General features: G+C 40.6%; 222 protein-coding genes, 5 tRNA genes and 1 pseudogene (2 of these 228 cut by a window edge). 142 read left to right on the top strand and 86 right to left on the bottom strand.

Annotated features, from left to right (window positions below; translation table 11 throughout):
* The 3 genes in view from EHQ62_RS05395 to carB are tightly spaced (at most 41 nt apart) and all read left to right on the top strand, a layout consistent with a single transcriptional unit that may run on beyond the window.
* Positions 1 to 337, top strand: partial view of an alpha-2-macroglobulin family protein gene (locus EHQ62_RS05395; protein ID WP_135641185.1) — the final stretch only. It extends 5,267 nt beyond the left edge of the window; the window shows 337 of its 5,604 coding nt (coding positions 5,268-5,604); the start codon falls outside the window, past its left edge; the stop codon is at positions 335 to 337.
* Between the two features lie 41 nt (positions 338 to 378).
* Complete coding sequence (locus EHQ62_RS05400; RefSeq protein ID WP_135641186.1) at positions 379 to 2,649, top strand: sulfatase family protein; 2,271 nt, start codon at positions 379 to 381, stop codon at positions 2,647 to 2,649.
* Between the two features lie 17 nt (positions 2,650 to 2,666).
* Positions 2,667 to 5,978: a carbamoyl-phosphate synthase large subunit gene (gene carB / locus EHQ62_RS05405; RefSeq protein ID WP_135641187.1), complete on the top strand. Its 3,312-nt coding sequence runs from the start codon at positions 2,667 to 2,669 to the stop codon at positions 5,976 to 5,978.
* 103 nt (positions 5,979 to 6,081) lie between these two features.
* Here the strand turns inward: carB and EHQ62_RS05410 are convergent, their stop codons facing one another.
* From EHQ62_RS05410 to ispG, 4 genes are read right to left on the bottom strand one after another with little or no spacing between them, the layout of a single operon-like run.
* Positions 6,082 to 6,537 (bottom strand): DUF1499 domain-containing protein, encoded by a 456-nt coding sequence (locus tag EHQ62_RS05410; protein ID WP_135641188.1) that lies wholly within the window; start codon positions 6,535 to 6,537, stop codon positions 6,082 to 6,084.
* Positions 6,538 to 6,575: 38 nt separating this feature from the next.
* Positions 6,576 to 7,811 (bottom strand): hypothetical protein, encoded by a 1,236-nt coding sequence (locus EHQ62_RS05415; protein ID WP_208720627.1) that lies wholly within the window; start codon positions 7,809 to 7,811, stop codon positions 6,576 to 6,578.
* A complete protein-coding gene (locus EHQ62_RS05420; RefSeq protein ID WP_135641189.1) occupies positions 7,808 to 9,496 on the bottom strand; it encodes a DUF2339 domain-containing protein in 1,689 nt (562 codons plus the stop codon). Before EHQ62_RS05420 ends, EHQ62_RS05415 begins: the two co-directional genes overlap by 4 nt.
* Before the next feature lie 43 nt (positions 9,497 to 9,539).
* A complete protein-coding gene (gene ispG, locus EHQ62_RS05425; RefSeq protein ID WP_135641190.1) occupies positions 9,540 to 11,567 on the bottom strand; it encodes a (E)-4-hydroxy-3-methylbut-2-enyl-diphosphate synthase in 2,028 nt (675 codons plus the stop codon).
* Between the two features lie 140 nt (positions 11,568 to 11,707).
* Between ispG and EHQ62_RS05430 the strand changes: the two genes are divergently transcribed.
* The 23 genes from EHQ62_RS05430 (at position 11,708) to EHQ62_RS05540 (ending at position 33,066) form a co-directional block, all read left to right on the top strand.
* Positions 11,708 to 11,992: a hypothetical protein gene (locus tag EHQ62_RS05430; protein ID WP_135641191.1), complete on the top strand. Its 285-nt coding sequence runs from the start codon at positions 11,708 to 11,710 to the stop codon at positions 11,990 to 11,992.
* Complete coding sequence (gene mutY, locus EHQ62_RS05435; RefSeq protein ID WP_135641192.1) at positions 11,989 to 13,077, top strand: A/G-specific adenine glycosylase; 1,089 nt, start codon at positions 11,989 to 11,991, stop codon at positions 13,075 to 13,077. Before EHQ62_RS05430 ends, mutY begins: the two co-directional genes overlap by 4 nt.
* A 29-nt stretch (positions 13,078 to 13,106) precedes the next feature.
* Positions 13,107 to 15,830, top strand: coding sequence for an ATP-binding protein (locus tag EHQ62_RS05440; RefSeq protein ID WP_135641193.1), 2,724 nt, complete (start codon positions 13,107 to 13,109; stop codon positions 15,828 to 15,830).
* Entirely contained in the window at positions 15,827 to 16,243 is a 417-nt protein-coding gene (locus tag EHQ62_RS05445; protein ID WP_012388280.1) for a response regulator, read from the top strand. Before EHQ62_RS05440 ends, EHQ62_RS05445 begins: the two co-directional genes overlap by 4 nt.
* A gap of 21 nt (positions 16,244 to 16,264) precedes the next feature.
* Entirely contained in the window at positions 16,265 to 16,540 is a 276-nt protein-coding gene (locus EHQ62_RS05450) for a Smr/MutS family protein (RefSeq protein WP_135641194.1), read from the top strand.
* Entirely contained in the window at positions 16,537 to 18,072 is a 1,536-nt protein-coding gene (cimA, locus tag EHQ62_RS05455; protein WP_135641195.1) for a (R)-citramalate synthase CimA, read from the top strand. Before EHQ62_RS05450 ends, cimA begins: the two co-directional genes overlap by 4 nt.
* The gene (pth, locus tag EHQ62_RS05460) at positions 18,069 to 18,635 is read left to right on the top strand and encodes an aminoacyl-tRNA hydrolase (protein ID WP_135641196.1); all 567 of its coding nucleotides are present in this window, start codon (positions 18,069 to 18,071) and stop codon (positions 18,633 to 18,635) included. Before cimA ends, pth begins: the two co-directional genes overlap by 4 nt.
* 65 nt (positions 18,636 to 18,700) lie before the next feature.
* Positions 18,701 to 19,285, top strand: a complete 585-nt coding sequence (locus EHQ62_RS05465) for a YqaA family protein (RefSeq protein WP_135641197.1) — start codon at positions 18,701 to 18,703, stop codon at positions 19,283 to 19,285.
* Position 19,286: 1 nt separating this feature from the next.
* The gene (locus EHQ62_RS05470; protein ID WP_135641198.1) at positions 19,287 to 19,508 is read left to right on the top strand and encodes a hypothetical protein; all 222 of its coding nucleotides are present in this window, start codon (positions 19,287 to 19,289) and stop codon (positions 19,506 to 19,508) included.
* A gap of 1 nt (position 19,509) precedes the next feature.
* The gene (locus EHQ62_RS05475; protein WP_135641199.1) at positions 19,510 to 20,769 is read left to right on the top strand and encodes a replication-associated recombination protein A; all 1,260 of its coding nucleotides are present in this window, start codon (positions 19,510 to 19,512) and stop codon (positions 20,767 to 20,769) included.
* A 115-nt stretch (positions 20,770 to 20,884) separates the two neighbouring features.
* The gene (locus EHQ62_RS05480; protein WP_135641200.1) at positions 20,885 to 21,262 is read left to right on the top strand and encodes an NADH-quinone oxidoreductase subunit A; all 378 of its coding nucleotides are present in this window, start codon (positions 20,885 to 20,887) and stop codon (positions 21,260 to 21,262) included.
* A complete protein-coding gene (locus tag EHQ62_RS05485; RefSeq protein WP_135641201.1) occupies positions 21,253 to 21,813 on the top strand; it encodes an NADH-quinone oxidoreductase subunit B in 561 nt (186 codons plus the stop codon). The genes EHQ62_RS05480 and EHQ62_RS05485 overlap by 10 nt, the downstream gene beginning before the upstream one ends.
* Complete coding sequence (locus tag EHQ62_RS05490) at positions 21,810 to 22,325, top strand: NADH-quinone oxidoreductase subunit C (protein ID WP_135641202.1); 516 nt, start codon at positions 21,810 to 21,812, stop codon at positions 22,323 to 22,325. The genes EHQ62_RS05485 and EHQ62_RS05490 overlap by 4 nt, the downstream gene beginning before the upstream one ends.
* Positions 22,326 to 22,341: 16 nt before the next feature.
* Complete coding sequence (locus tag EHQ62_RS05495; protein ID WP_208720628.1) at positions 22,342 to 23,562, top strand: NADH-quinone oxidoreductase subunit D; 1,221 nt, start codon at positions 22,342 to 22,344, stop codon at positions 23,560 to 23,562.
* On the top strand, positions 23,562 to 24,050 hold the full coding sequence (locus EHQ62_RS05500) for an NADH-quinone oxidoreductase subunit NuoE family protein (RefSeq protein ID WP_100718052.1): 489 nt from the start codon (positions 23,562 to 23,564) through the stop codon (positions 24,048 to 24,050). The genes EHQ62_RS05495 and EHQ62_RS05500 overlap by 1 nt, the downstream gene beginning before the upstream one ends.
* Before the next feature lies 1 nt (position 24,051).
* Positions 24,052 to 25,323, top strand: coding sequence for an NADH-quinone oxidoreductase subunit NuoF (nuoF, locus tag EHQ62_RS05505; protein WP_135641204.1), 1,272 nt, complete (start codon positions 24,052 to 24,054; stop codon positions 25,321 to 25,323).
* 15 nt (positions 25,324 to 25,338) lie between these two features.
* A complete protein-coding gene (gene nuoH, locus EHQ62_RS05510) occupies positions 25,339 to 26,409 on the top strand; it encodes an NADH-quinone oxidoreductase subunit NuoH (protein ID WP_135641205.1) in 1,071 nt (356 codons plus the stop codon).
* A complete protein-coding gene (locus EHQ62_RS05515; protein WP_135641206.1) occupies positions 26,388 to 27,005 on the top strand; it encodes an NADH-quinone oxidoreductase subunit J family protein in 618 nt (205 codons plus the stop codon). Before nuoH ends, EHQ62_RS05515 begins: the two co-directional genes overlap by 22 nt.
* Positions 27,002 to 27,322, top strand: a complete 321-nt coding sequence (gene nuoK / locus EHQ62_RS05520; RefSeq protein WP_135641207.1) for an NADH-quinone oxidoreductase subunit NuoK — start codon at positions 27,002 to 27,004, stop codon at positions 27,320 to 27,322. Before EHQ62_RS05515 ends, nuoK begins: the two co-directional genes overlap by 4 nt.
* Positions 27,323 to 27,326: 4 nt before the next feature.
* Positions 27,327 to 29,255 (top strand): NADH-quinone oxidoreductase subunit L, encoded by a 1,929-nt coding sequence (gene nuoL / locus EHQ62_RS05525; protein WP_135641208.1) that lies wholly within the window; start codon positions 27,327 to 27,329, stop codon positions 29,253 to 29,255.
* A gap of 1 nt (position 29,256) precedes the next feature.
* Positions 29,257 to 30,996: a complex I subunit 4 family protein gene (locus EHQ62_RS05530; protein ID WP_135641209.1), complete on the top strand. Its 1,740-nt coding sequence runs from the start codon at positions 29,257 to 29,259 to the stop codon at positions 30,994 to 30,996.
* Between the two features lies 1 nt (position 30,997).
* Positions 30,998 to 32,440 (top strand): NADH-quinone oxidoreductase subunit N, encoded by a 1,443-nt coding sequence (locus EHQ62_RS05535; protein ID WP_135641210.1) that lies wholly within the window; start codon positions 30,998 to 31,000, stop codon positions 32,438 to 32,440.
* A 92-nt stretch (positions 32,441 to 32,532) separates the two neighbouring features.
* Entirely contained in the window at positions 32,533 to 33,066 is a 534-nt protein-coding gene (locus tag EHQ62_RS05540) for a cupin domain-containing protein (RefSeq protein ID WP_135641211.1), read from the top strand.
* A 143-nt stretch (positions 33,067 to 33,209) separates the two neighbouring features.
* Here the strand turns inward: EHQ62_RS05540 and recJ are convergent, their stop codons facing one another.
* A complete protein-coding gene (gene recJ, locus EHQ62_RS05545) occupies positions 33,210 to 35,180 on the bottom strand; it encodes a single-stranded-DNA-specific exonuclease RecJ (RefSeq protein WP_135641212.1) in 1,971 nt (656 codons plus the stop codon).
* Positions 35,168 to 35,488 carry a bactofilin family protein gene (locus EHQ62_RS05550; RefSeq protein WP_039929288.1) on the bottom strand — a complete coding sequence of 107 codons (321 nt, stop codon included), beginning with the start codon at positions 35,486 to 35,488 and terminating at the stop codon, positions 35,168 to 35,170. Before EHQ62_RS05550 ends, recJ begins: the two co-directional genes overlap by 13 nt.
* A gap of 153 nt (positions 35,489 to 35,641) precedes the next feature.
* Here EHQ62_RS05550 and EHQ62_RS05555 point away from each other — a divergent pair, with 153 nt between their 5' ends.
* The 10 genes from EHQ62_RS05555 to EHQ62_RS05600 all read left to right on the top strand — a co-directional run bounded on the left by EHQ62_RS05555 (position 35,642) and on the right by EHQ62_RS05600 (position 46,615).
* Positions 35,642 to 35,968: a hypothetical protein gene (locus tag EHQ62_RS05555; RefSeq protein ID WP_135641213.1), complete on the top strand. Its 327-nt coding sequence runs from the start codon at positions 35,642 to 35,644 to the stop codon at positions 35,966 to 35,968.
* A 74-nt stretch (positions 35,969 to 36,042) separates the two neighbouring features.
* Complete coding sequence (locus EHQ62_RS05560) at positions 36,043 to 39,351, top strand: efflux RND transporter permease subunit (protein ID WP_135641214.1); 3,309 nt, start codon at positions 36,043 to 36,045, stop codon at positions 39,349 to 39,351.
* Positions 39,352 to 39,975, top strand: a complete 624-nt coding sequence (locus EHQ62_RS05565) for an inorganic pyrophosphatase (RefSeq protein WP_135641215.1) — start codon at positions 39,352 to 39,354, stop codon at positions 39,973 to 39,975.
* The gene (locus tag EHQ62_RS05570) at positions 39,972 to 41,297 is read left to right on the top strand and encodes a TolC family protein (protein ID WP_135641216.1); all 1,326 of its coding nucleotides are present in this window, start codon (positions 39,972 to 39,974) and stop codon (positions 41,295 to 41,297) included. The genes EHQ62_RS05565 and EHQ62_RS05570 overlap by 4 nt, the downstream gene beginning before the upstream one ends.
* 6 nt (positions 41,298 to 41,303) lie before the next feature.
* Positions 41,304 to 42,485, top strand: a complete 1,182-nt coding sequence (locus EHQ62_RS05575) for an efflux RND transporter periplasmic adaptor subunit (protein WP_135641217.1) — start codon at positions 41,304 to 41,306, stop codon at positions 42,483 to 42,485.
* A 50-nt stretch (positions 42,486 to 42,535) separates the two neighbouring features.
* Complete coding sequence (gene lexA / locus EHQ62_RS05580; protein ID WP_015678847.1) at positions 42,536 to 43,144, top strand: transcriptional repressor LexA; 609 nt, start codon at positions 42,536 to 42,538, stop codon at positions 43,142 to 43,144.
* A gap of 36 nt (positions 43,145 to 43,180) precedes the next feature.
* The gene (locus EHQ62_RS05585) at positions 43,181 to 43,471 is read left to right on the top strand and encodes an LA_1448 family UV-C exposure upregulated protein (RefSeq protein WP_135641218.1); all 291 of its coding nucleotides are present in this window, start codon (positions 43,181 to 43,183) and stop codon (positions 43,469 to 43,471) included.
* A 1-nt stretch (position 43,472) separates the two neighbouring features.
* A complete protein-coding gene (locus EHQ62_RS05590; RefSeq protein ID WP_208720634.1) occupies positions 43,473 to 44,837 on the top strand; it encodes a S41 family peptidase in 1,365 nt (454 codons plus the stop codon).
* Complete coding sequence (tsaD, locus tag EHQ62_RS05595; RefSeq protein WP_135641220.1) at positions 44,838 to 45,863, top strand: tRNA (adenosine(37)-N6)-threonylcarbamoyltransferase complex transferase subunit TsaD; 1,026 nt, start codon at positions 44,838 to 44,840, stop codon at positions 45,861 to 45,863.
* Complete coding sequence (locus EHQ62_RS05600) at positions 45,860 to 46,615, top strand: CDP-alcohol phosphatidyltransferase family protein (RefSeq protein ID WP_135641221.1); 756 nt, start codon at positions 45,860 to 45,862, stop codon at positions 46,613 to 46,615. Before tsaD ends, EHQ62_RS05600 begins: the two co-directional genes overlap by 4 nt.
* On the opposite strand, the gene EHQ62_RS05605 is transcribed toward EHQ62_RS05600, so the two are convergent.
* On the bottom strand, positions 46,616 to 46,966 hold the full coding sequence (locus EHQ62_RS05605; protein WP_244241647.1) for an STAS domain-containing protein: 351 nt from the start codon (positions 46,964 to 46,966) through the stop codon (positions 46,616 to 46,618).
* Between the two features lie 42 nt (positions 46,967 to 47,008).
* Between EHQ62_RS05605 and EHQ62_RS05610 the strand changes: the two genes are divergently transcribed.
* Both EHQ62_RS05610 and glpK read left to right on the top strand, forming a co-directional pair.
* Positions 47,009 to 47,965, top strand: coding sequence for an MBL fold metallo-hydrolase (locus tag EHQ62_RS05610; RefSeq protein ID WP_135641222.1), 957 nt, complete (start codon positions 47,009 to 47,011; stop codon positions 47,963 to 47,965).
* 1 nt (position 47,966) lies between these two features.
* Positions 47,967 to 49,463, top strand: a complete 1,497-nt coding sequence (glpK, locus tag EHQ62_RS05615; RefSeq protein WP_135641223.1) for a glycerol kinase GlpK — start codon at positions 47,967 to 47,969, stop codon at positions 49,461 to 49,463.
* Here the strand turns inward: glpK and EHQ62_RS05620 are convergent, their stop codons facing one another.
* The 6 genes from EHQ62_RS05620 to EHQ62_RS05645 all read right to left on the bottom strand — a co-directional run bounded on the left by EHQ62_RS05620 (position 49,464) and on the right by EHQ62_RS05645 (position 53,941).
* Positions 49,464 to 50,642, bottom strand: coding sequence for a flagellar motor switch protein FliG (locus EHQ62_RS05620; RefSeq protein WP_135641224.1), 1,179 nt, complete (start codon positions 50,640 to 50,642; stop codon positions 49,464 to 49,466).
* A complete protein-coding gene (locus EHQ62_RS05625; RefSeq protein ID WP_135641225.1) occupies positions 50,639 to 50,884 on the bottom strand; it encodes a hypothetical protein in 246 nt (81 codons plus the stop codon). The genes EHQ62_RS05620 and EHQ62_RS05625 overlap by 4 nt, the downstream gene beginning before the upstream one ends.
* A 7-nt stretch (positions 50,885 to 50,891) precedes the next feature.
* Complete coding sequence (locus tag EHQ62_RS05630) at positions 50,892 to 52,058, bottom strand: iron-containing alcohol dehydrogenase (RefSeq protein WP_135641226.1); 1,167 nt, start codon at positions 52,056 to 52,058, stop codon at positions 50,892 to 50,894.
* Positions 52,059 to 52,141: 83 nt separating this feature from the next.
* Positions 52,142 to 52,468 (bottom strand): flagellar biosynthesis anti-sigma factor FlgM, encoded by a 327-nt coding sequence (locus tag EHQ62_RS05635; protein ID WP_015678753.1) that lies wholly within the window; start codon positions 52,466 to 52,468, stop codon positions 52,142 to 52,144.
* Between the two features lie 20 nt (positions 52,469 to 52,488).
* Positions 52,489 to 53,211, bottom strand: a complete 723-nt coding sequence (gene rsmI, locus EHQ62_RS05640; RefSeq protein WP_135641227.1) for a 16S rRNA (cytidine(1402)-2'-O)-methyltransferase — start codon at positions 53,209 to 53,211, stop codon at positions 52,489 to 52,491.
* Positions 53,201 to 53,941, bottom strand: a complete 741-nt coding sequence (locus EHQ62_RS05645) for an LIC11073 family putative lipoprotein (protein ID WP_135641228.1) — start codon at positions 53,939 to 53,941, stop codon at positions 53,201 to 53,203. The genes rsmI and EHQ62_RS05645 overlap by 11 nt, the downstream gene beginning before the upstream one ends.
* Before the next feature lie 42 nt (positions 53,942 to 53,983).
* On the opposite strand from EHQ62_RS05645, the gene EHQ62_RS05650 reads away from it, so the two are divergent.
* The gene (locus tag EHQ62_RS05650) at positions 53,984 to 54,679 is read left to right on the top strand and encodes an LIC_20245 family lipoprotein (RefSeq protein ID WP_135641229.1); all 696 of its coding nucleotides are present in this window, start codon (positions 53,984 to 53,986) and stop codon (positions 54,677 to 54,679) included.
* Here the strand turns inward: EHQ62_RS05650 and nadE are convergent.
* The 3 genes from nadE to EHQ62_RS05665 are packed head-to-tail and all read right to left on the bottom strand — an operon-like array spanning position 54,676 to position 58,630.
* On the bottom strand, positions 54,676 to 56,616 hold the full coding sequence (gene nadE, locus EHQ62_RS05655) for an NAD(+) synthase (protein ID WP_135641230.1): 1,941 nt from the start codon (positions 56,614 to 56,616) through the stop codon (positions 54,676 to 54,678). The two genes, EHQ62_RS05650 and nadE, sit on opposite strands and share 4 nt — an antisense overlap.
* Complete coding sequence (locus EHQ62_RS05660) at positions 56,603 to 57,880, bottom strand: 3-deoxy-D-manno-octulosonic acid transferase (protein WP_135641231.1); 1,278 nt, start codon at positions 57,878 to 57,880, stop codon at positions 56,603 to 56,605. Before EHQ62_RS05660 ends, nadE begins: the two co-directional genes overlap by 14 nt.
* A complete protein-coding gene (locus EHQ62_RS05665) occupies positions 57,881 to 58,630 on the bottom strand; it encodes a flagellar filament outer layer protein FlaA (RefSeq protein ID WP_135641232.1) in 750 nt (249 codons plus the stop codon). It lies immediately after the preceding gene.
* Between the two features lie 69 nt (positions 58,631 to 58,699).
* Here EHQ62_RS05665 and EHQ62_RS05670 point away from each other — a divergent pair, with 69 nt between their 5' ends.
* From EHQ62_RS05670 to proC, 3 genes are read left to right on the top strand one after another with little or no spacing between them, the layout of a single operon-like run.
* Positions 58,700 to 59,509: a hypothetical protein gene (locus EHQ62_RS05670; RefSeq protein ID WP_135641233.1), complete on the top strand. Its 810-nt coding sequence runs from the start codon at positions 58,700 to 58,702 to the stop codon at positions 59,507 to 59,509.
* Positions 59,510 to 59,511: 2 nt separating this feature from the next.
* Positions 59,512 to 60,210 carry a YggS family pyridoxal phosphate-dependent enzyme gene (locus tag EHQ62_RS05675; protein WP_135641234.1) on the top strand — a complete coding sequence of 233 codons (699 nt, stop codon included), beginning with the start codon at positions 59,512 to 59,514 and terminating at the stop codon, positions 60,208 to 60,210.
* A complete protein-coding gene (proC, locus tag EHQ62_RS05680) occupies positions 60,191 to 60,982 on the top strand; it encodes a pyrroline-5-carboxylate reductase (protein WP_135641235.1) in 792 nt (263 codons plus the stop codon). Before EHQ62_RS05675 ends, proC begins: the two co-directional genes overlap by 20 nt.
* Before the next feature lie 6 nt (positions 60,983 to 60,988).
* Here the strand turns inward: proC and EHQ62_RS05685 are convergent.
* Positions 60,989 to 61,061, bottom strand: a tRNA-Met gene (locus EHQ62_RS05685).
* 167 nt (positions 61,062 to 61,228) lie between these two features.
* Here EHQ62_RS05685 and EHQ62_RS05690 point away from each other — a divergent pair.
* From EHQ62_RS05690 to mpl17, 9 genes are all read left to right on the top strand, one after another.
* Positions 61,229 to 62,290: a sensor domain-containing diguanylate cyclase gene (locus tag EHQ62_RS05690; protein WP_135641236.1), complete on the top strand. Its 1,062-nt coding sequence runs from the start codon at positions 61,229 to 61,231 to the stop codon at positions 62,288 to 62,290.
* Positions 62,291 to 62,312: 22 nt separating this feature from the next.
* Positions 62,313 to 62,540 carry a hypothetical protein gene (locus EHQ62_RS05695; protein ID WP_015678884.1) on the top strand — a complete coding sequence of 76 codons (228 nt, stop codon included), beginning with the start codon at positions 62,313 to 62,315 and terminating at the stop codon, positions 62,538 to 62,540.
* The gene (locus EHQ62_RS05700) at positions 62,504 to 63,436 is read left to right on the top strand and encodes a hypothetical protein (protein WP_135641237.1); all 933 of its coding nucleotides are present in this window, start codon (positions 62,504 to 62,506) and stop codon (positions 63,434 to 63,436) included. The genes EHQ62_RS05695 and EHQ62_RS05700 overlap by 37 nt, the downstream gene beginning before the upstream one ends.
* Position 63,437: 1 nt before the next feature.
* Positions 63,438 to 64,580: a tRNA 2-thiouridine(34) synthase MnmA gene (gene mnmA / locus EHQ62_RS05705; protein WP_135641238.1), complete on the top strand. Its 1,143-nt coding sequence runs from the start codon at positions 63,438 to 63,440 to the stop codon at positions 64,578 to 64,580.
* Complete coding sequence (locus tag EHQ62_RS05710; protein ID WP_135641239.1) at positions 64,577 to 66,829, top strand: alpha-hydroxy-acid oxidizing protein; 2,253 nt, start codon at positions 64,577 to 64,579, stop codon at positions 66,827 to 66,829. Before mnmA ends, EHQ62_RS05710 begins: the two co-directional genes overlap by 4 nt.
* Before the next feature lie 2 nt (positions 66,830 to 66,831).
* Positions 66,832 to 68,085, top strand: coding sequence for a PilZ domain-containing protein (locus EHQ62_RS05715; protein ID WP_135641240.1), 1,254 nt, complete (start codon positions 66,832 to 66,834; stop codon positions 68,083 to 68,085).
* Complete coding sequence (locus EHQ62_RS05720; protein WP_135641241.1) at positions 68,086 to 69,042, top strand: RluA family pseudouridine synthase; 957 nt, start codon at positions 68,086 to 68,088, stop codon at positions 69,040 to 69,042.
* 76 nt (positions 69,043 to 69,118) lie between these two features.
* The gene (locus EHQ62_RS05725; RefSeq protein ID WP_135641445.1) at positions 69,119 to 70,276 is read left to right on the top strand and encodes a DNA methyltransferase; all 1,158 of its coding nucleotides are present in this window, start codon (positions 69,119 to 69,121) and stop codon (positions 70,274 to 70,276) included.
* 11 nt (positions 70,277 to 70,287) lie between these two features.
* Positions 70,288 to 70,716 carry a cell surface protein MPL17 gene (gene mpl17, locus EHQ62_RS05730; protein WP_135641242.1) on the top strand — a complete coding sequence of 143 codons (429 nt, stop codon included), beginning with the start codon at positions 70,288 to 70,290 and terminating at the stop codon, positions 70,714 to 70,716.
* A gap of 37 nt (positions 70,717 to 70,753) precedes the next feature.
* On the opposite strand, the gene EHQ62_RS05735 is transcribed toward mpl17, so the two are convergent.
* Complete coding sequence (locus EHQ62_RS05735) at positions 70,754 to 71,212, bottom strand: lipoprotein (protein WP_135641243.1); 459 nt, start codon at positions 71,210 to 71,212, stop codon at positions 70,754 to 70,756.
* Entirely contained in the window at positions 71,213 to 71,905 is a 693-nt protein-coding gene (locus EHQ62_RS05740) for a hypothetical protein (protein ID WP_135641244.1), read from the bottom strand. It abuts the gene before it with no gap.
* Positions 71,906 to 71,926: 21 nt separating this feature from the next.
* On the opposite strand from EHQ62_RS05740, the gene EHQ62_RS05745 reads away from it, so the two are divergent.
* The 7 genes from EHQ62_RS05745 (at position 71,927) to EHQ62_RS05775 (ending at position 79,359) form a co-directional block, all read left to right on the top strand.
* Positions 71,927 to 73,471, top strand: coding sequence for a M16 family metallopeptidase (locus EHQ62_RS05745; protein ID WP_135641245.1), 1,545 nt, complete (start codon positions 71,927 to 71,929; stop codon positions 73,469 to 73,471).
* Between the two features lie 2 nt (positions 73,472 to 73,473).
* Complete coding sequence (locus EHQ62_RS05750) at positions 73,474 to 74,874, top strand: M16 family metallopeptidase (RefSeq protein WP_135641246.1); 1,401 nt, start codon at positions 73,474 to 73,476, stop codon at positions 74,872 to 74,874.
* On the top strand, positions 74,874 to 75,713 hold the full coding sequence (locus EHQ62_RS05755; protein WP_135641247.1) for an MBL fold metallo-hydrolase: 840 nt from the start codon (positions 74,874 to 74,876) through the stop codon (positions 75,711 to 75,713). Before EHQ62_RS05750 ends, EHQ62_RS05755 begins: the two co-directional genes overlap by 1 nt.
* Complete coding sequence (locus EHQ62_RS05760) at positions 75,710 to 76,357, top strand: O-methyltransferase (RefSeq protein ID WP_135641248.1); 648 nt, start codon at positions 75,710 to 75,712, stop codon at positions 76,355 to 76,357. Before EHQ62_RS05755 ends, EHQ62_RS05760 begins: the two co-directional genes overlap by 4 nt.
* 66 nt (positions 76,358 to 76,423) lie before the next feature.
* Entirely contained in the window at positions 76,424 to 77,170 is a 747-nt protein-coding gene (locus tag EHQ62_RS05765) for a hypothetical protein (protein ID WP_135641249.1), read from the top strand.
* Between the two features lie 72 nt (positions 77,171 to 77,242).
* The gene (locus EHQ62_RS05770; protein ID WP_425269526.1) at positions 77,243 to 78,568 is read left to right on the top strand and encodes an N-acetylmuramoyl-L-alanine amidase CwlD; all 1,326 of its coding nucleotides are present in this window, start codon (positions 77,243 to 77,245) and stop codon (positions 78,566 to 78,568) included.
* A 14-nt stretch (positions 78,569 to 78,582) separates the two neighbouring features.
* Positions 78,583 to 79,359, top strand: a complete 777-nt coding sequence (locus EHQ62_RS05775; protein ID WP_135641251.1) for a hypothetical protein — start codon at positions 78,583 to 78,585, stop codon at positions 79,357 to 79,359.
* A gap of 4 nt (positions 79,360 to 79,363) precedes the next feature.
* Here EHQ62_RS05775 and EHQ62_RS05780 read toward each other — a convergent pair.
* Both EHQ62_RS05780 and EHQ62_RS05785 read right to left on the bottom strand, forming a co-directional pair.
* Positions 79,364 to 79,450: transfer RNA gene (locus EHQ62_RS05780), tRNA-Leu, on the bottom strand.
* A gap of 4 nt (positions 79,451 to 79,454) precedes the next feature.
* A complete protein-coding gene (locus EHQ62_RS05785) occupies positions 79,455 to 79,859 on the bottom strand; it encodes a PaaI family thioesterase (RefSeq protein WP_002973585.1) in 405 nt (134 codons plus the stop codon).
* Positions 79,860 to 80,021: 162 nt separating this feature from the next.
* Here EHQ62_RS05785 and EHQ62_RS05790 point away from each other — a divergent pair, with 162 nt between their 5' ends.
* From EHQ62_RS05790 to sufB, 4 genes are all read left to right on the top strand, one after another.
* The gene (locus tag EHQ62_RS05790) at positions 80,022 to 82,529 is read left to right on the top strand and encodes a hypothetical protein (protein ID WP_135641252.1); all 2,508 of its coding nucleotides are present in this window, start codon (positions 80,022 to 80,024) and stop codon (positions 82,527 to 82,529) included.
* A gap of 242 nt (positions 82,530 to 82,771) precedes the next feature.
* Positions 82,772 to 84,280 (top strand): ATP-binding cassette domain-containing protein, encoded by a 1,509-nt coding sequence (locus EHQ62_RS05795; RefSeq protein WP_135641253.1) that lies wholly within the window; start codon positions 82,772 to 82,774, stop codon positions 84,278 to 84,280.
* Between the two features lie 35 nt (positions 84,281 to 84,315).
* On the top strand, positions 84,316 to 84,909 hold the full coding sequence (locus EHQ62_RS05800; protein ID WP_100720598.1) for a peroxiredoxin: 594 nt from the start codon (positions 84,316 to 84,318) through the stop codon (positions 84,907 to 84,909).
* A gap of 33 nt (positions 84,910 to 84,942) precedes the next feature.
* Positions 84,943 to 86,337 carry a Fe-S cluster assembly protein SufB gene (sufB, locus tag EHQ62_RS05805; RefSeq protein ID WP_135641254.1) on the top strand — a complete coding sequence of 465 codons (1,395 nt, stop codon included), beginning with the start codon at positions 84,943 to 84,945 and terminating at the stop codon, positions 86,335 to 86,337.
* Positions 86,338 to 86,354: 17 nt separating this feature from the next.
* Here the strand turns inward: sufB and EHQ62_RS05810 are convergent, their stop codons facing one another.
* Complete coding sequence (locus EHQ62_RS05810) at positions 86,355 to 86,657, bottom strand: transmembrane 220 family protein (RefSeq protein WP_135641255.1); 303 nt, start codon at positions 86,655 to 86,657, stop codon at positions 86,355 to 86,357.
* A gap of 70 nt (positions 86,658 to 86,727) precedes the next feature.
* Between EHQ62_RS05810 and EHQ62_RS05815 the strand changes: the two genes are divergently transcribed.
* Together EHQ62_RS05815 and EHQ62_RS05820 are read left to right on the top strand one after the other, a co-directional pair.
* Positions 86,728 to 87,972 (top strand): PQQ-dependent sugar dehydrogenase, encoded by a 1,245-nt coding sequence (locus tag EHQ62_RS05815; RefSeq protein WP_135641256.1) that lies wholly within the window; start codon positions 86,728 to 86,730, stop codon positions 87,970 to 87,972.
* A gap of 59 nt (positions 87,973 to 88,031) precedes the next feature.
* Positions 88,032 to 90,026 carry an LTA synthase family protein gene (locus EHQ62_RS05820; protein ID WP_135641257.1) on the top strand — a complete coding sequence of 665 codons (1,995 nt, stop codon included), beginning with the start codon at positions 88,032 to 88,034 and terminating at the stop codon, positions 90,024 to 90,026.
* Here the strand turns inward: EHQ62_RS05820 and EHQ62_RS05825 are convergent.
* On the bottom strand, positions 90,010 to 91,329 hold the full coding sequence (locus tag EHQ62_RS05825; RefSeq protein ID WP_135641258.1) for a sterol desaturase family protein: 1,320 nt from the start codon (positions 91,327 to 91,329) through the stop codon (positions 90,010 to 90,012). The genes EHQ62_RS05820 and EHQ62_RS05825 overlap by 17 nt on opposite strands.
* 212 nt (positions 91,330 to 91,541) lie before the next feature.
* Between EHQ62_RS05825 and rlmN the strand changes: the two genes are divergently transcribed.
* The 10 genes from rlmN (at position 91,542) to EHQ62_RS05875 (ending at position 102,907) form a co-directional block, all read left to right on the top strand.
* Positions 91,542 to 92,603 carry a 23S rRNA (adenine(2503)-C(2))-methyltransferase RlmN gene (gene rlmN / locus EHQ62_RS05830; protein WP_135641259.1) on the top strand — a complete coding sequence of 354 codons (1,062 nt, stop codon included), beginning with the start codon at positions 91,542 to 91,544 and terminating at the stop codon, positions 92,601 to 92,603.
* Positions 92,587 to 92,874, top strand: a complete 288-nt coding sequence (locus EHQ62_RS05835) for a Cys-rich protein (RefSeq protein ID WP_135641260.1) — start codon at positions 92,587 to 92,589, stop codon at positions 92,872 to 92,874. Before rlmN ends, EHQ62_RS05835 begins: the two co-directional genes overlap by 17 nt.
* Positions 92,871 to 94,577, top strand: a complete 1,707-nt coding sequence (locus EHQ62_RS05840) for an ArnT family glycosyltransferase (protein WP_135641261.1) — start codon at positions 92,871 to 92,873, stop codon at positions 94,575 to 94,577. The genes EHQ62_RS05835 and EHQ62_RS05840 overlap by 4 nt, the downstream gene beginning before the upstream one ends.
* A 337-nt stretch (positions 94,578 to 94,914) precedes the next feature.
* Positions 94,915 to 95,427 (top strand): cytochrome c3 family protein, encoded by a 513-nt coding sequence (locus EHQ62_RS05845; protein ID WP_135641262.1) that lies wholly within the window; start codon positions 94,915 to 94,917, stop codon positions 95,425 to 95,427.
* Positions 95,428 to 95,451: 24 nt separating this feature from the next.
* Positions 95,452 to 98,577, top strand: coding sequence for a TAT-variant-translocated molybdopterin oxidoreductase (locus tag EHQ62_RS05850; RefSeq protein ID WP_208720635.1), 3,126 nt, complete (start codon positions 95,452 to 95,454; stop codon positions 98,575 to 98,577).
* A gap of 19 nt (positions 98,578 to 98,596) precedes the next feature.
* Positions 98,597 to 99,970, top strand: coding sequence for an NrfD/PsrC family molybdoenzyme membrane anchor subunit (gene nrfD / locus EHQ62_RS05855; RefSeq protein WP_135641264.1), 1,374 nt, complete (start codon positions 98,597 to 98,599; stop codon positions 99,968 to 99,970).
* Between the two features lies 1 nt (position 99,971).
* The gene (locus EHQ62_RS05860; protein WP_135641265.1) at positions 99,972 to 100,538 is read left to right on the top strand and encodes a DUF3341 domain-containing protein; all 567 of its coding nucleotides are present in this window, start codon (positions 99,972 to 99,974) and stop codon (positions 100,536 to 100,538) included.
* The gene (locus tag EHQ62_RS05865; protein ID WP_135641266.1) at positions 100,535 to 101,122 is read left to right on the top strand and encodes a c-type cytochrome; all 588 of its coding nucleotides are present in this window, start codon (positions 100,535 to 100,537) and stop codon (positions 101,120 to 101,122) included. The genes EHQ62_RS05860 and EHQ62_RS05865 overlap by 4 nt, the downstream gene beginning before the upstream one ends.
* Positions 101,123 to 101,130: 8 nt before the next feature.
* Positions 101,131 to 102,381, top strand: a complete 1,251-nt coding sequence (locus EHQ62_RS05870) for a hypothetical protein (protein WP_135641267.1) — start codon at positions 101,131 to 101,133, stop codon at positions 102,379 to 102,381.
* A 10-nt stretch (positions 102,382 to 102,391) separates the two neighbouring features.
* Positions 102,392 to 102,907 (top strand): Lsa16 family lipoprotein adhesin, encoded by a 516-nt coding sequence (locus tag EHQ62_RS05875; protein ID WP_135641268.1) that lies wholly within the window; start codon positions 102,392 to 102,394, stop codon positions 102,905 to 102,907.
* 123 nt (positions 102,908 to 103,030) lie between these two features.
* Here the strand turns inward: EHQ62_RS05875 and EHQ62_RS05880 are convergent, their stop codons facing one another.
* Complete coding sequence (locus EHQ62_RS05880) at positions 103,031 to 103,441, bottom strand: hypothetical protein (protein ID WP_135641269.1); 411 nt, start codon at positions 103,439 to 103,441, stop codon at positions 103,031 to 103,033.
* A 326-nt stretch (positions 103,442 to 103,767) separates the two neighbouring features.
* On the opposite strand from EHQ62_RS05880, the gene EHQ62_RS05885 reads away from it, so the two are divergent.
* Positions 103,768 to 104,223, top strand: a complete 456-nt coding sequence (locus EHQ62_RS05885) for a MarR family winged helix-turn-helix transcriptional regulator (RefSeq protein ID WP_135641270.1) — start codon at positions 103,768 to 103,770, stop codon at positions 104,221 to 104,223.
* Positions 104,224 to 104,552: 329 nt separating this feature from the next.
* Here the strand turns inward: EHQ62_RS05885 and EHQ62_RS05895 are convergent, their stop codons facing one another.
* Positions 104,553 to 104,753: a DoxX family protein gene (locus EHQ62_RS05895; protein ID WP_425269527.1), complete on the bottom strand. Its 201-nt coding sequence runs from the start codon at positions 104,751 to 104,753 to the stop codon at positions 104,553 to 104,555.
* A 41-nt stretch (positions 104,754 to 104,794) separates the two neighbouring features.
* Between EHQ62_RS05895 and EHQ62_RS05900 the strand changes: the two genes are divergently transcribed.
* Positions 104,795 to 105,052, top strand: a complete 258-nt coding sequence (locus EHQ62_RS05900) for a hypothetical protein (protein ID WP_244241648.1) — start codon at positions 104,795 to 104,797, stop codon at positions 105,050 to 105,052.
* A 31-nt stretch (positions 105,053 to 105,083) separates the two neighbouring features.
* Positions 105,084 to 105,737 carry an adenylate/guanylate cyclase domain-containing protein gene (locus EHQ62_RS05905; RefSeq protein ID WP_135641272.1) on the top strand — a complete coding sequence of 218 codons (654 nt, stop codon included), beginning with the start codon at positions 105,084 to 105,086 and terminating at the stop codon, positions 105,735 to 105,737.
* 96 nt (positions 105,738 to 105,833) lie between these two features.
* Here EHQ62_RS05905 and EHQ62_RS05910 read toward each other — a convergent pair whose 3' ends face one another.
* Both EHQ62_RS05910 and EHQ62_RS05915 read right to left on the bottom strand, forming a co-directional pair.
* Entirely contained in the window at positions 105,834 to 107,660 is a 1,827-nt protein-coding gene (locus tag EHQ62_RS05910; protein WP_135641273.1) for an AAA domain-containing protein, read from the bottom strand.
* Entirely contained in the window at positions 107,645 to 108,496 is an 852-nt protein-coding gene (locus tag EHQ62_RS05915; RefSeq protein WP_135641274.1) for a tetratricopeptide repeat protein, read from the bottom strand. The genes EHQ62_RS05910 and EHQ62_RS05915 overlap by 16 nt, the downstream gene beginning before the upstream one ends.
* A gap of 79 nt (positions 108,497 to 108,575) precedes the next feature.
* Here EHQ62_RS05915 and EHQ62_RS18545 point away from each other — a divergent pair, with 79 nt between their 5' ends.
* Positions 108,576 to 108,731 carry a hypothetical protein gene (locus tag EHQ62_RS18545; RefSeq protein WP_167481422.1) on the top strand — a complete coding sequence of 52 codons (156 nt, stop codon included), beginning with the start codon at positions 108,576 to 108,578 and terminating at the stop codon, positions 108,729 to 108,731.
* Positions 108,732 to 108,750: 19 nt separating this feature from the next.
* Here EHQ62_RS18545 and EHQ62_RS05920 read toward each other — a convergent pair whose 3' ends face one another.
* Both EHQ62_RS05920 and EHQ62_RS05925 read right to left on the bottom strand, forming a co-directional pair.
* Positions 108,751 to 109,581: a crotonase/enoyl-CoA hydratase family protein gene (locus tag EHQ62_RS05920; protein WP_135641275.1), complete on the bottom strand. Its 831-nt coding sequence runs from the start codon at positions 109,579 to 109,581 to the stop codon at positions 108,751 to 108,753.
* Positions 109,578 to 110,504 carry a prolipoprotein diacylglyceryl transferase gene (locus tag EHQ62_RS05925; protein WP_135641276.1) on the bottom strand — a complete coding sequence of 309 codons (927 nt, stop codon included), beginning with the start codon at positions 110,502 to 110,504 and terminating at the stop codon, positions 109,578 to 109,580. Before EHQ62_RS05925 ends, EHQ62_RS05920 begins: the two co-directional genes overlap by 4 nt.
* Before the next feature lie 151 nt (positions 110,505 to 110,655).
* On the opposite strand from EHQ62_RS05925, the gene EHQ62_RS05930 reads away from it, so the two are divergent.
* Positions 110,656 to 111,102, top strand: coding sequence for a DoxX family protein (locus tag EHQ62_RS05930; RefSeq protein ID WP_135641277.1), 447 nt, complete (start codon positions 110,656 to 110,658; stop codon positions 111,100 to 111,102).
* Between the two features lie 109 nt (positions 111,103 to 111,211).
* On the opposite strand, the gene EHQ62_RS05935 is transcribed toward EHQ62_RS05930, so the two are convergent.
* On the bottom strand, positions 111,212 to 112,213 hold the full coding sequence (locus EHQ62_RS05935) for a M23 family metallopeptidase (RefSeq protein WP_135641278.1): 1,002 nt from the start codon (positions 112,211 to 112,213) through the stop codon (positions 111,212 to 111,214).
* A 67-nt stretch (positions 112,214 to 112,280) separates the two neighbouring features.
* On the opposite strand from EHQ62_RS05935, the gene pcnB reads away from it, so the two are divergent.
* Together pcnB and EHQ62_RS05945 are read left to right on the top strand one after the other, a co-directional pair.
* Positions 112,281 to 113,756, top strand: coding sequence for a polynucleotide adenylyltransferase PcnB (gene pcnB, locus EHQ62_RS05940; RefSeq protein ID WP_135641279.1), 1,476 nt, complete (start codon positions 112,281 to 112,283; stop codon positions 113,754 to 113,756).
* 67 nt (positions 113,757 to 113,823) lie between these two features.
* A complete protein-coding gene (locus EHQ62_RS05945; protein ID WP_135641280.1) occupies positions 113,824 to 115,089 on the top strand; it encodes an ATP-binding response regulator in 1,266 nt (421 codons plus the stop codon).
* Here EHQ62_RS05945 and thiL read toward each other — a convergent pair.
* Positions 115,068 to 115,976 carry a thiamine-phosphate kinase gene (thiL, locus tag EHQ62_RS05950; RefSeq protein WP_135641281.1) on the bottom strand — a complete coding sequence of 303 codons (909 nt, stop codon included), beginning with the start codon at positions 115,974 to 115,976 and terminating at the stop codon, positions 115,068 to 115,070. The two genes, EHQ62_RS05945 and thiL, sit on opposite strands and share 22 nt — an antisense overlap.
* 78 nt (positions 115,977 to 116,054) lie before the next feature.
* Between thiL and rplM the strand changes: the two genes are divergently transcribed.
* The 17 genes from rplM (at position 116,055) to EHQ62_RS06035 (ending at position 135,523) form a co-directional block, all read left to right on the top strand.
* Positions 116,055 to 116,507 carry a 50S ribosomal protein L13 gene (gene rplM, locus EHQ62_RS05955; RefSeq protein ID WP_135641282.1) on the top strand — a complete coding sequence of 151 codons (453 nt, stop codon included), beginning with the start codon at positions 116,055 to 116,057 and terminating at the stop codon, positions 116,505 to 116,507.
* Position 116,508: 1 nt separating this feature from the next.
* Entirely contained in the window at positions 116,509 to 116,904 is a 396-nt protein-coding gene (rpsI, locus tag EHQ62_RS05960; RefSeq protein WP_015675896.1) for a 30S ribosomal protein S9, read from the top strand.
* A gap of 77 nt (positions 116,905 to 116,981) precedes the next feature.
* Positions 116,982 to 118,265: an MFS transporter gene (locus tag EHQ62_RS05965; RefSeq protein ID WP_135641283.1), complete on the top strand. Its 1,284-nt coding sequence runs from the start codon at positions 116,982 to 116,984 to the stop codon at positions 118,263 to 118,265.
* A gap of 49 nt (positions 118,266 to 118,314) precedes the next feature.
* Positions 118,315 to 121,074, top strand: a complete 2,760-nt coding sequence (alaS, locus tag EHQ62_RS05970) for an alanine--tRNA ligase (protein WP_135641284.1) — start codon at positions 118,315 to 118,317, stop codon at positions 121,072 to 121,074.
* Between the two features lie 38 nt (positions 121,075 to 121,112).
* Complete coding sequence (locus EHQ62_RS05975) at positions 121,113 to 121,610, top strand: YajQ family cyclic di-GMP-binding protein (RefSeq protein ID WP_135641285.1); 498 nt, start codon at positions 121,113 to 121,115, stop codon at positions 121,608 to 121,610.
* 77 nt (positions 121,611 to 121,687) lie between these two features.
* A complete protein-coding gene (locus EHQ62_RS05980; RefSeq protein WP_135641286.1) occupies positions 121,688 to 124,723 on the top strand; it encodes a DNA translocase FtsK in 3,036 nt (1,011 codons plus the stop codon).
* A gap of 40 nt (positions 124,724 to 124,763) precedes the next feature.
* Positions 124,764 to 125,465 (top strand): LolA family protein, encoded by a 702-nt coding sequence (locus tag EHQ62_RS05985; RefSeq protein WP_135641287.1) that lies wholly within the window; start codon positions 124,764 to 124,766, stop codon positions 125,463 to 125,465.
* 19 nt (positions 125,466 to 125,484) lie between these two features.
* The gene (locus EHQ62_RS05990; protein WP_135641288.1) at positions 125,485 to 126,585 is read left to right on the top strand and encodes a helix-turn-helix domain-containing protein; all 1,101 of its coding nucleotides are present in this window, start codon (positions 125,485 to 125,487) and stop codon (positions 126,583 to 126,585) included.
* Complete coding sequence (locus EHQ62_RS05995) at positions 126,585 to 127,931, top strand: MiaB/RimO family radical SAM methylthiotransferase (RefSeq protein ID WP_135641289.1); 1,347 nt, start codon at positions 126,585 to 126,587, stop codon at positions 127,929 to 127,931. The genes EHQ62_RS05990 and EHQ62_RS05995 overlap by 1 nt, the downstream gene beginning before the upstream one ends.
* Entirely contained in the window at positions 127,931 to 128,677 is a 747-nt protein-coding gene (gene pgsA, locus EHQ62_RS06000) for a CDP-diacylglycerol--glycerol-3-phosphate 3-phosphatidyltransferase (RefSeq protein ID WP_135641290.1), read from the top strand. The genes EHQ62_RS05995 and pgsA overlap by 1 nt, the downstream gene beginning before the upstream one ends.
* Positions 128,658 to 129,686 (top strand): anthranilate phosphoribosyltransferase, encoded by a 1,029-nt coding sequence (trpD, locus tag EHQ62_RS06005; RefSeq protein ID WP_135641291.1) that lies wholly within the window; start codon positions 128,658 to 128,660, stop codon positions 129,684 to 129,686. Before pgsA ends, trpD begins: the two co-directional genes overlap by 20 nt.
* A 26-nt stretch (positions 129,687 to 129,712) precedes the next feature.
* A complete protein-coding gene (gene yajC / locus EHQ62_RS06010; protein ID WP_135641292.1) occupies positions 129,713 to 130,036 on the top strand; it encodes a preprotein translocase subunit YajC in 324 nt (107 codons plus the stop codon).
* Position 130,037: 1 nt separating this feature from the next.
* Positions 130,038 to 130,667, top strand: a complete 630-nt coding sequence (locus EHQ62_RS06015) for an SRP-less Sec system protein (RefSeq protein WP_135641293.1) — start codon at positions 130,038 to 130,040, stop codon at positions 130,665 to 130,667.
* Between the two features lie 21 nt (positions 130,668 to 130,688).
* Positions 130,689 to 132,623: a protein translocase subunit SecD gene (gene secD / locus EHQ62_RS06020; protein ID WP_135641294.1), complete on the top strand. Its 1,935-nt coding sequence runs from the start codon at positions 130,689 to 130,691 to the stop codon at positions 132,621 to 132,623.
* Positions 132,616 to 133,554 (top strand): protein translocase subunit SecF, encoded by a 939-nt coding sequence (gene secF / locus EHQ62_RS06025; protein ID WP_135641295.1) that lies wholly within the window; start codon positions 132,616 to 132,618, stop codon positions 133,552 to 133,554. Before secD ends, secF begins: the two co-directional genes overlap by 8 nt.
* A 10-nt stretch (positions 133,555 to 133,564) precedes the next feature.
* On the top strand, positions 133,565 to 134,911 hold the full coding sequence (locus EHQ62_RS06030; RefSeq protein ID WP_135641296.1) for a dihydrofolate reductase family protein: 1,347 nt from the start codon (positions 133,565 to 133,567) through the stop codon (positions 134,909 to 134,911).
* 3 nt (positions 134,912 to 134,914) lie between these two features.
* A complete protein-coding gene (locus EHQ62_RS06035; RefSeq protein ID WP_135641297.1) occupies positions 134,915 to 135,523 on the top strand; it encodes a riboflavin synthase in 609 nt (202 codons plus the stop codon).
* A 5-nt stretch (positions 135,524 to 135,528) separates the two neighbouring features.
* Here EHQ62_RS06035 and EHQ62_RS06040 read toward each other — a convergent pair whose 3' ends face one another.
* Positions 135,529 to 135,909, bottom strand: a complete 381-nt coding sequence (locus EHQ62_RS06040; protein WP_135641298.1) for an STAS domain-containing protein — start codon at positions 135,907 to 135,909, stop codon at positions 135,529 to 135,531.
* Positions 135,910 to 136,027: 118 nt separating this feature from the next.
* On the opposite strand from EHQ62_RS06040, the gene EHQ62_RS06045 reads away from it, so the two are divergent.
* The gene (locus EHQ62_RS06045) at positions 136,028 to 137,236 is read left to right on the top strand and encodes a bifunctional 3,4-dihydroxy-2-butanone-4-phosphate synthase/GTP cyclohydrolase II (RefSeq protein ID WP_135641299.1); all 1,209 of its coding nucleotides are present in this window, start codon (positions 136,028 to 136,030) and stop codon (positions 137,234 to 137,236) included.
* Positions 137,237 to 137,384: 148 nt separating this feature from the next.
* Here EHQ62_RS06045 and pdxH read toward each other — a convergent pair whose 3' ends face one another.
* Genes pdxH through EHQ62_RS06060 form a run of 3 tightly spaced genes read right to left on the bottom strand, consistent with a single transcriptional unit; the run spans position 137,385 to position 140,012 of the window.
* On the bottom strand, positions 137,385 to 138,023 hold the full coding sequence (gene pdxH / locus EHQ62_RS06050) for a pyridoxamine 5'-phosphate oxidase (protein WP_208720638.1): 639 nt from the start codon (positions 138,021 to 138,023) through the stop codon (positions 137,385 to 137,387).
* Positions 138,016 to 138,864 (bottom strand): prepilin peptidase, encoded by an 849-nt coding sequence (locus tag EHQ62_RS06055; RefSeq protein WP_135641300.1) that lies wholly within the window; start codon positions 138,862 to 138,864, stop codon positions 138,016 to 138,018. The genes pdxH and EHQ62_RS06055 overlap by 8 nt, the downstream gene beginning before the upstream one ends.
* A 35-nt stretch (positions 138,865 to 138,899) precedes the next feature.
* On the bottom strand, positions 138,900 to 140,012 hold the full coding sequence (locus tag EHQ62_RS06060; protein WP_208720629.1) for a pyridoxal phosphate-dependent aminotransferase: 1,113 nt from the start codon (positions 140,010 to 140,012) through the stop codon (positions 138,900 to 138,902).
* 81 nt (positions 140,013 to 140,093) lie between these two features.
* Here EHQ62_RS06060 and EHQ62_RS06065 point away from each other — a divergent pair, with 81 nt between their 5' ends.
* The 5 genes from EHQ62_RS06065 to EHQ62_RS06085 are packed head-to-tail and all read left to right on the top strand — an operon-like array spanning position 140,094 to position 146,190.
* A complete protein-coding gene (locus tag EHQ62_RS06065; RefSeq protein ID WP_135641302.1) occupies positions 140,094 to 143,111 on the top strand; it encodes an AAA family ATPase in 3,018 nt (1,005 codons plus the stop codon).
* A 5-nt stretch (positions 143,112 to 143,116) separates the two neighbouring features.
* Complete coding sequence (smpB, locus tag EHQ62_RS06070) at positions 143,117 to 143,605, top strand: SsrA-binding protein SmpB (RefSeq protein WP_002974168.1); 489 nt, start codon at positions 143,117 to 143,119, stop codon at positions 143,603 to 143,605.
* On the top strand, positions 143,602 to 144,954 hold the full coding sequence (gene der / locus EHQ62_RS06075; protein WP_135641303.1) for a ribosome biogenesis GTPase Der: 1,353 nt from the start codon (positions 143,602 to 143,604) through the stop codon (positions 144,952 to 144,954). The genes smpB and der overlap by 4 nt, the downstream gene beginning before the upstream one ends.
* The gene (plsY, locus tag EHQ62_RS06080) at positions 144,951 to 145,571 is read left to right on the top strand and encodes a glycerol-3-phosphate 1-O-acyltransferase PlsY (protein ID WP_135641304.1); all 621 of its coding nucleotides are present in this window, start codon (positions 144,951 to 144,953) and stop codon (positions 145,569 to 145,571) included. Before der ends, plsY begins: the two co-directional genes overlap by 4 nt.
* Positions 145,561 to 146,190 (top strand): hypothetical protein, encoded by a 630-nt coding sequence (locus tag EHQ62_RS06085; RefSeq protein WP_135641305.1) that lies wholly within the window; start codon positions 145,561 to 145,563, stop codon positions 146,188 to 146,190. Before plsY ends, EHQ62_RS06085 begins: the two co-directional genes overlap by 11 nt.
* On the opposite strand, the gene EHQ62_RS06090 is transcribed toward EHQ62_RS06085, so the two are convergent.
* Positions 146,154 to 148,082 (bottom strand): motility associated factor glycosyltransferase family protein, encoded by a 1,929-nt coding sequence (locus EHQ62_RS06090; RefSeq protein WP_135641306.1) that lies wholly within the window; start codon positions 148,080 to 148,082, stop codon positions 146,154 to 146,156. The genes EHQ62_RS06085 and EHQ62_RS06090 overlap by 37 nt on opposite strands.
* 78 nt (positions 148,083 to 148,160) lie before the next feature.
* On the opposite strand from EHQ62_RS06090, the gene EHQ62_RS06095 reads away from it, so the two are divergent.
* Positions 148,161 to 150,944, top strand: coding sequence for a chromosome segregation SMC family protein (locus EHQ62_RS06095; RefSeq protein ID WP_135641307.1), 2,784 nt, complete (start codon positions 148,161 to 148,163; stop codon positions 150,942 to 150,944).
* A gap of 137 nt (positions 150,945 to 151,081) precedes the next feature.
* Here the strand turns inward: EHQ62_RS06095 and EHQ62_RS06100 are convergent, their stop codons facing one another.
* The 3 genes from EHQ62_RS06100 to glnA all read right to left on the bottom strand — a co-directional run bounded on the left by EHQ62_RS06100 (position 151,082) and on the right by glnA (position 153,043).
* Complete coding sequence (locus tag EHQ62_RS06100; RefSeq protein ID WP_135641308.1) at positions 151,082 to 151,372, bottom strand: Cys-rich protein; 291 nt, start codon at positions 151,370 to 151,372, stop codon at positions 151,082 to 151,084.
* Between the two features lie 19 nt (positions 151,373 to 151,391).
* Positions 151,392 to 151,468: transfer RNA gene (locus EHQ62_RS06105), tRNA-Met, on the bottom strand.
* Between the two features lie 114 nt (positions 151,469 to 151,582).
* Positions 151,583 to 153,043, bottom strand: coding sequence for a type I glutamate--ammonia ligase (gene glnA / locus EHQ62_RS06110; protein WP_135641309.1), 1,461 nt, complete (start codon positions 153,041 to 153,043; stop codon positions 151,583 to 151,585).
* A gap of 362 nt (positions 153,044 to 153,405) precedes the next feature.
* Here glnA and EHQ62_RS06115 point away from each other — a divergent pair, with 362 nt between their 5' ends.
* Positions 153,406 to 155,142 (top strand): PP2C family protein-serine/threonine phosphatase, encoded by a 1,737-nt coding sequence (locus EHQ62_RS06115; protein WP_135641310.1) that lies wholly within the window; start codon positions 153,406 to 153,408, stop codon positions 155,140 to 155,142.
* Between the two features lie 42 nt (positions 155,143 to 155,184).
* On the opposite strand, the gene EHQ62_RS06120 is transcribed toward EHQ62_RS06115, so the two are convergent.
* Genes EHQ62_RS06120 through EHQ62_RS06130 form a run of 3 tightly spaced genes read right to left on the bottom strand, consistent with a single transcriptional unit; the run spans position 155,185 to position 157,507 of the window.
* Positions 155,185 to 155,916, bottom strand: coding sequence for a hypothetical protein (locus EHQ62_RS06120; RefSeq protein ID WP_135641447.1), 732 nt, complete (start codon positions 155,914 to 155,916; stop codon positions 155,185 to 155,187).
* Between the two features lie 47 nt (positions 155,917 to 155,963).
* Entirely contained in the window at positions 155,964 to 156,647 is a 684-nt protein-coding gene (locus EHQ62_RS06125) for a response regulator transcription factor (RefSeq protein ID WP_135641311.1), read from the bottom strand.
* Positions 156,644 to 157,507 (bottom strand): sensor histidine kinase, encoded by an 864-nt coding sequence (locus EHQ62_RS06130; protein WP_135641312.1) that lies wholly within the window; start codon positions 157,505 to 157,507, stop codon positions 156,644 to 156,646. Before EHQ62_RS06130 ends, EHQ62_RS06125 begins: the two co-directional genes overlap by 4 nt.
* A gap of 128 nt (positions 157,508 to 157,635) precedes the next feature.
* Between EHQ62_RS06130 and EHQ62_RS06135 the strand changes: the two genes are divergently transcribed.
* The 3 genes from EHQ62_RS06135 (at position 157,636) to EHQ62_RS06145 (ending at position 161,057) form a co-directional block, all read left to right on the top strand.
* A complete protein-coding gene (locus tag EHQ62_RS06135) occupies positions 157,636 to 158,700 on the top strand; it encodes a class I fructose-bisphosphate aldolase (RefSeq protein ID WP_135636627.1) in 1,065 nt (354 codons plus the stop codon).
* 9 nt (positions 158,701 to 158,709) lie between these two features.
* The gene (locus EHQ62_RS06140) at positions 158,710 to 160,431 is read left to right on the top strand and encodes a 4-alpha-glucanotransferase (RefSeq protein WP_135641313.1); all 1,722 of its coding nucleotides are present in this window, start codon (positions 158,710 to 158,712) and stop codon (positions 160,429 to 160,431) included.
* Between the two features lie 83 nt (positions 160,432 to 160,514).
* A complete protein-coding gene (locus tag EHQ62_RS06145; protein ID WP_135641314.1) occupies positions 160,515 to 161,057 on the top strand; it encodes an Mpo1 family 2-hydroxy fatty acid dioxygenase in 543 nt (180 codons plus the stop codon).
* Between the two features lie 29 nt (positions 161,058 to 161,086).
* On the opposite strand, the gene EHQ62_RS06150 is transcribed toward EHQ62_RS06145, so the two are convergent.
* Positions 161,087 to 161,878, bottom strand: a complete 792-nt coding sequence (locus EHQ62_RS06150; RefSeq protein WP_135641315.1) for a helix-turn-helix transcriptional regulator — start codon at positions 161,876 to 161,878, stop codon at positions 161,087 to 161,089.
* Between the two features lie 49 nt (positions 161,879 to 161,927).
* On the opposite strand from EHQ62_RS06150, the gene EHQ62_RS06155 reads away from it, so the two are divergent.
* Positions 161,928 to 163,679, top strand: coding sequence for a transglutaminase-like domain-containing protein (locus EHQ62_RS06155; RefSeq protein ID WP_135641316.1), 1,752 nt, complete (start codon positions 161,928 to 161,930; stop codon positions 163,677 to 163,679).
* A 17-nt stretch (positions 163,680 to 163,696) separates the two neighbouring features.
* Here EHQ62_RS06155 and EHQ62_RS06160 read toward each other — a convergent pair whose 3' ends face one another.
* Genes EHQ62_RS06160 through EHQ62_RS06180 form a run of 5 tightly spaced genes read right to left on the bottom strand, consistent with a single transcriptional unit; the run spans position 163,697 to position 170,061 of the window.
* Entirely contained in the window at positions 163,697 to 164,809 is a 1,113-nt protein-coding gene (locus tag EHQ62_RS06160; RefSeq protein ID WP_244241650.1) for an alpha/beta hydrolase, read from the bottom strand.
* The gene (locus EHQ62_RS06165) at positions 164,806 to 165,930 is read right to left on the bottom strand and encodes a M23 family metallopeptidase (protein ID WP_167482844.1); all 1,125 of its coding nucleotides are present in this window, start codon (positions 165,928 to 165,930) and stop codon (positions 164,806 to 164,808) included. The genes EHQ62_RS06160 and EHQ62_RS06165 overlap by 4 nt, the downstream gene beginning before the upstream one ends.
* Positions 165,931 to 165,949: 19 nt before the next feature.
* Positions 165,950 to 166,354 (bottom strand): bactofilin family protein, encoded by a 405-nt coding sequence (locus EHQ62_RS06170; protein ID WP_012388418.1) that lies wholly within the window; start codon positions 166,352 to 166,354, stop codon positions 165,950 to 165,952.
* Between the two features lie 59 nt (positions 166,355 to 166,413).
* Positions 166,414 to 168,966, bottom strand: coding sequence for a penicillin-binding protein 1A (locus EHQ62_RS06175; RefSeq protein WP_135641317.1), 2,553 nt, complete (start codon positions 168,964 to 168,966; stop codon positions 166,414 to 166,416).
* Positions 168,967 to 168,990: 24 nt separating this feature from the next.
* Complete coding sequence (locus EHQ62_RS06180; protein WP_135641318.1) at positions 168,991 to 170,061, bottom strand: zinc dependent phospholipase C family protein; 1,071 nt, start codon at positions 170,059 to 170,061, stop codon at positions 168,991 to 168,993.
* A 57-nt stretch (positions 170,062 to 170,118) separates the two neighbouring features.
* Between EHQ62_RS06180 and EHQ62_RS06185 the strand changes: the two genes are divergently transcribed.
* A complete protein-coding gene (locus tag EHQ62_RS06185) occupies positions 170,119 to 171,387 on the top strand; it encodes a diaminopimelate decarboxylase (RefSeq protein WP_135641319.1) in 1,269 nt (422 codons plus the stop codon).
* Positions 171,384 to 172,073: an IspD/TarI family cytidylyltransferase gene (locus EHQ62_RS06190; RefSeq protein ID WP_135641320.1), complete on the top strand. Its 690-nt coding sequence runs from the start codon at positions 171,384 to 171,386 to the stop codon at positions 172,071 to 172,073. The genes EHQ62_RS06185 and EHQ62_RS06190 overlap by 4 nt, the downstream gene beginning before the upstream one ends.
* A 9-nt stretch (positions 172,074 to 172,082) precedes the next feature.
* On the opposite strand, the gene EHQ62_RS06195 is transcribed toward EHQ62_RS06190, so the two are convergent.
* The 3 genes from EHQ62_RS06195 to EHQ62_RS06205 all read right to left on the bottom strand — a co-directional run bounded on the left by EHQ62_RS06195 (position 172,083) and on the right by EHQ62_RS06205 (position 174,200).
* Positions 172,083 to 173,177: a PilZ domain-containing protein gene (locus EHQ62_RS06195; protein ID WP_135641321.1), complete on the bottom strand. Its 1,095-nt coding sequence runs from the start codon at positions 173,175 to 173,177 to the stop codon at positions 172,083 to 172,085.
* Positions 173,178 to 173,256: 79 nt separating this feature from the next.
* Positions 173,257 to 173,781 carry a Crp/Fnr family transcriptional regulator gene (locus EHQ62_RS06200; protein WP_135641322.1) on the bottom strand — a complete coding sequence of 175 codons (525 nt, stop codon included), beginning with the start codon at positions 173,779 to 173,781 and terminating at the stop codon, positions 173,257 to 173,259.
* Positions 173,778 to 174,200 carry a cyclic nucleotide-binding domain-containing protein gene (locus EHQ62_RS06205; protein WP_135641323.1) on the bottom strand — a complete coding sequence of 141 codons (423 nt, stop codon included), beginning with the start codon at positions 174,198 to 174,200 and terminating at the stop codon, positions 173,778 to 173,780. The genes EHQ62_RS06200 and EHQ62_RS06205 overlap by 4 nt, the downstream gene beginning before the upstream one ends.
* Positions 174,201 to 174,318: 118 nt before the next feature.
* On the opposite strand from EHQ62_RS06205, the gene EHQ62_RS06210 reads away from it, so the two are divergent.
* A tRNA-Leu gene (locus tag EHQ62_RS06210) sits at positions 174,319 to 174,400 on the top strand.
* Positions 174,401 to 175,316: 916 nt separating this feature from the next.
* Here EHQ62_RS06210 and EHQ62_RS06215 read toward each other — a convergent pair.
* The 3 genes and pseudogenes from EHQ62_RS06215 to EHQ62_RS06225 form a co-directional block, all read right to left on the bottom strand.
* Positions 175,317 to 175,714: pseudogene (locus EHQ62_RS06215) on the bottom strand (PIN domain-containing protein).
* Complete coding sequence (locus EHQ62_RS06220; protein ID WP_135641324.1) at positions 175,698 to 175,976, bottom strand: FitA-like ribbon-helix-helix domain-containing protein; 279 nt, start codon at positions 175,974 to 175,976, stop codon at positions 175,698 to 175,700. The pseudogene EHQ62_RS06215 and the gene EHQ62_RS06220 overlap by 17 nt, the downstream one beginning before the upstream one ends.
* A 294-nt stretch (positions 175,977 to 176,270) precedes the next feature.
* Positions 176,271 to 176,453: a hypothetical protein gene (locus tag EHQ62_RS06225; protein ID WP_135641325.1), complete on the bottom strand. Its 183-nt coding sequence runs from the start codon at positions 176,451 to 176,453 to the stop codon at positions 176,271 to 176,273.
* Positions 176,454 to 176,581: 128 nt separating this feature from the next.
* On the opposite strand from EHQ62_RS06225, the gene EHQ62_RS06230 reads away from it, so the two are divergent.
* From EHQ62_RS06230 to EHQ62_RS06255, 8 genes are all read left to right on the top strand, one after another.
* Positions 176,582 to 177,496, top strand: a complete 915-nt coding sequence (locus EHQ62_RS06230; protein WP_135641326.1) for an SH3 domain-containing protein — start codon at positions 176,582 to 176,584, stop codon at positions 177,494 to 177,496.
* 380 nt (positions 177,497 to 177,876) lie between these two features.
* Positions 177,877 to 179,550 carry a S41 family peptidase gene (locus EHQ62_RS06235; RefSeq protein WP_167482845.1) on the top strand — a complete coding sequence of 558 codons (1,674 nt, stop codon included), beginning with the start codon at positions 177,877 to 177,879 and terminating at the stop codon, positions 179,548 to 179,550.
* A gap of 13 nt (positions 179,551 to 179,563) precedes the next feature.
* Positions 179,564 to 179,698, top strand: coding sequence for a hypothetical protein (locus EHQ62_RS18780; RefSeq protein WP_279638322.1), 135 nt, complete (start codon positions 179,564 to 179,566; stop codon positions 179,696 to 179,698).
* A gap of 179 nt (positions 179,699 to 179,877) precedes the next feature.
* Entirely contained in the window at positions 179,878 to 180,540 is a 663-nt protein-coding gene (locus tag EHQ62_RS06240) for an SH3 domain-containing protein (RefSeq protein WP_244241652.1), read from the top strand.
* 54 nt (positions 180,541 to 180,594) lie between these two features.
* Positions 180,595 to 181,278, top strand: a complete 684-nt coding sequence (locus EHQ62_RS06245; protein ID WP_244241653.1) for a hypothetical protein — start codon at positions 180,595 to 180,597, stop codon at positions 181,276 to 181,278.
* A gap of 22 nt (positions 181,279 to 181,300) precedes the next feature.
* On the top strand, positions 181,301 to 181,726 hold the full coding sequence (locus EHQ62_RS18680; protein WP_244241654.1) for a DUF6597 domain-containing transcriptional factor: 426 nt from the start codon (positions 181,301 to 181,303) through the stop codon (positions 181,724 to 181,726).
* Positions 181,668 to 181,997, top strand: a complete 330-nt coding sequence (locus tag EHQ62_RS18685) for a helix-turn-helix domain-containing protein (RefSeq protein WP_244241655.1) — start codon at positions 181,668 to 181,670, stop codon at positions 181,995 to 181,997. The genes EHQ62_RS18680 and EHQ62_RS18685 overlap by 59 nt, the downstream gene beginning before the upstream one ends.
* Positions 181,998 to 182,205: 208 nt before the next feature.
* Positions 182,206 to 182,580, top strand: a complete 375-nt coding sequence (locus EHQ62_RS06255) for a VOC family protein (protein ID WP_244241656.1) — start codon at positions 182,206 to 182,208, stop codon at positions 182,578 to 182,580.
* A gap of 147 nt (positions 182,581 to 182,727) precedes the next feature.
* On the opposite strand, the gene EHQ62_RS06260 is transcribed toward EHQ62_RS06255, so the two are convergent.
* From EHQ62_RS06260 to EHQ62_RS06270, 3 genes are all read right to left on the bottom strand, one after another.
* Positions 182,728 to 183,117 carry a PIN domain-containing protein gene (locus EHQ62_RS06260; RefSeq protein WP_135641329.1) on the bottom strand — a complete coding sequence of 130 codons (390 nt, stop codon included), beginning with the start codon at positions 183,115 to 183,117 and terminating at the stop codon, positions 182,728 to 182,730.
* Positions 183,114 to 183,314 carry a type II toxin-antitoxin system VapB family antitoxin gene (locus EHQ62_RS06265; protein ID WP_208720630.1) on the bottom strand — a complete coding sequence of 67 codons (201 nt, stop codon included), beginning with the start codon at positions 183,312 to 183,314 and terminating at the stop codon, positions 183,114 to 183,116. Before EHQ62_RS06265 ends, EHQ62_RS06260 begins: the two co-directional genes overlap by 4 nt.
* A 122-nt stretch (positions 183,315 to 183,436) precedes the next feature.
* Positions 183,437 to 184,651 carry an FG-GAP-like repeat-containing protein gene (locus EHQ62_RS06270; protein ID WP_135641331.1) on the bottom strand — a complete coding sequence of 405 codons (1,215 nt, stop codon included), beginning with the start codon at positions 184,649 to 184,651 and terminating at the stop codon, positions 183,437 to 183,439.
* 260 nt (positions 184,652 to 184,911) lie between these two features.
* On the opposite strand from EHQ62_RS06270, the gene EHQ62_RS06275 reads away from it, so the two are divergent.
* Both EHQ62_RS06275 and EHQ62_RS06280 read left to right on the top strand, forming a co-directional pair.
* The gene (locus EHQ62_RS06275) at positions 184,912 to 185,313 is read left to right on the top strand and encodes a YidB family protein (protein WP_135641332.1); all 402 of its coding nucleotides are present in this window, start codon (positions 184,912 to 184,914) and stop codon (positions 185,311 to 185,313) included.
* A gap of 107 nt (positions 185,314 to 185,420) precedes the next feature.
* On the top strand, positions 185,421 to 186,179 hold the full coding sequence (locus EHQ62_RS06280) for an SH3 domain-containing protein (protein WP_135641333.1): 759 nt from the start codon (positions 185,421 to 185,423) through the stop codon (positions 186,177 to 186,179).
* Here EHQ62_RS06280 and EHQ62_RS06285 read toward each other — a convergent pair.
* The 6 genes from EHQ62_RS06285 to EHQ62_RS06310 all read right to left on the bottom strand — a co-directional run bounded on the left by EHQ62_RS06285 (position 186,154) and on the right by EHQ62_RS06310 (position 191,272).
* Positions 186,154 to 187,647 carry a hypothetical protein gene (locus EHQ62_RS06285; RefSeq protein ID WP_135641334.1) on the bottom strand — a complete coding sequence of 498 codons (1,494 nt, stop codon included), beginning with the start codon at positions 187,645 to 187,647 and terminating at the stop codon, positions 186,154 to 186,156. The two genes, EHQ62_RS06280 and EHQ62_RS06285, sit on opposite strands and share 26 nt — an antisense overlap.
* Positions 187,604 to 188,314: a VanW family protein gene (locus tag EHQ62_RS06290; RefSeq protein WP_135641335.1), complete on the bottom strand. Its 711-nt coding sequence runs from the start codon at positions 188,312 to 188,314 to the stop codon at positions 187,604 to 187,606. The genes EHQ62_RS06285 and EHQ62_RS06290 overlap by 44 nt, the downstream gene beginning before the upstream one ends.
* Entirely contained in the window at positions 188,311 to 188,733 is a 423-nt protein-coding gene (locus EHQ62_RS06295; protein WP_135641450.1) for a DUF2452 domain-containing protein, read from the bottom strand. The genes EHQ62_RS06290 and EHQ62_RS06295 overlap by 4 nt, the downstream gene beginning before the upstream one ends.
* A gap of 100 nt (positions 188,734 to 188,833) precedes the next feature.
* Positions 188,834 to 189,637: an SPOR domain-containing protein gene (locus tag EHQ62_RS06300; RefSeq protein ID WP_135641336.1), complete on the bottom strand. Its 804-nt coding sequence runs from the start codon at positions 189,635 to 189,637 to the stop codon at positions 188,834 to 188,836.
* Entirely contained in the window at positions 189,634 to 190,251 is a 618-nt protein-coding gene (coaE, locus tag EHQ62_RS06305; RefSeq protein ID WP_135641337.1) for a dephospho-CoA kinase, read from the bottom strand. Before coaE ends, EHQ62_RS06300 begins: the two co-directional genes overlap by 4 nt.
* An 88-nt stretch (positions 190,252 to 190,339) precedes the next feature.
* On the bottom strand, positions 190,340 to 191,272 hold the full coding sequence (locus EHQ62_RS06310; RefSeq protein WP_135641338.1) for an alpha/beta fold hydrolase: 933 nt from the start codon (positions 191,270 to 191,272) through the stop codon (positions 190,340 to 190,342).
* Between the two features lie 70 nt (positions 191,273 to 191,342).
* Between EHQ62_RS06310 and EHQ62_RS06315 the strand changes: the two genes are divergently transcribed.
* Positions 191,343 to 191,415 (top strand) — tRNA-Phe (locus EHQ62_RS06315).
* 7 nt (positions 191,416 to 191,422) lie between these two features.
* Here EHQ62_RS06315 and EHQ62_RS06320 read toward each other — a convergent pair.
* Positions 191,423 to 191,680 (bottom strand): hypothetical protein, encoded by a 258-nt coding sequence (locus tag EHQ62_RS06320; RefSeq protein ID WP_135641339.1) that lies wholly within the window; start codon positions 191,678 to 191,680, stop codon positions 191,423 to 191,425.
* Between the two features lie 35 nt (positions 191,681 to 191,715).
* Positions 191,716 to 193,140, bottom strand: coding sequence for an aminotransferase-like domain-containing protein (locus tag EHQ62_RS06325; RefSeq protein WP_135641340.1), 1,425 nt, complete (start codon positions 193,138 to 193,140; stop codon positions 191,716 to 191,718).
* Between the two features lie 66 nt (positions 193,141 to 193,206).
* On the opposite strand from EHQ62_RS06325, the gene EHQ62_RS06330 reads away from it, so the two are divergent.
* Genes EHQ62_RS06330 through EHQ62_RS06335 form a run of 3 tightly spaced genes read left to right on the top strand, consistent with a single transcriptional unit; the run spans position 193,207 to position 195,090 of the window.
* Positions 193,207 to 194,400: an aminotransferase-like domain-containing protein gene (locus EHQ62_RS06330; protein WP_135641341.1), complete on the top strand. Its 1,194-nt coding sequence runs from the start codon at positions 193,207 to 193,209 to the stop codon at positions 194,398 to 194,400.
* 56 nt (positions 194,401 to 194,456) lie between these two features.
* The gene (locus EHQ62_RS18550; protein ID WP_167321688.1) at positions 194,457 to 194,612 is read left to right on the top strand and encodes a hypothetical protein; all 156 of its coding nucleotides are present in this window, start codon (positions 194,457 to 194,459) and stop codon (positions 194,610 to 194,612) included.
* A gap of 49 nt (positions 194,613 to 194,661) precedes the next feature.
* Positions 194,662 to 195,090, top strand: a complete 429-nt coding sequence (locus EHQ62_RS06335) for a hypothetical protein (RefSeq protein WP_135641342.1) — start codon at positions 194,662 to 194,664, stop codon at positions 195,088 to 195,090.
* A 39-nt stretch (positions 195,091 to 195,129) separates the two neighbouring features.
* Here the strand turns inward: EHQ62_RS06335 and EHQ62_RS06340 are convergent, their stop codons facing one another.
* Together EHQ62_RS06340 and EHQ62_RS06345 are read right to left on the bottom strand one after the other, a co-directional pair.
* Positions 195,130 to 197,217 (bottom strand): PP2C family protein-serine/threonine phosphatase, encoded by a 2,088-nt coding sequence (locus tag EHQ62_RS06340; protein WP_135641343.1) that lies wholly within the window; start codon positions 197,215 to 197,217, stop codon positions 195,130 to 195,132.
* Between the two features lie 36 nt (positions 197,218 to 197,253).
* A complete protein-coding gene (locus EHQ62_RS06345; protein WP_135641344.1) occupies positions 197,254 to 198,576 on the bottom strand; it encodes a radical SAM protein in 1,323 nt (440 codons plus the stop codon).
* A gap of 258 nt (positions 198,577 to 198,834) precedes the next feature.
* Between EHQ62_RS06345 and EHQ62_RS06350 the strand changes: the two genes are divergently transcribed.
* Positions 198,835 to 200,019 carry a lipoprotein LipL45 gene (locus EHQ62_RS06350; protein WP_135641345.1) on the top strand — a complete coding sequence of 395 codons (1,185 nt, stop codon included), beginning with the start codon at positions 198,835 to 198,837 and terminating at the stop codon, positions 200,017 to 200,019.
* Between the two features lie 57 nt (positions 200,020 to 200,076).
* Here EHQ62_RS06350 and EHQ62_RS06355 read toward each other — a convergent pair whose 3' ends face one another.
* Both EHQ62_RS06355 and lipA read right to left on the bottom strand, forming a co-directional pair.
* A complete protein-coding gene (locus tag EHQ62_RS06355; RefSeq protein ID WP_135641346.1) occupies positions 200,077 to 200,373 on the bottom strand; it encodes a hypothetical protein in 297 nt (98 codons plus the stop codon).
* Between the two features lie 2 nt (positions 200,374 to 200,375).
* A complete protein-coding gene (gene lipA, locus EHQ62_RS06360; RefSeq protein ID WP_167482846.1) occupies positions 200,376 to 201,296 on the bottom strand; it encodes a lipoyl synthase in 921 nt (306 codons plus the stop codon).
* A gap of 49 nt (positions 201,297 to 201,345) precedes the next feature.
* On the opposite strand from lipA, the gene EHQ62_RS06365 reads away from it, so the two are divergent.
* From EHQ62_RS06365 to EHQ62_RS06375, 3 genes are all read left to right on the top strand, one after another.
* Positions 201,346 to 202,089 (top strand): pseudouridine synthase, encoded by a 744-nt coding sequence (locus tag EHQ62_RS06365; RefSeq protein ID WP_135641348.1) that lies wholly within the window; start codon positions 201,346 to 201,348, stop codon positions 202,087 to 202,089.
* A 56-nt stretch (positions 202,090 to 202,145) separates the two neighbouring features.
* Positions 202,146 to 203,171, top strand: a complete 1,026-nt coding sequence (locus EHQ62_RS06370; RefSeq protein WP_135641349.1) for a DUF1574 domain-containing protein — start codon at positions 202,146 to 202,148, stop codon at positions 203,169 to 203,171.
* A 112-nt stretch (positions 203,172 to 203,283) separates the two neighbouring features.
* A complete protein-coding gene (locus tag EHQ62_RS06375; RefSeq protein WP_425269528.1) occupies positions 203,284 to 203,685 on the top strand; it encodes an HPP family protein in 402 nt (133 codons plus the stop codon).
* A gap of 1 nt (position 203,686) precedes the next feature.
* On the opposite strand, the gene fsa is transcribed toward EHQ62_RS06375, so the two are convergent.
* The 5 genes from fsa to purN are packed head-to-tail and all read right to left on the bottom strand — an operon-like array spanning position 203,687 to position 207,957.
* Positions 203,687 to 204,331, bottom strand: a complete 645-nt coding sequence (gene fsa, locus EHQ62_RS06380; RefSeq protein ID WP_135641351.1) for a fructose-6-phosphate aldolase — start codon at positions 204,329 to 204,331, stop codon at positions 203,687 to 203,689.
* 49 nt (positions 204,332 to 204,380) lie between these two features.
* Entirely contained in the window at positions 204,381 to 205,052 is a 672-nt protein-coding gene (locus EHQ62_RS06385; protein ID WP_135641352.1) for a hypothetical protein, read from the bottom strand.
* 42 nt (positions 205,053 to 205,094) lie between these two features.
* Positions 205,095 to 205,805: a hypothetical protein gene (locus tag EHQ62_RS06390; protein WP_135641353.1), complete on the bottom strand. Its 711-nt coding sequence runs from the start codon at positions 205,803 to 205,805 to the stop codon at positions 205,095 to 205,097.
* Positions 205,805 to 207,346: a bifunctional phosphoribosylaminoimidazolecarboxamide formyltransferase/IMP cyclohydrolase gene (gene purH / locus EHQ62_RS06395; protein ID WP_135641354.1), complete on the bottom strand. Its 1,542-nt coding sequence runs from the start codon at positions 207,344 to 207,346 to the stop codon at positions 205,805 to 205,807. Before purH ends, EHQ62_RS06390 begins: the two co-directional genes overlap by 1 nt.
* Positions 207,343 to 207,957, bottom strand: a complete 615-nt coding sequence (gene purN / locus EHQ62_RS06400; protein ID WP_135641355.1) for a phosphoribosylglycinamide formyltransferase — start codon at positions 207,955 to 207,957, stop codon at positions 207,343 to 207,345. The genes purH and purN overlap by 4 nt, the downstream gene beginning before the upstream one ends.
* Positions 207,958 to 208,034: 77 nt before the next feature.
* Here purN and fliS point away from each other — a divergent pair, with 77 nt between their 5' ends.
* The 3 genes from fliS to EHQ62_RS06415 are packed head-to-tail and all read left to right on the top strand — an operon-like array spanning position 208,035 to position 209,481.
* On the top strand, positions 208,035 to 208,481 hold the full coding sequence (fliS, locus tag EHQ62_RS06405) for a flagellar export chaperone FliS (RefSeq protein ID WP_135641356.1): 447 nt from the start codon (positions 208,035 to 208,037) through the stop codon (positions 208,479 to 208,481).
* Between the two features lie 29 nt (positions 208,482 to 208,510).
* A complete protein-coding gene (locus EHQ62_RS06410; protein WP_135641357.1) occupies positions 208,511 to 208,918 on the top strand; it encodes a flagellar protein FlgN in 408 nt (135 codons plus the stop codon).
* Entirely contained in the window at positions 208,897 to 209,481 is a 585-nt protein-coding gene (locus EHQ62_RS06415; protein WP_135641358.1) for a J domain-containing protein, read from the top strand. Before EHQ62_RS06410 ends, EHQ62_RS06415 begins: the two co-directional genes overlap by 22 nt.
* A 114-nt stretch (positions 209,482 to 209,595) precedes the next feature.
* Here the strand turns inward: EHQ62_RS06415 and EHQ62_RS06420 are convergent, their stop codons facing one another.
* From EHQ62_RS06420 to EHQ62_RS06445, 6 genes are all read right to left on the bottom strand, one after another.
* Complete coding sequence (locus tag EHQ62_RS06420; RefSeq protein WP_135641359.1) at positions 209,596 to 210,897, bottom strand: TRAP transporter large permease; 1,302 nt, start codon at positions 210,895 to 210,897, stop codon at positions 209,596 to 209,598.
* The gene (locus EHQ62_RS06425; protein WP_135641360.1) at positions 210,897 to 211,592 is read right to left on the bottom strand and encodes a TRAP transporter small permease; all 696 of its coding nucleotides are present in this window, start codon (positions 211,590 to 211,592) and stop codon (positions 210,897 to 210,899) included. Before EHQ62_RS06425 ends, EHQ62_RS06420 begins: the two co-directional genes overlap by 1 nt.
* A 21-nt stretch (positions 211,593 to 211,613) precedes the next feature.
* A complete protein-coding gene (gene dctP, locus EHQ62_RS06430; protein WP_015675791.1) occupies positions 211,614 to 212,621 on the bottom strand; it encodes a TRAP transporter substrate-binding protein DctP in 1,008 nt (335 codons plus the stop codon).
* A 20-nt stretch (positions 212,622 to 212,641) separates the two neighbouring features.
* Positions 212,642 to 213,544, bottom strand: a complete 903-nt coding sequence (locus tag EHQ62_RS06435; RefSeq protein WP_135641361.1) for a TRAP transporter TatT component family protein — start codon at positions 213,542 to 213,544, stop codon at positions 212,642 to 212,644.
* Between the two features lie 167 nt (positions 213,545 to 213,711).
* Positions 213,712 to 214,197 carry an LIC11661 family lipoprotein gene (locus EHQ62_RS06440; protein WP_244241659.1) on the bottom strand — a complete coding sequence of 162 codons (486 nt, stop codon included), beginning with the start codon at positions 214,195 to 214,197 and terminating at the stop codon, positions 213,712 to 213,714.
* Positions 214,194 to 214,814 carry a DedA family protein gene (locus EHQ62_RS06445; RefSeq protein WP_135641363.1) on the bottom strand — a complete coding sequence of 207 codons (621 nt, stop codon included), beginning with the start codon at positions 214,812 to 214,814 and terminating at the stop codon, positions 214,194 to 214,196. The genes EHQ62_RS06440 and EHQ62_RS06445 overlap by 4 nt, the downstream gene beginning before the upstream one ends.
* 49 nt (positions 214,815 to 214,863) lie before the next feature.
* Here EHQ62_RS06445 and EHQ62_RS06450 point away from each other — a divergent pair, with 49 nt between their 5' ends.
* Together EHQ62_RS06450 and EHQ62_RS06455 are read left to right on the top strand one after the other, a co-directional pair.
* Positions 214,864 to 216,033 (top strand): deoxyguanosinetriphosphate triphosphohydrolase, encoded by a 1,170-nt coding sequence (locus EHQ62_RS06450; protein ID WP_135641364.1) that lies wholly within the window; start codon positions 214,864 to 214,866, stop codon positions 216,031 to 216,033.
* Positions 216,034 to 216,103: 70 nt separating this feature from the next.
* Positions 216,104 to 216,712, top strand: coding sequence for a glutathione S-transferase family protein (locus EHQ62_RS06455; RefSeq protein ID WP_135641451.1), 609 nt, complete (start codon positions 216,104 to 216,106; stop codon positions 216,710 to 216,712).
* Positions 216,713 to 216,726: 14 nt separating this feature from the next.
* Here EHQ62_RS06455 and EHQ62_RS06460 read toward each other — a convergent pair whose 3' ends face one another.
* Positions 216,727 to 217,326 (bottom strand): phosphorylase family protein, encoded by a 600-nt coding sequence (locus EHQ62_RS06460; protein ID WP_135641365.1) that lies wholly within the window; start codon positions 217,324 to 217,326, stop codon positions 216,727 to 216,729.
* Positions 217,319 to 218,335 (bottom strand): N-acetyl-gamma-glutamyl-phosphate reductase, encoded by a 1,017-nt coding sequence (gene argC, locus EHQ62_RS06465; RefSeq protein ID WP_135641366.1) that lies wholly within the window; start codon positions 218,333 to 218,335, stop codon positions 217,319 to 217,321. Before argC ends, EHQ62_RS06460 begins: the two co-directional genes overlap by 8 nt.
* Positions 218,336 to 218,443: 108 nt before the next feature.
* Here argC and EHQ62_RS06470 point away from each other — a divergent pair, with 108 nt between their 5' ends.
* From EHQ62_RS06470 to EHQ62_RS06480, 3 genes are read left to right on the top strand one after another with little or no spacing between them, the layout of a single operon-like run.
* Positions 218,444 to 220,063 carry a sensor histidine kinase gene (locus EHQ62_RS06470; protein ID WP_135641367.1) on the top strand — a complete coding sequence of 540 codons (1,620 nt, stop codon included), beginning with the start codon at positions 218,444 to 218,446 and terminating at the stop codon, positions 220,061 to 220,063.
* 3 nt (positions 220,064 to 220,066) lie between these two features.
* Complete coding sequence (locus EHQ62_RS06475; RefSeq protein WP_135641368.1) at positions 220,067 to 220,609, top strand: Tll0287-like domain-containing protein; 543 nt, start codon at positions 220,067 to 220,069, stop codon at positions 220,607 to 220,609.
* Positions 220,610 to 220,624: 15 nt separating this feature from the next.
* The gene (locus EHQ62_RS06480; RefSeq protein ID WP_135641369.1) at positions 220,625 to 223,003 is read left to right on the top strand and encodes a hybrid sensor histidine kinase/response regulator; all 2,379 of its coding nucleotides are present in this window, start codon (positions 220,625 to 220,627) and stop codon (positions 223,001 to 223,003) included.
* Here the strand turns inward: EHQ62_RS06480 and EHQ62_RS06485 are convergent.
* Entirely contained in the window at positions 222,974 to 224,554 is a 1,581-nt protein-coding gene (locus EHQ62_RS06485) for a hypothetical protein (RefSeq protein ID WP_135641370.1), read from the bottom strand. The genes EHQ62_RS06480 and EHQ62_RS06485 overlap by 30 nt on opposite strands.
* Positions 224,555 to 224,664: 110 nt before the next feature.
* On the opposite strand from EHQ62_RS06485, the gene EHQ62_RS06490 reads away from it, so the two are divergent.
* Positions 224,665 to 226,710 (top strand): methyl-accepting chemotaxis protein, encoded by a 2,046-nt coding sequence (locus EHQ62_RS06490; protein ID WP_135641371.1) that lies wholly within the window; start codon positions 224,665 to 224,667, stop codon positions 226,708 to 226,710.
* Positions 226,711 to 226,715: 5 nt separating this feature from the next.
* Here the strand turns inward: EHQ62_RS06490 and EHQ62_RS06495 are convergent, their stop codons facing one another.
* From EHQ62_RS06495 to EHQ62_RS06505, 3 genes are read right to left on the bottom strand one after another with little or no spacing between them, the layout of a single operon-like run.
* The gene (locus EHQ62_RS06495) at positions 226,716 to 227,846 is read right to left on the bottom strand and encodes an ankyrin repeat domain-containing protein (RefSeq protein WP_135641372.1); all 1,131 of its coding nucleotides are present in this window, start codon (positions 227,844 to 227,846) and stop codon (positions 226,716 to 226,718) included.
* The gene (locus EHQ62_RS06500) at positions 227,843 to 228,577 is read right to left on the bottom strand and encodes an ankyrin repeat domain-containing protein (protein ID WP_167482847.1); all 735 of its coding nucleotides are present in this window, start codon (positions 228,575 to 228,577) and stop codon (positions 227,843 to 227,845) included. Before EHQ62_RS06500 ends, EHQ62_RS06495 begins: the two co-directional genes overlap by 4 nt.
* A 5-nt stretch (positions 228,578 to 228,582) precedes the next feature.
* Positions 228,583 to 230,016, bottom strand: a complete 1,434-nt coding sequence (locus tag EHQ62_RS06505) for a S41 family peptidase (RefSeq protein ID WP_167482848.1) — start codon at positions 230,014 to 230,016, stop codon at positions 228,583 to 228,585.
* Between the two features lie 81 nt (positions 230,017 to 230,097).
* Between EHQ62_RS06505 and EHQ62_RS06510 the strand changes: the two genes are divergently transcribed.
* Both EHQ62_RS06510 and EHQ62_RS06515 read left to right on the top strand, forming a co-directional pair.
* The gene (locus tag EHQ62_RS06510; RefSeq protein ID WP_135641375.1) at positions 230,098 to 230,280 is read left to right on the top strand and encodes a hypothetical protein; all 183 of its coding nucleotides are present in this window, start codon (positions 230,098 to 230,100) and stop codon (positions 230,278 to 230,280) included.
* Between the two features lie 100 nt (positions 230,281 to 230,380).
* Positions 230,381 to 230,686, top strand: the 5' portion of a protein-coding gene (locus EHQ62_RS06515) for a YbjN domain-containing protein (protein WP_135641376.1). The gene runs 183 nt beyond the window's last position; the window shows 306 of its 489 coding nt (coding positions 1-306); its start codon is at positions 230,381 to 230,383; the stop codon falls past the right edge of the window.

Raw genomic sequence — 230,686 nt, forward strand, 5'->3', positions numbered from 1 at the left:
TGATGCTGATTCCGATAAGACTTGGGTAGTCGTCGAGGACCCGCTCCCTCCTGGATCTCTCCCGCTTGGGCGGGGGTTTGGGCGTGAATCCCAAATCGGACAGGATGGTCCCAAGGAGACTTCGTACTACTTAAGTTTTGAGGAAAAAACCTTATCCCTTTACCGAGCTTATTTTGAATACCTTCCGAAAGGGAAACATGTCATCGAACACAGTTACCGTTTGAACCATGTGGGAAATTTTGTGATGCCTTCGACTCGGGTGGAAGCGATGTATTCTCCCGAAACCCATGCCGAATGGCCGAACGAAATCGTGAGGATTTCGGAAAATAAGGACTAGGAAAAGTTTACGGATAAAGAGGGTTTGGAATGATGACTCTAATGGGTCCGAACCAAGCCCCTCTTTTCCCCATCCGAATTTTCAAAATATCCTTTTATCATTCAGTTTTTTTTTATCTATTTTTCTTACTCTTTAATACTAGTTTTACCATTATGGGAGTTGATGTAGGTGACTTCCTAAAACAGTACTTAGGTGCTTTTTTTGGAGTTTATCTCTCTACGACAGTAAAAGTTTTTTCTGTATCTCTTTTTCTACACACTACTCTATTTACTCTCGTCCACTTAATTTTCAGTTTTTTAAACAAACAAAAGATAAGTTGGTATGTGTTAGTTGGTTCGGTACTAGGAATTGAATTTTTAGCGCTTTCGGAATCGATGATTCGGTTCCCTCAAATATATGGTGAATTCTTTTTTTTCCGCTATCCAAGTTTTGCACCATTACTTTATTTTTTGACAGACCATATCCCTCCCATTTTACCTTCAATGGTTTTGATTTTGGCCTTGGGAATTTTGTTTGGACTTCTGTTTCGTCAAACTTACCTTTATAAAACCAAAGAAAGTTTTTTTGCCATACTCCATGTTTTGGTTTTAGGTTTCCTCCATATCCATGGATTGTATTTTTTTGGATTGGTTTATTTTGCCTTTATTCTCTGGCAAGGAAAACGATACCAAAATGTCCATATCAAAACCTATGGACTTGGTTTTGTTTTCCTTTTGTTTTTGTACCTAATTCCGAGTATATGGACCTCTATCTCATCCTTTCGTTATTCAAAACAGTTGGGAAAACCTCCCATTTATATTCTTTCTGCCGATTCTTTGCGTTATGATAAAATAGGATACCAAATCAATGGATCCTCCATCACACCAAATATCGATTTGTTTAAAAGAGATGCCTTCCAGTTTCACGACCACCATACAACGATTCCACGAACCTTTCCAAGTTGGACTGATACCCTAACTGGTAAATATGCAATGGATCATAAAGTTCGGGATATGTTTCCATCTCCAGAGGAAAAACAGCGGATCGGTTCTTCATCCTTCCCAACGATCCAACAATTCTTAAATAAAATTGGGTATGAGAACTATGCAATCGGTAGTTTTGCCGCTGATATTTTTCCGAGAGCCAATTTTGGTTTTGATTCTGTTTTTGCTCCTAACTTCAATGCAAGGATCATGACTGTGCAAAGGACTGCGGAAACACAGATTATGGTTTTGCCATTTCTTGTTGGTTCTTGGTTTTCGGGTGGGATGTATTTAGAAGAATTGGATGGCCTTTCGACTTGGGGAGATGGGAAAAGGCTGATAAACCGGTTCCGTTCTTTGGTAAAAGAAAAAAAAGATTCTCCATATACGATCACCTATTTTTCCAGTGTGATTCACTTTCCATACACTCCTTCATACCCATATTACAAACGTTATACGAATTCAGATTACTATGGGAAATACAAATACCTAAAATTTGTGGACCCTACGGATGCAAATCTACCAAATCAGGAAGAAATCTCACAAATTCGTAGCTTATTTGATAGCGCAGTTTATGCCTTTGATCAAGAATTTGGTGAAATGATAGGATATCTGAAAGACCAAGGGATTTATGAGGATGCCATCATCATCCTCACTGCCGATCATGGTGAAGCTTTGTATGAAGATATCCACGGACAAGGGCATGGGGAACACTTACGTGGGGAATCTGTCACACATGTTCCTTTCATGATCAAGTTTCCCAATTCTTCTAAGTTCCAAGAAGCCAGAGAAAGCGAAAGGGAGTTTTTTGGAATCACTTCCAGTGTGGATTTGGTTCCAACATTTTTAGATTATTTCAAAATTCCTTATCCATCGGAATACCCAGGTAAATCGTTGTTAGGCGTCTTAAAGGAAAAAGATTGGAAAGAAGACCGATTTGTATATGCAGAAACTGGGATTTGGTTTTCTGATGTTGGGAATCATTTTTTCCAAAAACAAAGGATCCCATATCCAAATATCTTATCCCTCCACCAAGTTGTACCGGAAGAAGATTACCAAATTATGATCACAGATCCAATTTATCGGGAGACAATTGCATTTTCCAAACACAGAAGCATTCAAAATTCAAATTACAAATTGATTTACATTCCCACAAGGGAAGGTGTGAAATTTGAGTTATACGATCGAAAAAAAGACCCCCTCAATCAAACGAATCTTTATCCCAATCACCCTATGGCTGCTAAAATGAAAGACGTTTTGTACAAAACAGTTGTGAAATGGGAGAGTGCCTCGGTTGCCGGGGAATATTTAATACCAAGTTCTTTATCAGATATCAATGAAAACTTATAAGAAAAAAAGAGGAAACTATGCCGCAACGTAACGACTTACAATCAATTTTGATCATCGGATCCGGACCAATCGTCATCGGGCAGGCATGTGAGTTTGACTATTCCGGAACCCAAGCAACAAAGGCTTTGCGAGAAAAAGGAATTCGAGTTATATTAGTGAATTCGAATCCTGCAACGATTATGACGGATCCCGATCTTGCAGACGCTACCTACATCGAACCACTTACTGTCCCAGTCCTTGAAAAAATCATTAAAAAAGAAAAACCAGATGCCATCTTACCTACAGTAGGTGGACAAACTGCCCTGAACTTAGCCCTTGCCTTACACCGTGAAGGCATTTTAGAAAAGTACAATGTCGAACTCATTGGTGCCAAAGTTGATGCCATTCGCAAAGCCGAAGATAGAGAACTCTTCAAACTTGCGATGGAAAAATTGGGAATTCGCGTCGCAAAGTCATATATGGTTTCTGATATGGAAGCCGCAAGGAAAGCAAAAGATGATATCGGATTTCCTATCATCATCCGTCCTGCGTTCACCTTAGGTGGTACAGGTGGTGGAACTTGTTATGACGAATCTGAATTTGAGGAGATCGCTCAAAAAGGTTTATCGGCTTCTCCAATTTCTCAAATCCTTGTAGAAGAGTCTGTAATGGGTTGGAAGGAATTTGAATTAGAAGTGATGCGGGATCTAAATGATAACGTGGTGATCATTTGTTCCATTGAAAACCTAGACCCAATGGGTGTTCACACAGGAGATTCGATTACGGTTGCCCCACAACAAACATTAAGTGATAAAGAATACCAAAGACTTCGTGATATGTCGATTGATATCATACGAGAAATTGGAGTGGAAACTGGTGGGTCCAATATCCAATTTGCTGTGAACCCTGAAAACGGTGATGTGATTGTGATTGAGATGAACCCAAGGGTATCTCGTTCTTCTGCACTTGCCTCCAAAGCAACAGGTTTTCCAATCGCAAAAATTGCAGCTCTGCTTTCGATTGGCTATACCTTAGATGAAATCAGAAACGATATCACTCGCGTAACACCTGCTAGCTTTGAGCCGTCCATCGATTATGTTGTGACTAAAATTCCAAGATTTGCATTTGAAAAATTTCCAGGTTCTGACAATACCTTAGGTGTCCAAATGAAAGCTGTTGGGGAAGCAATGGCCATTGGACGTAACTTCAAAGAAAGTTTTCAAAAAGCCTTACGTTCATTGGAAACGGATCGATTTGGATTCGGAAGTGATGGGTATTTAAAAGAACTAATGGAATGGGAAGCGATTCCCAAAGAACAAAAAAAGGAATGGCTGACTGCGAAAGTAAAACGCCCAACCGACAAACGAATTTTTTATGTTAAGATGGCGTTTGATTTTGGGATGAGTGTAGAAGAAATCCATGAAATTTGTAAAATTGATCCATGGTTTTTATACCAATTTGAAGAACTTTTCCAATTGGAAAACAGATACCGTAAAGAAGGCAACCAAATCATCGAAGAGATGAAACGAGCTGGTTTTTCGAATCGCCAACTTGCTTTCCTTTCGAAGGAAGAACAAATTTTAGCACAAGTGAGAAGTGGTGCGGCCATTGAAATCACAAAAGCGAAAGTGGATAAAACTCTTAGAGAAGAAGAAGAAAAAATTGAGGCTTACTTAGAGGAAAAAAACATCCATCCAGTTTACAAACGAATTGATACTTGTGCAGGTGAATTTGAAGCCTTTACGCCTTATATGTATTCTTCGTATGATGAAGAAGATGAATCGGATGTAACTTCCAAAAAGAAGGTGATGATCCTTGGGGGAGGCCCCAACCGAATTGGCCAAGGGATCGAATTTGATTATTGTTGTTGCCATGCTTCTTTTTCCTTACAAGAAGCAGGAGTTGAATCAATCATGGTTAACTCCAATCCAGAAACGGTATCCACGGATTACGACACATCAGACAGATTGTATTTCGAACCACTTAGTTTAGAAGATGTGATGGCGATTTTCAAAAAAGAAAGGCCTGATGGTGTGATCGTTCAGTTAGGTGGCCAAACCCCTTTGAAACTTGCGAAAGCATTGGAAAAAAGAGGGGTTCCAATCCTTGGAACAAGTCCTGATTCAATTGACCGTGCTGAAGACAGAAAACGATTTGCGGAAGTATTGGATAAGTTAAACCTAAAATCCCCAGAAAATGGAATTGCATCTTCCAAAGACAAAGCTCGAGAAATTGCAAGAAAAATTGGATACCCAGTGCTTGTGAGACCATCCTATGTGTTAGGTGGTCGGGCGATGCTCATCGTCAATGAAGAAACAGAATTAGATAAATACATGGAAGAAGCAGAAGAGGTGTCGGAAGACAGACCACTCCTTGTGGATTCCTTTTTACAAGATGCAACCGAAGTGGATGTGGATGCACTCTGTGATGGAAAGGATGTATTCATCGCGGGAGTGATGGAGCACATTGAAGAAGCAGGGATCCATTCTGGTGACTCCGCATGTGTATTGCCCCCTCAAAGCATTTCACAAAAGATGATCCAAGAAATTGAAGAGGCAACTTACCGATTGGCTTTAGAACTTGATGTAAAGGGACTCATTAATGTCCAATATGCAATCAAAGATGAAACACTTTATGTTTTAGAGGTAAACCCAAGGGCATCGAGAACAGTTCCTTTTGTTGCGAAATCGATTGGAATCCCTGTCGTGAAAATTGCCGTGAGACTGATGCTCGGTGAACCACTTTCTTCCTTTAAATTGGGAAAACGATTCACAGCACCGATGATCACTGTCAAAGAAGCAGTGCTTCCGTTTAGTAAGTTTCCTGGTGTCGATACCATCCTTGGTCCTGAAATGCGATCCACAGGAGAAGTGATGGGAGTTGCGGCAACCAAGGGTGAAGCCTTTGTCAAAGCGCAGATCATGGCAGGGGAGGAACCTCCTAAACATGGGACCGTTTTTGTTACGATCAATGACAAAACAAAAAAAGAACTTTTAGAATCTGTAAGATCACTTTCCAATCTTGGATATAACATCATTGCCACGGAAGGAACTCATAAGTTTTTATCAGACAATGGAATTTTATCCAGTAAGATCAATAAAATCTATGATGGGTACTTTCCAAACGTGATTGATTACATCAAAGAGAAAAAAATCCACCTCATCATCAACACACCATTGTCTAGGGTAACTCGTGAAAACGCATTTACAATCAGACAAGCAGCGATCAAATACAAAGTACCTTGTCTCACTACTTCACAAGCGGCAAAGGCATTGATCCATGGCCTTGTGGAAATGAAAGACAAAGGTTACTCTGTGAATTCCCTTCAGGAAATTCACAAGAAAAAATAAGAGATAGAGGAAACATCACCAATCGCGGATTCCTTTCTGGGAAAGGATTTCACGATTGGGTTTTCGTTAGGGAAAACGTAAGGTACTAAAGTATCCTTTGTATTTAAATGGTAAGGTCCTTTAAGAGTGTTTCGATTCGTTTTCGGTTCACTCCAAAGTCTGATTTGCCGAGTCTTGATGCCGAACGAAAATGCAATTGTTTTGTTTTTTCATCAAAATAAAATTCGACATCGTCCACATAACGCATCAAAAATGATGTAAACTCCACATAAAGGTAATTGTTTTCTTCTTTGATGATTTTTGTACGTGGTGTTTCCAAAATCCTTTGTTTTAAGATTGCCACTGCTTCGCTCGTCGGTTTGGTGTAAGGTGCCGGAGCTCGGAAATGTTCTTTGTCGGAAGGATCAGTGTACGAGCTGACACAATTAGGAGTGGATGGGCATTCTAATAATTTTCCCGATCGGATTCCTAAATCGTTTGGTCTTGTGCCAGTACAGTCCACAAAGAACAATAAGGGGCTGGCAATTCCGATAAGGGTGATTAAAAATTCTGTTTTCATTGGTTCCTTCTTTTTACGTCGTTTGGTTTTGTATTGCCTTAGACTGATTCCTTTGCCACAAGTCGTTTGGATTTTAATATGGAAAAGATAAAGAAAAGTAAGGTAAAAATACCCAAATAAAATAAGATTGTTGTGAGATAACCAGAGATTGGTGGGTAAATCAAACTATATCCAAATTCAGGGTTTTCCATTTCCTTTCCTAATTTTGCCTCAATTGGTGTTTTTTCTCTCAAATCATCGGAGGAAGGGTAGGTGTAAGGGTCAAAGTTCGCAGTCCATTGGTAAGGGTTTCCATAGTACAAAACATAGTTTTGTACTTCTGAATCGGTATCTGTAAAAAATAATATTTCTTCTAAGGGTTGGACTGTGATGACTTCCTTAAGATGGAGGGTTTCATTTTCACCATCATTGATTTCGATGGTAAATTCAGAATTCACGGGGGAAGAGATGGGAATTTCAGTGTATGTCCCTTCGTTTTCCCTATGGTTCATTGTACCTTGGAAAACAGTGTCCCATTCTTTTTTATTGATTTTTGCACGCACGGTGATGGTTCGTTCCCAATTTTTTTCTTCAAAACTCAGTTTGAGAGATTGGAAACTACTTTGGTTTTCGTTTGGAAACGAAAATAATACTGAGTTTTCTTCTAAGTTTGGGTTCGGGACTGGATGAACTTTTTCAAAGTAAAGATTTTTGTTTCCTTTGATACGAGTCACCGAAGGGAATTTTAAATTCGATCCATTTTCCGCTTCTAAACGAACATAACGATATTTTGTATTTCCTAAATCAATTTCACCGGAGGTTTGTGATCCATACTTATATAAAAATACATTTTTCGTTTCAAAAAAAGTATCGGGATTATCACCTAATTTTAATGTGATGGACGTTTCATAATCAAAGGCACTTGAAACTGTTAATTTCGAATAACTCATTCCTTCTGGAAGTTTGGGAAGCTCTAATACATAAACCTCCAAATCATCTTTTTTCGTAAAAAGTAATTCAGGTTTTAATTTTTCAGTGTATTTGCTAATCTCTTCTGCGTTTTGAATTTTATAAGGAACGATTTCTCCATTTTTTGTGACACGTAGGTCGGCATAATAGGAATGTTTGTAAAATTCATCATCCAGTAACACTCTAACGATTTGATTGGATGGGTTTTTTGTTTGGATAGTGATTTCCTTTTTGTATTTAAAATTCTCGATTGGCAACGGCCTTGCGATCATTGCAACTGAGAATAAAATTGTGATAAGAGAATAAATTTGAATGATTGATTTCATACGGTTTCCTTTTTGATACGATTGTAAAATGTTCCTGTAACGATGAGTGTGATTCCTAAAAATAAACCTGCAAGGATTCTGTAACCCAAGGATAAATTCCAAAAATCATATAGATAAAATTTAGCGATGACAAGTGCCAGTGAGACAAATCCCGCCACTTTTAATGATTGGATCTCTTTTTTAAACCCGATGACAAGTGTGCAAAGCCCATAAAAAATCAAACAAATCGAATAGAGGAATAGTCTTTTTTCTTCAGGAAAACCCAAATGAATCTCCACAAAGTTACCAAGTAAAAAATAGGGATACGCAACATATAAAAAGAGTTTGGCGAAGGGAGAAAAATTTCGGCTATACCAATAGGATAATACCAAATACAAACTTCCCGTTGCAAAAATCACAAACCTTCCATTGAGAAAAGGGATTTCATTAAAGGATCGATAGGTGAATGCGAAAGCATACAACAAAGCAAAAAACCAAACAGGAAAAGTTGCCAAATACATATACATTTGTTTGGAATAGGTGCTTGCCATAGTGACAACAAAGGCAAAACTGATCAGGCTAAAGGCCAAAGTTTTTCCTGTCATACCCATTACGATCACACTGATGATGAGAGGTAAACCAAAGAGACCTACAATGTCATAGGTAGATTTGGCTTTCTCTGTTAATGTGATTTCTTTTAAGGACCTACTATAGATCATGTAAAAACTCAAAAGAAACAACGTGAGTAAAAACGGTTTCAGAGTTGGGTAAAAAATTCCAAATATCCAAAAAGCCTGAATGAATCCAAGTCCTAATGTAAACCCAAGAGTGACCAAAGTGAGGACTGGTTCTTTTTCTCGATTGGCTTTTAGAACCTGGAATTCTCTGATTAAAAAGAGAAGATACACACCAATCTGGAATGCCAAAGGATAAAACAACTTGGCATCTTGTAATTTAGATTCTGCCCAAATGGCAAAGATGAGGTGGTTTGCAAATAATACGATAAGGGGAATGACTTTCCATTCCATCTCTTTACGGATCCAAAAGAAAAGAGCATTCCAAATGAGTAAGTAGGTAAAAAGAAATGGATACGAATTTTGACCCGTGGAAACTAAAATAGGGGAAAGGAAAACTCCTAAACTCGCAAACCCAAAGAGAACTTCACTTTTTTCCGCATACGAAATACCAACCGCCGTTAAACTCAATAGGATAAGTCCTACAAAACAAGTTTCTGTTCCGTACAAATCGTACCATACATAGCCTGAGTAATACGCAGAAAATAATACTGCAATTCCTAATCCAAGTAAACTAGGAGATAGGTAGGGGCGTGTATCTTTCGTTTTATAGCCATACCACAATACTGGTAAGGAAGATAAAATTCCAATCCAAATGCGAACCGATTCATTGATCCAATACTCTTCGATGGCCAAATAAAAAAACCAAACCGATGCAAGGATGAGAGAAAACACACCTAGTTTTACAAATAGATTTTGGCCGATCCATTGGATGAACCAATTGGGACCTTCTTCCAAAGGAACAGTTTCTTTGTTGTCCAAAGGATGGATTTGTTTTGGTAATTCGGAAGGTATTGGTTTTGAAATGGTTTTCGATTGGGATAGGGAGAGGACTCTTTCTTTTAAGAAAAAAAGTTCTCTCTCCATCGATTGGATTTTGGATAAAATTTCTTTTGATTCGTTTTCTTCCACCTGGATGAAATTATCGAAAGGAGAAACGAAAGGAAACTATTTTTTATTCAGGATCTGTCCACATCCCATTTTCACGGATGAGTTCGATGAGAAGTTCAGGAGCTTCGACTTCTGATACCCCTTTTTTGACAATTTCCTTTCCTTTGTAGAGGTGTACCTTACCCACTCCAGCTCCCACATACCCAAAATCAGCATCAGCCATTTCCCCAGGTCCATTCACAATGCAACCCATCACAGCGATTTTCACACCTTTAAGATGTCCTGTTTTTTCTTTGATTTTTGCAGTTGTGGATTGCAAATCGAACATTGTCCTTCCGCAAGAGGGACAAGATATGTATTCTGTTTTTGTCAAACGAAGTCGTGTGGCTTGTAAGATATCAAAACTCAAATGCAAACATTCTTCTGCTTCCCCATCTCCATACGATAGGCGAATCACATCTCCAATCCCATCGAGTAAACTCCCACCAGCCTTAATGGATGCATTGTACATCAGCTGGTCTTTGTTTTTGTCAGTTACTTCTAAGACAATTGGGTAATCCGATTCCTGCAAAAGAAACGCAAGTCTTCTAACAGAGAGTAGGTCTCCATCACTAACAGAAAATAAAATATTTTCTAGTTTTCTTTTTTTACATTCCTTTAAGACAAGTTTCACATCTTCAATCTCGGAAACCCCAAACGACCATTCAACTGACCGTTTGTCTTTGGCATACCTCGAGACAAAGTCCAAAAGATCATCCCAGGACTCTTCCGATTCCTTTAAGAAAAGGGAAGGAGTGATGACCCATTTTTGAAATTTATACAATTCTTCTGCCAGTGCATCATATTGGTAAAGGAGTTCATTTGAGAGGGAAACGGAAACGGGAAGTGGGAAAGATCCTCGCCTAACATTTGTTGCAAGTGACAATAAATCCATTTCGGAATCGATATGGAAAGACAGTAGTTCAGGGACTCTTCCTGATTTGGATTCTTTTTGGATGAGGTGGAGGACTTCTTCGGCAGTTCCTTCTCCAAAAAAGGGAAAACAGGATTCGATCCGAACGGGATTCATATCCCCAATTTTTATATCCCCGATGGTGATTTCTTTAGAATAAAACTTCGAATATTGGTAAGGGTCTCGAAACTCGGAGTAAATGGTTTCCCTTTCGTTTCGGATCGGATTTCCAGGATTCGAAAGAGAACTTAAAAAAAGTTCATTGTATTTGCGCACAAGTTCCTTTGCGACAGGAATTTCGTGGATGGCATCTTCAGTGAGTGAAACTCGAATGGTATCACCGAGACCATCTTCGAGTAAACTTCCAATACCAATTGCAGATTTGATCCTACCATCTTTTCCATCACCTGCTTCCGTAACTCCTAAATGTAATGGGTAATCCATTCCTAAATCGTAAAATCTTGCAACTAACATGCGATAGGCTTGTATCATCACTTGAGGGTTCGAAGCTTTCATGGAGACAACGATATCTTTGTAGGAATTTTTTTCTGCGATCCGAATGAATTCTAATGCAGACTCCACCATCCCAAGAGGAGTGTCTCCGAATCGGTTCATGATCCGATCAGATAAACTTCCGTGATTGGTTCCAATCCGCATTGCTACACCTAGTTCTTTTGCTCGAAGCACTAGGGGAGTAAATACTTCTTCAATTCGTTCGAGTTCTTCGTTATAGTCTTTGTCAGTGTATTCTATGATTTCAAATTTTTTTTTGTCGGCAAAATTTCCTGGGTTGATGCGAACCTTTTCGACCCATTCCACACATTTTAATGCAACTTGTGGAGTGAAGTGAATGTCTGCGACCAAAGGAACTTTTAGGCCAAGTTCTTTCATCCGTTTTCGGATATTTGGTAGGTTATCGGCATCCGCCTGACTTGGCACTGTTAGGCGAACGATTTCTGAACCCGCTTTTTCTAACTCTAGAATTTGTTGGATACTTGCATCCGTATCTCTTGTGTTAGATGTAATCATGGATTGCACGCGGATTGGATTTTTGCCTCCAATTCCAACATCTCCCACCTTCACTTCCCGAGTAAGACGTCTTTTATAGAAAAAGGGTGATTCGTTATATTTGGTGCTCATTTGAATCTTATGTTCTCATTATCTAGGAAATTAAATTCGAAATTTTGGGCAAGCAGTATGAAAAAAATCTGTGACTTTCAATTTCACTCCCTCCCAAACCGAAAATCTATTTAGGAAGAAACCCTGGGCTTTTTTAACCAATGAATACGGAAGTAAAACAAGGATTACAACGCAAATACCGCGTGCAGGTGACTGTGGCAATTTACCGCGAGGGAAATTTGTCCTATAAAAGTGAAATTTTATCACCTGCCTATTACGACAAAAGGCAAGAAGCTCGCGACCACATCCGCCAAGAAATCCGCGAACGCTTGGCCCATTCCAAATTCTTCCGTTCCACTCGTTTGGACTATGATTTGGTCCGTTATACCGAAGAGGGAAGTTGTAATACCTATCTCAGGTACAGCATCCAAGATTCGGAAATTTGAACCCACAAAAAAAGTTACACGAATGGTACACGTTACACAAAAGGGACTTACCATTTCGTAAAAAAAAACAAGCATATCCCATTTGGATTTCAGAGGTGATGTTGCAACAAACGAGGGTTGCCGCCATGTTACCTCTGTTTGAAGCGTTTTTAGAAAGGTTTCCGAATCCAGAATCACTTGCCAAATCAACCGAAGCAGAAGTCCTATCCTATTGGAAAGGGCTTGGTTATTATAGCCGTGCCCGTAATATCAGAAAGGCTGCCATCCAACTCGTAAACCAATACAATGGTTCCTTTCCAAAAGAATTGGACTTGGTGTTAAAACTACCAGGGATTGGGAACTACACTGCACGTGCTGTTTTATCCATCGCGTATGACCTTCCCTATGCAGTTCTCGATGGGAATGTGAAGCGAGTTCTGTCACGTTACTTTGGTTACACGGAAAATATATTAGGACCAAAAGCGGATAAAGAATTACAATCAAAAGCGGATGGGTTTCTAAACCCAAAATTTCCAGGTGACCACAACCAAGCGATGATGGAATTAGGTGCCACTCTTTGTTTGCCAGAATCTCCTAAATGTTTGGTTTGCCCATTAACAGATGGATGTTTTGCGAGGATCCATGGAAAAACAAGTGAGATCCCATTCCGCGAAAAAAAACAAAATCAAATTTTTTTATTAGGTAAGATTTGGGTGGTCCAAAAGAAAAATTTGTTTTTACTCATTAAAGAAAAAGAAAATCGATTTTTAAAGGGTATGTTCCATTTCCCTTATGGATTTTTTGGGGACATTCCAAATGATGGATACAACCCTTCTTCCTTCGCTAAATTTTTAAATTTAATCGGAAAAGAGATCCCAATCATTGGGAAAATCAAACACACCATTACCCATCATAAATTAGAATATTCCGTATTTCACGTAAAAATAGAAGGCAATCCTCCCATTGAAAAGAAATTAGAACCAAAACAATTAGAAAGAGAATTAGAAGGACTGGGCGTGGAATACAAATGGGTGGGAATGGAACATTTGGAAGCAGAGTTCCCTTCCTCTCTCACAAAAAAAGTGAAAAAGATTTTGCTTTACTAATCTAAAAATCCCCTTAGGATGTTTTGGCCATGGCAGAAACCCTCATTTGGTTAGAGTTCATCATTTCCAAAATTCCACTGCCAATCTTAGAAGTATGGGGACGATTTGCTTTTTTACTTGGATCCCTTTTAACTCTATTTGCCTACTCTGGATTTACCTTTCGGAACGGAAAACATTTCCGTATCTCTCGCGAAGTTTGGACTTGGAACCTCAAAAGTTTTTATTTTTTTCTCATTACCTTTGTTTCCATTTTTGCAACAGGTTACATCGGTAGTTCCGTTGTCCTCATCCCTGGTGCGCAAACCTTAGAAAGTCTGAAAGACTTATCGGTTTTCCTTTGTTTGAATTTTTTTGGATACCCAGCGTTGATCGCCGTACCCTTTGCCTATGGCCTTTCTGATTTGATTGAAGGTGTTCCTCCAGATTTTTTATGGGACTGGTTACCGGGTTATTTTATCAACCCAACACTTTTTTGGATCTCATACCAGATGATTGGGAAATCACCAAACTTTCGTAATGTGCGTGTTTGGGCTTATTATCTTATTTTTGTGGTATTGTTTTTGGTATTGGAACCCTTTTTATGGGGTTATCTCTGTTCCAAACAATTTGGCTCCGAGATTTCGTATCATACCATCAGTTCTGCTTTGGTATTCACCACTAGTCTCACTTGGATCTTTGCACCTTTCGTGACAGCATTCCTTTTTCCCATTGTGAGAAAAATAGGATATTTTTGGGCAGAAATTCCTTCTCAGGTGAAAGAAGTAAGCATCACGGAACCAAGATTGGTATGGAATTCGGCATCAGCAAATTTGGATCCATCTGACCAAATTAACGAAGACCGAACAGGAATCTCTTTGCAACTTTTTATCGTGGCACCTTTTGTCTGTTTGGTGTTGCTACTCGTTGGTATCACGTCTTACGTAACTCTCAAAAATGCAGAAAACTCGGCATACCAAATGGTTGAAATCTTACATAAACAATGGTCAAAAAACATTCGTTTGCAATTGTCCGAATTGGAAATCCGAGAAGGATCCATTTTCTTTGACAAAGTTATGGTCCAAGAATTATTGGATGCCTCCGTTGTCAATGCGCAAGGCCGTGTGTTTTTGTTAGACTCACAATTGGGATTCCTTGCAAGTGTTTCCAAAGAGCCCCAATCCTCACTCCTATTGGAAACATTACGTGTGGAAATGAAAAAACAATCCACAGACATTCGGTATACAGAATCTAAGTTGAGTTTTTCTGTTGTGACGAAAAAACCCCTTTCTCGTGAAACTTGGAATGCAAATATTTCCTGGGTGGAAGATTCAAAGCACCGTAGTGGATTTTATCTTGTGACCCTTTTCCCAAACTCATTTTATTTGAGTGGGGTGTATACGGGGAACAGTGAATCAGCCATGGTCTTTGCATGGGCAATCCTTCTTAGTTTGATACTTGCCGTACTCTTGGCAGAACTTGTGACTAGGCCAATTTTGCGTTTTTCCAGTGCTTCCAAGTCACTTGCCAAAGGAGACTGGGACATCCCTGTGGGTGAAAGTATGATTGCCGAACTCCGTGGGCTTTCGGATGCCTTTCGTTTTATGTCAAGGGAGCTTAAGTCCAGTTTTGAACGGGTGAGTGCAAGCCAACGTATGGTGATGGAAACCAATGCCAATTTGGAAAAAATTGTGAATGAGAGGACGAATGCCCTTGTGGAAAGCAATCGGAATCTTCGTGATACCATCGAAACCAAGGAACGGATCTTACTCGACCTCCACAACACACAAAACCAATTATTACTCAGTGAAAAATTAGCAGCCCTTGGGCAATTTGCTGCTGGGATCACACACGAATTGAACACTCCCCTCGGAGCGATTTCTTCTAGTGTTCGTGCCATGTCGGAAATCTTAAAAAAAGATGTGATCAAATTACCTGAATTTTTAGAAAGCCTAAATCATGAATCCTTAGAAGATTTTAAAACATTACTTTTGTTAAGTGTCAATTTTGGAGACCGAAGTTCGGGGCTTATGAGCCGGGCCGAAAAAAAGGAAAGATTGGCCCTCTTACGAGAAAAAAATATAGAATTCCCAGACGAAATACTCGACCATCTAACATCGATTGGAGTCACCAATTGGGATTCACAAATTTATACCATCATTGAAAAACCTGGGGCAAATGTCTTATTACAAAATGTAGTCACCTTGGGAAGCCTCTACCGTCTGGTATATGTGGTTCAATCTGCTACGGAAAAAGCCTCACATGTAGTGAACGCTCTCAAACACTATTTGTATACGGACCAATCTGTCGGAGATTCTAACGCACAAAAGGTGAACATTCCAACCGAACTTGATTCCATATTGACACTTTACCAGGCAAAAATCAAAAAAGATGTCGAAATCATTAAGAATTATTTCACATCTGATTCCTGTTTGGCGGATCGAGACAAACTCAATCAAGTTTGGATCAATTTGATCAATAATGCTTTACAAGCAATGGACTTTAAAGGTAAAATCAAAATCTCTGTTACCACTGAAGAAGAATTCATCCTAACATCGATTAAGGATAGCGGAAAAGGAATTTTACCTGAAATCCAAGATAAGGTCTTTTTACCTTTTTTTACGACAAAAAAACATGGAGAGGGGATTGGGCTTGGGCTTGACATTTGCAAACAAATCGTGGAAAAAATGAATGGAAAAATTGATTTTATATCCGATCCTACTGGAACGGAATTCAGGGTATACATACCAAAAGTTTTGGAAGGGGAAACAGTTTGAATTTATCACAAATCAAAAATGAGAAAAATGCCATACTCTGTGTAGATGACGAACCCATCCTCCTTCTTTCCCTCGTACAAGAACTAAAACGAGAAATTGGAGGCAGTTACACATATGAAACGGCCCAGAATCCAGAAGAAGCGATGGAAGTGATCGACGACCTCTGCCAATCAGGAGTGGAAGTCATCCTCATTTTGTCAGATTGGCTGATGCCAGGCATGCGTGGGGACGAATTTCTCATCAAAGTCCACCAAAAGTACCCACATATCAAGTCGATTCTCATTTCTGGGCACGCAGACCGGGATGCCATCAACCGCGTCAAAGAAGAAGCCAAAACCTATGCCATTTTTTCCAAACCTTGGAACACCAAGGAACTTTTGGATGCAGTTCGTTTCTGTTGCAATTTGACCTAAGTCCATTTTTTTGGACTTAAGGTGCGTACCATCTACATCCGCAAGCTCAGGTTCGAGGAGGCTCGGACCAAACTCGAAAGGGAAATCCATGATGCCTTTATGGATGGGGAAACCTATGTGGAGATCCTTCACGGGATCGGGGAAGGCATCCTCCGTCAGATGGCCATTGACTATGTGACCACTTGCGGATTTTTGAAATTAGTGGAATCCGATCCTATGTTTCGTAGGAATCCAGGTGCTACCCTTGTGGAAATCCTTGCCCCCTCCAAAGAATACATCAACCGATTGAAAGCATGACAGAACCAAATTCCAAAATAGAAATTTTAGACGTAACCTTACGTGACGGCGAACAAACAAATGGTGTGTCCTTTTCTTGGCAGCAAAAATTAAATATCACCAAACATCTATTAAAAGACTTAAAGACAGACCGAGTCGAAATCGCAAGTGCTCGGGTTTCCCCCGGTGAATTTGAAGCGGTTCAAAAAATCATCGAATGGGCAAAAGGGGAAGGCCTACAAAACCGAATTGAAATTTTAGGATTTGTGGATTTTGACAAAACGGTTGAATGGATGAAAGGGACAGGAGTGAAGGTGTTAAACCTTTTGACAAAAGGATCTTTGAACCACCTAACAAACCAACTTCGAAAATCTCCCGAGGAACATTTTTCAGATATCAAACAAACTGTGGATTTTGCAACTGCCGCTGGGATCACAGTGAATGTTTATTTGGAAGACTGGTCCAACGGATACTTACATTCCAGAGATTATGTGATCCAATATTTACAAACAGTTTCCAAACTTCCGATCAAACGTTTTTATTTAGCTGACACACTTGGTGTCATGTCTCCCGAAGAAGTAAAAATTGCTGTCACTGATTTGGTGAGTGTGTTTCCAAACTTGTGGTTTGAATTTCATGGGCATAATGATTATGACTTAGCCGTTGCCAATTGTTTGGAAGCAGTGAAGGCAGGGGTTCGAGGGTTACATGTTGCGGTGAATGGACTTGGGGAACGAGCGGGGAATTCTCCATTGGAAGCTGTCGTCACTTCCCTCCATGACAAAACCAAATTTAGAACTTCCATTGTAGAAAAAGAAATCACCAATGCTTCAAGGCTTGTAGAAGTGTTTTCTGGCAAACGCATTTCGGATAACAGACCAATCGTGGGAGAAGATGTGTTTACCCAAACGGCAGGGGTTCATGCTGACGGAGACAAAAAAGGAAATTTATATGCCAATCCCATCCTTCCCGAACGATTCGGAAGGAGTCGAGTCTACGCATTAGGGAAGTTAGCTGGAAAGGCAAGCATCACAGAAAATTTAAAGCAACTTGGAATGGTTTTGTCACCAGAAATTGAAAAAAAAGTGCTCGCAAGAGTGATTGAACTTGGGGACCAAAACAAAACAGTCACCAAAGAAGATTTACCTTACATCATCTCGGATATCTCAGGTGAAAATTTAGAATCTAGTTTTCGCATTGAATTTTGTACGGTGACAAGTGGGATCGGTGTGAAACCAAAAGCTGATGTAAAGGTCCAATTCCAAGGGAATCTGTATGAAGCAACAGGAGAGGGGGATGGCGGTTACGATGCCTTTATGAATGCCCTTGGCAAAATCTTAACAACCCTCAAAATCCAAATTCCCAAACTTTATGATTATGAAGTAAGGATTCCGCCAGGTGGGAATACCAATGCCCTTGTGGAAACGGTCATCACTTGGAAAAAAGAAGGAGACGTCCATCCCATTCGTACCATTGGGATTGACTCAGACCAACAAGTTGCTGCGGTAAAAGCAACCGAACGTATGTTACATATTGTACTTGGGAAATTATGATCCACTTTTTGATTGTGGGGCTTGGAAACCCTGGAGATAAATACAAAAATACCCGTCATAACATTGGTTTTATGGTCTTGGATGTACTGGCAAATCAGTTTGGTGTATCCTTCAAAGATGTAAAAAAATATGCAGAGGCCACTCACACTTGGGATGGGGACAAAATCCATTTAGTGAAACCTTTGGAATTTATGAACCTTTCTGGGAAAGCCACACAAACCCTCTCGAATTTGTATAAAATCCCACCTTCACAAATCCTTGTGGTGCAAGACGAAGTGGACTTACCCTTTGGCAAAATCAAAAACAAAATTGGTGGGGGAACGGCAGGCCACAATGGTCTAAAAGACATCGTGGCAAAACTTGGATCACAAGATTTCCATCGTTTGCGGTTTGGTGTAGGTAAACCTGAGAAGGGGGGAATGGAAGTGGCTGATTTTGTTTTGCAAAATTTTAATTCAGAAGAACGAACTCTCCTTCCAACTCTTATCGGAGAATCTGTTTCAAAAATCGAAGATTGGGTGAATACCAATCGTATCCTCATCCAAAAGGAATCCAAAACTTAAATGGAATTTACCATGGTTGTGCGAATCATTGAAAAAAAACGAATCTTATCTTTGAGACCAAATGTATGACAAAAGAAAATGATCCTTCGATCAATTTGAAACGTCTCATCATCCAAACGGTTGGATCCATAATCCTTGTACTTGTGATTGTGTTTGGTCTCGCCTATTTTTTCCGAACTGAGTTACTAGGATTTAGCGAACACTTTGTACGGATATTTGGTTATTTTGGGCTTTTTTTTGGCATGATCCTTTCGGATAGCCTTCCTGCCTTTGTCCCACCTGATGCCTTTCTTGTTCTTGCGATCTCTGGGGAAATGGATCCGGTTTCCACCATCCTTTCGATGTCAGTTGGGAGTATCATTGGTGGGAGCCTTGCCTATTACATAGGCCTCTATCTCATCCCACGTTTCCATTTGGGACGACAAATGGTGCTGCATTACGAAGACAAATTGCTTCCCTACATTCGGAAATATGGATTTGGAGCTGTGGTTTTAAGTGCCCTCACACCCATTCCTTATTCTTGGATGGCCTATACGGTGGGAACGTTTAAGATGCCGTATCGATTGTTTTTACTAGGATCGCTTTTTCGTTTTGTAAGGGTTTCTGTTTATTTTTATGCGATGTACATTGGTTGGATCACAGGAGGGTAAAATGTCCGAAAATCGATTGTTTCCTAAGTCAGTGGATGAAGTGATTTTGGAAAAGGTTAGGTTTTTCTTTTTGCCAGACAGGACAGCTGCTTTTGTGAAAAATCTAGTGGAGGGAAAGGTTTCCGAACGTTCTCTCATCTGCTGTAATTCCGGTTGTGATGTTTGTAACGAAACAATTTACAACTGTTATGTGGCTGTAAAAAAAGAATTGGATTTACAATAGTTTGGATTCTCTTTTCGCAAATAACAAACAAGTTCCCCTGGCCCACCAAGTAAGGCCCAAAACTTGGTCCGAATTTGTAGGGCAAACCAAGGTGGTCTCTGCCCTTCGTTCCATCCAAAAACCCACCTCCATTTTGTTTTATGGTCCACCAGGCACAGGGAAAACAACACTTGCCCATTTACTTGCGGAATCTTGGAAATTAGAAAAACGGTATTTGAGTTGTGTGACGAGTGGTGTCAAAGAAGTGCGAGAGGTGTTGGAAGAAGGGAAACGCCTTGGTACCATAGTCCTTTTTTTGGATGAAATCCATCGTTTCTCCTCATCCCAACAAGATGCCTTGCTTGCTTCTGTGGAAGAGGGCGAAATCATCCTCATTGCCGCCACTACGGAAAACCCAAGTTTTCGAGTGAACAAAGCACTCCTCTCCCGAATGCTTGTGTACCGGCTCACAACACTGACAGAAGAAGAAGAGGAAACAATCTTCACTTCTTGCCTGACAAAACAAAACACAAAACGAACCATCCCCGAACCAGTGAAACAGGAACTCTTCCGTCGTAGCGCAGGAGATGCAAGGAAACTCCTTGGGTATTTGGAACGGATCTTAAGTGCTACGGAGGAAGGAGAGGAAGTCACAGAAGAAAGGTTATCTCTCATCCTCGGGGACACACTTGTTACGTATGATAAAAATAGTGAAAGCCATTACGATATTATCTCCGCGTTTATTAAGTCTCTGCGAGGAAGTGACCCAGATGCAGCTCTCTTTTATTTGGCGCTCATGCTCGAAGGGGGAGAAGACCCACTGTTTATCGCAAGAAGGCTTGTGATTTTTGCCAGTGAAGATGTAGGCAATGCCAGCGTCCATGCTCTCCCCCTAGCCATTGCCACTTGGCAAGCCGTGGAACGGGTAGGAATGCCTGAGGGTCGGATCCCACTTGGACAATGTACCACGTTTTTAGCATCCGCACCAAAATCAAACGCAAGTTATGTGGCAATCAATGAAGCATTGGCCTTTGTAAAGGCAAGGAATCAGTCATTTCAAATCCCAAACCACCTCAGGAATGCACCGACTGCCACACATAAAAACGAAGGTGCTGGCATTGGTTACAAATACCCTCATGATTTCCCAGGACATTTCCTGAAAGAACGATACTTCCCGGAGTCCTTTTATCCAAAACCTCCTAACTTTTACGAACCCACAAACCAGGGCATGGAAAAAATCTTAAAAGAACAATTGGAAAGGTTGTGGGGGGACCGGTATTGAGAGTTTATCTCAAAAATTGGACATCCCTCTCCAAATTTCGAAAAATATGCGAAAACAAAGGGGAAATTCTTTCTCATCTTGACAACTAACCCTTTTCGTGAGAGCATTTTCATACATGGGATCCGCACCGGATAGTTTTGCACCAATCCTCTTACAACTTTTGCTCGGAGTCGGTTTCTCCGCTCTGATCTTATCGCTCGCCTTTCTTTTGAATCCAAAGAAAAAATCAAAACCACAAGATACCTTTGAATGTGGTGTGACGTATTATGGAGATGCGAGAGGTTTATTTAACATCAAGTTTTACCTTGTGGCAGTTCTCTTTATCTTATTCGATATCGAAGCTGTTTTTTTATACCCTTGGGCTGTGAATTTAATTGGGTTTAAGGAAGCAGGGCTCGGTGGGTTTTTTCTTTTTGAAATGTTTTTCTTTTTACTCATCCTAGTTGTGGGTCTATACTATATCTGGAAAAAAGGAGCACTGGAATGGGATTAACAGAAACACTTTCCAAACCCGGTGAAATGTTTGGTGACATGTTCCAAGTCGCCACACTCGACAATGTGGTGCAGTGGGGGCAAAGTTTTTCTTTGTGGCCTTATCCTTTTGCCACAGCTTGTTGTGGGATCGAATACATGAGTACCGCTTGTGCTGATTATGACATTGCACGTTTTGGTGCGGAACGTCCTTCCTTTTCTCCACGCCAAGCCGATATGATTTTGGTACTTGGAACCATCACATATAAAATGGCTCCCGTATTACGCCAGATATACGACCAATTGGCGGAACCAAAATTTGTAATCTCTGTGGGAGCTTGTGCCTCTTCCGGTGGAATGTTCCACACGTATGGTGTGTTACAAGGTGTTGATCGGATTTTACCTGTAGACGTGTATGTTCCCGGTTGCCCACCAAGACCAGAGGCAATCCTTGATGCCCTTGTGAAGTTACAAAAAAAAGTCCAAAGCCAAGGGTTGGAAGCACGCCGCCAAGAAGTCATGAAGAAGATCCAAGAGATCAATGAACGTAACAAACCCCTCGTAGTGGCATGAAAGAAACAATCACTGAATTCCTTACATCTCGTTTTTCCGATTGTTTACTCCCGCAAAGGGACATAAACACAAACCTACTATTCTTTAGCATCCAAAAAGAAAAACTAACAAACGTTGTGCGAGCCTTAAAGGATGAGTTTGGGTTTAACTTTTTAAATGACCTAACTTCTGTTGATTGGCTTGGAAAACGTGAACCTAGGTTTGAAGTTTTGTACCTGCTTCGTTCCCCAAAACATGGGCATTTCCGTGTGCAACTGCGGGTCCCTGTGGGAGAAGGGGAATCGGTTCCTAGTCTCTCCGAGATTTTCCCTGCGGCCAACTGGCCAGAAAGAGAAGTCTTTGACCTAATGGGAATTCCCTTTTCCAACCACCCGAGGATGGAACGACTCATCATGCCTGATAACTTTGTGGGACACCCTCTCCGAAAAGACTATCCACTCGAAGGCCCAGGCCAAGATTACCTCATCGAAGACCTACTGACCATTCATGTGAAAGAGGATATAACCGAGTAACCGGTTAACAATCATTATGGTAATGTACGAAAAAACAGCCGAACACTTCGGCCAAAAATTCAAAGACCTTCCGGAAGGCCATTTACTTGTCAACTTAGGGCCAAGCCATCCCGCGACTCATGGGATTTTACAAAACGTGATCCAAATTGATGGGGAACGAGTGGTGGATACGGAATCAGTGATTGGGTATGTGCACCGTTGTTTTGAAAAGTTAGGCGAGAGATACGACTACAACCAGTTTTTGGTTTGTACGGATCGTATGAACTATGTATCCACTCCTCTGAATAACATTGGGTGGATCCTCACTGTAGAAAAAATGATGCAAATCCAAGTTCCGGATCGTGTGACCTATGTGCGGATGATCATCTCTGAACTGTCTCGGATCATGGACCATATCATTTGTAACGGGATTATGGGAGTGGACCTTGGGGCTTTTTCTGGCCTCTTACATTTATTCCACCACCGTGAGAACATTTACCAGATTTTAGAAAAACTCACAGGGGCACGCCTTACCACTACGTTTTGCCGTGTGGGTGGGATGGAACGTGATATTTACCCTGAGTTCCAATCTGAAATCAAACTCATTCTAAAGGGACTAAAACCAGCGTTAGATGAATTTGAAGAACTCCTCATCCGTAACAAAATTTTTAATGAAAGGACAAAAGGCATCGGTGGGATTTCCGCAGACCGTGCCATTGCCTATGGATTTTCGGGTCCCAACTTACGGGCAGCAGGTGTCCCATGGGACGTGCGAAAAGATGACCCATATATGTTCTATGATAAGGTAAACTTTGACATCCCTGTGGGAGAAGACGGTTCCGCTCTTGATAGAACACTTGTCCGAATGGAAGAGATGCGCCAGTCCATGAGGATCATCGAACAGCTGATCGATGGGATCCCAGAAGGGCCATACCATGCAGATGTTCCCCATGCCTTCCTTCCTCCCAAAGACCGTGTCTACCACAATATGGAAGAACTGATTTACCATTTTAAAATCATCATGCATGGGGTGAAAGTCCCTCCAGGGGAATACTACCACGCTACGGAAGCCGCAAACGGGGAACTTGGATTTTATGTGGTTTCGGAAGGGGATAAATCACCTTGGAGGGTACATGTGAGACGGCCTTGTTTTTGGTACTACCAAGCCTTCCCAGAAATGGTGAAAGGTGGATTACTTGCGGATACAATTGCAACAATGTCATCACTCAATGTCATTGCAGGGGAGCTTGATTGTTAATGGCGTATCAATTTTCACAGGAATCCGAAAAACGTTTCCAAAGGCTGATCCCACAATTTCCTAGTAAACGTTCTCTCATATTGCCATGTTTGTTTTTGTTACAAGCTGACAAAGGTTTTGTGGATACTGAAGGCATGCAATACATCGCCGATCGGATTGGCGAACCTGTATCCCTCGCCCACGTACACGGTGTGGCAACGTTTTATACCATGTACAACAAAAAACCAGTGGGGAAATTCCACATCCAAATTTGTGCGAATATCTCTTGTTACTTGGCAGGTTCCGATTCCATTACCGAACATGTTTGTTCCAAATTGGGCATTGGGAAAGGGGAAACCACAAAAGACAAAAAGTACACTGTGGATGAAGTGCAGTGTTTGGGTGCTTGTGGGTTTGGTCCTGTCGCTCAAATCAATGACAAATACTACGAAAACTTAACACCAGAATCCATTGAAAAGATTCTTTCTGAATTGGAAAAAGAAGGATAATATGGGACTTAAAACTTTACTCACAACACATATCGCTGCCTCCGATTCTCACACCTTAAAACATTACCAATCAGTGGATGGTTATGAAAGTTTAAAAAAAGCCCTTTCTGAAATGACCGCCGAACAGATCGTAAACGATGTGAAAAACTCTGGCCTTCGTGGTCGCGGTGGAGCAGGGTTCCCTACGGGAAACAAATGGGGTTTCATTCCAAAAACCGACAAACCAAAATACTTAATTTGTAATGGGGACGAAGGAGAGCCTGGTACTTTCAAAGACCGGATGCTCATCGAACGTTTCCCTCATATGCTCATCGAAGGCATGATCATTGCGGCAAAGGCAATTGATTCCCACCAAGGTTATATCTACATCCGAGGGGAATTCCACAAAGGGATTCGGATTGTGGAAACTGCTGTGGAAGAAGCCTACAAAGCAGGCCTTCTTGGAAAAAACATTTTGGGCCTTGGGTATGATTTTGATTTGGCTGTGTATTCAGGAGCAGGTGCTTACATCTGTGGGGAAGAGTCAGCTCTAATCAATTCACTCGAAGGCAGGAGGGGCCACCCACGTTTGAAACCACCGTTTCCTGCGGTGTCAGGTCTCTATGCTTGCCCAACCGTTGTGAACAATGTGGAAACCTTTTGTAACGTCCCACATATCATCCGTATGACGGGAGAAGAATACAAAAAAATTGGAACAGAAAAATCACCCGGCACAAGACTCTTTGCTGTGAGTGGGCATGTAAAAAAACCAGGGATTTATGAAGTGGAAATGGGAACTCCGATGAAAGAACTCATTTTTGACATCTGTGGTGGGATCAAAAACGATAAGGCCTTAAAGGCAGTGATCCCTGGAGGAAGTTCCTCTCCCATCCTTACCTCTGAAGAGGCCATGACAGCAACGATGGACTATGAATCCATCGCTTCCCTCAAATCCATGTTAGGTTCTGGGGCAGTGATCATTTTATCCGAAGAAACGGACCTTGTGGAAACCACATACCGTTTGGCTGAATTTTATTCCCATGAATCCTGTGGCCAGTGTACCCCATGCCGAGAAGGCACACATTGGGTCAAGGACCTGCTCCATAAAATCAAAATGGGCGAGGGAACAGAAAAAGATGTAGAACTCATCTTTTCCCTCTCAAGGAATATGGAAGGTGGAACCACCATTTGTCCGTTAGCGGATGCTTGTGTGATGGCAGTTCGGCCAACCATGACAAAGTTTAAAGAAGAGTTTTCTCTTCGATTGAAAAAGGAAGTGAGTGTAACTCACTAAAGGTCACCAAAACATATGGACTGGGCTTTAATTCTTGCTTGGGGGATCAAAATCCTCTCATTATTTTTTGTAATCCTAACGGGTGTGGCATATTACACTCTCGCAGAACGGAAGTTTGCTGGGTTTATCCAAGATCGACCCGGTCCAAACCGAGCTGGCCCATTTGGAGTTTTCCAACCATTGGCTGATGGGATTAAGTTTATCGCCAAAGAAGAAATTTTCCCAAAAAATGTATCGAAGGGGATGTACCTCCTTGCGCCTACAATCTCCATGACCTGTGCGATTATGGCTTGGGCTGTGATTCCATTTGGTGGAACACTGCCTGCGCCTGAGTGGCTTACGGCACTCACGGGTGTCACAACCATCGACTTACAAATTGCAAACCCAGATTCTGGGGTTTTGTACATGCTTGCCATTTCTTCTCTTTCGGTATATGGTATCATGATTGCTGGTTGGTCGAGTAACAACAAATACTCGTTACTTGGTGGAGTTCGCTCCACTGCTCAAATGATCAGTTACGAACTGCCAATGGGTTTATCGATTGTTGCCATTGTGATCATGACTGGTTCACTGAAACTCACAGACATCAGCGACTCCCAAAAAGAGATGTGGAACATCCTTTCTCCTCCTGGATTTGTGGCTTTTTTTATTTATGTTACAGCGATGTTTGCAGAAACGAACCGTTTGCCTTTTGACCTAGCAGAAGCTGAGTCAGAACTTGTGGTAGGGTTTCATACCGAGTATGGTGCTTTTAAATTCGCCCTTTTCTTTTTGGCAGAATACATGAACATGATCACTATGTCCTGCCTTACCACCTTACTCTTTTTTGGTGGTTATAATGTTCCATTCCAAATTGGTTCTGGTTCGGAATACCAAGCCTTCATTGGTCTTGGGTTTTTTATCTTAAAAGTTTTGTTTTTTGCCTTTTTGTTCATTTGGGTGCGTTGGACACTCCCTCGTTTTCGTTATGACCAATTGATGAAATTGGGTTGGAAAAAAATGATCCCTTGGGGGCTCTTTGTCGTGTGCTTTGCTTCCATTTACACAGTGTACTGGAAAGAAGGATGGATGAAATTATTTATATGAATGTAGAAACCTCACCATCACTTTTACTTTTTGTATTTTTTGGGACAGTGACTGTGATCACGGCTCTCAGTGTCATCTTCCAAAAAAACCCTGTAGTCTCTGCAGTCTCCCTTGTGTTTACCTTTTTTTCTTTGGCAGGGATTTATGGGATCATGGGAGCTCTTTTTATCGCCACCATGCAGGTGTTAGTGTATGCTGGTGCCATTATGGTACTTGTCGTTTTTGTCCTGATGTTACTTTCCCAAAGGGCGGAAACACTTTCTCGTTACCGTAACCACCCCATTCGATTGGTGTTACTTTCTGTTTTTGTGATTGGATTTTTTTTCCTTCTCTATTCGGCTCTCACAACAGGTGTTCCCCATTCCGAACAAATGGGAAAAGGATATGAGAATGCGGAGTATTCGTTTCCCATCCAAGGCACATCCACTGTGAATGCGAAAGGAAACGTGGCAAGCGTTGGAGCATCCACTTACTTAGATTACCTTTTGCCTTTTGAAATGATTTCGATTTTACTCCTCGTGGCAGTACTTGGGGCAGTGATCCTTGCCAAAAAGAAACTCACAGAAGTGGACCAAACAAAGGATACAGTGTTATGAATCCAGTGATCAACGGAATCCCCGTTCCTTACCTTCTCGGCCTTGCAGGAATTCTTTTTTCCATCGGAGTTCTTGGAGTTCTTATCAGACGTAACATTGTTATCATTTTTATGTCTGTGGAACTCATCCTAAATTCCGTGAATTTAGTATTTGTTACTTTTTCCAAAGCCTTATCGCACATCAATGGGGAAACCATTGTATTCTTTGTGATGGCGATCGCTGCTGCAGAAGCGGCGGTAGGGCTTGCCCTTGTGATCGCGATTTTTCGGCATAAAAAATCCACCAATGTGGATGAACTCCAATCGATGAGATGGTAACCCTATGTTAGATTTATTTCCTATTGTTGTCCTCCTCCCTCTCCTTGGTTTTTTACACAATGGACTCTTAAAAGACCGAATCCCACACCGATTTGCGGGAGCGATTGGGACTTTGGCAGTTTTCATTCCGTTTCTCATCACCTTAGGTGCGTTTAACGAATTTAATCCGATGGAACGCACGGCCCCTCATTTGGTACCAGTGTTTGATTGGATTGTCATAGGGAATTTTAAAACCTCCTTTGGTTACCAAATCGACCAACTTTCTTTATACATGACCCTTATCATCACAGGCATTGGATCTCTTATCCATTTGTATTCGATGGGGTATATGAAGGGGAACAAAGGGTACAACCGATTTTTTGCGTATCTCAATCTTTTTATCTTTTGTATGTTAAACCTCGTACTAAGTGATAACCTGGTGTTAACTTTCCTTGGATGGGAAGGAGTGGGGCTTGCTTCTTATTTACTCATCGGTTTCGATTACGACAAAACTTCTGCTGCTGAAGCAGGGATGAAAGCCTTCATCCTCAATCGGATTGGAGATGTGGGTTTTATCTTAGGGACTGGTTTTTTATTTTGGTTAGGTGGTAGTCTGCAGTACCTAACGTTACAAACAAACGTAAGTGGACTAGGTGTTTTTTCTGAGTATGCCAATCTCATTGCGCTCTTTTTCTTTATCGCTGCGATGGGGAAATCAGCACAAATCCCTCTTTATGTATGGTTGCCAGATGCGATGGCAGGTCCTACCCCTGTGTCGGCTCTCATCCATGCGGCAACGATGGTGACGGCAGGGGTATTTCTCATTGTCCGACTCAATTTTGTTTTTTATCTCGCACCTGATACTTCTTTTTTCATCGCTTGTATTGGAGCTACAACGGCACTGTTTGCCGCGACAATTGGACTCTTACAAAACGACATCAAAAAGATCCTCGCTTATTCCACCGTATCCCAGTTAGGTTTTATGTTCCTTGCTATGGGAAGTATGAGTTATGTGGCAGGACTTTTCCATTTGATGACCCATGCATTTTTTAAGGCATTGTTATTTCTTGGTGCTGGTTCTGTGATCCATGCCCTCCACCATGAACAAAATATCAAACATATGGGAAAGTTATTTGGGAAAATCAAAATCACTTCGATTACATTTTTACTTGGGACTTTGGCCATCGCAGGGTTTTTTCCATTTTCAGGATTTTTCTCAAAAGATTTGATCTTAGAAAAAACATACAGCTACGGCGCCTATGGTTCGATCCTTTGGACTGTAGGAGTGGTCGCTGCCTTTTTCACTTCTTTTTATATGTTCCGCCTTGTCTTTGTTGTGTTTTTTGGAAAAGACAATACAGACTCACACCATAAAATCCATGAATCTCCTTGGACCATGACTTTCCCACTTGTGGTGCTTGCCATTGGTGCTGTGTTTGCGGGATTTTTACAAACTCCTCATTTCTTTTTGCATATCGATTCTTTGGGACGATACTTTGCTCCCGTTTTACAAACTGGTGTAGAGCTTGCGACAAAAAATGGAGCTTTCGTCAAACACGTGGAGCTCACACATGAAGTGGAGTTTTCACTCGCCATTTTCTCGTTAGGTGTAGCAAGCATTGGACTGCTTTCTGCATATTTTATCTACCAAAAGAAACAAAGCCAAGTCCTCGAAGAACACACAGGCTTTCGAAAGATCCTCTTTCACAAATACTACATCGATGAGCTCTATGATGTGTTTTTTGTAAAACCGTATGTGTTTGTATCGAAGTTGGTTGCTTATACCATCGATACCAAAGTCTTAGATCGTTTTTTTATTGGGATCGGTGGGAGTTTTGGTGTGATCGCAAATGGCCTAAGAAGGTTACAATCTGGGTTTATTGGTGATTATGCACTGTATGTAGTCCTTGGTACGTTTTGTATCTTGGTGTATTTGTTGACTAGGGGGGTGTAAGGTGCCGGAACAAATTTTATCCATCATTATCTTTTTACCAATTGTTTCTTCACTTCTCATCGTAATCCAAAAACGAGTGGGGGCTGTCGTTGTGATCTCAGCTCTCTCTTCTGCCTTCACAACAATTTTGTCTGTTGGCCTTTTTTTCTTTTATGATCGAACGAAGTCTGGGTTACAGTTTGTCCATTGGATTCCCGATTGGATCCTTTCTGGAAAACTCAGTGTGGATTACCATGTGGGTTTAGATGGAGTCTCTCTCCTTCTATTTGCTCTCACCGCATTTATGTTTTTTTTGTCGAGCATTGCCTCTTGGTCCAATATTCCCAAAAAAATCAAAGAGTTTCATATCTGTTTGCTTGTATTGGAAACAGCTGTTCTCGGAGTGTTTGCCGCAGGGAACCTAGTCCTATTTTATGTATTTTGGGAACTCATGGTGCTTCCGATGGTACTCATGATAGGGATTTGGGGTGGTGAAGATCGGACCAAAGCCGCACTCAAATACTTTTTGTTTTCCATGGCCGGCTCCTTGTTTATGTTAGGTGGTATCCTTACACTTTACTTTAAAACAGGCAAAACTTCCATTGAATCATTATCAACTGCAAGCCTTGTGATGTATTCAGAGCCATTACAATGGTTTTTGTTTTTTAGTTTTTTCCTGGCCTTTGCCATTAAAATACCACTTTTCCCTTTCCATACGTGGATGCCTGATGTCCACACCCAAGCGCCTACAGTTGGTTCGGTGGACCTTGCTGGGGTTTTGTTAAAAATTGGAGCTTACGGATTCATTCGATTCTGTATTCCATTTTTCCCAGAACAAAGTTTGTTCTCTCAGACTGGGGTACAAATCCTTGCCGTAATTGGGATTGTGTATGGGTCGATGGCTGCCCTTGTGCAAACCGATATCAAACGCATCATTGCCTATAGTTCCTTATCCCACCTAGGGTTTTGTATCCTTGGGATTTTTTCTTTTACGACAGAAGGTGTCGTGGGTGGGATGTTGCAAATGGTATCCCATGGTGTATCCACGGGTATGATCTTTCTTATGATTGGTATGATCTACGAAAGAGCACACACGAGAAACATTTCAGAGTTTGGTGGTCTTGCAGGCCAAATGCCTGTGTTTTCCACTTTTTTTCTCATCGCAGTTCTGTCTTCCATCGGTCTTCCCGGAACCAATGGATTTGTGGGTGAGTTTCTCATCCTCATAGGTGCCATCAAATCCAATGTATGGATTGGTGGGATTGCGGCAACAGGTGTGGTTCTTGGTGCCTTGTATTTATTATGGTTTGTGAAACGGTTCCTATTTGGAGTGAGTAAAACCATCCAAGCAAAACCTTATAAAGACCTAAGTTTTCGGGAAATTGGAATTTTAAGTCCACTTGTGATCTTTATCTTTTGGATTGGTCTGTACCCAAAACCATTTTTAGAAATTTTAAATTCATCTTCCAATGTGTTTTTGAATGCCGCAACGACAGAATCCATCGCGGAACGAAAACAAATCCAAAAAGATTTTTTAGGAACAGGCGAACAAAGGTTATACCCTGATTACCTGAGTTTGGGGAGAGAACCAAAGCCTTATGAAGAAAGACTTGGATCATTTCAGTCAAAGTTTGCCCTTCCAAACTTGGTTTCTAAAAAAGAAACAATTCCGAAACTTGAAGACAATTTGCAGGACTTAGAAAACTCCATTGAGTCTGATTTTGATTTGGAAGAAACTCCAAAAGAGAATAAAGGAAATTAATATGTCATATACTCCTTCCGCAAATGACTTAATTGCGATATCACCCATGCTCGTTTTGTGTGGGGTGGCTTTACTTTCTCTAGTCGTTCAGTTCCTTCTTCCGAAAGAGGAAGAAGGAAAACCACTTTGGGTCCTTTCGGTTCTTGGGATTCTTGTGGCGATGTATGCCCTCTACCACACAACAAACTCTCCTGGCTATGGTAAATTTTTTGGTTCGCAAGTTTCGATTAGCCCTCTGACAGTTTGGCTCAGTGCCATTTACCTTCTGGCAGGGCTTATCACGTTACTCATTGCTCCTCCCTTTTTGTCCCAACACAAAACCTTATTCCCTGAGTTTTTCCCACTCTTGTTATTTTGTCTTTCGGGAATGATGTTTTTAACCTCAGGGTATGATCTGATTGTGATCTTTGTGGGATTGGAAATCCTATCCTTGGCCTTGTATGTGATGATTGGGATGGCTCGGACTTCTGTTTCTGCATTGGAAAGTGCGATGAAGTACTTTTTACTTGGGACTTTTAGTTCAGGTTTTATGTTACTTGGAATTGCCTTTCTGTATGGTGGTTCTGGAACAACCAACCTAGATGGTGCACTGCGTGGTTTATTTTTAAAAGGTTATGAAGCGAATTTTTCTAAACTTGGCTTTGGGTTATTTCTTGTAGGGGTTTCTTTTAAAGCGGCACTCGTTCCATTTCATTCTTGGACACCGGATGTATATGAAGGGGCACAAACACCTATCACTGGTTTTATGGCTAGTGCGGGGAAGGCATCGGCACTTGGGTTATTCATCATTTTATTCAATCATGTTCCTATGGGTGAGATTGGAAGTGCTTGGAAGGTTTTGATGGGAACAATCGCAATCGTTTCCATGACCTGGGGGAATATTGTTGCCTTAAAACAAGAAAACTTAAAACGGATGTTGGCTTACTCATCGATTTCCCATGCAGGTTACATTGTAGCTGGCATCACATGTGGAGCAGGGCTTGAAGCATTGTATTATTTGTTTTCGTATTCCTTACTCAATTTAGCAGCTTTTGCAATCATCTCTTATTTGGAACAAGGGAAACATGAGGTGACCGTAAATGGGATCTCACACCTTAGCGGTGAACATCCGTTAACGGCTTTAGCCCTTAGTGTCGTATTTTTATCCTTTGCTGGTTTCCCTCCGCTCATTGGTTTTTGGACAAAACTTTTCCTTTTGCAAAAAATAGCAGAGTCAGACCTTCTATTCAATCGGATCCTCCTCTTTGGAGCAGTGGCAAACTCTTGTGTTGCGTTTTATTACTACATGAAAATCACGATCCAGTCCTATATGAAGCAGGAGACAGGGGCAGTGGCGGGGGTTCGTGACATCCCAAGTATGCCAATCCTGGGGTTTCTCGTGTTTTTACTCTGTGCGTTTTTCACAGCAGGTTGGATTTTTTTCCAGCCAGGTGCCTTGTTATAATTCTGTTATAACAGAATTACTTCTAGGATAGCGAAAAACAAGTTGATTCCCATGGCCAAGCGAAAACTTTGTTCCTAAGTAGGTAAATTCGTATGGCAACGATAGTGAGAAAACAAGAAACGATCCAGGACAAAGACCAGGTGAAGGCATTCCTAACCAAAAAGGGCCTTGTGTATGAGTCTTACAAAACTCCTGAATCCTTGGACCTAATCCTTGGCCAAAAAGGTTTATCCGATGCGGAAAAAGAAGAAGTCCTTTCTGGTTTGGAATACCGTTTTGACCAATTGAAAAAAGAGCATGGCTACAAAGCAAACGACCTTGTGGTGCTTCATGACGAAGTCCCCGGGATCAGTGAAATGCTCGCCAAATTTGACAAACTCCATATCCATACAGACGAAGAAGTTCGTTATATCATTGATGGGAGTGGGATTTTCGGTTTCATCATCGATGGGGAACGATTTGAAGTCCATGTAGGGAAAGGTGATTTTATCTCCATCCCTGCCAACACAAACCATTGGTTTACCTTGGACAAAAATTTACGCATCAAAGCGGTTCGTTACTTCAAAGACAATTCTGGTTGGACTCCGGTTTATGTGGATGAGTCGAAAGTTTTGATTAACGCCTAACTACGTTTAAGAGAAGAAAAACAAATCAGAAACAATCTGATTTGTTTTTAGTTTGCCAATTTGTTTTCGATCAAACAATACGAGTGGTGAGGGTTTTGATCGGAGATATAACAGATCACCAAAACCAAGAAACAAATTCGCCTTTAGGTTCCCGATTTTCCAAACCATTCTACGATGAACTGCAAACTTGTCCTACCTTGGTAAAAATTTTCTTCTAAACTCCCAACCAAATCAAAACTTCCTTCTTTTGACATAAAGGTTTGGAACTCTTCACCTTTGTTCCAAATCATAAATTTTAAAGAACCACTCCCCACAATATGGAATCGAACATGTTTTCCTCCGCTGAGTGGTGTTAGGTGGATCGCCTTTGCATTTTGAATTCCAAGTTTGATATCGGGATTGCCTTGGCCAAATGGTTCTAAGTCTTTCCATTCTTTTAAGAGTTTGTCACCCACTTCCTCAGGTAATACCGTAAAATCTGTTTCGATCAAATGTTCTTTTGGTCTATCATTGTCTTCGTTTAACCAAAGTTTTGCTTTTTCATTCAAAGCGGCTTCGAATTTTGGGATTTGGTCGATAGCGATGGAAAATCCGCCTGCCTCTGGGTGGCCACCAAAATGCAAAAAATATTCCGACAGGGATTCGAGTAACGTTAATACGTTTTCTGGACCATAAGACCTGATGCTTCCTCTCGCATCACCATTGTCAGGTGCTATGAAGATGGCAGGTTTTTTATAACTGTCGACCATCCTTGTGGCAACAATCCCACTCACTCCAGGTTCCATATCAGGTTCATAACAATAAACCACTTCGTGTGTGGTACGTTCTGGTTTTCTTGCGAAATAACGTTCCACGCGGTCCATATTTCGTTTGGTCCTTTCCCTTCGTTCTTCGTTGATGGAAAGGAGGAGTTTTGCCCGTGTTTTGGCTTCCGATTCAGTCTCGGATAAAAGTAGGGATACGGCTTCTTCTGTTTTTCCCATCCTACCTGCGGCATTCACTACTGGACCAATGGACCATCCCAAATCTTTTGTAGTGATCCCATTGGGGTTCAGTTTAAGTTCCTTTAACAATTCTTTTAGGCCTTTTCTCTTCTTGTCACCAATGTAAAGTTTGGTGAGAGATTCCAGTGCCAATTTGACAAAATGCCTGTTTTCGCCAATGAGAGGCATCATGTCGGTAATCGTTCCTATCCCTGCAAGGTCTGTTTCTTCTTCTAATTGTTCAAAAAAACTGGGTATTTTTTGGCATTGGTAATAGAATAATTTCCTTTCATCATCTAGCGGGACATTGGTGGTAAAATCTTCAGGGTAGGGAAGAGGATTCGATACATCTAAAGAATTTTTGTTATTTTGATCCTGAATCGAGTCCAATTGTCCTTTGGAATATTTGATTCCATTGAGAAAGTAGAGGATTTCATTTTTTCCATTTTCATCGGTATTTGTTTTGGAATACAACTGGTTCCATTCGGAACTCAAACGAAAGAGGATGGCAGATACCAATTTGAAAGACAAAACAGCCGTGCAGATTTTTTTTTCTGGGTAGTTGGAATCGATACGCCTTGGGTTCACTAAGGCACAGTTTTTTGGGATCCGCACAGGTACTTCATGGTGGTCAAGCACAATCACCTGGATCCCTTCTTTCGTGAGTAAATCAATTTCATCTGCTTGGCTCGATCCAAAATCAAGTGTCACAAGTAGATCTGGTTTGGATTTTTTGATTTTAGTGATGGCTTCTTTACAAAGTCCATAAGGATCACTTTCAGAAGAGACCATCACTTCTAAGTTTGCATCGGAAAATGCTTGGTGTGAACGTAAGAAAAAAGCGAGTAAACAAGTGGAACTCACTCCATCTGAGTCTCGGTCACCATAAAGTAGGATTTTTTTATTCGATTTAGCAAAGTTGAGTAGGAGTGAAATCGCAAGATCGATATCGGGGAGCGAAAAGGGAGAGTGCAAACAAGAAAAATCAGATACAAGCAGTTCTTTGGGATGGGTATTTTTAAGACCCTCCCTACGATCCACTAAGTAACGAAGGATGGGTCTTTTGGAATCAATTTTGGTTCGAACTTCAGACAATAACGGTCCAAAGTGAACCTTTGTTACATGATGCAATTGCCAATGATTTTGGAACCAAACTCCACTTCAAGGCCTGGGGTTTTGATGTCTCCAACTACCTTTCCATTTTTTTTTAGTTCCACTTTTTCTTTTGCATCGACATTGCCTTTTAGATTGCCATGTACAACCAAACTTCCCACTTCCACATCCGCTTCTACATCACCAGTTTCGTCGATGATGAGTTTGCCATGAGAGGTAATGGTACCTTTGAATTGGCCTTTGATTTTTAATGTTTGGTTAAAAGAAAGTGTTCCGCGAAACGTGATGTCGTCGCTAATAATGGTGTCTATCGATTCGTCTTTCATCAGTAGGGATAGTGTTATCTGCTTGGGATGTTTTGGCAACTCTATCGTTTTTTCTCTTTTGGAATAAAAGGAAAAAAGTTCGTATTTTGTAGGGAATTCTCTTGTCGCATCCGTTCCATCTCTGAAACTGGGTCTCAAGAATAGGAAATTGCAGTGAAAATTAGGCGCTTCTGGAAATCAGGGTTCATCCTGCTTCTAGCGGTTTTCATCAATCTAAACCTGGTGGACGACCGGTTTGTTTCCCCACTCGAAGATTTGGATTTCCAATACCAGTCTTACGAGTTGGAAGAAACGACTCGTGTTCTTTCCGCCTCTAAAGAATCCAACCAACTTCTCAAACTGGTTCCAACCAAACGGGAACATTCACTTGTCAAGGTTTGCCTCAATCGTTTCTCCATTTTGACAACAGAAACGGAATTTTTTACCGAAATCTCTATCTTATTTTTCTTTCTTTACCTCCCACCGCCCATCTTGGCGTAAACGTTGCATGTAATTTACGTCCATTCCCTACCAATTCCCATTGGTAGGGTGAAATCATATTTGAAATAGGTATTATGTTAGAAAAAATCATACAGTTTTCCATTCACAAAAGGGCAATGGTTCTCGTTATCACAGCGGCCCTTACCCTTGTGGGATTTTATAATGCACTCAATTTATCAATTGATGCAATTCCCGATGTGACAAACGTCCAAGTTTCGGCCGTTACTTCAGTCCCTGGTTTATCACCACTCGAAGTGGAACAATTCATCACTTATCCCATCGAACTCGAGTTCAACGGGATGCCAAAGGTTACTGAAATCCGATCCATTTCGAGAACGGGTGTGAGTTCGGTAACGGTTATCTTTGAAGATGGCACAGACATTTATTTTGCACGGCAACTTGTAAACGAACGATTGAAACAGGCAGAGAATTTCATTCCAAAATCATACGGAAGGCCTGAGTTATCTCCGATTGCCACAGGTCTCGGTGATATTTATGAATTTGCATTGGTTTCAGAAAGCCACACTCCAGAAGAGCTCCGAACTGTGATGGAATGGGAAGTTGCAAGACAACTTCGTTCTGTAAAAGGGATCATCGATGTGAACGTTGTGGGAGGAGATGCCAAACAGTTTCAAATTAAGATTGATCCCAAACGTTTGTTATCTCATAATCTAACTCTTTCTCATATCACAGAAGCATTGGAAGGTGCAAACGTAAACCTTGGTGGTGGTTACATCCAAAAGGGAGAAGAACAGTTTGTGATTCGAGGGGAAAGCCAATTTAAATCCATTGATGACATTGCAAGGCTTTCCGTCAGAACTTCCAGAGATGGGATTCCACTCACTCTTGGCCAAATTGCACGTGTGGAAACTGGACCTGCCCTTCGTTTTGGACTGAGCACCATGAACGGCAAACGAGAAGTGGTGGGAGGGACCGCCATGATGTTACTTGGCAGTAACTCACTGCAGGTAGTAGGTCGAGTCAAAGAAAAGATGAAAGAAATTGAATCAAGGCTCCCGCAAGGGATGAAGATTCAGGTGTATTATGACAGGTCGGAATTCATCGGCCGAACCCTTTCCACTGTATTTACCAATTTAGTGGAAGCGGCCATTATAGTCCTCGTTTGTCTTATCCTCACACTTGGCACCGTAAAAGGTGCGTTTGCCGTTGCTTTAGCCATTCCTGTTTCGATGATGATTGCCACCATTCTTATGAATGCGTTTGGGATTGTCGGAAACTTGATGTCACTTGGTGCCCTTGACTTTGGGTTACTTGTGGATGGTTCCATAGTGATGTTGGAATCAACACTCCATGGATTTTTAATCCGAAAGAGTTTCCTCCTTTCCAAAACATCAGCACAAGACATGGAAGATGGGATTGAAGATGTCATTATGGAGTCCTGTATCAAAGTGGTGCGAGCTTCCGCATTCAGTGTGGGGATTATCTTACTTGTATACCTACCACTCATGACATTAGAAGGTGTGGAAGGAAGGATGTTCCGTCCGATGGCTATCACCGTAGCATTCGCGTTAGGTGCTGCTCTTCTGTATTCCATCACAACATTCCCTGCACTCATGTCTTATATTTACAAAAAACCCATTTTACATGAGTCTGCTTTTTGGGATAAATTCCAAAACAAATACGCTGAGGTCCTTACCTATGGAATGAAGTTCAAACGCCAGTTTACCTATGCAGGGATTGGTGTTGTCGTTTTATCTTTTATGTTAGCTTCTACTCTAGGGTCTGAGTTTTTACCAAGGATTGATGAAGGGGAAATTGCGGTTGATATCAAACGACTCCCTTCCACTGCCATAAACCATTCCCGTGACCTCAATTTAGAAATGGAAAAGGTCATCTTAAAATTCCCAGAAGCAGTGAGTGTGGTTTCTAGGCAAGGTCGTGGTGAATCAGCCGCGGAACCCATTGGTTCGGAAGAAGGGGAAATGATGGTGAAGCTAAAACCCAAAAAAGAATGGGTCACCGCCAAAGACCGAGAAGAACTGATGGAAAAAATGAAAAACTCTATCAATGAGAATGTTCCTTCGTCTTATATCAGTTTGTCGCAACCCATCGAAAACAGGGTGAATGCATTATTGTCAGGTTCAAAAGCAGATATTGTAATCAAAATTTATGGTGATGATTTAAAAACGCTTAAGACCATTGCCGACAATTACGCATCCAAAATCAAAAAAATCCAAGGTGCCGCCGACTTACGTGTTCAGAAACTCCTTGGACTTCCACTTTTAGAGATCAAAATGAATCGTGGCAATATGGCACGTTATGGTGTCAGAGCGGAAGAAGTACTCACAACGATTGAAACCTTGCGGGTTGGATTTAACGCAGGTAAGGTGTATGAAGGCTACAAACGATTTGATCTCATTGTGCGATTGGACGCGGACGTTACTGATTTAGGAGTGATTTCCAATGTTCCCGTAATGACAGAATTAGGTGGAACAGTCCCCCTTGGGCAAGTAACAGACATTGTGATGACCGAAGGACCAGCTGCTCTCTACCATGAAGGTCTCAAACGTAGGATCCTTGTCGAAGTGAATGTTCGTGGACGGGATATGATTGGATTTGTAAATGATGTACAATCCGCAACAGAGTCCATCGAAACCGGTTTGCCACAAGGGTATTATGTAGATTGGGGTGGACAGTTTGAAAACTTCACACGTGCGAAAAACCGGTTGGCAATTGTAATTCCAATTGCTGGTGCCATTATCTTTGGTATGTTATTCATTGCCTTTGGTAGTGTCTATTATGCGTTAGGTGTTTTTATCTTGGTTCCTTTGTCACTATCTGGTGGGATTTTGTCTTTAGTGATGCGAGGGCTTCCGTTTTCCATTCCTGCAGGTGTTGGTTTTATTGCTGCAGCCGGTATATCAGTGTTAAATGGGGTTGTCTATGCATCGGCCTTAAAAGACCAATTAAAAGTAACCAGGGACCCATCCGTTGCGGTTGTGGATGCCGCTGTGTATACACTTCGGGCAGTTGCGACCACTGAACTAGTCGCCATCATTGGATTTTTACCAATGGCAATTGCTTCAAGTGCAGGAGCCGAAGTGCAAAGACCACTCGCTACGGTGGTGATGGGAGGGGTGCTTGTCGCTACCATCTTATCTCGATTTTTATTACCAATTGCATTTGAATTTTTAGTAAAACTCGCACAAAGGCAAGAACTCAGACAAATGGAACGTGAACGTAAGATGAACGATTACTTTGTCGAAGAAATGAAAAAATACAAATCATCAGATTTTGGGCATACATCTTCTCACGGACATGGTCATAGCCATGAACACGAGGCAGATGGATTGACCAGTCATTCAGAAGACGATGGGAAACCATCAAAAGAAAATCAAAAAACAAAAAGAAAGAGGAAATAAATGAAACCGAATTATTATGTAGCACACCCTTGGCATGGACTTGAACTCGGACCTAAGGCTCCAGATGAGTTAGATGTTTTTATTGAACTCACTCCACAAGATACAGTGAAGTATGAGATAGATAAGGCATCTGGATTCATTCGAGTGGATAGACCACAAAAATACAGCAACCGTTCCCCAACTTTGTATGGTTTCATTCCAAGAACCTATTCCGGGGAAGCATCTGGAAAACATTGTTCGGAAGTTGTGGGAAGGGCTGGAATCGTTGGGGATGGAGACCCAATCGACATTTGTGTGTTAAGTGTGAACCCAATCACTCATGGAAACATGATCCTAACTGTCATTCCCATTGGAGGGCTTCGGATGATTGATAAAGGTGAGGCTGATGACAAAATCGTCGCGGTTCTGAAAGGTGATGAAGTGTTTGGGCAAATCAAAGAGATATCGGAAGTGCCAAAGGCCCTCATCAACAAACTCCATCATTATTTTCTCACTTATAAATTAGATCCGAACTCTCCTTCTACAGGCACAGTCGAAATTACAGAAGTGTATGATCGTGCCGAAGCGATCAAGGTGATCCAGTTCGGCATCGAAGACTATATTAAAAAGTTTGTAACTGTATGAAGTATGTAATTAAGTTTATATTCATTTTAACAATGGGATTTGTAACCGCAAATCTTTCCTCTAAGGATAAAGCGGTTTATGAACTCCATTCTAAAGATGAGCTGTTTTATTTAGGTGAAGATTCTCGAGCCCAAGACTCCAAAGAAAAATGGAATTTAGAGGAGTTGGAAGATTTTGCAGTCACAAGCAATCCTTTGTATTTACGTGAAAAACAAAATATAGGAATGGCTAGGGGTGATATCATCACAGCGAGTTTGTATTACAATCCGATTGTGAATATGCAACAACAGTTTATTGGTGCCAATGTTAAATCGGCTACTGGATTACCGGAAACTTCATTTATTTATAACCAACCATTTGATATGAGTGGCGTCATTCCACAAAGAGAAAAGGTCGCCAAACAAGAATTTTTGGCAACAATTGCTAGTTTCCGTGATTTTGATCGTATGTTCCGCTTACGCCTTCGCCAAAACTTTTGGACATATTTGTATGTTACGGAACAAATCAATTACCAAAAAGAGTTTTTGGAGAATTACCAAGACCTTCTCGACCTAACCAAGTTACGTGCTGAAAAAGGGGACATATCTTTTTTGGAATATGATCGTTTGGCTTTGGAACGTGTACAAATCGAGAGGGAATATCGTAACGCAAGGATCTTACGAGCCCAAGTGGTTAAAAACTTACGTGTGTTAATCGGTATTTCTGATATCAATTCTCCCTTAAGTATCAAAGGTCGATTAGAATTCATTTCGACAAAAGATTTTGGAATTGACCTGAATGACTTTGATATTGAGGAAAGGCCAGACCTTGTTGCCTTAAAAATTAGACAACAGAGGGAAAGAATGAATATTGAACTCAAAAAACGAGAAATCATTCCTCCATTGACCCTAGGTGTTGAGTTTTTAAATAAAGGGAATGAAAACGTAGCCGGGATTTATGCAGCAACACCCCTTCCTCTTTTTGATCGTAAACAAGGTGAAATTTTAAAATCCGAAGAATCTTACAAAAAACTGGGATTCGATGTGGATGCGAAACGTAACGAAATCCTTTCGGAAATTTCTGCAGCCATCAAAGAGTTGCAAGCCAGGGAATCTCAATTACTGGATTACCAAAAAATGGGATTACTTGAAAAAAACAAAGAAGTGCAAGAAAAATCAAGGCTTGCCTACATTCGCGGAGCTTCCAATTTGGTTACCTTTTTAGAAGCAGAGAAAAACTATCTTAGTGTGCTTAGGAGTTATTATGAAATCATTTATCTCTACTACAACGCTTTGGAAAGTTATAAAGCATCCATAGGAAAAATGGATACTTCGGAGTATTAAACCCATATGCAAAAAGAATTAAATTTAAAAAAAATAAGAAATCTGGCGATCCTTGTCCTTATCGGGAGTTTGCTGTATTTTGGTTATTCCAAGTTTTTTGGTGCCGGTAAAAAAACAGAAGCTCTTACAGATGATAAATCAAAATTTATCATCTCAAAAGAAATTCAAAAAAATCACCCTTTTTCGATTGTATACTTACAAGAGAAAGCATTAGAAGAAGAACTCCAGTTACCAGGAACCGTCTCGTATGACATGAATAATGTGGCAAAAGTGGGTTCACGTGTGAATGGAAGGATTGTACAAGTATTTGTGAAAGAAGGGGAGTATGTAAAGAAAGGAACGGCTCTTGCTTCGATCCAATCTGTTGATTTAGGTACAACAGAAGCCAATTACTTAAAAGCTAGGGCAAGGCTTGAGGCATTGAAGGTGCAAGCAGATCGTGCCAAAGATTTGTATGAAAGGAAAGTGACTTCCGCGAAAGAATATGAAATGTCCCTAATGGATTACAAATCAGTGAAAGCTGAGATGGAAACTTCTCGAAATGCTTTGGAAAACTTGGGCCTCAATGAAACAGAAATTGCAAATTTAGAAGCTGGTAAATACAATTCAAAAAACCTATACATTCGAACTCCGATTTCAGGTACGGTAACGGAACGAGAAGCCATCATTGGCCAGGCAGTGAATGCACGTGATAATCTATTTACTGTAGCCGACTTATCTGTGTTATGGATCAACCTAGAAGTGTATGAAAAAGATTTGGCATCCATTCGGATGGGAAATGAAGCCCGAGTGATTCCCATCGGATCAAAGGAAGAATCTATCAAAGCAGTGGTTTCTCATGTTGGAGATGTGATTGATCCAATTAAAAAAACAGCTGAAATCCGTTTGGAAGTTCGTACATCTAAAGGAAAGGTTCGCCCAGGGCAAAGTGTTACCGCAACGGTTGTTGGTGCGATGGTTGCCTCATCGGAGAACAAGGCGAAGGTGATCCCATCCAATTGTATCCATAAAATTGAAGGGGAAAATTTTATCTTTGTTCGGAATGGGGATGGGTCCTTCTCTGCCAAAAAAATTGGGATAGGAAAGTTATACGACAATTGGGTAGAGGTGACAAATGGAGTGGAATCCGGTGAAGCCATTGTGGAAGAAGGCAGTTTTGTTTTAAAAAGTGAATATTTAAAACTATAACAACTAGTTTTTTGTTGACATAACGCCTATTTCCTATTTATCTGTTTAGTATGAAAGATCTCACGGAAAAACAAGAATTTGTTTTGCAATACATCTCGGACACGGTCAGGGAAAAAGGATTCCCTCCCACGATCCGTGAGATTGGTGACCAATTTGGAATCACAGCGAAAGGGGCTTACGACCACCTGAAGGCGATTGAAAAAAAAGGTTACATCCGCACTTCTAAAAACCAGAGCCGCGCGATCGAACTCCTCAAAGGGAATGCAGACGAGGCACTGCTTGTGCGAGCCTCGGGGATTCCCCTCCTAGGGCAAGTGGCAGCCGGTTCACCCATCCTTGCAGAAGAGAATATTGAAGAGTACATTGCTGTTCCCGATGATTTGGCTACAAAACCTGGCACTTTTGCCCTAAAGGTCAAAGGGGATTCTATGGTGGAAGCTGGGATCAGCGATGGAGACATTGCCATCATCCAAAAAAAGGATACGGCTCGGAATGGTGAGATCGTCGTGGCAATGATCGAAAATGAAGCCACTCTCAAAGTTTTTTACAAAGAACCAGACATGATCCGCTTGGAGCCTCGTAATTCCAAACTAAAACCCATCCGCACAAAGAAGGCGACGATAATCGGAAAACTCATCGGCCTGTATCGCATTTACTGATTGACCAAGAGTAGGTTTTCTTTGAATCTAGAAGGGATGCCGAAACATCTCTTCTTTTCCCTTTTCCTTGGAATCTCCCTTTGTTTCACAAGCTGTGCTCCCAAAAAACAAGAAATCAATGCGTATGATTTGAAACGTGTTTTGGAACGATTTGCTCAAAATCGAATCCAAACGGGACTGATGGCTGATACCAAACGACCCACTCCTTCCGATATCCAATTGTTTGAAGAGGCCTGCGACGTGTATCGTCTATCGATCCCTGAAGCAAAAGCAATGTTAAAAAAAGACAACAAAGCGTTGTACGAGTCAATTTATGGAAATGAATAAAATCAAATTTTCGGAACGGTATCTCTGGTTAGGTGCCACCTTGTCGTTACTCGGAATTGTGTTTATATTAAGTATTGAAAAAGTGAAAGCGATTTCCACTGATGGAGAAAAATACTTACAGATGTTACATGAGGTTGTGTCCTACATTGAAAACGACTTCGTAGAACCTCAAGAAGAAAAAAAGATATACATTGGTGCCATTCAAGGTGCCTTACAAAGTTTAGGTGATCCATATTCTCGATTTATCGATGTTGAAGAGGCCAAAGAACTTGAAAACGAAACCAAAGGAAGTTTTGGTGGGATAGGGGTAGAACTCAACTACCAAGAAAATTCTTTTGTGATCATATCTCCCATTGAAGGAACACCGGCATGGAAGGCTGGATTATTGCCTCAGGATAAAATCATCGAAATCAATGGGAAAAAGGTAAAATCTCTATCACAAGCGGAAGCTTATTCCATGATGCGCGGTGATGTGGGCACATCTTTGTCCATGAAAATTGAACGAAAAGGTATTAAAGACCCATTTAACGTCAATTTGGTGCGAGAGTTGATCAAAATCCGTTTTTTACGATCCTTTTACCTACAAGAAAAAGAAACCGGTTATATCAAATTGGTGCAGTTTATGGGGAAAGAGGAAACAGCAAAAGAACTGGCACTTGCTGTGAAAAACTTACGTGAATCCGGAGCCAAAAAACTAATCATTGATTTACGAATGAACCCTGGTGGACTTTTGGATTTGGCGATTGAAATTGCAGATTTGTTTTTAGCGCCAAATTTAGAAATTGTTTCGGTAAAGGGACGGGGCGGCGAACTCATTAAAAGTTTTAAATCCCAAGTAAGAGAACAGAAGTATTTGGATATCCCCATTGCAATTTTGGTGAATGGTGGTTCCGCAAGTGCTTCAGAAATTTTAGCTGGAGCACTCAAAGACAACAAACGTGCGTTAATTGTTGGGACACAGAGTTTTGGAAAGGGAAGTGTTCAATCCATCATTCCACTTTCTTTTGGTGCGAAGGTTGCCATTACCATCCAAAAATACTACACTCCTTCTGGAGTTTCGATCCATGGAAAGGGAATCACACCAGATCATATCGTTAATCCTGTAGCCGCAAGCGAAGATGAAAAGTTTGCCCTCGAAAAATTATTCAAAAAGAATTTAATCCGTCCTTTTTTAGAATCACATGCAGAATACAATGATGTGGCTGTTAATGATTTTAAAGATTTACTCAAAAAAGAAAACCTTAAGATTTCGGAATCGGTAATTAAAATCTTTTTGTTTAATGAGATGAGAGTGGGTAGTTCGCAAACAAAACCCAGGTTAGACTTGGATGTACAATTATCAGAAGCAATTGACCTTCTTAAGTAAATGGTCTACGGATTAGGAATCGAATCCAGTTGTGACGAAACTTCCATTGCCATTGTCAAAGATGGTAAGGAATTGGTTTCTTTAAAAGTTTATAGCCAAATCGAAACCCATTCTCCTTACAGGGGAGTGGTGCCAGAAATTGCATCCCGTGCCCATTTAGAAAAAATCAATGCACTGCTTTCAGTTTGTATGGAAGAGTCCAAACTTTCCTTCCAAGAATTATCCTACGTTGCCGTAACAGGTTACCCGGGACTTGTCGGTTCCCTGATGATTGGAGCCCAACTCGCAAGGTGTATATCACTTGTACATTCCATTCCCATTGTCCTTGTGAACCATTTGGAAGCTCATCTTGCTGTCATTGGTTTGGAAGGGGAACTGCCCGCCTTTCCCTGGTTAGGTGTTTTGCTTTCTGGAGGAAATTCTTCCATTTATGTTTACAAAGGATTTGGAGATTTGGAATTACTCGCGGACACCCAGGACGACTCTTTGGGTGAGGCTTTTGATAAGGTAAGTGCAATTTTAAATTTGCCTTACCCAGGTGGTCCCACCATTGAAAAAAAGGCACTCCAATATGAAAGGCCTAAGGGTGAAAAATCTCCTTTTCCGAAACTCTTAAAAGAAGATGGGTCGGACTTAATTCGATTTTCTTACAGTGGTTTAAAAACAGCAGTTTTGTATTATTTAAAGTCGCTTGGGAACCAAATGCCAGTGGAAAGAATTTGTTATTACTTTCAAAAAACGGCCTTTGAACTTGTTTTACGAAACATAAATAAGGCGATCCAAAAAACCCAAATCAAAACCGTTGTGGCCGCCGGGGGAGTACTTGCCAATGAGACTCTCCGTTCCTTATTGGAAGCGGAAAAAACAAATCGTTCTTTTCAACTCTATTACCCACAAAAAAAAATTTACTGCACGGATAACGGAGCGATGGTGGCATGTCTTGGATACCATCTTTGGAAAGAAAAAAAATTTGTGGGCCTCGATTTTAAAGTCAGCCCAAAACGAAACTTTGAACAAATACTATGAAACTTAAATTAACTTGGATCCCAAATACCCTTACCCTTGGAAACCTTACCTTAGGTTTTGTTTCCATGTTACTTGTCTCTGAAACAAACCCAAGCCAATCCAATTCACACGAATTGTATACACTTGCAGGTGTGTTTATCATCTTAGCTGCGTTATTCGATGGATTTGATGGAATGGCGGCAAGGGCCCTCAATTGCACAAGTGAATTGGGTGCAGATTTAGACAGTCTCGCCGACCTAACCACATTTGGAATTGCTCCAGGATTTTTGGCGTATAAAATGTTCTTTTTTGATATCAAACTTGATATCTTTGACAAACCAGATTATTTTCCGTTGGGAATGTTCATTGCAGCACTGTATCCCATTTGTGCGGCATACCGACTGGCAAGGTTCAATGTAGCCCATGATCCAAAATCATTTAATGGACTTCCTTCACCAGTGGCCGGTGTTGTGATTGGCATCTTCCCTCTTGTGTTTTCTGTTTCGCAAGTTCCCCTATGGACAGCGGTCACTTTTTTTGTGATCACAGCCCTTCTTATGGTATCCACACTCAGATACAGCAAACCACAAGTGGCAATGAGAGGGCTTTTTTCTTGGAAAAAATTAGGAATTAGTCTTGTGGGTCTAGGGCTTATCTTATTTGCCATTGGATTTTACCGTTGGCCTTATGTGATGTATGGTGCGGTTGGGTTTTATGTATTTTCTGGTATTGTATCCTTTCTCATCCAAACCATTCAGGACTACAGAGTGTAATCATTCGGTTTCAAAAATTTCTAATAGGTTTGCGACACTAAAAATGGTTCTGATTTCATTAGAAAGGTGGGCCATTTTTACTTTTTTCCCATTTTCTTTGCTCCAACTATAGGTGTGGAGAAGGATACCTATGCCAGATGAATCCAAATACGTTAAGTTTTTGAAATCTAAAATCAGTTCTTTTACTTCATCGGAATCGATGAGTTCTTTGATCTCAGTTTTTAATTTGGGAGTGTCCCGAAGAGACATGGAGCCACTTAAGTAGATATAGGCTTTTTCCTTTTCTCGTTTGATTTCATACTGAAACATAACTATAGTTAAGACAACATCTGAAAGAGGAAATACAATCAAAAAACGTTTGATTTTTCCAAAAAGGACTCTAGAAAAAGAGCAATGAAAATTAAGTTTTGGGGTGTACGAGGATCCATTGGTTCACCCATCCGGCCAGAAAACGTAAAACACAAAATTGAAAAAATCCTTTCTTTGGCAAGTCCCACTGACATCCAAAACGAACAAAGCATTCATAGTTTTTTAAATTCCCTCAGTTTTTCCTCATCATCAACTTACGGTGGTAATACGACCTGCGTTGAGATCCGTGACAAAGAAGGAAATTTAATCATCATCGATGGTGGGACAGGGTTACGAGAACTAGGAAACCAGATGATGGCAACCGAGTTTGGAAAAGGGGTTGGGCATGCCTATTGGATTTTGACCCATACACATTGGGATCATATCCAAGGGATTCCATTTTTTATTCCCTTATTTTTACCTGGAAATCATTTCGAATTTTTATCGTCCATGAGTGATGCAGAAAAGAGATTGGAACACCAATTTGTGTTCACACATTTCCCTGTTTCGTTTGATCACTATGCGGCAAAAAAAACATTCCAATTCATCGAAGAAGGGGAAGTCGTATCTCTCGGCCCAAACATCCAAGCGTTTAGTAAAGCGGTCCGCCACCCCGGCGGGAGTTTTTCATACCGATTCACGGAAGAAGGGAAATCCATAATTTTTGCTTCAGATGCAGAGTTCAATTTGGAAGAGATGGAAAATATCGATACCTATATTGATTACTTTCGAGATGCCGATGTTTTGGTATTTGATACACAGTATACATTTGAAGAGTCATTACAAAAAATTGATTGGGGTCATAGTTCTGCTTCCATTGCAACTGACATTGCACTCAGAGCTAAAGTAAAAAAATTGGTAATGTTCCACCATGATCCTTCTTATGACGACGAAAAATTAGATTTAGTATACTTACGGGCGTTAAAGTACAAAGAGATGTTTGACCCACATGGAAAATTAGAAATCATAATGGCTTATGAAGGTTTGGAAATAGAGGTATAAAATGGCAAAAAAAAATTACATCATTGGAATTGATGCAGGTACTACGGGAATTCGTACATTTTGTTTTAATGACAAAGGAAAAGTCATTTCATCTGCATACCAAGAATTCAAACAATATTATCCGAAACCTGGTTGGGTGGAACATGACCCAGAAGAGATCTGGTTAAAAACACAAAAACTCATAGCCCTTGCGATCAAAAATGGAAAACTCAATCCAAAAGATGCCATTGCCATTGGGATCACAAACCAAAGGGAAACATCGGTTGTTTGGGATAAAAAAACGGGAAAACCAGTTTACAATGCCATCGTTTGGCAATGCAGAAGGACTTCTGATATCTGTAAGGATTTAAAAAAACAAAGTTTAGATTCCAACTTTCGGAACAAAACAGGCCTTGTTTTGGATGCTTATTTTTCAGGAACCAAAATCCAATGGATTTTGGACAATGTAAAAGGGGCAAGGGAACGTGCGGAACGTGGTGACCTTTTTTTTGGTACGATTGATACTTGGCTTTTATACAAACTCACAGGCCATAAAGAACATAAAACCGATCATACCAATGCATCTCGGACCTTACTTTTTAATATCCAAACCAAAGAGTGGGACGAAGAACTTTGTAAGATTTTAAAAGTGCCCATGTCAATGTTGCCAAAGGCATATAACTCAAAAAATCTTTTTGGATTTACCTCAAATGTAAAATCCATCCCAGATGGGATCCCCATCTCTTCGTTAGTTGGTGACCAACAAGGGGCCCTTTTTGGTCAATTGTGTACCGAACCAGGTGAGGCAAAAAACACTTATGGAACTGGTTGTTTTTTACTGTTTAATGTGGGAGATGAATTTAGAATTTCAAACCAAGGGCTCATCACCACACTCGCACTTGGACCTGAAGGGAAAACCGTGTATTGTTTAGAAGGATCAGTGTTTATCGGTGGGGCAGTGGTTCAGTTCCTCCGTGACAATTTAGAATTTTTTAAATACTCCAAAGACTCTGAGAAACTAGTGAAGTCGATTAAAACCAAAGATGATGTCGTCTTTGTTCCTGCTTTTGCAGGCCTTGGTGCCCCTCATTGGGACCAAGAAGCACGTGGTGCCATCTTTGGACTCTCACGAGACACAACTCCTGCCCAAATCACAAGAGCGGCCTTAAAAGCGATTGCGTTACAATCCTATGAGCTTGCCAATGCAATGGAAAAGGAAACGGGAAAACCATTAAAGTTTTTACGAGTGGATGGAGGGGCCACCTCAAATGCTTGGCTTATGCAATTCCAAGCGGACATTTTAGGAACCAAGGTGATTCGACCACAAAACGTGGACACGACAGTGCTTGGTGCGGCATACCTTGCGGGACTCGAACGAGGCTTTTACAAATCAGTTGCACACCTTCGGAAAGAAGAAACAAAAACCACTCAATTCACTCCCAAAATGAAGGAAGCGGAACGTAAGGAAGAAATTGATAAGTGGAATTTGGCAATTTCACGAGTGAAAACAGAAAATTAATCAATAATCGAACCATAACAAAGAAAATTCGAAACATTTTCTTTGTTTGGTGATGCCTGCACCCAATAAGAACAAACCTGTTTCGTAATAGGGAATTTCTAAGATTAGGTCTTTTGGCAATCGATGGAATGTTTGTGTTTCCAATTCTTTTCGTGTGATAAAAAAATCAAAACGAATGGTATCCATCCATTCGTTTGTTTTAAAGAATATTTTTGTATTGGTTTTCCCATAAAAACTTAAAAAATCTCCATTCACAGAAAAATCAAATTTTCCTGAATCTTCAAAAGGAACCAATTCTTTGAAGTTTTCTTCTCCTTCTTCTCTGTATGTAAAGATACTCCCTTCTTCATAATACAAATTTCTAGCAAATCGTTTGTAAAGTTCTGATTCGATGATCGAAACCAAATCTTCACCTTCGGGTGGTTTTGTGGCAGGTGCAGATTCAATTTGTTTCATTTTATTTTTCGATATCGATTTACGGATCACATTTAACACTGGTGGAGAAAGTTTTGGTAAAATATATCGAAAATGCCTTTCATCATGGTTGCGAAGTATTTCTTGTAAAAATAATCCATGGATGAGGGGAATGAGTTCCACCGTGAACATTTGTTTGCTAAGGAAAAAAGCAAATTCCGTTTCATACCGAAATAGATTGGTGATGATTTTCATCTCTTCTTCTTTTGTGCCGCCGTAAAGGATTGCAACCAGACGATTGAGATAAAGTTTACTTTTTTTATCCATGTAAAGGGAATCAATTTCCCGTAACACTGTCGATTCATCAAACTCAGGGTTTACGATGTCCCTGAGGGACAAGTATTTGGTTTGGTTGTACTGATCACGTTTGCTCCGATACAATGTAAGTTTCGATTGTTTTACTCCGCCAATGGTTCGTTTTGTGGGAGAGAATCCAGAGATTGTTTTCTGGAAAAATTCAGATTTTTGGTCTGGGCTTTTGAAGTACGGTGGGGTGGTTATGGGTTTTGATTCAAAATTTTGGCGGTTGTACTGCAGTTTGTATAAAAAACGAGGGAATAAGATCGGGTCTGTGGAAACGGAAGGAAGAGTTGGGATCCCCTTGGTGGGAATTGGGTAAAATGGATCAGGTGTGGCGACAAATCGTGCGACTGAATCCAAATCTGCTAAATAAAAATGATAATTGTAGCCTTGGTGGTAAATCACTCGGGTGGGGATTTTTTTAATTTCTTTTGGATGCGAATGCGAAAGTGTTCCCAGTTATAATCTTTTTTTAAAATCTCCAATTCCTGGTCCACACCAAACCGCATAAAATCAAAAATCTCTTCGTGGTCCATCCCAACAACAATGGATAGGTCTTGCACCACTCGTTGCAGTCGTCTTGCATCCCTGTCACTTAAGGAAAATGTTTCTAAGAGTTTTTGTTCAAATTCAGTGAGTTGGATCAAAATGTTCCTAAAACGCAGCCACTAGGATGGTTTCGATTTCATTTTTCGGAAGTTCTCTTGGAAGACAATCAAGAAATGAATACGTTGCAGCGAGGGTTGCAATTCCAGGTAAGTCGATTTTTTTCACTTCATACTCAGAGAGTCTTTGTGGGATCCTTAGTTCCAAATAAATTTTACGAATCCCTTCCACTGCTTTGATGGCCGCTTCAATCACAGAAATATTGGTAACATCTTCATCAAGGGCACGCGCAATCATCACATATTTACCAGCAGAGGAAGTGAGGTTGTATTCCATCACGTGAGGGAGAAGGATCGACATACTTTGGAAAATATCCAGGTTTGTGACAGTTGTCACCGCGAGTGAAAGCGCATAACAGAGACCAAGGCTACTTGTGGATTGGGCAATTCCTGAAAGTAAACTTGCCGCATAAATGGAGTTCTTCGGTCCTAGGTTACGTGGTTCACGAATGGCCGGAACAATATTTTTTGAAATAAGTTCAATGGAACGTAAAGCAGTGGATGAAGTAATTTCATTCGCATATTTTGAAAGAATGCTATCGACTGCTGCAGATAAAATTGAAATCCCTGTTTTGGCAGTTTCAGAGCTCGACATACCGGCTCCAATTTTTGGATCTGATACAATTAGTTCGGGGAAAGCCCATTCATGAGCGAAATACTTTCTATTTTTATCTTTGTCATCTACGATAGAAAAAAATGGAGAACATTCGTTTCCGAGTAGGGGTTTTGTAGGAACCACTACAAGTGGTAATCCTTTTTTTTTCGGTTGTTTTCTTCCGATGAGGAGCTCTTCTGCAAACAAATCATTGGTTGCAAGTAGAGAGGCCGCCTTACCAGCATTCATCGATTCAAACGAACCATATGCAACCACACAATCCGCATTGGAGATTCTTAAAAAATGGGCACAGGTATCTAAGTCTTTGAAATGCACTCTGTCGACGATGTCATCATAGATGATCACACCCTCAGCGTGTTTTTCTAAACTGGTTTTGATGATAGAAAGTTCTTCGGAGTTTTCTAATTCTTTTTGAGTGGTGATGAGTACAACTCTTGATCCAATGTTTTTAACAAAGGATCCAAGTTTGTAACCACAATCAATTTCGAAATGTATTTTTGGGGGAAATTGGAAGTTGATCCATTCGGGGAGAACTGGCATATGATCCCCTAACTATGAATAAGCGAAGTGTGAGTAATCCTCGGAGAGGACAATAAAAAAGGATCCCTCACCACCTGTCCTTTTTACTGTTGTCCGAGGAAAGACGTTGCAATTTGGTCGGAAATTTTATCCAACATCTCTGGTGAAAGAGTGTCGTAGTCTCCGTTTTTCAATCGTTCTTTGATCGCTTTGATTTTTTCCGTACGATCTTCTTCTGGTGGAGCTTGCACAATTTGTTTTGCAATTTGTTTTACTTCCGCCTGAAGTTTTGCTTCTGAAGCAATTTTTTTGGCAGCATCCGAAATGGAAATCGTATCCACTGGTGCTTGTGATTCTGTTTCCTTTGGTCCTTGTGGTTTTTTTGGTTCGTAACCGTAACCACCAACTCGACCTACTTTATCGATATTCATATTCTAGTCCTCTTCCTACATCACATATCGGTGGATTCTGAATTTCCCTTAAGTGATTTTTTTCGATGGTTTAAGAGAAAAACGAATTCGCCCTTCGCATTAGGTGGTTTTTCCGCCAATTCCCTAGGATTTGCGTAGTAAAGTACCTCTTCAAAGGCCTTTGTCAACTCCCTTCCCACAAGCACTTCTGTTTCTGGGAACAATTCCAAAAGGATGGGATACAACCGAGGGAGTTTATGGACAGATTCATAAAAAACAATGAGTCCGTCGATTTCCCTTGCTTTCTCTAATTCTCGGCGTTTTTTACTCGGTTTTTCAGAGAGAAATCCTAAAAAATACGTGGGATTCACTTGGAATCCAGAAACAGAAAGGATGCCTGTGAGCGCTGAAGCACCTGGGACGGGCACGATGGGGATTCGGTGTTCCCTTGCAATCCGCACCATTTGGCTTCCAGGATCCGAAACCCCTGGAGTTCCTGCGTCGGAAACGAGGGCCATGGACTTTCCTTGTTTCAATTGTTCGATCACGTTGGCATAAGGGGATTCGGAATGGTCCTTGTAAAGGGCAAGGACGGAAGTTGAGATTCCAAGTTTGTGGAATAGGGATTTGGTTTCCTTCGTGGATTCACATAAAACAAGTTCTACGTCTTTTAAGACTTCTAAGGCGCGAATGGTAATGTCTCCCAAATTGCCAATGGGAGTGGCCACTACATACAAAGTGCCTGGTTCTCGTTTATGGGCCAATGGATTGGCACCCAGGAGGTGTTTGTCCTTGGGGACAGGTACAGGCTAGGTCATTATTCCCTTTGGTGCAGGGGTTACAAGCTGTCCCAAGGGCACAGGAAGAAGGTGTCCCGCAGGCTGGGTTTGAACAAAACGCGGTATTGCAACCAGCTCCTACAGCACAATCGGTTTGGATGTCATTCACCTTGCCAGGAATGGCACAGGTGCTGACTGCTGTAGAAGGGTTTGAGATAAGGCCCCCTGTCAGCATGGAACGCAAAGTGAAGTTATAAATTTGGCATTTTTGGAAGAACTCCGTCCCTGGTGGTGGGACTGCAAATCGGATCCTTTTTGTGATGATCCTTGCCGAAGAGGTTGAGGCTTCGTAAGGGAGGTGAGGGAAACTAGGTTGTACCCCATCTTCCAGCCATTCTCCTTGGATGGTTTGGATGATCCCCGGGAATGCGGTTGTGACATAGAGATTGTAACCGACAAATTGAGGTTCACGGTTTGTCACAAAGTAACGGAGGACATATTCGGGTCTTGGTGTCAAATATTGGTTCAATGGATCGAGTTGGAAATCATTCGTTATGTTGCTATTCACTGCCACAACGGAGAGGATTTGTGGGACACTAGGTGGCACCAAAAACACGAATGGCGCTACAGGTGTGTCAGTGTTCACTCCACAATGAAAAAAAGAGAGAAAAGTTATGCAGAGATAGGATATTGGATGGAATGAAGGAAAACGCATTCAGTTTCTCGTTTGCCTTCCAAGTTTTCAGGAATTCAATCTATGGGAATCCAAAAAAAATTACTCTTTGTCTCCATTTCGCTAATTGGTCTATTTTTTCTCATCCTGCTTTTGCTTGGAGGGGATGACGAAGACGAAACCCGTCGTAAAAAAGAAAAAGGTGCCCAGGCTCTTGCCCTTTTTGGCGGTGGAACCGCAAACCCAAAAGGCACAAACCGCTTGGGTGTCCGTGGGGAAGAGGCAGGTTCGATCTTTGATTCTGATTACTACAATGCGGGTGGGATGCGTTATGAAGACGATCCCAATATCGCCTCAGGGGAAGCGGGAGAAATTCCGATCAACCCCCAAACAGGAAAACCATACCCACCAGAAGCCATGCAGGCATTTGAAGAACTGCGGGAACAGTTTCCTGACAACGACCTCATTCCGAAACGGATGACGGCTGAAGACAAAAAGAAACAAACCGAATTCAACCAAAAACTCACAAGGGCCACAAACTCAGTGTTTGGTGGCAGCCCGAATGCCACGGATCTTTCCACCTATTATGGACATGTTCGCAAACAAGGCAAAGACAGGCTTGAGATCATCAACTACCTCATTGAATCACAAGGTGGAGATGACCCGGAAATGGATAAAAAATTCCAAGAGATCTTAAAAAGCATCCAATTCCAAAATGAACAAATTGAAAAGGAAGCCGCGAATGCGTATGCGAAGGCGGGATTACAACCCCCTCCTTAAGTTTCGTTAGAGAGAATGGGGAAACGGTAACTTGATTTTGGATCGAGACCGTAATCATCCAAATGGAAAGAGGGAGGTAACCTCTCTCGTTTCCATTGGGAGATCCCAAATAGTTTTTTAAATTTTTGAATGTAGGCGAGTAGTTGTTCTTTGGTTTCCCAAGGGAATTCAGATTTTAATCCTTCCAAAACTTCAGACTCATTGACTCCCAAATACACTAATTTCCGTTCTATGGAATTGAGAATCGGATAAGGCATTAGATCCTTTTCGTCTTCTTGGTGTTCTGCGAGTGGTTTCAGTTCGGCAGTTGGTTTGGTTTCCCTTAATAATTGGATGGAATGTTTTGGAGTGATGTAACGGTTGTTCCCTTTTTGGATGTCATCAAGTAAGTCCAATAAAAATTCCTTACTCACACCTGCGAGGGGTGCAATGGATCCCGAAGAGTCTCCATCCATCGTGGTATAACCAACGGCAGCTTCACTTCTGTTTCCAGTGGATAAGAGCAAATGGCCATTTAAATTTGCCAGTAACCAAATGAGGGGGGACCGGACCCTTGCTTGGATATTTTGTAAGGCTAAGTCATGTTCCTGCCAATTGAGTTTGGTACCCGTTACTGATTCAATGAGTGAAACAGAAGATGAAACCATTTCATCAATGGAGATCGAATGGAATTCGCAATCCAATTCTTCACTTAAGGTTTTTGCGATCTCTTCAGTGATTTGAGAATTGTTTTTTGTTTTTTGGTACAAAGTGACAAGTAGGTTTTTATCACTGATCCCTTGTTTTGTGAGGTTGTCTTTCCCATTTTCCTTCCTTGCCATTTCGGCCATACAAGAAACAAGAAGGGCACAAGTAGCACTGTCTGCTCCACCAGAAAGAGAGAGAGTGTACCCTTTGGTTTTGGACTTACGTAGATAATCATAAAGACCAAGGCAAACTGCTTTTGTGAATTCTTCAAAGGGACTGAGAGCTTCCTTGTTTTCTATAGAAGCATCGATTCCCATTTCACGTTTGTCATGGACCTTCAAACGACCATTCCCATTTGTCACTTGTTTGTTAGGATTGAACTCGAGGGTGGGAAGTTGGTTTGGGACAAAATTGGGATTTGGTTCTCTGAAGTTACGGGCTTTGGATGCACGGATTTCGTTTGGATCGAAGCTAAGGCTTGTGACTTCGAAGGGAGTGAAATGGAGGCGTGGGCCTTCTTTCACTACATTTCCACAGGAGGCAAAAAATGCACCTCCCTCAAAAATGATCCTGCCCGATTCATTCCCACAGAGATTGGTAAACACTTGTAAATTGTTTTGGTTTCGACTGGTCTCTTGAAAAATTTGCCTACGAATGTTTTGTTTTCCCATCGCAAAATGAGAAGCACCCGGCGAAAGGATGACATCGGTTCCATTCACATTATAGGTTTCGGAAGGTTTCATGGAAGCCCAACTGTCTTCACAAATCTCAATGGCAAAACGAAAGTCGCGAAAGGAAAATACAAAATGTCCAAAGGGAACTACCTCCCCATCGACTCTAACCTGTTTGGTTTGGAACCCATTGGGAGCATGGAACCATCTCTTTTCATAATGGACCCCAGTATTTGCCAAATTGAGTTTGGGAACAAAAGCCTGGATCTTTCCATCATATAAAACAGCCATACAATTGTATAAAAAAGCATCTACAAAAACAGGAAGGCCCACCACAATCACTTGGTTAGGTGAATTGGTTTTCAGTTGGTGTAAAACTTGTAGGCATTTTTCCCAAAGGTTGGGTCTATAAAAGGCATCTTCACATCCATAACCTGAGATAGAAAGTTCTGGAAATAGAATTAGGTCTGCATCCTGTGAATCTTTGGAAAGGATGGCTCTTCGAATGGTTTCAAAATTGCCTAAAACGTCAAGGGGAGTGGTATTGATAGAAACAGCGGCAATTTTAGATTTTGTCATACGGAAAAACTCGGTTATAAATCTTTTCCGATGCACCTCTGTTTTCTACAACAAAGTTTCGATTGGTATTTCCCATCTTTTCTCTTTGGTCTTGGTTTTGGACAAGTTCCCCAAATCGGGTAATGAATTCAGTTTCATTTGTTGTCCTGAATAGACCACCTAATCCTTGCATAACGAGAGCTTCAGGAGCATTTTGTACTTTTGGGCCTGTGACGAGTGCAAGTCCCAAGGCAGCTGGTTCAATTGTATTGTGGATTCTGTGATGAAACGCCCCACCCACATAGGCAAAACTTCCATATTGATACGCAAAAGCAAGGATTCCCAGAAGATCAAAAAGTAAAAATTGGGGAAGGGGGGCATTTGCTTTCATTTCTGAAAAAACACCCACTGTCCCATAAGGAATCAATTTCATTTGGAATTCTGCCATCCGTTTGGGTTCCCATTTATGTGGGAAAATCCAATACTTGTTTTGGTCGTTCGCATTTGCCAAATACGATAAAAAATAAGATTCGCAGACGGGATAGGTGGAGCCTAATATGATCGGCTTTATTTTTTGAATGGTATCCGATTCTCGTTTTACAAATTCCGTAAAAAGAGGGTTTGGTGATCCTGTTTCTAACTTATTTAAAACCGACTCAAATCGAGTATCTCCCAAAACTCTAAAGTCAGTGCCTTCTGCCACAAGTCCTTCAAATTCTTTTGCCATCAATTCATGGCTTGGATAAATGCCTGAGAGGTAACGGAAAGATGATTTTGTGAGTAACTTCACAAAAGGATTTTTCCTCGAGGACTGTTGCGATAAACTTGCACAACATAGATAAGTTTTTGTTCCAAACTGGTTTGCTTTTTTTAAAAGATTGGGCCAAGTATCCCATGCCATGATGAACAAAAATTTGGGTCGGAACAAGTGAAAGATTTTGTTGTAAGAAAAAGGTAAGTCAAAGGGCAAATAAAAATACGCATCGGCTAATGGATCAAAAAAAGCAGACTCTTTGACAGAAGAAGAAAACACAGATTGGATGATGAAAACATTTTTTCTATGCCGACGAATGGTTTGTGCCAGAGCCTTTGCTTGGTCAAGTTCGCCCACACTTGCCGAATGGAACCAAATGACTGGATGCTCTTTCGGAACTTTTTTATATAAATTTTTCAGAGAGTGGTTTCGTTTGGAAATCTCCAATCGAATGGTTTTAGAAAACAGAGAACTTAATTTTAGAAGGAACCAAATTTTTAAAATGAGTACATTATAAACGAAATAAACCATTTAGCGTTTGTTACCCCAAGTATCATTCACTTCGGAACCTGGGTAACTGAAGGTACGTTTATCAATCACAAAACATAAATTATCAAAGTACAAATGGAACTCACCTTTTTTTTGAGAGGCAAGACTTTTCAAACGAAAGGAAGCAAAAGAAATGGGAAAGGACATAGATTGGATGAGACGTGTATTCTCCTTTGGTAAATTGATTTTGAATTCCAACCGGCGCCAACCAACAAAATTTAAGGTTCCTAAATCAAAATACAAGTCTTTGGATTTTTTTTGGGAGAGGCCCATACTGAGATTGATGTGATGTCCTTCGGAATACACCCAAAGGATCCCTTGGATGGGCATGCCCAGTGGGAGGAGGATGGGTTCTTTCGGTCTGATTTCCCAATGGTCAAGCCTTGGATTTTCGACAAAACTTTGTAAGAGGAAACTGGTTTGGTTTTGTAAGTTTGGAAAACCTGATTCTTTGAGTAATTTCGATTCCTCTAAAAACGCATCTGATTTGGCAATGGATGCGGCAAACTGAGTTTGGGCTAAGAAGGAATCCACACGGTAAAAATCCCATGGCCTTTCCCCTTCAAAGTCTTCTACAAGGTAGAGGAGGTAATGTGTGTCCATCGCGAGTGCTGATCGTAAAATTTGCACCCGACCCAATTCATCTGGGTCATACGGCCTCGGAAGAGACAAAAGACTGGCAAAACTCAGGAAGAAACCTAGAAAGAATGTGAATTTTTTTATGTTTAACATGATTTCTCACTTTGCGAAAGCGCAAAAACGTGTACTCTATCCGTATCAAAGGAAAGGAATCCGCACGTCATGGGCCGCCGCGACAATTTGAAAATACTGACAACTGCCATTCTAGTGGTCCTACTTCTTTCATCGTTCATTTTCGCATTTATCTATAGAAACGAAATTTACCAAAAGCTCCAAACCATCGGAAAAAACAAAGAAGTGGATGTGGTAGACCGAGAAATCGCAAAATCTCCCGATACTATCCCTCCACCAAAAGAATCTTTATCAGAAAAAGAGAATCGCGATTCCTATGAAGATCGCACAAGCCTTCCGGAATTACCAAGTTTAGATGATATGGAACCGGAAGCAGGGCGACCAAGGTCTGTATCGGTTTCGGGTGCAAAGGCCAAAGAAACGAAAGAGAGTGGATCCAGACTGAAGGAAAAGTTGGACCGTGTGGAAGAGGAGATCACTCCAAAAGAGAAAGTCAAAACAGGAACAAAAGAAAATTCCAGTGCAGGGGATGCAAAGGAGTCTCTAACAGAAAAATCAGTGGCCCCAAAACCAGTAGACGATTCGTTTACGGAACCAAAAAAATCGGTTTCCAAATCCAAAAAAACGAAAATGGAAAAAGAGTCAACAGAGACCGCCACGACAAAGTCAAAATCAAAAAAATCTTCTCTTAGTTCCAAACGTAAGACCCAAAGTCCAGAAAAACGAGTTTCATCCCTTTCGAAAAAAACAAATGTTTCCACGGCTTCTCAAAGTTCTTCTTTGGAAGTTCGAATGAGAGAAGTGGAACAAAAACTAAACTCACAATCAGAAAGAAACGAAAAACGGTTTTTGGAAATTGAACGAAGAATTGATTCTTTAGAAAAAGCTTTAGCCAAGTAATCGTGTCAGATTACATCACGACCTACCATTCCATTCAAAATGAATTCAAATCTTTAACGAATGGGCAATTGCCCATCCTCATCGCCGTATCCAAAACAAAACCTTATGAAGTGGTAAGGGATGCCTACTTGCAAGGCATTCGCGAGTTTGGTGAAAACTATCTCCCGGAAGCTATTGAAAAATTCACAAGGTTAAAGGAAGAATTCCCAGATGCCGAAACAAGTGTGAATGTACACCACATAGGTCCCGTGCAATCAGGAACCTTACGTAAGTTATTTGGTGTATTTTCATACACCCATGGCGTTGGCTCTTTTTCCAGTCTCAGTGAGTTATTAAAACGTGCTGAAAAAGAAAAAAAGAAAATTCGGTATTTTTTACAAACCAATCTCACGGGCGAAAATACAAAACATGGTTTTAGTTTGGAAACCTTACTTGAAAACAAAATCAAATTGTTAGGTTTTCAGAATGAGTATTGCATTTGGGAAGGTTTTATGGGTATGGGACCTTCTTCAGGTGATTTAAATGAAACAAAAGAAGTGTTTACGAAACTAAAAAATTTCCGAGAGGAACATTTCCCAGAACGTAAGTTGTCCATGGGGATGAGCGGTGATTATCCATTGGCAATCACACTGGGTTCAAATTTTGTAAGGATCGGATCAAAAATATTTGGAGAAAGAGAGTATGGCACACACTCCGTTTAAATCTGTAGGAATGGTGGGCCTTGGTAAGATGGGAGGGGCTATGGCAAAGGCACTCATCACCCAAGGTACAAAGGTTTTTGCCTTTGATCCCCACCTAAAAGAGTCCCCGATCGAAGGGGTACAAATGGTGACGACCCTTGACAGTTTGGAAAAGGAAGCCGGACTTTTTGTCATCGCTGTAAAACCAGGTCTTGTTGAACCCGTGTTAAAAGAATTCCAAAAACCAGCGATTTTTATCTCCATTGCCGCAGGGATTTCTCATTCACAACTTGTCAGTAGCGCTCCCAAAGGCTCTACCTGTGTGCGGGTGATGCCGAATTTACCTCTTGTCGCAAACCGAGGGGCGATGGGGTATTACTGTGAAGACCAAGCGGTCACTCATGCCGAACGGCTGTTATATGGAATGGGAGAATCGGTTCGCATCTCCAAAGAATCATTGATGGATACCGTCACTGGTTTGTCGGGTTCTGGACCTGCTTATGTTCTAACGTTTTTACAAGCGATGGCAGAAGGTGGGTTACAAGAGGGTTTGAGTTACGAAGAAGCCTTGGGACTTGCCATGGAGACCATAGAAGGAACCCTCGTTTACTTTCGGGAGTTACGTGCCAAAGACCACGCCCTTCACCCAATGGAAGTGCGAAATTGGGTCACCTCCCCTGGAGGGACTACGATCCATGGATTGGATGCTTTGGAACGAGGTGGATTTTCCACCGCAGTGCGGGATGCCATTCGACGGGCAACTGAGAGGAGTAAGGAATTGGGAAAGGGATGATAACGGTTGCGCGGACAGGATTCGAACCTGTGGCCTTTGGGTTATGAGCCCAACGAGCTACCAGCTGCTCCACCGCGCGGTATAAGACCATTGTTTTTCAGATTCGTTTATCGTCAACACAATGAAAGAAGAAACTTTCAAAAATCGACCCGTTTTGAAATTTATCGATTTCCATCAAAATCTTACTTTACAGGCGTCAAATATAGCGAATGATTCCTATCTTATATAGAATTCTGGCGGTGCGTTTTGTCTTTTAAAGAAAACACTGATATCGTTTTTGAGCATTACGAAAAAAAAATCTACGACCAAAAACAACTACTGGAAATCTCCCGTGCATTAAATTCCACGTTAGACTATAAGTATTTAATTGATGCAATTCTTAACATTTGTTTGGCGCAGTTGCAAACTCTGCATGCTGCTATGTACCTTGAGCCAGAAATTGACTTAGGACTTTTTAAATTAGAACCACAATCCATCAAAGGTTTTGAGCTAAGTTTAGAAGAACAAAACTACGAAATCAAAATTGATAGCCCCCTCATCCATTATTTTGAGGAAAAACCAAAGGCCATCACGATGGACCAAATCCTCCAGATGGAAGTATTAAACAAAATCCCTGACATTGTGTACTTACGAAAAATGGGAGCCGAAATCCTTGTCCCTCTCAATGCCAAGGGGAAGGTGAATGGGCTGCTTGTCCTTGGGGACAAGATGACTTCTGAAGAATTTTTGGAAGATGAAAAAGAATTTATGACCACTCTTGCAAACCTGGCAGGGATTGCCGTTGACAACGCAAGGTTGTACGAACTTGCCACAGTGGATATGATGACAGGATTAAAAATCCACCACTACTTCCAAACGAAACTCAAAGAAGAGATGGAACGTTGTCGTAAAAAAGGAACCAAGTTGTCTTTACTTTTCACTGACGTGGACAAATTCAAAACCTTTAATGATACCTATGGCCACCAGGCTGGGGACGTTGTCCTCATCGAGGTGGCAAAACAACTCATCCAAAAAGCACAACGCCATCATATCCCTGCACGTTATGGTGGGGAAGAGTTTTGTTTGGTGATGCCAGGGGCCACAGAAGAAGAAGCCATTGCCAAAGGGGAAGAAATCCGAAAGGCCGTGGAAGCAATGGTGGTCAAAAACCCAAATGATGATTCTGATTTAAAAGTCACACTTTCCGTTGGGGTTTCTAGTTTTCGACCCACTGACAGAAACAACAAGGATCTCATCGAACGTGCGGATAAGGCGCTTTACCAGGCCAAACATTCTGGCAGAAACCGCACAATTTGTTATAAAGATTAGGAAATTTGCCGATGGGTAGAGTATGGCAGAACCTGCATACCTACTCAAAGACCTTTCGCCTTCTGTTCCTTCAGATGTGTATGAATCAATTCGTAACCGAGCCCTTGGACTTTCTTCTTTCAATTTCCAACCTTACTCGTGCTTCATTGAATACAAATCAAAAGATGCCAATACAGGGATTGAATACAGAGATTGTACGGTAGACTATTCCAGATGCCCACACTCTCGTTGTATCAAAAAATTGGTGTAGTTGTCCTCTGTCTCGGTGTTGGGGATTGTTTTCCAAACCCAACACAAAACATTTCTCTAAACGATCCAAAGTCTCAAATCCTCAATCAATCTCCTTCCCCTACAAACAAATCTTCCAAAAACTTCTCGTTTCCACGAACCCTCCCCCCTCACACCAAAGTACAAGTGTTAGATACTGGTATGTCTTTATTATTACTTGGATTCCAATCAGAGGAAGGAGAGAAGGTTTCTTTTTTATGGGACACAGGCTCCGATATCAGTTTTTATGAAGGGTCAGATCCTTCGCAGACAAAAGAATTCCAAATAGGTGAAAAAAAACTCCGGCTCCGAAAGGGAGAAGGGATTTTACCAAAAGGAATCCAAGGCCTACTTGGACAAGATGCCTTTCAAGGCAGCTGTGTGTTTTGGGATGAGGGGCTTTTGTATTGGTTTTCCAGTGATTCTCCGTTTTGTGATCACCCCGATGCCTACGTTGGCACCCAATTGAAATACCTTTCTACAAAACAAAAGGGAGAACATTTCTTTGTCCAGTTTGAATACCCAAAATCCTTTGTCTCATTTGCCCATTTGGATACAGGGGCTACTTTATCGATTTTACCAAAAGCGGGTGGTGAGGATTCCCTGGGCGAAAAAAGGGTGTTCCGTCCCGGTGGCACCATCCTCACACTGGAGCACTGGAAGGCAAAGGAAACCCTTACCTTACGATGCAAATCTGGATTTCGAGAAGAATACCAGAACGTAGAGTTTCTCACTGGAATTTCACTTGAGAATTTCCATTTATCGGGGGACAAGGATAAGGAAGAGGTTTGGGTGATCGGACTTGGTGTTTTACGGACTCGTCCCTTGTTTTGGGATTTTTCCAGGAAACGGATCGGCATCATCCACCAAGAGAACTAAGGTGAAAGAAAAAGAAAAAATCATAGTGGCGATGAGTGGTGGAGTGGACAGTGCTGTTGCGGCAGGCCTCCTCATGGAAGCAGGTTACGATGTCATAGGTGTGAACCTTAGAACTTGGGAATACGAAGCTCCCGCCTGTGATACCACTAAAAAATCCTGTTGTTCCCCGGAAGACATCCGAGACGCCCGTGATGTTGGACTCTCTCTCAACATTCCGTTTTACGTAATCAAAATGGAAAAGGTATTTGGGGAGCGTGTGATCGATCGTTTTATCAGTGATTATAAAGATGGTAGGACCCCAAACCCTTGTGTGGAATGTAACACCTTTGTGAAGTTTGGTGCTCTCTTTGAGCAGGCAAAAAAATTAGGCATTCAAAAAATTGCAACTGGTCATTATGCACGAGTCATCGAAGTGGATGGTCGTTATGCCATTCGTAATGCTGTCGACATGAAAAAAAACCAAGCGTACTATTTGTACGGTTTGTCCCAAGATAATATCAAAAATACAGTTTTCCCTTTGGGTGAGATGGACAAATCCCAAGTGAGAGAGATTGCCAAACGAATGGGTTTACCCGTTGCTGAAAAACCAGAATCACAAGAAATCTGTTTTATCCCAGAAAATGATTATAGGTCTTTTCTGAAAAAGAAAGGTATGGAGTTCACACCTGGTTTTTTTAAGTTAGCCTCTGGACAAATCATTGGCAAACACCAAGGAAAAGAAGGATTTACCATTGGCCAAAGGAAGGGACTCGGCATTGCTTGGAAAAATCCATTGTATGTCCTCTCCATTGAAGATGATGGAACAGTTTTTCTGGGAGAAGAAGAAGAAACTGTATCCGAGTCCTTTGTATTAGAAGAAATCACCTACCAAGGATTGGCACCTCTTGGTCTTGGTCAGTCCATGGAGATGAAAGTCCAAATCCGTTACCGAAGTGCACCTGTTCTTTGTCAGGTGACTTCACTTGGAGACACTTGGAAGGTTACATTTTTAGAAGATGTAAAAAGTGTAACACCAGGCCAGTCGGCTACCTTTTACCGGGCAAATGCAGATTATTTGTTAGCAGGTGGGTTCATCCAAAAAGGATCCATCACTCGAAAAATCAAACCAAAACTGGAAGTTTCTAGGGAGAGTGTTCCCATTTGAAATCAGTTGAAGGAAAAACAATCCTCATCATCGGTGGAGGGTTGTTACAAGTTCCCATCATCCAAACAGCCAAAACAATGCGACTGCATACCGTTGTGGCTGATATGAATCCCACTTCCATTGGTTTCCAAATTGCCGATGAAACCATCCTCATGTCCACAAAGGATGTGGAAGGAATGGTTCGGGAAGCCAAAAAGTTTTCACAAAAAACAACCATCCATGGCGTGATCACCGCAGGGACCGATGCCAGTATGACTGTGGCCGCCGTTGCCTCCGCCTTACAACTGCCAGGAATCCGTTTTGTGGATGCGGAAGCTGCTTCCAATAAGGTAAAGATGCGGAAACGCCTCAAAGAATTTGGACTTCCCATCCCGCGTTTTGCACCGGTTTGGTCCATGCAAGATGCAAAGGACGCCTTGGATGAACTCAAGTTCCCTCTCGTAATGAAGCCTGCTGACAATATGGGGGCTCGGGGTGTGATCAAAGTCACAAACCGTGACGATTTACAAGTTGCCTTTCGCCATGCCAAACGATTCTGCCCGACGGGAGAATTGATTTTGGAAGAGTACATGGAGGGACCAGAGCTGTCAGTGGATGCACTTGCCTTCCAAGGCCAAATCCGAATGACGGGGATTGCAGACCGGATCATCGAACGAGAACCTTACTTCATTGAGGTGGGTCATAATATGCCTTCCGCATTGCCAAAAGATGTTTTGGATGAAGTGGAACGAGTGATGGCAGGTGGGATGAGAGCCCTTGGCATCCATCTAGGTGCGGGCAAAGGGGATATCAAAGTCACAAAAGATGGAGTGAAGATTGGTGAAATTGCGGCCAGGTTGTCCGGTGGTTTTATGTCAGCCTTCACCTATCCCTTGTCAACCGGTGTGAATCTCAACCGTGCTGCACTTCTTATCTCTCTGGGAGAAACACCAGACAATTTAGAACCAGTTTTTAATCGTGTTTCCATTGAACGGTCGTTACTGTCAAAGCCTGGGAAACTCATTTCGATTAGTGGTGTGGAGGAAATCAAAAAAATTGAAGGTGTATCTGAAGTTTTTTTGCAGTCCAAACCTGGTGATATCATCAAGGAGCCAACCAATAACATCGATAAGTCGGGTCATGTTATCATTGTATCCGATTCATTAAAAGAAGCAGAACTTGTATTTGAAAAAGTCAAACAAACCATCCAATTTGAAGTGGATGAACAATTTTCCATCACAGAAAAAGAAATTGCAGACCAAGCTCGGATCCGATTTGGAAAAGACATCTGTTGGGTTTGTAAGGTATGTGATGGAAAAAATTGTGCCTCTGGGATTCCTGGGATGGGTGGTGTGGGCCTTATGGAAAGTTTCCAAGACAACCACGAAGCCCTTGCTGAATATAAAATCCTGCCGGGTTATATCAGAGAACATGTATCTCCCAGTATCCAAACCAAGTTTTTAGGGTATGATTTAAAAACTCCGATCATGGCTGCTCCCATGACTGGTGTCGGCACCAATATGAATTTTGTGATGACCGACTCGGATTATGCGCAAACGGTGGTTCGTTCCTTTGCACAAAATGGAAGCCTTGCCTGGCTTGGTGACGGAGCCTCGCCTGAAAAATACAAAATCATGTTGGAAGCCCTAAAAAAAGTTTCAGGAAAAGGGATTCTCATTTGCAAACCAAGGGAAGATGAATCCTTACTCCTGGAAAGGTTCAACCAAGCGGAAGCGGACGGAGTGTTCGCCATCGGGATGGACATTGACGCGGTTAATTTTAAAACGATGGTGCAAAAGAATTTAGCAAGTGTGACAAGACCACTCGATAAACTCATGAAACTCCGTGAAAAAACAAAACTCCCGTTTATTTTAAAAGGCATTATGAATCCAATGGATGCCAAATTAGCAGTGGAAGGTGGTTTTTCTGCCATTGTTGTCTCCAATCATGGGGGCCGGGTGCTTGATGGAATGCCTGGCACAGCAAGGGTATTACCAAAAATTGCAGAAGAAGTGAAAGGGAAAATCCCTCTCCTTGTTGATGGTGGTGTACGTTCCGGAATGGATGTGTTTAAGATGATGGCTCTCGGAGCTGATGCGGTTCTTGTCGGAAGACCTGTGGCCATTTCCCTTGTGGGTGGTGAAGATGCAGGGATTCGATTTCTTTTACAAAAATATTCGGAAGAACTAAAACAGTCTATGAGTGTGACTGGGGCCAAAACTTTAGTAGACATCAAGCGTTCGATGTTGCTTCATAAACAACACGGTTGAGTATGGATAAAGAAATCAAAGACCCTGAAGGTATTTTGAAGGTAATTACCGCATTGTTCGGAAAGTTACCAGCTTATATCATAAACTCAGACAAAGAATTTCCTGTCAAAATCATTGCCCTAAAAAACAAAGCCCTCATCATAAATACGAGTCTTAAGTTTCCGAATCGTGACCGTGTCTTAACGGTAGTTCATAATGGTAGCAAATTCCTTGCCCATTTCAATTTAGCTGGTGGTGATGGGAACGGAATTGAAATCCTAACTCCTGTTAAAATTCAAATCACGGCAGCTTCAAGACAAGGAACAAGGGTGGATGTAAACCAAATCCAAACCGGTATGGTGGTGAATAACATCATCAACGTGAATGATGTCTCAAAGGCAATTGGATTTGATGATAAAAAAGTGGATGCGATTCTACTTGCGTATCGAACAAAACTTGCAAAGGCATTTCCTTTGTCTTCTATCTTCTTTGCAGGTAGGATGGACAATCGACTGCGACTCATGCACCATTATGACAAAGATATCTTTATCGTTGATCGTAAGGAAAAAGCAACAGCCTCACCCGCATTTTTCCCATTTGATGAATACCTTCGTATCTTTGAAAATTCCAAGATCCCTGACAATTTTATCTCAGAAATTTGTGTTCCAATCAAATACAAGGGGTATGTACATTTAGGTTACGTTCAGGTGTTATCTGAAAAACCACTTGATTTTGAAGTGTACAAACAAATCCAAACATTCGCAAGTGCTGTAAGCCGTGATATCATCAACACGGGAGTTTTCCAAGAATCAAGAGATGTGTGCCAAGTGATGGACTTAAGTATGGGTGGTATCAGTTTCATCCATGCACCTTCCAGGTCTTTTTCACGTTCTGTCACACTCAATGGAACCATCCTCTTTGACTTAAATTTAGATGCGGGTAAAAAAGTGACAATCCGCGGGATCATCAAAAACATTCGAAACCAAGAAACTAACTTTCGAGTGGGTTGCCAGTTCTACAACCTAACAGAAAAAGACACTGAGACCCTAGAAGAGTTCCTGAATGTGGGCAAAGAAGAGGAACCAACAAAAGAAACCACCGCTTCCGATGGACCAAACGCCGAAGAAGAAGGTCAGGTTGGTGGAGGAGAGGCACCCGATTCCTTACCAAGTGAAAACCCATCTGAAGCTGCAATGGAATCTGAAAGTCCAAACGAAGATCCTTTTGCCAACCAATTGGATGATGAGTTTACCGATGCCCCCGAAGACCCCAAGTAAATGACAAGTTACCAGTCAGTCATACGCCCTCCTTATGCGGGGAAAACGGTGATTGATTTTTTGAAGGAAAAATTTCCTTACCACTCTGCCGCCGAATGGGAGTTTTTAGTAAAGGAAGGTAGGATTCGGGTGAATGGTAATTTGGTATCTTCCGAAAAACAATTGTTTGATGGGAATGTTCTGGAATATGAACCGATCCCTGGCCGTATCAAAGAACCGGAAGTGAACGTAAGTTATTCGGTCTTAAAAGAAACAGATGAGTTTCTTTTTGTGGAAAAACCTGGTAACCTCCCAATGCACCCAGCGGGTCGGTACCGAACCCAAACCCTGCTTAGTTTTTTAGAGAAAGAATACCCGAAAATCATCCCAGTGCATAGGCTTGACCGCGAAACTTCAGGCATTGTGATTTTTGCAAAAACAGAAGAGAGTAGGAAATGGTTTCAAAAAAAATTTGAGACCAGGCAAGTGTTCAAAGAATACTTTGCTTTGGTTCATGGCAATTTTTCTAAGGAAATCCAACTGGATGGATTTATCGGAAAAGACATCCACTCTGCGATCCGTAAGAAGATGGTTTATTCACCAAACCAGTTTTCTGAAGCAAAATCTTGCCAAACACAATTTTTACCTCTTTCCTATCATGAGTTAGAAAATATCAGTTTGGTTTTAGTTCGGCCAATTACTGGTAGAATCCACCAAATACGTGCTAGTTTACTCTTTTTGGGGTTTCCGATCCTAGGCGATAAAATGTATGGGAAACGGGAAACCATCTTTTTGGATTTTGTGAACTATGGTATGACAGATTCTTTACAAAAAGAATTAGGCTTTGAGAGACAGTTATTACATGCATATAGCATCCGTTATTTGGACGAAAGGACAAATCAAACGGTTATGGTGAAAACAAAGGGATTCCCTGAAATGGAACTTTACTTCCCAAATTGGAAAAACTATGTCCCATAGATTTTAATAAAAATCCACAGTAAGAATTACCATTCCTCCGATCTTTTAAGAAAGAAAGAGGAGGCTTTTGCAAAGGATGGCAGGAGCAGGCAGATTACTAAAGGATTCCGATAAAATTATATTTGGTGAATTTTGGACGGCGAAACAAAGACAAGGCCATCCAATCCATCATACAGTAAGTTATAGAGCATCATTCAAACCAGAGCTTCCTTCTTTTTTTATGAAGGAATTTCTAAAAAAGAAAAACAGGGTCGTATATGATCCGTTTGGTGGTCGTGGTACAACAGCTATCCAGGCTAATATTGAAGGTCATGCTGCCATTCATAATGACATCCATCCACTTTCTCTATTTTTAGCAAGTGCTAGGCAATATGTTCCGAAATTTTCCGATTTAGAAAAAAAATTGGCATCACTGGATTTGGAAGGAGAAGTAGAGGATGACCCGTTTGATAAAAATTTGTTACCTTTTTTCCATCCAAGGACACTAAAAGAAATTAAAAACTTAAAAAAATATATGATGATTGATGATTCGATTGAGATGAAATTCATTTCACTCATCGCCTTGTCTCGGTTACATGGTCATAGCTCTGGATTTTTTTCGGTGTATACCTTTCCTCAGGTTTCCATCCCACCGGAAGCACAGGCAAAAAATAATGCCAAAAAAGGAATTTTGCCAGAGTACCGTCCAATTAAACCTAGAATTTTGCAAAAGATGAAACGTGATTTAGCGATGCCCATCCCTCCGTTTTACCATGAATTTTCTAAAAACAATATTTACTCTTTGAGTTCTGCGAATTCTGTACCCAATGTAGAATCAGAATCCGTGGATTTGATTGTAACTTCCCCTCCATTTTTAGATAAAGTGGATTATGAAGGAGACAATTGGTTACGCCACTGGTTTTTAGACATTCGAAAATCCAAAGACCGTAAACTCAGTATCTTTAGTAATCTCAGTGATTGGAATGAATTCATCCGTTCTACCTTAAAAGAATCAGCCCGTGTATTGAAAAAAGGATCTTACATGGTGATGGAAGTAGGGGAAGTCAAAAAAGGAAATTCAATCCTGTATTTGGATGAGGATGTGGTCCGCATGGCAGAAGGGACGGGACTTGTTTGGAGTAAAACCTATGTCCAGACCCAAAATTTTACGAAACTTTCAAATTGTTGGCAAGTTTCCAATAATGAAAAAGGCACAAATTCGAATCGATGTGTGGTCCTTCGCAAGGTAAATTAAGTCTAAAGGGTATGATACGGTATGTAGTTTTGTTTATTTTGTCTTCCGTACTTGGATTTGGATTCACGAGTTGCAATGAATCCAAAGAAATCCAAGCGGAGGAAGCGTTTGAATCCCACCCCATTGAGGTGTCAGTCAAAAAAAATACCCTTGGAAAATACTCATTGGAATTGTATTTACCAAAAGATTTTGGATTCCAAATCGAAGCACCACATCGAATTTTTTTATCCGGAACAGAAGGACTCAAGGTCACTTCTGCTGATTTGAAACTAACAGGTCCAACTCATCCAAAAAAACCAGAATACTTTGAATATGTAAAACCCTTAACTTTCCAAGTGGAAGGGAAAGGGAAATTACAGATGGAAGGAAAGTTGTTTTATTGTAACTTTGTGAAGAATATTTGTATTCCCGCAAAAATCAGTAAGTCGTTTGTGATCTAAACAATGCTGATCCATACAAAAGATGGATCACTTGTGCTCATTCTAAATCTTTTGTAACAAAACGTTTTAAGTTAGGCCTTTGGATTTGGTAGAGAAAGAAGTAACGGCCACCCACTGAAACGTTTTTGTTTACGATTTTTCCTTCTTTGGATATTTCTCGTAATTCTTTTTTTCCTTTATCAGATAGATTCGGAATTGTATAAGTTTTCAGTAGGTTTAAAGCTTTTTGTTCGGCAATGGTTTTTGCTTCTTCTTCTCTTTCTTTTTCTGAAGGCAGTACACTTGAGATGGCAACTTGGAACAAACTGTCTGTTAAAAACCCTTCTTTTGCTTTTGTGAATTCGATGATGAGTGGAGATTCTTCGGGTTTTGTTTCTACTGTTTCTTTCACTTCTTCTTTCGTTTCTTTTATCTCTTTTGTTTCTTTGGATTTACATTGGAAGGCGAAAAATGAAATTAAGATCGATAAAATTGCAATTGTTAGGTGTTTGTTCATCTATAGTTTCCTAGGTTCTGAGATAGGAGTCTTCTCCACACGTTCCATCAATTTAGGTTGGATGTTACGGAATAGGAAAGCACATTTTGTTTTATCAGAATAATCTTCTTTGTAGAGATGTAAACTGTCGAAAAACCAAGCAAAATTGTGGAGATTTTCACTATCGTTCTCTTTTTGTTTTTGGGGATTCCCCCTAACTTCGTCTAGGTTCTGTTTGGATGGAGAACCTAAATTTTGTCCACTTGTTTGTAAGTTTGGATCTTGGCCTTGTGAGCTTGCGGATGGATTCGTTGAAGCCATCGATTGCGTGGGTGCAGTTCCCGTGCCGGTTACGCCAAAGCTTTGAGGTGCATTGGTGATGAGTCTAGTTTGTCTGTCCTTTCCTTCTAATGAATTCGCATAGGCATCAATGCCATCACCAAACTTGTGCTTTTGCCTTTGGATTTTGACAAGGTAGGGAAGGGAAAGGGTTTCCCGTTCTTTGAAAGCCCGTTTTTTGCAATCCTCCCTTTTTTCAAAGCCTGGGATTTCACGGTAGGTCATTGGAATTTCCACTTTGATTTGGAAAAATTCGCGTGAGATGAATCCTTCATCCGTTTCGTTTTGCAAGGCGCGTTCCACATAATTTGGATCGGCGATGGTAAAGAGGCGGCAGGAACAAAAGAGAGTTAAAATTAGAAGTTTACGAACCATTTCCAACTTCAAGACTAGTAGATGATGTCGAAATTACGAATCTTTTTCCTTTGTTTCACGCTACAATTTTTACCCCTATTTTCAGAAGACGCTTTTTTCGGAACCTCCCTTTCCCAATTCCGCGAAAATACCAAAACCATCCAATTGGAAAATGGACTCACCGTTGTGATGATGAAACGTGGCACTTCCCCAACGGTTGCCCTTTATATCAAATTTTTAGTAGGTGCTGTTGACGAAACCCCAGAAGAAGCGGGCACCGCCCATCTTTTGGAACATATGTTATTCAAAGGAACCAAGTCGGTAGGCACTACCGATTTCCAAAAGGAAGAAAAATACCAAAAACAAATCGAAGTTTGGGGGACTGAACTGGATGATTTGAAACTGAAACGTAGGGACCTATTAACGAGAGGTGAGATTGTCCCAAAGGCCTTAGAAGAAGAAATTGAAACCTTAAACCGAAGGTTAAAAAACTTAATCCAATTACAAGATGAGTTCATCGTAAAAAATGAAGATTCCTATATCTATGAGCAAAATGGAGAAATGGGGTTTAACGCTTATACCTCGCAAGACGTAACCAATTACCAAATCCAATTGCCAAACAACCGAATTGAAATTTGGGCAAAAATTGAATCGGATCGATTAAAAAATCCAATTTTACGTGAGTATTATACAGAACGTGATGTTGTCATTGAAGAACGTAGGATGAGAACCGATGACGTCGGTGGGGCTGTGTTACGCGAAAAGTTTTTTTCCACTGCATTTGAAAGCCACCCTTACAGAAAACCTGTCATTGGATACTCAGCAGAAATTCCGTATTTAAAAATTGAAGAAACAAAAGCCTTCTTTGAAAGGCACTATACTCCAAACCGTATGGTGATATCGGTTGTTGGGCAATTTGATTTTTTGGAAACAGAAGCCATCATACGAAAGTATTTTTCTGATTTAAAACCAGGGAAACCAAGACCACCATATAAAATTGAAGAAAAATCATTTCCAGGGGAAAAACGATTTAAGGTCCAACATCCTTCTGCCAGCCAAATGATGATGGGTTGGATCAAACCCCCTTACCCTCATAAAGATAATGCTAGTTTTGATATTTTATCAAGTATCCTCACATCAGGAACAGGATCACGCCTTTACAAACGTTTGGTTTTGGAAGAAAAACTAGTTTTAAACATTGGAGCTGTGAACGGATACCCTGGGGAACGTTATAAAAACTATTTCGTGTTTTTCATTAGTCCGAACGAAGGGGTGGACCCAAATAAAATAGAAACCATCATTTGGGAAGAGATCAATCGAATTGGACAACAAGGCATTCCTAAAGAAGAGTTGGAAAAGGTAAAAAACCAAATGGTCTCTGACTTTATGAAAACAATGGATAAAAATGGAACCATTGCCGATTTATTAAGTTATTACCAGTTGTTATATGGCGATTGGAGTGGACTATTTAGCCAATACCAAACCATTATGAATACTTCAAGTAGTGATATCCAATCACTCATTCCCAAGTACCTCACAAAAGATTTAGTTGTGATTGGTGTACTCGAGGACATAAGGAAAAAATAAATATGAAACGTTGTCTCATCATCATCCTCTTTTTATGCCTAAACCCATTGCTTTCACGAGAAATGGGTGAATTTGTAAAGGACATCCAGTTTGCACCATTGGAATTTGAAGTTCCCAATATATCTTCAACAACAAATGCCAGCGGAGTGGAAATCTTTTCTCTAAAAAATGCTGAGTTTCCTATTGTATATGCTGATATTCTAATTTACCATGGCAAAAAGAATTTGGGAAAACGACCCGTAGAGATTGCTCGATTATTGGAAGATAGTTGGGAACTTTCTGGTTCCAAAAGTTATCCCAAAGAAAAGTTTTTAGAAACTTTGGAATTTTATGGAGCATCTTTTTCTGTTTCTGTAGATTATGAAAAAACTATTTTTACAATCGCCTACTTAAAGAAAACAGAATCGATTATTTTGCCCATTCTCAAATCATTTTTGGAAACACCAAATTTAGAAGAAAGTCTTGTTTCCACCACAAAAGGTAAACTTACCGAAGAAATTAACCGTCGTAATGACAATGTTACTTCTTTGGCGAAAAGGAAAATAAGAGAAGCCATGTTCCGAGGGACCATCCTTGGAACTTCGATGTCCAAAACAAATTTGGATCAAATCAAAATGGAAGAACTTTTGAGTTTCCAAAAAGAAATCCTATCTGCCACAAAGAGGCGACTACTCATCACGGGTGATTACGATCTAAAATCTTGGGATAAGTTTTTTCCCAATTTGGAAACAATAAACCCAACACCAAGCGAAGTCATCACACCAAGTACAATCAGTGCCAATGTTTCTAAGGATGGCAAAAATATCCAACTAGTGGAAAAAGACGTCACACAATCTTACATTGCTTTGTCGGGTGTGTTACCGGAACACAACCATCCTGATTTTTATGCCATTCAGGTTTTAAATTATATCATTGGTGGTGGAGGATTTAACTCCTATTATATGAGGGAAATTCGTAACAACCGAGGATTGGCATACTCAGCCGGAAGTTTTACAGAATTCCAAGAAAGTTATGGCACCATTACTTTTTTTGCCATGACAAAATCTGAATCTGCCAAAGAGGTTTTGGACCTGATGAAGGAACTCATCGAACCAAAACTCATTGATTCTTTAACAGAAGAAGAACTTTTGCGAGCAAAAATTGCCATTATCAATACCTTTGTTTTCCAATTTGAAGATGATAAACGGACACTTGCCAGCGAAATCAGAAGGCGTGACCACAATATGCCAGAAGGTTATTTACAAAACTTTCGTGGTGAAATTGAAAAAGTTACCCTTGCTGATTTGAAACGAGTGGGAAAACTTTATTTCCAATCAGATAAAATGATCACAACGATTGTTGGTCCAAAATCAATCGCAGGATTTTGGAAGGGATCAGTGAAACTGGTCCAACCGGAAGATTGATGTTAAGCGCAAGTTTCGAATACAAGGGAACCAAATTTGAAGGGATCTCAGAAGGTGGGATCCGGACTTCTATCATTTGTCCTTCTCTTGATTTTATGTTTGATTTTGGATTTATCAATCCAGACAAAATTCATATTGGGAAAATCCTTCTTTCCCATGCCCATCTTGACCATTCTTGTGGGATTCCGTATTATGTGTCACAACGGAGTTTACGAAAACTCCCCAAACCAAAAATTTATGTACCCAAAGCACTCGAACCAAAACTTTCACAAATTTTAAAACTCTACTCAGAAATTGAAGAGTTTGATTACGAATGTGAACTGATTGGACTGGAATATGGTGACCGAGTGGAATTAAAATCCGGTTATTTTTTTAAACCCTTACAAAGTTTCCATCGTGTCCCTTCACAAGGGTATACCGTATATGAAACCAAACGTAAGTTAAAAAAAGAATTTGTCGCACTCAGTTCCGAGGAAATTCGTAAGTCAAAGGAATCGGGAATTGATCCAACAGAAGAGATCGCAAGTCCCTTTGTTTCTTTTTCTGGTGATTCTAAAATTGAATATGTTTTGGAAAACGAAGACGTAAGGAAAAGCAAAATTCTTTTTATGGAATGTACGTATTATTGTGAGAAACGTGATGTGAGTCGGGCAAGAGAGTGGGGGCATACCCACTTTGATGAAATCATAGAACATGCCTCCTCATTTGAAAACGAAGCCATTGTCCTCATCCATCCTTCCAAACGGTACAGTTATCGCGAGTTAAATGACCTGCTCCGTAAAAAAGTCCCTTCGGTATTAAAGGACAGAATCTCTTTATTTTTACCTCCCAAATCATGAAACCTAGACCGAGTATTTATATCGATGGACTCGAAAGTTTCATCGATTCCGAACTTGTTTGCAAACCAAATTCCGTATTCAGAGAAATGGAACTGTATGCCAAAGATAAAAACATCCCGATTGTGACAGCGGCCACTGGGGGAGTGTTATCCCAAATTGTTTCCTTCGTAAAACCCAAACGCATTTTGGAATTAGGGACAGGACTCGGATACTCTACACTTTGGATGGTAAACGGAAACCCTTCTTCGAAAATCATTACCGTTGACCGGCACGAAGAACAGGCGGCCTTGTTAGACGTGTATGCGAAAAAAATGGGTTTGGAAAGCCAAATGGATGTTACTCGGGTGACGGGATCGGTATTCGATTATTTAGAAGATGAGGACCAGTGGAGAGACTTTGATTTTTTCTTTGTGGACTGTGATAAAATCACTTACCCAAACATATTTCGAACCCTTTGGCCAAAGGCAAAAAAAGGGGCCACTTTTCTGTATGATAATGTGCTTTGGCATGGGCGAGTGTTACACCCCGATCCGAAAAAACCTTCCGATATGGCGGTGATGGAACTTTGGAATGAGGTGAAATCCCAAGTTTCGGAATATACCTTGTATCCTGTGGGCGACGGTTTACTCTTTTTTCGGAAGTAGAAAAAATAGTAGTCAAACCTAGTTCTTTTGTTGTATTCTGCTCCTTGGTTTAAGGAGAAACGTTTCGTGTTAAAAAAAAGTTTTTTGATTCTTTCCATTTGTTTGTTTGGATTCTCAGTCATCGCACAAGAATCGGGTGCCCCCGAAAAAGGAAAGGAATCCTTTGAAGAATTAGACAAATTGGACCAAGGTACCAATTTAGAACGCAAACAATACAAAAACATTTCTGAAAACAACAAAGACCGTGTCATCAATTCCATTAAATTGTTAACCATTGTTACAGCAAACTTTGGAGACGAGGTAGCTGACTCCAAAACGGCTTTAGAAAAAATCAAAAAAGATTACCAAATTGTTTTACGTTATTATTACCGCAGAGCCTACATCGCTTCCGGTAAGGCTATGGTGGCACTGGAAAAAGACATTACTACCTTACTTGGTAAATTTGCAAAGAGTTATGATACCAAAACCCAAAACTTACTCGCTGAATGTGCGGACACCATCACGGCACAGGAACAAGCACAACTCGTGGACACTTCTACAGAAGGGGTAAAACCTGTGGTTCCTTACCGTGAAATTGCAGAGGCACAACAAAAATTGCGAATTGCGTATGGCCAATTGGGTCTTGCGACGGATATGACACGAGACGATCGTTTTTATGATGCCATCGTACATTACCGCATCGCCAAAGACTATGGGATCAAAATCCTTTCTGATTTCAAAGAACAAGAAGCCGACAAAAAAGCGATCACTGATAAATACGCAAAAGATCTTGTGGATAACAAAAATCAAATCGCAAGCCAAAACACCAAATAATTCCTTGAAACTTTTCTTTTCTCCGCTCGCCATTGAGCGGAGAATGGCACAAGCGTGTCAGACTTAAAATGGATCCATTCCAAAATTAATTTCCTAATCCTATTATCTTGTTTTTATTTCACGATCTCGCTTTCGGCAGAACCAAGTTACCGGATCGTGATTGATCCAGGGCATGGTGGTGTGGCAAAAGATCCCAAGGCCCAACATGGGGATAAGTATGATAGTGTCACCCAAACCTATTTAGAAACTTATAAACAAGGAACCGAACACGGAAGTATCACCGAACGAAAGGTTGTCCTTGACCTTGCCAAAGAAGTCCATAAAATTCTAAAGTTAACGGAAACGGAACAAGGTTGGAAAGAATTTGAGGGTTATTTAAAACTATTTTCCAAAAAAAATGAATTCACTCGCGTTAAGTTGATAAGCCACCTAACACGTGAAACTTCCTTTGATGATGATGCAAACTCAGATGACCCGAATGCACCTTATCGTTTGTATGATTTTCCCGATCCAAAAACCTCAGTGAGAAAAAAAGGGAGGCTTTCCAAAATCAACGAATGGAAACCCCATTTGGTTTTATCCCTGCACCTAAATCCCGCAAGCAAAGGGCAAAAAGGTGGGATGGCAGCTGTCCTCACACCGGGTTACAAAACCTTTTCTCTTTTAAAAAAAATTTCGAACAAAGAAAAATCGCCTAATGGTTTTTTACAAGGACCTTGGTCGGATTGGCTTGTATTCCAATCTGGATGGAGCAAATTAGAAAATGCGATGGCCGACACTTGGATATACTTCCATGGCTATTGGTCCAAAAAAAATGGCAAAGAAGTCGACCTAACAAAGTTTGAAGGTTACCGCCAAAACATGATTAGCTGGAAGTATGCGGATGACCCCAATTGGGAAAAAAACATTGGGAAAAAAGGTCCTTATGCAAAATCACATGAGGAATTTGAACCAAGTGGTCGTTTTTTTGAAAGGGAAATGGGTAAAAAAGAAGAATGGAGGAGAGAAGGGGGAAAGGAAGGTTTTGGAGGCGACAACCATTATGTGACAAGAGAACTCATGCGTTTTGTACAATATGGTTTGCCAGTCCAACTGAAAACCAAAGATTCTCCATACCCTGAACTTGGACCCATCCAAAAACCATATATCTCTACCTATAGTTTGCCTACGTATACAAATGCCCTTTGTGCCTTTATCGAAATTGGTTATGTCAATCGTAGCCGTGATATGAAATACCTCACTCAAAACAAAAAAGAAACTGCGATTTCCCTCGCAGTAGGCATCTATTCCTTGTTTGTTGGGCTAGAAGTGAAAAAAAATAGTAACTTACCATACACTCCCAAAGGTAAAAAAGTAAATTGGGAACGATACGAAACGTATTTTGATGAAGTAATGTAGGAATTTGGTACCAGATGAAACCGAAAAAAGAAACTTCTAAAGTATTAAACCATCCCTTATTCCCTGCTTTTATCACTTTGTACCAAAAGTCTTTGGTTTTTCGTTATTCAAAAGATAATTTACAACAATACCCTGAGTTTCATTCCATTCCCCAATCTACCATACAAGAACTTTTAGATTTCTTTTTGGAATATTTGTATCCGGATTATGAAAAAAGGAAAAAACTCGATGCCGCCTTTGATGCGTTATCTGGATTTGTGAACCACCCATCAAAAATTTGGGGTATCCTTGGTAACTTGGCCATGTCTATCTTTCGATTTGGGAAACATTTTCCCATGGCTCTCAAGGCTGGACTCTCCGCACTCCATTCCTATGTAACAGCACATAGTTTTGAGGAGGAATTGGTTTTGGCACTTGATGCCAAAGAAAGTCCAAAAGAGTTTTTGGAATCACCAGATGCAATGGAGAAATTGATATCCTCTGTTGAAAAATCCAAAGCAGATGCGTTCCGAAAGGATGTAGGGGCACTTTTTGGAATTTTTTCTGACCGGGAACTCGTGCGGAAAATCATCCTCATTATGGAAGATATTTTGGTGAAAATGGAATCAAAGTCCTCAGTGTACACAACTGATGATAAAAATGGAATTTCGCTTGGGGTATCGATTTTGAAAGAGGGAAGGAAAATTTTTGATTTGATGACGAAGGAAGAAATGTCCCTCGTCTTACAAGCAATTGATAAAATTGAAGAGAACTTTTACCAATCTGCTTGTGAGAGGTTTCGAACTAAATGACTTTTGGTACCGATGGCCGGAATCGAACCGGCATGATGTTACCATCGGTGGATTTTGAATCCACTGCGTCTACCAATTCCACCACATCGGCATAATCAGTCTTCAGCTTCGATATATTTACCTTTTCCGCGGGCCACTATTTTGCCGATCTCATTTTCGATTTCAGCACGGTTTTCGATGATTTTTTTATTCTTTTTCACAAACCATCCGCGTAAGTGGAGGGGTTCATTCACCTTTGCAGGTTGGAGGAATCGAATTGTGAGTTCCCCTGTGGTGGTTTCGAAATTCATCGCTTCGTTGATCTTGACCATGATCTCATCTAGGATGGTAGAGATAATCCCTGGGTGGATTTGATCCGGTAAACCCTGGTATTTTTCGGGGCAGGTGTAATCACCGAAGGCAGTTTTTGTGTCTTCGTCAAACGTGATTTTTAACTGCAACCCGTCTGCATTGTCCGGTGAGGAGGCAAAGCTGAGATTTTTTTTCGCAACGGATTTCATGCCACCATGGAACGCAAGAAATTCTCTTGTGTCAAGCAGAAAAAGAACTTGCGGTCAGTTTGGTCCCAAAAGCCTCGTAAAAAGCTTGGAAATTCAATATTCTTTCGTTATTTCTTAAATACCAGCTCTCGAAACCTCGAAAATAAAGAGTAGAACCCTTCTATGTTAACCACACTCATGATGTTACTCGGTCTCTCTGGTGCCGGTGCCGATCTTGAAGAGATCGCCCGGGGTGAAGGGAGTGGTGGGTCCGCAAGAGACCTAAGTCCGAGGCAAAAACGTAGGCAAAAACAGAGACAAGGTGAAGAGGCAACTCCCCCGGAACCAAAACGAGGTGGAGGAGGAAGGCCTTCTCGGGAACCAAGTCCCAAAAAAGGAAGGGGAGAAGAACTTGGATTCCAAACAGATCCCCAATCCTCCAAACAAAAACCCAAAGCATTTTCAGAAAAATTAAACGAATTACCGGATTTAGAAGGTGATTCGGGCGAACAAGGGTTAGGTGATGAGGGATCATCCAAACCTTCCAAAAGAAAACGCGAAAAACAAAAACCTCCAAAAGATTTGAGCGAACTTCCCTTAGGTGATTTTGGGGAAGACCGTGCCACAGGAGAAGGTGCAGCCGAACGGCCAAGACGAGAGAGCCCTGAAATCAGTTTTTCGGCAGATGATATCATTTCTAAAAATTCAAAGTACTCCTTTCATAGAAGGCCACTCCTCAATGCGGAAGCACTTGTGGAAGCCGAACAAGTGGAAGAAGCCATTGAAATCTTTGAACGTACGGGAAACCGAATCCCCGATCCTGCGATCAAAGAAAAAATCAAAAAGAACATCCAGGATTTAGAAGAGTTTTTAGAAGACAACCCACCACCGAGTCCAATTGATCCAAATAAAGAAGGCGAAAAAAAAGGGAAAGATTCACTTCCAAAACCGAAACCAAAACCTCAAGGGAGTGGAGAGAAACCTGATAAAGACCTAAGTGATTTGGTGCATGCCTTAAAAGAAGTTTCGGAATTATTTGCTGAATCCATTGCGCGTGCCATTCAATTTGCGCAAAACTCACCGCCACCTAACTTCCCTAATCTGCCCAAGGAACCACAGTTCCCACAACCACAAAATATTGGTGAATTCCCTCCACCTCCACTGCCAAAAGAGAATCGAGACAGTCCCATCTCTAATGGTCCACAAATCAACCAAACAGTGGAAGGTGGAAACCAACTGGTACATCCGATTGTTTACCAGTTTTTGCAAGGAAACCCACCACCACAAAGTTCCAATCCTGCCCTTATCCAAAACCAAGACCAACTCTTACAATCGTTAAACCAAGGTTTGACGGCAGGTGGGATCACTCCTGCAATGCCAGGAATTTCTGCGGCTCCTAGTGGATCAGGGATTGTCGGTCCCTTTTTTGTCCCACCAGAGAGTAAACAGAGGACAGAAGAAGAACGTAAACCTTTCGACTTGCAAGAGTTAGCGGAACAAATTTCCAAAAAAGATGTTTCGGAACTTGATTTACCAGAAGATACATTTTTTTCGAACGATTGGAAACAGTTCAAAGACCTCCCCCTTGTGGATCGTAGGTCAGGGGAAGAACGAAGGAAAAGCCCTGATCGTAGGACAAATGTTGCCGGTAGAAAGGATAGACGGTCTGGTGAAGACAGGCGCAAACGTGACCGCTTCAAAGAACGTGAAGAGTTCTTAAAAAACCAGGCCCTTCAGAAATTAGAAAAAAAGGCAAAAGAATTTGAAGCGAAAGGGGAAGAAACATCCCTTAACGATTTACTCAAACCCTATTTCCCTGAAAAACCTAACTTAAAATTGCCAGAGTCTTGGGACCTTGAGCCCATTGGTTTGCCGGATCCAAATGACCTTCGCCGCGATGAAAAGGAACCTCTGCTCCATCCAGACGAAAGGAAACCTTCCGGTGAAGAACCAAACTGGTTCCAAGAAGCAACCGATTCCTTACGAAAAGAATTAGAGCTCCCAGATCCCGTTGACCCTCAAACCGACGAACTCATCTCCTCCAAGGTAGAACTGCCAGAGGCAGTCGATCCTAACAAACATAAGTCGGAAACGATCATCGAGACCGATATGCCAATCCAAGTGGAGTTAACCAACAGACCACTGGTAGCGGATGATATCAAAATTGGATTGCCTGATGCGGACGAGGTATTCCGAGATCGAAAACTGAAAGAGGAGGCAGGGGAAAAAGAAGGTCCATCCTTTGACGATGTGGATGGCCCTGACATTGAAATTGTGGATGGGGATTTGGGGGAGATTGCCGAAGAAGAATCACCAATCCCACTCGATGAGATGGCTGAGAAAGCCACAGAAGATGAGCCAGAAAAAATCATCCATGGTGTTTTGGAGTTAAAACCACCAGAAGCCGATGATGCACCGTTTCTCACATTGACTTATGATTTTGGAAAAATCCCACATGCCTTTCGTTTGTCGAAAAATTATTCCATCATGGAATATTCCTATTATAAATACAAACCAATGCTCATGAAGGCACAAGAGTTTGCTCGCAGGAAGATGTTAAAAAACGCTCTCAATTATTACCGAGTCATCAAATCTCAAAATATCCCTCCGGAACTCCGTAAGATGATCAACCGTAACATCCGGGACATCACAGAGTTTATGGAAAAATTCCTAATGGCAAAGGGCAATTGATCCTTTTGTAAGAACTGATAACAGTTGTTTGGAGGGGTAGATAACTTTTTAAATCCAACTTTTTCTTGACAACTTTTGGATCAATTCCAGTCTAAAAGTGGATGACGAGGGCACTCCGATGAGACTTACAAACTCTAACTAGGTAAGCAAAAAAAAACAAACCAACATTTCCACTTTTCCTAAGCCATACTAGGACAAGATTTGCTTACCGTTTTCACATGGAAACCAGAGGAGCAAGTTTTATGTCCAAATACTTACGCATCCAAAACGGAAGCTTTCGTTACGATACACAATCGACACCAATCTTTGAAAATCTAAACCTCCATTTCCCGAAGGGTTGGACTGGCCTTGTTGGTAAAAATGGAAGTGGCAAATCAACACTTGCCAAAATCATTTCACGTGAACTTGAGTTAGACCAAGGAAATGTCGTAGGGCCTGGCCATGTTTTGGTTCTTACCCAAGGCACTGAAATCGAAGAGAAAGAACTGATCGAGTTTTTGAATGATGATTCCAAAGAGACTAGTTTTTGGAAAAGTCAATTGCAAATCAATATCCAATCGCCTGACGAATATGCGACTCTCAGTTTTGGCGAAAAACGAAAGCTCCTGCTTTCTCGCATTCTATCGAAACAACCTGAGGTCATCGTTCTCGATGAACCAACGAACCATCTGGATGCAAAGAGCCAATTGATTTTACGGAATGCCATAAGGGCTTACGACGGGATCGGAATTCTGATCAGTCACGACAGGTCTTTGTTAGACGAGCTGGCTACGTCATGTGTGTTTATGGAAAAAAACTTTATCGAACAAAGGCCTGGGAATTATTCGGAAGGCAAACAGGAAAGAGATAAAGAAGCTAAGTCCAGGATCCGCGATTGGCATATAGCAAAAGCTGAACGGAAAAAATTAGAGAAGGAATGGAAACGTAGAAGAGAAGAAGCAAGTCTCTCACACAATAGAAGGTCTAAAAAGGACTTAGAACTCCATGACCATGATGGTAGGGCAAAAAAAAATTTAGTCCGAGTTTCAGGAAAAGATGGAATGGCCGGCCGATTGAAAAACCAGATCGAACAAAGGACAAAGCGAAGTGCCGAAAAGGAAAAAGAAATTTGGGAAACGTTGCCAGAGAAAGAAACCATTGGCATCCAATGGCAGAGCCACAATACAAAACGTAACCTTTTGTTTCTCGAAGCAGGAGAAAGGTTAGATTTAGATTATTTAACTTTAGATTTGCAGTTTCCCTTAGCGATTGGATCCCAAACAAGGATTGGCATCACTGGTGCAAACGGTTCCGGGAAGTCGAGTTTATTGCAGTATCTCTTAAAACATTTTCTTTTGAAACAAATTCCTAACGTATACCTTCCGCAGGAATTCTCAAAACAGGAACTCACAGCCTTACTCCAAAAGTTCCAATCCTTAACGGAAGCAAAACAGGCGGAATACCTTTCCATTGTGCACCGATTGGGAAGTGATCCAAAACGATTTTTGGAGTCAGAGGCCTTAAGTCCAGGGGAAGGGAAAAAGTTAGCCCTTGCCATGCAAATCGAAACGAATGCGGAAGTGATCCTCTTAGACGAACCAACAAACCATTTGGATCTAAAATCTGTGGAAGCTTTAGAAGGCTCATTGCAAAAAACCAAGGCAGCACTTGTCTTTGTAAGCCACGACGAAACCTTTACCAAAACATTGGCAAGTGAAGAGTGGGTTTTGGAAAACTTCCGGCTCATACAAAAACATCTAGACAGAATCTAAGGACTGTACTTAGAATAATTCTAAGGAGTGACATTATGCCACAAGTGACATCACATGCCCCTGATTTTAAAGCAACCGCAGTGATCGGGGACAGTTTCAAAGAAATCAAATTATCTGATTACAAGGGAAAATGGGTGGTACTCTTTTTCTATCCACTTGATTTTACATTTGTATGTCCAACAGAGATCATTGAATACGATGCAAAACTCGAAGATTTTAAAAAGATCGGAGCCGAAGTTTTGGGTGTATCTGTTGATAGCGAATTTTCACACTTAGCTTGGAAAAAAACGCCTAAAAAAGAAGGTGGTATTGGAGAGATCAAATACCCACTCATCGCAGACAAAACCAAAGAAATTGCAAAGTCTTTTGGTGTCCTCATTGAGTCTGGTCCTGATGCGGGAGTTGCGTTACGCGGAACTTTCATCATCGACCCGCAAGGTGTGATCCGCCAAGCAACTGTTAACGACCTTCCCGTAGGACGTAACATTGAAGAAGCACTCAGACTCATCAAAGCTTTCCAATTTGTGGAAAAACACGGTGAAGTTTGTCCTGCAAACTGGGATGAAGGGAAAAAAACGATGAAAGCAGATCCTACAGGGTCAAAAGCTTACTTCGCATCTGTCAATTAATTGAACTTTCTCGAATAGAGAATGGGAGAACCAATGGAATCTACAACAAACATAGAAAAACCGAATGTCGAATTTTACCAAGCGAATAATTTTCCAAAAGGTTTGACACGTAAGGTTGTAGAGTCCATCTCCCATATCAAAAATGAACCGAGTTGGCTTGCCGAGTTCCGCCTCAAAGCATTTGAGGTGTATGAAGAAAAGCCAATGCCGACCTGGGGCTTTATCCCTCAGTTCCAAATCAACATTGATGACTATGTCCACTATGTTGGTTCCAACCAAAAGAAAAAAAAATCATGGGATGAAGTGGATCCTGAAATTTTACGTAGTTTTGAAAAACTAGGAATCCCGGAACACGAACGTAAGTACTTGGCTGGAATCGAAACCATGAACGATTCCGAAACCATTTATGCCAATGTCAAAAAAGAACTCACTGACTTAGGGATCATTTTCTGTGACATTGATACTGCCATCCGTGAATACCCGGAACTTGTCCGTGAGTATTTGGGGACCGTTGTTACGATCGGTGATAATAAATTTTCTGCACTCAACTCTTGTGTTTTTAGTGGTGGTTCCTTTGCCTACATCCCCAAGGGAGTCAAAACTCCCATGCCATTACAAGCATACTTTAAGGTAACAGCCGCAAGTTCCGGACAGTATGAACGCACTCTCCTCATTGCTGATGAAGGGGCACATTTGGAATACAGTGAAGGGTGCACCTCTGTCCAAGACAAGGGAACTAATTTCCATACAGCTGTCGTGGAACTTGTCGCCAAAAAGAATTCTAAAATCTTTTACACTACCATCCAAAACTGGAAAAAAAATATGTACAACTGGACCGTGAAACGTGGAATCTGCGAAGAAGCAGCTCACATCACGTGGACAGATTGTAACATCGGTGCCAATACCATCAAATACCCAGGGATCATCTTACAAGGAGACCATTCCACTGGGGATGTACTCTCCTTAGCGTTTGCTGGCAATGGACAAGTGCAGGATACGGGAGCTCGTATCATCCATGTTGGTAAAAACACTCGTTCCAATATTTTGGCAAAAGGTGTGGCTCTTGACGGTGGGGTCAATTCCTATCGTGGTCTTGTTAAGTTTGAACCTTCGAGTAAAGGTTCTTACAGCCATATCAAATGTGATGGGCTTATGATGGACAACAGGTCCCAGTCCCATGCTTACCCATACAATGATGTATCAGGGGAAGAAGGAACACTCAACTACGAGGCTACCGTTTCCAAAATTGACGATGACCAATTGTTTTACCTTCAATCGCGTGGGATGTCGGAAGACGATGCGAAACTTCTCATCATCAATGGGTTCTGTGAAGGTGTTACCAAACACTTGGATGTGGAATACTCCGTTGAGATGACAAAACTCATTCGTATGATCTTAGAAGATGGGAAAGTCATCGCCGAAACGTAAATTTCCCAAAGTACGAATTATTTTTTAAACACAAATCCCCATACAGCGGATGCGGCAATGAGAAGTCCAAGAGATTCTCTCACTTCCTCCACCTCCATGCCAAAATAGGGTGCCTCTGTGGCATAATAGACAGAAAGGATAAGATACAAAGGGATGATCCCATACCCAATCCACTTCGGCAATCGACGGAAAAAACGAATGCCTGCAAGGATGGCAACAAGGGCATAGATCGGAAACCATAAATAAGGGTCTGGATCGTTTAGTTGAAGATACGCAAACAGGAGGAAAACAGGAATACAGATTAAAGAGAAAAGTTTCATCACAGTTTCCAAAGTTTTTTGATTGCGGGTACAAATCCAAGCGATTTATCCTATGACTAGAAGACGTTGTATGAAAATCCAAATCATTGTTATTTTTTCCCTCCTTTCCTTTTCCCTTTCTTCCCTTGCCTGTGATGATTTTGGTCGTAAGATCTTAAAAACATTCAGTAAAAAGTATGAGACCGATGGTAAAGTTTTAGGAAGTAAACCAATCTTCATTGGACCTGACGCAAAAAGGAAACAACTCACAATCTCCCTTCAGGAAGTTGTGAAAGTGAAAGAACCAACGGACATCCAATTCCCACCGGGGGAGAGTCCTTTTTTATTTGTTTTGGAAAAAGCAGGGGATCTCATTTTGTTTGACCGTGAAAAAAAGACCAAACGAGTGTTAAAGTCTTTTCAAGTGATTACGGATAGCGAAGAAGGACTTCTTGGCCTCACCTTCCATCCCAAGTATCCGAAAGAACCAAAAGTATACACGCACACCGTGATCAATTCGGCAAACCGCGATATGACAGTCATTGCGGAATGGGAAGTTGAAAATCCAAATTCATTTGAAAAAATGGTTTTAAAAAACGAACGAGTGTTACTCGAAGTGGTGCAACCTTACCCGAACCATAATGGGGGTCAAATTACCTTTGGACCTGACGGGAATTTGTACATCGGGTTTGGGGACGGCGGGTGGCGAGCCGATCCAAAAAACAACGGACAAAATCCAAACACTCTCCTTGGTTCAATTCTTAGGATCTCACCTATCCCGGATCCAAGTGGGAAAAAACAATATTCGATTCCGAAAGACAATCCATTTGTTGGGAAACAAGGTTATTTACCTGAAATTTTTGCTTATGGAATTCGGAATCCTTGGAAAATGAGTTTTTCACCTGACGGACGTTTGGTTGCGGCAGACGTGGGGCAAGATGCGTATGAAGAAGTGGACATCATCCTTTCGGGAAAAAATTACGGATGGAACCAAACAGAAGGATTCCATTGTTTTACAGATGGATGTAATCCTTCCCTTTACCAAGCACCGTTTTATGAATATGGAAGGGATGAGGGGCAGTCCATCACAGGTGGGTATGTCTACACAGGAACTTCCATCCCAGAGTTAAAAGGCAAATATGTGTTTGGTGATTTTATCCAAGGAAAAATTTGGGCGATTGACCTTCCAAAACCCGGAGAAAATAACAAAATCACAGAAACCCTTTCTCTTGGAAAGTGGAACATCCTCATCCCAAGCTTTGGTAAGGACAGTGACGGGGAAATCTTTGTCGCTGATTACCAATCAGGAACCATTTACAAATTGGTCAAACCCTAAGAATTTGCGTTTGGATAGGAACCATTACATTTGTTTCAAATTTTAAAGATCACTTATTTATGAAAAAAATTTTCTCACAAATTCCATTTTACATTCGATTCCATCTTATACTTGCGGGGCTTGGAATCGTATTTTTAACCATCTACCGCGCTGCATTTTTTCTGATGTATTCTTACCGGATGCAAGACAAATCCTTTTGGATCATTTTAAAAGCATTTGTAAAAGGAGCAAGGTTTGACCTTTCCGTATTATGTGTGTTACTTGGGTTTAGTTTGGTGTATTCTTCCCTGCACTTTTTCAATCGGAACAAGTGGTACAGAGCGGTTTGGAGGACAATTCCTGTTGTTTTTATCATCCTCTTATTGTTTTTACTCATCGCAGATTTAATCTACTATGAGAATGGGAACAAACATTTGGGTTATGAGGCGTTTGCTTACCTTGGGTTTGAAATGTTGCCACTTGTGGGTTCTGCCTTTTCGCAAAATCCGTTTTTGTTTTTACTCGGGCTTGCCGTAATTTTTGGTATTGGTTTTGGAATTTATAAAATCCAATCCAAGTTCCCTTATTCCCATGTGAATTTACATTACAAATGGGCTGGCCTACAGTTTTTAGTAGTCCTTGCCCTACTTGTACTCGGAATCAGAGGAGGGGTGCAAACAAGCCCACTCAGAACGAGTGATGCCATCATCACAAAAGAAACGATCACCAATGATTTGGTTTTAAACCCAGGGTTTACCGTCATCACCGACCTTAAGATGACAAAGGTGGATGACCGCCATTTTATGAAATTAGAAGAGGCTACCTCCTTTGTGAGAAAGGAAGTGTCTTATCCTGGTGCGGAATTTGTGAGTGAAGAATACCCACTTCTACGAAAAACAACCGTTAGTTCGGCAAAACCACTCCCACATATCGTTGTGGTTGTGCTCGAGGGTTGGACAGGTAAATTCATTGATATCATTGGAACAGGGAAAGTCGAAGGGAAAGTGGTCACTCCACACTTCAACCAACTCATCCGCCAAGGGATGTTCTTTAAACATTTTTTTGCCAGTGGGGGGCGTACGACAAATGGACTGATGGCGCTATTGGGAGGCATCCCAGATAGGCCTGGCCTTACCGCAGTGCGCACACCCCAAATCCTCAATCGGTTTTCGGGCCTTGGCAACATTGCAAAAACCATAGGGTATGAAACTCTATTTGTTACGGGAACTGACTTAAGTTTCAATAATAAGGGCAGTATCATGTACCATTGGGGGTTTGATACCCTTGTCGGCAAACAAGACCTAGAAAAAAATCCAGAGTACAAAACAGGGCCTTGGAGTTATTTAGATGAAGCATCTTTGGATGCGATGCACAAACGTTTGTTAAACGTGAGTCCAAATCAACCTATCGTATCGGTCATCCATACAGGTACCACTCACTACCCATACAAAGTCCCTGATGAAAGATACCGATTGTTTGGAAAGGACACTCAGGACAGTGAATACTTAAATGTACTCCATTACGCGGATTTTGCCCTTTTCGAATTTATGGAAAAAGCAAAAAAAGCACCGTATTTCAAAGATACTATTTTCTTTTTTGTTTCTGACCATAGCCACCATCGGTTTCTCAATTATTATGAGGATCGCAATGTCCCACTCCTCATTTATGCCCCTGGGAAAATCAAACCCGAGATCCGAGAAGACATCACCTCCCAACTGGATCTCATTCCGACTATCCTTGGTTTTATGGAGAGGGAAGTGTATTTTAGTGTGATGGGCCGTGACCTTCGCAAGGTAAAAGGTTCCTCAGCTTATTTTGCGTATGGAAATATCTTTGGATGGATTGAGGATGATTTTTTGTATTACCAATCGGTCACAGGTGGGCAAGGGGAAACAAAAACCATTCAAGATCCCTTTGTGGACCTTGGACTCTGTTACAAAGATTTGAATTTATGCAAAAAACATGCGGAGAAAACAAAGGCGTATTTGAATTTGGGAGACGAACTACTGAAGTCGAACAAATTGTTCCCTTCAGAGTCCGCTCTTAAAGAGATAAAATCTAATACCAAGTATTAGAAATATTACTCAAATCAAAAAAGGTTTTTCGTTTGAGGATGATCCATAATAAGGATACAAACGAAAGGCCAATGAGTGGGATCGCAAACATTGCAATGTTTGGAATGTTGGAATACATTAGGGTCAAAACAAAGGCAACGATAAATAAAACATTACGTACCACTTCTGTTCGCCTTGACCAACGTTTCATCTCCATTGTCCGATCGATTGAAAACAAACTAAAGATGATGACGGCAGATAAAATCCCAAGAGTTGTCATGTCTTGTTCCAAATTGATTTTAGCTACTTTCCAAATCACAAGGCCCACAGCCATAAGCACTGCCGCTTGTAATGCCACATAGACCATCACACCCATCGGTGGTTTTGGGTCATACTTTTCTGTGTAAGCTGGTTCTTTGAAAACATCATCTGGTGTTTGTAAGTAAGAAGGTTTCCAACCGGGAGGTCCAAATATGGTTTTGAATGCATCACCAAACGACTTACATTTGAATATTTGTAGGAACATATCCTTAAACACGTGTAAGTTGACTGTAATTGGGTTAAAGGAATTCACCGGTTTGGTTAAACCATAAATAGGTTCATCTGTTTCCCATTCAAAAGTTCCAAACATACGATCCCAAATGATGAAAATTCCGCCGTGATTGCGGTCTAGGTATTTCCTTTGGGTTCCGTGGTGGACTCTGTGGTTCGAAGGGGTTACCATAAACTCTTCGAAAAATCCAAGTTTTCCAATGAAACGAGTGTGAACCACAAATTGGTACACTTTTAGAATCCTGTGGCTTAGTAAAAACATCGCCCAAGGGATCCCAAGGAGTGCCATGGCAAGGTAATATAGATACTCAAAAATCCTTTGTAACCCGTTCCCACGGAAGGCGACGGAAAGGTTCATTTCTTGGGTGGAATGGTGGGTGACATGCGTTGCCCAAAACAAATTGATTTCATGGCAATGCCTATGGAACCAGTAGTAAATGAAGTCAGCAAATACCACAGAAAATGTCCAAGCACCAAGGGCATGCCAATTCACGGCAAAACTAGGCGAAAATTGGAAGGGACTTTCTAATGGAAAAAAATGATAACCAAGAGCAGATAAAGAGTAGTTCGTTTGGACGATATCATATACGTATAAGGCACCAAGTAGGATGACCACTCCCACTAGGGCAAAGATCACACCTGTACTCACATCAGCAATGAGAACATTCAATCGGTAAAACTCTTTGCCCTTCATATAAGAAACAAAAATTTCAATCCCGATCAGTGCGACCATGACGATAAAGGCGTATTCCATAAAGGCATCGCTATTCATGCGTTTATTTTCCTCACTAGAGACTAGGCTTTTGAATCACGTCCACTAAGTCAATGTCCATTTCCCCATGGAATCTTCCCTGTTTGTGACGATTCTATGAATTTAGACTTGTTCTATTGGGCTTTTTGGAGTAAGACAATTAGAAAGAGTGTAATTTCTTGTCCCCGAAGGTGGCAAAGAAAAGATTGGCTAATGGTAAAAGGACCTACACAATGAAAGAGGAAACCCCAGTTCTCAAAGGGAAAACCAAAAAAGAACTAGAAGAGATATGTGTTTCCTTAGGTCTTGAAAAATACCGAGCGGCACAAATTTATACTGGAATTTATAAGAGTCGTTATACGACAATTGATCAGTTTACAACCCTTTCCAAAGAAGTCAGGGAAAAATTAAAAGAACACACCCTCTATCCAGAAATTGAAATTGGAAGGGACTTGGTTTCCAAAGAAGATGGAACAAGAAAATTTACCTTCTACGTTGGTGAAAACAAAGAGATCGAAGCAGTATGGATCCCTTCCGGCGACGGTGGCCGAAAAACCATTTGTATCTCCTCTCAAATTGGCTGTACCCTCAATTGTAAATTTTGTGCCACAGGGCTTCTCGAATACAAAGGCAATTTGCACACTTGGCAAATCCTCGACCAAGTTTTGCAAGTGGAACGCCTCGTCGGGGACCGTGCCACAAACATTGTGTTTATGGGAATGGGGGAGCCCATGCACAATTATTTTTCCGTAATGAAAGCGGCCCATATCCTACGGGACAAGGATGCCTTTGGACTTGGGGGCCTTCGGATCACCATCTCCACAGCAGGTGTGACGACAGGGATCAACCGTTTCATCGAAAACAAAGAACCATTTAATTTTGCGATCTCACTGAACCACCCAAATCCAAATGCACGTTCTTCTGTTATGGATGTGAATGATAAACACCCATTGGAAAAACTCATCGAAACTGCCAAACGGTTCACAAAGGAACTAGATCGTGCTGTCACTTTTGAATATGTAATGATCCCCGATGTAAACATGGGCCGTGACAATGCAGAACGGCTCGCAAAAATTGCAAGGTCTGTGAACAAATGTAAGATCAATGTGATCCCACTCAATACAGATTTTACGGGATGGCGTCGGCCAACCGATGAAGAAGTGAAAGAATTTGTGATGCATCTCAAAGCGAAAACGACTGCACCCATTCTCAATCGCCGAAGTCCTGGACGGGACATCAATGGCGCTTGTGGGATGTTAGCTCTCAAAGGAATTCGAAGTGAAACAACAAAATAAGTGGATATTGGTTTTGTTTTTGGCCTTAAGTTTTTCCAACTGCCAAGACATTGTGGAACAAAAATGCCAATTGGCATGTGAAAAATTTGTCTCTTGCACAGAAGAGGAGCTAAAACTCACTCTTGCACCCGATGTGAAACGAACAGGACGCATCCAATGTATGGATGGTTGCACCACTCATAATAGTGATATCTTACAGTGTTTTGACCAAGAACCAAACTCATGTAAGGGGTTTGGCCAATGCCTTGTCCAAATAGGTACATTTGAATGAAAGATACACTTTCTCCATCGGAACGGATTTTTTATCGAATTTTATTGCTTATGGCGTCACTGCCAATCCTATTCACATTGCCATTGGATGTGATTGATATCGATAGTGCACAGTATGCTGGCATCAGCCGTGAGCTTGTTCTCTCCAATGACTTTTTTACACTCATTGATAATGGTAGACGTTACTTAGACAAACCCATCTTAACATTTTGGACAGTGGCCACTTCCTTTTTCTTTTTTGGCATTAACAACATTGCCTTTCGGATCCCTGCGATTTTTTTAAGTTTGTTATCTGTTTATTCCATCTATCGCATTACCATTTTATCAGGTGGAAAAGAAAGACAGGGTTATTTGGCATCCATTGCGTATTTACTCGCTCCTGGAGTGTATGCGATGATCGTAGATCCAAAAATCGATGTCTACCTCACTGCCTATTTAGTGTTTACCTATCATTTTTACTATTTAGGTAGAAAACAAAATCCCAATTATTTTTACCTGATGTACCTTATGATGTCTTTGGGTTTTATCACAAAAGGTCCTATCTCTGTTTTTATCCCTGCCATTTCGATTGGTGGGGACATCTTATTCCGAAGGGATTGGAAACTGTTACTTTCAATGAGAATTCCCACTGGGATTTTTGTTTTAATTTCATTACCAGCGCTTTGGTGTTATTTTTTATACCAAAACTTCAATTCCTATGGACCGGTTTTCTTTTTATGGATCCAATCCTTCGGTAGATTTTACCGTGAGATGTACGACATCAAGTTTGATCCATTTTACTTTTACAAATCCTTTTCATGGGCTTTCTTTAGTGGGCTGATACCCATGGTCATCTATCTCAGTTTCCATTCCTACCAATATGTGAAATCCCTTGGTTGGAAGGAAATTCTAAGAAAGATCCGAGCCAATGAATACAAAGAAATTGATTTTGTGATTCCATTTTGGGTGTTTCTCTTTTTGTTCCTCATCTCGTTTTCAAGATACCCACTCCCGCAATACACCTACTGGGTACTTCCCGCTGCTGCTTTGTATTTTGGTAAAATTATGGAAGAGAGTTTGTTCCAGTCCAATGTCGCAAGGCTCAGACCTTCCTTTCTCATTGCAGGAATTGTTTATTTGGTGGGTTATTTTTTATTCCCTGTTTTTGTATCGGATGTAGGGATATTGTATTATGTGTTTGGTGCCATAGGGATACTATTCATTTTACTATCAGCACAACTCATCCCTTTGGAAATCCTTCTCACCCTTGTCGGAGCAACTTTATTTTTTAGTGCCATCAGTTTGCAGTTCTATCCACTGCTCACAAGTTACCAACCATCCCGTGAATTTGGTGCCAAAATCAAAGAATTGGAACCAGGGGAACCTGTTGTGTATACGTATTGGATGTCCAATTCCAAACGATCGTATGGGTTTTATGCAGAACGAAATTTTAGGAATATCTACGATAAGGAAAAATTGGATCGATTGTGGGCAGAAAAACCAGAACGACTGATGATTTTGCCTTCAGAAAAACTCACTCAATTGCAAGAGATGGCAGGGCCTTCCTACGAAATCATCCCTGTCCTGGAAAAGGATTCTTTCAAAGTGGCAACACCAACCATCACCTTTCTCAAAAAAGAGACAAGAAACCTCGTCACAAAGAAAATTTCTTTGGTTTGGGTGAAAAAAAAGCAGGGGAAATCTTTAAAAAACTCGAAAGTATAACTAGGCTAAATTGTGTAAGTCTGGTTTTTAGGGCCCTTCGATGTCAAAGTCAGGGCCTTTTTTTTTGCCCTCACAGGATTCTCTTTAGGATTTCTCTGTTTTTTGGCATTTGCCTTCTCCTTATGCCCTTCCTCCTCCTTTTAAAATTCTAACATTTGTTTGGTGGTGGAAGGGTTGGTTTTTGAGACTTAGTTTCAACTAAGAATGTTCTGAAAAAATTTCAGATTATGTCTCTTTTTATGTTTTTTCGCATCCAAAACCCTTACATACTTGCTTTTTTTCGGATTTTACCTTTCCTTGTCAGAAGACAGTGTAAACGGATTCAGGAAATCTGCGAATGAATATAAAAATACTCAAGATCTCTGTGCCTATCGTTGCTGTAGCAGCGCTTGCATATTTGATTTTTTCACCTAGCCGTTATGTGGGCTATTCACCCGACCAGCCCATCCCCTTCAACCATAAGATACATGCAGGCGATAACAAGATCGACTGTAAGTATTGCCATACTGGCGTTGAAAACTCGGCCCATGCCACAGTTCCCCCAAGTTCCACTTGTATGAACTGCCATGGAGCAGGTAACGTAGCGGGAAACCAAGAACATGTTAAGTGGCTCAAAGCTCAATACGATAGTAACACTCCAGTTTCCTGGGTGAAGGTCCATGACCAACCAGACTTCGTATACTTCAACCACTCAAGACACGTGCAACGCGGCGTTGATTGTTCCACATGTCATGGCAACATGGCAGAGATGGTAAAGGTTAGACAGTCCAAGTCCCTCAATATGGGATTTTGTGTCGATTGCCATAGAGAGAACAATGCTCCTAACGATTGTTCTACGTGCCACAGATAATCGGGAGACAAGTAATAATTTATGATGAAAGACGATAGTTTCCAAAAAGAAAAAAAATCGCTTTGGCAGTCTTATGAACTTCGCGGTACTTCTCGCGAAAAAGAACTCCAAAAACAAGAGTTCTACAAATCACCAGATCCATTGATTGCAAAAATCAAAAAGGGTGACTTTGATAGAAAAACATTCCTTAAGTTTATGGGTGCATCGGTTGTGATGACAACTGTTGGTTGTATCCAAAAACCTGCTGAAAAAATTGTTCCTTATGTGAACCTAACCATTAAAAATCCAGACAACAACGAAGTAGAACAATATGACTTCGTAAAACATGGACACTCTTACCACTATGCATCAGTATGCGGTGGATGTTCTGTTGGTTGTGGGGTTCTCGTAAAAGCAAAAGATGGCCGTCCTTTAAAACTCGAAGGAAACCCAAGCCACCCAATTTCAGAAGGTGCTTTATGTGCTTCTGGGCAAGCTTCTATTTTTGATCTTTACGACGCAGACCGTGCAAAAGAACCACAACAAATTGTGAATGGTGTCGCTAAATCTAGTGACTGGTTTGTTCTGGATAAAGACGTAAAAGAAAAGTTACAAGCAAACAAAGGAAAGACGGTAATTGTAACCAAACCTCTTTCTTCTCCTGCAACCAAAGAATTTGTTTCTGAATTTTTACGTTCTGTAGGTGGTGGAAAACACTTAGAAGTGGCTTTTGCTTCTTCTGATGATGCCATTACCATCGCACAAGAAAAATCATACGGAAAAGCAGTTCTACCGAACTACCACTTTGACAAAGCAAAAGTAATCCTTTCGATTGATAGTGATTTCTTAAACCAAGTCAACTACCACAATGACTTTTCGAAACGCAGAGACTTACAAAAAAACTCGAAATCGATGAATGTTTTCATCGCAGCAGAATCGCATCCGTCTATGACAGGATCGAATGCTGACCAAAGAGTTCCATTAAAACCTGGTGACCAAAGAAAGTTTGCCCTGCTCATTGCGAAGGCTCTCTCTGATTTGGGAGTGGGTGGAGCAACTGGTGTTTCCGGAATCAACGTGGATACAACAGCTTCTGAACTTGGAATTTCCAAAGAAGTTGTGGTTCGCACTGCGAAAGCATTAGCTTCTGCGAAGGGTGAATCCCTTGTGGTTTCTGGTGGTTCCAACACATTAACAGAAGATGCAGTGGATTTACAAATCGCTGTGAACATGTTAAACAGCATGCTCGGTAACGATGGAAAAACCATCGATGCTGGAAATCCTTTGAAAGAAGGAAAATCCAATTACGCTGAAAACTTAAAATCTCTTGCAAAAGACTTAAAAGAAAGAAAGGCCGGAGTGGTCATCCTTTATGGTGTGAACCCTGTGTATGAAGCGCCAAATGGGGATGAGTGGAAAAAACTCCTCCATGAAGCAGCACAAGTGGTTCAAGTTTCTGACCGTGCGGATGAAACTGCCCTTGCTTCCAACTGGCTTGCGCCAGTATCACACTTCCTTGAGTCTTGGGGTGATAACGAATCTGTAGCTGGGGTTGTTGCCATCCAACAACCAACCATCAGACCTCTATTCCAATCCAAAGCATTTGAAGATATGCTCATTGGTTGGGCTGGCGGAAAGTTACTTGGTTCCGAGTCGCTCTATGAATACCTCAAAGCAAAATACTCGAAAAAAACCAATTGGGAAGACTTACTTCGCAAAGGTGTCCTTGTTTCTGGAAATCCAAAAGCGGACAAAGCAGGTCGTTCTTTCCGAGGGACCATTACACCACTTGCACCTAGCAAATCTGGTTTAACTGTTGCCCTTTACGAGAGTACAGCTCTCGGAACAGGAGAAAGAGCAAACAACTCCCAACTCCAAGAACTTCCAGATCCAGTTTCCAAAGTGACTTGGGACAATTATGTGGCAATCAGCCCACAATACTCTCGTTCGTCGGGAATCAAACTAAACGATGTGGTGACAGTAACCGTAAATGGAAAGTCTTTTGAGCTTCCAGCGCTAGTACAACCAGGGCTTCATCCAGAAGCAGTGGGAATTGCCCTTGGTTACGGAAGGACAAACGTTGGTGAGATTGGAAACGGTGTTGGTAAAAATGCGAGTCTCCTTGCGGCCGAAGTAAATGGAGCTTTTGTTTACTCTGGTTTATCCATCACTCTTTCCCCAACTGGAAAAAAATACAAACTCGCTACCACTCAGGACCACCATATGATGAGCCCGGGTGTGATGATGGGTGTGGAATGGAAAGAAAGACCTCTTATCATTTCCGCAAAACTACAAGACTATTCTAAAAATCCAAGTGCAGGAATCCCAGAACCTGAGATCCCAAAAATCTTAGTCGATGGCAAACTGCAAAGGGCTCAAGGTGCAAACGCTCCTTCTGACCAACCAGGAAGCCAATTTGCTTACCCAGGATACAAATGGGGAATGGCAGTGGACCTTACTTCTTGTTCAGGTTGTGGTGCTTGTGTTGTTGCATGTAACATTGAAAACAACGTGCCGATGGTAGGACGTGACGAAGTGAGAATGGGTCGTGAGATGCATTGGCTTCGAATTGACCGTTACTACATCGGTGATCCTGAAAAACCAGAATCACTTGAAATTGCCCACCAACCTTTGATGTGCCAACATTGTGATAACGCTCCTTGTGAGACAGTTTGTCCAGTGGCTGCCACCGTTCACAGTTCAGAAGGAACAAACGACATGGTTTACAACCGTTGTGTGGGAACACGTTATTGTTCCAACAACTGCCCTTACAAAGTGCGTCGTTTTAACTGGTTAGAACATTGGAATGAACACAGCTTACTTGGTGATGCAACTCCTACATTTAAGGCTCGTCCTCCAAGAAACCTTGGTTTGAACCCAGATGTAACTGTTCGTTCTCGAGGGGTGATGGAAAAATGTAACTTCTGTGCGTCTCGAGTCGCTGAGAAAAAAATCGCAGCGAAAAACGAAGGCCGCACTCTGAAAGATGGGGAAGTGAAAGCCGCTTGTGAACAAACTTGTGCCTCTGGTGCCATTGTGTTCGGTAACGTAAACGATCCTGAATCAAAAGTAGCGAAGCTCTTGAAAGACCCTAGGTCTTACAAACTTCTGGAATACCTAAACATCGGACCTGCTGTCAATTATTTGACCCGAGTTCGAAACGAAGTTTAACAGGGAGAACACAAAGGGAATGTCATTAACACAAGCAGTTAGAGATAAATTAGATATCCCCGACCTGGTCACAGGCGGGAAATCGCTTAAAGATGTAACCGTTGATATCGCAAAACCAAACGAAGATTTCCCAACCAAACTTTGGTGGAATACTTTCTTGTTGGTTCTTACGATCACCCTGATTGACGTAGCCATTATCGGTTATTTGTTTTACGAAGGCCTTTACCTCCTTGGGATCAACAACCCAGTTGGTTGGGGATTTTTCGTCGTTAACTTCGTATTTTGGATTGGTATCGGTCACGCAGGAACTTTGATTTCTGCCGTTTTATACCTGTTCCGCCAAGGTTGGAGAACAGGGATCAACCGTGCTGCGGAAGCGATGACCATCTTTGCCGTTCTTGTAGCGGCATCGAACCTCATCCTCCACGTCGGTCGTCCATGGCTTGGATTTTGGCTCTTTCCATATCCAAACGAAAGAGGTCCACTTTGGGTGAACTTCCGTTCCCCACTGATCTGGGATACATTTGCGGTTTCCACATACCTTTCGATTTCGATGGTGTTCTGGTATTTGGGTCTTATCCCTGACCTTGCAACACTCAGAGATCGTGCCACAGAAACTTGGAGAAAGAACTTATACAACATCCTCGCCTTTGGTTGGGTTGGATCGGCGAGAGCTTGGTCTCATTTGGAAATCGTTTCCATGATCCTTGCAGCACTTTCCACTCCACTCGTTCTTTCGGTGCATACGATCGTATCCTTCGACTTCGCGGTTTCCATCCTCCCAGGTTGGCACACGACCATCTTCCCTCCATACTTCGTTGCCGGTGCGATTTTCTCCGGATTTGCGATGGTGGTAACCCTTATGGTCATTGCTCGTGAAGTGTTCAACTTAAAGAACTACATCACGATGAAACACTTGGACAACATGAATAAAATCATGATGGTGACAGGTCTTATCGTAGGTCTTGCTTACGGAACAGAGTTTTTCATCGCTTGGTATTCTGGAAACGAATATGAAGGATTTGCATTCTGGAACAGAGCATTTGGACCGTATGGTTGGGCTTACTTCATTATGATCTCCTGTAACGTATTGTCACCGCAAGTTTTCTGGTTCCGCAAACTTCGTTACAACATCCCAGTGATGTTTATTGCCTCACTTGTGGTAAACGTGGGTATGTGGTTTGAACGATTTGTGATCATGATGACACTGAACCGTGACTTTTTACCATCCAGTTGGGCCATGTATACACCAAGTCTTTTCGACTACGCGATGTTAATCGGAACGTTTGGTATCTTCTTTACTCTCTTCCTTCTCTGGTGCCGAATCATGCCAGTGATTGCCATTGCAGAAGTAAAAACAGTGATGCCACAAAAAGAAGGAGCACACCACTAGTATGTATCTTCCAAAATTAGAACAGTTTCACAAATACAAAGAAATGGATGAAGGTGTACTCGGGATTTTTGACACTCCTGAAGCCATTATGCATGCTGCGGAGAAAACAAAGGCAAAGGATTACATCGGATTCGATTGTATCCTCCCTTACCCAGTGCACGGAATAGACGAAGCCATGGGAACACCAAGGTCAGGTCTTCCTTGGGTCACTTTCTTTGCTGGGATTTTTGGATGCACCATTGGGATTTTATTCCAATACCTAACACATGCACATGACTGGCCTCTCAATATTTCGGGAAAGTCTCTCAATGCATGGTTTGCGTATGTGCCAATCATCTTTGAATTAACTGTATTCTCGGCAGGGATTTATACCGTTGCTGCTTTATGTTTTTTAAGCGGTATTCCCAAAGCAACTCGTCGTATCCTTCACCCGGATTTGACGTCTCATAAATTCGGCCTTTGGATTCCAAAGTCTGCAAAGGGTTATAACGAGTCCGATGTGGTTTCGTTTGTAAAAAGCCTTGGCGGATCCGAAGTCACCGTAGTGAAACCGGAGAACCAAAAATGAAACAAAACATCTTTCGAGTTTTCGCACTCGCGGCAGTCGTTTTTGTCGCAAACTGTGATTATAAAACTCCTGTTTATGAATACTTTCCGAATATGTATGACTCTCCTGCAAGAGAGTCACAAGAGGATGATTCGTTTGCATCCAATGGATCGGCTTCGCGTATCCCACCCAAAGGTGCGATCCCAGTCGGATACTATCCATACCCTTATGCAACTGTGGCGACACCAGACTTACTCAATGGTCCTGACAAAGGGTTAAAGAACCCGATCGCTAAAGCGAGCTTAGGGGACCTGATGATTGGAGAAAAACGCTACCAAACATACTGTACCCCATGCCATGGAGTACAAGGTTTAGGAAATGGAAATGTTGTTGGACCAGCTCCAAGATTTGAAGGTCCTGTGCCTGCACTTGTCTCTGATATTGTGAAAGGTTGGACTGATGGACAAATCTACCACATCATCACGATGGGCCGGGGTCGCATGGGAAGTTATGCTTACCAGATCGAGCCAGAAGACAGATGGAAGCTCATTGCTTACATCCGCAAACTTCAAGAATATGAAGTGAAAAATAAAAAGGCGAACTAGGGGAAATTATGAGCTCTACAAAAGCAGCGAAACTAGACGAATCATTATTGCAGTTCAAACTGCCAGTGTCCGTTCGTAATGCACTCATTGCCATGATCGGAGTGGGAGTGGTGAGTTTTCTCATCGCCTTTTTTGGATTTGGACATGAGACGTCTCGCCATATGGACGAGGCTGGTCATTTCCACCATACGAATTTAGGATACCATATTTTACTCATTGGCGCTTACTTCGTGATTGGACTTGCCATTACAGGAATTTTCTTTACGGCAATCCAACACCTAACAGGATCTCAGTGGTCTGTAACGGTTCGTAGGATTTTTGAAACATACGGACTTTTTGCACCAGTGGCAGGACTTCTACTTGTAGGTGTGATCTTTGGCATGCATGATTTGTATGAATGGGCAGATGCTAGTGTTCGTGAAAACGACCACCTCATCCACCACAAAGCAGGTTATTTAAATCCAACTGCTTTCATCATCCGATGTGTACTATTCATTGGTGTGTGGTCTGTGTTTGCTTACATTTTCCACGGAAAATCGGTAGGCCAAGACAAAGACAAAGTTGTAGATACCACAAAGACTCTTGCCAAGATTTCGGGAGGGTTCATCCTCTTCTTCGCATTGTCCTGGTGCCTCATGTCATTTGATTTACTCATGTCACTTTCCCCACATTGGTTCTCAACCATGTTTGGTGTGTATGCGTTTGCCGGTGCGTTCCAAACTTCTCTTGCATCGTATTTGATTGTCATTGCGATTCTCAAGAAAAATGGATTTCTCGGCGAAGCAGTGAATGAAAACCATTACCATGACATTGCAAAGTTTTTACTTGGAATGACAACGTTTTGGGCCTATGTGGGATTCTCTCAGTTTATGCTCATTTGGTATGCAAACATCCCAGAAGAAACTTTTTTCTATGAGATGCGTATGACTGGAGGTTGGGGGTACACAACACTTATCCTTCCATTTGTGAAGTTTGTGATTCCGTTCCTACTATTACTCAATCGTCCAAACAAACGAAACATCGATTTCCTTTGGAAACTTGCGGCTTGGATCTTACTTGTTCAGTTCTTTGAACTTTTCTGGTTGGTATTCCCTGCAAACTTTGAAAAATTTTCAATCCTTCACTTTGTTTTAGCTTTCGGCGGCACTGTGGGTGTGGTTGGTCTTTTTGGTTTCTTTGTCTTCAAAAAGTTCGAAAAACATAGTTTAGTTCCGGTTGGTGACCCTCGTTTGGACGAGTGCCTTCACCACCACCAATAGGAGAATTGTTTTGAAACAAAAATTAGTAACACTACTTATTGTTGGAATGAGCGTAACCGCTTGTTCCAAAAACGCTGAAGTGACTTGGCACAAAAATTGTGATGCCAAAACCAACAAAGCAAGTTTGGATTTTACAGTTCCATTGTATTCAGAACCAGATTCTAATTCGAAAGTAGTAGAGTTTGTCCCTGTTGGAACGGTTGTAAAAGTATTTGATGCACGTAATCATAACGTATGGGCACCGAAGTATTTTGTGAAAATTCAAACTGCGAAAAACGAAGGTTATATGAGCCCTAAATGTTTTGTTGTCGGACAAGATCCGGCAAAAAGCGTTTGGAGGTATTCAAAAGGTCTAGTCACTGATTCTAAACCTTTTTACGATCCAAGTGACAAAGCTCATTACCCAAGAGGGACTGAGTATTCAAACTTAAAGGACCTTTCAAAAGAAAAAATCCCTTTATCTGAACTCACAAAAGGTTTGGAAGAAGGGCCATATGTTAACAAAAACATGTTAAAACAAAACTAAACTGTTTTTGTAAAAGAATGGTAGAAAATTGTTAGAGGGAATCATTCCGCTAACAATTCTTCCGAAAAAGACCCAAGGGAAACTTTGGGTCTTTTTTTTTTAGAGGGTACCTTCGATTGTTAGTTACCCTTTCAGGTTTTCTTCTGATTTTGTGAGAGTGAATCCTTCATAGAATACAATTGCCAATATCACAATCTTTTCCCAAATAAAATAGAAGGCACCAATGGTTTGGATCTCATTCCAATGTTTGATGAGGAAAAACATGGACAATCCACAATAACCCAAGTTTCCAATGATCACACCAACTAAAAATAATTTCCATTGTTTTGGCCTTTGGATGAAGCAGGTATTGGAATAAAAAAACAAAAACCCGGCAAAAATTCCTAAGTTATAAAGTGCATCCAGCGGCATTCCAAATATGGGCTGAAAGGGAACGATCACCGCAAATAACACGAGTAAGGAAATGGATGCTCCGAAGGCATCGAGAAAAAAAATGGTATGGGGTTGGAAATGTTTGAAAAGTTTTTGTAACATCAATTGAATCCTAGTTTGTTATACTCCTAATTTTCGAAAAGAGCAGCGTTTCACTTTTTCCCCTATAACCGCAGTTTACGATAGGAGTTAGATCCACATTCACCAAATGTAACCTTTTTTGTAATCCATTTCACCAAGAAAAAATTTGTTTTTGATTTTTCATACAGATTGGATTCGAACGAATAATCTAGGATTTCCCTGGTCCAAATGCATCATAAGGACTATCCAAAATCCAATCATTGATCCGAATTTCGAAATTTATAGATTTACAAGAAATATATATCTTAGATACTAAGATAATTATCAAGTAAGATAAATGAGCTCTAATGGAAATTGAAGATTTTAAAAAAACAACACGTCTGTATTTTGAAACTGCACTTACTATGCACGAAACCATCGCTCGGCATGTTGGGCTTTCTGGGACAGACCATAAATATTTAGGATACTTGATTGAGAATGGTGAGATGTCAGCTGGTGAACTGACAAAATTGACTGGGCTTTCAACTGGTGCAATCACCGGAGTCATTGATCGTTTAGAAAAAGCAAAATTAGTAAAAAGAAAATTTTTACCTTCTGATCGAAGGAAGGTAATCATTGTTCCAAATTTGGAAAAAGCAAACCAATTGTTTTCACCTATCTTTAAAAAATTACAAAAAGAAACAGAACAATTGATCAATAGTTTTTCCAATCGAGAATTAGAAGTAGTCCATCGGTATTTTGAATCTGCGATAGGGATCATGGATAAAGTTTCAAAAAATTTAAAGGAAAAGAATGAGATATGAATGGTAGTTTTGAAAAATATTTTGTAATCATGTCTTCGATTGGGATTCAGGAGGTAACAAATTTTATCGGTAACCATTCCTTGTTGATTGCCAAGTATTCTTTATTTTTAAATTTATTAATTTATTTTTTGATGAATGGAGCGCAAATATTTGAAACTTTAGTTTTTGTTCCGCGTTGGGCTAGTGGTCAAGAACCAAACTTGGGAATTCTGAATTACTTTCGGGTTTTTATTTTTATTGGAATTTCGATTTTGATGATTCCGCTCGTCTTAAAAATTATGTAGGTGAATGGTTAATGCATTCACCCACATGGATTCATACCTCTGTTTTTAAAAATTCCAGAAAAGGCCTTTAACTTTTGGATTTCGTAACGAGATTCCTGCGAAGAGAAGGATTCCAATGTAAACAGGAAATAGGGTGTGGCTCCATAGTGGATTATCGACTCGTAAGTGGATGGTAACGGCACCCTCTAGATAACCTGTGAGTAGGAGGGCTCCAATGGCTGCGGTTTTAGGAATGGCCAGATGAATTTGTTTCGAAGGGTTGTCCGCTCAATAATTTAGGTCAAGAAATGCCTTCAATTGATCCTGAATTCCAAAAAAAAGCCAAAGAACTTTTGTCCAATTGGATTCAGAACACCAAAACCTTTTTGTATATAGCCAGAAAGAAAAAAATCATAAAGCCAAATACAGATACATTCAAACTTGCAGAGTTTATCGTAACCTTCCAAGAAGCTACATTCGCCATGGATAAGGTAATGAATGATCGTAATGTTTATGATTCTTTATATTGTTCGTTTCGAGACCATCTTCGATCGCTTTGCCATTGACATTTCGTTCAAAGAGATTATACTCCCTCACATGGGTCAAAAACGTGCGATTGCTACCTCCGCCTCTGAAGAACGATTGGAAAAATTATTGGAAGAAAGGTTAAGCCCCGGCTCTAACCAAGACTTCATCGACAAACGAATTTGGGATTTGTTTGGAGAAACATGGTGTGTGATGTTTACCGACCTTTCTGGATTCTCTAGGGGAGTTGCCAAATTTGGAATCATTCATTTTTTACAAACCATCTATGAATCCCAACGAATCCTCATCCCAGTCTTAGATGAGTTTGATGGAATCCTTATGAAAGATGAAGGGGATAGCCTAATGGTTCTCTTTCGAAATACCAACAAAGCGATCCAATGTGCCATCCAGATGCAAAAAGCCTGTAAACGCTACAATGAAGGACGGGTTCTGGAAGAACAGATCCTCCTCTGTGTAGGCCTAGGGTATGGCAAAATTTTAAAAATTGGAGATACAGATGTATTTGGAGCAGAAGTGAACGCTGCATCCAAGTTAGGGGAAGATACTGCAAAAGCTTGGGAGATTCTTGTGACGAATGCGGTAAAAGAAAACGCAGATGAAACTACCGATTTTGATTTTGAACCGATTAAAGAAATTCCACCTGGCTCCGATGGTGCTTTTAAACTTGTGTATACCCTGGATGAACCAAAGTGGGTTGTTTTGTAAATAGCCACCTTCCCTTAGAGACCAAGATCTCAAACGAAAGGATTACAATTTTGAATCTGGTAGATGGAACTTGTACATTCAAATTAGAAATCTGATTCATTTCATAAATTCATAGATGGAGCGGATTTCCCCATTTGCTTCGACGTAGTTGTATAGGTCTTGGAATTCCTTGTGCACACAAAGGGTTGCAGAATCACCTACAAGGATCATATAAGATTTCGCTCGTGTGAGAGCCACATTCAACCGTTTTGGGTTCAGTAAAAAACCGATTTCCCCATCAGGGTTGGAACGAACAAAACTTAAAATCACAATTTCAGATTCTCTGCCTTGGAAGGAGTCGATGGTTTGGGTCAAAAATTTACCATCGGATTTTTGGATTAATTTTTCCACCTGGCCTCTGTATGGTGAAATGACGACAGATTTATCTTTGGGTAAACCTTTTTCAAAAAAACTTTGAATCAAATCCACTTCTGTTTCATTATAAAAACTAAGTTCCTCTCCTTCTGTTCCTTCCAAAGAATCACTCCCAGCTGTATCGATCCAAAGCAGATGAGAGTCGGTTCCGAAAATTTCAGTAAAAGCAGGGGAGTGCAAAAAACTTAGATCGGGGTGTGTGAATACTTTGTTTTCATAATAATTTGTATTCGGGAATCCAAGGATTTCTGGTTTCATCCGAAACTGTTTGTTTAAAAAGATAACTCGTTCCCCGGAATCCCCTTCGATAACTTTTTCTAAAAAGCTATTCACGGATTCATGGTCTGGGTGGTTGTAATTCACTGCTAATTGTTTTGGATCACCGAAGAAAAATGTTTTTTTCCCTGAGAAGAAGGCCATATAACAACCTGGATCCACACTTTGGGTGGCTTCATCTACAAACACATAATCGAATTGCCTACCTTTTTTAAATTCTGCACCAAATCCAGAAAAGGTAGATACGATGAGTTCACTTGTATCCAGTAGTTTTGTTCTAATATTGGATTCTGCTTCTCGAATGGTTTGCAGTAAAAATTTTGCTTCTCTACGCAGTTGGTTTCGCTCTTCTCTTTCTTCTTTGCCAAAGTTACGTTTCCAAGAATTGATTTTTTTCTGAATGGCTTTTAGTTCTGTTTGCCAATTTTGGATTTGTTTTTGGTCGGGATGTGTTTGGATGAGGTGGTCTAAGTGATAGGGTAAGACATCGTCTTTGATTTTAGTGGAATTTCCAAGACGAATCACTCGGATTCCATTTTTGATTGCTTGTTCTACAATGTAATCACAAGCAAAATTGGTTGGGCAAAGGGTTAATACAGATTCCTTTCTTTTTTTGATTTGGTCCACAGCTTGCATGAGTAAGGTGGTCTTTCCTGTTCCAGGTGGCCCAAACACCATTCCATAATCAGCGATGGAAAAAATCCTATCAATTGGTGGGAGATCCATTGTTTTTTTGGGAGGAGTCGGTTTGTCTCCCTTCCCATAACCTAAACACCAATTGAGTTTTTTGTAAGAATCGGATTCTCGTTCATTCCGAACCTTTCCTATGATTTCATTGTACAAATCATAAGTGGATTCAGGAAACCATTTGGAGATCGTGTAGTTTTCGCTTTCCCAATCGTAATCTCCTCTCACTTGGATGGTGAATTTTGAATCCTTCCATTGGTATACATTCCCATAAATGGATTCGTTTTGGCTTTGGACAAGGACGGGAACACCTGGTTTTAACCATAGTTTGGATTTGTTAGAAAGAACTACTTGGAACTCGGCACGCCAGGTATTTCCAACGAGAAATCGAATTTCAATCAGTTCAGCCGATTTGATGGCCCCAAACTGTGATTCCTTTTCTAAAAAAAGATTTCGTTCCATTTCTCTTTCTTTTTTGAGTAAGGATTCAATAAAGTTTAATTCTTCTTCTAGAGAACCAAACGTTTGTTTTATGGCTCTTCCCATTCAATGTTCTCCAAGGTAGTAAAAAAACCATTCCGAAGCAGTGGTGCAAAATCAATGAAATCAGCAGCTTTCAGAAACAAAGAGTCTTCTATGGAATATGCTTGGATGAGATTATTGGCCGCTTCATCAACTTTTCCCAATCGGCAATGTGCTCTTGCTAGGATGATCAGTGTTTCTGGATCAATTTCTTTACAATATTCGATATGTGTACGTATGGAAGTCAGCGCATTCTCAGGGTCTTCTGCATCAAGGTAACAAAGTGCAAGTAAATCATAGTGGAGGAATTCCTCTGGTGCCACCATCTTCAGGGATTTTTTAAGAGAGGCGAGTGCGGAGTTAAAATCACCTCTTGAAAAGTACAATGACCCGAGTTCTGCCCAAATGTCTTTTCTATCGATGCCACGTCCATTACTCAAATGTTCTTGTGAAAGGGCTTTTTTTAAGACTTCAATCGCTTCTTCTGATCGTTCCATATCTTTCAGTAGAGAAGCAAGTAAGAGATAGTTTTCTAAGTAGGAAGGGAATTGCAGGATACTTTTTTGTAATAGGACTTTTGCAGATTTAAATTTTTTCAGTTTGATGAGGTATCGCGAATAAACAGTGATACTCAAAGGGTGTGATGGATAGTTTTGGACAATGTCTTGGAAAACAGATTCGGTTTCCTTTGGATTTCCAACCGAGTACAAACACCATGCTTTCTTCGCTTTGATTTTGATGAGAGTTGATTCGTCTTTTGTATATGCTTCACTTTGTGCATAAACATTAAATGCACGTGTAAAATCCTTTTCCTCTTCCAATTGTTTTGCTTCACGGATCAGAGAAAAAAAAGGGTTCATCGATTTTTTTTACTTCAGGAAATCACGGAATCGCCGATGGGTAGAATAGGGAGTAAAGATTGTAAAAGGAGGTCCAATTATGGTTCCATCTACACCTATTAATCCAATTGTCAATTTGCCAAAGGAAATTTTCCAGGCACAAAACCAACTCACAGAAAAACTGATGAAGTTGGCCGTGGAAGAGAAAGTGGGTCCAGTGGCAAAAAGCGAAAGGTTACTCGACATCTACTGTTAAATGTTTTCGCGTAGACTGTTTAATCCACTCGGGTTTCTGGATTGAAAACCGGTCGTTTTCGTTCCATAAACCCACCAATGGCACTGCGGAAATCTTTTGAATCAAGCATACTTGCATTCCAAACCGCCACATAGTCTAACCCTTCTTCGATGGTTTTTCCGATTCCATGATTTAGCACCTGTTTTACCCCGCGGATTACGATCGTAGGGTTCTCTGCAATTTCTTCTGCTGTTTTTAGGCCAGCTTCTAATAAAGAATCGAAGTCTTTTGTTACCTTTGTGACAAGGCCCATCTGAAAGGCATCACTGGCTGTGATGTCTTTTCCTGTAAGGGCAAGTTCTCTTGTATGGGCATTTCCAATGAGGTGGGGGAGCCTTTGTAAAGAACCCATGTCGGCAACAATGGCAACTTTCGATTCACGAAGTGAAAATACTGCATCCTCTGACGCATAACGTATGTCACATGCAGAAACCAAATCAAGCCCACCTCCAATACAATGTTTTTGGACAAGGGCAATGGAAGGTTTTTTCGAATTGTAAACAGCATTGATTCCTTTTTGCATGGTGAGGATGAGTTGGTAGAGTTTTTCTCTACCATCTGCAAATTCCCCTTGCACAACCGGTTTAAATTCCTGGAAAAACTCTTCCAAATCAAGACCTGTTGAGAAGGATTTCCCTTTGCCTGCAATCAGAAATGCATGGATTTTCGGATCAGCATTGATTTCATCCACCATATCGGGAAGGTCCCGCCAAAAAGGCCAGTTCATGGCATTCCGTTTTTCAGGGCGGTTCAACCAAAGGATTCCAATATTTTTTCTTCTTTCGATTGTAAAAAAAGGAGAGGGGTTCATGCGTTTGTTTCTTCCTTTAACCAAAGTTTTTTGGAGAACATTAGATACACACCAAAAAGGATAAGGGCGATGGATATGTATTGGGACTGTGAAAATCCATGCCAGTAATAGCCAGTGAGAAATGTTGGGTTCCCATTCGCATCTGGGATATTCACTAGAGTTGGTGGTTCAATAAAAGGAATCACAGCTTTATTCACTCGTAAAAACTCAATGATGAGCCTTGCAAATCCATGGATGATAAGAAACTGGGCCCCAATACTCCACTTACGAAAATTTTGGTAACGCGCCCAAAATTGAAAATAGGAAAAATAACCAAATGCCATGATGGACTCCATCACAGGGGTATTCCAAACGGGAACTCCTGACGGGTGTGCTCCCTGGAATTCAAAAACAAAAAATGGAATCCTTTCATCAGTGGCAAATCCGTAACATCCATCTCCACTCACAAAACAACCAAGCCTACCAATCGCATAACCCATGCTAATGGCAGGGATTACCGCATCATAATAAGCGCCAATATCGAGTTTGTAATAGCGAAAGTACAAAGTGATGAATAACCATCCAAAGAGTAGGCCACCAAAAAATACGAGTCCACCACCACTGAAAAGAGAAGACCAAAGTCCAGGATGACCGGGAAATCCATTCCAATGCGTAAGAGGGTAGGTGTACTTTCCATCGTAACCTGGGACATCGATGAACACTTGGTCCCAAATTTCAAAGATAAAGAAAATTTTTGCCCCGATGAGTGTGCCTAAAATCCCAAGGAAAATCAACCAATCGGAATGGTTTGGGTCCAATTTTTTTCGTTCTAGTTCTTTTGGGAGAAGATAGGAACCAACGAGGAAAGCTAACATCATTAGAAGGCTGAAGGTGGAGAGACCCTCCCAGCCAAAAGGATTGGGAATCGGAATTCGATCTAACATAGGGGAAAGGGTAAAATCTTTGCTTTTTGGGGAAAGGAGAATTTAAGGCAAATCAAGTGAGAAAAAGAGAGGGAAAAAATAAGATAAAATTAACTTGACCCTAGATGGTTTAATATTAAACTATCCAATATCGATCTAAGGAGATTTGACAATGTTTGATACTCTATTTTCTACTTCTGGGGACATCATCCCTCTGATTCTTCGCATCACGGCGTTTGTTGTGATTTTCCCACACGGTGCGCAAAAACTTCTCGGTTGGTTTGGGGGTTACGGATTCAAAGGAACCTATGGTTTTTTTACAGGGACTATGAAATTCCCAGGATTCCTTGCCGTTCTCATCATCCTCGGTGAATCTTTTGGGCCAGTGTTATTACTCGTTGGATTTTTAACTAAATTTGCCGCTCTATCAATCGCCATCATTATGTTTGGTGCTGCTTTTATCGCTCATAGACATAACGGTTTTTTCATCAATTGGAATGGAAACCAAAAAGGGGAAGGGTATGAATTTCATATCTTAGCAATGGGCCTTTTACTTGCACTCATCGTGGGTGGAGCTGGTGTGTATTCCGTTGATTTTAATTTGATTGGAAAGTTCTAATTCAGATTGTTTTCGATTGTTTTGGCTCTGATGCGAGTCAGGTAAAATCATTTTGAACGAACCCAACCTTCTCCTAAAGTCATTTAGGGAGGTTGGTTTTTTAATTGGATCAATCTAAGTTGATGTATTCTTCCGGATCCAGAGGAGCATCCAGACCAATCCGCACTTCGTAGTGTACGTGTGCCCCCGTCGCCTTTCCGGTTTGTCCTACAAGGGCAATTTTATCCCCACGTTTCACACGGTCTCCCGGGTTTACGAGGATTTGCGAGCAGTGGCCATACAAAGTAAAAAATCCATTTTCATGGTTGATCCGAACGGATTTTCCAAGTCCCCCCACTGCTGTATCCACGGCAATGATCCCAGGCCCTGTTGCATAAATGGGTGTTCCTTCCCCTGCAGCAAAGTCAATCCCTGAGTGGTACTCTCCGACGGGTAAAATTCCAAAGGGATCACTGCGGTAACCGAATGTTGAAGTGACAACACCGACACCAGGTTTTAAAGGTCGACCCCTTGGCATGGAATAAAATATACTTTCCCGCATGGAAAGGTAATCAATGGCATTTTGGAAATTGGGAACTAGGTTTCCAAGTCTTACACCAAACTGGGTATAGGTGGTCACAACTTGTTGGAACAGAAGTAAATTGGAATCGAGTTCACTTGCATCTTTACGAAACTCTTCTTTGAGAAGGTAATCTTGTGTGATCATTTCCTTTTCTGGAATTTCTTCCCAAGCAAGTAAATTGAGTGATTCGGTCATGGATTCCAATTCTTCTACCGACTCACGGAGGTCTTTGGAGAGTAGGTCGTAGAAGAGAAAGGAGACAAGTTGGGTTTCTGTTTTTTTCTCTAAGGAAAGATTCCGTTCAAAGAAAAAGGAAAAATAGAGGAGGAGGGCAAAGGAGAGTAAAACAAGAGAAACAGAAAGTCCAAAAAGAAACCCGAGCATTCCTACCGAAATTTCAATTTGGGCGAGGGGTTTTTCGTCATTGGGGATGAGGACAAAACTCACCTTCTCTCGGCTTCGGGAAATCCACTTTTGTAAGCGTTTTTTCCACCGTAAATGCGCAATTTGGAGCCTTTCGTAGGCGGTTGTGACGTAAGTTTCTGCCAATGTTCGTTATCCAGCCAATTTTTTCCTTGCCCATGCCATTTTTCAGGGGAAAGTGGATGAATCCAATATGTTTAAATTTCTCACTTCTCTTTTCAGAAAGAAAGCCGACTCTGTCGATTCCTTTTTGATGTACCCCGAGGGAAAGAGATACTATCGAGAAACTCACTCCATACGCAGGGCCAATATCGATGAAGATGCCATCAAAATCATCAATCGATTGAACAAGTTTCGTTACAAGGCCTATTTAGTCGGTGGAGGAGTCAGAGATCTGCTGATGGGCAAACGCCCAAAAGATTTTGACATTGTCACAAGTGCGACACCAAACCAAATCAAAAGGATCTTCAATAACTGCCGGATCATCGGTAAACGATTTAAAATTGTACACATCATTTTTAAAGGTAAAATTATTGAAGTCTCTACGTTCCGATCACTTCCGGAACATCGTTTGGAAAAACACAAAGCAGAAAACGATTATCTCATCAAGCGGGACAATTCCTTCGGTACAGCAAAGGAAGACGCGGCAAGACGCGACTTTACCATCAATTCACTGTTTTACGATCCTAAAAACGATTCCATTTTGGATTACGTAGGTGGGTTTGAAGACATCCAAAAGAAAATTGTTCGGGTCATCGGTGATCCAGACATTTCCTTTAAAGAAGATCCAGTTCGTATGTTACGAGCGGTTAAGTTTTCCGTTTTACTTGGACTCGACATCGAGAAAAAAACCAAACTGGCAATCAAAAAGAACCGTTTGGAACTCGAAAAATCCTCCACAGCAAGGCTTTTGGAAGAGTACAACAAAATGTTCCGTACTTGGAAAACTTCCATCATCTTTGAAGGGTTAGCTGAAAACCATCTACTCGATGTTTTATTCAAAGAACCTGCTGATAAATTAAAGAAAACAGATCCCGAATGGCGTGAACATTTTATGGACACACCTCTTGGGAAAAGGCTCGCAGTGACTGACAAACTTCTTTCTGCAAGGGAAGAAATGACACCGGCGATTTTTTATTCGTTAATTTTTTACGATATCGTGAAAGATTTATACGAAGACGATCGTGGTCACCTAGCGCATAACATCAAAGAAAGTTTGATGCCTGTATTTGAGCGGATGGGAATTCCAAAACGAGAACAAGACAACTTGGTAAAGATATTTATCAGCCAACCTCGTTTCCAAGTCACAGACGACGAAAAAGAAAGGCAAAATTCTTTCTTCAAAAAGAAAGACTATTTTTACGATGCGTTTATGGTGTATAAAATTGTCGCAATTTCCGAAAACAACGAATCTGCCGTACAAACTGCATTCTTTTGGGAAATTTCACTGAGACAAAGACCAAAACCGGACAGCCACCAGTTTGGCCAACAGAACCGTAAAAAAGAAGGGAACAAAAAACGCCCTCCTAGGAAAAAACACCGTGATCGAAGGGGAAATGGGAATGGAAATTCACAAGATTCCAGCTCCAATAGTTCCAATGAAAGCGGGAAAGGGGAGACAAACGAAAGTCGAAACCCTTCATTAGAACATCAAGATACGGAAGAATGATTCCCTTTCTTTTTGGACCTAAATGATTTCGTCCATAACTCTCGTCATATGATTTGGGAGTTATGGAATGATCACCCAACATAAATTATTAATCGTCGAAGACGATCCTACCACAGCCCTTCTCTATCAGGGAGCACTACGTTCCATTGCATCGGAGTTTGTAGTATATTCTGGAATCAAACCTGTTTTATTCTTATTAGAGAACGATGGCATTGGAGAGTTTGATTTAATTGTTACCGATTTAAAACTTCCAGATGGAACAGGGGCAGAACTTGTAAGAGAAATTCGAAAAAAAAATTCTCAGATCCCTATCCTTGTGATTACCTCAGAATCTGATTCAGTTTCCATCATTGAGGTGATGAAAGAAAATGTACAAGATTACCTTATCAAACCAGTTTTACCCAAAGAACTGCTCAAAAAAGTAGAGTACCACTTGTCCAAACGAAGTTTGGATTACAAAACTTCCATCTTAGAAAAAGAAAAAATCATTTCTCTCGAAAAACTTTTGGATTGGTATAGTTTTAAAAATCGTTCTTTGGAAGCGGGGGAATTCAATGCAAAGGAATTGCATAAAAATTTGTTCCATGTTTTACGTGCCAGTTTGTCGCAAGGAGCCGGCTTTGGAATTCTTGTCCAAATCATTGATATCATCAAAGGGATGAAACAAACTGAAACTGGTGATTATATTTTAGAAAAAGAAATCCTGTCCATTTTGGAAGAGAATGCAAATTATTCAAAAAAAGTATTAAATACATTTGCTGAGATTGAAAACATTATCTTTGGCCGAGTGCCGGAAGAGGAAATTCCACTTTCACTATTTTGGAATGAACTTAAGTCCGTCGCAAATGATTTAGAATCCCAAACCAAAATTAAAAATCATAAAATCCTTATCTCTGATGTCAGCAAAAACCAGTTGGAAAATCATTCCATACTATGGAATCGTGAGTACTTTCAAAAACTGTTTCGTGAACTCCTTATCAATGCAATGAAGTTTTCATTGGACTCATCCTCCATTTTGGTGCTTCTGGAATGGAAGTCCGATTCGATTTCACTCTCTGTGATCAATGTTGTGGGCAGTGATTTAAAAATAGGAGAAGGGATCCCAAATGAATATTTGGATTTAGTTTTTGAACCATTTTTTCGCCTAACAAAAAATTTATACGAACGGTATGAGACACTTGATTTTGGAATTGGCCTTTCTTTTGTCAAAGAAACCGTACAGAAGTTTGGTGGAACGATAAGGGTCTCCAATATCCTTGATCATTTAGGTGAAAACGTAGAACCAAAAGTTGAATTTAAACTGACACTCCCTTACTCTTCCTCAGCAAAATGAAGGAAACCACGATTGTTTGGTAGGTAATTTTTACCTTCTCTTATAAATTGAACTCCAGGTTTTCCTGTTTCCAATCTGCCGATCATCGTAACGGGGATGGATTGGATTTCCGGTGGGAGGATTTTCGGTGATAAAAACAATAATTCCAATTCTTCACCTGAACCAAGGCAGGCATCCATTCCTAATACTTTTTTTGCTAAAGGGTGGAGGGGAAGAGATTCGATTTGGATTTTTAATTTTCCTTTGGATGCAATCGCAAGTCTTTCGGCATCTTGGATGAGGCCATCTGTCACATCCATACAAGCGTGGATTGGATACTTGGTCAGTGGTTTTTGTAAGGATTGCCTTGATTTTGGTAAAAGATGCCTTTGGATTGCCGCTTTGTAATGGCCTTCCTTCCAGTTTTTTTTCAGACAATGGTATCCAAGTAGGCTTTGCCCCAAATCCCCCGTGATATAGAGGTAATCGCCTGGTTTTCCACCGGATCGAAGCCATGGTTTTTTCACTGTGCCTACCACAGTGAGAGCCAGTTGCGTTGTGGGAGAAGAAAAGGTGTCGCCACCCGCAAGTTTCATTCCATATTGGTGGAGGGAAGAACGAAGGGCTTTGGAAAATGCCATTACCCATTCTTTTTTCCGAGAGGTGGGAGAGAGGCCTAAATTCAAAAAACATTCTTTCGGAATGCCTCCGGAAGCTGTGATGTCCGATACGTTCACTTCCACAAGTTTTCCTGCAAGGACTGCCGGGCTTGACCATTTGTGGAGGAAATGGGTTCCCTCCGATAGGGAATCCGTTGTCACAAGGCGGTTTGGTGCCAAAAAATAACAATCGTCTTCTGGAGGAGGCACCGTCCCAAACAAACTGCGTATGATGTCTGATTCTTTCAAAGCTTCGTTTCCAATAAATTTGTTTGACCCGTTGTGAAAACCGAAAATCCTGACATAAAAGAGGAAAATCTCGTACTTATGGAACTATTGTCTAAAGCCCACAAGACCCCTTCTATTGCAAAAGAAGCCGTACAAAAACAGTGGTTTGTTGTGGACGCAACTGATAAAACTCTTGGAAGATTGGCAAGTCAAGTCGCTTCCAGGCTTCGCGGAAAACACAAATCAACATTCACACCGAACCAGGATTGTGGAGATAACATCATCATCGTTAATGCTTCTAAAGTGGCTGTAACAGGTCGCAAAAGAGAACAAAAAATTTACTACCACCACTCAAGATACCCAGGTGGTATGACTGCCGTCGCTTTCCACAAACTCATCCAAGAGAACCCAGAAAGAGTGATCATGGAAGCAGTAAAGGGAATGTTACCTAAATCGAAATTAGGTGACCAAATGTTAAAAAATTGCCGCGTATTTGCTGGTAATGACCACAACCTAGGTGCGCAAAAGCCCCTAAAATTGGAGTTAAAATAAGATGGCGCAAAAAGCAGTTTGGGCAGTAGGCCGACGCAAAACATCTGTTGCACGAGCAAAAATTGCATCGGGAACAGGAAAAATCACAGTGAATCATAAAGATGTAAAAGATTACATCAAAAACGGAGAACACTTAGTTCGCCGTGCACTTGAGCCTCTACTCGTTTTAGAAGCTCGTGACAAATACGACATTGCTCTTAATGTAACTGGTGGTGGAGTGATCGGACAAGTGGGAGCCATTCGCCATGCGGTGGCACGCGCACTTGTTGCTTTTAATGAGTCACTCAAACCTACTTTGAAAAAAGAAGGTTTCCTCACTCGTGATAGCCGTATGGTGGAACGTAAAAAATACGGTCTACACAAAGCTCGCCGGGGAACTCAGTTCTCAAAACGTTAATCGGAAATTTCCTCTTTTTTCCGATACGAGAAGCCTCCTTCGGGAGGCTTTTTTTTTCATTTGAACATCCGAGACCTATGAACCAAATCATCTTTTACCTTGCTTTCGCTTTTGGTACCTTTGCCAGCAGTTGTTTTTTGTACTCGATTGTGATTTTTACACAAACCTTAACTGTTGTTAAGGGATTTTCTGGAATCGTATTTTTCTTTTTGTTTTTACCCTTTCCTCTATTCTTTTTGTACACAGGTTATTTACTCGACCGATATTCCAAAAAATGGGTGGTAGTGTGTTTTCAATTTTTTTTATTTTTATCTGCCTTACTGCTTGGTGCATTCACAAACCTATTTGAAGCCTATCCTTATTTGTTATTACCACTGGCATTTCTGAATGGAATTGGCATGACAACCGTATTACCGGGACGAATGGCGCTCCTACGAGAAGTCATGGAATCTCATAAGTTAGTCTTTCATACCATTGCAGGGAATTTACTTTTGATTTTTTCCTTTGGTATGAGTCCACTTGCTGTTGGTTGGATACGAGAATTTGAATCCTATTCGCAACTCTTCTTGGTTTTGGCTGGATTCCATGCGGTCTCTATGTTCGCCTTTACAATGTTAACATCAAAAACAAAGTATCCTCAAGTTCATTCGAAAAGCGAAAGTTTCAATTCAAATGTTTCTATCGAAAATGATGAGTCAGGTCATACTAAAGAAGAAGCAAATCGTGAAGGTAAAATACCATTCCAATCGAATCCGATTCCTTCCCTCGCAGGAAGTCTCAAACTGGTGTTAGGTTTTCTGAAAGAGGACCCGGTTTCTAGACAAGTGATGTGGATTGCCGTATTTAGTATGCTTGCGCTTGGTCCGATCCAAGTGGTCCTCCCTCAGTATGTAAAACAGGAATTGGGGCTTGGAGAGCTCGCTCGGGGATCGGTCCTTGTGTTCCTTGGTCCTGGTTTATTCCTCGGTGGGATCCTTACCATCCTCTTTCATCATTTGGAGCGAAAGGGTTTGGTTTTACTCTCTGTGTTTGTATGTTCGTCTGTTTTCTTTTTGGGATTCATCCCATTTTATGAGGCAAAGGCCACATCTTTTTTTCTATTTTGTTTTGGAGTTTCAGGAGGGGTGCTCTCAAGCCTTATGCCTGCCATCTTACAAAAACGTGCAGACGATGGACTCCGCGGTAGGATCCTATCCCTCTATACCGTTTGTTTCCAGTTCACACCGGCAGTTTCTGGATTTTTTGCGAGTGTCGTTCGTGACCATACGGGAAGTTTTTGGACCTTCATGGGCCTTGGTCTTGGTTTTCTTTTGATTTCTTTGTTTTCTTTCCTTCGGTATACGGAATTACGCGAAAGTTAAATTCGAATTTCCTTGCCCTAGGAGGCAAATCCGATTTCCGTGTAAGTGTATGAAGTTCAAATCGGTCCAAGAAATCGCAAGGTTGTACACGAACTATTTCCAAGAGAAAGGGCACACCATTGTGCCATCTTCTAGCCTCATTCCCAAAGGGGATCCTACACTTTTATTCACAACTGCCGGTATGGTGCAGTTCAAACCACTCTTTACCGGGGCAGTGGAATTACCATACACAAGGGCCGCCTCCATTCAAAAATGTGTTCGTACCACTGATTTGGAAGTTGTAGGGAAAACAGAACGGCATTGTACTTTCTTCGAGATGTTAGGAAATTTTTCCTTTGGGGATTATTTTAAAAAAGAGGCCATCGAATACGCGTTAGATTTTTCATTAAACCAATTAGAAATTCCAAAAGATAAAATTTGGGTCACAATTTACTTAGATGATGATGAAGCCAAAAAAATTTGGATGGATGCAGGGATTCCCGAAGACCGAATTGTACGCCTTGGGAAAAAAGATAATTTTTGGGGCCCTGCGGGGGACAGTGGAGCTTGTGGTCCATGTTCCGAATTGTATTTGGACCGAGGGCCAGAAAAAGGAGGCCCAAATTGTGGCAACAATCCCAATTGCAAACCTGGTTGTGATTGTGATCGTTATTTAGAATATTGGAATTTAGTATTCAATCAGTTTAACCAAACCGTTTCTGGGGAATTACTGCCTTTAAAACAAACAGGGATTGATACAGGTTCTGGCCTGGAACGTGTCGCCATGTTATTACAAGAAGTGGACTCGGTGTATGATACCGATGAACTCAAATCCATCATCAAACAAATTGAATCCCTTTCCGGTTTTACATATAATGAGTCCACCAAACAATCGTTTCGTGTGATCACAGACCATTCGAGGTCTGTCTTTTTTTCGCTTGGTGATGGGATTTATCCAGACCGTACGGGACGTGGGTATGTGATCCGTCGCCTCATTAGGCGTGCCTCACTCTTTGCAAGAAAACTTGGAATCCACGAACCGTTTTTATACAAATTGGTTGGAACTTTGAAAGATTTGTATTCGTTGCGTTACCCAGAACTGAAAGACAAAGCAAAGGACATCGAATCCATTCTAAAAAAAGAGGAAGAACTTTTCCTTCATACCTTAGAGGTAGGCCTTGAGGAATTGGAATCGGTATTAGACCATCTCAAAAAAGAGAAACAAACAGTTGTTACGGGAAAAGAAGGCTTTCGTTTGTATTCTACATACGGATTCCCAAGAGAGATGACTAAGGAACTTGTGGAAGAACGAGGGTTTTCTTTTGATGACAAGGGATTTGAAGAGGAATTGGAAAAAGACCGCGACTTGTCACGAGCCAGTTGGAAAGGAAAAAAAATCCAATACCTCACTGGTCTTACCGTTTCTCCGGAATTAAAAACAGAATTTTTAGGTTATACGGAATCAAAGGCGAAATCAAAAGTTTTGTATTTGTTTGTGGATGGCAAGTCGGTCATTTCCGCCAAACAAGGGGAAGAAGTCGTGATCGTTCTCGACAAAACTCCGTTTTATGCGGAAGGGGGTGGGCAAATTGGTGACACTGGTTACCTAAAAAAAGAAGGTTTCCAATTCCAAGTCCAAGACACCCAAAAAGAAAATGATACCTTCCTACATATGGGAATGGTTTTAAAAGGGAATCTTTCTGTGGGGGATGTTGTTGATTCGGAAATTGAAGTGGAACGTAGGCAAAATCTAGCGAACCATCACTCCGGCACACACTTGTTAAATGGTGCACTCCGTAGGATCCTTGGAACCCATGTGTCCCAAAAAGGGTCCATTGTGTCTTCTGATTATTTACGATTTGATTTTTCTCATCCGAAAGCTTTATCCAAAGAAGAAATCATCCAAATAGAAACCGATGTCAACGAAGCCGTAAACCAAGAGATCCCCGTAAAAACTGAAGTGTTGAGTTTAGATGCGGCAAAAGAGTCAGGTGCCCTTTCTATGTTCGATGAAAAATACGGAAGTGTTGTCCGTGTGATTTCAATGGGTGACAAATCCAAAGAATTCTGCGGTGGGACACATGTCGCAAACACCAAAGAAATTGGATTTTTTGCCATCGTGAAAGAAGGTAGCCCTGGAGCGGGGAACAGAAGGATCGAAGCGATTTGTGGGGATTCGGTTGTGAGTTATTTTTTACACCAATTCCAGACATTGGCTTCCAAAATTGAAACCCATAACTTAACCACAAAAGAGACGTTTGGTGACTTAAAAGAGTTTGGAATCACAAAAGAGGTCCCGTCTCCTGAATACTTACAATCAATGTTCCAAAGGGAAGGAAAGGGAATTGTCACACGGCTTCGGAAACTTCGGGAAGGATTGGAAAGTGAATTGGAAGAGAAGTCCAGTGCTCTTTTCAAAGCCAAAAAGAAAAGTGAACAAGAAAAATTCCAAATGAATCCAGAACTTGTGGATGGTTTGTTACAAAAAGCACACGAGTTCCCGAAAGGAAAAGTAGTCACAGAATTGTTTCCATCTGTGGATGCCAAGTCCCTCAAAGATTTAGCAGATTCACTGAAAGCAAAAGAACCAGAAATTTTATGTTTGTTCGCAACCACAGAAGGGGAAACCTCTACCCTTGTGTTTATGTGTAATAAGGTTTTGAATGAAAGAGGGATCCATTGTGGTGATATCCTAAAAGAAACCTTGGTGATGTTAGACGGAAAAGGGGGAGGTCGAACCGATATGGCACAAGGTGGTGGTAAAAAACCAGAAATCGTGGCCAAGTCTTTGGAGTTTGCCCTTTCCCTTGCGAAAAACAAATTGTCGTAACATCGATTTGATGAGAAAAAACAAATTGGAGAATGAAAATGGCACAAGACCCATCTTTTGATATTGTATCGAAACTCGATCGCCCTGAATTACAAAATGCGGTTTCCCAAGCAATGACGGAGATCCAAACACGTTTTGATTTCAAAGGATCCAATTCGGAAATCAAAATCACAGATGACCAATTGGTTTTGACTTCAGAAAACGAAATCAAATTGAAACAAGTGATTGATGTCCTCACAACAAAAATGGCAAAACGAGGCATTAGCCTCAAAGCCTTTGATTTTGATTCCAAAATTGAAGCAGCCACTGGGCAAACGGTTCGGATGAAGGTGAAAATCCAAAACGGATTGGACAAAGAGCAAACCAAACAGATCACAACTCTCATCAAAGACCAAAAGTTAAAAGTACAAGCGACCATCCAAGGGGATTCCGTGCGTGTGGTTGGCAAAAAGAAAGATGATTTGCAGGAAGTGATGGCGGCCATCCGCAATGCCAATTTCAATTTTGACGCCAATTTTACGAACTTTAAGGGATAAATCCTCCTAAGGAAAGAAAGCCTTTTAGCTTCCAAAATTTTTCTGTCTATGTCTCGAAACCGTCCGATATTTCCCGTATGGACCCTAAAAAATCCGTATGGGGATGGACTTTGCCTAGGAAAGATTTCCTCCCGTATTTATTTGTATTTTCCGGAGTATTTTTGCTGTTATCCCTTTTTTCCTTCCAAGAAGGAGAGGATGGATCCCTTTTCAATTGGTTTGGAAGGCTTGGGCATTACATCGCCCTCACACTTTTTTACCTACTCGGAAAAACTTCCTTTTTACTCGCTGGGTTCGTTTTGCTTTTGGGAGTCCTATCCCTTAGAAATCCTGAGTTTGATAGCCTAAGTAAGGCATTATTTTTTCCCATTTTTACCATTGCTACCACTGTGAGTTTGAACCTTCTCGAAACTCCCATGGGCCATGTGGGGGATAGTGGTGGGATCTTTGGGCAATTTTTCTCTTGGATTTTTTCGTATCTTTTTGGGGAAACGGGGCGAGTGCTCGTTGTCTTTTTCCTTTATTTGTACTTCGCTGTGATCTGGCTCGAGGACGGGGCTTGGTCTTATACGTTTTCTACCATCCACTCTGTTTCTGAAAAACTCTACCACCTAATGGGGGGAAGGAAAGAATTCCCCCATCTCAAACTGCCTTCCTTTATGGAGGCGGTAGTCTCCACACGCCGTGCGCCCGAAGTCGATGTGAAACAAAAAAGTTGGTTCCAAGTCCAAACGGAAGTAGAAACCAAAGAAGACTTGGCCCATCATTTTTGGAATGTAGTCGCAAAGGAAAAAGGATCGGAAATGAATTTCCCAAAAGGAAATTTTGATTCCCACAGTGTTTCGCTGGATGGGGATGATGAGTTTCCTAATACCCGAGGGGAAGGAAATCTTCCTAAAAAAAATCCGATCCCTTCCCATCTCCGATTCCAAAATGCAAAAGAATTTGCAGGATTTTTTGATGCATCGGAGACCGTTTTTCGATTCCAAAAACAAAAACGAAACCAAACTACGGAAGACAAAACGATGAGGGATCAAATCCCTCGTTTGCAATTGGTCGATAAACGCGAATTAGTTGAGAATTCACAAGAGGAAGGATCTGAAGATTTTGATCAGATGCGAGAGTCCAAAATCCTCTTCCAATTCCCTGAGGCAAAATGGAAACCAAAATTGGATATGGGTGTCTCACTTGAAAATTTAGAACTTCCCAAACTAAATCCAATGAAACGTAGCTTAGGTGAAACTCATTTTCCATTTGCCAAAAAGAAATTGGATTCTTTTTCCTCTGGAAATGCTTCACTAGACATGGAAGATTCTGGAGAGGATACCGAAGGTTATGAACTCGAAGGGAACCAAGTAGAAAATTTCGACGCCGAATCTGATGACCTTGCCACTTCAGGAGGAGGTTCCCCTGCGGTCACCATCCCAATCCCAGAATCGGTTCGCCTGTCCCTCGTGGAAGAAACTGGTTTGGATACCAATGACTTCGAAGATTCCGAAGACGAAGATACGGACACAGCATCGTTCGATGAAGAGGTATATGAAGAAGAAACATTGGAGTCTTTGGCAGTGGAAGAAACTTCTCCACTGGTTCGCTCCAATTTGAGCGCAGGGAATTTCGGTAAGAAAAAACAACCACCGAAAGACACAAAAGAAGAACAGGAACTGATGTTTGGTTCCATGGTGCCTAAACCCAAATTGAAAAAAGGGAAATACTACATTTCTCCAAGGTTACTTGCGTCCCACCAAGTCCCTGTTGCCAATATCTTAAAAAATGATTCGGAACTTGACTTGATTGCCAAAAAAATCGAAGAGTCCACTGGTCACTTCGGCATTGAATCGAAGGTCATCACAAAAGAACGTGGTCCCATCATCACAAGGTATGAGATCACCATTCCCAATGGGATCAAACTGAATCGGATTGTCTCCCTTTCCGATGAAATCAGAGCTTACCTCGAAGTGAAAAACATTCGGATCGTAGCACCTATCCCTGGTAAGGCGTCGATTGGGATTGAAGTTCCAAACCGTGTCCGTGAAGATGTGTTTTTGTCTGAGATCTTAAAAGACACAATCCTCCAACAAAAGGCAAAAGACCTTTCGATTTGTATTGGTAAGGATATTTCAGGGAAACTTGTGATGATTGATATCGCAAAACTCCCTCATTTACTTGTCGCAGGGACAACGGGTTCTGGAAAGTCCGTGAGTATCAATGCCATGATCACAAGCCTTATCTGCACTCGTTCTCCAGAAGAAGTGCGGTTCATCATGATCGATCCGAAGATGGTGGAGATGACTTTGTATGAAGGGATCCCACACCTCCTGATGCCTGTCATCACCGATCCGAAAAAAGCAACGAAGGCACTGTCATGGGCCATCCAAGAGATGGAGAGTCGTTACCAAATGATCTCCCAATTGAAGAGCCGGGACTTCAAAAGTTTTAATGAAAAGGTAGAAGAATACGCACACGCCAAAGGGTTCCAAAAACTCCCTTACATCGTGATCTTCATTGATGAGCTTGCGGACCTCATGATGGTTTCTGGTAAGGACTTAGAAGAACAGATCCAAAGGATTTCCCAAAAGGCAAGGGCTGTGGGAATCCACTTGGTCATGGCAACCCAAAGGCCTTCGGTGGATGTGATCACTGGGGTGATCAAAGCGAACTGCCCCGCACGTGTGGCCTTCCAAGTGGCACAAAAAACGGACTCACGCACCATCCTCGATACCAGTGGGGCAGAAACCTTACTTGGAAAAGGGGACTTTTTGTACCGTTCGCCCACCTCAAGTGACCTGATGCGGATCCAGGCTCCCTACATTGAGGAAAAAGAAATTGATTCCATCGTGGAAGAGGCCAAAAAACAAGGTGCACCTGCCTACGTGGAAATGAATTGGGACGATGAAACAAGTATCGAAATGGCCTCCGACGAGGATGAAGAACTCTTCGATGAAGCTTGGAACATTGTTGTGACCGAAAAAAAAGCCAGTGCGAGTTATTTGCAACGTAGGATGAGGATTGGTTACAACAAAGCGGCAAGGCTTATGGAACTTATGGAAATGCGGGGTTATGTTTCGCCACAAGTGGGGGCCAAACCTCGGGAAATCTTACGTTCAGCGTAAATCATCGACAAGAGAAGTTTGTCTGAAAAACTGGGAAACTATGAAAGTATGGATCGGATTTTTGTTACTTGTTTTGGGAGTTTCTTTGGAGGCCCAAACAAGTCCGGCTCACAATTGGCATTCCCCTTCGGAAGTTGTCAAAAAGATCAAAAAAAACTTCAGCGAAATCAATTCGTATTCCGCTGATTTTCTCATCAAAACAGAAGACAACAAAAAAGAAAAACAGATGCGTGGGAAATGTTTTTACAAACGCCCCGGAAAAATTCGATACAACTTTGCCGAACCAGAAGGGGACGAAATTGTATCTGATGGAAAAACCCTCCATATCTTTATCAAACGGTTAGGTGCTGTTGGCAAACAAGACCTTACGCTTGATCGCAAAAATTCCTCAGGTCCCATCTTTACAACGAACAGTCCCGAAGGGTTAAACCGACTCTTTCGTAAATACCATTATAAATTTGATACCATCGAACAACCACGTTCGGTCGGTGATGCCACAAAATACTTTGTTCTCGATCTTGACCAAAGGGAAAAAATTGGTGGGTTCGAAAAGATGAAACTTTTTGTGGATTCAGAATCCTACTTAATCAAAAAAGCCGTTGCGACAGATGGTCGTGGCAAGGTCACAACAATATCATTTTCAAATATCAATTTTTCGGAAGAAATCCAAGATGGAGTTTTCAATTTTCATATGAGCGGGAACGCGAAGATTGTCAACAACCCACTTGTCTCTGAGAACTAAACGTAAAGAGGAGTTCATTTTGAATACAAAACGAGTTGGTCAGATCCTAAGAGAAGCAAGAGAAGACAAAAAACTTTCCGTGAAAGATGTCGCTAAAGAAACAAACATTGCGGCCAAATACATCATCGCTTTGGAAACAGAAGATTATTCTCAGTTCCCTGCAGAAACCTTTGCCCTTGGATTTTTAAAAAACTATGCAAGTTACCTAAAACTCGACACTGCCATGTTACTCAATTTGTACCGTGGGGAACAAATTGAAGAATCGCAAGCACCTCTGGAAGAACTCACTCGTCCGACAACCACTCCATTTAGTTTGGATCGTAATAAAATCATAAGCCTTGTTTCTCTTTTTTTATTTGTGATCTCCGCTTATATCATCTATATCAGTTTCGAAGATTCAGGTTCTGTATCGATGGATGAGGACAATACGGAAGTGAGCCAAAATGTTGAACAAAGTAATAGTTCTGACATTCCTTCTGGCATTAATTTTGTATCCCAGAGTGTTCCCGAAAATGCAAGTGTGCCCTTTATCCTCACCGAAGACCGTGGAGTGAGTTTTAGTGTAAACAACCAACAATGTAAAATGTTCATCAAAGGTGTATCCAACGGAAAAGCAAACCTAGGATTCAATATTTTCCCTGAAAAAAATGTATATTTTTTCCAAACAGCAGAAGGGGAAGAAACCATTTTATCTTATAAAATAGAAGAACTATCTTCCCTTCGTCGTGACATCCGTGTGGTGACCCAAGCTGTCACAGAAAAATCAGCAAAAGTCCTTGTGACCTTAAAGGAAGAAAGGGAAGGCGTTGCCGTAAAATCTCCAGTGGGAGATGTTCCGATCCAAGTCACACTTTTTTTCTCGAAACCTAGTTACGTTGAATTCGTGTTAGATGGTCAAATGGGAGAACGTGGACTCGTGTCTGCTGGTGAAGTCAAACACTTAGAAGCCCGTGACAGACTTGAAATCAAAGTTGGTGATGGAGGGGCAGTGGAGATGGTACAAAACGGAAAGGAACGAGTGGTGCTTGGAAAACCAGGGAAACTCGTGAAAAAAATCTTTATCCGAAAACCAAATCCTTATGATTCCACTCAGTCCATCATTGGAGAGTTAGGCGAGTAATGCCGAAACTCAAAGAAAATAAAGAAGAGACACCTAAGTCGTTTTTCATCACAACCTTAGGTTGTCCGAAAAACACGGTGGATTCTATGGCGATGCACCAGTCCTTACTAAAGGAAGGGTTACTGCCAGCCGCGGACCCAGAAGCCAGTGATTTTCATTTGGTAAATACTTGTACCTTTATCCAAGATGCAACCAAAGAAACCATCCAAACCATCCTTGATTCCATCGATATCAAAAAGAAAAACAAACAAAAGTTAGTTGTTGTTGGCTGTTTTGCAGAACGTGCCGGAAAGGAGATCTCTTCCGACCTTCCAGAAGTGGACTTACACTTCGGAACGGGAAAATACGACCAAGCAGGAGAGATCTTAAGGAATTCCTTCCCACTTGACTTCAAAGACCTTTCCGAATTCAACGAAGACCTTCTGGAAAGATTAAAAACTTCAAAAGGCATCGAAAACTATTCCAAACCCTATTCCTATGTGAAAATTTCAGATGGGTGTAACAGGGGTTGCCATTTTTGTATCATTCCCAATTTACGTGGGAAATACAGAGACACTGAAATCACAGATGTAATAGAACAAACCAAACTTGCTGTCAAAGCTGGTTCCAAAGAAATCTGCCTTGTTTCGCAAGACACTGTGTTTTATGGAAAAGACACAGACAAACTCATGGACTTGGTGCGTTCTGTTGCGGCAGTAGAAGGCCTTGAAATTTTGCGACTGCTCTATTTGTATCCAGACAAAAAAACAGAAAAGTTACTCGATTTGTACAGAGAAATTCCTAAAATTGCCCCGTATTTGGAAAGCCCCTTGCAACATGTATCCAAATCCGTTTTAAAATCCATGAACCGCACAGGTGATTATGAATTCTTCAAATCTCTTTTCCAAAAGGCTAGGGACATCCGTCCTGATTTGGAAATCCGCACTTCCTTTATCCTTGGTTTTCCTGGGGAAACAATGGAAGATGTGGAAGAGATCATTCGTTTTGTGGAAGATGTAAAACCTGAAAAGGTAAATCTTTTCCCTTATTCACCACAAGACGGAACAAAAGGCGCAACGATGGAAGGTCAACTGAAAGACAAAGAGATCGCACGTCGTGTGAACCTTGTCCGTGAAGCATACCTCGGAACCTTAAAATCCTTCCACCAAAACCGAATTGGCAAAGTATACCCTTGTGTCGTAGATGAAGTGTTAGATGAAGGAGCCATCGTAAGGCGATTCCAGGATGCACCAGAAATTGATGAAGTGGTGTATGTGGAAGAGAAAGGACTAAAAGTAGGCCAATTTGGAAAGGTCAGAGTGGACTCTTTTTATGAATTGGATATGTCGGGGACTTGGGTGGTTTAGTGGAAGATTGGAAAACCATTGCCAATATCCCAAACCTTCTTACGGTCCTTAGGGTTTTAGCTTTACCGTTTTTTATCTTTGCCTTATTCCAAAAGGAATGGGGTTACCAAATCTTTGCCTTTGTCATATTCGCCGTCGCATCCTTAACGGATTTAGTGGATGGGTATTTGGCTCGTAAATGGAACCAACAAACTGAATTCGGAAAATTTTTAGACCCACTTGCTGATAAATTTTTAGTCATTGGGTGTTTTGTTACTTTTTTATTCATACATGAACCCATTGAAGTATGGATGGTAGTCCTCATCGTAGGACGTGATATGCTCATCACTTTCCTTCGTTACATTGCGGTTCGGTCGGGCAATAGCCTTCGTACGACTATGATGGGAAAGGTCAAAACTGCCTTCCAAATGGGAGCCATCCTTATCATCCTCGTTGTGTTTATGCTCATCTCGGGAAAACGCCGTGCCATGATCAACGAAACGTATGCGATGGGAAAATTGGCAGGTTATTCCACTTTTGAAGTGGCTTCACAACATGCGAATGAGTTTTATACGATGGTAAAAACTTCCGAGAACCTAACGTTTAAAGATTTTTTTGATTCCATCGCTTCTTTTGTTCCCTATTTCGGAATGTTATTCACAACTGTGATCACTGTGATCTCGGGCCTACGTTATATTTTCACCAACTATCAACTGTTAACCTTTTCGAATCTCAAAAGGATATTTTATGACCGCTCTAACAAGTAAGGAAATCCTAGGCCAAGTGGTGTCCGGGCACCATTTGGTGGATACCCATGCTGAGTATTTTTTAAATGAAGTGATGGATGGCAAAGTTACAGAACCTGTGCTTGCCTCGTTCCTCACGGCTTTGAAAATGAAAGGGGAAACCACGGACGAATTGTACGGATTTGTGCGTGCCATGCGCTCCCATGCCATCAAACCCAAAACTTCCTTTGGTTTCGATTTTTTGGACACTTGTGGGACTGGAGGGGATGGAAAAGGCACTTTGAATGTTTCCACTCTTTCTGCTCTCACACTCGCAAGTCTTGGGCATAAAGTGGCTAAACATGGAAACCGTTCTGTCTCCTCTTTATCGGGGAGTTCCGACATCCTTTCGGGATTGGGTTATCCCTTGGAGAGAACCCACGAAGAATGTGAAAATGAATTCATTCGCACCGGGTTTGTGTTCTTATTTGCGCCGGCTTGGCACCCAGCGATGAAGTATGCGGGGCCAGTGAGAGCAGCGCTTGGGTTTCGTACCTTTTTCAATTTGATTGGGCCACTCTCCAATCCGTTTTCGCCTACCCACCAAATCGTTGGGGTTTACGACCGATCTCTTTGCCTACCGATGGCAGAGATTTTAGCCAAATTGGGTGTAAAAGGCGCCATTGTTTGCCATTCGCAGGATGGTTTGGATGAGTTTTCGATTTTTTCGCCCACTGACTATGCCTATTTTGATGGAAAGGCCACTATCGAGATGAGTTTTGACCCCAAAGGACTAGGGTTGTCTGGACCTGAACTTGATCGAAATACAGTGTTCTCCTCTTCCAAAGAAGGTGCTGAAGCACTCTTTCGTGCGGTTCTTGATCCTTCCGGCCCGACGGGAGGGACTGCGATGGTATCACTGAACGCGGGTGTCTCCCTATTTTTACTTGGGGTGGTGAAAGACATCCGTTCTGGGTACGAAATGGCAAAAGAAGCTCTCCTTACGAAAAAAGTTCTCCGATTCGTTCATGAAACATTGAATTTAAGATAAGGCCTGTAAACATTGGATAAATAGCTATGCTCAATTTAGATTTTTTAACATCACAATTCCTAATCCTTGCCCAAGAAGAGGGTGCTAAGTCCTCTCTTCAGTCCCTCATCATCATTCCGATCATGCTTGTGGCCATGTACTTTCTTGTGATCCTACCTAATAAAAAAGAAGAGAAAAAAAGAAAAGAGATGATCGGTAATTTACAGAAAGGTGATACCGTTGTCACAAGTAGTGGACTTCACGGTAAAATTGTAGAGTTCAAAGATAATAACGAAACGGTTGTTCTCAGTGTTTCTGCAAACACCAACGTTACGTTTGATACTAGCGCCATCCTTAAGAAAAAAGCGTAAGATGAAATCCTTCTTTTCCCTTTTATTACTTCTAGGACTCACAACATCCCTCTTCTCGCAAGAGGGTTTGGATTTTTTGGATAAGGTGAATGATAAACCAAAATCAACCACCAAACCGAAAGAAGACACAGTTCAAACCACAACCAAAAAACAAAATACGGCTGTGACTACAACTGGAGTGCCAACAGGGAAAAAGAAAAAATCAAAAAAGAAGTCAAAACAAAATCAACTGGCTACAGAGAATCTTCCGCAAAACAACAATTTGGTGACAAACCAAAATGGTAATCCTGTTGTGGCTGAAAAAAACTTGGTTCCTGTTGAAAAACAACCGACCATTTTGGAAGAAGAGGAAGTTGTATCCAATGCCTATTGGATGGACTCCCAAGTTTCCGTGGAACCAACTGGCCTTCCTGGTTTTTCCTCTGATTTAAAACTTGCAAATTCGGAAGTTTCGAAAATCTCTTCTGAATCCAGTGTCAATAAAGATTCAGGAAAATCATTTTTTAACGTTTCTGATTTTTTTGCGAAATACAAAAAAGCAATGATGATCCTCGGAATCATCATCCTCTTTGCTTTTTACAGACTTAGATCTGCTCGTCCAGGATCTAGCAGTCGTTCTTATAGAAGATAAAATTTTTAGGAGCAAACCAACTTGCAATCGTATCGACTCTTACTTCTACCATTTTTCATTTTAGTGGTATCCTTTACCATTTTGTATCCCAATTTTGCCGATCGTACTTTAAAAGTAGTGGTGAGAGAGGATGTGTATTCCCTTCCAGAAGCAGAACAGAAAGCACTTGTGAGTGGGTTATTCGATCGTTGGGAAAAAGATTATGGAAAAAGTTCTGGTTGGACGATTGATCCCAAAGGGACTTTGCCTCCAAAAGAGAATCCATTTTATACTGTGAATGGAAGGTTTATCACTTCTGCAAAAATCAATCAGATTTCCCAAGAAAACCAAAATCTAGTCAATGAAGCCAAAAACAAATTAGAACCGACTTGGATCGAGAATATGATCCGTGGTGGAAAGTCTTTGTCCATCAAACTGGGTCTTGACTTACAAGGTGGAATGAGAGTTGTCCTCAAAGGTGATTTTGATGATTACACCACAAAACTCCGAGACCTCTATGCCAAAGAAATAGCTGAACTCAATGTCACTGTGAATAACCCAACCGTAAAACCAGAAGAGAAAGAGAAGGCACAAAATCGTTTATCCGAAATTGAATCTAGTTTCGACTTATCACCAATGCGTAAGATTGTGGAACTCGAAAAAGCAAAGATGATCATCGACAATCGTTTGACAACGCAAAACCTAACTGAGCCTCAGGTAAGGATCCAAAAGGAACAAGATGCGATTGAAGTATCCCTTCCTGGTGTTTCCAATTCCGCCGCAATCTTAGAAATTTTACAAAACACAGAAACCGTTGAATACCGTTTGGAAGAACCAAATCCTTTTACCTATAAATCAATCATTGCTGATAGCGAAAGAAGGATGATGGAATTAGGCCAAAGGGAAAAAACGGACATCTTTCTTTTCCAAGAACTAGTGAAAAACAAAGTTGGGAAAAAAGCCCAAGATGAATTCCTAGTTGGACTCGAAAAAAAATACAATATCCCAAAAGAATACAAAGTGTATGCCATGTGGGCACGTGGTAATTCTGCCAAGTCAACCCTACTTCCACGGAGTTTTGTGGTTTTAGAAAGAAAAATTGCCCTTTCTGGAAACGACATGACCAATGCACAACCATCGTATAACTCCAATTCGTATGGATGGATGGTGAGTTTTACTTTAACTCCAAATGGAGCAGAGAAATTTTTTGATCTAACTTCAGAAAACCGTGGTCGAAACCTAGCGATTGTTTGGGGAGATAAAGTGATCTCCAATCCTGTGATCAATGACCCCATTGCTGGGGGACGTGCTGAAATTTCTGGAAGTTTTTCCGAACAAGAAGCCATTCGTTTGGCAAATGTGATCTCCGAAGGTGCCCTTCCGATTCCACTTTCAGTTCTTGAAATGCGTTTTATTGGACCAACTCTTGGGATCGAATCGATTGAAGTGGGAGTGAAAGCAGTTGCGATTGGATTTTTTCTCGTAATGGTTTATATGATCTTCTACTACCGGTTAGGTGGGTTTATCGCAGACCTTTCATTACTTGTGAACATTATCATCCTTGCGGCACTTTTGACTCTGATGGATTTCACTCTGACTCTACCAGGGATTGCGGGGATTATCTTAACTGCCGGTATGGCAGTTGATGCAAACGTCATTATCTATGAAAGGATTCGAGAGGAAATTGAAGAAGGCAGGGCACTCTCCATTGCAGTCACAAGAGGTTTTGAAAACGCATTTTGGACGATTATGGATGCAAACGTGACCACTCTCATTGCAGGGATTCTTATGATCCGCTTAGGAAATGGACCGATCAAAGGTTTTGCGATCACACTCTGTTGGGGGATTGTCACAACACTTTTTACATCCTTATTCTTATCTCGATTGTTTATGGAACTCACCGTCAATCGATTTGGAATCCACCATTTGAACTTAAGACCTTTTTTCTTTGGAAAAAAAGAGGGTAAACATGCGTAATATCAATTTCACGAAGTATAAATATTTCACACTGAGTTTTTCATTTTTAGCAATTGTATTTGGGTTTGTTGTAACCTTCTCAAAATACGGTGGGTTTGCACACTCACTTGATTTTAATGGTGGTCTTCGTACCGTAGTTGAGCTTCCAAAAGACAAAACTCGGACAGACATTGAAACCTATTTCCAATCCAAAAAGATTGAAGCCGTTGTGATTTTACTCGAGAAGGAAAAAAACATTTTCCAATTGGACATTGGCCTTGGTTCACTCGAAACAATCGAGGCACTTTACAAAGAGATACCAGAAGGCAAACGTGAAACTTCGACTTCAGCGATTGACCGGTTTGTGCAACTACTTCGGTTTGAATTTAACCTTCCAAAAGAAAAGGTATTATCTGCTGACCAAGTGGGAGCTGTTGTTGGTGGGGAACTTACGGAAGTTGGGATCACTTTACTCTTAACCACACTTGGAATCATCCTTTTGTATCTAAGCATCAGATCTCAGTTTAAGTTTGCACTCGCATCGGCAATTGCACTTGTCCACGACATCCTAATGACACTTGCTCTCATTGGATTTTTACAAATCAAACCAAGTGTTCCGATCATTGCCGCCCTTTTGACGTTACTTGGTTATTCCATTAACGATAAAATTGTCGTTTTTGATCGGATTCGTGAGAATGCCCATGGAAAGGATAACTTAGCACTTTCCAATATCATCAACGTATCCATTGCACAAACTTTGGGAAGGACCATCAATACATCTTTCACGACGATGATTTCTGTTGTGGCCATCATTGTGGGTGGAGCAGCGGAATTGTATGACTTCGCCTTTGTTTTACTCTTTGGTGTGATTGTGGGAACTTATTCTTCCATTTACATTGCAGCTCCCATTTCTGAGATTTATGATCGGCTCAGGAAAAAACGATTCGCTTAAACCAAATTAGATGGATGTAGGGAAAAAGAAGGAACTTTATTCTCTACATTCCCTGCTTGGGTTTCTCGCCATGGGTAAAACCGGCGGAAACCCACCTGTCTCTGCCGTCCTCACATCTCTAGATGGGGAAGTGTTAGCAAAAGCACACACCCAAGGTTTTGGTGGAAACCATGCGGAACGGGAACTTTTCTCCCAACTCGAAACGCATCGTCCAGAAAACCATAACCAAAATCAGGGAATCCCTTCTCATGGAAACCGTGACCAACCAAATCTTACGGAAAATCAAACAGGAGCTCGTTTTACCGAATCCATTTTATCGGTAAGCCTTGAGCCGTGTACCCATTTTGGGAAAACACCACCTTGCCGAGATTTGGTTCTCACATCCAATCCCAAAGAACTTCTGATCGGTTGGAAAGACCCAAATCCTTTGGTTTTGTCCGGTGATTGGAAACCTTACCAGGATCAAGGGATCGGTGTTCGATTGGATCCAGTTCTTGCCAATACATCCTTACCCTATTTGCAAGGGTTTATCAAACGGATGAAAACAGGTTTGCCTTGGGTTTGGATCAAATCTGCAACTTCCAAAGAAGGTAATTTTGCGAGTTCTTCTCGAAAAAAAGAAAGGGTGAGTGGGGAGGAGGTAGACCTTTTCCTCCAAATCTTACGTGCCAAATTTGATGCAGTCGCAGTGGGACCAAATACAATTTATACCGACGAACCATCGTTACATTTCCGAATCACTGAATCTATGATCCAAAATGCGGCTCTCCCCAAAAGGGTAACAGATTTAGTTCCTTTTTTTGACGCAAAAACAAACCTGATGTCCGCAGTTTGCCAGTGGGCAAAGGATACTGCATCCATCCATTTGTTGGAAGAAGGAAATTACCAACCTTACCGTGTTTTTGTTTTGGATCCGAACCAACTTCCGAAAGAGTCGTTTTGGAAAAAACAAGAAGAACTGACGGAACAATTCGGAAAGAAACTTTGTTTATTTTTCCTAAAGGGGTCTAATGATCCCAATCAATCCGAGGGACTCAGTCTGCCGGAGGAAACCAAAAATAAGATGGAATCTCTTTCCCTTCATCCGATTGTTCGTTTGGGAAAAGGCGATGGGGAAGTTTTTTTAAAAACATTGGGAAACTTAGGAATCAATACCGTGTTATGCGAAGCAGGGAGTTTTTTCCCAAGTTTTTTACAAGAATCATTATCTGACGAAGATTGTATTTTAGAAATTCGTAATCATAAAAAATCCATTGCTCATGGGATTCCATTTGTTTACATTGAGGAACCAATCGTTTCTGAATTTAGAGTTGGTTCCAATTCTCTTTTCATTCGAAATCCAAAAAGGAGTCATTGAGGTATGTTCACAGGACTTGTCGAAACTTTAGGGAAAGTGGTTCAAATCGAACCAATCGATTCCGGCATCCAATTTACCATTGAAACGGAATGGGAAAATCCAGATATCAAACTGGGGGATTCAATAGCCATTAACGGTGCTTGTATGACCGTCACAAAATTTTCTGATTTAGGGAATTTATTCCAATTTTATGCTTCGTTTAAATCGTTGGAACTAACCAACTTATCTAGGTTAGGTGAAGGCTCGACAGTCAACTTAGAACGAGCCATGGCACTTGGACAAAGGTTTGGTGGTCATATGGTCCAAGGCCATGTGGATGGAGTGGCAAAGGTCAAAAGCCGCAAACAAATTGAAAATGAAGTAGAAGAATTTTGGGTAGAAATTCCAGAGGAACTCCGAAGATTTTTTGTAAAAAAAGGATCTGTGACTTTGGATGGAATCAGCCTCACGGTCGTGGATGTAAAAGATGGGAACATCCAACTCATCCTCATCCCTGAGACCATGCAAAAAACAAATGCAAAGTCTTGGAAAGTGGACTCACGTCTCAATGTGGAAGTTGATGTACTCGCCAAATACATAGAAAACTATTTGGCCGAAAGGGGAAAATCGTAAAGAATCTAATTCCTTTTTAATAAGTCGTCTATGTCGGAATCATCAGAATCCGTATTGGAATACTTCAAATGGAAATCATTGCTACTCATGATTTCGAAAAACATATCAAGTTTTGCTAATTTAAATACATTTTGGATCATCGGCTTCATCCCAACAAGGAGCAGTTTTCCCTTTTTGTTTTTTAAGGAATTGAGACTTTTGATGAGAGACCCGATCCCAGAAGAGTCGATGTAGTCGAGGCGGCTCATTTCAATGGAAACGATGTTTGGGCTCGATTCGACCAGTTTGTTGAAAATGGATTCAAACTCTTCTGTGGACTCAATATCAAATTTCCCTGCGATTTCGATGGTTTTGATCTTTCCTGTTGTGTTTAGTTTCAGTTCCACAAGTCCTCCGATCCGGAACATTTAGACAAAAGAAATGGGAAAAATCAATGAATTTCTTTGGGAATCTTCTTTAATTCGGAACGGCTTTCAGAGTTTTAGTATATAGAGGCCTTTCCCTATGATACGTCCGATCGAAGAAGCAATCGAAGAAATCCGCCAAGGCAAAATGATCATCCTCGTCGATTCCGAAGACAGGGAAAACGAAGGGGATTTGGTTTGTGCGTCCCAGTTTGCAGACAAAGACAAAATCAATTTTATGGCAACCCATGGACGTGGGCTCATTTGTGTCCCGATGGAACGGGAAAGGTTACAATCTTTGGGTCTCGGCAAGATGGTGGATGACCTGACACTCGGCGACAAACATGGAACCGCATTTACCGTGTCAGTGGATGCAAAGTATGGAACAAGTACCGGAATCTCAGCCCATGACAGAGCCAAAACAGTAGAAGTATTACTTGATCCCAAAACGAAACCCGATGACCTCATGCGCCCTGGCCATTTGTTCCCCCTGCAAGCGGTAACGGGTGGGGTATTACGGAGGGCTGGGCATACAGAAGCAGCTGTCGACTTATCTAAGTTAGCTGGGCTTTACCCAAGTGGTGTGATTTGTGAAATCATGAATGATGATGGGTCGATGGCCCGAATTCCTGATTTGGAAAAATTTGCCAAAACCCATGGGCTGAATATCTATACCATCGAAGATTTAATTCGTTACCGAAGGCATAAAGAAAAACTCATCCACTTAGAAGTAGAAGCAAGTTTACCGACAGAGTTTGGTGATTTTAAGATCAAAGCCTATTCCACTCAAATTGATGACAAAATCCATATGGCACTCGTAAAGGGAGACATCGAACCAGACAAACCAGTTCTTGTTCGAGTCCATAGCGAGTGTTTGACGGGGGATATCTTTTCTTCCCAACGTTGTGATTGTGGACCCCAACTCCATAATGCCCTGCGTATGATTGAAAAAGAAGGGCGGGGAGTTTTACTCTATATGCGCCAAGAAGGGCGAGGCATTGGGATCATCAACAAACTGAAAGCGTATTCCTTACAAGAGGGTGGGCTTGATACGGTTGAAGCCAATGAAAAACTAGGATTTGCTCCTGACTTACGTGAGTATGGAATTGGGGCACAGATCCTCCGTGACATCGGAGTCAAACAAATGAAGCTCATCACAAATAACCCGCGTAAGATTGTGGGACTTGAAGGTTATAATTTACATGTAACAGAAAGGGTTCCCATTGAAATTGATCCCGTGGAAGAAAATGCAAGATACCTACAGACAAAAAAAACGAAGTTAGGGCATCTTTTGAACTTACATGGCTAATGGAATGGAACTTTCAAAAGGCCATCCATTAAAAATAAAATCCAGATGATGGAATGGTAAACTGAAACCATAGGATTCCTTTTTTTAAAAAAAGAATCTTATGAATTTCGATGTTTCGATTTCAGAAATTGTATCGGAACGAAATGAACTAAGGTGATAACCTTGTCCTTTCCCAACTAGAGTTTCTCCTTTCAAATACAATCCGATCATGTAATCTTCCCACACGCCCTTGCCAAAACTCGATTTTGTTCGGACAAACCGAATACCCACCCCAATACTCGGGCATAGGGATTTCTTTCCCTTCCCATTCTTTGGAAAGGGATTGGAATTTGGATTCCAATTCTTCTCTAGATGATACCACCGAACTTTGGTTTGATGTAAGGGCTCCAATTTGAGATTCTCTCGGGCGGATTTTAAAATAGGCCTCTGACTCTTCCCTTGAAATCTTGGAAACTGTCCCTTCAATGCGAATTTGGCGTTCTAATTTGGGCCAAAAAAACGTTAGGGCTACTTTGGGATTTACCAACAGATCGTTTCCTTTGTGGGAATTGTAATTGGTAAAAAATTGGAATTCGTTTCGGATAAGGCCTTTTAGGAGTACAATTCGTACGCTTGGTTGTCCATCTTGATTGACAGTCGCAAGGCTCATGGCATTTGGTTCCAACTCATTTTCTTCTTTGGCTTCGGAAAACCAAATTGAAAACAGTGCCAATGGGTCTGATCCAGCAGTTTGTTCTGAAAGTACAGAACGTTCGTAACTGTTTCGCATATGGGCCAAATCATTCAATGTTTCCATAATCTAAAAATCCCTCCCATTCATAATAGTGGACGATGAGTTTGAAAAAAAAAGTAAAAAAGATTCCGATTGAAAAATAGAGCCCCATCGGGACTTTTTTTCCTTTGAGAGATTCCCCTTGTTTCCGGAGTAAAAAACTAAAACCAACGGCAAGTAAATAAGAGGAATTGAAATACACCATCCAAAATGGATTTCCAGCAATGGCTGCGAAAGTAGGAGAGAAGAGGACGTCACCAAGACCTGTCCCCCCACGAAACAAAAAGTAAATGGAAAGATAGAAGACTAAAAAACCCAAATACACATAGAGGTGGATGAGGCCAATGGATTCTTCAAATAAAAAATAATTGGATAAAAACCCAAATCCAAGGAGGAAGGGTAGGTTTTCATAATCCAAGGAAAGTTTTTTTGCATCGGTAAACATTGCAATGAGAAGGTGGCCAAAGAAAAACAAGAGGCAAAATGTCCCAGGCAGTGATTCCGAAATAAAAAAAACGAAGATGGCAATGAGTCCAAATAAAAATTCTGTCAATGGATACAACTTTGGAATCTCCACTCTACATTGGTTACACTTTCCTTTAGTGAGAAACCAACCGAAAATAGGAACTAAATGTTGTTTTGTGATCGCAGTTTGGCAACTTGGGCAGTGGCTCGGTTTGGAAAAAATAACCTTCCATCGTTTTAACCCTTGGAATTCTTTACGGCCTCTCTCGTAACAGTAAAACAAAATCCTATCGCCAAGTGTGGTATAAAAACTAGCAAGGCTTGCTCCAAAAAAAAATAGAATTCCATAGGCCGAAAGGCTCCAGAGGGATAACCAATTCGTTTCGTCCATTCTCTCTTGTTATCTACCTAAACAGTTTTCCATTGTTAGTTTTGATTTGTTTCACTTTCTTTCGAAAGTTCCTGTAGGGCCTTCATCCCACGTTTCAGTGTTTCCCATTCGGTAGCAAATGAAAGCCTTACATAATTTTTTGCATCACAGAAGATAAACCCAGGGACAAGAATAAGGTCTTTTTTTACCGCACGTTTGATGAATTCTTCATCCTCACAAGGGACTTGGAAAAACGCATAAAATGCTCCACCTGATTTTTGGATGGGGTAGTAGTCTTTTAAAGATTCATATACAAAATCCCGTTTTTCTTTGTAGTCCTGGATGTATGCAGTCATATCTGTTTTTAAAGCTTCGATTCCTGCCCATTGTGTGATGGATGGTGCACAAACAACAGTATACTGCTGTAAGGTGGTGAGTGCTTTGATGACTTTGTCTTCGGCAAGGATAGTGGCAAGCCTAAGGCCTGTCATATTATAGGTTTTCGAAAAACCAGTCAGTGTGATCGTTTTTTCATATTCACTCCCAATGGAAAAAAACTTTCCATCATAATCGAAGAGTTCATAAATTTCATCACTGATGAGGTAGGCTCCTGTGTTTTCTGCGAAATTGGCAAGGGCACGCAGTTGTTCTTTTGATAAAACCTTTCCTGTAGGGTTCGAAGGATTGGAAAAAATGATAAGTTTGAATTTTTTATGTTTCAATGTTTCCAAATCTTTGGCTTCAAAGTTTTCGGAAAGGGGAACCACTTTCCCTCCATAAAACTTTAACATGGCAGGGTACATCAAAAAATAAGGAGAGATAACAAGGCATTCGTCACCTTCATTCACAAGGGCATTAAACAGTAAAAAAAGAGCGGAAGAAATCCCAGAAGTCACAAGGATTCTGTCTTCATGGGCATACTGCATATGGTTTTGGGTTCTGTACTTTTCTGCCATTGCCGATTTTAATTCAGGAATCCCTGCCGTGAGTGTGTAAGAAGTTTTGCCTTCGATGGCTGCCCTATTCATCGCTTCAATGATGTTAGGTGGGCAAGGGAAGTGGGGTTGGCCGATACTCAAATTGATTGGGTTTTGGATGCTACGTGCAAGTTCAAAGGCTTTTCGGATGGGAGAGGAGTCGATCCCACTCATTCTATTGGCAAATTCCATGGAATCATCATGGTTTTTGGGGCAGGTACGGGTCAATAGAATTTGGTTTACAACCTACAAATGAGTAGAAATCTGAAGGATATGGAATTTGTAACCATCGCCGGCGTGAAAGTGCCTGTCCTTCCGCATTCAGAAAAATTTCCCGTTTTCCCATCGAGCCTTGTTGAGACTGACTCGGTGAAAAACACCTTACAAAAAATCCTCTACCCGATGCTCGAAGGGATGCCTGTCCTCCTCGTGGGTGATGCGGGTGTCGGAAAAAACGCTCTTATTTATTATATCAATTCTCTACGAAAACAACCTACCCTTCGGTTCAGTTTTAATGAAGACACTCTCCCTGAAGATTTGATTGGATCGTACCGCATCTTACTCGATGGGAAAGGATTCACTTGGTCGAATGGCCCACTCACGAATGCTTTGTCAGAGGGACTTAGTTTTGTTGCCGATGAAATGAACCTTTGTGCACCAAATATCATCAAACGATTTTCTTCTGTTTACGAATCCAATTACCTCGACCTTTTGGAAGGAAGTGGGGAACGAGTGAAAGGGAAAACTGGATTTTGGTTCATCGGAACCCAAAACCCAAGTGAAGGGTTTGAAGGTCGTAAACCTTTGCCGTTCGATATCACCAAACATTTTGCTGTTGTTTATGTGGATCCGTATTCACCTGATGAGATGTTTTTTATCTTAAAAAAACTATATCCAATGCTTTCGGAAGAAGTGTTACAACAAATCATCTGCATCAGTTTAGAATCCGAAAAACGAATTAAGTCAGGTGAGATTGGAAAAGGGGATTTAGAAAAATACCATTTTAATTTGCGAACCCTTCAAAAGTATTGTAATCGTTTGGTATTGTTTGGTGCAAAAGACAAAACGGTTTCGGTAAGAGAAGCTTTGTATCTCTTTGAGGAGCCATTCCGCAAAAAAGAAGACAAAGAAAAACAACGAGAGCTCATTGAATCAGAGTTTGGTGGTGCAGTCAAACTGGTTCCGACCAAAGGGTATGTCCAAAGTTCTACCATTTTCTGGAATGACAAAGAAATCAAAACTTGGGACGAGAAAAAAACGATTTCCCTGCTTTCCCAATACCCAACCCCAGAACCTATCCTACATTTTCTCGACCAAGTCTTCACTGCCATCCAAGCCAAAGAAAATATCCTCATCGAATACAGAGAAGACCAAGACCCCCAAGAATTTTTACCTCTTTTTACGGAACTCACAGGGATAACAATTGAATCTGTGATGTTATCCAAAGGGATGCACACATCGGATGTGGTGGGTGCCTTAAAACCAACAGAAGAAGGGAATATCGAAAGTGTTACTTGGGTTGACGGCCCACTCACACGTGCGATCCGCAAAGGGAATATCATCCTCATTTCAGGGCTTGAATCGGCTGGTGCGGAACTTGTTGAAAAGATGAATATGTTAACAGACGATGCTCGTTCCCTCACTCTCCCGCCAGAGTCAGGGGAATACCTTCCGATCAAACTCACTGATACTTCTGTTGTGTTTGGTATGAAGTCGTTTCGTGCATCCAAGTCAGTGACTACGATCTCTCGTGCCTTCCGTAACCGTTTTACACCGATTTTATTTCCAGAACTCGAAGATGTAAAAGTGTTAGAAGAGATTTTAGAATTCTTTTTGCCAGAAGGAGTTTTACCTCGTTCCCTTGCACGTTTTCATCTCAAGGCGAAGGAACTTTCGGAAAAACGTACGATTGGTTCGGCAAACCTGATGCCATACCGTTTTGGGATCGCTAACCTTCTCAAGTGGAAAAACCATATCTACCGTTACAACCAAACAGACGTAAAAGACATTGCCATCCGTGGGGGAAAGATTTATTATACAAACCAAATCGCAGACCCCAAAGAAAGAAAGGAATTAGAACGCCTGTTAGAAGGTTACTTATCTGGTGTGGAAGTGGTCTCAACACTCTTCGAGGAAATCGAAGAGAAAAAAAAAACATTTACCACTGAGTCAGGATTAAATCGTAAAAATTGGTGGGACCCAGATCTCCATAAACGGGACCCACTCACCGGTGTTGCCAAAAAATTAAACTCTGGTGAAGAAACAAGGCGTGGGATTGAAATCAATACTCCCGAAACTGGTGGAGGAACCAAAGAAGGTCCTGATGCTTGGTATGGGCAAGACACCCAAGGGAACCAAGGCCAAGGGGAACCCCAAGGTGGAGGTGGCGCTTGGGGCTACCGAACCGAAGAACTCTACAAACAATTCCTAAAAAAACGCCGTCTGCTTTGGGACTATTCCATCATGGTAGGACTCACTGAATTTAAATCCGTGTTTGGAAAAGAACTGGAAGAAGTGGAACTGAACTTAGAACAACTCTTTGATCCTGAAATTGACATCCACCGGATGTACAAAAACGAAGGCTCTAGGGTGGATGCACGGAAATACATCTCTTACAAAAGTGGAAGGGGTGATACCAAAATTTTTGATAAAACGACGATCGAAAAAAATGATGAAAAACTGAAAGGGGTTGAGGTCACATTCCTTGTTTCAAAATGCAGAAGGATCTTTAACTTTGAATATTCGATTGCGATGTTGTCCGCTCTCCTTGTGAGTTTGCACATCCTAAACGAACATGATATCAAAACAAGTGTTCATACGTTTTGTGATATCAAAAATTCAAAAGACACAGTTGACATCTTCCATCTCAAATCTGCGGAAGAGGACTACACGGCCGAGAAGGAAGAAGAGGTATTTAACGCACTTTGTAAAAATTGGCAAGGGGATAGCATCCCTGAATACCAAGTCCTTTCCAATTGTGAGCGTTACTTTTCCCCTGACGCCCAAACGAAAATCATCGTCATCCTCTCGGACTTCCGAGGCCAGAGGGCAAAAACCTATATCGAAGATGAACTTGCTTCTTTTGATACAAGAAAGATGAAAGAAGCTGTACTGAAAAACGAAGAGAAAAATTATGTATTTTTAGGGGTGGGACTTGGTTCGCGTTACATTGCCGAACATGTTTTCCACGATTCACTCCAAATCACGGCTGATAATTTTTATTCGATGCCGAATTTGATTGGGGCAGAAATTGCAAGACTCGTGCAAATCCACCATTCCTTAAGACAGTAACCAAGATGGGCAAAACAAAAAAAGACGATAAACCACGAGGAACGGATCCTTTAATCAATAAAAAGGCAAAGTTCAATTTCGAACTACTGGATTCGTTTGAAGCGGGGGTTGTACTCACAGGTTCTGAGGTGAAATCCCTACGAGAAAAAAAAGGAAACCTGACTGATTGTTTTGCGAAAGTGAGAAATGGGGAAGTATTTTTGGAAAATTTCCAAATCCCTCCATACAAGAACGGGGGTTATGCGAACCATCCTGAAATTCGCCCAAGGAAACTCCTACTCAAAGCCAAAGAAATTGAAAAAATAGATCGTTCCATCAAAGAGAAAGGGCTTGTGCTTGTTGCCACTCGTTGTTTCTTTAAGAACAATCGTTTGGTGAAGATTGATGTCGCCTTAGCCAAACCAAAAAAATTATACGACAAACGAGATGATATCCAAAAGAAGGAAGCCAAAATCGATATGGAAAGAGCCATGAAGGAACACTTACGCAAATGAAGGGACTTCCAGTGGTCACCATTGTTGGTAGACAAAATGTGGGGAAATCCACATTATTTAACGCCATTCTCCGGGCACAAAGTGCCATTACAGAAAACACAGCGGGTGTGACCCGGGATGTGTTACAAAAAACAGTAGAACGAGCTGAATTCAAAATACCGTTCACTTTGTCCGACACTCCAGGTCTTGACATTGAAAACATAGACGAAATTTCAAAGGAAATCATTGAGATTGCCTTTGAACACCTACGCCATTCGGATCTGATCTTACATGTGATTGATCATAAAGACTTACGAAAGTATGATCACAAACTCATTGATCTTTTTAAAAAAGATGAAGTCCTAAAAGAAAAAAATGTCCTCACGCTCATCAACAAAGTGGATACAGAACAAGATGAGTATGATTTAGAACCTTTTTATAAATTGGGGTTAAACGAACTGCTTCCCATCTCGGCACTTGGCCGTAGGAATTTTGACCTGCTCTACCAAAAGATCAACTTTTTCTTACCCGATAGAATCAAAACCCAAGAGGATCCGTATTGTAAAATTGCCATCATTGGTAAACCTAACTCTGGTAAGTCGTCGCTTCTGAATACTTTCCTTGGTTACAAACGTGCGGTGGTAAGTGATGTTCCTGGCACCACAAGGGATTCAGTATCGGATCAGTTTTACTTCCAAAACCATAAATTGGAAATCATCGATACAGCGGGGATCCGAAGGAAATCGAAAACAGGTGAGAGTTTGGAGTTTTATTCTTACAAACGAACCCTCCATAGTTTGGGTGAGGCAGACGTTGTGGTCCTACTTGTGGATGCCATGAAAGGGCTTGGAGAATTTGACAAAAAGATTTTTGGAGAAATCCAGGAACTGGGAAAACCCATGATTGTGGCGGTGAACAAATGGGATCTGGTTCCGGAAAAAGAATCCAATTCCTGGAAGGACTACAAAGACCGCATGGAGGCAAAACTTTCCATCCTAAAAGAGCGGCCACTCCTTTCGCTTTCCGCCAAAGAGAAACTCCGCACACACAAACTCCTGGAATCTGTGGTTTCCCTCTTTGAAAAGTCCCAAAAAAAGCTAACGACCCGCCAATTAAATGACTGGTTAAGCAAGTGGGGGGGAAAAAATAAGGTACAGAAGGCATCGAACCGACCTCCGAAGGTGTATTACGCCACCCAGGTCTCGCAGATCCCTTTTAAAATATTGTTCTTCGTGAACGACACAAAACTCTTTCCCTCAAATATTTTGAGTTTCTACCGAAAGAGTATTGTAAAGGAATTTGGACTGGACGGCCTCGCCGTTGAGATCGAACTCCAGAACCGAAACGAAGGAAAGGAGGGCAGGGAATGATTCTTGCCGCAATCCTATTCAGCTACCTTTTTGGTGGCATACCGGTGGGGTTCATCCTCGCCAAACAAGTGCGTGGGATCGACATCCGCGAATACGGAAGCCGTAATATCGGTGCCACAAACGTGGGACGAGTGATTGGTTGGAAGTATGGATTTGTAGCCCTTCTCCTCGATGCCCTTAAAGGTGCCATCCCTGTGATCTCTGCCTCCTACATTGATTCTCCTTATTCTCTCACCACAACGGAAATCCTACTTGGTTCGGTTGCCATCCTTGGGCATACCTTTACACCCTTCCTCCATTTCAAAGGGGGCAAAGGTGTGGCGACTGCCCTTGGCGTCTACATGACCCTTGTGCCCATTGTCACCGTTTGTGCGATCGTGATCTTTTTTATCGTGTACAAAATCTCCGGATTTGTTTCCCTTGGGTCCATCCTTGCGACTCTTTCCATGCCTCTTTGGTACTTTGGATCTTCAATCGTTTTACCAAGTGCCGATTACCAACCCATCATCTTTTTTGTGTTAGTTGCCACTTTTTTTCTCATCACCTATTCACATCGAGAAAACATCAAACGTCTCGTTTCAGGAAAAGAACTGAGAGCTTCCGAAAATGCAAAATGAAAAAGAATCCACACTCTCCCAAAAGGAAAAACTTTTTCTCATCACCAAATTTGTAGAAGACCATCCCGAAGCCGAGATCCAAGACTTTTATAAATGGTTGTATTATGGTGAGTTTGGAATGGAAGAATCCACCCTTATCATGACAGGGAAACTTTCGATCCCTGAACTCCACTTAGTGCTTGGAGAAATCAAAAAAGAAGAAGAACAAAAGATCGAATCTGAGTTTGTTTGGGAACCTGTTGGCCTTGCGGCAAGGTATGTGAAAGTGTATCTCACGAAATATTCCCATATGGACTGCCCAGTGAAACGGATTGTGAATTTACTAGAACGTTCTCCAGCGTTTCGCGGAGCAAGGATGAGTTTCAAACTGGATTGGAATTTATTAAAAGAAACAGTTTTGGAACTAAGGCCAGAGCTGACAAGGCGTGATTTTATCAACTTTGAAGAAAGGATCAATTTCCACCAATTGCCTGCATTGCCACATACGGAAGGTTATGCGGAAAAAAATCCCTTTGCCTACCGAGTGGTATCACAAAAATTATTTTTTGATTATTTTCCTGAATTTGAAGACAATTCGGTGTTTCACCCTTTTTCAGGGAATGAATCCATCATCGGGTAAAGGCTACGTTTTAAGTAACGGATTTCCTTTCGGATGGATTGGAGTAAAATTTGGTTTTTTCGAACTCTGTCTAAATCCTTATGGCGTAACAAATAAATTTCTGTTTTTCGGACAAGCCTTCGTAAATAGGATTCACTTTGCATCCAAAGCCAAATCTCAGAATCTTGGAACGAGAGAGGGTTTTCTTTCGTTTCCTCTTTCCCATCCATAATTCCCACTCCCTCAAAATCATTTAATTTTGATTCGATAAAGGAAAGGTCAGTTTTGATTTTCTGGAAGAGCCTTTCGCTTCCATTCTGTATGAGAAGGTCCAACTCGTCTTTCTTCCCAATTCCAAGATTTCCCTTTTGTTTTTCGGTTTTGTTTTGATTTCTGTTTTCCCCTGACCAAATGGCTAACTCTCGCCAAGGGTAGTTGTGTTCCTTTACAGAATTTAACTTCTCTTTGGCGGCCGAAGGAGACAAAGAGGGGATACCATTGATTTCTGCTCCGTCTTCGTTCACATTCCACAAAAACATATTTTGTACACTGGTCGCCGATTCTTCAAACCAGTGCCTGTACAAATCGAGAACATAATCGGTGAGGACTGTTTTGCCACTGGCAGAAGGAACAAAACGAGTTTCTCGTTTGCGAATGATCACTTCATTGGTACGTTCGAGGCTATTCTTTCGGTTCACTAGGGTTAACCATTTTTCATTATGATGGGTACCTGTGGAATGGATCTCCCTGCCAGAATAGGCTAGGTCCTGGCCGAGGAAATAAACCGTACCAAATCCCATAAACCGTAACATATCAAAGGCAGTGGTTGCCACAGATCCCCCCGATTGGATGTCGCCTACATCAGGAAACACTTGTTCGGCGAGTTCCCCACCAGCAGTCACTTCTCGAACGAGTGAACCTTCTGCATCCACTTGGTATTTTGCTGTGACGGAGTGCACCACAGATTGGAACATGGGTTCACGGAGGAGGGTGGGTGAACTCACGAGGTCAGCAAAGAGAGGGATATTTTCCAGGGACTCGCCCATAAAATGAAAAAAGGAATTGGTTTGGGCATCAAGAGTCACCACTCCATCCGCTCTGATCCCCGCTTTGATAAGAACTTTTAATGAAGTATCACAAGAAAAAACAAATACCTTGTCACGAACTTCCTGTAACCAAGAAAGGTTTTTTCGTAAGCTAGGTCCAGCTGACACCAGTACGGCGGTAAGTCCTTGGAATTTGTCTCGTAAAAGAGAAATGGGCACCTTTACAGGTGGCTTTTTTTCCGCATGGACTAAGTTGAAGATACTATTTTTAATCCATAACCTTTCAAATTCAAACTTGGTGAGTAGGTCACTCATCTTGGCTGAAAATACGTTTTGTGTTTTCTCTTCTAATTCTTTGTAGATCGGGTTTCTATTTGTATCTGTTGGGTTACGAATGACCTTAAGGCCACTCACCCTTTCGATGGGAAGTGATTCTAGGTAATTAAAAAATAAAGGAAAAAAAAGTTCTCCACTAAAAAGATGGCGGCCAGGGATTTTTAAAATGGGTTTTAGAAACTGGTCCCACAAAACAGGGATTAGAGTTTCATCTTCTCCGATAAGGATGAGGATTTGCCCTGGAGCCAAAGCCTCACTCACGAGAGAGAGGAGGTGAGGGTTTCCAAGCCCGAGAAGGATTACAACATCAGTTGGTTTTAAAGAATAGGAATCTACGAGTCGCTGTCCTTGTGTTAGGGGGGAGAAAGAAGAAGAGAGTGGGTTTCCATCTAATGAGACATAATACTCCCCTGTTTTCTTGGCCGGTAACAACTCCCAACGATTTTCAGAGGAGAAGTTTTTGAAATAATTTTGTAAGTAGGGCTTCCGTTCAAAAATTTCACTGGAAATCGGATCGATCATTTGGGACATAATACTATCTAAGGTTTTTTCTTATGTCTCTCAAGGACTGTCAACTGGGAAACAGGGAAATCAAACGGCAAAACAGATATGCATTTAAAAAGCCTAAACATTGTTGGATTCAAAACATTTGCAGATGAGACCGAGATCAATTTTGATCCTGGGTTTACTGCTGTCGTAGGACCTAATGGTTCCGGAAAATCAAATATTGTCGATTCCGTAAAATGGGTTTTTGGTGAAAAAAGTGCCAAGGGTCTTCGTGGGGAAAAGATGGACGATGTCATTTTCCACGGAACAGAGAGTAGGCGAGCCGCTGGGTTTTCTGAAGTATCCATTTTATTTGATAATGATGACCGTTTTTTTAATATCGATTTTCCATCCGTCAAAATCACTCGTAGGCTTTACCCTGATGGGGAAAACGAATACTACCTCAATGACATCCGTACTACAAGAAAGGACATCGAAAAAACCTTACTCGATACAGGGATTGGTAAATCCAGTTATAGCATTTTGGAACAAGGTCGTGTGGACCAAATCCTCAATTCCAAACCAGAAGAAAGAAGGGCCATTTTTGAAGAAGCAGCTGGTGTGAGTCGTTTCAAACTCGATCGCAAAGAAGCCAACAAAAAACTTGAAGACACAAACCAAAACCTACTTCGTATCCATGACATCATGAGTTCCATGCAAAAGGATTTGGAAGTTAAGGAAAAACAATCTGAAAAAGCAGAACAATACTTCAAACTCAAATCTGATTTAGATGAATCCGATAAAAACTTACGTTACCTGAAGTTGAGAGACTTCAAACGAAGGATGAAAAAATCGGATGAAGAACTGCTCGAAATCCGAGAAAAAAACAAATCCATTTTATCTCTCATCCAAAACGAAACCAATTTGATTTCCGAAAAAGAAACCACAAAGGAAGCAAAAGAAAGGGAAATTGCAGAGATCGATAAAAAATTATTTGATCACCTTTCCAAAAGCCAAATCCAAAAAGAAAAAATCGCAAAAAACAAAACCTTTATCCAAGAGTATGAGTTACGAATCGGTGAAATCCTTTCTTCCTTAGAATTGGAAAACCAAGCCACAATCAAACTCGAAGTGGAAAAAAAGGCAATCGAACTTGAAAACGAACGCCAAAGGGAAATCCAATCCACCCTCCAAGACGAAATCACAGGCTTAGAATCCAAACGTGTTTCTTTGGAACTATCCATCAAAGAAGAGGAAAAATCCATTGAGGAAAAAGAAGTTCGCATTGGAGAAAATGAGAAACGCCACATCACCCTTCGCGAAAAACAAAAAACGGTAATCCTCGAACTCATCCAAGAATTGGAAAATAAAAAACGAGAATCCAAAGAAGGTGAGGAACTCCGAAACCAAAATAAAAATGAACTCGTTTCCATGGCAGAAGGATTCCAAACCAAGTTACAATCTGCACTTTCCTTCTTAGAAAATTCCAAACTGTTGGAAACAAAAGAGTCTTTGCAAGAGATCCGAATGGATTTATATTCGGAAAAACTCAACGCCTTTTTGAAAAAGGAAGATGACTTCCGCAATTTACTCTTTGATAAAGATGGAATTTTATCCAAAAAAGAATCCATCGACCAAGAGATTGAAGACATCATTTTGGAAAACGAAAACCTCACTCGGGGGATTCGGGACAACCAAAGTAATATCATCCTCTACAGAAACCATTGGGAAGAAACACGTACCCATATTGTGGAGTTAGAGAAAAAACTCCTAGAATCCAATTCTCGTTTGGAAAACCAACAAAAGGAAGTCGCTGTCCTCGATGAACGAATTGGTGAGATCCAATTGCGGATTAGTGGTGCCAAAGAACAGGAATCGGTGATTCGTGAGAAAAAGGAAACTTTGGAAAAGGAAGTTGAGGTTTTAGAAAAAGAAATCGAAGAAGCCTACCAAGAATTCCTTTCCATGAGCCGTATTTTAGAATCGGAAAAAGAAACCTTGCAATCGCTCGTGGAAGAAATTTCTGGCATCAAATCCAATATCTCCAAAAACCAAGAAGTGTTCCAAAACCTTCTGCCATTACTATCAGAAAAAGAAAGAACGAGTTCCGCTTTGAAAGTACAAATTGATTCCCTTGTCGAAGAATTGTACAACGATTATTCTTTAACGGATTCCGAACTCGAAACAGAACGAGGGGGCTTAGAACTCGACCAAAAGGCGGAAGAAAGAAGGTTACGCTCTGCCAAGTCTGAAATCCAACTCCTAGGTTCCATCAACCCACTTGCGATTGAAGAGTATCGCAATATCAAAGAAATTTACGAACACAACCAAAAACAAAAACAAGACATCGAAAGCTCCAAAAAGGACATTGAAGAAGTTTTAAAACGAATCAATGAAGAGTCAGAAAAACTTTTCCAAATGACTTTTGAAAAAATCAAAGAGAACTTCCAGGAAACCTTTTCTACTTTATTCAATGGAGGCCGTGCGACTCTTGAACTCACAGAAAAAGAAGACTCACTCAATTCTGGGGTGGAAATTATGGCGGAACCACCAGGCAAACATGTTCAAAACTTACGTTTGTTATCTGGTGGGGAAAAGTCATTAACGGCGATTGCACTCCTCTTTGCAATCTACATGGTGAAACCAAGTCCATTCTGTTTCTTAGATGAAATTGATGCAGCCTTGGATGAAGCTAACAAACTTCGTTTTTGCCAAATCCTCGACCGCTTCAAAGACAAAACCCAGTTCATTGTGGTCTCACACGCACAGTCAACGATCTCAAGGGCCAATGCAATCTTTGGAGTCACAAATGAGGAACCTGGGATTTCCAAAATCCTCTCCTTACGACTCGATGAAGCGAAGTCGTTCTCCAAACAAATTTCGCAAAAAACGGGAACAGAAAACTAAAGTTACCGAACACAAAGGAAGGGAAGTGGGAAGTTGGCTTCTCTTTCCGTTTTTCCTGGAGAAACAAAAAAAAACCTAAGACGTTTGTCTTAGGTTTTTTACTTTACGTTAGTTTGAAAGCGAATGCTTGGTTGGTATTATTTGTTTGCTTGCATTTCCCGAACGATGCAAGTGGAGAATGCCTTACAAGAATCGCCGCTCGACAAACAACCAGAGATTTTATTGTAGTATTTGGGACGATTGCAATTGAACTCACACCCTTTGCGGAGTGTGTTTTTTTGTTCTTCTGATGCATTTGGATTCACTTGAACCGTGCAATTGTAAAACTTATCACAAGCTTCTTTACACTTAGGAAAATCTGCTGCTTGGATGGATCCAGTGAATAACACCAGAACCAGGATGGAAAACAATCGGTTTGTATGTTTCATACCTTGTCCTCTCGATCTTTGGTAGCGAAGACGGGAGTCGAACCCGTGACCTCAGGGTTATGAATCCTGTGCTCTAACCATCTGAGCTACCTCGCCCTATTACCTTAGATCGTTTGGTAGAACCAAATCTTTAGTTCTTTTAGTCATTTTTTGAATGGTTGGGGAATGGTAAACAAAAAAAAGCCCCGACGGTTGCCGGGGCCTTTTCTCTTAGCAAGAGTAAGTAGTGAGGAATTCGTATGGGTGAGGGCGACCTTCCCATGGCCAAATTTCTGTTTCAAACTTATAGTGTTGGTATGTTTGCAGGAAGTTTTCTGTAAACACATCTCCTTGTTTGAAGATCTCTCTTTGAGCGAGCATCTCTTCCATTGCTTCACGAAGAGTGTGAGGCATTTGGCGGATTCCTTTTTCACGGATTTCATCCAATGAAAGTTCAAATAAATCTTCTTCACGTGCAGGACCTGGATCAATTTTTTCAGTTACTCCAGCCATACCAGCCATTAGAAGCGAAGCAAACGCCAAATATGGGTTAGCTGTTGAGTCTGGGAATCGGAATTCCACACGTTTTGCTTTTTCTCCGCTAACAAAAGGAATACGGCAAGAAGCAGAACGGTTTTGTGCAGAGTATGCTAAAATTGAAGGTGCTTCAAATCCAGGAATGAGTCGTTTGTAAGAGTTAGTGGATGCATTTGTAAATGCTGCACAAGCTCTTGCATATTTTAAGACTCCACCAACGTAGTTGAATGCGAAGTCAGACAATCCTTGGTATTTGTCTCCAGCAAAAAGGTTTTTTCCACCTTTCCAAAGAGAAATATGAACGTGCATACCGTTACCATTATCACCAAAAAGTGGTTTTGGCATAAAAGTAGCAGTTTTTCCGTGTTTATGAGCTACCATCTTTACGATGTACTTTAACTTTTGAACGTTATCAGCAGCTTCAATGAGGGTTCCGAATTTTACTCCGATTTCCCCTTGCGCTTGGGCAACTTCGTGGTGGACCACAAATGTTTCCATTCCGATCGCTTCCAAAGTTTTTACAAATTCAGCACGTAGGTCCACTTGTGAGTCAATTGGTGCCACTGGGAAGTAACCACCTTTTGTTCCAGGACGGTGACCTGAGTTGAAGTTGATTTTACCTGTGTTATTGGAACCAGGGATTTCTGAGTGTGTGTTCCAAATCCCTTCGTTTGAGTCCAATTCATAGTATTGGCAGTTGATTTCATCACGAACTTTTAAACTATCAAAAACAAAAAATTCATTTTCAGGGCCAAAGTATGCAGTGTCTGCAATGCCTGATTTGTTCATGAATTCTAATGCCTTTTTCGCAATGGACCTAGGGCATTTGTCATAGTATTGGTTTTTATAGATGTCCCAAACGTCACAAAACATAACGAGTGTTTTGTCGGCAGTGAACGGATCTAAAAACGCCGTAGAAATTTCTGGATGTAATTGCATATCGGAAGCATTGATTGGCTGCCAACGAGCAATCGAAGATCCATCAAAAGGAATTCCTTTGAATGTATCTTCATTTACGGAATTCACATAATACGAAACGTGGTGCCACATTCCTTTGATATCCGTAAATCGGAAGTCATAGAAAAGGACTCCATTTTTTTTGGCATACTCAACCACTTCCTTTCCGGAAGTAAATTTTGGGGTTGCGAACTGCATTTGATTCTCCTTCGTTCAGAGGTCGGTCTGATTGTTGTAATCTGTTACCATTTTAAATGCAAGATTTATACCAAGGCATTTCGACCGAAATATAAGGGTTTCGTGGAGTTTCTAAGCATATTGTTTTGAAAATAGTGCCTAGGAACAACGCGAAATGCTGATTTAAAAGAATAAATGCTATAAATTTGGGCAAATAACACTCAATCTAAGCCGCCTGCAATCCCGAGTATTTTAGAAAATGCCGTTGATTCGGTCAATGGAATCCGGATTTTTTTTGAACAAATTTGGGAAAAATCTAAATTCCTTGTAATTTATGTTTTTTTTGTGGCAATCATCCTGATCCCAGAAACTGTAGAAGGAAGATGAGCTCTCGTAAACCCGATTTTGGTCGATTCCAACACTTAGAGAGTTTCATCCATTTGTCCAAAGACGCCATTTGGTGTTATGAATTGGACGTTCCAATGCCCATCTCACTTTCCACAGAGGAACAAATGGAATACATTTGGAATCATTCTGTTGTGAAAGAATGTAATTTGGCAATGGTCAAATTGTATGGTTATAGCAAACTGGAAGAGGTAAGTGGAAAGTTTGTAAAAGACATCGTAAGTCTTGAAAGTGTATACCTCCTCCGTAAATTCATCGAAAACTCCTATCTCTTAGAAGACTTTGAATACAAACAACAAAACTCCATCCTTCCCAAGGTATTCTTACTCAATACCCATGGACAGGTGGTTGATGGCCACCTCATCCGCATCTGGGGACAACAGATTGAAATTTCAAATATCAAAGAGTCGGAGACAAAACTTTCCGGTTTACTTCAATTTTCCCAAATCGTCACTGAGATCTCCAAAATGTTTGTGCATACAAAAGCGGAATTTGTATCGGATGCCATACAGTTTGCCTTAGAGGAACTAGGAAAGTATGCAAAGGCAGATCGTGTTTTTGTTGCCGAGATTTCTTCTGATAAACAATTTTTATCAGTGAGCCATGAATCGTTGTTTGGTGGTGCTCCTTCTTTATTTGAAGTAGGAACGAAACTTTCCATTGCGAAAATGAATCCTGAACGGTTGGGTGTGCTTGCCGGAGATGGTGTGATTTATATCCCGGATACTACTGCATTGCATGATGAACCTTGGCACTTACAACTTTTTAAATCCGCAGAAGTTCGGTCCATTCTGGTGATTGGATTACGAGATGAAGGGAACCTCATCGGAATCCTTGGAGTGACCACCTACCTGAATTTAGGCAACTGGACAGATGAAACCAAACAAATGTTAGGTCTTGTGGCTGGTTTTGTTTCACAAGGATTGGTCCGAGCTAAAAATGAAATCAAACTGATGAAAAAAGAAAAAATCTTACAAAGGTTTTATTCTGATGTAAAAGAAGACATGGCACTTGCCAAGATGACACAAGAGGCTTGGGTCGCAAAAGATTTTGGGGTCATTCCCAACTTAAAAATAGAATCAAGATTTTTGCCGTATGATGAAATCGGTGGGGATTTGATTTTATATGAAAAACCAACATCTGATTGCATTGATATCTTTTTTGGAGATATTTCAGGTCATGGAATTTCCTCAGCACTGGTTTCTGGGATTGCTGCTGTATCGTTTAAAAAACATTCACAACAAGAAAGTTCCCCCGCGGCAATTTTGAATGCCATGCACAAGGAATTAAAAACCATCATCTTCAAACACCATATATCGGCCCTGGTGTTACGAATTTATCCATTGGAACGTCGGATTGCCTTTAGTTTTGCAGGCCATCCTCCTGTTGTGTTTTGGAATGAAAACAACAGAGTGATGAAATTTGTGAAAGATGAAATGTATCCGATTTTACTATTGGATGATTGGAATGGGAAAAACATCGAAAGGACATTTGAACCAGGAGACCGCCTATTATTGTATTCCGATGGAATCTATGAATTGGAAGAAGAGTCCGGCGGTTACATTGGTCTCGATGTCTTTTTACAAGAGTTATCTGAAATGATTTCGCTTGCAGAAGACACTGATAGTCTGATCAAAAAAATGATCGCCAATTGCCTTGTAGAAAAAGATCGGATCATCCATGATGATATTGCTGTTTTGTTTTTAGAATTTTAATTTCAACCTGCGTTCGCAGTTTTTTAAATGAAAACTTGGATTTTAATTTTGGCGGTCGATTAAATCCAGGGCTTTGGCATCGGCTTCCGGATACTTCGCTAAATACTCTGCGACAATTTTTTGTTTGCCTTCCAATCGATCCAAATGGGTTTCAATGATATGACCAAAATCCAATTTCCCTGTTACGATTTCATACCGTTCCGTTTCAATGGTGCCTAGGTCCAAATCCACAGGGACTTCATTCGCTTTGTCAGCATATTCTTTGGCTTTTTCCCAATAGGGAATGGCTTCTTTGTAAAAACTTTCTGCGACCCCAAAACTTTCTTTTAATTCGTGGGCAAAGTCTAGGTTGTAAAAATATACATGCCGTTTGTCAAATTTTGAGGCGAGCCGCATATACGAGCGCATGATTTGGATATTGATATGCATAAACATCAGATTGCGGTATTTGTAGTAAGCTTGTTCGGTTTTTGTTTCACATAACGCGTGTTTTGGATGTCTAAAACGTTTGTTTAAGGCAATTTTTAACCAATAGATATTTTTACGAAGTTCGTTGTCATTGTAATGTTGTTTTAAATTGTACAATTCATAAAAATCTTCTAGGTATTTAGGTTCCCATTTGTGTAATTTATAAGGAACCCAATCGGAAAATTTAGTATAAGGGCCATTTTTTTCGTATTCATAATTGTAATCGATGTCCGTTTCCCAAGCCCTAAGGGATACGGAAAACAAGGTAAGGAGTAAAAATAATAAAATGGGAGTGCCTTGTTTCATCCTTCCAAGTATCGGAGGAATTTCCATTTTCCATAAGGAAGATGTCGTTATTCTAAAGGTTGCAGGGGGGCCATCCATTGGTAACCAACACCCCTTACATTTCGGATGGAATCTTCCCCGAGTGCGTCCCGAAGCCTTACAATGGCATTGTCGATGGTTCGTTCCGTCGGGAAACTGTCTTCCCCCACGATGAAGTCGAGGATTTCCGAACGGCTGAATACTTTTTCGGGGTCGCTTAGGAGTAAAGCAAGCAGGGAACAATCTCGTTTGGAAAGTAGGGTGGTATGACCCGTTTCGTCTTTCACGAGGAAGGAATCCAAATGGATTTCTTTTGATTCCATTTTCCATTTTTGACCGTAGTGAGGGCGGGTGAGGGAAACCACTCGTTCCAAACGGATGAGGAATTCTTTCAAATGGAAGGGTTTGGGGATAAATTCAGCAGCACCCAATTCAAATCCGCGGAGTCTTTCTTGTGCCCCAGCCTGTGCCGTTAGGAACAAAAAGGGAAGGTCCTTTTCTTTTGAGACAATCATTTCGGCGAGATCAAATCCATTTCCATCTGGCAGGCGTAAGTCGAGAACCACCAAATCAAATGCATTTGGTTTGTATAAGTCTTTAGCTTCTGCTACCGATTTTGCCCACTTCACTCGGTATTTGTCTTGTTCCAATCGTTCTTTTAATGTCTCCCCAAGACCTTCATCATCTTCCACAAGTAAAATTCTAGGTTTCATGCGACCTCGTGTAGACTCATTTTGACTTGGAAACCATTTGCCGAATGAGGAAATTCTAATTTCCCTTTCATCTTTTCGATTAATTTTTTCACAATATAAAGTCCGATCCCACTCCCACTGGTCTTCGAATGGCGGAGGAAAGGAAGGGTTAATTGTTTTTTGTTACCAGTAAAACCGGATCCATTGTCTTCGAGTAAAAAACAAATTTGGTTTTTTTCTTGGAAGATGTGAAGTTTGATTGAATTTGCTTTTCCGTGTCGTCTGGCATTATCGGTAAGATTTTTTAACATGGCAAAAAAAGCTTTTTTGTCTAAATACACTTTTTTATGAAGGGGAACAGAAACTTCCCAAATTAAATTTGGTTCATGGTGGGAATAAGAATCCTTTAACTCTTGTAAGGTGAATTTTTCCATATATAACACTTCACCTTGCATGAGGCTTGCAAGGTAAAATGCATTGCCCATTTGGGATTCAATCCTTTGGTTTTCTTTCCATATTTTTTCAAGTTTTCGTTTGAGTTCTGGATTTTTTGTATCTTCTAATAATACTTCGATTTGCAGCTGTAAGCTGGCAATCGGTGTTTTCATTTCGTGTGTGACTGTTGAAAAAAAATCGGAGATGAGTTTGGAACGTTTGTGGTCTCGGTAGGAAAGTACGGCCAATGTCACCCCACCCAGTGTTAACATAAAAAGGAAAAATGATCCTTCCAATTGCAACATCCGGTTCACACGATTCAGTTCCAATTGCCTTTCCTGGCTGATTGATATTTCAGAAATGGTTTTGGCTTGGCGAAACCCTAAAATCCACCACCAGACTCCAAGGGATAGAGTGAGGGAAAGCCATGCCAGGGAAAAAAACATTCGAAATTGTGCAGATCCTCTCAATTTTGCCTCTCAAAACAAGATAAGGGTAAGGGGAAGGACGACGAGCAAAAAAAGATGTTGTCACCTTGGGGGAACCCGAGAATTTATTTTTAAGGAGAACAACTTTGAACTTCGACGAAATCTCGAAACATCTTGGAAACGACGCGGAATCCCTCCTTGGATTCAAATCGCCAAAAATAGCAAAAGAACTCATTCACGTACCTGGTAGCGACTGGGTAGACAGAATTTTTGCACCCACAGACAGGTCCATCCCTGTTCTCAGAAGCATTCAAACTTTACTTGGGCATGGCCGACTCGGTGGGACAGGGTATGTATCCATCCTTCCAGTAGACCAAGGAATTGAACACTCCGCTGGAGCTTCGTTTGCCAAAAACCCGATTTACTTTGATGGCGAAAACATCATCAAACTTGCAATGGAAGGTGGCTGTAATGGTGTGGCAACCACACTCGGAGTGCTTGGGTCTGTGGCGCGTAAGTATGCTCACAAAATCCCTTTCATTTTAAAGATCAACCACAATGAACTCCTCACATACCCAAACAAAAGTGAACAAATCCTTTTTGCCACTGTGAAACAAGCGTATGACCAAGGTTGTGTTGCCATCGGTGCCACAATTTATTTTGGGTCTGCAGACGCAGGTCGTGAGATCGTTGAGATTTCAAAAGTGTTCCAAATGGCACATGAACTTGGAATGGCGACCATCCTTTGGTGTTATATCAGAAACAATGCGTTCAAAAAAGACAAAGACTACCATGTTTCTGCTGACTTAACAGGACAAGCAAACCACTTAGGTGTGACCATCCAAGCGGACATCATCAAACAAAAGTTACCTGAAAATAATGGTGGATACAATGTTTTGAACCAAGAGTCTTCTTATGGAAAAACAGACAAACGTATTTACTCGGATTTGACTTCTGACCACCCAATTGACCTCACTCGTTACCAAGTAGCAAATTGTTATATGGGAAGAGCGGGCCTTATCAATTCTGGTGGAGCATCTGGTGAAAACGATTTACAAGATGCTTTGAAAACAGCTGTGATCAACAAACGTGCTGGTGGAATGGGTCTCATTTCAGGAAGGAAAGCATTCCAAAAACCGATGAAAGATGGAGTGGCATTACTTCACGCCATCCAAGACGTATACTTATCAAAAGAAATCACAGTGGCTTAATCGAAAGCATTGGGAACTTTGGTTCGTGTCAAACAAAGAAGGGCAGGGGTACTTGTATCTCTGCCCTCTATTGTTTCCACACATTCTTTTGAATGTGGTGACATTTATAGTTTATACCCCTTATGTGATTGGGCAAAAGACATTGGCTTTAGCATCATCCAATTACTTCCTTTAAACGATACAGGATACGGATACTCACCTTACAGTGCCATCTCGGCTTTTGCGATAGACCCTCTTTATATCTCTTTATACAAATTAGGACTCAATGTTCAGTCCCGTAAAAAAGAAATCGCCACCTTACACAACCATCCAAATCGCATTCGGAATCTAAAATTAGAAATAATTCGTTCTCACTTTGAATCGCATCAAAAAGAATCCTTAAAAGAGGCTTTGGAGTTTTTAGAAAAACAACCATGGTGTTACTCTTATGTGACGTTCCGCGTATTATATGAAATGTACGAAGGGAAAAATTGGTGGGAATGGCCAATAGAATACCAAAATCCACAAACTGCAAAAGATTATATTTTTACAAAAAATAGAGAAGAGGCGATGTTTTGGGTGTATTTGCAAAAAATCGCCTATGACCAGTTAAGTGCTGTTAAAATCCATTTAGAAGATAAAGGGATTTATTTAAAAGGTGACATGCCAATCCTCACGGCTCGTAATTCCTGTGATGTTTGGGAACACCCAGAGTATTTTCTAATGGACTTACAGGCCGGAGCCCCTCCTGACCATTTTTCCCAAACAGGGCAAACATGGGGATTCCCTGTTTTGAATTGGGAAGTTTTACAAAAAAATCATTACAGTTGGTGGAAAGACCGTCTTTCGTATTTAGAACATTTTTTCCATCTCTACCGCATTGACCATGTGATCGGTATGTACCGGATATGGGCGATCCCAAAAGAAGACAAAACAGCACTCAAAGGTTGGTTCCACCCCCAATTTGGAATTGAAACCAGTGAATTTTTAAAAGTAGGAATTGATCCTAAATCCATGGAAGAGATAGGTCTCATCCACGAATTCAAACCCAATCACTATATCTTCTATTGGGACTTTTGGAAAGAAACAAGTTACCAGTCCCTACCGGAAGAAACCAAAGCGAAATTATTCCCCCTCTCCCAACTACACATTGCCGAGGAAGAAAGGCATTGGAGGGAGGCAGGTGAGGCGATTTTAGAAATTTTTGAATCCTTTTCTACCATGCTGCCTTGCGCCGAGGATTTGGGTTCTGTTCCTAGTTTCATTCGTGATTCATTATTTGAAAGGCAAATGATTGGGATTGATGTGGTGCGATGGACTAAATCCTTTACCACAGGGGAATTCATTTGGGAAGACCAATACCGTGAAAATGCAATTTCTGTTTTATCGACACATGACACGAGTTTGGTGATGGAATGGTGGAAAACCGAAGGGGACTTGGAATCCAAACTCCAATTTTTCTTTGACCGAGTGGGAAAACCACGGCCAGAGACAGAAAACCAAATTTTAGAGGGCCTTTTGGAATTTGTTTTCCAAACCAAAAGTATCTTTTGCATCCAACTCTTTCAGGATTTGGCTCTCGGAGTTCCAGACCTCTTAGAAAATCCAGAAAAACACCGCATCAATTACCCGGGAACCCCTGATCATTCCAATTGGACCTACCGGTTTCCCATCCTCATTGAGGAATTTGTTTCCGACTTCCAAAGGAATTTTACCCTACGGAAACTCGTCCATTCTTCGGGTAGAAATTAGAAATTTTTTCCGTTTTGACAGATTCGTTCAAGTATATCCTTTCCTTTTTTGGTAGAGTGGATACCTACTCTGGAGGTTCCCACTTGAGATTTGCAAAAGAGATGGCATTTTATTCTGCCTACCACCAAGAAAAACGGAATGTATGGATTCATGTTTTAGGTGTACCCACAATCACCTTTACCTTGTTTGTTGTCCTCAGTCGTTTTTCTTTGTTCGAATGGAATGGATGGAATGTTTCCGCATCCCTTGTGTTTACATTAGCTGTCCTCGGTTACTATTATACATTGGACGTAGTATTTGCTTTTGTCGCAACACTTCTGTTCGGTGGGCTTTTTGTCACGGCGGAATGGATCACGGCACAACTCCCTGCCCAAACAGCATGGACCATCTTTGGACTGGGGCAAGTGATCGGTTGGGGATCTCAATTTTATGGTCATTTTGTCTTTGAAAAAAGTAGGCCAGCCCTTTTTGACAATTTGTTCCAAGCTTTGGTATCGGCCCCACTCTTTGTCGTAGCCGATGTATTCTTTGAATTGGGTTACCGATTGGATTTAAAAAAAGCAGTGGATGATGAGTTAAAACAAAAAGGAGTTTGGAAAGACTTTAGCGTTCAAAAAACGGCTTAGATTTTAGCGACTTAAGACTTTCTTTTTCTTTACGAATGCAAGTTTGGGTTTGTTTCACAAAAACAAACATTTGCTAGATGAGACCCTCCTAAAAATAGGGAGGGTTTCACTCCAAACATCTTTTTAAATGTCCGAGAGAGATGGGCTTGGTCACTAAACCCTGCCGCATGGGAAGCAGTTGTTAGATTTTCCCCGTTTTGCAGTAACCTTGCTGCGATGTGTAACCTTTGCCATAACAAATACTGCCGGAGTGGGATTCCCATATTCTCTTTGAAAAGATGCATGAAACGATCTTTTGAAATCCCCGTTTCTTTGGATAAATCGGAAAGCCGTATCGGATTTGGGAGGGTTTCTTTGATTCGTTTGATGGCAAGGTTGATCCTCTGGTCCCACTCTTTGTTTCCTTTTGCCGAACCAAGTACTTCTAAAATATCTTCATATACTTTCCTTGCGGTTTGGCAATTGAGTGAGTTTGTAAACAGAGGTTCTGCCAAAATTTGGATCCTTTGGATCGAAGGATTGTCGAGTAAGGCATAACTGCTTTGCATCTCAATTTTTTTGTATTCTTCCGATTTTGGGTCCAATTGGATCACAACAATTTCTGTATGGCTTGCTTCCAAGCGATGGAAAAAATTGGGAGGGATGATGATGCCTTTTGTTTCGATGGTTTCCTTTTCCTTTGTGACCAACTGGAAAGCTGATTCTTTGGAAACTAAAATCGATACGGCGTAGTGGGAGTGAGGTTCTGTGACGAGACCTTGGGTTCCAAGTAAGATTCGTTCACCAAAGTAAAAAAGACTTCCTTTTCTTTTGCCATCCATATACTAAAAAAATCTTACCTAGGGTTTTGAAAAAGGCAAGGATTATCGAATGAAACAATGGATTTTGGGTTTCTTCCTAATGGTGATGGGAGGATCTCTTTCGGCCAAAGAAAAAGGGGAGTTTGTTTCCGATTGGGTTCCTGTACCTTCCAATCTCTCGATTCCCTTTGAGTTTTCCTTTCCTGGGTCAGAAACGGTAGAACTCTTTGAATCGTTTTTATACTTTCAAATCCATTTGTTTTTCCAAACCAAAAATAAAGACAAACAATTATCGATTTATCAATACAATTTGAATACTGCCAAATTCCAGACGATCCCTTGGAACAAAGGAAAAGTCCTTGGTTGGACAGAGTGTAAAGGAATGTTTTTGGTTCAAACCAAATTAAAGTTATATGGTGTGAATCCAAATACATGGGAAATCAAAAAGGATTGGGATCTCAGATCACAATCATCCAACTGGAAAGACATCGTTTGTTCCGATGGGGATTTGTTTCGATTGGACAAAGACGAATTGGAGGTATTTGACTTAGAAACTTTGGAAGAAAAACCAAAGATTCCACTGCCTATGAAATCGGTGCAAAGGATTGTAAAGGGTTTTGAGAATGAAATCCTACTCATCTCCTCTTTTTCTGGCAATACCATCAAATCGTTTTCATTACTAGACAAACAAACAACAAAGGAATGGAAATTCCCGACAAACCACAGAGCTCTTTTCAAAATGACCCAACTAACCCCGGATCGATTTTTGGTATTTGATCCCATTACGAAAATTTATGGGGAATGGATTTTGTTTGATGGTCAATTATTTCCAACCAGTGGCCTCTCCAAACGTTCTGATGGGAAAGCCATTCGTTTTTCACCGATCGAAAGCACAATCCATTTCCAATTGGAGCTAACTGCCACAAGTGATTTGCCAGAAACCAATTATCATGTCATCCTTCCGAAAAAAGATACCTATGCGCAAGAGTTACGAGAAGAAACTTTTTATTCGCCTAGTGTTTTGAGTTTGGATGAAACAGGGAATCGAACTTTAACTGTCACCATTCCCAGTTTAAAAGAAGGAGAAACAAAGAGCATTCCAGTGTATTCTGGCAAACTCACCCGATACAAAATCCATTGGAAACTTGAGAGTGATATTTCCGTGAAACGAGAAGAATCGGAATCCAAATTTCCTAATGAACTCCGTGACGATTGGTTTCTGAAATTAGAGGATCCGATTGTCGTTGGGAAACGAGAAGAGTTATTCCAAGGAAAATCATCTGTAAAAGAGTTATTATTGGAAACAGCTAAGTATGTCTCTTCCATTCCTTACAAATCGGGTAAATTTGAAGCGGCTCCAAAAGTCATAGAAAAAAACAATGGAGGGTGCACAGAACATTCCTACGTCACCATGTCTTTGTTACGCGGAGTTGGGATCCCTGCACGTCTTGTTTGGAACTATCTCCCAACAGAGGCTTCAAGTGAAATGAGTTTTAACCATAAATATGTGGAAGTATGGGTAGAAGGGTATGGATGGATTCCTATGGAACCACTGGCGCCCCCCAGATCCAAACCTGGTGTGACCCATGTTAGGCATCTGGTTTTTTCGGTTTTGCCAACTCCGGTTCATCCAAAAATATCTGGTGGCGACCGTTTGGTCCAACTCACGAAAGAACAACTTTCCTTGGGAAAAAAGGTTAAGATGAAACTGAACATCCTAAAGAAGGAAAAAGGCGAAAGTTCGGATGAGGGGGAAGACCTCCCATCCATTCCAAAAAACAACCGATCGATCCTTACGGGTGAGGAGATGGTTGTACCGTAAGATCCATATGTTTTGTCTTACTTACGTAAGACAAAGTTTTCTCCATTTTTTGGCCCAGACTTACGGATGAAAAGGCGTTTGTCAACGGATACACCGAGTAACACTTGGTAGATGTCTGTGAGGATGGGTCTAGAAGAGTAATAGCCATGCCCAAGTCCACCAACTCCAAGGACTGGGTCATCCACTTCGTTCACATTGATCACGTCCACTCCCGAATACTTAAAACACATTCCTGCCCGTGGTGCCCCGTTTACTTTTTGCGAAGCGATGAGGGCATTGTCACCTGGTGAACAATATAAGGTGATCCGTTCTGATGATTTTTTGAGGTCACTCAGTAAAAGTTCAAATTCATTTTTATCAAAGTCAGGTGCATTTAAAATGAGTTCCGAAATGAAATTTGATTTTCCCGATTTTACAAGAGAAGCGATGGAAGGCAACACGACTTGGTGACCCATACTGTGCACAACAAGTTGGATTTTTTTGCCAGTGGATGTGATTTCCGTTAAAAAGTTTGCAAAGGGTTCACGGTTGATTTTTGCTTCAGTGAAATTCAAATCATAGGTAGACTTCACCATCACTTGGCTAAGGACTCCCGCATCAGCCCCAGCAGGCCAAGAATACACAACCACTTCGCCAGGGAATTTGAGATCGTATTTGATTTGCCCTGCCCGTAAAACCGCTTCATCAAAATTGACATTGAACCCGTGGACAAATACCAATACTTCTTCGCTTCCAGATGATTTGATTTTGGATAAAAATTCTTTTCCATCTGCATTCACTCGGCCTTTGAATTGGAAAAAGGAATGTTTGTCTTGGGAATTATCGAATGAGATATCACCAATGATGTGTTTTGCGGGAACATTTACGATACAAATTCCATAATGAGGGTTGATATCTGTTATAAATCCAAAACTATTCCCATCGCAGCGGTCTTTTGCACCCATTTCCCTTCTTGTTGTGACAAAATGTACGTTTAGGTTTTTGGTTTCATCAAAAGGATCAGCAATGCGTTTGTTGATTTGGTCTCCAATTTTGGGAGCACAGGCTGTGGTTAAAAAAACAAAAAAGAAAATCGGAACAAAGAAAAAATATTTTGAAACGGTATTGGTTGCTGATGGTTTGTACTTCATTTGTATGAAAATCCTTTGATGAGTTTTGTGGGATTGATGTTTTTACCATCTTTAATGACTTCGAAATGTAAGTGGGGGCCAAAACAATAACCAGTGCATCCAGACCGAGAGATGACCTTTCCGGCACTCACATAATCCCCTTCTTTGACATAGAGCTTTGAATTGTGAGCATACAACGTTTGGTAATTGTCATCGTGTGATAAAATGATCGCATTCCCATACCCACCCATCCAACCAGAGAAAGTGACCTTTCCTTTCCTTGCTGCATATACGGATTCGTAATTGGCCCTTAGGTCAAGTGCCATATGGAATTTGTATTGGGGATAAGAACGAGTCCCCCAACCAGAGGTGATGACCTTGGATGCGACAGGGATCCTCCAAACAGGCCCTGTTTCTGGGATTACAGCACCCGGTAGGAAAACCTTTTGGCCAGATTTAAACAAATCATAATCTTCTAATTGGTTTTCGGCATAGATGTCATCGATTTTGACTTTATAATAATCAGCGACTTTTGCGAGGGTTTCCCCTTTTTTTAATTTGTACATTAACCCTTGTTTGTTGGGAATGTTCAGAATTTGGCCAGAAATTAAAGAGACTTCGGGGTTGATCCCGGAGCTACCGGCAATGGATTCAACAGAAACTTTGAACCGACGGGCAATGTCGGATAAGGTTTCATTTTTTTTCACTTTGTATTGGGTGACTTTTAGTTTTTTGTTTTTGTTGTCAGCGAGTTTGTCGAGTTCTGCTGACCTAAGGATTGCCATTTTTTTATCTTCGGTTTCTTGTAAGTATTTGGCATCAGCAAGTTTTGCTTCTTTGTCCTTCGTGTCGTTTTCTTCTACCTCAGTTGACATACTGAGGAATTCTTTTTCCATCAAACTTTCTTCGTAGGTTTGTTTGTCGACGATGATAGAAAGTAAAAAAGCAATGAGAAACGAAAAGGTGAGTAGTGGTAAAATCCGATACCGTTTGCGATTGAGATCGATTGTGCCGTGTAGGACACTTGATTGTGACTGGAGGTTATAAAAATACTTACCTGGGGAAACTTGGATGACGTTTATGTTTCCCCAACGTAACACATGCTTGCCGATCGTAGACTTTTCAGGTGAACGAAGTAGCATGTGTTAAATGGAATTTAGGTTAGTCCTTTGAATCTAAAGATTTGATTCCGCCGAAGGATTCTTCTACAATTTTGCGAACGTCTTTTTTCTGACCGCCAGTGATTGTGATGTTTCCTTTTGCTACGACACCTTTTTGAAGTTCTAAATAAGGAGCAGTGATGTCACCTAACATACGCCCAGTTCCTTCTAATTTTACTTCGTTTTCGGCTTTGATATTACCAATGAGGGTTCCGGAGACAATGACTTCTCTGGCACTGATATTGGTTTTGACCTTACCGGTTTCTCCAATGACGAGTGCGTCTTCTGTTTTGATATCACCTTCGAATTTTCCATCGATTCTGAGTGAACCTGCGATATAAAATTTACCTTCAAATATCGACCCTGGTCCGATAACGCTGTTGATGGAATCCTTACCTATTGCCATTCCTGCTCCTTTTCCCCTTCTGTGAGAATCAAAATTTTCGGTCTATCTGACAAGCCTTTTTAGTAGTCAATTTCCTCATCTCCGCTAAAGACCGATTTTTTTCGTTTCGGAGGTTTGGATTCAGTCGGTTTTTTCTCGGCTTTTGTGTCTTGTTTTTTCGTTTCGACGGGTTTTGGGCTGACTGGGCTTTGTGGTTTTGATTCTACCACATTCCAAGCCGAACCATGGTCGTTACAGACATCTTTGGGAACCGTTTGTGGGATGAAGTATTCCTCCAAAAGGTCATGGCATTGGCCGCTCGGGAGTTTGCCTGACATACGGCATACGGTTCGTTTGGTGATTTTGACATCGGCAAGCCATGGGAATTCTTTGGCGGGTTCTTTTTCTAGGGCTCGGGCCATAAATCGACCCCAAACAGGAGCAGAGAGTTTCCCACCTGTCATGCCTCGGCCAAGAGAAATGGTTCCGACATCATAACCAAACCAAACCGAGGTGACAAGTTCAGGGGTGTAACCCACAAACCAAGCATCACGGAAATTATTGGTAGTCCCTGTTTTGCCATAGGCCTTTCGGTTTAGGCCATACGAGAGGACACCACGTCCTGTCCCTTCTTCCACCACGTCTTTCATCATGGAAGTGATGAGAAAGGCTGCCTCTTTTGAGATGATTTGTTTTCTCTCTACACCTTCGTAATCTTTACGAAAGTCTTTGATGACCTTTCCCGAATTGTCTTCCACATAGAGAACGGAGATCGGGTTCACCGTTTTTCCCCCAGAAGCGAGGGCCGCATAGGCTCGGGTCAGTTCGTAAGGTGTGAGTTCAAAGGAACCAAGCGACACACTAAAATTATACGGGATGTCCCTTCCTTGCAATTGCAAAAGCCCTCGAAGGCTTTCCATCAAATTGGAAAGGCCCACTTGTTCGAGGACTCGCACCGCCACTGAGTTTTTGGATTGTTCGAGAGCCTTTCGTAACAAAATAAAACCAGAGTATTCGCTACTATAGTTTTCTGGTGCCCACTCATCTCCATCTTCCATAAGGTATTGGAGGGGAGAGTCGGCAAAGAGAGTGGCAGGGGTTACGTTTTTTTCGGGGTCTGGATTTTTCCCAGAATGGTCCATGGCCGCTGCATACAAAATGGGTTTGAAAGCAGAACCAGGTTGGCGGAAGGCTTGGAAGGGACGGATCTGTTGGTTGTCCGATCGAAACCCCGATCCTCCGACAAGGGCCGTGATGTAACCTGTTTCTGGGCGAATTGCAATGAGTGAACCTTCCACTGGCAGGAGGTGGTCTTTTGTGTTTTGTGTAGAATAATTTTTATCGAGTGTGTCACCGAGAAAGTCGTCACCCGTAAGTAAGTTTAATGCATAAAACTCATCTCGGATGTCTTCTTGGTATGCGGAAGAAAAGGTTCGTTCGATTTTAGAAATTTTAAATTTAAATTCTGGTAGGTCGTACAAATCGGCAATGAGGGAATACCCACTTCCATACAAATCATCAAAGGCATCAATGTTACGAAACGCACGTTGGTTTGACTCGATCGTTTGCCTTTGTAAGGCGGGAAGGAGTGCTTTTTCTGCTTCTTCTTGGTGGCGGATTTGGATGGTGGAATAAATTTTAAGTCCACCATTGTACAAACGACTGGAACCGATGGAGCGGATTAGATTTTTACGGATGTATTCTGTGACATAGGGGAATCGGTTCAGCCTATCGGAAAAAGCAGAATCATTAGGAGATCGATTTAGGTTGGTATAATATTCTTCTAACGCCGCATATTCCTTTTCTGCATCAGCGACCGTCATCCTTCCATTTTCCACAAGTTTACGGAAGACAACTCGCACCTTGTTCATGCTGGACACTGGGTTCACAATGGGGCTAAATTGAGTGGGCCTTGTGGTGAGACTTGCAAGGATTGCCGCTTCGCCCCAAGAAACATCTTGGACTTCTTTACGGAAGTAAAACCGAGAGGCGGCACCCACACCAATCGTTCCGTGCCCGAGTGGGATTTCGTTTAAATACACTTCCAGGATTTTGTCTTTGGGATACTCAAGTTCGAGTAAAATGGCAAGCCATGCCTCTCTTGCTTTTCGTGCAATGGAACGTTCGATGGATAAAAACTTTAACCTTGCTACCTGTTGTGTGATGGTGGAGGCACCTTCTTTCACACGCCCTGCCATTAGGTTTACCACAAAAGCTCGTGCAATCCCCTTCAGATCAATTCCATTATGTGAATAAAACGAATTATCCTCAGTGGATAAAAAACATTGGATGACTTTGTGACGGTTGTCTGTGGAATAATTGGTTTCTTCTGGTTTTAATTGTTCTAATTTTACAGGGATACGTGAAAATTTATAATATTCGGCAATGGGTTCGTATTCCCCTTTGTCGTTTAATCCATATAAGGTGGATGGAATATCATAAACCGCTGCTTCTCCTAATCGGAAAAAATCTTTTACAGAGCCAGTGAGTAAAAAAACATTCAAAATCCCAAACAAGAGTATGGCGATCGTAGTGTTTCGGAATTTTTTATCTCCTGTCCAGATTCTTTCTGTGACAATACGAAACCAAATGATAAAATACTTTTCAAAGAGCCCAACGGGTTCTTGTTTCATACATTTCCCTTTTGTAAATTCCCACTAAACAAGTGGGGAAAATTCCTTCATGTGGTCGATGCCGTGGTAACGTAGACCCGTGTCCAAATTATACCCACCAAGTGAATCCAGAATCTTGGACCTGCTTTCTGGTGAAAAACTATATTCATAGGCTCTCGTTAAAATTTCTTTTGATGCCTGGCTTGCTTGGTTTAGGAGTTCGATGAAAGAGTCGTTGAACTTACGATTTGGGTCTGCTGGGTAAAACCATTCCCTTTTTTCATCGTTCATGATTTTGGGATTGATGGCTTCCAGTGTTGGTAACATGAGCACACTGGCATTGTAACGGTGGAAGGTGAGTGTGTCCACCACACTCACGAGTCCACGCATCAAGGCACTCCTCGAATCCAAAGTGGAAGTGAAGCGGTAAAACCCAAGATAGGATTCATTTAAGATGTCCCCAGGGATGATTTTTTTCTCTGAACCAATGTAATTGGAATGGAATTCTTTGGGAAAGGTTTCCTTAAGTGACTGCAACCAAAAGTTCCAAAGCACTGGGTCCATTTTGTTTTTGATGCCAACGGTTCTATGCCGAATGTCGATGTATTGTGGGAAGTCGTATTCCCTGGCACTCATCCCCCAACGGTGGTTGATGAGGAGGGTATCGAGTCCAAACTCCACTTTCATATGGTTCACTTGGGCTTGGTAAGAAATCTTTTTGTCGTCGTTGTAGTAGTCACCAGAGATATAAAAGATATAAGGATGGGTTTGGATGTCCACAACGCAGTGGCAGATATAGCCAAGTGTGAAGGCAAGGAATCGATCACGGTAGAGCCCCATCTCTGTGTCATACACTTGGTCAAGGAAACTTAAGATGAGTTCCGCCACTTTATGGTGGTGGGCAAGGTCTCCAAAAAAGGCAGCCTTTTTGGTTCGTTTGGGTTGCAGTACATGGTAAAAATAAAAGATATCAGGAGCAACAGCGCCTAAGTTGGCATAGGAGGCAACATCAGGCCTTGAAAGTAAGTTAGCAATTTTCCTTTGGGTGGCATTGCCGTGTTCCAAGTGTTTTTTCACTTGGGAGAGTGCTTCAATATGTGTAATCTTTCCTGCCATTTTCTACTTTTTTGACTTTATGGATTGGAACCTATTGAAAGGTTTATCTTAAATCCTATGACATCAATCGAAAAACTAAAGTTTTTGAAAGAAGACCAAGTGCGAACTTTGGCAAAAGAATTCGGAACCCCTCTCTTTGTCTATTCTGAGAAAGAAATTGAACAAAAATGTGACGAGACTTTGGCATTTCCCAATGCATTTGGGTTACAAGTCCGTTATGCCATGAAAGCAAATCCCAATTCCAATATCTTACAAATCATGAAAAGAAAGGGCATCCTCATCGATGCTTCGTCGGAACACGAAGTGGTTCGGGCCTTACATTTTGGATTTTCTCCCGAATCCATTATGCTCACTTCTCAAGAGTTTCCAAAGGCATTTGTAGAACTCATTGGAAAGGGTGTGAAGTTCAATGCCTGTTCTCTCAGGCAATTGGAACTCTTTGGACAATCATTCCCTGGAAAATCAGTATCCATTCGGTTTAACCCAGGCCTTGGGTCAGGCCATACGAAAAAAACCGACGTAGGTGGTGTGACATCTTCTTTTGGGATTTGGCATGAAAAGTTAGAGGAAGTGAAGGCAATTGTAAAGAAATACAACCTCATTGTGGAAAAAGTCCACACCCATATTGGATCGGGCAGTGACCCGGAAGTTTGGAAGGCTGTTGCAAAGTACACACTTGAATATGCAGAAAGTTTTCCAACGGTGACAGTCGTGAGCCTTGGTGGTGGGTACAAAGTGGGTCGTATGGAAGATGAAAAATCGACCAACTTACAAACGATTGGTGCACCTGTTAAAGTCCAGTTTGAAGAATTTGCTGAAAAACATGGAAGGAAACTCATATTGGAAATTGAACCAGGCACCTACCTCATTGCTTTGTGTGGGGCTCTCATCACCACTGTGGATGACAAAGTAGACACAGGTAAAAATGGATTCCAATTTTTGAAATTAGATACTGGTATGGATTCCAATACCAGGCCATCCCTTTATGGTGCACGCCACCCCCTCGTAACAGTGAAAAAAGATGCCGGCACAGCTTCAGCGAACAAAGAGTATGTGGTTGTTGGTCATTGTTGTGAGTCAGGGGATGTCTTCACACAAAAAGAAGGGGGAGAACCGATCACAAGGCTTATGGGAGAAGCTGAGATTGGAGACCACGTTGTCATGGAAGCTGTGGGAGCGTATTGTTCCAGTATGTCTACGAAAAATTACAATAGTTTTCCAGAAACGGCAGAAGTATTACTCCGTAAGGATGGAAGTGCAAAACTCATCCGTAAAAAAGAACCTGTGATGGAAATCTTCCGTAACGAAATCCTAGTTGTGGAATGAACAATTTATACGCAATCCTACTTGCCGGTGGAACGGGGAGTAGGATGGGTCATCAGGTTCCGAAACAGTTTTTACATTTGCGGGGTGAGTCTCTCCTCCGGCATTCCGTCAAACGATTCCAAAGGTTTGGGCTTTTAAAATCCATTGTTGTTGTTTCTCATCCCGATTGGATTTTGGAAACAGAAAAGGAATTAGCTGATTTACTAGAACCTAACGATCGCATTGTGGAAGGTGGGGAGACACGCCATCTTTCCACATTAAAGGGAATTGGATCGGTTTCCTATGATGATAAAGATATTTTTTTCATCCATGATGTGGCACGTCCCAATTTCAAACAAAACGAACTCTACCAACTTGTGGAACAAACAAAAATTTTTGGAGCCGCAACCATAGTTTCGCCTGTGACAGAAAGCCTTGTGCGGGTGAAACAACACCAAAATTATACAAAAGAACCTTTGCGGAGAGAAGAAGTGTATGCAGTGAAAACCCCACAATCAGTGGCTGGTTTTATGTTAAACGAACTGTTGCTCGACCCTCTACCAGAAAGTTTTTTACTCCATCCCACTGACCTCTGCACATGGATGGGAGAACGCCGGGTGGGGGTAGTGGAAACCGATTTCCAAAATATCAAAGTGACAAGTCCAGGGGACTTAGTCCTTGCTGATTCCGTTTACACCACCGACTGAATTCCTGAATTACCTTCCGTGGAATAATTTAAACCTTTGTTTCCAAATCCAAACACGGAATAGGTTTTTGTTTTCGATGGTATCAATTTGGATTCCGAAGCCAATCGGTTTTCCATATTTGCCTTGTGGGTTTGACCACCTAACGACACCTGCAACGGAGATTTCACCAGACCGAGTTTGGATTTTCACGCGGCAGTACTCACCGGAAGTGAGCACTGTATCCGATTCTATATAAAGTCCTTCCAAAGAAACATTGAGGAGTGTTCCTTGATTTGATTTGTTGTCCGACTTCAAAAATTGAACTGGATTGGATACGGGATACCTTGGAGCAAACACACGGTGCAAAAAGGATTCGTAAATTTGTTTTTCTTCTTTTTGGGCAAGGAGGAATGCTAATTGGACACCAGCAATTTCTGTTCCATCTGGTTCCATGTCAATGCGAACGACCTTCCCTTGGACCGAGATGGCTGCCGGTTCCCTATTTTCTTTTTCTAATTTTAGGAGTAAATTAATCGGGTCACCTGGTTTTAAAAAATGGTGTTTGGTGAGAGGGAGTAAAACTCCGTTTTTTGAAATATTGATGGTGAGGCCATCTCCTTCTCGTTCCCCATCGGCATTGGTCCAGTGGAAGGGGATGGGGTGGGTTTCCCGGTACTTAGAACGCCAACCACGTCGGGTAGGACTCAAATAGGGAGCAGCGATCTCTCTTCTTAAAAAATAAAAGGCGATCCCAAGTAATACCGTTGTGATTGCCATATTCCAAACAATGTCCGTTGTTTTGATCCGAATCCCAGCGAGGAAAAACTTTTTACCAAGGGATACGGACAATACCATCCAAATGTTGTAGGTAAGGATGAGAAACGTGAAACATAAAAATAGGTAATAACCAAACTTCTTTTTGGTGATAAGGCCATAAGCAATGATGGCACTTAAAAAAGAAAAAACATACTGCCATGGTTGGATCCGAGTGAGGATCATTTCAACGTGGTTGAAATCCAAATCATAGAGAGAGGCTATGGCAAAAAAGACAACAAATGGTACGGCTAAAAAACCAAGTGTTACAAGGATCACTGGGATAGGGTAGTTGAAGAACCGAAAAGTCACCCGAAAATCAAACTGCTTTTTTGGCCTTTAGTCAACTTATTTTTGGTGTCTGCTTTTTGAAACAGGAGAACTTAGTTCTTTAGTCCTCCTTGGATGCAACCTCTTCTGGTTCAGAATCCTGTGTGTTGTCCTCACTCTTTGTGACAGATTCTGTGTTGGACGTTCCATCATTTTTTTCATGGATCTCATTGATTAGAATATGCAATAGTTTTTGTTTCTCGGAGATTTGATCTTCTACAGCTGTTAGGCGGTTTATGATGCTATGTAAGATGACTGATAAGAAACCAGGGCTTTCGTTTCCCAATCCTAAAAAAATATCTTTGGTGATGATGCCAACTTTTGTATCTTCTGAACTGGCTACAACTGTCGCCGCGCGTGGGGAAGGAAAAACAAGTGCCATCTCCCCAAAAAATTCACCAGGTTTGATGTCCCTTATGTACTGGTCTTCGCCTGTGGCCTTTCGTTTGAAGACTTGTAAATTTCCAGAGAATACAAAATACATTTTTCCGTTACAGTCTTCCCCTTCCGAGAATACCTTGGTGCCTTGGGCAAAATGATCAATGCGAACTTCAGTGATGTATTTTTTGAGGTGTTCTATGTTCATTTCGCCTCTTCCTTTTGGATTTCTTCAATCATTTTGTCGAGTTCGGCAAGCCTTGCTTCCGCCCTATGGAGTTTTTCTACCGTACTTTTGGTGAGTTGGAATAAAAAATGAGTATTGATCTTTGCTAACTTTTCAAATTGGTCATGCCTTAAAATTCCGACACGTGCATTGGCAGAAACAACACTTATGGTCATGGCACGAGGCCTTCTTGTGATGAGGGAAAGTTCCCCAAAAAATTCTCCAGGCCCAAGACCCTTGATCACTTCTTGGGAACCATCTGGCATCCGTTTGGTGACGGCAAACATCCCACTCATGATGCAATACATACTTCCATCATGAGGGTCACCTTCTTTAAAAATCACATCTCCCCTCAGATACACTTGAGTCGAGATGTTTTGCATGAATTCCAGTATGTTCATCGGACTTATCCTATTGGTATCTGACATTCATATAAAATTCCAAAACAAAGGCAAGTGAATCATAAAATCTCACTAGACAGAATTCCCTAGTACAAAAACCTGCTTATACAACCACAATGCGGGCGTGGCGAAATTGGCAGACGCACCAGATTTAGGTTCTGGCGCCGTGAGGCGTGGGGGTTCAAGTCCCTCCGCCCGCAAAACAAAAATTCCTGACTCATTCCAAACATTCAAATTGACCACCAAACCCGGAGGGGCTTGAACAGTTCCCTGAGCTGGAATGGTTGCGACCCATAGGGAGCAATCATTTCAGACAAGCATGCCCGGATGGCATGCGACGAAGGGAACCGTGCCTCGAAGCGTAGCAAACACACGAAGTGTTTGCAGCGGAGAGGTCAAGTCCCGAAGCAAGAACTGTTACTGTTATCAATCGATTCCAAATACAACCAAACATAGATTAACAACAAATCCTCTTCCAATCCAAAATTGAAGTGGAACTAAAACCCAACCAACACGCTTTCCCAAACATCGGCCACAATCATTCCAGAAAAGCATGCCAGGAAGGCAAACGTCGAGCGTCGCCGTGCCTCGAAGCGTAGCAAACACACGAAGTGTTTGCAGCGAAAGAGGCAAGTCCCGAGGTAGAGTCATTGGATATGTCTCCTGGAAAGATGGTATTCTTTGTAGGTTAAGTTCAAAAAAGAATACACAAGAGTATTTGCATTTAACTGATACAAACTTTGCTGATCCAGATTTGAAGTGTATCTCAAAATTTCAATATATAAAAGATTTAAGTTTCGAAGGACCTTCGCAGAAATTTTCTGACGATGCCTTTTGCAGTTTAATGCAAAGTGGCCTCAAAATAGAGAATTTAGATCTGCGTAATTTGATTCTCTCTGCTTGAGCATACAATTGTCTATTAGATCTGAAAGACATTGAGGTATATAGCTTTCGAAAAATTAAAGGCCGTACCGCAAGCGACATGAAAAAAATTGAAGACTTGTATTTCAAAAAAAAATGGTCGTAAAGTCCATGTCGATGTCTTTGAATACGATTCTCCTTTTCATGATATGTTGAAATAAAGTTATGCGTAGTGTTTTTATCTAGAAAACTGGATTATTTACTCCAGTTCTCGATTCTTAAATCAGGAATCATTGAGAAATGTTTCTCATTATTTGTAACTAAGGTATAATTCAAAAACAAAGCTGTTGAACCGATTAGGAGATCGAAATCGTCAATGGTATTTCCTTTTTTCTGTAAAGTGGCCTTGATTTCTCCGAAGGTTTCAATAATTCCTTTCGTCAATTCAATGACCGGAAATAGTTCCCAATTCTATATACAGTAGCCAGATTCTTCTCTCTTCTTTTTGATTTCTTTGCACCAAATATAAGTTCACCATAAGTAATTACAGAAATAGCCTTCGAAATATTTTTCTTTTCGATAAGATTGGTTTTAACTTTTTCATTACCTTTTAGGCTGTAGATAATAATATCTGTATCAATCAAATAACTCATCTGTTATCCTAGATCGATTGTTTCTTGATCTTGAAGATCTAATGTCTGAAATTATTTCTTTTGCATCTTTGTTGTCATGCCAAGAGTTTGTAAGTTTGAGAAACTCTTGAGTTTGTATTTCGCTTTCCAGGTTATCTCTTTTTAGATGATTTTCGATAATCATGACAACTTCTTGACTTATTGAACGATGTTCTAATTCAGCCCTTCTTTTTAAAGATTCATAAAGTCTGTTATCTATGTCTCTGACCTGTAGATTTGCCATATTTAAAATCTAATGGTAATTCATGAGTATGCAATCATTTTTCATGCAATTTTCTAAAAATATTTTATAAAAATTACTCATATATGTTTTGTAATCAAAGATGGTAATCGAGTTATTTGGCCAAACTTCGATCAATAAGTTATCGATTCAATATACTTGCGCAAAATTTCCTGTTGAATGGATCAATTTGATATCATCACTAACAATTTTTTCAAACCAAGTAAAAACCATCATTACCAATAGGAAAATAAATACCCCTCGAGCAAATATAAGATTTTTTGTTTCATCAATTGGTCATTTAACTTCAGTAGATTTTTGCGGATCTCTTTGGATATTCGAATTTGTAATTTTAGTTTTTTTCAAAAAGAAATTTTCACTTCCTAGTTGATCTTTGATCCAACTCTTTTGTGACTCCTTAAATTGCGCTTTGGAAAAAGTTGGTTGATTTTGGTAATCATTCGCTTGAATTTGTTTCAAACAATGTCAAAATTTTAAGGTAGAAATGACTCTAAAGCATAATGCACCCTTTACATTAAATGATGACAAGGTAAAACATATGTGGAATCATAGACAGCATTTGCAAGTTGCGCAAGTAGGGTCGCCAGATGTACATTAAGAAAAATTTATTCTTATTTTTTGTATTTATGATTCTGAAGTTTGAGATCGCTGCAGATGAAATCCCCAAGTCAGAACTTTTATCTTATTGGAAAAAGGCTTTGGCTAAGTTTAATTATTCCTTGCCTTCCGAATTAGAGAAAAACTTTATCAAATCCGAATATACTGGTGGTGGAAGTGAAGATCAGAATACTTTTGTCTACGTAACACAAAAATACTTAAATTTTCCAAATGAAAATGTCAACTTTGCTATTTTTTTTGTAAACAAAGCATATTCGCAAACAGGGTCAAGTGTCAAATTAGCTGCCTATTTTAGGAATGAAAAATTGGTAATGCTTACTACAAATTCACCATACTCTAATGTGGAGGGACATTATGAATTTTCTGGCATAACTGTAAGAAAAGGCTTAACTTATGAATACGATGTCTCGGGTGGGTTAACAATCAGTTGTCTTGTGGATAGAACTAGAGAAACGACTGCTGAAATTATCTCTAAACAATATTGTGGAGAATCCATTTTAGTTGGTCCCCAAAATTCCATTTTAAAAGTAATAAAACACAAAACAAATTGTGAGAATGAGTGTACGGCTTTCTATCCCTTCCGAGAAAAAGGTATCTATTATGTTACAAGAAATAATGCAAATTTGAGACGAGAATCACATTCAAAAGGTATAGTTCTGAAATTTCTTCCTAATGATTCTAAGGTAGAACTACTAGAAGATACCTTTCAACAAGAATGGATTAAAGGTTTAGGCACAGCCAACTATGTAAAGGTTAGGCTTGAAGACGGTGGGGAAGGTTATTTGCATGGCGCCTATTTACGCGCCCCTGGGGAACCAGACGTCACATTAATTCGAGAACGTGCAGAAGAATGGAAGCAGAAGAATGGAGTGAAGGGGAATTAATCTTTGATGGAAATTAAGTGAGACTTGGTTTGAACTATCATTAATGCTCAAACGAGCCCTTTAGACAAACGGGAAAACACACGAAATAAATCAAAGGAAAGATTCTATTGCAACCGAAAGCCTAAACGAATCCTAGATGGTGATGGAACAAAATCCCTTTATATACATGGAAAGAATCTTTGGAGTTCCAATCAGTAACAATAAAATTGGCCCATTTGCTGCTTAGCGTAGGTTAAACTTTAAATTCATTCGTGCCGTGTAAGTATTTGATCGACGGTCTCGGAATTTAGCAAAATATTTGCTATATGATGCGGCAACCTCTATGGATCGTGATGTTACTATTATTGTTTTATATCCCCATGAATTCCGAAAGAATATCTTTGAAGATTGAGGAAGATATCTTTTCATTTTCCGATTACTTGGAATTGGTAAATGATGTAAAACAATTCCATTTGTATCGCAAGACATTGAAAGAATCGAACGGTTATGTTCATTCTGCTTTCTTCGCATGTCAATTTTTAAACAATGAACTGTTTCTAATGCCTGAGACATATTTTGAAAGCCATCAGAAAGAATTTTTGAATATTAAAAAAGTAAAGAAACTTTTGCCAAATGATCCGTTCGTCATCGTTTTTTTTGAAAGAAAATTTCAGGAAATTAACGATCAGGAAGATTTTACGGAAACTAGGAATTGGTATTCGAAGTTAAGAAGGGAAGTGATGGCTTCTCTTTGGAATATGAATTTTAATTTGGAAGATTATAAGCGTGTCTTGTCTTTCCTTGAAGAAAATTTAGATTTGTATATCATTCGGCAAAATAAAGAAATAACGATGTCTGATCTGCATTATACAGCAGCGATGGGATTTATGCTTTCATTAGATGGATACTCTAAGGTTTATAAAAAGAGCAGGCACAAGTTTCAAATTGAACCCAATCAAAATCGAATAGCAGGTGTCGGTATGATCCTTAGGCTAGGTGCAAATAGGGAAGTAAGAGTGGAGAGCCCTCTTGAAGATAGTCCTGCGCATAAATCAGGAATTTATAGGAATGATATCATCTTAAAGATTAACGATCGTGATGTACGAGATTTGGACTTCGAGGAAGTGATACAACTTCAGAAAGGAAAACCTGGGTCCATTGTGAAATTTGAGATAAAGAGGGAAAGTATTAATAGAATCCTTTCGATATCGGTAAAACGAGAATTTCTGGCATATGGGATAGTAAAAGGTGAATTATTCCCTTTTGATCCAGAAGTTGCTGTCATACGAGTTTTTAGATGGGAAGATAAAAACATCTCCGTTGCAAAAGAAATCCATTTAGAGTATGACAGGCTTCTCAAACAAACGAAGGATCAAAATCGAAAACTAAAAGGAATCATCTTAGATTTCCGTTCTCTCCGTGGTGGAACAATTGAATCAATTGCTGATACTTTGGACTTATTTATCAAGGATGCTTTATTGTTCCGTGTCAAAAATGAAAGAGGTGAGGTAGCCGACAGATTTGCGAAAGGGAATGAACCGATCGAATTGCCGCTCGCCATTTTAGTGGATCGTAATACATCTTCCGGTGGCGAAGTTATTGCAGGGAGTTTACAATACCACAAAAGAGCCATTGTTATGGGGAAAAGAACTTCTGGAAATGCCGCTTTGGTTTCAACATTTGACTTTTCAAATAATCAAAGTTATGGAATGGAGATACTTGATTCACTCTACTATTTTCCTTCTGAAATCTCCTTTCATGAAATAGGAATCCTACCAGACATCCAAATCACCTCTGATTTTGGCGGAAGTAATCTTTTTATAAGAAAAGAAGAAATTGATCGCAATCATTCAAGTTTTGCGGAAATGGAAGAAAGTAGGAATTCTCAAATTCCTCTAGAAGAAATTCAAGCTTGGGTGAAAGCGAATGGAAAAGCGAACGTTGAAATTGAGAGAAGAAAAAATGATCCGATTCGTTCCGATGATTTTTTGTTTCACGCAGTGGATGCATTCAATGGATATTTACTAACACTCAATTCTGTGAAGAGGATCGAAGGAGAAAAAACAAAGGAATAGAAAAGGGGAATCGATGGAACGATCCCACCCCCAAGCGCCAGCGATTGCAGCGGAAATCCTTTCCGCAAGGAAAGATTGGAGCGAAAAGCGCGGTCGTGATGCAATCGAATTTAAATCATCTAACGAATTCGAGGCGCCCCATTTCTAGAACAATAAAAATTGATACCTTGTGTCATAAAAATGTTTCGACATTCTTTTGTAAGGTGATTCCTATAGGAATTTATGCGATACTTCCAAATTATGTTACTTTTTGTTTTCCTGATTTTTCCTTTGGCTACGAAAGAGAAATTCTATAAAAGGATGTATGTATCCAAAAGGGATGTCGTTGTGAAAGAAAAGCCGGATATAAATTCAGATGATGTTGGTACTTTAGAATTAGGCGATTTTCCATTAGTCCTCTCCTTCACGGGAATCAAACAAAAGCAAACATCTGGGAAAGGGGAATGGGTGAAAATTGAATATGAACTTTCTGGGTATATCCTTTCCTCAGAACTTTCGGAGGAACCTCCTTTTTTGCTTAGCCAGGAGGAAGTATTAGAAGTCGCAGAATCTAATTTTAAAAAGTTTGTCAAACTGTTTGAAAGCTATAGCACAAGAATTCCAAGTGATGGCCTAGACCAATATGAAGCAGAAACCTATATGAATCTAATCAAGGATTTAGAAAGGTCGAGTCAAGTTCCCATTCTTCGTTCACGTGAGTTAAATGGTGCATTTCGAACTTGGTTTTTAAAAAATAACAAACAAATCGAAAAAAAATTGGATTTAGGAGATTGTACCTTCCAATTTGAAGAAGTGATCAATGCAAATAAAGGTTGTACGGATTATAAAATCAGTTTGATACGAGAGCTTCAGGAGAAAACAAGGTTTAGGAAAAACGAGGTCGTCGAAAGATTCGGAGATGCGTATTGTATCACAGCCAATCAGCATGGTAATGATACCTGTGGTAGATCTAAAGTTGGTTATGCGATCTATCAGGCGCTACAACAGTGACACACAGTGGAGTGGAGTCGTTTATTCCTGTGAGATGATGTGAGGAAGTTTCCAATGTTACCAAATGGTTTTGTTTTTCGATTCATTCCCTTGCTCTTGGGATTAAGTGCTGTGACATGTACCTCGCCATACTATTTGACACTCGTTTCTCCAGGGATCACATCTGAATCCAGGCTCACCAAACAAACAGACCTTCGAATGGAAGAGGCATCTTTCTATGGATCATGGGCCTATTCCCATACTGCATTTTATATCGACCAAACACAATTGCCGAAAGTTTTGGATGATCCTAACAATGCCGTTTTCCAACCCAAAGAGATGTTTCTTTTGAAGGAAAGTAGTGATACGCAATCACATATTTTATTTGAATATTGTTATGACAAAACAAAGCCGATTGCGATTGAGAAGGATATGAAAAACTATCGTTTCCAATTGAATGGAGAGGATCCAATCGAAAATTTAGTGTATCTTTATCCCTATTCCTATTCCAAAAAGGGGAAAGTGTTCCGGAAGAGATTTCCTTTTTACGAAAGATTGGCGCATCCAAATGATAAAATTCTCATTACCAATGGTTTCGACCAATTGTATTGTGTAAGGACTCTTTTAAGTTTTGATAAAACAAAAGAAAAACAAGGTCTCAATCGTTTTACTGTCACCACACCTCGAAATCAGCACTTATTTTATGAATACGAGATGAGAGAAAAATTTGTGACATTTAAGGAAGAGGAGATCAATTGATTTTCCTTGGTTCGCCTAACTTATGAAATACCAAACCTATCCGCCTCATAAAGATTTAAGTGCAATGGTCCAATGTTATTGGACATTAGAAGTGGAATCATCAGAAAGTCAGGAAAAACAACACATTGTCCCCGATGGTTGTATGGAGATGGCGTTTTTGTTCGGTGATGGGATCAAACGTTATGTAAATGAAACCGAATTTGTTTTGCAACCACAGGCAATGGTCATTGGGCAAATTACAAAGCCGTTTACCATTGAGCCTTTGGGCTATGTCAATACATTTGCTATACGGTTTTATCCGTATGGTTTTTCTATGATCCATACTGTATCTATGTTAGAATTGTCTGATCGGGAAACCGATTTGAGGAGTTTATTTGGTGAAGAAAGTGATGGCGAGTTTAACGGCGAATCATGGTTCCACGTCTATCCTTTCTCTTTTGGAAAATGACCAATCCAAAGTCCGTGATTTAGAACGTAAGTTTTTAAAACGAGTGGGTGTGTCCCCAAAAACTTTGGGAAAGGTGATCCGCCTGCAAACCGCTTTGCAATTGATGTTAGAAAAGGATCCAAAGTCTCTTACACAAATCGCGTATGATTCCAATTATTATGACCAATCCCATTTTATAAAAGATTTCCGTCGTCAGACAGGACTCAGTCCTAAACAATTCTCAGATGACAATCGTTTCCAACTATCATCTTTATTTTATCAAAAAAAGTAAGTTGTCGATTTTTTACAATCACCGATGGAAAAATCGGATAGAATCGTATGTAGATTAGGAGTTTTATTTTATGAATCGAACGCATCGTGTATTACTGTGGAAACAAGTTTCCTTTTTAGGAGTATTTTTGGTTTTGTTTTTTTAGATGCATTGTAAGGAAAATGAGACAGAGAACGGAAACAATCCATCTAACCCAGGGAGTAAAGAAATGAATGTGAACCCAACCCTATCCATCGTTGAGATTCCAATGACAAAAGTGGAAACAACCATTTCGTTTTATGAAAAAACCTTCCAAACCAAAATCGAACGTATGACCATGGGGGACACGGAACTTACCGTTTTTCCATCGGATGGAAAAACGGTAAGTATTGTTTTGACAAAGGGAGAAGGCTACATTCCGAGTAACAAAGGAATGCTTGTTTATTTCAATGCAGGTGAGGACTTGCAACCAATTCTTAGTTCGGTGGCAAAAAATGGGGGCAAAGTGGTTTTGGAAAAAACAGAAATTAGCCCTGAGATGGGATACTTTGCTTTATTCATGGATCCTGAAGGGAATCAAATTGGGTTACATTCCAAAAAATAATCTCTGTTAGTTGGGTTTTTTGATTTTTTTTGATCAATTCATCCGCTTACGCAAGGTTGCATTTGCAGAGCGGGTGTTAACCTAAACCAAACACTCGTTTTGCCTTGTGCCGAAGCGTAGCGGTAAGTCGCTGTTATTCGTAATGACCTAATGATAAAGATCAAGCTTATGAACTTTGCTCATTAGTTTGAAATGTTTATCCAAAGAGAATAGAGTGCATTGATTTTGAATTGCATTTTGAAGAATCAGTAAATCCGGAATGCCTATTTTATTGATTCCGTGTTTAAGATTTGTTATCTGAAATTCGATAATTTGTTTCCAATCTATAGACATTTCAAAACTTTCAATTGATTCCAGTATTTGAATTAATTGGTTTTGTTTTTTGACTTTAAGATATGGGATTATTTCAGTCAAAATTAATTGATTGGTAAAAATATTTCCGATATCGATTAATTTATCAACCTCTGAAGAAACTTTGGCATTCGAATCTCTAAAATATTCGATCCAAATGGAAGAATCTAATAAAACCTGATTCATCTTTTTCTTAATTGATTAAGATTTATATCGAGATCAATGGTTCCTTTGAAATTTTTCAGATTTTTCATTTTTTCTTTTCTAATTAATGTATATAAACCTTCTTTAATTACGTCAGTTTTTGTTTTGATGTGAGTAAGTTTCATCGCTTCTAAAACTAATTCTTCTGGTATATCTATCGTAGTTCTCATCTTATGCATAATTGTATTTTTTTTTATGCATAAGTCAAGTCCAGTTTTGCTGTCAATTTGGTAAAAGTTTAGAAATTCTAATCTTTACCTTTGCTTTATTATTTCTAATACCCATGTCTTGAGGCATACAATCAGGTCATTACGTTTAACACTAAATAAACGTCTCCGATTCCAGAACTAGCACCTGTGGAACCGATCAGTAAATCGGGACGTCCGTCACCATTTGTATCTCCAGACGCTAGACTTCCACCGAAGAAACAATTGGTTGATCCATTACAACTTCCTGGTGGGGGTCCAATGAGTGTGGCGACTGGTGGATTAGAATAAGGATTACTAGAATCACAATTAGAATGGTATACAAATACAATTCCCTGGTTGGAATTGAAGGTGGGTCCACCCACAGCAAGGTCGATACAGCGATCGGAATTAAAATAATCCAAAACAAAATTTGCCCCAAATTGACAACCAGTACCAGCCCCGCAATCTGGTGAGGGTTCTTGTGGCGCAACTAACATCTGTTGAGGTGTTGTTGGTAAGGAACCTTGGTTGGAAAGATAGATATACATTCTGCCTAAACTAGAGGAATAGGTTGCCGCACTCACGAAAAGGTCTAAATACCCATCCCCATTGGCATCACCTGCCTGAGCAAAGGATCCGAAATTGTCATTGACTCCTGGTTTATAGGAAACATCTGCGTTATTCGTAGTTTGTGATTGGATTGCACGAGAACCCTGGCTATAAAAAATAAAAACCTCATCATTCCAAGGTGAAGCGAAGACCCAATCATCATATCCATCTCCATTAAAGTCTCCAGCTGTGATTCGGGAACCAAAATAGGTTTGGGTGATTCCATCCGTTAGGCTTGTGCTAGGTGTTGTTTCAAGTTGTTTTGTGTTTGGATTTGATTTGTAGACATACCCATAACCCTGGTTAGCAGCTGAATTATTTGCAGACACAATTAGATCAGGATATCCATCTCCATCTGTATCTTTATTTGTACCTTTTCGTACGAGGATGGAATCCGTTTTTTCATAGGGGATTTGTGCGTAAATGGTATGCAAACTTCCATAAGTCCAAAAACTGTTAGTCACAGCTTTCGCAGGTAGGGGCGCACGCCACTGGCCACCGATCACAGGTACTTGGAATGGCAAATCAAAATCTAATCCAATATTTACATAACTGACATCAGATGGAGCAGTCCCTATCACAAAACCTGTTTCAACGATGGAGTAATTAGTTAAATTGGAAATGGTCACTCTTGGTTCTTGTAAAAAAAGTAAATAGATGCCAGGTGAAAATCGTTTGATTAGGTTCTCTTCGGGACATAGGAAATTGTCCAACTCCATCAAACATTCGAGAGGGGGGTGGGTGAGGGGATTGGTCCAACAATTGGAAAAATAAAACAACATCATCTAAATCGATAATAAACGAGTGAAATTGTTTCCAACGAAATGGTTCATCATGGTTTCTAACAACTAACAATGAATTGATGTTTTGGTTTGGAGATTCGGAATGCAATGAATAATTTGCCTGTAAAAACAAAATTTAGTAAAAAAAAGCAAAAAATATCTTTCCTTTTCCTTTCACTCCAGGCAAAATAACTGACATGAGTTTTTTTGAAAGTTTAAAAGCCGTCGCAGCTCAGGCAGTCGAGCTAGTCCAAAACAATCCACAAGTGGTTTCCGGGATCCAAAAGATCATCGAGGAAAATGGTGGGGTTTCTGGGATTGTTGCAAAATTTAAGGAAAAAGGGTTTGCAGAAGCCGCTTCCTCTTGGGTGGGCACTGGGGAAAATGTAAACATCGGTGCTGATGACGTATTAAAGGTTTTGGGAAATGATTCGGTGAAGGAACTCGCAAGTAAGGTGGGGCTTGATACAAACCAAGCGGCAGGTCTTGTGGGAAATTTATTGCCAATTGTCATTGATAAACTTTCACCTGACGGAAATGAACCTGGTGGAGACATTACCTCCCAACTCTCCTCACTCGCTTCTTTATTTACGAAATAAATTCTAAAAAATAAATTCACCACCTATTTTGCATTAGGTGGTTTTTTCTTTAAGTTTCTCTGTAATTTGTCTTGCCAAAAATTCTGAAAGTTCACATTCTTCCCTCCATGAAACATTTTTTCCTAATATCCCTCGTTTTCCTAATTTTTGTGGGCTGTAAAAAAACACCTACCATCGAAGTGGGGCAAACTGTTTACATTTCTGCAACGGTGCTAAATGCGCGAAAAACTCCAACCCTCGATGGAGAAAAAGTGGGAAAGGTAAAACTGGGAGATCAGGTAAAGGTATTAGAACGCTCTGAAAAAGAAACGGAAATTGATGGAATTTCTGCCTATTGGTTCCGCATCCAATCGCCAACTGTCACTGGATGGGTGTTTGGTGGTTATCTATCCGTTAACAAGGTTGAATCTCGGGATGCAATGATTGCCGCTTTACAAGGTGATTTTGTGTATTGTACACTACCCGAACGTTTGGACTGTAGTAATACATTTAGTTTTGAAGGCGAAAGTTTTGTTTTCCGCGCGTATGATCCATACACAGGGATCACGGAAAAATTAGAAGGCAAATACGATGTGTTTTCTGATCATTTGGTTTTAGACACAATGATTCGTTTGGTGCGTCCGTCTGTTTACATCCTCTACCCTCAAACCGATGAAGAAAGATCTGCTTATTACAATGCGTATTTTGGATATTCAGAATCAGATGAACACCTAATTTCTCTTAGCACATTCCCAGTAGAAGGTAAAAAGGATTTGTTTTTCTTCGTTTGTAATGACAAACTTTTGTTATTGGATAAAAAACAAGAATCAGATGAGGCATGTAAAACAAAGTATGCCTACACTAAATCGAGTTACTCTTCTCCTTAAAGGTTTCATTTCGTAACATCGTCTGAGTGCGGTGTGCATTTGGATTCTTCCAATTTAAGATTCGTTCCCTCGAATCTTCTGGCAGGTTTTGTAAAAATTCCTGCCATGTTTTTTCCTCTAAGACAGAATAAAAACCAGGTAAGTATTGGATTTTTGTTTCTTTGGGTAAGTACAAATTGTACTCAGTCGCAGATACTCCATAAACAATTCGATAAATCGGTCTATTTTTATGTTTTTCCTCAGGTAAAAAATGAAATGCATCCCCTGCTTTGTTGTAACAAATAAAATAATCGAAACCTTGGTGGACTATGATGAGAGAATTTTTGGGGAATTGGAAGAGGGGAAGGATAATGGAGTAAAGTTTGTAGTCTTGTTGGTTGAATTCTTTTCCACGTACCATCGTAACCATTTGATAGGGAAATAAAAACAAACAGAGGAAACCAATTTTCCATTGGGATTTGAATTTTGTTAAAAACGAAAGGATTAAAAAACTCCCAGGGATAAAAACCAAAAGGAAAATTCGAAAGGGGAAACTAAATGCAGTGTACGAAAAAATCGGAAGGGATACCAAAAAATAAAAAACCAACATTTGGTCATAAAATGATTTTTGTTTGGAATCCAAATCTTTCCGAGTGAAAAGATACAGTAACGGTGAAAGGAAAAATACAATTTGTTCGAAAAGAAATTCCGGATATAGTTTCGCATATTGGTAAAATGGAGATAGCAGTTGGAATTCTAAATTTTCTGCGATGACCGCTTTTAGATCATTCCAATGTAAGGTATTGGGAAATAACAGGCTAAAACCAACGAGAATCAATACAATTCCAAAGAGAAACACCCAACTAAAAAATTGATTCCATTGAATATGTTTCACCACCCATGGGATGAAAAAGCAAATGGCGATCCCTGCTGTGATTTTATGACTAAAAAATACCAAGACAAAGAATACAAATATCCTTACGTAATGGAACCATCTCTTTTTTGTATCGGAAGGATAAGAGAGATTCAGTTCTGTGAGAAACAAAATGAAAAAGAAGATACCTCCTAAGTTTTTGATAAAATTAAAACTAAAGTGAGGGATAAATGAGGAAGAAATGAAAAGAACACCAAAACAGATGGAGATCGAAAACTGATGGGTGAGAAGGAATGACAAACGTGTTGCCACAACAAACAAAAATCCTACTAAGAGAGAAACAAAGATTTTATTGGTGAGTACAATATCAGAACCAAACTTAGAGAAAAGGACGAGTCCATATAAAATGGGTGAAGCATCTGGACTAAAAAATCTCCCTTTGGTTACATAGGAATTCACCTGTGCAGCATAATAATACCCGTCGGCTCCATAGGCAAACCGTGAGTTCATTTGAACGCTAAGCTGTAAACCAACGATCAAAATAAAAAATAAAAATACAGTAATCGGTTTTTTAAATTTTGTAATCATCGGAAGAACAGAGTTTGAGTTCACCATCTACATCCGATTTTAGGTATACGGATACTTTCGAATATCCATTTTTTATCTCTTGTTGGAAATGTAATTTTTGTCTTAACAAAGGATTTGGACTTCTAATCTGAAATGTAAGTTTATCTTCTGTTAACTCAAAGAAAAATTGTAAGGGAAAGGATAAGTTGTTTCGGATTCGTAAATCTTTTGAAGGGAAGACGACGGATGCATCGGTTCCGAGAGGTGTAAAACGAGTTTCCTCGGTATACAAATCACGAGTATGCGGGTATCTTTCTAAAATTTCTAATCCAAGTTCCAAAGAAAGATAATAAATGATACCCGAAAGTTGGCAAAGCCCACCTGCAATTTCACTTGCCACTTCACCGTTACGGATCACTCTCCCTTCTGTATAACCTTTTTTAATTGTTGGATTTCCAATTTCTGTCCAAAAAGAAAAAATCTTTCCAGGCAGTAACACTTGTTCATTGATTTTTGCAATTGCGATCTTTAAGTTTTGCAGTTTGCCTGTTTTTAAAGGAGAAGGTAAGATGGGAAGAGAGATAGAAGTGTTATTTTCAAAAAAGGTTTTGGAAGGGGAATCTTTCACTAAACCATAGTGAAAGTAATCCCCACTTGTGAATGCAGAGACCAAACGAATCAGAAATTTTAATTTCAGTTTTAAATCGGAAATCAATGGGAATTGGATTCCTTCGTTTCAAATGGAATCTCTGTAAAACTCCGATCTGGATTCATCGTATATGCCCCTTTGAACGGATGAGGGGGATTGCCCCCCCATTCTTTTGGAGAAAGGAGTGAAAAATACTCTCCACCTTCTTTTGCATAAAGATAAATCGTTTGGCCTGCTTTTTTTTCGAATTGGCATTTTGCCTTGTGGAGTTCGATGTCTTTTTCGGCTTGTTGTAAGATGAGTTCAGCTTCATCCTTCAGTGCACGGATTTGTTTGGCAATGACTTCTAATTTTCCATGGACATGGAGTTTCACTGACTCTTCTGCCAATTCAATTTCTTTGGCTCTGTCGACCAAACTGATTGCAGGTGCTAAGCGACTTGTGCCATAAGTGAGGCTATGGTGAGGTAGTACCGATTCTTCCATATTACTCATTAGACAAACTGAAATTCCTAAGTTAAACAAGAAAAAAGGCTCTCCTTTCAGAAAGGAAAGCCAAGTTGCCAAGGATAGACGATTTTTATGTTTAAGACAATGGTTGGTATGGGATGATCATTGCTTTGGCTTTGATTTCTTTTGGCATCACTGTTTTCGTTAATAACTTTTGAAGTGAGTCTTTCTCTTTTGCTTTTCCAAGTTGGACAACAAAGAAACCATTTTTTACCATAATGAATGCCTTGGCTTTTAGTTTCCCTTGGTTGTCCGATTGCAGTTGGGACAAAAATGTTTCGGCAGATTTACGGTTGGTAAAAGCCGCAAGTTGGATTGTAAATTGTTTCCCTTCCGTCGTTTGCACTGATTTTGAAACAGAAGGAACCGTTGTTTTTTGTTTCCCTTGGGTTTTCCCAGTCCTTGCAATGTTTTTTAACTTTTCTTCTTTTGGAACATAGGTTGACCTTTGTTCTTTTGATTTTGTTAAGTCCACAATTTGTTGTTTTCTTTCTTCTTCCTCATCTTTGGCAGTGGAAGTTTCATTATAATAGGGATGATTTCCGATGTCTGCCATTGGGATTTCTTGGGAAGCAATTGGTTCTTTTGGTTTTGTCCCTTGGACAAGTGAAGAAGCGACCTGAATTCCTTCTGGATTGGTCCCACTAGGATTTCCTTCTGCCGTTTTTAAATTGGCATTAGCCGCTTCGCTTGGTATACCAGATTCCTTTTGGTCAGAGGCAAGGTTAGGATTTACACGATTTTGTGTATCCTCTGTCTTCCCTTTTCCAACAGAAACACCTAAAAAGAAAATGGAAAAGAATAATGCAAAAAGAAAGAGAGATAAAACTCCAATCCTTTGTTTGTCTAAGTTGATTACGTAAAATACTCTTTCTTTCATCTTTGAATCCTTTTTTGAATTTCCTTATAAATGATAACGATTTGTTCTTTTAATCCTTCTCTATCAGTATCGTTCGTTACGACAAAATCAGAGAGGATCTTTTTTTTCTCAATGTCCATCTGGGAGGCAGTCCTTCTTTCAAAATCAGCCAAATCCATCCCCCCTCTGGCTTTTACACGTTCCCAGTTATGTTCTTTCGGAAGGTAAATGGTGACCGTAAAATCACAAATGGTATGGGCATCGGTTTCGAATAACAAAGGGACTTCCCAAGCAACGATGCTATTTGGTTTTTGAGATTCGAAAAATGAAAGGAAAGCCTTTCTAACGAGAGGGTGGAGGAGTTCGTTTAGTGCCTTAAGTTTTGATTCGTTACCAAAAGCAAGTTCTGCGATCTTGGAACGAAGGATTGTCCCGTCGTTTGTTAGGATCTCAGGGCCAAAAATTCCAACTAAGTCTGTTTTGACAGGGCTATTTGGCTCGGTGAAGGTACGGGCAATTGCATCAGAACTAATCGTCACAGCACCTAATTCTCCAAAGATGGAAAGTGCAGTGGATTTCCCTGATCCTATGGAACCAGTGATGCCAATGAGAGTTTTGTTAGGAGCAAGTGCCACGGGTTTATAACATAAAAAACCCGTGAAAGTACAAGTATTTTTTTATCTCATTTTAGAAAAAAATGATTTAAGTTTTTTTGGTTTTGAATCACTTAACAGTTCCATTCAGAATCCAGTCTTGTACCAGTTTGGCGGACAATTTTGGATCCTCAATCATTGGTGCATGGCCCATACCTTCTAGAAGTACTGTTTCGAGTTTGGTTTTTAGTTTCTTTTGCAAAACTTCCATCACGGAGTAATGGATCACTTTGTCTTCTTTGCCCCAAATGGTAAGGCAAGGTGATTGGATTTTGGATAATTGGGATTCCAAAAAGAAACCTTCCTTTCTGATTTGTTCTAGGATGTGCGCGTTCCAATTCCTGTTGGCGACGGATTTTTCAGCAAAGTAGGTTTTCAAAAATCCAGGCAGGTAGGGTGGGTTCACAAAGGTAAACCGAAGCAATCGGTCAAAGTCTTCTTTGTCTTTGACAAGGAGTGGGCTTTCTTTCCCTGAAAGGACAATGGTTTGCATTTCGCTTGGTACTGGGCTTTTGATCCCTGCATTATCAAATAGGATCAGTGACTTTACTTGTTTGGGAAATTTTGCAGCAAAGATCCCCGCAATCCCGCCACCCATAGAATTCCCAGCAATATGGAATTCCTTCAAACCCAATGTTTCGGTAAATTTTTGTAATCGGATGGATTGGGCTTCTTGGGTGTAGTCCATTCCTTCTGGTTTACTCGAATCTCCGAATCCAGGTAAATCGGGAGCAATCACTCGGATATTTTTGGGAAGGTGTCTTGTGAATCGTGTCCAATGGTCTTTGTCACCACCAAATCCGTGTACAACGAGAAGTGTTTCTCCATTTCCTGTTTTTTCTGTATACTTCCACTCCAGATCTTCGACCACAATGGACTTGGTTTCCAAATCAGAACGGTATCTTTCGAGACTAATACCTGTTTTGTGAAGCTGCGAAGCACAACCTAGAAGGGCGAAAATTGAGAGGTAAAATAAACGATTGGGTTTCAGATTTGATTTCATTTGGGTCCTTACAAAAAATTCAAAGGTTCGTTGACAGAGGGCTATGAAAAAATACTTTGGTCGTAACCGAGGCCCTGTAGCTCAGTCGGTAGAGCAGAGGACTGAAAATCCTCGTGTCGGCAGTTCGATTCTGTCCGGGGCCAAGGTTACCTATTTTCCCGCCTTTCTTTCTTCTCCCATTGACCAAAGTCCTAAAAATTCGTTTTCTTCCACCTTTTTGCAGAGTTCAGGTTTATAAAGTTTTTTGACAGGTGGTTTCGGATAGATATGGATCTCGTCATTATCTGGAATGAAGGTGAGCATTCGTAAAATTGTATCTTGGCCTTCGATTTCATACATGGTATAGGACATACCTTTGGAAGGAATGATTTGGGATGTTTCCAAATACTTGCGAGTGGTATCAGACATATCCTATATGTGTGAAAGGTTTCTTTTCATAGCAACTAAAAAGTACCCTTTGAAGTTCCATTTTTTCGGAAACGTTTTGCAAAGAGAATCAGTTTCTCTCTGATTTTGGGAGATAGTCCCACAGATACATTGATACGAAAAAAATGATTCCAATGTTTGGATAATCCAAACAAAGAACCTGGTGCAATGGCCATACCCAATTTTTTTGCTTCCATTAAGAGTTTATCACCATCTAACTTTGATTCTATCCAAAGTACAAATCCCCCATCTGGTTTTGTAATGTGAAGATTTCCATCACTCTCTTTGTTTAGTAAGTTGGTATAGTCCAAACAAAGTTTTTGATACTGGGCACGTAAACCTTTTAGATGCCTTTCATAGGTTTGTCGTTTTAAGTATTCGAGAATACAAATTTGGGTTGGATGGTTTTCTGAGATTTTAAAGGCTCGTGCAATTTTTGAAATTGATTGGATACCAGTTTTTGTTGTTACCCATCCTATCCTTAACCCAGGCGATAGAGTTTTTGAAAACGAAGAACACAAAAATGATTTAGGTCCACCGATCATTTGTGAAAAATAACTCAACAATGGTTTGGGTCTTGTACCTGTATGAAACAAATCTCCATAAATATCATCTTCGATGAGATGGATTCCGTAATGAAAACAAATTTTCGCCAATTCCATTTTAGTATCCTCACGAAATAAATACCCATTTGGGTTATTAAAATTAGCGGAAAACAAAAACACCTTTGGTTTGTGGCGTTTGATGAGTTTCTCAAATTCATTTGTATTGATTCCTTCCGTAGGTCTGTAAGGAATTTCTACAACCTTTAACTTTAAAGTTTCGAGAATTTGGAATAAACCTACATAAATGGGGGAAGGCACAATGACTGTATCACCTGGTTCTGTGACGGCAAACAAGGAATAGGTGATTGCTTCTGTACATCCGGTTGTGATTTGGATTTGTTTGGCACTGACTCTAAATCCATGCATTGAAGATCGTATGGCCAACCACTCTCTCAGTTGCGGATTTCCTTGTAAATCGCCATAACTGAATGTATCCTGATAAAGCAGTGCTCTTTTGTATGCGGAATGTAATTCTGAAATCGGTAAATAACGATCTGCTGGGATGGCGGCTCCAAACGAAATGAGTTTTGGGTCCATCACAGTATTCATGATTTGTTGGATTCGGTCGTCTGCTTCAACAGTTTCAAAATATTCGTTTTGAGGTCCAAGGATGATTGAATTTATATTTTTGTGAACATAATATCCTGATTTGTTGATCACATAGATATACCCTTCTTCTTCTAAAATACGATACGCTTCTTTTGCAGTTGTCAAACTACATGATTTTAATGTTTGGATTTCTCGAAGTGATGGGATTTTTTCGTTCTCAGAATAATAACCTGACTGAATTTCCATTTTTAAATCAGAGACAAGTTTTTGGTATTTCGTTTTTACCATCTGTATACCTATAGATAAAATCATCTGTATATGGACAGATTTGATTCTATTTGGTAATTTATTTACATGGAAACAAATTTTGTAAATCTTTATTTGGCTGAGAGGACAAGGGAAATTCGTTCTTCTGCCATTCGTGATATTTTAAAAATCACTGTCTCCGATTCTGAATTTCTTTCTTTTGCGGGGGGACTACCCAATCCAAGTTTACTTCCCACTGATTTATTGGATATGGCCACTGAATTTGCCATTCGATCCATGAGAGATGTTGCCTTTCAATATGGGGAATCAGAAGGGTACAAATCATTACGGGAAATTGTAAGGGAACAATTCGTTAGTGAAAGAGGAATTGATGATCGGTCAATTTGCATCACAAGTGGATCCCAACAAGGTTTGGATATACTTGGAAAACTTTTGATGGACCAAAAAACCAATGTTCTATTAGAAAACCCAGTGTATCTAGGTGCTTTGCAGGCTTTTTCTCCCTATCGACCCAATTTGATTTCACTCACAATGGAGGTTGATGGCCCAAATCTCGATGCACTTGGGAAAATTTTATCTGAGAAAAAGGTCCATTGTTTTTATGCCAATCCTAGTTACCAAAATCCATCCACTTGCACTTGGTCCGTCGCCAAACGAAAGGAAGTCGCTTCGCTATTGGATAAACATGAGGTCATTCTCATTGAAGATGAAGCCTATTTGTTTTTGGATTTTACGGGAACCTTATACCCATCAATCGCTTCCTTTCGAAAAAAAAGAGATCTAAGTTTTGTTTTGGGAAGTTTTTCGAAAATCTTATCACCTGGTTTTCGTTTGGGATGGGTAAGTGTTCCAAAACCATACCAAAACATCTTCATTGCCACAAAACAAGGAAACGATCTCAACTCGAATCAGTTTTCGCAAATCGTTTTGTACCATCTCCTTTTGCATATGGACATACAAAAACATGTACAAAAGGTCCAATCCTTTTACGCACACCAAAAGGATTATTTGGTCGGTTTGTTAAAACAATACCTACCCGAAGTTAGGTTTCAAAATCCACTTGGTGGTATGTTTTTGTGGGTAGAGTTTCCCCATGTTTCTGAAACAGAAATGATGCGTAAAATCATGGAAAAAAAAGTTGTGATGGTACCTGGGAACGAGTTTCGTTTGGAGCCATCAGAAGTGGCATTCTTTCGGATGAATTTTAGTTTTTTAAAGGAAACGGAAATGGAAGACGGGGTTCGGCGTATCCAGGATGTGTACCGCGACATAATTACGTAACATGCGTTTAGTAAAAATGGGTTGACAATTGCTAATCGTATGTTTACTTATTAAATATGAAGCCTGCAGTCACCAAAGCTTTGCACCCCAAGTTTTCTGTTCTCAGTTTGGAAGAAAAATTGGAAATCCTAAAGGAAGACCCAAGTTTTCGTATGTTAGTGGAGCAAATGTACCAAAACTATAAGGAAAATAGGTCCACTGTGATTCTTTGATTTGCTTCTCTTTGCATGGAGTGGTTCTATGGAAGGAAAGTAGGTAATTATGAATTTAGATCTCACTGCACAAGAAACAAAACAACTTTTGGATGCATTAACCGTATTCGAATGGGTGAGCAATTCTCCCCATGAAGAATCAGACCCAAGCATAGACAGTTTCCTGCAATCTATATTAAAAAAACTTTCGAAAGGAATGGAAAATAATCCAATTTCAGAAGAGAATGGGATGTTCACAGTAGCAGAAGAATACTTCCAAGAAGTATTTGAGTCCTATATCGAACCTTATAATGATGATGTGTTTTGGACAGAACTCACAACGGAACTTGCACAAAGAGACTTAGAACTATCAATTTCAGAAAAAGAATTGGAAGCAATGTCACAAGAAGCCTACGAAACAAAAGTAGCAAAAGAAGCAGAGAAGTATGATGCTGAGTTCGAAAAAAATGGTGTCGATCGTTTGTTCTTAAAAAAATAAATGGATTTGCCAGCTGGGGAAGGCTGCATGCATACCAACCTATGTTGTTGTTTCTTTTTCCTTTTCCCATTCAATTAAAATCACAGTTTGGTCATCCTCTTGTTCTTCTTTCCCTTGGAATAAAAACAATTGGATGACAAGTTCAGCAAGCACTCGTTCTGATTCTTTGGATTCAAAATCAGAAACTATTTTTTGCATCCGATCCATTCCAAATTCTTCCCTTGTCTCATTTTTTTGTTCTAACATTCCGTCTGTGAACAATAAAAATCGATCTCCTTCTGCAATGGAAAACTGTTTTTGTGTATAGGGTTGGTCTTTTCTTAATCCAATGATATTTCCGGTTCTGTTTAATATGATTTGTGATCCTTTTGATTGGAAAATTTGGTTTGGGTGACCAGCTGACGAATAGTAGACGGTCTTTGTCCTTGTATCAATATCCAATAAAAAACCAGAAAATACAATTTTTAATCCAGAAAATTTGTTTTGGATTTTTTGGTTTAAGTGGTTCATCAAATCATCTGTTTTCGTAATAAACCGTTTGATGGCTTCGTATTCAGATTTGATGGCCATTGTGTAAAGTGCTGCTTGGATCCCATGGCCTGTGGCATCCGCGATAAAAAATCGAACAATTCCATTGTCCAACTCAAAGATATCGTAAAAGTCGCCACCAACTTCGTCTTGGGGTTGGAAGTAGAGATGAATTTTTAAAGGAGAAAACTTGATCCCATCTTCAGGAAGGATTTTTTGTTGGATCTTTTTGGCGAGGAGTAAGTCTTTTTTGATCCTGCCTAAACTTGAGTTTAACTGGTATGTCCTTTCCGAAACAATTTGTTCCAAGTTTTCTGTGACTGCTAATAAGGATTCATTGCTAATCTTTAAACTTTCGGCAAGTTCCTCCGCTCGCACAAAGGCATTGGCAATCCGACTGGATAAAATCAGTGATTGGATGAAGATAAAACAGAGTAGGGCATAAGGAGTCAGGCCAATGCCCCGACTATTCAAACTATGTTTTAAAATATCAAATGATACTGAAAATGCTAAGATGAGCAAACCAACCAAAAACAGTTTTGAGTTGGGTCTACTGGCTATGACTGCTTTTAGGTTGATGTGGATGACATATCCAATGATGAGAAAGGCTAAAATCTGAAATCCATATAATAAGATAGTAAATACAGAAATGGGAAGGAACAATGTGAAAGCAAAGATTGTACTCGCAACCAATGCGCGCCTTACATGTTTGATTTTGGATTCTTCAGGGAACAAAGAATGGATGAAAAGTAAAAAAGTTGGGACTGCAAAGTAATACGAAGCAAATTCGATCCGAAAAGCTGTTGGCCAGTGGAATCTTGGAAAGAGTTCCAAAATATAACGTTCACCCGTAAACGCCAAACGGATTCCGAGTAACACACAAAAGATGGCAAAGTAAAAAATAGAAGTTTCTTTTCGTTTGTAAAAATACAAACCGAAGTGATAGAGTCCAATGAGGGAAAGGGCACCTAGTAAAAATAACTCCCGTCCATTGGCGAGCATCTTCTCCCGATCCATGATGTATTTATTACCGAGAATGGGTTGGCCCCAAAACCCACCAAAATTGTTTTCATAATTGGCGATATGAAACACTAGTTCCACAACCTCTGCATCGGGGATCAGAGTGTAGTATCTAGATTTGATGCGAGGAGTATCATCAAATTGATTGATGCCTGGTTTTCCTTGTCCACCGATGAGCACTCCATTGGCAAAAAAACGGTAAGAGGAAGCAACATCTGGGATATAAATCCGTAACTCTTGGCCAACGGTTTGTTCATTGATATGGATGAACCCACGTAAGGTGGCCTTTCCTGTCCTAGGCAATTCGATCCCACCATATTCTTCTCCTTGCCAGGAATTTGGAATTGCCAGATAACCAGTCAGTTCCTTTTTTCCGTGGAAAGGTGGGTAATGGAATTCATCAAAGTACAACTCCCATTCACCTTGTAAATCAATGGCAGTTGTTTCTTTAAAATTGATTTCCCTTGCATCCAATACCCCTTGCCGGAAACGATAACTATCGCCGATATCAGGATTTTGGCAATTCGAAGTCACAAAGACAGCTGTGGCGATTGCCACAATGGAGAAGAATTTTCGCATGGGTAGAGTTTAGAGGATTCTATTTATGGGAAAGAACTAATTTCGCCCAGAATATCCTATGACATCCATAAAGGCCGAAACGGAAAACACAGCCTTTCCGGGTCCAGGTTCCCCATACCCGGGAGGGGTAGGCAATCCATAAGATTCAAAGGTTTCTTTCCAGGCTCGTAACAATTCACAAAAATAAACAAGAGGTGGCCCTGCTTGTTGGCCAAGGGTTGTGTATGGTTCCGGGCACCATGCAGTGAAACGAGGCACAATCCCTTTGGACATAAAGAAATCTAACCCTTGTTTTGTGGATGTGATGGCTTCTTTTACGGTTTTGAATCCCCAAGGCTCGGAGAGTTCCACTCCACCAACAAAGTTTGGGATTACGTTTTCTGGTCCAAAAACTTCCGCAGAGTCAACTACACGACGGATCCAATTTTCATACCCAATCCAACTTGCTTTCCCTGGGCAAATTTTTTCAAAAAGGTTTTTGTCCCAAACTTCATAATTTGGATGGTAAATTTGAATCCCCACATCTTTGAATTTTTGACAGTCTTCCTTTTCAAAGGCTTGTGCTACAAGTTTCCCCATCCAACGTTTCGGAAATTTTTTTTCAATGGCTTCAGGGTATTGGAGGTAAAAATCCACTTCTGATTTTTTCTTTAAGTTCGTGAGAACAGATCCGCCAGTAATCGTATACACTTTGGCAATTTGGTCTTCCGCATCCACCCAAGACAGTACTTCTAAGATGTCTTCTACATCCTTCACACCTGTGTAAGGGCGTCCTGCTCCTTTTTGTTGGCGGTAGTTGTGGTTGATATCACAGTAGGCGCATTCTTCGTCTTTTCCAAAGTACTGGCAGTTGCGAAACACAGTGAGGTACAATAAGTACCCCCATTCAATCACTGGGGCAATTTCTCCGGGCAGTTTTCCCGATTTTGTTTTGTGTCTGTACCAAGAAGGGATGGGAGGGTATTCGGCAGTGCCAATTTCTGTTTCTTCCAAGAAGAGGGTTGGTTTTCCCTCTTTCAGTTTCATTTTGTACGGTGAGTTTGGGTTGTTCCGAGTGGAAATCACCGTTTTTAAGAGGCCGAAATGCCCACCACTGATCTTTATTTCTTCAGGTGCCTTTGTGTCTGCTCCATCCTTTAGGTCAGCAAGGGGGATATGGTCAAAGGAAAAGATAAAGTAGTCCTTCGATTTGTATGGGTCTTTGACTTGAAAGGCCTCAGGGAAAAAATGAATGCCCTGCCGTAAGATGTCCTGTTTGACAATGGCTTCCATAGGAAGGTCTTTGTAATTTCTTTCCATTTCTTCCAATAAGGAAAGAGAGGAGGCAGGTCTTTGGTTCATTGTAGAGGTTTCAGCCATAATGGGAGTTTTTTTCTTCCTGTATCTTAGACAAAGCGATTTTCCCGAAAAAACTTCGAAAAAGACCCGAAAATCGAAGGTTTCCTACGAAAAACCTGAATATTCGTTTACAAATCCCATCACCAAATTATTTTTTTTCCGAACTAATGAAATTTTTTTCATTCTAGAAAAAAATAGAAAAAAACTGGGAATTTTTGATCTCCTGGTTTGTTGATTAGAGAGTAAGGAAATTAGTATTTCACTAAGGGACAGGAAGATATGAAAGCATCGAAACTAACCATCGTAGGTCTAACGATTCTTTTCACTGGTCTTACAGTTTGTAAGAAACCAGAGGCAGAAGTAACGGAAGCACCGAAAAAACCAGCAGACTTATCTGCGGTTGTCGTATTTGCGGTAGGAGATTCCAAAATCCAACACGCAGACCAAACAGAAGAAAAAGCACAACTAGGTGCTCTTTTGAAAACAGGGGATAATGTAGTCACCGGCGACAATGGAAAAGTAGACATCCAATTTGCAGATGGCTCGAGCATTCGTATCTCTCCAAAGTCCGCAATTGACTTTGCAAAACTTTCACAAGACAACGCGGGAACAACAGACACTCAAATCGCTCTAGTTTCCGGAAAAGTATTTGCGAAAGTAAACAAAGCGAAGAAAGAAGACAACTTCACTGTTGTAACACCAACTGCGATTGCGGGTGTGCGTGGAACTTCTTTCATCGTAGAATCAGCTGATGGAAAACCTGCGAAGGTAAAAGTGGTAGAAGGTGCGGTTGCATTTGCTCCACGAGTTCCTGCATTGGAAAAACTTTCTGAAGAAGAAATTTCAAAGAGTGCTGACCTAAAAAAATTACAGGAAACCATTGCAAAAGCTGAAGTGATCTTAGAAAAAGACCAAGCTTCTACTCAATCTGCAAAATCTGCAGAACTTGCAAAGTCCGCAGACATCCAATCTTTGGATTTATCAAAAGCATTCAAAACTGCTGAGAAAGAAAAACTCGTAGTGGAAAATGCAAAACTCACAAAGAACGAAGAACAAGAAATCAAAACCATCGTAACGGTTGATAAACAAACAGCACAAGAAATTGTGAAACTCAGCGAATCTGCTCAAACTGAAAAACTTGATGAGTTGAAAAAACAAGAGATTGATGCTAAGAAACAATTGATTGAAAAAGAAGTTGCGAAGCGACAAGAAGAAGAGAAGAAAAAATTCGAAGAAACTTTAGCTAGCCAACCAAAAGAATTCAAATCGAAAAAAGACATCATCAACTACTACGAAAGAATTGAAAAAATCGTATTAACTGATGGTAAAACAGTGATCATTGGAGCAATCATCAACCAAGAAAATGGACAACTGATTGTTCACACTGAAAATGGTGTTAAAAAAATTGATATGGATAAAGTGGAAGAAGTCATTTACGACCTCCAACAAAAATCCAAATTCTAAAATAACCACACCCTTACGTAGAAAAGAAGCCTGGAGGGATTTCCCTTCGGGCTTTTTTTATGTACTTTGATTTTTGTATTCGTTCCAAAGAACTCTGATGGCGTTGATCAGGGGGCTCACTTCGATGAGGAGCAAATTGTTTTGGTATTTGACGAGGAGTGTGTTTTGACCGAAGTGGTCCATCTCTCCCCATTCCACTTGCAATTCTGGGTGGTGGGTGAGGGCCTTTTGGATGAGGACCTTCACTTCATAATCAGAGAGAGTATCTTCAATTTCACCCAAGTCATGTAAGATGGATAAAAAAAAAGTTTTGGTCAGTCCTTTCTGAAACTCCTCTAATTCCTCTTCCGTCATACCTACACTGTCGGTAGATTTTCTGTTTTGAAATCAAAATATTCATCTGCATGGTAAGAAGAACGAACAAGTGGACCAGATGCCACTGTTTTGAATCCAATTTGGTAAGCCCTTTCTTTCCAAAAATCAAACACTTCAGGTGCCACAAAGGACTGTACAGGGTAATGAGTCGGACCAGGTTGTAAGTATTGCCCAATGGTCAACATCCGAACACCATGTGCAAATAGATCTTCTAAACAAGTTTTGATATCGAGTTCACTTTCCCCAAGCCCTAAGATCAGTCCACTTTTCGTAACAAATCCATGTTTGGCGATATGGGCCAAAACTTCGAGGGAACGTCGGTAGTTTTTTTGTGGGGTGATGGTTGGAAAAAGACGTTCCACTGTTTCGATGTTGTGGTTGATGATATGGGGTTTGGCGGCATAAAGAATTTGTAAGGATTCTTCCTTTGCTTTGAAATCGGGGATCAAAACTTCAACCGTACAATGTGGTGAGTAGGTTTTGATTTTTTGGATGGTCTCTGCAAAATGATTTGCGCCACCATCCTTTAAATCATCCCGATTGACGGCCGTGAGAACCACATGTTTCAGCCCCAGGGCTTCCACAGACCTTGCCACTTTTTCAGGTTCAGACTGGTCGAGGGATTTCGGTTTGCCAAAGGCAACATCACAGTACTGGCACCGCCTTGTGCAAATATCCCCAGCGAGCATATAGGTTGCGGTTTTTCGGTTCCAACAATGGTTGAGATTGGGGCAACTCGCGGATTCACAAACCGTATGGAGTTCCCTTGTTTCCACCTCAGCTCGCACCACAGACAGTGGGTCAGAATCCTTTGGAAAACTCACTCGCACCTTCATCCAGTCTGGTAAGGCTTTGGTGGGGTTCGTTTGTTTGGAGCGAGGTTTCTTTTTTAATGGATTCATACCTTCTTTAGACTTTTTGAAATGAGGCCCCTTTGTAAAATGGAAAAACATGAGGATCAATGCATTTCTTGCCAAATTAGGTTTAGGTTCCCGACGGAAAGTGGAAGAATTGGTCCTTTCGGGTAGGGTCAAAATCAACGGGAGTACGATCACGGATTTGTCGTTTCAAGTAAAAGACGATGATACCATTCTTTTTGACGGTAAACCTGTGGCAAAACTCGATGCGGACGAGAATCGCCCAAAGATCATTGCCTTCAATAAACCTCCAGGTTTTCTTACCTCACACGAAGACAAACACCACGAAAATACAATTTTTACATTATTACCAGAATCCTTTCAGAAATACAATTATGCGGGTCGACTTGACTTGGATTCGAGGGGACTGATCCTACTTTCCATTGATGGCAACTTCATCCAAAAAGTCACACATCCCAAACATAAAATTGATAAAGAATACATCATCAGTTTAAAACACCCTGTCAGTTGGAAAAAAATTGCCGAAGAATTCTTGTTAGGTGTTAGGGAAGGGGGAGAAACCTTACGTGCATTATCGGTGAAACCTGCCAATGTCATCCCTGAAAATACACAAGTTGGCTTTACGAGTTACCTAAGCATTGTCCTCAAAGAAGGGAAAAAACGGCAAATCAGAAGGATGTTCAAAACAAAAGATTTGGATGTTCTTGATTTGTATCGAATTCGTATTGGAAAGCTGGACTTACGAAATTTCCATTTGGAAGAGGGGAAATACAAGGCAGTCACAGAAGAACAAGTTCTTGGAAATTCCCTTCCTTAAATGAGTTGAAGGATCCACTCGATTCATAAAATGTTGAGGTTAGAGGATTTGTTTTTTTGAAATCAAAACCATTTTTATTTTATCCTTTGGTTCTCTTTTTATTTATCTTTTTGGTAGATAAAATATTTTTATTACCTGTTTTCCACGATGAATTTTTGCAAGCAGGGAATTCTGTTTTTTATTACCAAAGAAAGGTATTACAAGACCGACTCGTTTCCGATCCAACTGCAAAGGAAAAAAAATTAGCCCTTGTATTCGGAGATTCCCGTTCTTATCCTTTCGCAGAAATCGGAATCCCTGAACCACAAAGGAAAGATTGGACCTTATACAATTTTAGTAGCCCACAAGGAATCCCGATGAATTCCCTCATCCAGTTCCAAGGTATTTTGGAAAAAGGGGTCACTCCTGATTTTGTCATCCTATCTTTAAGCCCTGAGGCATTTGATGATTCCAAAGGATTTATTTTATCTCCCTTCCTTCGTATGGGTTGTAACGAAAAATGTATCCAGTTGGTTTGGGACGACATTCCACTCAAAGAAAAGTGGTATTATGTATTGGATCATATTTTTGCAATTCGTAGTGTGGAGTTTAATTTATCGCTTTTTACGTCTCGATTGAAACAAGGAAAATTAAAGGAATACAAGGCAACCCATAACAAAGAATTCCAACTGATCAACTATTCAAAAGGCGAATACTTGATGTATGGGGTTCAATCCAATCCTATCGAAAAAATCAAAAATGATACAGTTCGGATTGGCAATTTGTACATGCGTTCCTATGAAGTAGGTTCTTCCCAACTCCCCTATGTTGAAAAAATCTTAAACATCACAAAAGAGAAAAATATCAAAACACTTGTGATTTGGCCAAAGGTTTTTCCTGAATATTATTCATACTATGAAAAGTTTCATGTAAAAGAAGTTTGGTGGGAACCCATTGAAAAACTCGCAAAATCATACGGTGCTTCCACTTTGAATTGGAATGTACCAGGCACTTGTGATTTATTCAATGATGCCTCTCACCAATCTGCATTTTGTTTTGTGGATCAAATGAAAGAAATTTGGTTAAATTACGCTGAAAAATAGATTCAAAAACATTCCTTATAAAATAAAGGCTCCACTTCGAGCAAAACGAAACAAACTTTCCTTTCGATTTGCCATTTGGAGTTTTGTCAGTAGTACGATCGCCATTTGGTCTATCCTTCTCATTACCAATTTATCAGGGCATAGCCTACTCATTGGATCTTTTGGCGCCACTGCCGTCCTTCTTTTTGCCGTGCCCGACGCACCCTTGTCACAACCCCGAAATTTAATTGGTGGGCATCTTTTGTCAGCAACGATTGCCGTGATCCTCGTACAAACCATCGGAACTAATTTTTTCACATTAGGGCTTTCTGTAGGTCTATCGATTTTTGTGATGTACCTCACACATACCTTACACCCACCAGGTGGTGCAACGGCACTCATTGGTGTGATTGGAGGAGTGGGAGTGGAGTTTATTTTTTTTCCTGTTATGGTGGGAGTGGTTTTATTACTTTTGAATGCACTGGTGGTGAACAATCTAGTACACCACCGGAAGTATCCGGTGGCTTGGTTTTAAATTACCAGTTCAGTTTTTTGGAATCTTCTACGAATTTTGCAAGTCCACTGTCAGTGAGTGGGTGTTTGAATAACATTTCAAAAACAGAATATGGTAATGTTACACAATCTGCACCACGTAATGCCACTTCTTTGAAATGGATGGGGTGGCGAACTGAAGCCGCAAGGATTTGAGTTTCAATTCCGTAGTTGTCATAAATTTCTCTGATTTCGGAAATGAGTTCAAGTCCATCATAACCAACATCATCCAATCTACCGACAAACGGAGAAATGAAACTAGCACCAGCTTTTGCTGCGAGTAGGGCTTGGTTTGCTGTAAAACAAAGTGTAACGTTTGTTTGGATGCCTTTTTCTGCAAAAGCATTCACAGCTTTGATCCCTTCTGGGATGAGTGGAACTTTTACAACAACGTTTTCTGCGATTTTTGATAACTCCAATCCTTCTTTGATCATGGTTGGAGCATCAGTTGCTAGCACTTCCGCACTCACTGGGCCTTTTACGAAACTACAGATTTCTTTGATGACCTCTGTGAATTTGCGACCTGATTTTGCAATGATGGAAGGGTTTGTGGTGATACCGTCAAGTAAGCCTAATTCATGGACCTTTTTAATTTCGTCGATATTGGCTGTGTCTAAAAATAAATTCATTTTGCCTCGTCTGCTTGGTGATCTCACCAAGCCTCACGAGACAGGCTAACTACGGGATTAAATCCCGCAAGGTTTTTGTTTCTTGCACGCTGAAGAAATCTACGTAATCTTTCGCAATGATGTCTCGGATATTGGCAGAAAAGTAATCAATCCGGCGAGTGTAAGGAAGTTTTTTATATCCTTCTCTCCAAACGACAGCAAATCCACCACGAGGAGGATTTTCCCTGCGTTCGACAAGTTCCCAAATGGCAGCACCAGAGACCTTGTCATCCCCAATGGATTCCTTTCTTGGCTTTCCATATTTGGCTTCGAGTTTGGATTTGATTTTTTCGGAAGGGACCAAATTGAAAGTCACACCCACTGAAAAAAGGATTCCATTCTCACGAAACTCAGTTTGCCCATCGATGGTAGGGTCGGTTTCTGGTTGTCCTTCTCGTTTAGGACGAACTTCTTTGAGTAGTTCTGGGGTTTTATAAAAGCGGTATAAATAGAGGATTCCATTGCGACGGATGAGTAAACTCACGTCTTTTTTTTCGTTTAAGATTTCGATTTTCTCTTTGGATTCAGGATTTGTTGCCATCGAAAGGAATTTCTCGCGGATGGATTCAAAAGTCATCCCCCATGAAGCTTCGGCAAATCCATCCAAGGTGTTTGGCATTTCTGTTTGCGAAAATAGATACCCAGGAAAACAAAAAAGGAGGAAAAGCAGATATTTCTTCATACTGTTGTTATCGGCCAGTCTCAAAAAAAAGAGAACTTGTTTCTATTTAAATTCGTCGGAGAAGGGGTCGTCGCCTAGGCCATAGGGCTCGGATTCCTCTGCAAGAGGGTTCTCGTCTTCATCCATTGGGTCCATTCCATAGCTTCCTTCCGCTTCTCCGTCGTCCCCTCTGCCCCAATCCAGATCGGATCCATCACTCGAGTTGGGTTCAAAACTCACTCCGAATATTGACTCCTGGTTCCAAAGGAAAACGAGAACTGGTGCCTGCAAAAAGAAAAGTAACAAGTAAAATAAAAAGTATAAATCTCTGTCCAGTCCGTAGTGGACAGCACCACTCGAAAGATTTCCTAATGCCAGACCCGATAACGCTGGTTTGGTGAGCCCCAAAATCGATCTTCCCTCATATGCTTCTTTGATGATGGGGTAAGAAAAAAACAATGCCAAAAAGAAAATGGGAAGGTGGAAGATATGCTCAAAAATCCCAGGACCTTTTTCTCCTAAAACGGAACCTAAGAAGGACCATAGCCATACAAATAAGGCAGTTCCGAAAAAAACCAAACTACCGTACAAAATGTTTCCACTGGATTCTAAAAGATTCAGGAAGATGCGTAAGACATCCCCCCGAATTTCAGTCAATTCTTCTCGTCTGTAATTGGATTTTGCAGAAAAAAATAATATCTTTGCGTAGTAGGTGAAAACAGCCACTACCAATCCAAAAAAAACGAGAAAGAGTAGGAAAAGGAAAAATTCCATCAGTGGCGGAAATGCCTCATTCCAGTGAAGACCATAATGAGTCCATGTTCATCCGCCGCTTGGATCACTTCCTCATCACGGATGGAACCACCTGGTTGGATGATTGCCTTTGCACCTACTTTTGCAATGGCATCAATTCCATCTCGGAAAGGAAAAAACGCGTCACTGCCCACATAGGAACCGACAACGGAAAGCCCCACTTTTTGTGCTTTCATCGCCCCGAGTTCCACAGAATCCACTCGCGACATTTGGCCCGCTCCAATTCCTAAAGTTGAATTTTGATCTGTATACACAATGGCATTGGATTTGATGAACTTCACACAATTCCATGCAAACATCAAACCTTCCAAATCATCCGCGGTTGGTTGTTTTTTAGAAACAATTTTTAATTTGTCTTTGGTGATCAAATCATAGTCTCTGTTTTGTATGAGAAGTCCATGGTGGAGGGAACGCAAATCTAGTTCATCCAATGCTTCATCAAATTTTGCAATGGGAATCAAACGGATGTTTGGTTTTTTAGAAAAGATTTCGATCGCTTCTTTGGAAAAACTTTCGGCAATCACACCTTCCACAAAGTTTTTTGTGATTTCTTCGGCTGCATCTTTTTCCACACGTCCATGGATTCCGATGATCCCACCAAAGGCTGAAATTGGGTCGGTTTTACGCGCCAGCTCAAATGATTCTAAAACTGTATCACCAAACGCAATCCCACATGGGTTCAGGTGTTTTACGATGGATACTGCATTTTTAGGAAGCAAACTTGCCACATGGAATGCCGCATCAAAATCCAACATATTATTGAACGAAAGTTCTTTCCCTTGTAAGGCTTCAAATTGTGATTTTAAAAACTGAGGTTCGTAAAAGGCCGCGTCCTGGTGTGGGTTTTCACCATAACGAAGTTTTTGTTTTTTGTTGAATGCAAATGTAATTTTGTCTGGGTATTTGATGTCCAAACGTTTGTTGAAGTAGGTAGAGATGGCTGAATCATAAGCGGCAGTTTCAGAAAATACTTTCGCCGCATAACCAAAAGCTGTTTCTCTAGAAATCTTTCCTTGGTTGGCTGTAAATTCAGATTGGAAGGTTTCATAATCTTTTGGATCAGTTAACACCACTACGTTTTTATGGTTTTTTGCCGCCGAACGAAGCATTGACGGACCACCGATATCAATGTTTTCAATGGCATCTTCTAAAGAAACATCCGGTTTCATAACCGTTTTGACAAATGGATATAAGTTAACAATGACGAGAGTAATTGGTACAATTCCATTGGCATCCATTTGTTTGACGTGGTCGGGGTTTGTTGTGTCACCGAGTAGACCGCCATGGATTTTTGGATGGAGGGTTTTCACTCTGCCATGTAAAATTTCTGGAAAACCAGTAAACTCATCTACTTTTTTCACTGCGATGCCAGCTTTTGAGAGGGCATCATAAGTCCCACCAGTGGATAAAATTTCCACGCCATGTTTGGCAAGGAAGGAACAGATTTCAGTGATTCCCGTTTTATCGGAAACGGAAACAAGTGCTCTTTTGATTTGAATCATTTTAGGATTTCTACCTTTCGTTCTTTGATTTTTAATTTATCTTCACAAAACAGTTGTATAGCGAGAGGAAGGATTTTGTGTTCTTCCTTAAGGATTGCCAAGGATAATTCTTTTTCAGTCCATTCAGGTCGAATGGCAATCGCTTTTTGTAAAATGATGGGACCTGTGTCCACACCCTCCGAGACAAAATGGACCGTACAACCAGCCACTTTCACTCCATAATCCAAGGCTTGTTTTTGGGAGTCGAGCCCTGGGAATGCTGGGAGGAGGCTAGGATGGACATTGATGATTTTGTTACGAAACCTTGCGACAAAGTCGGGTTTTAAAATTCTCATATAACCGCAGGCCACGATGAGATCAGGGTCATAGGATTCCACTCCATGCAGTAAATCCCGGTGGTAGTCCAATTTGGAAAGATAGGTGCTGTAGGGGATCACTTTGGTGGAAATCCCGAACTTTTTGGCGAGGGTGAGGGCCTTTGCTTCAGGATTGTCTGTCAAAAGGGCAAGGGGTTCCAACTTTAGCTTTTTTTTTCGGATGAACTCAATGGAAGCCGAAAAATTGGAACCTCGTCCAGAAGCCAAAAAAACAACACGTTTTGTTTTTCCCATGTGATATTCTAAGAATATTCGGATCGGTCATTAAGCAAGTATCCTTTTTGGTCGATGGGAATACTCAGGAGAAAAAAATGTCGCTTGCGAGAAAAACCGGTGCCTCTGCTTACAATGAATACAAAGCCAATGAGATATCTACCGTTAGCCAAATCAAATTGATTGTGATGTTATTTGATGGGGCCATTCGTTTCTTAGGTGTCGCAAAAGACAACATGACTCCTAGAAAGTATGATGTGGTGAACAACAACATCATCAAAACCCAAGACATCATTACAGAACTACTTTTGTCTCTGAATATGGAAGAGGGAAAAGAGGTAGCAAACAACCTTTTGTCACTCTACATTTACTTAAAAAAAAGGCTTCTCGAAGCCAATATGAGAAAAGATAAAGCCATCATCGACGAGTGTATTAAAATCCTCGGGGAATTAAAAAACTCTTGGGAAGAACTCGAAAAAAAAGAACCACAAACGCCCTCGCAAAGTACAGGCCAAAGAACCACTGGAATCTCCATCACTGGTTAAATTTAATTCGCATTCAATAGTCAACTACAATGAAACAAGTATCCTTCCAACAATTACTGCAAAAAAAAATCCAATTGCTTGATTCTTTGATTTCAAACCTAAAAAGGGAAGAAGAACTGCTTTCATATCGAGATGCCGATTCTGCTGTGAAAATTGAATTCAAAAATGAATCCTTGGTCCGGAAGTTAGAAGAATTGGATGCACAAATTTTAGAACACCAAGAAATGGACGTCCATACAGAAGGAGAAATTGCCCTTTCCGAAACAGTATTTTCGAAGTTAGATGAAGCAAGAAACCTCCAACAAAAAGTCCAAGAATTACTTGTATTTGAAATGAATGAGAGTAAAAAAGAGTATTGGGAATTTAGTATCAAACGAAGGCTTAAGTCCCATTTGGTATTCTCCTCTGGTCTTTCATGGACAAAAAACTACTGTTAAATGACTCCCTTCAGTTTTTAGGTTTAAGTTCTGGATTTACGGAAGCAGAATTAAAAGATTCTTATCATCGATTAGCAAAAAAATACCATCCCGATACAGGTGAATTTACAAGTGATGTGATGTTTGTTGAATTGAACAAACATTATGAATCCTTAAAAGAATTCCTCCTCATCCACCCAGAGGATTCTGATATTGAACCAAGTGTTGGAGAAAGGCGTTCTCGGAAGCAGAGGAAATCTCAAAACCAATCAGATTCTGAAGAAGAGACCACCAGTCAAACGGAACCAGGGAAAACCAAACCCTCCAAAGATCCCATTTTCCAAGAATACAAAATGGCAAAAGAGAAGGAAACGGAAGCCATCCTTCGTTATTATGAAAAACGAAACCTACATCCCATTGAACTTTCTAGTTCTTTGAACAAGGAACTCGTACAATTACAAAAAGACTTAGAACCCGTTTTGCAAGTGTATTTGAGCATTACGAAAGAACATCCAACGAGTTTGTGGGCGGCAGATGCCAAGTCTTCTTTGGAACGGTTACGTGTTTGGTGGGGAAAGGCATAAAAAAAGAGCCGAAAAAACTTCAGCTCTTTTCAAATCAATTTGGAAAATCATCCCTTGCCTTAGCACGTTGTCCATGCCAAGGGAGGGAATGATTTTTGGTTCCTTTCAATTTTCTTAAGGGTTCGGTGTTACCGCATCTCCACCAACAAGTCCAAGTGAAATCTCAGGGATCCAACTGATGAGGATGAGACCAATCAGGAAAAGTCCTACAATGGGAGCTACCGATTGGATGACCTTTCCTAACGGTTGTTTGAAGATCCCTGATGCCACAAATAGGTTTACTCCCACAGGAGGAGTGAGGTAACCAATCTCCAAGTTCACAATCATGATGATCCCGAAATGCACTGGATTGATTCCATAATTGATCGCCATGGGAGCAAGGAGCGGAGCAAGCACCAAAATCGCACTCATGATATCCATAAACATCCCTACAATGAGTAAAAGGATATTCACACCGATGAGGAAGGTGACGGGGCTTGAAATGAGTTCAGACATCTTTGCCACGAGGTTTTGTGGGATTTCGTTTTCGATCATAAACTTATTCAAACTCACCGCAAGGATGAGAATGAGGAATAAGATCCCAAGCATCTCGGCACTTTCAGCCATGATCTTTGGAATTTTAGGAAAACTCAATTCTTTGTGGATGAAGACTTCCACGAGGATGGCATAAAAGACGGCGATCGCCGCTGATTCTGTTGCAGTGAAAAATCCAGAGTAAATCCCACCCAAAATTACCACAGGCATCAGGAGGGCAAGGACCCCTTCTTTCCATGCAATCCGAATCTCTGCCCAGTCCCATTTCCCACGACCAACATTTCCAGCGCGGAGCACAGAATAGATCATAAGGAGGGACATGAGTAAAATCCCAGGGCCGATCCCTGCAATGAAAAGATCGGTTACGGAAACTCCCACCATAATGGCATACACGATCATAGGGATACTTGGAGGGATGATGATCCCGAGAGTTCCCCCAGAGGCAAGTAAACCCATTGAAAATTGAGTTGGGTATCCAGCCTTAGTCAGTGAAGGATACATAAGTCCCCCGATCGCAATGAGAGTCACGGGAGAAGATCCAGAGATGGCGGCAAAGATCCCACAAGAGAAAACACCAGCAATCGCAAGGCCTGCAGGAATCGGAGCCGTCATCGCTTGTGCGATACGGATGAGCCTACGTGCAATGCTACCATGGGTCATCAAATTCCCTGCGATGATGAAAAGTGGAATCGCAAGTAGGATTTCCTTATCACCAGCAAAAAACAAATCCCCCACAATGCTATTGAGTTCATGGAAAGACTCAAGTGGTGGGTCTGGTAAAAAGTAATAACAATACACAGTGATGGCACCCATAAGTACGATCAAAGGTTGTCTGAGTAAAATTAACGCAAGTAAGAGTACAAGAATTCCCCAAGAACCCATTAGCGATTCCCTCCTGAATTCGATTCGGAAAGTTCTTTTTCCGCAAGTTCCAAGGCTTCTGTCGCCTCATTGATGTCAGATGGGATGAGTGCTGGAAAAATTCCATAACACAAATGTCGAAACCCCATCGAAATAAAAATATAAGGGAAAATCAATTGGACTTTCCATAAGTGGATTTCTGTTACAGGGTTTACTTCATCTAAGCTGATACTTTCTAAAACATAAATAACGGATAAATATGCTAAGAATAAAAAGAATAGGGCAATCACCCATTGTTCGATGATCTTTACATAATGTAATATTGCTTTTGGTAATACTTTATCAGCAATTTCAGGTCTTAGGTGAGAACCCTTTGCACTTGCAAGGGCAGAACCAAATAAACCACCCCATAACATAAAATAGAGGGACAACTTTTGTGCCCAAATGATCCCACCAAGGCCAAGCCACTCTAAAAAAGAAGAGGTTCCACCATGAATGGATTCTGCTATGTAGACACTCCAATCACCAATGAATCCTGCGACTCCAGTGTTTGGATAGGCTTCCGAGATTTCTAATGTCCAACTTAAAACTTTATCGATGACCTCTCTTTTGGAGACGTCAGCAATCATGAGAAGAGTGAGCAGAAGGAAACAAATTCCCCCTGCCCATTTCTCGCCGAAACTCAAAGTATTTAGAATTCGTTCGACGAATTTCATTTATCTATATCCTACCTTACTCTAACCGCCACAAGCTGCTTTTGCTTTTTGGATTTTATCGTAGATCTGTTTTGATTGACCACCAATTTTTCCAACAACTTGAGTTGCAACGGCATTTCCCGCTGCTTTGAACCCTGCAAGGTCAGACGCCGAAGGTTCATACACTTGCACATCTGCTTTTTTTAGGGTCGCAATCATATTCTTTTCAATGGAACGAACCGCTTGTCTTGCACCTGGAGCCAATTTATTCCCTTCGCCCATCAGTGTTTTCTTTTGTTCGTCGTTCAAAGTGTCCCAATACTTCTTAGAGTAGAGGATGGCTGCTGGTTGGTAGATGTGGCGTGTCAAAGTGAAATATTTGATCGCTGTTTGCCATTCTGCCGCAAGAGTGAAAAGTGGAGTGTTGTCAAAACCTTCTACCACCCCAGTTTGTAAGGAAGGTAATACTTCGGGAATCGCAATCGGAATTCCACTCACTCCAAGTTGTTTCCAATATGCAATGTGAACAGGAGACTCTTGGATTCTGATTTTGATTCCTTTTAAATCTTCTGGTTTTTTGACTGGAGCGGATTTGGTACCAATGGAACGGTATCCGTTTTCTGCCCAAGTAACAAAAATAAGTCCTTTTGATTCAAAAAGTTTTCTAAAGTCTTCTAATAAGTGTTCGTCGAGAACACAATCTGCTTGCGCATAAGAATTGAAGAGATAAGGGATCTCAAGAACGTTCAATTCTTTTACAGTGTTCGCAAGTGCTCCTGCTGTGAGACCAGCTCCTTGCAGTTTTCCTCGGATGACTTGTTGGAGGATTTCGTTTTCTCCACCCATTTGTCCACCAGGATAAATTTTGAATTTGATTTGTCCTTGGGATTCACTCTCGATTTTCTTTTTGATTTTTGCTAACTCGTTTGCCCAAGGTGAACCTTCGGGAGCTACGGTTGCTAGTTTAACAGTTGTTTGGGCAAAAAGACCCCCACTGATCGTGAGGGTAATACTTACACAAACTAAATATTTTAGCTGTTTTAAAAACATCTAGTTCTCCTAGTAATGGTTTATAGTTCGTCGAGAAGTTTTTTCGCTTTTCGTTGTTCTACGATTTGGTCTGCTTCGATTTCAGGTAAAGACGATGCTTTTCCTTTTATTACGAATTCCAATTGTTTTTTGAATTTGTCTTCGTTTCCTTTTAAGCGGCTTTCTGCATAAAGGACACGAACTGCAAAATAGTTCGGGTGTTTTGCAATGGCTTCTTCAAAGTATTTGTCAGCCAATTTTTTGTCGCCCGTAGGGGAGAGAGCATTACTTGCCGCATCATAACGTAATGTTGCTGCATAGAAGTATTCTTTACCCATTGCTTTTTCGATTTCTTTTACGCGGTTTACCATCGCAGAGAATTTAGAACGGTTTGACAATAGAGTTGTGAATCCCACTAAACGAGACCACTTTCCAAGAGATGCATACCTCCAGTAGAGTCCGTCAATATCTTCTGGTCCTAAAACATCGAGAGCTTTCTCGATTTCTAATCCTTCTTTTACCACTTTGTCTCTAAATTTTGGATTCATTGCAAGGGCTGCTTCACACCAGTTCACAGCGGCGTCATAAAATTGGATGGATTCTTCTTTTACCTTTGCATCTTCATCAGCATCACCTGTGAGTTTCAACCAGAGGTGTCCGTCACCCATAAGGTAATTACCACGGCATAACATCACTTTTACGTCAGTGTATTGTGGGTTTTCGATCGCAAATTTTTCTAAACTAACAAGTGCTTGGCGAAGGTCTTGTTCGTTGTGTCTGTTTTTCCAAAGTTTTTCAATATCAGCTGGAAGTTTCGCAGGTGTCGCCGATCGCGTTACGTCCGAGGCAGAGATTTTCACTTGTCTTGATTTTCCACAAGCAACCACAGAAACGAGCACTAGTGTTGCGAGTGCGATTTTTGACCAATTTTTTGTTTGGTTCATTTTTTCATCATCCTCCAAAAATGTTTGGGATTTCTCCCTTTCTATTTGTAGCATCAAAAGGGAATTTTGGGGCAAAATTTTAGAGAAATTCTAAAAAAAGCACAAAGAAATCCCATGATTCCGGAAAAAAATACACGCATTTGACTTAAATGCAAGAAAGTTTTATTTTATGGGACAATAAGCGTATTAGAAGGTGGGGATACTCTGTACGAACTGGTGTTATTGGATAAATTCACCGCAAGTCCCAAAGTGCGAAGGGAAATATGGTTTCCTGGGGTCAAAGTGGCAAAAATCCGACAAGAAACCCCAGCTGTATTGGCGTTTTGTGAAGGATCCACTTCGAAGGTGTATTCAATCGGTTGGACAATGGCTGTTTGGGCCAGTAGGCATTGGGCTCCTTGGTTCAAATCGCTCGGATTTTGCGCAAGTGCTTCCGTTGGCGCCTCAAAAAGCCTGTATCCTTGGAAAATGAGCTCAGGGTTTTGGGCCCTTACCTTGATCGTGAAGTTAGAATTTCCGTTATTTGTGATGGAAATGAGGGTCGGAGGAGCCTGGACCGAGGCTGTTGTGGAATAATTGGTACAAGCTCCCAAAAGCAAAACAAAAAAGAAGGGAAAGGCCAGCCGGTAAAACGAAAAATTGGGTCCGATCATGTTTTGTTTTGTCCTTCGCGGCGTTTTTTCCTCCAAAAGAAGAATCCTATCAGTAAAAGACCAAGTGCCACTAAAACCAAAATGATGGTTTGCCCACTGCGAACCCAAGTCATCAGTTCATCAAAATTATGAGCAAAATAATACCCTAAATACACCCAAATGGGCACGGAGATCAAGGCGGCAAATCCGTCTGTGAGGAGGAATAAAAGGAAACTAATTTGTTTCGATGTGCCTGCGGTAAAAAAAATGGGCATCCGAAGTCCCGGCATAAAACGGCCCACAAAGACAACCCAACGTCCATACTTTTTAAATTGTTCGCGGACTTTATCAAATCGTTCTGGGTGGAGGACGGTGCGTAGTACGGGCAAACTGAGTGCTCTCTCCCCGTAATGACTCCCAAGCCAAAACACAAAACTATCGCCAATCAAAACCCCTGCCATACCGACAAAGAACATCACATGTACATTGGCATACCCAAGCCCAGAGATCACACCACCTGCGGTGAGAGAAATGTCTTCTGGAACAGGAAGCCCAAACCCACAGAGGATCAGAATTCCGAAAACGGCAAAATAACCGTATTGCATAAAAAGGGAAACTAAGGTTTGTAGAAAGTCCATGAGGGATTTATACTGATTTTATGGTTTCGTTGAAAAAGGAAAGAGATTTATGAAGAAAGGGAGAAATGAACTCCTAGCGGAAGAAGAAAAAATCCTTGCACCTTATGCTGTGAGTAGCCGAAATTCTGGCTCTCGCGCGTATGAAGAACCGGAACATCCATACCGATTGCCATTCCAAAGAGACAAAGATCGTATCATCCACTCTCACGCGTTCAAACGTTTGGAATACAAAACCCAAGTGTTTGTGTATTCAGAAGGGGACCATTTTAGAAACCGACTCACCCATACCTTGGAAGTGGCAGGCATTTCGAAAACCATTTCAAAGGTGTTAGGCTTAAATGAAGACTTAAGTGAAACCATTGCTCTGGCACATGATCTTGGCCATTCTCCATTTGGGCATGCAGGGCAAGAAGCCCTTGCGGAACTCATGAAAGATAAGGGAGGGTTTGAACACAACAAACAATCCTTACGAGTGGTGCAAAAACTGGAACGTAGGTATCCGGATTTTCCTGGATTGAACTTATGTGAAGAAACCTTACTTGGCATTATGAAACATGGGGGTGGATACGAAACAACGCAACTACTAGAAGTCAGACGAACCCTTGGTCCATCCCTTGAGGCACTTGTTGTGGATGTATCAGATGAGATTACGTATAGCGCTCATGACACAGAGGATGGATTGGAGAGCGGTTTATTAAAGTTAGAAGATGTGAAACAATTATCGATTTGGAAACGAATTGAATCTAGTTTGCCCAATTCAGAAAAAAAATCAGATTTACATTCACATTCCATCTCAAGGTCCATTGGAAGGGTGTTACTCAATCTAATGGTTTCCGATTTGGTTGATACCACCCACCAAACCTTATCAAAACACAAAATTGAATCCAGAGAGTCAATTGCAAAGGCTTACCAAAATAAAATCAAATTGGTTCATTTTTCAGAAGAATTTCAAAAAGAGTTTACTGAGTTAAAACAGTATTTATTTCAAAATTTATACAGGCATCCAGAAGTCTCGAGGATGAGTGAACGTGGGAAGGAAACAATTTATCTACTCTTCAAACATTTTGAAACCCATCCCGAGTCCATCCCGGAATCGTACAGAAAGAGAGAGGGGGAAGATGGTCGTATGAGAATTATTTGTGATTACATTGCTGGCATGACGGATCGGTATGCAATCGAAAAATTAAAACGAGAAGGGATCTTGTGGTTTCCTTATTGAGTTTTCTCGTATCTCGTTTGGATTGTTGGTTGCTAAAAACAAAAAAAAGTATTAAAAGATCGAGGTTATGATGTACGGACTTTATTCCCATCCCAATTCAACCTATAGCAAACGTGTTCATATTTATTTGAAGTTTCGGAATTTGGAATATGAAACCATCCATGTAGCCCTTGACAAATTGGAGAACCGAAAAAAACCATTTTTATCCATCAATCCCTACGGGAAGGTTCCTGTGTTAAAAGAAGGAGAATTCCTTTTGTCAGAATCATCAGCAATCATACGTTATCTGGAAGAAAAACATAAGTTTGCAAATCCATTGTTTCCTGAAGATCCAAAACAAAGAGCTATTTTAAACCAAATGATCAACCAATGTGAAACAGAGTTTTGTTTTCCCGGGAGTGTGATTTATTTTGCTAAAAAATTTGTTCCAGAAGAAAATTGGGAACCAAAACGAATGAAGGATTCTTCCAAACGGATTGGAAGGCATTTTGATATTATTGAAACTATTTTAGCAAAAGAAAATTATTTGTTTGGGAATCAATTTGGTGTTTTAGAAATTTTATACGCACCCTTTATTGATCATGTTTCGATGATGGAGACGAAGTTACCGAAGCCGGTGGAAGATTGGATTGATAGAGTCCTTCACAATCCTTCCGTGAAACAAGTATTAAAACCATAATACAGTGAAAACTCTCAAGTTTGGTGTTTGAGGAATGATTCCTGCAATTGGTTCGAAGCCTCTCGCCAATTGGTTTGCCACTGAGCCGACCCATTTGGTCCAACCACATTGGTGATCACAAGATAGGCCGTGACTGGGATTTGGAATCGTTCTGCCACTTTTGTGAGACCAAACATTTCCAAATTTTCTACTTGGAAATGTTCCCACATTTTTTTCTTTTCTGCATCTATCTCTTGTAAGGTGATTGTTGTAGGTGCATTGCAGATTGTTTCTGAAAAACTAGGATCAGATTTTAGAGAGTGGAAGGGCGGGTTTGTGGGGAGTTGTTTACCTAATCCAAACAAATCACTGATTTCTTTGGAATGGACTTCTTTTGGAGAGACGATGGCTCCCATTGGATACGAGGACCATGGATACACACCACAAGATCCCAAAAACACAATTTGCTCCACATCAGGATTTTGCAATAGATAACTAGAAACTTGGATGGCTTGTTCTAAATTCCCAATTCCCATGGGTTCCAAATGTGGGAATTTTGATTGCTTACGAAGTAGGTCAATTTCTCCTTCGAAAGCAGATGTAATCAGTGTTTGTTTGTGATTAAACTTAAACAAGACCTTCTGTTTCCGGATACCCAAACATTAAATTTAAATTCTGAAGGGCTTGTCCTGCCGCTCCTTTTTGTAAATTGTCTAAGGCTGAGATGATGGCAAGGGTATTCCCTTTTACTTTGAATCCGATATCCAAAAAGTTTGTGTTTTGGACTTTTTTTAATTCAAGCTCTTCTGGTGTTTTGTACAAACGAAGGAAGGGTTCTCTTTCGGCCACTGACTGGAGTTTTTCTTGGATCTCGGAACTGTCCACTGGCTTTGCAAAGGGAATGTAAATGGCTGTTAGGATCCCTCGGTAAACAGGGAGTAGGTGGGGGGTAAAATGAATTTCTTTTGGTTCACTGCCAACAAAGGCATACTCTTCCATTTCAGGTTCATGTTGGTGGCTGAGTACTTTATATGCTCGAAAGTTTTCATAAACATGGGTGTATGCGAATTGGATTTCTTCTGTCCTGCCACCAGCGCCACTCACACCTGACTTTGCATCCACGATGATTGGGCCGACAATTTGGTTTCGTAGGTTACCAAGGATCGCAATCGGCAAAATGGCAGAAGTAGCAAAACAACCAGGATTTGAAACAAAGTTTGCGTGTTTCAGTTTTTCACGGAAAAGTTCAGGTAACCCAAATACCACCTTGTCCATCCATTCAAATTTTGTGTGTTTGAATTTGTAAGCCACTTCGAATTTCGCTTTGTCATGCAAGCGAAAGGTTCCGGATAAATCGATGACCTTTCGGTTTTGGCCGAGAAATTCCGGTGCCTTTTCCAAAGAAACTTCATTGGGAGTGGCAAGTACGATATGAGCATCCGTAGGGACCGCTGCGTCATGTTTTTGGAAGACAAGGTCTGGCAAATGGCTTAGGTCAGGGAAAACTTCACGGATGTGTTTTCCATCCACTTGGTTGGAAGTGATGTGCACAAGTTGGAAGTTGGGGTGGTGGGCCAGTAAACCAGTGAGCTCTTTGCCAGTCAGTCCGCCGGCACCAATGATTGCGAGTTTAGTTTGTTTCATAAACGGAACCAAGGTCAAGGATTCGGAATGATCCTAGGTTGTCAAACGGCTCTATGAACAAAATGCTTGCTTTTCCGTTGCCTTCGAATTAAATGATTGGACTTCTTTATGGTCACCTCCTCGAGTTTATTACTCCAGTTCGCTAACCAAATGAAATCAAAAGGACTTTTGATTTTGATTTCGATTCGAATGGTGATTGGTTGGATTGGAGTCCTTGCAACATTTCTGAACTTTGGCAAACCCTCCATCTTCATCGCCATCGGTTTTACATTTTATTTCTTTGGCACTTCGTTACTCGGGAAATATATTATCCTAAACAAACAAAAAAATCCCATTGGGAACCGATGGATCATGTTTTGTTTGGGAATTGATTTCTCTGTTTTACTCTTAGGATTTTGTCTGGCAATTTTTGCACATCCTGTTGGGATGAGGGCCTTACCCATCCAAAACTCAATTTTCTTTTCTTTGTTTTTATTATACCAACTTTACATTTCCTTTTTTTTACACAGAACATTTTCCATTGTCATGGGGATCATTGTGAGTTGTGGGTATTTAAGTGTGATTTATTTTGCACACCACCTGGGTGTTGTCATCGATTTTGGATACCAATTGTCACCCCAAGGACCAAACGGAGTACTTTTCATATTAGAAATACTAAAAGTAATTTTTCTAATAGCAAAAACCATTTGTATTGTGAAACTCGTAACTTTTTTACTTGATATATTAGAAAACAATAACCAAAAGTTGGCAACGGAACTCGACGAAAGGGAATCGAGTCTCATCCAGAGTGATCGTTTGGTGACACTTGGTTCCCTTGCTTCCAACGTAGCCCATGAAATTAAAAATCCATTGGCAGGAATTTTATCGATGGTAAACTTTTTATTGGAAGAAGAAAAACGTTTCCTTACCAATCGAGAACCTCTCTGGAAAGAAAAAGAAAAACGGATTGTGTGGAAACACCGAACGAAAAAACAAAAGAGAGAGGAGTTGGATATGATCTTACAACTCTTTTCCTTCCTACCTCGGAATGATGCATTTTATTTAGCAGATCGTTGCATTGATTTAGGCATTGATTATCATAGTTTTGAAGGATTGGGAAGAGAGGAGGGGCGGGATTGGGAGTTTGTTTTTGCTTGGTTAAAATACAAAACGATGGAAAATGCAAATTTGTTAATTTCCAACTCGATCCACAGAACAGAGAAAGTCATTGCAACCTTCCAACAATTTTCAAAACCATTTCAGGATACGGAAAAAGAAGTGGTACGCATTGGTCCTGGCATAAGAGACATTCTGATTTTGTACAACCAGTATCTAGAAATGAATCGGAATTTGAAGACAGAAATTGATGAACGATTGGAAGCGAAAGTAAATGAACCTGCCATCAAATTGGTTTGGTCACATTTGGTGTACAATGCAATCCAAGCCACACCAAACCAATCGGGGGAAATTCAGGTGAAAGTATTCCGCAATCGAGAAAACCAAATTGAAGTGAATTTTACCGATAATGGACCCGGAATTCCGAAACATTTACAGAGTTCCGTATTCCAACCGTTTTTTACGACCAAAGAAAAAGGAGATGGCATTGGCCTTGGACTTTTCATTTGTAAAAACATCATCACCGAACAAGGTGGAACCATTCATTTTCGTTCGGAACCTGGAAACACTACCTTTCGTATTTGTTTGCCAGAATCAAAACGGAAGGATCAGGAAAAGGATGGAAAGGAGTAATCGATGAAAGTTTGGAGTTTTGTATTCTGTCTTGCCATCACCCTCTACTGCAAAACTGAGAAATTAGAGTATGAGGAAAGAGCCCTTCAGATCACAAGAGAGGCAAAAACAAACCTTTCTAAGAAATTGATGGAAGCGATGAAAGAAGGAGGGACAAAAAAAGCGATTCCCTTTTGCCATGAAAATGCACTCACTTTCACAGAATCCTTAGGGAAAAAAGCAAATGTAGAATTGAAGCGGATCTCAAACCGGCCAAGAAATCCAAAAAACGCACTCACGAAGGAGGAAAAAGAAATCTTTTCGTTGGTTCAAAATGCAAAAGGAAAGGATGGAGTTTTTCCAAACCACCTTGTTTCGTCGGATAGAGCAGTGACAGTTTTTGTGCCCATCACCATCCAGGGCCAATGTGTCCAGTGCCATGGAAAACCAGAAGGAATGGAAAAAGAAACAAAAGAAATTCTAAAAACATTATACCCAAATGACCTTGCTCTTGGTTACGAAGTAGGAGATCTAAGAGGACTTTTTGCAGTTACATTCAAAAAGTAATTTTACCAAACCAATATGATCCATCCAATTGCATTTATTAAAAACAAACCAGAGTTATGTGCTTTTGTCTTAGAACATGGTTTGTTTGGATTTTTAATTTGGGATACAAGTTTGGGAATGGTGTATCCGAGCGAAATTGCGACAAAGTCAATGGGACTTGTTCCACACCAATCCTTTCCTGCCGCATGTTTACTTAACCACTCGGGTTACAATTTAGATCCAAAGTACAAACCAAATCATTCATTTTTTGGTCGGATTTGTTTTGATCCAAATGAGAGTGCTGGTTTCCCATTTCATTTTCACTCTATTGAAGTTTCAGAGGGTGGGAAATCATACCGTATCTTAGCGTTAGATGCTGCCTTAAACAAAAATGAAGAAAACCAAATTCCTATCATCCAATCCGAGATGGAACTCAAATCAGTGTCAAGGTTACTCGACCAGATGGCGAATTTGGCAAAAATCGGTGGTTGGGATTTGGATTTACGCACTGGCAAAGCCAATTGGACTGATGTGACAAAACGCATCCACGAAGTGGAAGATGATTTTAATCCAAGTGTCGAATCGGGACTTCAGTTTTACCACTCCGAAGAGAGTCGAACCAAAATCACAAATGCAGTGAACGCTTTACTTGAGATGGGCACAGAATACGATTTAGAATTGGAAATGGTGACTGCAAAAGGGAACCAAACTTGGGTGCGAACCATCGGGCGAGCTGAATATGAAAATGAAAAAATCGTAAAAATTTATGGAATCATACAAGATATCAATGATCGGAAAAAATGGGAGATGGCACTTGCCTCTCAAACTGCCATCTTATGGTCGTTTGTTGAACATGCGCCGGCTGCTGTTGCCATGCTCGACCAGGAGATGCGTTACATTGCACTCAGCCAAAGATGGATTGAAGATTATAAAATCCCTCTTTTAAAAGAAGAACTCATTGGAAAATGCCACTACGAAGTGTTTCCGAATATCAGTGATGAGTGGAAAAAGATCCATACACGGGGGTTAGCTGGTGAAATTTTAAAATCTGATGAGGACATATGGAGGCCACCAGGTTGGGAAAAAGACCAAGTGATCCAATGGGAAATTCGTCCTTGGAATTTATTATCAGGTGGAATCGGTGGGATTCTTATGTTCACTCGGGACATCACGGAATCCTATGAAACCAAACTTGAATTGAAACATGCCAAGGAAGTTGCGGAAAAGTCTTATAATGCAAAATCAGAATTTTTAGCCAATATGAGCCATGAAATCCGGACACCATTGAATGGGATCATAGGGTATTCCGACTTACTGGCCGAAACCTTGGTTGATACTGCGTTTAATGAATATGCTCAAATCATCAAACAATCCGCTCATACTTTACTCAATATTGTTAATGATATTTTGGATTTTTCAAAGGCAGAAGCAGGGAAATTACAATTAGCAGAAGAACCAAATGACTTAAAAAAGGTAATCTTAGATTCGATTCGAATTATGGACATCCAAGCAATCACAAAGGGGCTTGATATCAGATTGGATTTGGATGGGAACATTCCCAAAACACTGATGTTTGATGCCAATCGTTTGCGCCAAGTCATGTTAAATCTAATTGGGAACGCATTAAAATTTACCGAAATTGGTTTTATCGTATGTAAGTTAGAGCGATTGGAATCAACGCTAGAAGCTGAAGTTTTGGTTCGCATTTCTGTAAAAGATACTGGAATTGGAATTGCTTTGGAGAATCAAAAAAAGATTTTTGATTCTTTTACCCAAGAAGATTTTTCCACAACACGTAAGTTTGGTGGAACAGGGCTCGGTCTTGCCATTAGTCGTCAATTACTAAGTTTGATGAAGTCTGAACTACAGGTAAGTAGTACACTTGGACAAGGAAGTGAATTTTATTTTATCATTCCGTTTAGATTGCCTGAGGTTGATTTGAATTTAAAGTCTGATTCTCCCAATGTGATGGAAGATTTAGAAGGAAAAGAGAATAAAACCAATCGTTCTGGACTTAAAATTTTAGTGGTTGAAGACAATCTTGTGAATATGGGCCTTATGAAAAATTTTATCAAACGGATCGTAACCGATGTTTCCATTTTGGAAGCTGAAAATGGGGAAGAGGCCATCTCCGTTTTCCAAAAAGAGAACCCTCACCTCATTTTGATGGACATCCAAATGCCAGTGAAAAACGGTTATGATGCAACAATTGCCATACGTTCTTTACCTGCGGGAACCAATGTTCCCATCATTGCAGTAACGGCTGGGATCATCGATGGAGAAAAGGAAAAATGTTTTGCAGTGGGTATGAATGATTATTTGAGTAAACCTGTTCAAAAAGAGAATCTAAAACAAATTTTACGGAAGTGGTTATTGGAAGAGGATTCAAGAATCAAACCGGAACAATCCTCCTAAACGTACCATCAGTGATTCTGATACGGCACTAGAACGAGTATTAGGATTCCCTGGATCTCTCAGTTCACCGACTTGTAAAACTGGATCATATTGTTGGATATGAGCGGATAACCCTGCATAACGGTCTACGTCTTTGTAATATGTGCGAAACACATCTGTTTGTAGAAAAAATCGAACCCGTTCTTCGGGATCATAATTCATTCGAAACCCATAATTTAAATTCTCTCGAATCGCACCCATGACCCTAGGATTTGTGGTCCATTGGAAGGTATCGGGACGACTGATGGTGAGTAAATTTGGGTCTGCACCCACTAACACCTCTGGGTTTGTGATTTTGGAAATACCACCGTGGAGACCCAGTCCAAATTCTTTGGAAACATCATAGTTCAAACTTAAAAAACCAGTGGCTTCCTTGGGGGATTCAAATTTACGTTTTGTATTTGCCTTTGCATCTGTCGCATAACCGCCTGTTAAATATCCGAATTGGCTGTTCGAAAATTCTTCGCCATATGTAGTCGTTTGGAAAGGTGCGATTCCTGACGAGGTAATTGAAGTTAGGTTTGTTCCGTATGATACCTCTCCTCTTGATTCAAAATTTCCAAGTTTCCAAACAAACCCTACCGAAACTCCTCCAGAATTTAAGGTGGCCCTCTCTTGGTTTTCTTTTTGGTTTAGTGCAGATAATACCGTTTGGTTCGTGTTTGGTGACTGGTCCGGATATAACGTTTGCCCATCTCTTGCCGAATCAGTTTTTGGATCACTCACTTTGAGTTTTGTTCCTATGGCAGAAGTGGTGAAAAGAAAATTGGAATGAGGGATCCAATCGATCCGAAAAGCAACCGTAGGCATAGAATTTCTTTCAATATTTGTTTTTACGTTGGGGTCATTGTGGAAACCTGTGGTTCCAACTGCCGTTCCTAATTTAAACTCACCTAACTTGTACCAGATGCCAATTTGTTCTCTTTGCCAACCAATGTTTCCAGAGGCGGACATAAAGGCACTAGCGTTGTAGGATTGGGGAAATACTCCAGCAAAAAGGTCCCAAGTTCTTCCTAGAAAAATCTGCAATTTCAAACTAGGGTTGTATTGGAAATACATTTGCCTGACCCTAGGTTTTGTTTCTGCTCCCACAGCACTTTTGGTTACATCCACAAAGTCAGCTTCAAAAATCGCTTTTGCTTTGTTCCCATACCCAATCTCTGCACCCAGTAACGAACTTGTTGGGTAAATTCCTGAGCGAGGTTCTGCATCCCTAGCTTGCACTTCCCGTTTGGCAACCGTCGGTCCCACTAAATTATCAAAACCAAAAGATAAAACCGACCGGTTGGCGTAGGCAAAATCAGTTTTGAGCATACCGGTGACTTTGAATTGTAACTCAGGCATTTGGTTGGATTTTGGGTCAACTGTTGGCTCTTTGGAAATCCCTTGCGGAGGGTAAAGTGTTGTGCCGTCTTTGGAAATTGTTTTTTCTTCTTTTTCCGATTGTGAATGAAGTGATTGGGAAAGACAAAGGAACAGATAAAGGAAAAGCATCGGAAATAGTGGTTTCATGAAAATTTTCCTTGTCTGTGATCTAGTAAAAATGTTAGAACACTCTATACTTTGTCTGAACTATTTGCAAGAAAACATTTTCATTCCGCTAAGGAAAGGATTCAATCTTTATGAAATTGAAATGGGAACCCAATTCACTCCGAACCAAACTCATTGGCCTTACGATCCTTTCTGTTACCCTTGCCTGCGGGTTAACTGGTTTTTTGAGTTTTTATGTAGGGAGAAGTACGATCATTTCAAAATTAGAAAGTTTTGATATGGTGAAAATCCTAGAATCGAAGTCTGCGACAATCGATTCGATTTTGGAACGAGCTAAGGAGACAGCGGTTCTCATTGCAAACGACCAGCATACGATCCGCTGGGCAAAAACTGGTGAACCAAAAGGAGGAGAGGGAGATACGGTTTTTAAAAATCTCACAACTTACAAATCGAAATTAGGTTATATAACGTATTTAGGGATCATCAATCCTTTAACCAAAAACTATTGGAATGAGTCTGCCAAAAAGATTGATACACTTCGCGAAACTGATCCTGACGATAGTTGGTTTTATGAATTAATGGAATCAAAAAAAGAATTGGTAACCAATATGGATTATACTGCGGAGTACAAATCATATGCTATATTCGTGAATGCGGTCGCGGTAGAAAACGGGAATCCAGTGCTTGTGAGTTCTATTGGGATCGATGTTTCGGTAGCTTCAAAACAATTTACACAAATTGACCAGTTTGGAGGGGAAAGTTGGCTCGTTGACAACCAAGGGAACATCCAACTTGCTTTGGATAGCAGTTTGATCGATCAAAGTATTAGTAAAACGTTTCCCGATGGAGTCGTTGCAAAACTAAAACATGCAAGTGATGAGGTTTTTATATTTTCAGGGAAAGATTTAGAGGGCAAACATTGTCTTTATGGGAGTTACAAACTCCATTCTGTCCCTTGGCGAGTGATTTACCGAGTCCCTCTGTCAAACATGACAAAGTCATTGGATGTGATTGCTTTGTTTACATTGATCAGTATCCTATTTTCTGTTGTGGTAGTTTCGATTGGTATGGGCTATGTGTTAACGAAGGTGACTCATGCAATTCGGGAAGCTTCCATGCTGATGAATCGGATCTCACATAATGAATTATCATTTGAAGTGCCTAAAGTTCAATTGAATCGTAAAGATGAGATCGGTGGTATGGCAAAAAGTTTAGAGAAGATGCGCCAAAACTTAATCGTCATCGTTCAAAAAATCCAAAAACTTTCTGAATCCATCACTGGAAAAAGTTCCCACCTTTCTTCTTTGGCTTCTGATTCTTCAGCGACGATTGAAGAAATTGCTTCCTCCGTGCAAGAATTATCAGCTAGTGCAGAAAATGTCTCTGCGTCCGCAGAGGAGATCTCCTCCCAGTCCAATTCTATGATTGAAACTTTAAATTTACTCGGAAGTGAAATGGAACTTGTCTCCAAAGGGGCAGAAAGGATAGAAGGGAAAGCAAGTGAACTGGAATCATTTGTTGGAAAATCACTATTAGATGCAAAGTCTCTTTTTGAAACGATCAATACTAAAATACAAAATGCAGTAAAGGATGCAGAAGCCATCAAAGAAATTCGTGAACTTGCGAGTATGATTGCAGAAATTGGTGACCAAACCAACTTACTTTCGTTAAATGCTGCAATTGAAGCTGCGAGAGCAGGGGAACATGGAAGGGGATTTGCTGTCGTTGCCACAGAAGTTTCCAATTTAGCTGGTAAATCACAAGATACTGTCAAAAAAATTGTGGAACTCAACCACAAACTAGAAAAAGCCATGTTGGAAATGGTTGACTCTGTCAAAGAACTTTTGGGAATGATTACTGGGAAAGTGATCCCTGATTATGAAGGTGTGGTGGCAAGTGGAAAGGAATACCGCATCCAATCGGAAGAAATCAATTCTCTTGCAAAACGAACTTTTTTATTGGCAAAAGAAATTAGTTCCAGTATCAGCGAAGTCCACCACGCCATCATTTCCGTATCTGAAGCGATGAACCAAAACGCATTGGCACTTGGTGAGATCAGTTCAGGAACCAACCAAATGAGTGAAGTATCGATGCAAACAGCTGATAGTTCTGCCGAACTCAATCAAACTGCAATTGATATGAAAGACATAGCGTATCAGTTTAAAATTGAATCATAGTTTGTTTATGGTACGATTGTTGATTCCATTTTTGATTCAATCAGGGTTCTTACTTTTGACATCGAAGGCAAACTACAATAGTCGAATGCCGATATCCCATCATTGTTCCTAAGTCGTATATTAGCTTTTGCGGAAATTAGATATTCAGCCACTTCTGTTTTTTTGTAAAAAGTTGCTGTAATTAACGGTGTATTACCTAAATTATCTTTGTAGTTGATATCAACTTTTTGTTCGACTAGGAATTGAACGTTAGATAGACGGCCGTTTGCAGAAGCGATGTGTAGAGCGGTTCTACCTTCGTTGTCTTCGTCCATTAGATTTGCTTTTTTAGATACGAGCAGTTTCATTGAATCCAAGGCACCGTACTTGGCAGCATACATCATTGCTGTGAAACCATTTTTATCACTGGCATTTGGATTTGCTCCTGCCTCTAAGAGGATTTTGACTAACTCTTGTTTGTCCTTTTTGGCTGCTTCAATCAGAGCTGTTTGTCCATTATCATCAGCAATTTCCAAATCAACCGAGTTTGAAATTAAAAACCGAACGCTTGCGGGTTGGTTTTGGTCAATTGCAATGGATAACGCATTCCAAGCAAAAAAATCCCGTAAGTTGGGATTGGCTCCATTTCGGAGTAGGACAGACATAACTTCTATAAATCCTTTTTCACTCGCAATCATGAGTGGAGTTCGACCATAAATATCTCGAATATTCGGATTGGCTTTGTGTTGTAGAAGTATGTCTGTCGATACGACTCGACCATACTTTGCAGCACAATGGAGCGGGGACTCACCGAAAACAGATCGGTGGTTAGGGTTTGCCTGGCGTTTTAATAATAAATCTACGATTTGATGGTTCTCTATACAGGAAGCAAAGATTAAGGGAGTGATGCCATTTTCGTTTCTTAAATTAACATCTGCACCATGTTCAATTAACATTTGTACCATATCGACATTGTTCGATTGGATCGCATCTTGTAGGAGTGAGGTACCGGTGACGCTGTAAACCCAATTGGCATTTGCTTTGTGAATGTGCCTTCTAGCTGTTTTCAGATCATTTCGAATGATAGAACCTCTTACGATTGCTTCATTACAATATAAAAATAAAAATGTGCTTATGATAAGGATTATGGATTTCATTTATTTTCAGAGAATTCCAAAAGCAGTAATCTGATTTTTGTTTGGCCATTCCTTATGGCAAACATATCTGAGTTTTGATTTTCTATGTTTTTAATATTTGGGTTTGCACCATATTGGAGCAATAATTTGAGAATTGTAATCCTACCTTTTCCTACCGCCATGTGCAATGCTGTCATTCCTTGATTATTTTGTAAATTTACGTTAGGATTTTGGCTTAACAATAGTTTTGAAATTTCAACGTAACCTTTTTGTGAGGCCAACATGAGGAAAGTATTACCATCCGTATTTTGGTAATCGATCTTTGGATGATACTCAAGATATAATTTTACCATATCCGTATGGCCATCTTCCACTGCATAAAACAAGGCTGTATTCATTTTGAAATCTAATGAATTAGGATCAGATTTTGCATCTAAAAGAAGTTTTGCGATCTCAAGATTTCTATTTTTTGTTGCCCAATGTAAGGCAGTAAAACCAAATTTGTCTTGCGCTTCCAGATTGGCATTCTTTTGGATGAACAACTTGACTAGGTCTGAGAATCCAAGTTTTGTAGCGATGATAAGAGGTGTTTCGTTATTGGAATTTTTGGAATTTATATCGATTTCGTTTTTTAGGAGAGATTCAACTTTTAAAATTTGCCCCTTCTCGGTTGCACTGCGCAAAGCACTACCACTCGTACATTGGAAAGTAAACGATAAAATTACCAAAAGGAATAAATGTGAGTTTATCATTTTCATTAATTAAAAATCTTTTCTTGTCTTTTGTTGAGATACAATTGATAGTATTCTATCGCTCTTGAAAGGACAAAGTCCATCCTTGTTGGATTCACTTCTGTAAACATACCATTGTTAGATGAGTTTGTTCGTAACTGTTTGTCTAAGTTTTGTTGGATCAGATGAGAAGGATTCCTTTTATTTTCAGCCAATGGTTTGATCCAATTCCAATATTTAGTTTCATCCATTTGGTTTGGGTCTTTCTTTGGATCATCGATGATGATATCTGGTGTGATCCCATAACCTTGGATTTCTTCGCCTGAACTGAGTATCATTCTTTTGTTGGTAATACCAGAAAAATAACCAGTTTTTTTTCCAATTTCAAAAAAGACCTGAAAGGTTCCCTGTCCAAAGGTTTTTGAACCAAAAACCAAACTATTTCTATTTTGTTGGAAGCTACCCGTGATGAGTTCTGCTCCTCCTTTCGTGTTTGGACCGACTAAGATGGCAATGGGTCCTTCCCAAATGATGGTTTCATCTCGAATGGAAGGGTGAATCGTTTTTGCATATTTATCCTGTAAACTAAACATTTGATTTGATTTTATAAAAAGTGAAAGAAATTTCTCTAGTTCCGTAAGGTTTGTTTTTTCACATTCCCGTAAATCAAATAGAACCGCTCCAATTTGATTTTGGTTTTTCATTTTCTCGTTTAAGTAGTGTTCGATGATTTTTTTTGTGGCACTAGAGGTTGTGAATTTATCATCGTATGTGATAAAATTTTTGATTTTGATGTAAAGTATATCCGGATAACCCGTAAAGATTTGATGAGAAATGTTATCCAATACATTGAATGAAAAATTATTTTGGATTGAACTGGTTTGGTATACACTTGAATGAGGGTCCAATTCTTCTATGAAACCAGACATTGCTTGGAATATCAACTTTTCTTGGAATTCATCCAATTTATCTTTGAATTTGGGATCCATTTTCCCCATTAAAAAAATATAATTTAAATTCTCTTCAAATTCAAATTGGTCAATCTGTAAATCTGCCATATGGATATTCAGTTCTTTTTTGTATTTTGGCTGAATTGCAGATTGATTTTCTTTTTCTAGGCGGCTTTGTTTGATCTGAATAAATTTTTGATTTTCAAAAGGAAGAACGGTCCCTGAAGGGATCACGTCTGGTTTCTGCTGATAAAGCTCATAATAGGTTTTTGGATAAATTTGGATACCGAGCAGTTCGTATGCTTTTGCAATTGCATTGGCATAACAAGCGGACATGTTTGTTGGACTACTCGTTAGGTGGTGGGCACGAATGTCATTTTTTAATCTGATAAAATGTTCTAAGTTCAATTTTCCTGTATACAGGTATGGGTAAATGGATTCTTTTTTTGTTTTTTCGATCGAATCAAAAGGCAAACGTTTTGCAATTTTGGTTTTGGGTTGGTTGCACAAAGAAAAACCAAAAAAGAAACACCCTACAAGAACAAGAGAGAGAAACTTGGAATTCATGGAATATGGATTAGATGGCACCCTATGAACCAAACTGTAAATCAAAAACTCCGAAGGATCAGTTACTTTTTTATTGCTCTACTCATATTCTGCCAGAAAGAGGTTGAACTTGGAAATGCGAAATTTCAAAATATCCCCACAGGCAAGAATTGGATTTTGGTTTTACCTGCAGTGATTGATGATGTTATCTTAGTTTGTTTTGCTTAACTTGTTTCAAAAGAAAATCATTTCACGAAAAGTTGTTTCGTCTAATTGTTTGTGAGGATCTATCCAATTTAGAAAGTAGCCAGAGGGGTATTCGTTTTCGATGAAATCAGTTTATAAATCGTTCTTATTATTGTTTTTGGTTTTTTTTGCAATTGGAACTTATGCGGACCCAATGAAGACAAAGGAAGGGGAAACTTCTTTAAAGTCAGCTAACTTACAATACAAAGTTGATAAGGGATTACTTAAAAAATTGTTATTGGAAATCGGTTACAAAATATTAAGTGATGAAGACAAACTTTTGATCCTCTCCTACCAAGATTTCAAAGTGGGTCTTATGTCTGGAAATGATACTTCCATCCAATTTTATTCTTCCTTCACAACAGACAAAAAAAATAAAATGGATCTC

Source organism: Leptospira jelokensis, from assembly GCF_004769635.1.
Taxonomy (GTDB): Bacteria; Spirochaetota; Leptospiria; order Leptospirales; family Leptospiraceae; genus Leptospira_A; species Leptospira_A jelokensis.

Excerpts from the sequence above, each read along its gene's own strand:
- cimA (WP_135641195.1), top strand. The coding sequence starts at position 16,537 with ATGACAGAACCAAATTCCAAAATAGAAATTTTAGACGTAACCTTACGT.
- nuoK (WP_135641207.1), top strand. The coding sequence starts at position 27,002 with ATGAATCCAGTGATCAACGGAATCCCCGTTCCTTACCTTCTCGGCCTT.
- EHQ62_RS06335 (WP_135641342.1), top strand. The coding sequence starts at position 194,662 with ATGAATTTAGATCTCACTGCACAAGAAACAAAACAACTTTTGGATGCA.
- EHQ62_RS05575 (WP_135641217.1), top strand. The coding sequence starts at position 41,304 with ATGCAAAAAGAATTAAATTTAAAAAAAATAAGAAATCTGGCGATCCTT.
- EHQ62_RS06265 (WP_208720630.1), bottom strand. The coding sequence starts at position 183,314 with ATGCATAAGATGAGAACTACGATAGATATACCAGAAGAATTAGTTTTA.
- secF (WP_135641295.1), top strand. The coding sequence starts at position 132,616 with ATGCGTAATATCAATTTCACGAAGTATAAATATTTCACACTGAGTTTT.
- EHQ62_RS06485 (WP_135641370.1), bottom strand. The coding sequence starts at position 224,554 with ATGAAACCACTATTTCCGATGCTTTTCCTTTATCTGTTCCTTTGTCTT.
- rplM (WP_135641282.1), top strand. The coding sequence starts at position 116,055 with ATGGAACTATTGTCTAAAGCCCACAAGACCCCTTCTATTGCAAAAGAA.
- EHQ62_RS05440 (WP_135641193.1), top strand. The coding sequence starts at position 13,107 with ATGGCAGAAACCCTCATTTGGTTAGAGTTCATCATTTCCAAAATTCCA.
- EHQ62_RS05410 (WP_135641188.1), bottom strand. The coding sequence starts at position 6,537 with ATGAAAACAGAATTTTTAATCACCCTTATCGGAATTGCCAGCCCCTTA.
- purN (WP_135641355.1), bottom strand. The coding sequence starts at position 207,957 with ATGGGAAAAACAAAACGTGTTGTTTTTTTGGCTTCTGGACGAGGTTCC.
- EHQ62_RS06435 (WP_135641361.1), bottom strand. The coding sequence starts at position 213,544 with ATGAACCAAACAAAAAATTGGTCAAAAATCGCACTCGCAACACTAGTG.
- EHQ62_RS06340 (WP_135641343.1), bottom strand. The coding sequence starts at position 197,217 with ATGCGAAAATTCTTCTCCATTGTGGCAATCGCCACAGCTGTCTTTGTG.
- sufB (WP_135641254.1), top strand. The coding sequence starts at position 84,943 with ATGGAATCTACAACAAACATAGAAAAACCGAATGTCGAATTTTACCAA.
- EHQ62_RS06450 (WP_135641364.1), top strand. The coding sequence starts at position 214,864 with ATGAAGAAAGGGAGAAATGAACTCCTAGCGGAAGAAGAAAAAATCCTT.
- ispG (WP_135641190.1), bottom strand. The coding sequence starts at position 11,567 with ATGAGCACCAAATATAACGAATCACCCTTTTTCTATAAAAGACGTCTT.
- EHQ62_RS06385 (WP_135641352.1), bottom strand. The coding sequence starts at position 205,052 with ATGAAGAAATATCTGCTTTTCCTCCTTTTTTGTTTTCCTGGGTATCTA.
- pth (WP_135641196.1), top strand. The coding sequence starts at position 18,069 with ATGATCCACTTTTTGATTGTGGGGCTTGGAAACCCTGGAGATAAATAC.
- EHQ62_RS05535 (WP_135641210.1), top strand. The coding sequence starts at position 30,998 with ATGTCATATACTCCTTCCGCAAATGACTTAATTGCGATATCACCCATG.
- EHQ62_RS05570 (WP_135641216.1), top strand. The coding sequence starts at position 39,972 with ATGAAGTATGTAATTAAGTTTATATTCATTTTAACAATGGGATTTGTA.
- der (WP_135641303.1), top strand. The coding sequence starts at position 143,602 with ATGAAGGGACTTCCAGTGGTCACCATTGTTGGTAGACAAAATGTGGGG.
- EHQ62_RS05820 (WP_135641257.1), top strand. The coding sequence starts at position 88,032 with ATGAAAAAAATTTTCTCACAAATTCCATTTTACATTCGATTCCATCTT.
- EHQ62_RS06160 (WP_244241650.1), bottom strand. The coding sequence starts at position 164,809 with ATGAAGTACAAACCATCAGCAACCAATACCGTTTCAAAATATTTTTTC.
- EHQ62_RS06490 (WP_135641371.1), top strand. The coding sequence starts at position 224,665 with ATGAAATTGAAATGGGAACCCAATTCACTCCGAACCAAACTCATTGGC.
- EHQ62_RS06015 (WP_135641293.1), top strand. The coding sequence starts at position 130,038 with ATGAAATCCTTCTTTTCCCTTTTATTACTTCTAGGACTCACAACATCC.
- EHQ62_RS06090 (WP_135641306.1), bottom strand. The coding sequence starts at position 148,082 with ATGTCCCAAATGATCGATCCGATTTCCAGTGAAATTTTTGAACGGAAG.
- EHQ62_RS05880 (WP_135641269.1), bottom strand. The coding sequence starts at position 103,441 with ATGTTACAAAAACTTTTCAAACATTTCCAACCCCATACCATTTTTTTT.
- EHQ62_RS05735 (WP_135641243.1), bottom strand. The coding sequence starts at position 71,212 with ATGAACAAACACCTAACAATTGCAATTTTATCGATCTTAATTTCATTT.
- EHQ62_RS05725 (WP_135641445.1), top strand. The coding sequence starts at position 69,119 with ATGGCAGGAGCAGGCAGATTACTAAAGGATTCCGATAAAATTATATTT.
- EHQ62_RS05975 (WP_135641285.1), top strand. The coding sequence starts at position 121,113 with ATGGCACAAGACCCATCTTTTGATATTGTATCGAAACTCGATCGCCCT.
- EHQ62_RS05980 (WP_135641286.1), top strand. The coding sequence starts at position 121,688 with ATGGACCCTAAAAAATCCGTATGGGGATGGACTTTGCCTAGGAAAGAT.
- lipA (WP_167482846.1), bottom strand. The coding sequence starts at position 201,296 with ATGAATCCATTAAAAAAGAAACCTCGCTCCAAACAAACGAACCCCACC.
- EHQ62_RS06155 (WP_135641316.1), top strand. The coding sequence starts at position 161,928 with ATGAAACAATGGATTTTGGGTTTCTTCCTAATGGTGATGGGAGGATCT.
- EHQ62_RS06390 (WP_135641353.1), bottom strand. The coding sequence starts at position 205,805 with ATGGAATTTTTCCTTTTCCTACTCTTTCTCGTTTTTTTTGGATTGGTA.
- EHQ62_RS06300 (WP_135641336.1), bottom strand. The coding sequence starts at position 189,637 with ATGAAAGAAAGAGTATTTTACGTAATCAACTTAGACAAACAAAGGATT.
- EHQ62_RS06190 (WP_135641320.1), top strand. The coding sequence starts at position 171,384 with ATGAACAATTTATACGCAATCCTACTTGCCGGTGGAACGGGGAGTAGG.
- fliS (WP_135641356.1), top strand. The coding sequence starts at position 208,035 with ATGTCGCTTGCGAGAAAAACCGGTGCCTCTGCTTACAATGAATACAAA.
- trpD (WP_135641291.1), top strand. The coding sequence starts at position 128,658 with ATGACCGCTCTAACAAGTAAGGAAATCCTAGGCCAAGTGGTGTCCGGG.
- EHQ62_RS05775 (WP_135641251.1), top strand. The coding sequence starts at position 78,583 with ATGAAACCGAAAAAAGAAACTTCTAAAGTATTAAACCATCCCTTATTC.
- tsaD (WP_135641220.1), top strand. The coding sequence starts at position 44,838 with ATGGTCTACGGATTAGGAATCGAATCCAGTTGTGACGAAACTTCCATT.
- EHQ62_RS06425 (WP_135641360.1), bottom strand. The coding sequence starts at position 211,592 with ATGAAATTCGTCGAACGAATTCTAAATACTTTGAGTTTCGGCGAGAAA.
- lexA (WP_015678847.1), top strand. The coding sequence starts at position 42,536 with ATGAAAGATCTCACGGAAAAACAAGAATTTGTTTTGCAATACATCTCG.
- EHQ62_RS06030 (WP_135641296.1), top strand. The coding sequence starts at position 133,565 with ATGGATGTAGGGAAAAAGAAGGAACTTTATTCTCTACATTCCCTGCTT.
- EHQ62_RS05825 (WP_135641258.1), bottom strand. The coding sequence starts at position 91,329 with ATGAATAGCGATGCCTTTATGGAATACGCCTTTATCGTCATGGTCGCA.
- mpl17 (WP_135641242.1), top strand. The coding sequence starts at position 70,288 with ATGATACGGTATGTAGTTTTGTTTATTTTGTCTTCCGTACTTGGATTT.
- EHQ62_RS06345 (WP_135641344.1), bottom strand. The coding sequence starts at position 198,576 with ATGGCTGAAACCTCTACAATGAACCAAAGACCTGCCTCCTCTCTTTCC.
- EHQ62_RS05600 (WP_135641221.1), top strand. The coding sequence starts at position 45,860 with ATGAAACTTAAATTAACTTGGATCCCAAATACCCTTACCCTTGGAAAC.
- EHQ62_RS05720 (WP_135641241.1), top strand. The coding sequence starts at position 68,086 with ATGACAAGTTACCAGTCAGTCATACGCCCTCCTTATGCGGGGAAAACG.
- nuoH (WP_135641205.1), top strand. The coding sequence starts at position 25,339 with ATGGACTGGGCTTTAATTCTTGCTTGGGGGATCAAAATCCTCTCATTA.
- EHQ62_RS05430 (WP_135641191.1), top strand. The coding sequence starts at position 11,708 with ATGAATACGGAAGTAAAACAAGGATTACAACGCAAATACCGCGTGCAG.
- EHQ62_RS06095 (WP_135641307.1), top strand. The coding sequence starts at position 148,161 with ATGCATTTAAAAAGCCTAAACATTGTTGGATTCAAAACATTTGCAGAT.
- EHQ62_RS18550 (WP_167321688.1), top strand. The coding sequence starts at position 194,457 with ATGAAGCCTGCAGTCACCAAAGCTTTGCACCCCAAGTTTTCTGTTCTC.
- smpB (WP_002974168.1), top strand. The coding sequence starts at position 143,117 with ATGGGCAAAACAAAAAAAGACGATAAACCACGAGGAACGGATCCTTTA.
- nadE (WP_135641230.1), bottom strand. The coding sequence starts at position 56,616 with ATGACAAAATCTAAAATTGCCGCTGTTTCTATCAATACCACTCCCCTT.
- EHQ62_RS06365 (WP_135641348.1), top strand. The coding sequence starts at position 201,346 with ATGAGGATCAATGCATTTCTTGCCAAATTAGGTTTAGGTTCCCGACGG.
- EHQ62_RS06495 (WP_135641372.1), bottom strand. The coding sequence starts at position 227,846 with ATGAAATCCATAATCCTTATCATAAGCACATTTTTATTTTTATATTGT.
- EHQ62_RS06260 (WP_135641329.1), bottom strand. The coding sequence starts at position 183,117 with ATGAATCAGGTTTTATTAGATTCTTCCATTTGGATCGAATATTTTAGA.
- purH (WP_135641354.1), bottom strand. The coding sequence starts at position 207,346 with ATGATTCAAATCAAAAGAGCACTTGTTTCCGTTTCCGATAAAACGGGA.
- EHQ62_RS06295 (WP_135641450.1), bottom strand. The coding sequence starts at position 188,733 with ATGGAAGAATCGGTACTACCTCACCATAGCCTCACTTATGGCACAAGT.
- nrfD (WP_135641264.1), top strand. The coding sequence starts at position 98,597 with ATGTCATTAACACAAGCAGTTAGAGATAAATTAGATATCCCCGACCTG.
- EHQ62_RS06255 (WP_244241656.1), top strand. The coding sequence starts at position 182,206 with ATGAATGTGAACCCAACCCTATCCATCGTTGAGATTCCAATGACAAAA.
- EHQ62_RS05815 (WP_135641256.1), top strand. The coding sequence starts at position 86,728 with ATGAAAATCCAAATCATTGTTATTTTTTCCCTCCTTTCCTTTTCCCTT.
- EHQ62_RS05910 (WP_135641273.1), bottom strand. The coding sequence starts at position 107,660 with ATGGGAAGAGCCATAAAACAAACGTTTGGTTCTCTAGAAGAAGAATTA.
- EHQ62_RS06175 (WP_135641317.1), bottom strand. The coding sequence starts at position 168,966 with ATGAAACAAGAACCCGTTGGGCTCTTTGAAAAGTATTTTATCATTTGG.
- EHQ62_RS05810 (WP_135641255.1), bottom strand. The coding sequence starts at position 86,657 with ATGAAACTTTTCTCTTTAATCTGTATTCCTGTTTTCCTCCTGTTTGCG.
- EHQ62_RS06035 (WP_135641297.1), top strand. The coding sequence starts at position 134,915 with ATGTTCACAGGACTTGTCGAAACTTTAGGGAAAGTGGTTCAAATCGAA.
- EHQ62_RS06325 (WP_135641340.1), bottom strand. The coding sequence starts at position 193,140 with ATGGTAAAAACGAAATACCAAAAACTTGTCTCTGATTTAAAAATGGAA.
- EHQ62_RS05515 (WP_135641206.1), top strand. The coding sequence starts at position 26,388 with ATGGATGAAATTATTTATATGAATGTAGAAACCTCACCATCACTTTTA.
- carB (WP_135641187.1), top strand. The coding sequence starts at position 2,667 with ATGCCGCAACGTAACGACTTACAATCAATTTTGATCATCGGATCCGGA.
- EHQ62_RS05660 (WP_135641231.1), bottom strand. The coding sequence starts at position 57,880 with ATGGTTTATTTCGTTTATAATGTACTCATTTTAAAAATTTGGTTCCTT.
- EHQ62_RS06115 (WP_135641310.1), top strand. The coding sequence starts at position 153,406 with ATGAGCTCTCGTAAACCCGATTTTGGTCGATTCCAACACTTAGAGAGT.
- EHQ62_RS06170 (WP_012388418.1), bottom strand. The coding sequence starts at position 166,354 with ATGGCAATAGGTAAGGATTCCATCAACAGCGTTATCGGACCAGGGTCG.
- fsa (WP_135641351.1), bottom strand. The coding sequence starts at position 204,331 with ATGAATTTATTTTTAGACACAGCCAATATCGACGAAATTAAAAAGGTC.
- EHQ62_RS05755 (WP_135641247.1), top strand. The coding sequence starts at position 74,874 with ATGTTAAGCGCAAGTTTCGAATACAAGGGAACCAAATTTGAAGGGATC.
- EHQ62_RS05495 (WP_208720628.1), top strand. The coding sequence starts at position 22,342 with ATGGTAATGTACGAAAAAACAGCCGAACACTTCGGCCAAAAATTCAAA.
- EHQ62_RS06445 (WP_135641363.1), bottom strand. The coding sequence starts at position 214,814 with ATGGACTTTCTACAAACCTTAGTTTCCCTTTTTATGCAATACGGTTAT.
- EHQ62_RS06120 (WP_135641447.1), bottom strand. The coding sequence starts at position 155,916 with ATGAAACAAGGCACTCCCATTTTATTATTTTTACTCCTTACCTTGTTT.
- EHQ62_RS05785 (WP_002973585.1), bottom strand. The coding sequence starts at position 79,859 with ATGAAATCCGTTGCGAAAAAAAATCTCAGCTTTGCCTCCTCACCGGAC.
- EHQ62_RS06420 (WP_135641359.1), bottom strand. The coding sequence starts at position 210,897 with ATGGGTTCTTGGGGAATTCTTGTACTCTTACTTGCGTTAATTTTACTC.
- EHQ62_RS06275 (WP_135641332.1), top strand. The coding sequence starts at position 184,912 with ATGAGTTTTTTTGAAAGTTTAAAAGCCGTCGCAGCTCAGGCAGTCGAG.
- EHQ62_RS06330 (WP_135641341.1), top strand. The coding sequence starts at position 193,207 with ATGGAAACAAATTTTGTAAATCTTTATTTGGCTGAGAGGACAAGGGAA.
- EHQ62_RS06280 (WP_135641333.1), top strand. The coding sequence starts at position 185,421 with ATGAAACATTTTTTCCTAATATCCCTCGTTTTCCTAATTTTTGTGGGC.
- nuoF (WP_135641204.1), top strand. The coding sequence starts at position 24,052 with ATGGGACTTAAAACTTTACTCACAACACATATCGCTGCCTCCGATTCT.
- yajC (WP_135641292.1), top strand. The coding sequence starts at position 129,713 with ATGCTCAATTTAGATTTTTTAACATCACAATTCCTAATCCTTGCCCAA.
- EHQ62_RS06130 (WP_135641312.1), bottom strand. The coding sequence starts at position 157,507 with ATGTTTTTTTCCCTGGCATGGCTTTCCCTCACTCTATCCCTTGGAGTC.
- EHQ62_RS05900 (WP_244241648.1), top strand. The coding sequence starts at position 104,795 with ATGCCTTCAATTGATCCTGAATTCCAAAAAAAAGCCAAAGAACTTTTG.
- EHQ62_RS06185 (WP_135641319.1), top strand. The coding sequence starts at position 170,119 with ATGACATCAATCGAAAAACTAAAGTTTTTGAAAGAAGACCAAGTGCGA.
- glpK (WP_135641223.1), top strand. The coding sequence starts at position 47,967 with ATGGCAAAAAAAAATTACATCATTGGAATTGATGCAGGTACTACGGGA.
- EHQ62_RS05470 (WP_135641198.1), top strand. The coding sequence starts at position 19,287 with ATGTCCGAAAATCGATTGTTTCCTAAGTCAGTGGATGAAGTGATTTTG.
- EHQ62_RS05550 (WP_039929288.1), bottom strand. The coding sequence starts at position 35,488 with ATGAAAGACGAATCGATAGACACCATTATTAGCGACGACATCACGTTT.
- EHQ62_RS06350 (WP_135641345.1), top strand. The coding sequence starts at position 198,835 with ATGAAAGCATCGAAACTAACCATCGTAGGTCTAACGATTCTTTTCACT.
- EHQ62_RS06285 (WP_135641334.1), bottom strand. The coding sequence starts at position 187,647 with ATGGTGAACTCAAACTCTGTTCTTCCGATGATTACAAAATTTAAAAAA.
- EHQ62_RS06475 (WP_135641368.1), top strand. The coding sequence starts at position 220,067 with ATGAAAGTTTGGAGTTTTGTATTCTGTCTTGCCATCACCCTCTACTGC.
- EHQ62_RS05480 (WP_135641200.1), top strand. The coding sequence starts at position 20,885 with ATGGGATCCGCACCGGATAGTTTTGCACCAATCCTCTTACAACTTTTG.
- EHQ62_RS05585 (WP_135641218.1), top strand. The coding sequence starts at position 43,181 with ATGCCGAAACATCTCTTCTTTTCCCTTTTCCTTGGAATCTCCCTTTGT.
- EHQ62_RS18680 (WP_244241654.1), top strand. The coding sequence starts at position 181,301 with ATGAAATACCAAACCTATCCGCCTCATAAAGATTTAAGTGCAATGGTC.
- EHQ62_RS05845 (WP_135641262.1), top strand. The coding sequence starts at position 94,915 with ATGAATATAAAAATACTCAAGATCTCTGTGCCTATCGTTGCTGTAGCA.
- EHQ62_RS05795 (WP_135641253.1), top strand. The coding sequence starts at position 82,772 with ATGTCCAAATACTTACGCATCCAAAACGGAAGCTTTCGTTACGATACA.
- EHQ62_RS05700 (WP_135641237.1), top strand. The coding sequence starts at position 62,504 with ATGCCCACACTCTCGTTGTATCAAAAAATTGGTGTAGTTGTCCTCTGT.
- EHQ62_RS06220 (WP_135641324.1), bottom strand. The coding sequence starts at position 175,976 with ATGGCAAATCTACAGGTCAGAGACATAGATAACAGACTTTATGAATCT.
- EHQ62_RS05985 (WP_135641287.1), top strand. The coding sequence starts at position 124,764 with ATGAAAGTATGGATCGGATTTTTGTTACTTGTTTTGGGAGTTTCTTTG.
- EHQ62_RS05865 (WP_135641266.1), top strand. The coding sequence starts at position 100,535 with ATGAAACAAAACATCTTTCGAGTTTTCGCACTCGCGGCAGTCGTTTTT.
- EHQ62_RS06200 (WP_135641322.1), bottom strand. The coding sequence starts at position 173,781 with ATGAACATAGAACACCTCAAAAAATACATCACTGAAGTTCGCATTGAT.
- EHQ62_RS05630 (WP_135641226.1), bottom strand. The coding sequence starts at position 52,058 with ATGCCAGTTCTCCCCGAATGGATCAACTTCCAATTTCCCCCAAAAATA.
- EHQ62_RS06355 (WP_135641346.1), bottom strand. The coding sequence starts at position 200,373 with ATGACGGAAGAGGAATTAGAGGAGTTTCAGAAAGGACTGACCAAAACT.
- EHQ62_RS05995 (WP_135641289.1), top strand. The coding sequence starts at position 126,585 with ATGCCGAAACTCAAAGAAAATAAAGAAGAGACACCTAAGTCGTTTTTC.
- EHQ62_RS05870 (WP_135641267.1), top strand. The coding sequence starts at position 101,131 with ATGAGCTCTACAAAAGCAGCGAAACTAGACGAATCATTATTGCAGTTC.
- EHQ62_RS06320 (WP_135641339.1), bottom strand. The coding sequence starts at position 191,680 with ATGTCTGATACCACTCGCAAGTATTTGGAAACATCCCAAATCATTCCT.
- EHQ62_RS06245 (WP_244241653.1), top strand. The coding sequence starts at position 180,595 with ATGTTACCAAATGGTTTTGTTTTTCGATTCATTCCCTTGCTCTTGGGA.
- EHQ62_RS05565 (WP_135641215.1), top strand. The coding sequence starts at position 39,352 with ATGAAACCGAATTATTATGTAGCACACCCTTGGCATGGACTTGAACTC.
- EHQ62_RS06180 (WP_135641318.1), bottom strand. The coding sequence starts at position 170,061 with ATGGCAGGAAAGATTACACATATTGAAGCACTCTCCCAAGTGAAAAAA.
- EHQ62_RS06270 (WP_135641331.1), bottom strand. The coding sequence starts at position 184,651 with ATGGAGTTGGACAATTTCCTATGTCCCGAAGAGAACCTAATCAAACGA.
- EHQ62_RS05965 (WP_135641283.1), top strand. The coding sequence starts at position 116,982 with ATGAACCAAATCATCTTTTACCTTGCTTTCGCTTTTGGTACCTTTGCC.
- EHQ62_RS06440 (WP_244241659.1), bottom strand. The coding sequence starts at position 214,197 with ATGATCGGACCCAATTTTTCGTTTTACCGGCTGGCCTTTCCCTTCTTT.
- EHQ62_RS05715 (WP_135641240.1), top strand. The coding sequence starts at position 66,832 with ATGGATAAAGAAATCAAAGACCCTGAAGGTATTTTGAAGGTAATTACC.
- EHQ62_RS05760 (WP_135641248.1), top strand. The coding sequence starts at position 75,710 with ATGAAACCTAGACCGAGTATTTATATCGATGGACTCGAAAGTTTCATC.
- EHQ62_RS06125 (WP_135641311.1), bottom strand. The coding sequence starts at position 156,647 with ATGAAACCTAGAATTTTACTTGTGGAAGATGATGAAGGTCTTGGGGAG.
- EHQ62_RS05500 (WP_100718052.1), top strand. The coding sequence starts at position 23,562 with ATGGCGTATCAATTTTCACAGGAATCCGAAAAACGTTTCCAAAGGCTG.
- EHQ62_RS06500 (WP_167482847.1), bottom strand. The coding sequence starts at position 228,577 with ATGATAAACTCACATTTATTCCTTTTGGTAATTTTATCGTTTACTTTC.
- EHQ62_RS06470 (WP_135641367.1), top strand. The coding sequence starts at position 218,444 with ATGGTCACCTCCTCGAGTTTATTACTCCAGTTCGCTAACCAAATGAAA.
- EHQ62_RS06150 (WP_135641315.1), bottom strand. The coding sequence starts at position 161,878 with ATGGATGGCAAAAGAAAAGGAAGTCTTTTTTACTTTGGTGAACGAATC.
- EHQ62_RS05665 (WP_135641232.1), bottom strand. The coding sequence starts at position 58,630 with ATGTTAAACATAAAAAAATTCACATTCTTTCTAGGTTTCTTCCTGAGT.
- EHQ62_RS05415 (WP_208720627.1), bottom strand. The coding sequence starts at position 7,811 with ATGAAATCAATCATTCAAATTTATTCTCTTATCACAATTTTATTCTCA.
- EHQ62_RS18780 (WP_279638322.1), top strand. The coding sequence starts at position 179,564 with ATGGAACGATCCCACCCCCAAGCGCCAGCGATTGCAGCGGAAATCCTT.
- proC (WP_135641235.1), top strand. The coding sequence starts at position 60,191 with ATGGCACACACTCCGTTTAAATCTGTAGGAATGGTGGGCCTTGGTAAG.
- EHQ62_RS06100 (WP_135641308.1), bottom strand. The coding sequence starts at position 151,372 with ATGAAACATACAAACCGATTGTTTTCCATCCTGGTTCTGGTGTTATTC.
- argC (WP_135641366.1), bottom strand. The coding sequence starts at position 218,335 with ATGAAACAAACTAAACTCGCAATCATTGGTGCCGGCGGACTGACTGGC.
- EHQ62_RS05930 (WP_135641277.1), top strand. The coding sequence starts at position 110,656 with ATGTTTGATACTCTATTTTCTACTTCTGGGGACATCATCCCTCTGATT.
- EHQ62_RS06410 (WP_135641357.1), top strand. The coding sequence starts at position 208,511 with ATGAAACAAGTATCCTTCCAACAATTACTGCAAAAAAAAATCCAATTG.
- EHQ62_RS05800 (WP_100720598.1), top strand. The coding sequence starts at position 84,316 with ATGCCACAAGTGACATCACATGCCCCTGATTTTAAAGCAACCGCAGTG.
- dctP (WP_015675791.1), bottom strand. The coding sequence starts at position 212,621 with ATGTTTTTAAAACAGCTAAAATATTTAGTTTGTGTAAGTATTACCCTC.
- EHQ62_RS06480 (WP_135641369.1), top strand. The coding sequence starts at position 220,625 with ATGATCCATCCAATTGCATTTATTAAAAACAAACCAGAGTTATGTGCT.
- EHQ62_RS05650 (WP_135641229.1), top strand. The coding sequence starts at position 53,984 with ATGGGAATCCAAAAAAAATTACTCTTTGTCTCCATTTCGCTAATTGGT.
- EHQ62_RS05645 (WP_135641228.1), bottom strand. The coding sequence starts at position 53,941 with ATGCGTTTTCCTTCATTCCATCCAATATCCTATCTCTGCATAACTTTT.
- EHQ62_RS05840 (WP_135641261.1), top strand. The coding sequence starts at position 92,871 with ATGAAAGATACACTTTCTCCATCGGAACGGATTTTTTATCGAATTTTA.
- EHQ62_RS05695 (WP_015678884.1), top strand. The coding sequence starts at position 62,313 with ATGGCAGAACCTGCATACCTACTCAAAGACCTTTCGCCTTCTGTTCCT.
- EHQ62_RS05945 (WP_135641280.1), top strand. The coding sequence starts at position 113,824 with ATGATCACCCAACATAAATTATTAATCGTCGAAGACGATCCTACCACA.
- EHQ62_RS18685 (WP_244241655.1), top strand. The coding sequence starts at position 181,668 with ATGGCGAGTTTAACGGCGAATCATGGTTCCACGTCTATCCTTTCTCTT.
- EHQ62_RS06510 (WP_135641375.1), top strand. The coding sequence starts at position 230,098 with ATGAACCAAACTGTAAATCAAAAACTCCGAAGGATCAGTTACTTTTTT.
- plsY (WP_135641304.1), top strand. The coding sequence starts at position 144,951 with ATGATTCTTGCCGCAATCCTATTCAGCTACCTTTTTGGTGGCATACCG.
- EHQ62_RS06045 (WP_135641299.1), top strand. The coding sequence starts at position 136,028 with ATGATACGTCCGATCGAAGAAGCAATCGAAGAAATCCGCCAAGGCAAA.
- EHQ62_RS06065 (WP_135641302.1), top strand. The coding sequence starts at position 140,094 with ATGGAATTTGTAACCATCGCCGGCGTGAAAGTGCCTGTCCTTCCGCAT.
- alaS (WP_135641284.1), top strand. The coding sequence starts at position 118,315 with ATGAAGTTCAAATCGGTCCAAGAAATCGCAAGGTTGTACACGAACTAT.
- EHQ62_RS05745 (WP_135641245.1), top strand. The coding sequence starts at position 71,927 with ATGATGTCGAAATTACGAATCTTTTTCCTTTGTTTCACGCTACAATTT.
- EHQ62_RS06455 (WP_135641451.1), top strand. The coding sequence starts at position 216,104 with ATGTACGGACTTTATTCCCATCCCAATTCAACCTATAGCAAACGTGTT.
- EHQ62_RS05790 (WP_135641252.1), top strand. The coding sequence starts at position 80,022 with ATGTTAACCACACTCATGATGTTACTCGGTCTCTCTGGTGCCGGTGCC.
- EHQ62_RS05610 (WP_135641222.1), top strand. The coding sequence starts at position 47,009 with ATGAAAATTAAGTTTTGGGGTGTACGAGGATCCATTGGTTCACCCATC.
- pcnB (WP_135641279.1), top strand. The coding sequence starts at position 112,281 with ATGTTTAAATTTCTCACTTCTCTTTTCAGAAAGAAAGCCGACTCTGTC.
- EHQ62_RS05920 (WP_135641275.1), bottom strand. The coding sequence starts at position 109,581 with ATGAACCCCTCTCCTTTTTTTACAATCGAAAGAAGAAAAAATATTGGA.
- EHQ62_RS06165 (WP_167482844.1), bottom strand. The coding sequence starts at position 165,930 with ATGCTACTTCGTTCACCTGAAAAGTCTACGATCGGCAAGCATGTGTTA.
- EHQ62_RS05925 (WP_135641276.1), bottom strand. The coding sequence starts at position 110,504 with ATGTTAGATCGAATTCCGATTCCCAATCCTTTTGGCTGGGAGGGTCTC.
- rlmN (WP_135641259.1), top strand. The coding sequence starts at position 91,542 with ATGAAAGAGGAAACCCCAGTTCTCAAAGGGAAAACCAAAAAAGAACTA.
- EHQ62_RS05915 (WP_135641274.1), bottom strand. The coding sequence starts at position 108,496 with ATGAACCCTTTTTTTTCTCTGATCCGTGAAGCAAAACAATTGGAAGAG.
- EHQ62_RS05490 (WP_135641202.1), top strand. The coding sequence starts at position 21,810 with ATGAAAGAAACAATCACTGAATTCCTTACATCTCGTTTTTCCGATTGT.
- EHQ62_RS06060 (WP_208720629.1), bottom strand. The coding sequence starts at position 140,012 with ATGGAATTTGCCAATAGAATGAGTGGGATCGACTCCTCTCCCATCCGA.
- EHQ62_RS05485 (WP_135641201.1), top strand. The coding sequence starts at position 21,253 with ATGGGATTAACAGAAACACTTTCCAAACCCGGTGAAATGTTTGGTGAC.
- EHQ62_RS06230 (WP_135641326.1), top strand. The coding sequence starts at position 176,582 with ATGTACATTAAGAAAAATTTATTCTTATTTTTTGTATTTATGATTCTG.
- EHQ62_RS05400 (WP_135641186.1), top strand. The coding sequence starts at position 379 with ATGGGTCCGAACCAAGCCCCTCTTTTCCCCATCCGAATTTTCAAAATA.
- rpsI (WP_015675896.1), top strand. The coding sequence starts at position 116,509 with ATGGCGCAAAAAGCAGTTTGGGCAGTAGGCCGACGCAAAACATCTGTT.
- EHQ62_RS05670 (WP_135641233.1), top strand. The coding sequence starts at position 58,700 with ATGGGCCGCCGCGACAATTTGAAAATACTGACAACTGCCATTCTAGTG.
- EHQ62_RS05740 (WP_135641244.1), bottom strand. The coding sequence starts at position 71,905 with ATGGTTCGTAAACTTCTAATTTTAACTCTCTTTTGTTCCTGCCGCCTC.
- EHQ62_RS06055 (WP_135641300.1), bottom strand. The coding sequence starts at position 138,864 with ATGGACGAAACGAATTGGTTATCCCTCTGGAGCCTTTCGGCCTATGGA.
- EHQ62_RS05905 (WP_135641272.1), top strand. The coding sequence starts at position 105,084 with ATGGGTCAAAAACGTGCGATTGCTACCTCCGCCTCTGAAGAACGATTG.
- EHQ62_RS05885 (WP_135641270.1), top strand. The coding sequence starts at position 103,768 with ATGGAAATTGAAGATTTTAAAAAAACAACACGTCTGTATTTTGAAACT.
- EHQ62_RS05540 (WP_135641211.1), top strand. The coding sequence starts at position 32,533 with ATGGCAACGATAGTGAGAAAACAAGAAACGATCCAGGACAAAGACCAG.
- EHQ62_RS05850 (WP_208720635.1), top strand. The coding sequence starts at position 95,452 with ATGAAAGACGATAGTTTCCAAAAAGAAAAAAAATCGCTTTGGCAGTCT.
- EHQ62_RS06310 (WP_135641338.1), bottom strand. The coding sequence starts at position 191,272 with ATGAAATCAAATCTGAAACCCAATCGTTTATTTTACCTCTCAATTTTC.
- EHQ62_RS18545 (WP_167481422.1), top strand. The coding sequence starts at position 108,576 with ATGGTTCCATCTACACCTATTAATCCAATTGTCAATTTGCCAAAGGAA.
- glnA (WP_135641309.1), bottom strand. The coding sequence starts at position 153,043 with ATGCAGTTCGCAACCCCAAAATTTACTTCCGGAAAGGAAGTGGTTGAG.
- EHQ62_RS05465 (WP_135641197.1), top strand. The coding sequence starts at position 18,701 with ATGACAAAAGAAAATGATCCTTCGATCAATTTGAAACGTCTCATCATC.
- EHQ62_RS06085 (WP_135641305.1), top strand. The coding sequence starts at position 145,561 with ATGCAAAATGAAAAAGAATCCACACTCTCCCAAAAGGAAAAACTTTTT.
- nuoL (WP_135641208.1), top strand. The coding sequence starts at position 27,327 with ATGTTAGATTTATTTCCTATTGTTGTCCTCCTCCCTCTCCTTGGTTTT.
- EHQ62_RS06415 (WP_135641358.1), top strand. The coding sequence starts at position 208,897 with ATGGACAAAAAACTACTGTTAAATGACTCCCTTCAGTTTTTAGGTTTA.
- EHQ62_RS05750 (WP_135641246.1), top strand. The coding sequence starts at position 73,474 with ATGAAACGTTGTCTCATCATCATCCTCTTTTTATGCCTAAACCCATTG.
- EHQ62_RS06205 (WP_135641323.1), bottom strand. The coding sequence starts at position 174,200 with ATGAACATACTGGAATTCATGCAAAACATCTCGACTCAAGTGTATCTG.
- EHQ62_RS05560 (WP_135641214.1), top strand. The coding sequence starts at position 36,043 with ATGTTAGAAAAAATCATACAGTTTTCCATTCACAAAAGGGCAATGGTT.
- EHQ62_RS05860 (WP_135641265.1), top strand. The coding sequence starts at position 99,972 with ATGTATCTTCCAAAATTAGAACAGTTTCACAAATACAAAGAAATGGAT.
- EHQ62_RS05635 (WP_015678753.1), bottom strand. The coding sequence starts at position 52,468 with ATGAATATCGATAAAGTAGGTCGAGTTGGTGGTTACGGTTACGAACCA.